The organism is Paractinoplanes aksuensis (genome assembly GCF_024137025.1).
Classification (GTDB): Bacteria; Actinomycetota; Actinomycetes; order Mycobacteriales; family Micromonosporaceae; genus Actinoplanes; species Actinoplanes aksuensis.
In genome coordinates this window covers 1-224,145 of the sequence record NZ_JAMYJR010000032.1, presented here as the reverse complement: position 1 = coordinate 224,145, position 224,145 = coordinate 1, and the positions used below count along the sequence as shown (strand labels likewise).

Below are 224,145 nucleotides of genomic sequence, written 5' to 3'. Positions count from 1 at the left end.
GCTGCGTCGGGACAGCATTCGTGGCGCATTTCCCGGCACCGTCACGGCCCGCGCCGATCATTTGGTCGTGAATGACCATGCGATCCGCGCGTTCCACCATGAACGGCCCGAACGCATTCCGTGGGCCGACGCCGGGGTGGACGTGGTCGTCGAGGCCACCGGCCGGTTCCGGGCCGGCACGCTGGCCCGCACCCACATCACCCACGGCGGCGCCCGCAAGGTCGTGATCAGCGCCTCGGCCGACGAGCCGGACGCGTTCCTCGTCTACGGGGCCAACCACACCACATACGACCCGGAGCGGCACGACGTCGTCTCCCCCGGCTCGTGCGGCGTCAACGCCCTGACCGTGATGGCCAAGGTGCTGCTCGACCGCTTCGGCCTGCAGAGCGTGCACACGTCCGTGGTGCTGGCCACCCAGGGCTGGCAGAAGGCGCAGGACTCGGTGGTCGGCACGTCGCGCGAGGACCCGCGCCTGGGCCGGGCCACCGGCGAGAGCATCATCCCGCACAACTACGTGGTCGGTGACCTGGTGCGGGTGGTGCTGCCCGAGATCGGCGAGATGCGCTACAGCTACTACTGCGTGCCCACGCCGATCGGGTCGCTGGCCGAGCTCTCCGGCACGACCGACAAGCCGGTCAGCGTCGAGGAGGTCAACCGGGCCATGGCCGAGGCCGCGGCCGGTCCGCTCCGGCGGGTGCTGGCCTACGACCCCGACCCCACGGTCTCGATCGACGTCAAGAACAACCCGGCGTCCTGCCTGTTCGACCCGTCCGGCACCCAGACCACGGCCGACGGCGGGGTCAAGGTGCGCGGCTGGTTCGACAACGAGTGGGGCTTCTCCAACCGATTACTCGACCTCGCGCGCCTGGTCGGTGAACGCACCCCAGTGACGTCGCGCCGGATGAGCTGGAGCATCGCTTAGAGTCCCACGTGATGACTATCGAGACTTCTGACGTACGGGCGGCCTCCTCCCTCTTGGCCGGCCGGGTGCGGCGGACCCCGGTGATGCGAGCGGATGAGAACCTCTGGTTCAAGCTCGAGCAGGTACAGCACGCGGGCTCGTTCAAGACGCGGGGCATGTTCAACCAGATCCTCGCCGCCCCTTCGTTGCCCGAGGCGGGCATCGTGGCCGCGTCGGGCGGCAATGCCGGGCTGGCGGCGGCCTACGCGGCGCGCGAGTTGGGCGTACCGGCCGAGGTCTTCGTTCCTGAGACAGCCCCGGCCGTCAAAGTGGCCAAATTGGGCAAACTGGGCGCCCGGGTTGTGCAGGTCGGCAACGAGTACGCCGAGGCTTACGCGGCCGCTCTTGTTGCTGCTCAGTCGTCCGGCGCGTTGTTCTGCCACGCCTACGACGACCCGTTCATGGTGGCGGGCAACGGGACACTCGGCCTCGAACTGCTCGACCAACTGCCCTCCGGTTTCGACACGGTGCTGGTCGCGGTGGGCGGAGGCGGCCTGATCGCCGGCGTGATCGCCGCCCTTCCCGGCGTACGAGTGGTGGCGGTCGAGCCGATCAACGCGTCCGCCCTGCACTCGGCGCTGGCTGCGGGCCAACCAGTCGACGTCCCCGTCTCGGGCGTGGCCGCCGACTCGCTCGGCGCACGGCGGGTGGGCCGGATCGCGTACGACATGGCGGTGGCCTTTCAGACGCCATCGGTGCTGGTCGAGGACCAGGCCATCGTGGACGCCCGCCGCCACCTGTGGGACGACTACCGCCTGGCCGTCGAACACGGCACGGCGGCGGCCTACGCGGCCCTGACCTCGGGCGCCTACGTGCCCGCCCCCGGCGAGCGCGTCGTGGTGCTGCTGTGCGGCGCCAACACGAACCCGGCCGACCTGGCATGAACCTCGGCCCGGGCGAACCGGAAGCCGGCCCCTGGCGGGTCGAGCCGATCTCCTCGTTGACGGAATCGCTGGCGTCCGCCCGGGTCATCGCCGTCGACGGCCGCGGCGCCAGCGGCAAGACGGTCTTGTCGTCCCGCCTGGCTTCTTTGTTGCCGGCCACCGTCGTCCACTCCGACGACGTGGCCTGGAACCACTCCCGCTTCGGCTGGGACGACCTGATGATCGACGGCATCCTGCGCCCGTTCCGCGCGGGCCAGCCGGTGCACTACCGCCTGCCGGCCTGGGAACGCCTGGGCCGCCCGGGCCACATCTCTGTTGCGGCCGACGCCACCACCTTGATCATCGAGGGCGTGGGCGTCTCCCGCCGTTCCCTGATGCCGTACGTGGACGTCGCCATCTGGGTCCAGTCCGACTACGTCGAGGCCAAGGCCCGCGGCATCCGCCGCGACATAGCCACCGAGGGTCGCACTGAAGAGAACGCCCTACAGAACTGGGACGAGTGGGAGGCCGAGGAGGTCCCGTTCCTCCTCGAAGACCGCCCCTGGGAACGAGCCGACATCATCGTCAACACCGCCGTCCCCCACGACCTCTCATCCGAGGTCGTCACCGCCAGGCCCACCCGCGACTCTCGGTCCGGACCGCATGATTCAGGTCGCTACTGACATCTCATCTTACGTACGGCTGACTCGCGTCAACTCCGCTCGAAGAAATTGCACCTGCCTCCTTGTCAAGCCCTTTCGTCGCGGCTCGAAACTCGGTTACCCATGAGCTAGTCTCTCCGCTCACCAGATTTCCGACATCCCGCATGAAGCTGGAGAGCGCCAGCACGGCTGCCGCATCAGCTTGCTCGTCGGCGGGCTCAACATGAGCCCGACCAGCCATGATAACGATCCAATCGCTGTAGAACGTACTCAGACGCTGCTGCAACGCTTGTGCGGTTTGCATGTCTCGCAGCCAGCCGGAGGACAGTCCGAAGAACTTATCGAAACCAAGGCACGTAGCGGCCAACGCCAAAAGGACATACCCCCACTCTACTTGAATTCCTTCGTACACCCCACCGATGATGGGGACCAATCCCCCGGCACCGGTCAGAAGTATCGCCGAAACCCGAAGAGTCCGAGCACCCAATCGCTTGAACTTCTTGTCGCGGAGGTACCACGATAATGCGACTTCAGCGTTGTCGACCGACCAATTTTTCAGCGTATTGAGCACCTCTCGCTTATTCTGCCAGGCATCATCAGGCACTTCGGGCAACCTGGTAAATTCCAGATCTCCTCGACGAAATCGGCCGTGACTTCTGCCTAGCGGCTGCATATTTTCCTCCCCACTCACAGAGTAATATCTCGTGCCAACCGCGGTAAACACGGCGACGGCCCGCCATGCGGCACGACCGCCGGTAGCTAGAACTACCTGCGCATCAGCCTTTCACAACCCACCGGCCCGCCGGCGCCCATTCAGCACCAAGCTGGACTGCCATCTCTCGCCAATCAACCCGAACGAAGTCGGCGCCCGCCTCACGACGGTTTCGCAAAAGTTTGATGACAGCGAAGTGATTTGATTGATTGTGCTCGAGTTCCTGCTCACTTACGCCGGTACTACCGCAGCCCGATACGATTAAGGACCGTCCCGCGAAGGCGGAGCCCTCAGCTCGCTGCCGCACTGCGGTCTCCCGGAGCTGAGGCTTGTGTTTGTGTCCATGCAGGACCAGAGAGAAACCTAGGCGAGACAATCGCTGCTCAACAATACCGGCATCACGAACCGTAGACATATCGAGCATTACGTCTTGCGCTTTACGAGCAGGCATCAAAGGTTCCGGATAAGGGAGTAGATGGTGGTGCATCACGGCCGCCATGACTTCCCCGGAGTTGGCATCCGGCAGCAACTCCGCAACGCGCTTAAGCTGTTTCAGTCCCACGTAGCCGTAGTGATGCTGGTGATCCTCAAACACGCAGGAGTTCAATCCCACGAAAGTGATCGGACCTCGCTGCTGCAGCGATACGATTTCACTCGGCTCCGGACGGGCACTTGACACCTGAAAGTTCCAGGTTATCAAGGGGTAAATCTTGCGGAAAAGATTTTCGCCGTAGAACTGATGAACGAAACTGAGGTAATTGTCAAACCTCTTCTTGAGATCAGCCTTGGCAACGTCCCAGTCGATATCATGATTGCCGGGAACGATAACGACCTGATCCCGCCCGATTCCGGTTTCATCGCACAGCTCCGCGAGAAAGTCCGCGACCAGCTTGAACTCCTCGAGTGTGCCGCTGTAAACCGAGTCACCCGAAAGAACGATAGTAGAGTCCTTAGGGTCGCATCCTTCTTGCGTAAGCACCCTTCTAAATTCATCTCGCAGTTCAAGGCTCAGTCTTTGAGAGTTCTCATCATCGAGATACCTGTGCATCTGCCGGGCGTTGCCCGGTTCACCAAGAGTACCGAAGTGTGTATCCGAAATATGGAAGATGAGGTGTTGGCTCGAAAGATCACCCGCACTCGCCAGTCTAGGAGCCGAAACATTCTTCCCGTCAGATCTGGCAGCCAGCACCAACCATTCGGCAATCGCGACGGCCTGCTCGTTGTGCACTCCGACCTCACCTAGCATCCTTATCTGCTCAGCTGAGGATTGGGCGTCTGCTGGGTGTGCACCATTTTTGATGGCATCGGCAGCTCGCTCATAAGCACGATCAAAATTGCCGAGAACGAAGTTGCACTCGGTAGCTACGAGGTCGGCCCAATAATCACCGACGAGATACTCGGAGTTTTCCACGTCGGTGTTCAGAGCTTCGTACAGCTCTCGCGCTCGATGCGATTCATCGGGATACGCGAGCATCACCATGCCGGCGTGAGCGACACGAAGATATAGGCTGCTTGGCGCGAGCCTAACAGCTCGCTCGTAATAGTTCAGTGCTTCGGCGTACTTGTGCTGACGTTTAACTGTCCCACCCAGCATGCCCAAGGTTTGCGGATCATGCGGATTCAGTTCAAGCGCGCGATTGAGCTCACGCAGACCACCGTCATAATCTCCGAATTTCCGCAGGTAGAAGCCGCGTTGCCGGTGCACTTCATAGTCTTCCTCAGCGACGGGATAAGCGGCCCCGAGAACACCTGCGGCAGTCTTGTAGTCCTCCACCCTGGCCAACCCGTTCGCGAGTGACAGGAGACCGGAAACCGGCAGGTTTTGGAATTGTTTTGCCCAGTGCCAGACAGCGACCAATTGCTCGTCGCGAGTTGCCCTTGCGATCTTTGATGCGAACTCGCGTTCGAATGCTGCTTGGTCCTTCTGCGGGTCCGGCGCCACCCCGATATCCTTCAAAGCATCCTGAACCGGATTACTCATAGGAGCCTTGTTAACGGCCAGCGCATTCCTGAATCGGTCCCGAAAAGCAGTGTCGTTCAGAAAATCACGATCGTAGAGCAGGACCCGTTGACTGGCGATATCGAACGGAAGGTCGGCACCTCTTTCGGCGACCAAGATTGTCGCGCCCGACGAGAGTGCCTGCCGAACCCCGAGTTCGTAGTAGACGTTGCTGTTGGGCGCACTTACATCAGCAACCACGATATCGGCTGCGTAGAGTTGCTTGAACGCCTGATTTGTGATGGTTCCCACTTGGTCGATCTCATCGACACGAAGAACGTCGAAGTCGGCATTGAGGGCGACGGGCCGCAGAACCTGGGAATAGAACGCATCGAAGTCGTGATCTGTGCCATCGATGAGAGGGCGCACTCCGAACGGCATGATCACGAAGAGCAAGGGCCGCTTCACCCGGACAGGTTACAGGCTCTAGTAGCCGCGGAGGGGCTAAGAGAGTTGACTGTTGCCACCGGCAGGCCACTATCGCTCCTAAGCGGACATTTTGACGGACGCTGCTACCCATCATCGCCCAAGCGAGCAGCGCTGCGTTCGGCGCCTTCCTTACCGGCGTCTGACTAGTCCCTTCAACCGTCCACCATCGATGTCGGCTACACGGATCTCGCTGTCTTCATCTGCCTCACTCCACTGGGCGACGGACGAGTGGGCCGGTACGCCGGATTCTGTCCCGGCGGCTACGTCGCCAGGGGCGGAACGCTGCCGGCTCGGCCCCATAGGTCCTACCCGCAAGTTCGGGTCAGCGTCCTGGAACGCTTGCCCTGGCCTCAAGGGCTGACCGGACCGCAAGGGCTGACCGGGCCGCATTGTGTCAACAAGTCTGGGAGGCGGCGGAACAGGTCGGGGAGGCCGCGCACGCCGTTGCGCGCGGACTCCTGCGACAGCGCGAGGTCGGGGCCGGTGCCGGTCTCGACTCCGGCCAGGCAGCGGAGGATGTTCCACCTCGTGTGCCCCAGCCAGCCGCCGATGATGAATACGAACCAGCTGGGACCCCACGGGGGCAGCGTTCCGCCTTCGGCGACGTAGCCGTCGAGGACCGAGCGGAAGACGGTGGGCCGGAGGTCGTCGAAGCCACGCCCCTTCGCGAGGCTCAACGCGGTCGAGCCGAGTTCGGCCGACAAAGTCGAGCAGCCCGGACAGCTCCCAGTCGAGCAGCACCGGCCGGCCTTTCCGGGCGAGCAGGTTCCAGGGCTGGACGTCCCGATGGGTCAGCACGACGGGGCCCGGCCGTTCGCAGGTCTCGACGAAGTGAGCGATCGCGAGGAAAGTGTCGACGCGTGTGGTGAGGTCGGCCGCCCAGGGCTGACCGGTCGCCGTCGCCCGCGCGGCCAGGTCGGGCCAGTCCCGGGCCGCCGGCTCCTCGTCGGCGCCGGGCGGCCATTCGCTGTCGAGCGCGTGGAGGCGCGCGAGGATCTGGCCGACCTCGAACGCGTACGCCGGTGTCACGGGGGCTTCGGGTAGCTTCTCGCCGTCGGCCCAGCGATGAACGAGCACGCCGTCCCACGCCGAGATCGGCTCGGGCATCGGGATGCCGGCCGCGAAAGCCGCTCGCTCGAATCGGAAGACGGCTTCGGCGTGGTAGGCCGAGCGGCGGTCGGCGAGATTCAGCTCTTTCACCGCGAACGACCCTTGGTCGGTGTCGAGCCGGTACATCCGGTTGGCGAATCCACCGTGAACCCGGACCATCGGATCGACCGGCGAGCCGAGATGCGAGAGGTTCATCCCGGCAGCCGGTCCGCATCCGCAGCCGCGAGCTGGTCACGTCGTACTCGGAACCGCGTGGTGCCGTCCTCAGCCTCGATGTTCCAGCGCGGCGTGACGATGAGCCAGTCGCCGTCTTCGCCGACCACATCGCACGGCAGGCGGAGCGGTTGCGGCATTCGTGCCTGCGGGCCCAGGTCGAGGCCGAACACCGGGACCTTGTCGACGAGGTGCCAGGTTTGCCCGTCCGCGTCGTCGAGCCGGACCCGGATCCATCCTGGCCATTCGGTGTCGACCCAGGCGACGGCCTCGCACTGCAGTGCCCATCCATCCGCCACCGGTTCATGATGGCTGATGTCCGGTTCACCCGGGCCGACCGGCGGGGGTCGGCTGGTCTAGCGTCGGGGGATGGCTGACGCTCGGGTGTTGGTGATCGGGCTGGATCCGCGGCGGGTGCCGGGGCCGTGGGATCCGGAGCCCGTGGTGGCGGCGATCGAGATGGGGATGGCACGCTTCGCCGAGGCCGGGGTGAGCGTCGAGAGCTGCCTGGTCGGGCTGGACGGCAGCGATGACGTCGAAGCTGTGGTGACGGCGGCGCTCCGAAGGCACCCGTGGGAGGTGGTGGTTGTCGGGGGCGGCATCCGCTCCGGGGATGACCCGCAGCTGTTCGAACTCGTGATCAACCTCGTGCACCGGTATGCGGTGGGGGCGGCGATCGCGTTCAACAGCACGCCGTCGGACACGTATGAGGCCGCGGCCCGCTGGTTGAGCTCCCGGACGGCCGTACGGGCGGTGGTGGCGCGGCTCGAACCGGGGGACGACATCGAGGCCGCGCATCGGGCGCAGACGTTGGACTGGCTCGCGCGGACCGATGACGTGTACCGGCGGGTCAAGCCGGCCACGCCGGATCAGCACCTGGTGTCGTACGTGGTGCCGGTCGATCCCCGCGACGGCGCGATCCTGCTGGTGGATCACGTGAACGCGGGGCTCTGGCTGCCGCCGGGCGGTCACGTCGAGCCGGACGAGGATCCGCTGCTCACCGCCCGGCGCGAGATCGCGGAGGAGCTCGGGCTCGACGGTTCCGGCGTGTCCCGGGAGCCGGTGTTCCTCACGGTGACGCGGACGGTCGGGATCGACGCCGGGCACACCGATGTGAGCCTCTGGTACGTGATGTCGTGCGATCAGGAGCAGGCGCTCGTCGTCGATGACGGGGAGTTCCACCGGGTGCGCTGGTGGTCGCGGGACGAGTTGGCCGCCGCCGACCCGGGGCGGTTCGACCCCCACTTCTTCCGGTTCCTCACGAAGCTTTCAGGCCGAAGTGGCGGATCGTGAGGTCGGCTACCTCGTCCGGGGTCAGGGTGGTGTTGTCGACGCGCAGGTGGTCGTCGCGGCCGTCGAACTCGGTGGTGGAGTTCATCCGGTAGGTGGCGTCGTCCTGCAACAGCAGTTCGCGGGAGCGGTCAAGGTCGCGTTTCGACGGCTTCTCGGCCAGTCGGTCGGGGCCGGAATTACGGGCCAGGCGGGCGGTCTGGGTCGCCTCCAACTCGAGGTAACGGACAGCGGCGCCGCGCCGGTGGAAAGGTTCGGCGTACCCGGCCACGGTTTGCGCGTCGCCCGGGTGGTCGAAAGCCCAGACGAATGTGAAGACCAGGCCCGGCAGATCACTGCCGGAAACTTCTTCGAACACGGCCGTACGAAAGCCTTGAACCAGCCGGTGGAAGGGTGGCGTGCCGAACTCGAAGAAGCGCAGCACCGGATCGATCGCCATGTGATTGTGGAAAACGCGGTATCCGGTGCGCGCGGCGATGGCATGGCCGACGGTCATCTTACCCACGGCGGGCGGGCCGATCACGAAGAGAAGGTCGGTCATGCGCGGCAGCGTATCCAGGCCTACGTTCGACGGCTTCTGGTTTTCGCAAGTCCCTCAGCGTAGGGCGCGGTAGAGGAGCAACAGTCCGATGCCTGTGCCGAAACTAACGATCACAGCTCGTAATACGTGGGACGGCATGCGGCGGGCCAGCTTGGCGCCCGCGTAACCGCCGACGACGGTGGCCGGGGCCAGGATGGCGACCGCGAGCCAGTTGACCGGGGCGAAAATCGCGAAGATCAGCAGCGTGATCAGGCCGACGGCGGCCGACAGGACGTTCTTGAGAGAGTTGATGCGGTTGAGCGGCTCGTCCAGGATCAGGGCGAGGGCGGCCACATACATGACGCCGAGCGCGGCGCCGAAATAGCCGCCGTAGATCGCGCCGATGAACACCACCAGCTGGAGTGAGACGACGGCGCGGCGGGGTGACATGTGGCGTGGGTGGCCGACCAGGCCGCGCAGGCGCTCCTGGAACGCGAGCGTGGCGGCGGCGCCGAGCACCAGGAATGGCACGATCAGCTCGAACGCGCGGGCCGGGGTGAGCAGCAGGAGGGCACATCCGGCGACGGCGCCCAGCACACAGGTGGGCAGGATGCGGGTGAGGCGGGCCCGCTGGCCGGTGAGGTCGGCCCGGCTGCCGGCCACGCTCGACACGTACCCGGGAAAGACGGAGATGGAATTGGTGACGTTGGCCGCCACCGAGGGCAGGCCGGTGGCGATCAGGCTCGGGAAGGTGATCAGCGAGCCGCCGCCGGCGATGGCGTTGATGGCCCCGGCGGCGAGGCCGGCCACCACCAGCAGAAGGACGTGGGCGAGATCCATGGTGAGGTCGAATCTACGGGGACGTAGACTGTCGGGGCGACGGACGAGTAGGCCAGGCGGTCGCGTCGGCGCCCTCCGGGGTGTCGCCGAGGAACGTCCGGACTCCGCAGAGCAGGGTGGTTGTTAACGGCAACCCGGGGTGACCCGCGGGACAGTGCCACAGAGAACAGACCGCCGGCCCTCGAGGCCGGTAAGGGTGAAACGGTGAGGTAAGAGCTCACCAGCACCCCGGGCGACCGGGGTGGCTAGGTAAACCCCACCCGGAGCAAGGCCAAGCAAGGCCACGGCTGCGAAGCGGTGGCCGGCGCAAGCGTTCGAGGGCTGCTCGCCCGAGCTTGCGGGTAGGCCGCAAGAGCCGAGCCGGCAACGGCCGGCCGAGATGGATGACCGCCCATGGCGGCCCTCGGGCCGCCGGGACAGAATCCGGCGTACCGGCCCACTCGTCCGTCGCCCGACTCAGTCGGTGGGCGGCGTCATGATTGACAGGTTCTCGAGGTGGGCCAGGTCGGCCGTCGGCGTGAGTTCGACCGTCGTGGCGTTCGCGGGTTTGTCGGTGGTGGCCCGGCCGATCGTGATGGCGCCGACCTGGTCGTTCGGCTGGGACGGGTCGGGCATCAGGATGCGGTTGGTCCCGTAGAGGTCGCCGTCGGCCGGGAGGTCCTCCATGACCAGTTTTCCGCCGGTGCCGCGTACAGTGCCGGGCACATTGCTGATGTTGCTGTAGACCGTGCCGGTGAAACTGGCGCTCGTGACCAGGTCGATCGTGGCCTCGCCGCGGGCGGCGTCGACCGTCGTCACGCGGCCGACCAGCCCTTCGGTCACGACAGCGAGCTGACCCAGCCGTACCGGCCGGTCCTTCGGGAATGCGACGGTGAGCTGCTGGTCGGCCCGGCCGACCACCTCGGCCGGCACGGCCCGTACGTCGCCGATCGCGCCGCCTTCGCCGGGTACCTCGAACACCTTCGTCGCGCGGGCCAATGGTCGGTCCGCTTTGATGAAGCCGGCGATGGTGGTCGTCTGCGCGGTCCCGGCCAGCGGGAGGTTCTGCACCGCCAAGCGGCTGGTGGGTCCGTCGGGATTTCCGAACATCTGCACGTCGATCGTGGTGTTCAGCAAGCGCAAGGCGAAGACGCCCGGCATCGCAACGACGATGGCGAAGCTGCCCCAACCGTCCGTGCTGACCGTTCCGGTCGGCCCGGTCAGCCGGGGACTGACCAGGCTGACCACCCGGGTCCGCACCGGGTCGGGGGCCGGCCGGTCGGCCCGCAGCCGCAGGGCGTCGGCCGCGCTCTGGTCGCTGGTGAAGAACGCCAGCCGCGGTAGGCCCCGGCTGTCGTAGCCCTGAAGCACGACCACCGAACGCAACTGCACATCCCGCGTCGCCACCAGAGTGCGGACGCCGGTGTGGGGACCAGCACGGTCCCAGACCTCCGTCGCCTCCTGCACCAGGCCGGGGTCCACGTCGCCCACAGCACCCCAGCCCAGGAACGGACCGTCGGGGGCCACCGCGGCCAACTCCGGCGCGGGACCGACCGCGACGAACCGGAACATCGTCGCCAGCACCGCCACACACACCACGGCCGCCGCACCGCTGACGATTCGCCGACGGCCACGGATCCGGCGGGCCCGGCGCATGATCCGGTCCTCGTAGCCCTCGGCGGGGACGACCGGCTCGGCCAGTTCGGACAGGACTTCGCGCACTTCGCTCGGACTAGGCATGACTCACCTCGGCCCACTGCTCCCGCAGAGTTCGCAGGCCCCTCGACGAAAGACTCTTGACCGTGCCCACCGAGCAACCCAGCGCGAGCGCCGCGTCCTGCTCGGACAGATCCTCGTAGTAGCGCAGGACGACGGCGGCGCGCTGCCGGGCCGGGAGTCCGTCCAGCGCCCGGCGGAGCCAGTCGCGCTGCTCCACCCCGACGTACTCGTCCCGGGCCCGGCCTTCCGCCACCCGGCTCAGGGGCTGTTCCCACCAGGACCGGCGGCGCCGCGAGCTCAGATACGTGTTGACCAGAATCCGGTGCACGTAGTGATCGACGCCGTCCGCGCCGCGCAGCCGGGCCCACGCCACGACCGTCTTGGCCAGCGCCGTCTGGACCAGGTCTTCGGCTTTGCCCCTGTCGCCGCACAACAGGAAAGCGGTCCGGAGGAGCGACCCGTATCGCGCCCGGACGAAGGCCGCGACCTCCTCGTCAGCATGTCCCACGGGTATTACCTACGCCCTGGAGTACCTCAAAGGTGGCCGCGGACCGTCAGCCTTTGAGGCCGGTGTGGGCGAGACCCTCGATGAACTGGCGCTGGGCCAGGACGAAGACGATCAGGACGGGGATGGCGGTCATGGAGGCGGCCGACAGCTGGACGTTCCAGAGTTGGCCCTGGTAAGCGTCGGTGAACTGGGTGAGGGCCTGGGGCAGCGTGTATTTCGTGCGGGACGAGATGTAGACGACCGGTTCCAGGTACAGGTTCCAGCTGTGCAGGAAAGTGAAGATGGCCACGGCGCCCAGTGCCGGACGGGCCAGCGGCAGCGCGATCTTGCGGAAGATGGCGGGGCGGCCGAGGCCGTCCATGCGGGCGGCCTCCTCGAGTTCGCCGGGCAGGGTGATGAAGAACTGCCGCATGATGAAGGTGGCCAGCACGCTCGGCGGGCCCAGCATCGGCACCAGGATCAGGGGCCAGTGCGTGTCGACCAGACCCAGGCTGTTGAAGATGCGGAACAGCGGGACGATCGTCACCTCGCTCGGGATGAGCAGGCCGGTCAGCACCAGCAGGAACAGAGCGTTCTGACCGCGGAAACGGATGCGGGCGAACGCGTAGCCGGCCATCGACGCCACCACCAGAGTGCCCAACGTGACGACCACAGCGATGTACGCGCTGTTGAAGTACTGCTGGGCGAACGGCTGCATCGTGAAGACCTGGCGCCACGGTTCGAAGCTCCACGACGACGGCCACAGCGACGGGGAGAAGATCTCGGCGTTCGGTTTGAACGAGCTGGTGATCATCCACCACGTGGGGAAGACGAACGGCACGCAGAGCACGAGCAGGATCCCGTACAGAAAGACTTTGGTTCTAGTGCTCATGGAAGACCCACCTCTTGCGCATCTGCCATTGCAGAACGGTCAGGGCCAGGACGATGAGGAAGAGCACGACCGACAGCGTGGCGCCGTAGCCGAAGGCGTGGAATTGGAACGCCTGCTGGTACAGGTAATAGACCAGCACCGTGGTCGACGTGCCGGGGCCGCCCTGGGTGAGCACGCTGATCTGCGCGAACACCTGCAATGAGCCGACCACCGTGATGATGGACGTGAGCAGGATCGTGGGGCTGATCAGCGGCAGCGTGATGCGGCGGAAAATGGTCCACGGGCTGGCGCCGTCGGTGCGGGCGGCCTCGTACAGGTCTTGGGGAACGCCTTGCAAAGCGGCCAGGAAAAGCACCATGTTGAGGCCGACGTTCTTGAACACCTGCACGATGACGACCGAGGCCATCGCCGTTCCGCCCGAGCGCAGCCAGTTCGGGCCGTCGATTCCCACGGCGTCGAGCAGACCGTTGATGCCGCCGTTGTCCTGCAGCAGGAAGCCCCACACGATCGTCCACGCGAGCAGCGACACGACCACCGGCGAGAAGAACAGCACCCGGAAGAACGTGGTGCCGCGCAGTTTCTGGTTGAGCAGCACGGCCAGCAGCAGGGCCAGGCCCAGATTGAGTACGACCAGGCCGATCGAGAAGAAGGCGGTGGCCCGCAGCACGGCCGGGAAGTTCGGGTCGTCGGCCAGTTTCTGGTAGTTCTCCGCACCCACGAAATTGAAGCTGTCGGCCAGCACGTTCCATTCGTGCAGGCTGTACCAGACGACGAGGACCAACGGCAGGAATACGAAGGCCACCGCCCCGAACAAAGCGGGGGTGATGAAGACGTACGCCGTCAGCTGGTCTCGCCGCCTGGTAGTCCAGAAAGATGGAGCGGTCACTTGGCGAGCAGCGGGTTGATGGCCGTGCACACGCCCTTCAACACGCCCGTGACGTCGGCGCCCGGCTTCCACAGCGGGTCGAGACCGGAGCGTACGGCCTGGTTGATCTCGGCACTCCCGGCGTGGCTCGGCTTCACGACGCCATTCTCGATGCCGTCGATCACGACGTCCTGCAATTGCTCGGGCTTCAGCAGTGGGTTGGCCTTGGCCAGCGTGTCCGCGTTGAGCTGCGACTGGCGGGGCGGCGGGAAGAACTGCGCCAGCTTGGCGGAATTGGCCGGGCTGGTGAAGAACTTGACGAACTCCTGGGCCGCCGCCGCGTTCTTGCCCTTCTTCAGAACACCGATCCCGCCCTGGCCGATGACCGCATAGGAACCCGACGGGCCGGCCGGCAGCGGCACGAGCGTCCAGCCGAATCCGTCTTCTTTCAGCAGCGACGCCCGCGAGATCTGCGCGATGGTCATGGCCGATTCACCGGCGAAGAAGTCCGCGGCCACACCGGGGGCGGGCAGTGCCTTGTCGGTGAAGATGGCCTTGTGCAGGAACGTCATCGCGTCGACCATCGGCGGCTGGTCGAAGCCACACGTCTTGCCGTCGGCGGTCCAGGCCTCGGCGCCCCAGCCGCGGAAAACGGTGGCCAGGTTCGTCCAGTCCTTGTAGTCGAAATCGCGGACGACCAGGCCCTGTTTGCCGGTCTTGGCGGCCGTCGCGGCGGCCACCTTGCTCGCGTTGTCCCACGTCCATTGGTCGCCGGTGGGCAGCGTCTGACCGGCCTTCTTCAGCAGGTCGGTGTTGACGAAGACACCGAACGGTGAGGTCGAGAACGGGTAGCCCATGAGCTTGCCGTCCTGCTTCCACAACGCGGTGGCAGTGGGCGCGAGGTCGGCCGCGTCCTCGATGCTGTCGTCGAGCGGCGTCAATGCGCCGGACGCCACGAAGTCGGGCGCAGCGCCCTCGAGAATCCAGGCGATGTCGGGCGCGTTACCGCCGGCGATCTGCGTCGTGACGGTGGTCGTGTAGTTCTCGAACGGCAACGCGTCGAACTTCACGGTGACGTCGGGATGGGTCGTCTTGTATTCGGCGGCGATCGCGTCGAACAGTTTGACGTGGTCCGGGTTGGCCGACCAGGTCGTCATCCGCAGGGTGACCGGGCCGCCCGATTCCGCTTCGCCTCCCCCGCACGCGGTCAGGGCGCCGAACAGGGCGACGGTGGCGGCTACGGCAACGGTCTTTCTCATATCGGGGGTTCCTCTCTCAGTAACCGCTGACGTCGGGCCAGCGCAGCTCGACGCCGTCGGCGCTCAGGTGGTGCTGGAACTCAGCGAGCAGATCGGGGGTGTTGCGTACGGCCCGCGGCGACACCGAACGATTGAGGCAGAAAGCGGCCAGCGCGCCGGCCACCTCACCCGTGTTCCATTCGACGGGGTGCAGCCGGTACGAGCCGTTGGTGATGTGAGTGGTGCCGATGTTCTTGCCGGCGGGCAGCAGGTTCTCGACCCGCTGCGGAATCAGCGCGCCGAGCGGGATTTCGAACGGGCACGAGGCGACGTCGATGTAGTTGTCGCCACCGGTCGATGGATGCAGGTCGATGCGATACATGCCGACGCCGACCGAATCCGGATACGGCACAGCGCCTTTGTCGCCCCGGATGAGCAGCGACAGATCCTGCTCGACCACCGTGTACTCGGCCCGGATGCGACGGCCTTCCCGCACGTACGGGGCCATCGCGAGCCCGTCCGGGCCACCCGTCACGTCGCCGCGCAGGCGAAGACCGGGCCAGCCGGTGCCGCCGTCGGGGCGGGGCGCCTCGGTCTGCAGCCAGTAGAGCACCGAGTGGGACAGTTCCCGGGCCGCGCGCTCGACCGCGGCCGGGTCGGGAACATCGACGTACGGCTCCTCGAAGTAGTCGATCATCGGCCAGTTCACCAGGCAGATGTCGCTCGGATAGAAACCGTCGGTGAAGTTGCGACGGGCCGCGATGCGACGGAACGTCCACAGGTTGCCGTCACCGGGGTTGACCCGCTGATCGGCCTCGACCAACCACGGGTCGTCGTCCGGGTTCGGCGTGAACGAGCGGGTCGAAGTTTCGAGCGTACGAGGATTGGGCGTCTGCCACGACAACATGCGGGCGCCCCAGAACGGCGGCTGGTAGTCGCGCCAGAACCCGTACGCGCCGGGCTTGTCGATCGTGTGGTTGCCGTCGACATGATCGATCGCGAAGCACACCGACAACGCCTGCATGTTGGCCGGATCGGCCGTGGCCGGAGCGCTCGGCTCGCCGGTCTCGGCATTCGACTCGGCCCCGGTCACGTACTCGGCCCCGGTCATCGGCAGCAGCGCGCCGGTCTCGGTCGCGTCCAGGATGTACGGCCCGGTGAGCACGACGTCCTCGCCCGCGTGCCGCACGATCACGCTGGTCACGCGGTCGCCTTCGGTCTCGGCCCGCACCGGTGCGGCCGGTTGCAGCACCGTGAGCCGGCCGGCCCCCCGGTACGGGCCGAGCATCTGCTCGATCACGGCCACGCCGACCCGAGGCTCGGCGCAGAGCCGGCTGACGTGCCCGGCGCCCGGGTTGAGATCTCGGGTGTTGCGCGCACGATCGGTGAGCGGGAAGTGCGACCGGTAGTAGTCACGGATCCCGTCGCGCAACGCACGGTAGCTGCGGGTGACTCCGAACTGTTCGACCCAGCTGTGCTCGTCAGGCGGGACGGCCTGGCTGGTCAACTGCCCGCCGAGCCAGGCGTACTCCTCGGTCAGCAGCACCGACCGGCCCGCCCGCAACGCCGCCAGGGCCGCGGCCACTCCCCCGAGGCCGCCGCCGATCACGACCACGTCCGCATGCAGTTCACGCACGGGCCACCGCCAGGGTCGCGCCGGCCACGGGTTCGCACGGCAGCAGGCGTTGAGTTTCTCCGCCCGTACCGTCCAAGATCGCAGACAGCACCTCGACCGCCTGCCATCCCATCGCGCGGCGCGGAATGCGATAGCCGGTGAAGTCGAGATCCGTGCTGGCCGGCCGGGTCGGGTCACCCAGAGCGACGAACGACAGATCTTCCGGTACGCGCAGACCCCGCCGCCCGGCCTCGGCCGCGAGCACGGCGCCGTCCGCGAACTCCTCCACGAAGACCGCCGTGCAGCCCTGTTCGCGCAGGTCATCGAGCACGCCATCGGTGTACCGGAGCCGAACTCCGGTGATCCCGGCTTCGGCCACGGCGCTCGTGAAGCCCCGATACCGGTCGGCGTGCGACTCGGGCCCGGCGCCCTCCCCCACGTACGCGATCCTGCGGTGCCCCAACTCGGCGGCCTTGCGCACCTGGGCCGCGGTGGCCGTCGGATAGTCGGCGCCGACATAGGGCACCGGCCCGCCCGCGTCGTCGCGGCGGCCGACACTGACGAACGCCTGTCCCTCGGCGATCAGCCGGGACAGCTCCTGCGGGTCGAGCCAGCGACCGAGCAGGATGCAGCCGTCGGCCAGCCGCAGCCGGTTGTCCTGCGAGAAGATGCGGCGCCGGCCGTCGATCACCGGCGCGCTGGTGAACAGCAGCAGGTCGCAGCCGATGCTCTCGGCGCACTCCTCGATGCCGACCAGGAACGGGTGGTAGAAGTCGCCCAGCCCGGCCGGGAACACGGGCTCGTAGGTGAAGACGCCGAGGAAGCGGTTGCGCTGCGCGGCCAGGCGGCGGGCGATCGGGTCGGCCACATAGCCCGTACGCCGGATCGCCTGCAACACCCGCTCCCGGGTTTCCGGCGCGATGCGGACGGCGGCGTCGTCGCGCTCGTTGAGCACGATCGACACGGTCGTCTGACTGACGCCGGTCATCCGGGCGATGTCCTGCTGCGTCACCCGCCTGTTGCTGGATGGCACGTCGGATGTCTCCTCTGTTACGCCGCTAATGCGTATTAACAAACGTGAACCGATCGTGGGCCACGTGATCAGCGGCCGTCAAGGAATCTCCAGCACTAATAGGTATTAGCACCTTGACCGCAGTTGTTAACGATGGCGAAACTTCGATGCGTCCCCACCGCTTCCCCCACCCCTGGAGGTCGCACCATGGATCGACGTTCCCTGCTTCGCGGCGCCGCCGTCGTCGGCGCGGCCGGCATCTCGGGCGTTGCCCTTCCGGAGGCGGCGAAGGCTGCCGGACCGGCCGGCCTGCCCACCTACCGCTACCTGCGCGACGCGCTCACGCTGCCGCTGCGCTACAACCCGACCGGGGAGTTCATCTTCCCCTGCATCCGCGGCGTCTACGACAAGATCAGCGGGGCCCGCGGCCGCTACTACCTCTACTACGCCCCGCACGAGAAGCCCGGTGGCATCTGCGTGGCCTGGGCCAACTCGCTCAACGGCCCGTTCACCGAGCACCCCGGCAACCCGATCATCGACAACGTGCTGCCCGGCGGCGGCACCGTCTCGCACGTGTCGTCACCCCACGTCACCTGGATCCCGGAGACCCGCCAGTTCCACCTGTACTGGCACGGCGAGAACACGACGACCCGGGTCGCACGCTCGTCCGACGGCATCAACTTCCGGGACGAAACTCCCATTCTGAGTACGCGGCTCGTGCCCGGCCTGACCGAGACCTCGTACGCCCGGGTCTTCGCTCACAGCGGCCGCTACGTGATGGTGTACATGGGGGTGCTCGCCGGGAAACGCCGCATCTATCACGGCTGGTCCCCGAACGGCTGGGACCAGTGGCAGTTCAGTCAGAGCGCGCTGGTCAACCCCGAGCCCGACGGCCTGACCGACATCTCGGGCCCGTCGCTGGTGACGCGCAACGGCACGACGTACGTGGCCTACCACGGCAACGACGGCAAGATGCGCATCACCGAGGTCGGCAACGCCTTCGACCGCGAGAACCACCTGGGCGTCTTCTACTCCCCCGCCGCCTCGGACAACGGCCGCGCCGCGGCCCCGTCGTTCGGCACCGACGGCGGTGTCCAGTACATGTTCTACGAGGCCGGGCCCCGCCTGAACGCGCGCATCTGCATCGCCCGAGCCGTCTGACCCGATTGCCCGGCGGCGCTACGGTCGGGAGATGTCAGCCGCCTCCTTCCCGCGCGCCGCCGCCGACGCCGCCTACCGAGCGGTCCTGGCCGGCATGTGGATCGCCGCCCGTGACCTCTCGCCGGCCCGCCGCCGCCTGGCCCGCACCGGCCTGATCGCCACCGGTATCGGGGTCGAGTACGCGAAGTCACCGTCCTCCTTCCGCGAGATGTTCGACCAGAAAGAGCCGCAGCCGGACGAGCCGCAAGAGTTCAAGCCCGACAAGCGGCAGTCGGCCACCCTCGCAATCGGCATCGGCCTGGCGGTGACGACGATGATCGCCCGTCGCCGCCTCGAGAAGCGATGGATGAAGCAGTTGGAGCACAGCGGCCACCGTCATCCGGCCGGCGCCTTAGCGCTGCGCATGGTCCCGGTCGAGTTCGGCATCCAGTTGCTGCTGCGCGCGGCCGACCGCTTGAAACCCACCCCCGACGACGAGTCGCGTGCACTACCTTCGCGGGATGGAACTTGATCAGCGACTCGTGGACGCGGCCGTCGACCAGATGAACCGGCGGTGGCCGGCCGAGGAGTACGGCGGGGCCGCCGCCGTACTCCTCGAGGACGGCCAGATTCTGACCAGCGTGTGCCTCGACAACATCAACGCCGGGGTCACGCTGTGCCACGAGACCGGGGCCATCTGTCAGGCCTACACGCTCGACAAACGAGTCACGGCTTCGGTCTGCGTGGGGCGCAAGGCCGGGACCACGGAGATCTTCGTGCTGGCACCCTGTGGCATCTGCCAGGAGCGCCTTGCCCTGTGGGGGCCCGACGTGCGGGTCGGCGTGGGCGATCCGCTCAGCCCGTCGGGGTGGACGGCCCGCACCCTGCTCGAACTCAACCCGTACTACTGGGCGGCCCGCTTCGCCGACGGCGGCATCTGGCCGTCGATGGCGGCGCACACCGACTGAACCGGGCCTCAGGGTTGCAAGTCGAATTCGCCATCCTTGGCGGAGCCGACGAAGGCGGTCCACTCCGCCGTCGTGAATTTCAGGGTCGGTCCGGAGCGGTCCTTGCTGTCCCGGACCGCGACGCCGTCGGTGAGGACGGCCACCTCGACGCAGTTGTTGCCGCCGTTGCCGTTGCTGCGGCTGCCCTTCTTCCAGAGTGTCGGAACAGACGGTTGCTGGTAGGTCATCACGAGCTCCTCACGGTTGCTGATGCCTGCGATTCTGAGCCGGCCCGGCGGTCCGGGACGGGCCGAGCATGACGACCTGTGGACCACGTCCGTCCCTGTGGACAGTCACCTGATCTTGGGAATCTGTGGTAACGCGTGCGCCGTTCGGCGCACCTTCCGCGCCGTTGGGCGCATGATGATCGCCGGTAACCGCCGTGTCTCGTTAGCGTGACTGTGACCGTCTCCACAGTTACCAGGAGGTACGGCTGATGGCGGACCCCGAGACGCCGAAAGCGGTGCCCGCAGCCCGCAGTGATCGCAGCCCGTGGAACTGGCTGCTCCTGATCCCCATCGTGCTGCCGGTTCTGACCCCACTGTTCAACCACGACTCGCCCCGGCTGTGGGGCTTCCCCGCGTTCTACTGGCTCCAGTTCCTGTTCATCCTGGTCGGCGTGACCACCACCTCGATCGTGTACCAGATGACGAAGAAGCGGTGACGGCATGGGCGACCACGTAACCGAGATCGTCATCTTCACGCTGCTGTTCGTGCTGGTCAGCGGCATGGGTTTCGTCGCCGCGCGGTGGCGGGCGCCGAAGGACATGGAACACCTCGACGAGTGGGGGCTGGGCGGCCGCAGCTTCGGCGGGTGGATCACCTGGTTCCTGGTCGGCGGTGACCTCTACACGGCGTACACGTTCGTCGCCGTCCCGGCCCTGATCTTCGGCGCCGGCGCGGCCGGGTTCTTCGCCGTGCCGTACACGATCGTCATTTATCCGCTGTTCTTCCTGATCCTGATCCGGCTCTGGTCGGTGTCGCACCGGCACGGTTTCGTCACCCCGGCCGACTTCGTGCGCACCCGGTTCGATTCGCCGACGCTGGCGTTGCTGATCGCCATCACCGGCATCGTCGCCACCATGCCGTACATCGCTCTGCAACTGATCGGCATCGAAGCGGTGCTCAAGACGATGGGGGTGACCGGCGACAGCATGCTCGCCCGGCACGCGCCCATCATCATCGCGTTCGCGATCCTGGCGGCGTACACGTATCAATCGGGTCTGCGAGCGCCGGCGCTGATCGCTTTCGTCAAGGACACGCTGATCTACATCGTGATCCTGGTGGCGGTCATCTATCTGCCCTACAAGCTGGGCGGCTGGGGCAGCATCTTCGACGCGGCCGAGGCGAAATTCACGGCCTCACCCAATCCGAACGACGGCATCACGCTGAACGCCAACAACCAGCTTCAATACATCACGCTGGCCCTGGGTTCGGCTCTGGCGCTGTTCCTGTACCCGCACAGCATCACCGGCGTGCTGGCCAGCAAGAACCGCAACGTCATCAAGCGGAACATGTCGGCCCTGCCCGCCTACAGTTTCCTGCTCGGCCTGCTCGCGCTGCTCGGCTACGCGGCCATCGCGTCCGGCGTCAAGCCGATCACCGACCCCGCGACCGGCAAGGTGGACAGCAACACGGTCGTACCGCTGCTGTTCGACATGCAGTTCCCGGCGTGGTTCGCGGGTGTCGCATTCGCCGCGATCGGCATCGGCGCGCTCGTGCCGGCCGCCATCATGTCGATCGCTGCGGCCAACCTGTTCACCCGCAACATCTACAAGGAGTATCTGAAGCGGGACGCCACCCACGCCCAGGAGGCGCGCGTCTCGAAAATCACGTCGCTGGTGGTGAAGGTCGGGGCGGTCGCCTGCATCGTCTTCCTCGACCCGCAGTTCTCGATCGATCTGCAACTGATCGGCGGCATCATCATTCTGCAGACCGCGCCGGCAGTGGCGCTCGGCCTGTTCACCCGTTGGCTGCACCGCGGCGGGCTGATCGCGGGCTGGGTCGTCGGCATGGGCCTGTCGATGTGGATGCTGTGGCAGATCCCGAACGCGGCCACCGGAAAGGCGCACTTCGGCGGCTCGGCGTTCCCGCTGTCCGACTTCGGCTTCGACAGCAAGCGCACTATTTACGTCGGATTCATCACCGTCATTGTCAACCTGCTGGTGGCGGCGCTCGTGACGCTGATCCTGCGGGCCACCAAGACGCCGGACGGTGTGGACGGCACGACCCAGGACGACTACTTCGCCGACGAGGGCGACCCGCGGATCGACAAGGACGTCGCCGCCACGGTCGATCACAAGTCCTCGACCTGACGAAAGCCTGACCCGCTCCCGGGTCATGGAGACGCCGCGCCCTCCGCCAAGGGCGCGGCGTTCTCTATTCTCGGACGCTGTGAGCCGCGACTGGATCAAATGGCACGACGAGTACGAGGTCCCGGGCTCGTCACTGGCCCGGCGACTCGAAGTGGTACGCGGTTATCTGCGCCCGTTGCTCGACCGCCCCCGCCGGGTGATCAGCATGTGCGCCGGCGACGGCCGTGACGTGCTGCCATTGCTGCCCGCGGGTTCCCGTGCCGTACTGGTCGAATGGGATCCGGTGCTTGCCGGAAGGGCGCGCGCGGCCGCCCCTTCCGGCGTCACGGTGATCACCGGAGATGCCGGAACCACTACGCCGTACGCCGAAATCGCCCCCGCGGAAATCGTGCTCGCGTGCGGCGTCTTCGGCAACGTTTCGTACGAGGACACGCGCCGGACCATCGCGGCCCTGCCCAGCCTGCTGACCCCCGGCGGCACGGTGATCTGGACCCGCGCCGGCGAATCGCCGGTGCGGTCGCTGTTCGCCGACAACGGTTTCACCGAACTCGCCTACGCCGAACCCACCGACGCCCGTTTCCGCGTCGGAATGCACCGGCTCGACCGCGCCCCCGACCCGTTCCTAGGCGACGTCCGCCTGTTCACTTTCGTCTGACTCACCCAGATAGAGGCAGAACGGATGCCCGGCCGGATCGAGCATGACGCGCACATCGTCCTGCGGTTGAAAAGCGGCCAGGGCCGCCCCGGCTTCAACAGCGTGAGCCACCGCTTCGTCGAGATCGTCCACCTCGATCTCGAGGTGCATGGACATCTGCGGCTGCCCCGGCTCGGCCGGCCACACCGGCCGCACGTAGTTCTCCTCGGTCTGAAACCCCAGGTTGTAACCGGCATTCTCCGACGGCGCGACGGCCCCGCCCCGCCCGTCCCCGGACGAAAAGAACTGCCAGTCCAGAAGCCGCGCATAGAACCGCCCGAGGGCGGCCCCGTCCGGCGCATCCAACGTCACACCCCACCACTGCTTACGCCTGCGTAATGGCATCCCACCATTCTCGACCCGAAGCCTGAGAACGGGGCCTCCGGCGCGGGCCGGTTCGCTTACGGTCGAGAGCATGATCAGCACCGATCTCTTGCACCTGCGGCGGGCGCGGGTGGCCACGTCGGCGATCTTTGCGGCTCATGGGGCGGTGACGGGGACGTTCGCCGCTCGGGTGCCGTGGATCGCCGATCATGTGGGGGTCGGGCCCGGTGGGCTGGGGATCGCGTTGCTGATGCCGGGGCTCGGAGCGCTCGCTGCGATGCCGTTGTCGGGGCGGCTCGTGCATAGGTTCGATCTGCGTTCGCTCGTACGGGTGTTGATGCTCTGCTGGGTGGCCGTGCTGCTGCTTCCGTCGCTGCCGACGTCGCTGTGGCTGCTGTGCGTGACGCTCGTCGCCTACGGAGCGGCGGCGGGGCTGGCCGACGTCGCCATGAACGCGCACGCCGTGCTGGTCGAGGCGGGGTACGGGAAGTCGGTCATGTCCAGCTTCCACGGCTGGTGGAGCATCGGCGGGCTGGGCGGTTCGGCCATCGCCGTGTTCGCTGCGCGTGAGGGCCTGGGAGCTCCGGCACACTTCGCGATCGCGGTGGGCGTACTCGCGGTAGTGGTTTTGGTGGCGTCGATGGGGATCGTGCCGCACCGGCCGGAACCGTCGCTGGAGGAGCCGCCGGCGTTCGCGCTGCCGTCGAAGGCGGTGCTACCGATCGGGCTGATCGGACTGTGCGCCGTCTTCGCGGAAGGGGCGAGCCTCGACTGGGCCGCGGTCTACGTACGCGACCTGCTGAACCACCCGGCCGCGACCGCCGCCGCCACGGTCTCGATCTTCTCGGTCTGCATGGCGGTGGCCCGGTTCGGCGGCGACTGGGTCGTGCAGAAGCTGGGCCCGGTGACAACGGTCCGCATCAGCGGCGCCTGCGCGACGGTCGGTGCGCTGATGGTCGTGCTGTTCGATCACGTGGTGCTGGTCATCGGGGGGTTCGGCCTGCTCGGCATCGGCATCGCGGTGGTGGTGCCGCTGGTTTTCGCGGCGGCCGGGCGCAGCAGCGAACATCCGGGACGCAGCATCGCCGGGGTGGCCGGCATCGCGTACGGCAGCGGGTTGATCGCCCCCGGCGTCATCGGCGGCATCGCCCACCTGTCGTCGCTCACTGTCTCGTTCGCCGTGATCGTCGGCCTGATGGTCGTCATGACCCTGGGCGCGTCCGTGCTGCGCCGCTGATCGGGCGGTAGCGGATCGCGATCCGCTACCGCCCCGGGTCGTTACGGGGTCCAGAGGCCGGTGGCGATGGCCTTGGTCAGGGAGGCGTTGGCGTCGTCGCCGTCGAGCGACCACATCATCGCGCCGCCCAGGCCTTTCGAGCGGATCCACAGCGACTTCTGCAGCAGCACTGCCGGGTCGTCGTACGTCCAGAAGGTGGTGCCGTCGTACAGCCAGGCGTGGCCCGACTTGAGGTCACGGTAGGTCTTGAAGCCGGGCAGGGCCTTGACCGTCTTGTAGTCCTCGGTGCCGGCCGCGAACTTGCCCGGGGCCGGGCCCGTGGCTGGGGCGAACAGGCCGTTCTTCGTGCCGGTGACGCCCGTCCAGCCCTGGCTGTAGTAGGGCACGCCGAGCACCAGCTTGTGGCGCGGGGCACCCAGCGACAGCCACTTGTTGATGGCTACTTCGGACGAGAAGTCGGGGTTGTCGGGGGCGCCGTTGGGCACCCGCAGGGCCGACTGCTGGTTGGTGCGGGCCTCCCACGAGCCGTGGAAGTCGTAGCCCTGGACGGTCGCGAAGTCGAAGTACTTGAAGATCTTGCCTTCGAAGCCGGCGTCGACCTTGACCGGCGCGGCGGGCAGGAAGGCCGTCAGGTCGTAGCGCTTCTTCGTCGTCCGCGACAGCGAATCCAGCTGCTTCCGGAACTCGGCGGTCAGCAGGGTGAAGTTCTGCTTGTCCTCGGGGCGGATGACGTTGCCGACTTCGCCCTCGGACCCGGGCCACTCCCAGTCGAGGTCGATGCCGTCGAGGATGCCGGCCGCGACCCCGGCGGGCAGGCCGGGCAGGTTGCCCTTGATCCACAGGTCGACGCAGGACGACACGAGCTTCTTGCGCGAGTCGTCGGTCAGCGCCGCGTCCGAGAAGTACTTCGAGCCGGTCCAGCCGCCGAGCGAGATCAGCACCCGCAGCTTCGGGTTCTTCTTCTTGAGCTCGGCGATCTGGTTGAGGTTGCCGCTGATCGGCTGGCCTTCGACGTCGGCCACGCCGTCGACGCTGTTCTCGGCCGAGAACGGGGTCTGCCAGTCGGCCCACGGGTCGGCCGAGACGCACAGGCCGTCGGCGGTGACCGGCCCGAACGCGTAGTTGATGTGGGTGAGGCGGGCCGCGGCGCCGGATTTCTGCACCTTGGCCAGCTGGAAATCGCGGCCGTAGATGCCCCACTGCGTGAAGTATCCGACCTTTACATATGATTTTCCGGTTGCCTGTGCGGGTGTCGCTACGGCCGTCGATGCCACGGCCGCGATGGCCGCCGCGGCGATGAGACGGCGAGTCAGAACGCGCATGAGCCCTCCGAGGGCGAAACGTTGAACAAAGTTTCCTAATCGAGGAAGCTAAACGTCTCGCCCCGGAGAATCAATGGTCGCCGATAGAGATCAGCGCAAATGCGCGGTTTCGTTCACCGAGCGCACGGCGATGTTGCCGTCCGGCCAGGCGTCCATCGTGGAGATGCCGGCCGTATCGAGGAACAGCCGGTGCAGGAAGGCGTCGGAGGCGGCCAGCGCGTCCCGCAGGATCAGCTTGATCGGTGACACGTGCGAAACCACCACCACAACCCCACCGGCGTACGACTGCAGGACCGTAGCCATCGCGCCGCGCACCCGCTTCGCGACGGCCTGGAACGACTCGCCCTCCGGCGGCGCCACGCTCGTCGAGGCGAGCCAGGCCTCCATCTCGCGCGGCCACCGTTCCTGCACCTCGGCGAAGGTCAACCCCTCCCAGGCCCCGAAGTCGACCTCGATCAGGTCGTCGACCACCGTGACGGGCACCCCGCCGACCTCGGCCGAGATCAGTTCGGCCGTACGCACGCACCGGCTCAGCGGCGAGCTGACGATCGCCGTGACATCGCGCGCGATGCCCGCCACCCGGCCGCCGGCCGCCATCGCCTGAGCCTCGCCCTCGTCGGAGAGCGGCACGTCACCACGCCCGGAGTAGCGGCCCTGCCGGGTCAGGGTGCTCTCCCCGTGGCGTACGAGAATCAGGCGGGTCGCATCGTCGAGCGACGGCGGCGCCCACGACTTCGGCGCCGGCGCCGGCGTCACGACCGAAGGCTCGACGCGGTCGGCCACCGGCTTGCCCGCGGCCTCGTCCATGGCCCGGTTGGCCAGCGCGTCGGCCGCCTTGTTGCGCTCGCGCGGGATCCACTCGAACGTCACGTGGCCGATCCGGGCCACGAGCTGGGCCGCCTCGGCCGCGAGCGGGCGCAGGCCGGCGTTCTTGATCTGCCACCGGCCGGACATCTGCTCGACGACGAGCTTGGAGTCCATCCGCACGCCGACCTCGGTCGCGCCGAGCTCGATGGCCGCCTTGAGCCCCTCGATCAGGCCTGTGTACTCGGCCACGTTGTTGGTGGTGACGCCGAGCGACCCCTGCCGCTCGAGCAGCACCTGGCCGTCGGTGTCGAGCACCACCGAGCCGTACCCGGCCGGCCCCGGATTGCCCCGGGACCCGCCGTCGGCCTCGACCAGAACCCTCACAGGCCCGATTCCTTGGTACGCACCATGATCCGGCGGCATTCCTCGCAGCGGACCACGTCGTCGGGCTCGGCCGCCTTGACCCGGGCCAGGTCGGCCCCGTACAGCTCGATGCGGCAGCCCCCGCAGCGACCCGACTGGAACAGGGCGGCCCCCAGCCCCGACTCGAGCCGGATCTTGTCGTACAGGCCGACCAGGTCGGCCGGCAGGTCGGCGGCCAGCGGGGCCCGCGACGACGTCTTGAACTCCTGCTCCTTGGCGATGTCGGCCAGCGCCTCGTCGCGCCGCCGCTCGGCCGCCGCACGCCGCTCGTTGGCCGCGTCCAGCCGGCCCTGCACCTCGGTCAGCGCGGCCTCGGCCGTCTCCCGCTGCTCCATGAGCTCGAGCTCGGCGTCCTCGAGCTCGCCCTGCCGGCGGTTGAGCGTGGCCAGCTCGTGCTGCAGCCCCTCGATCTCGCGCAGGGCGCCGCCCGCGTCGAGGCGCTTCTGGTCGCGGTCCTTGCGGGTCCGCACCTGCTCGATGTCCTTCTCGAACCGGCTGATGTCGCGGTCGAGGTCGTCCACCGTGACCTGGGCCCGTACCCGCTCGTCGTCGAGCCCGGCGAGCTCACGCCCGACGGCCTCGATCTCGGCCAGCTCGGGCAGCGACTTGCGCCGGTGGGCGAGCTGGGCCAGGGCGGTGTCGACCGCCTGCAGGTCGAGCAGGCGGCGCTGGGCATCCGGTGAGGCCTTCACAGCAGGGGCTCCTTCGTTTCGGGAATGTCCCTGGCGTGCACGGTCCAGGGGTCGGTGTCCACATCAGACACGATGACTTCGGCGCCGGAGTCGGCGCGCAGCCAGGCCGCGACGTCGTCGAGCCACGGGCGCTCGGTCGCCCAGTGGGCGACGTCGAGCAGCGCCGGACCGTCCTCGGCGAGGTGTTCGCTGGCGGGGTGGTGGCGAAGATCGGCGCAGAGGTACGCGTCGACGCCCGCGCGGGTCGCGTCGGTCAGGAACGAGTCGCCCGCGCCGCCGCAGACGGCGATCGTGCGCAGCACCCGCGACGGATCGCCGGCGGCGCGGACGCCGGCCGCCGTGGTGGGCAGCCGCGTCGCCGCGTACCCGGTGAACTCGGCCAGATCCATCGGTTCGGCCAGCTCACCGATGCGCCCGATGCCGCGGCCCGCGCCGGCGGCGGCGCCCGTGGCCGGCACCAGCGGGCGCATGTCGCGCAGGCCGAGCCGGGCCGCGAGCGCGTCGGACACGCCGGGGGACGCCACGTCGGCGTTGGTGTGCGCGCAGTACAGCGCGATGTCCTGGCGGATCAACCGGTGGATGATCCGGCCCTTGTACGTGTCGGGCGCGATCGACGACACCGGCTTCAGCAGCAGCGGGTGGTGGGCGACGATCAGGTCGGCCCGCTCGGCCAGCGCCTGGTCGACCGTCTCGGGCACGCAGTCGACGACGCACAGGATGCGCCGGACGGGGTGCTCGAAGTCGCCGAGCACGAGCCCGACCCGGTCCCACGATTCGGCCCAGTCCCGCGGATAGCGCCGGTCGAGCGCGCTGACCACGTCGAGAACGGCGGGTGTGGCGGCGGTGTCGGTCACGGCCGCCAACTCTATCGGGCCGCTCCCCGCGAATCGGCAGGACAGGCCTACGCCGGTTCGGCCCGGCTGCCGCTGCTCATGCTGACCGGGTTGCTGACGGCCTGGAGCGCTCGCCGCCAGGGGAACTGGCCCCGAAACCGGTCGGTTTGTCCGGGTCCGCCGAGCCGGCACACGTCCTCGCCGTACAGCACGTGCACGCCCCAGTCGCGCAGCCGGGCCAGACTTTCGTGCAGCGCCGGATGCAGGGCCATGACCTTGTTCGTGTACGGGACCACGGCCGTGGGCACGCCATAGCCGTAGCCCTCGACCAGCAGGCCCAGGACCAGGGTGTCAGTGATGCCGGCGGCCCACTTGTTGACGGTGTTGACCGTGGCGGGCGCGACGATCATCGCGTCCGCCTGCGGCAGCACGTCGGGGTCGCCCGGACTCTTGTAGTAGGTGCGTACCGGATGCCCGGTCTGAGCCTGGAGCGCGGCCACGTCGACGAACTTGCGCCCGTCGGGGGTGGTGATCACGCAGACCTCCCAGCCTTCCTGCTGGGCCAGACCGACCAGGATGCCGACGTCACGGGCCATGGGCGAACCGCAGACCAGGACGTACAGCACACCACCGGGCACGGCGTTACCGATCGTCACGAACCCACCTCATACACCGACTCCCATCTGCTCGGCCAGCTCCGCGATCGGAGCCGGCGGAGTGCCCCGCGTCCGGCGGAGCACGTCGGAAAGCACCTCGTGCGCGAGCGGCCGGCAGCGGATCTCGGACGGGGCGAGCCGGTCGCCCTCGAGCAGCATCTCGCTGGCCTTCTCGATGTTGCCGATCTGCGTGTAGCCGCGGGCGATGTCCAGGAAGTGGTGCGCCCGGCGTTCCGGCAGCAACGCGTTGAAACCGACGACGTCGAGCTTCTCGTGCGTGTCGACCGCGGCCCGGCCGTCGCCCAGCTCGACCGCCGCGGCGCAGCGGTGCAGCAGGACGTTGGTGGGGCCGAAGCTGGTCCAGTAGTGGTTGAAGTCGCCGCCCAGCTCGAGCGACGCCTGTTCGGCCCCGCACAGCAGGTCGCGCACGGTCGCGCTGTCGCCGATGCGGGCCGCCGCCATCGCCCCGTTCAACAGCAGCATGCCGTACACCGACAGCCGCTCGCCCTTGTGGGCCGGCTCGTACGCGGGCGCCAGCCGGTTCGCGATGTTGACGTTGACCTCGAGCGCGGGACGGACCCGGCCCAGCGCCAGCAGCGCGCTGCCGACCCGGAAGCTGGCCAGGCCGGCCAGCAACTGGTCGCCGGCCCGCTGCGAGACGGCGATCGAGCGGTCGGCCGCCAGCCATGACAGCTCGTGCTCGCCGACCTTGCGCAGGGCGGACGACGCGATCTGGTAGACCTGGCCCAGCAGGTGGGCCGCGTCCTTGGCCTCGGCCCCGGTCGCGTACGCGCTGTCGGCGGCCTGGGCGTCCCGCAGCAGCTTGGGCAGCATGCGGGCCAGCACCCCGTACTTGGCGTGCTGATAGGTCAGCCAGGCGTGGCTGACCGCCTTGTGCATCTCGGCCAGCGGTGGCGAATGTGGCACCGCCTGGAAGAACGCGCTCATCTGGTCATAACGCTCCAGAGCGGCGCGAATCTCCTCAACCTCGACCTGGTCGATGCAGTTCTGCGTTTCCGGCCGGCGCTCCACGTCCTTGCCCAGCAGCAGCTGGACGTCGACCTGGAGCACGTCGGCGATCTCGTAGACGACGGAGAACTTGTCGAGCCGGCGAACTCCCCGCTCCACTTTGTCGACCCAGCTCTTGGACTTTCCCAACCTGTCCGCGAAGACCTGCTGGGACATCTTGCGTCGGCCGCGCCAATAGGCGACGCGGCGGCCGATCGGCAGCTCGTCCACGGTGCCTCCCCCAGCTCACCGACGACCCCCGCCGGCGAGCTCTTGTGTCATCTGCAGTCTGGAACGTCCACGTCCGCGTACGTCGCACAACGTGTGTGATCGCCTGCTCACCGATGCTCGTATTTTTCGTTGCAACTTGCAAAGGGTGGATCTGCCGAAACCAACGAGGTGTGTCGCGCTTGGATACGGCGCCTCCGGCTGATATAGCACCGGGCCACCTAGATCGGGGGTTATCGAGCCATGCAGTGGACAGGCCATCGACCGTTCGTACCGTCGGCAGCGCTTGATCGGCTGCGGCTGCGCCGGGCCGCTCTGCGCTACGCGGAGCGCGGGTGGACGGTCACCCGAGGTGCGCGCAGCGTGCTGCTGGCCACCGGGCACCGGTTCGACGCGCTCGAGGTGCCGGCCGAGCTGGGTCTGCGCACGCTCGGCGCCGTTCGCCTCAATCGCCGGGCCGATGCCCACGGGCCGGTCGCGGTGACCGCCGCGGGCCGCTGGTTGTTCCTGGTGACGCCCGGACTGCCGCTGCGGCCCACATTGGATCACCGGCTCGACGTCGTACGGCACGGGGTGGGCTCGTGGATCGCGGCGCCCCCGAGCCGGATGCCCGAGGGACCGGTGCGCTGGGCAGTTCCCCCGGAACGGACACAGTGGCGGCTGCCCGGCGCCGACGTGGTGCAGGGCCTGCTGGCCGACGCGCTGGGCACCCGGCCGGGGCCGGCGCTCACCGTGCCCCGGCAGATGTCGACCGCGCGCCGCGGAGCCTGACCCCAACTCGACCATGTCGAGGGACAACTTAGCGCTCCGGAGTGTGACGGTCGAGTCACTCAACCGGATGAATCGCGCTGGGGCCGGGCCCGGACGTGGATGCGGGCGCCCTGACTGTCGAAGATCGACAGGAACTCGACGGCCTGACCCTCGGCGCTGCCGAACCAGTGCGGCACGCGGGTGTCGAACTCGGCCGCCTCGCCCGGCGGCAGCACCAGGTCGTGCGGGCCGAGAACCAGCCGCAGCCGGCCGCTCATCACATAGAGCCACTCGTAGCCCTCGTGGGTCTTCGGGTCGGGTTCCTGCCTCGCCCCGGCCCCGATGACGTGCTTGAACGCCTGCGGGCCGCCCGGGTTGCGGGTCAGCGGCAGGATCGTCTGACCGAACCGCTGGATCGGACGGGCGTACACCCGGGGGTCGCCCGTCGGCGGCGCACCGACCAGCTCGTCGAGGGGCACCCGGTAGGCCCGGGCCAGCGGCAGCAACAGCTCGAGGGTCGCCTTGCGCTGGCCCGACTCGAGCCGCGAGAGCGTGCTGACCGAGATGCCGGTGGTGTCGGCCAGCGCCGTCAGCGTGACACCGGCGTCGCGCCGCAGCGCCCGCAGCCGGGGCCCGACCTCGCGCAGCACGTCCTCGTTTTTTGCCGTCATGGCAAAGAAGTTTCCCGTAATCGGGGAAGTATGGCCACCATGGGTCCATGACTTACGACGTGTTGGTGATCGGGGGCGGACCGGCCGGGCTCAGCGGCGCGGTGGCCCTGGGACGGGCGTTGCGCTCGGTGCTGGTGATCGACTCCGGCCAGGGCCGCAACGCCCCGGCCGAGGGCATCCACAACTTCCTGACCCGCGACGGGATGAGCCCGGCGGAGTTCCGCGCGGCCGGTCGGGCCGAGGTCGAGAAGTACGGCGGGAAGGTGATCGAGGGCGAGGTCGTCTCGGCCGTTCCCGGGTTCGAGGTCACCCTGGCCGACGGCTCGGTCCACCGGGCGCGGCGGCTGCTGGTGACCGCCGGCGCCGTCGACCTGCTGCCGGACGTGCCCGGGCTGGCCGAGGGCTGGGGCACCACCGTGCTGCACTGCCCCTACTGCCACGGCTACGAGGTGCGGGGCAAGGCCATCGGGGTGATCGGGACGCCTGGCGAGGAGCAGACCGAGCACAAGATGCGGCTGTGGGGGCAGTGGACCCCGGACCTGCGTCTGCTGCCGCTGGACGAGATCGCCGCGGTCGAGAAGGACGGCGTGCGTATGACCGACGGCAGCCTCGTGGCCCGGGACTACCTGGTGGTCAGCACCCGGGTCGAGGCCCGCGCCGCGTTCCTGGGCACGCTCGGGCTCGAGGCCGTCGAGCACCCGATGGGCATCGGCACCATCGTGCCCGCGATCGACCCGACCGGCCGCACCGCGGTCGACGGCGTCTGGGTGGCCGGCAACGTGGCCGACCCGATGGCCCAGGTCATCAGCGCGGCCGCGGCCGGCCTGGCCGCGGGCGCGATGATCAACGCTGACCTGTTGCCGCCAGCTCCCGATAAGCCTTGATCACGGCGGCCGTGCGGTCGGCCAGCTCCGGCCCGGTCTCCGTCACCGGGGCCGGGGGCTGGTCGGCCAGGCCGGACAGCACCAGCTCGGCCTGCCGGGCGGTCTCGCCGATCTCGCACTCGCGCCGGAACGCCTCACCGGCCAGCACGGTCCGATCGAGGCTGCGCAGGATGCGGTTGACCTGCCCACCGGCCTCGCGCCAGAGCTGGTCGGCCCGGTCCCGCTGAGCGGCCAGGGCCCGGACGGCCGGGCTGTCGGCGGGGACGTCCTGATCCCGTACGGCGGCGATCTCGGCCCGCAGGCGCCGGAGTTCCTGGCGGCGTACGAGAAGACCGCCCAGCTCGTCCAAGGCGCTGGTCAGAGAGCGGTCGGCCGGGCCGGGATCGATCATGCCGGACAGCGCGGGCCAGGTGCGGCGGATGCGGCGCGAGACGCCGACCGCGCGCCGGAAGACGGCCCGCTCGGGCTCGCTGCGCAGCACGTGGACGCCCTCGCCGGCGGGGATCTCGAACGAGGCCTCCTGCGCGGCCCGGGACTGGTGCTGCCAGAGGACGGCGACAGCGGCCACGGAGGCGGTGAGGGGCAGCCACCACGGCACACCGACCGCGTAGAGAGCGGCCGAGACGAAGATCAGTGTGAAGCTCAGGCGGGAGGCCGCGGCCAGCCGGACGGCCCGGTCAGCGCCGCTGGGGTCGACGGGGACGACCTCGGTCGTGGAACCGGAGCGGTGCCGCACGGCCCGGCCGGTGCGCAGGCTCAGGGCGTACGGGGAAATGACGGTCTTCTCGGCATCCAGGCCGATGTGCAGCTCCGGTGGCACGTGTCCTCCGCCTCCCGAGATTGCTGCGGTCGCAGGGCGGGCCCGATCGCCGGGGGGATGCCGACCGGGGCCCGCCCGCCGGTGGGGCATCCCGCCGGCACCCTCAGCAATCGGTGATCGGGCGGGCCGGTTGAGAATCCGCCCGGGTGCGAACCGGGTGCGCGCCGACCGGGGCCCGGCCGCCGGGCCGATTCGTTGTAGCCTCGCGGCGTGGATGCGATCGATCCGGTACGCGATGCGATCGCCGGCGAGCGGCGCCGGGTGGCCGACCTGATCGACTCGTTGAGCCCGGCCCAGCTCGAGACGCCCAGCCTGTGCGGCGCCTGGACCGTACGGCAGGTCGCCGGTCACCTGGTGGCCGCGATCGAGGCGCCCCGGGGGGCCACGTTCTCGGCACTGCTCCGCAGTGGGTTCCGGGTGCACCGGGCCAACGCCCTGCTCGCCGTCGAGATGGCCCGGCAGCCACCGGCCGACCTGGCCGCGACGTTGCGCCGCAAGGCCTACGACGACTTCCGGCCGCCCATCGTGGGCTTCCCGGGCCAGCTCACCGACCTGCAGGTGCACGGGCAGGACATGCGCCGGCCGCTCGGGCTGCCGCACGGGCTCGTCCCCGACCGCCTGCGACTGTCACTCGACTTCCTGACCGGCGGGCGGGCCACCGGCTTCACGCCACGCCGGCGACCCGCCGGGTTGCGCTTCGAGGCGACCGACCTGGACTGGGCGTACGGGACGGGTGCGCTGGTCAGCGGGCCGGCCGAGGCGTTGATGATGGCGCTCACGGGGCGGGCCCCGGTGCTCGGCGAGCTCGACGGCCCGGGCGTCCGCGTGCTGGCCGGCCGGATCACCTGAGGCGCCCGTCCGCCGCCGCCGGAAACTGTCGGAGGGTCGCCCTATGGTCACCGCCATGAATGACACCGCCCTCCAGTCATCCCCCATCACCCTCGACCGTCGTCTCGTGCTCGGCGAGATCGACTATCAGGTCACCGCCTTCCCCACCGACGACCACCGCATCGACCTCTGCATCGTCAGCAGCGACGGCGACGGGCACGTGGTCAGCGAGATCAGCGGCGGCATCGCGCCGGCCGACCTGCCCGCGCTCACCGAGGTGCTCACCTCGACCCTGGCCGGCCTGATCGCGATGACCCAGCCGCCGCCCTCGCCGTCCCCTTCCGGCCCGCCGCCCGACCGGCGTGACCGTCACCCCAACCAGGGCGCCCGCTGGACCGACGCCGACGACGAACGCCTCGTCGCGCGCTACCGGGCGGGCGCCCGCCCGCGCGACCTGATGGCCGAGTTCGGCCGCAGCAACGGCGGCATCCGGGCCCGGCTCGAGATCCTCGGCGAGCTGCCGCCCGGCGGCCGCTGGCGGCCCGCCGGCGGGTCCGCCGCCGGTGATCCGCCCGCTGCTCCCGGCGCCACCACCCCGGCCGCCGGCGAGCCCACGGGCTGACCGTCGGTGGGGCCGGGCGCAGCGTCCGCGCCCGGCCCCACCGGTGCCACCACCTCCGGGTCGGCCGTGGGCCTTCGGCCGTCCCCCGCTGGTGACGCGCCGGCGCGGTGTCCGGTCACGAGCGGGCGTGTGCCCGCGACCGGCCGCCGCTCCGGCGCCGTCCTATTCGCCGCCGGCCGGCTCACTTCCGGCCGGCACCACCAGATTCCGGCGCGGTCCGGCCAGGCACGCTTCGACACGAAGGATCTGCCCGTGGGTGAACATGAACATCGCCGCATCGTCGGTGTAGTCCATGTAGTTCATGAACATGTCCCCGTCCGGCCCGTTGTTGCAGGTGATCGACGGGAAGGCGGGCGTGCCGAAGTTCTGCCCGGCCTGGTTCGGGGTGTCCGCGACGAAGTCGGTGCCGCTGCAGCCCGTGCCGTCGTCGCCGCCGATGTGGAAGAGGTTGAGCCAGTGCCCGATCTCGTGGGTGGTGGTGCGGCCCAGGTTGAAGGGCGCGGTGGCGGTGCCGGTCGTGCCGAATCCGGTGTGGGTGATCACCACGCCGTCGGTGGCCGGCGGCCCGCCCGGGAACTGGGCATAGCCCAGCAGCCCGCCGCCGAGCTGGCAGACCCAGACGTTGAGGTAGCGGTCGGCCGGCCACGCGTCGGCGCCGCCCCGGGCGGTGAACTTCACCGCGTCGTTGTCCGAGAACGAGCGCGCGTCGGTGTGCCGCCGGGTGACGCCCGTGGTCGGGTTGCCCTGCGGGTCGGTGCTCGCCCGCCGGAACTCGAGGCGCGCGTCGGCGACCAGGCCCTGCCACACCGCCGGCACCCCCTTGAGGTCGGCGTTCACGGCCCGGAAGTCCTCGTTGAGCACGGCGATCTGGGTGTCGATCTGTTCCTCCGACACGTTCTGCTCGTCCGTGTTGTGCACGACGTGGACGACGACCGGGATCGTCACGACCTCGGCCCGGCTCGGCTGCTCCTCACCGGTCGCGAAGGCGAAGGCCAGGTTCTCGATGGCGGCCCGGTTGAGCCGGTAGTTCAGGCTTTCGTTGAGCAGGCGGCGGTGCACGTCCTCACTGCCGCAGCGTCGCCGCGCCGGGGTCTCGACGATGTCGGCGTTGTCCATCGGGCCTCATCTCCTCGCGCTATTTGCGGATCCTCAGCACCTGCTCGTCGTGGGCGACGATGTGCAGCACGCGGGTCCTCGCCCCGGCCCGCACGCGCACGGCGTCCCCCTCGCCCGGCTCCCAGCTGCCCCGGCTCGCGTCGGCCCGGTCGGCCGGTCCGGCGGCGTACTCCAGATAGCCGCCGCCCGGCCGGAACTCGAGGCTGGGCCGCGGCGCCCGGCGGGGCGGAAAAGGGAAATCGGCGGGCCGATAGACCGCCTGATCGTCGGTGTCCTCCTCGAAGGAGCGGTACCACCGCCGGTACAGGTCCGGCGAGATCTCTGGCATGCTCCGCAACCCTTCGACCGGTGCTTCGGTGGTGGTCAGGGTGACAGCATCGCCGCTGGTGGGCCCGCCTACGTCCGTGATCCGACACCGTTTGGCGACGAACGACCGATGACCCTTGCCGAGGGCGGCGCGCACCGTTGAGCGATGACCTGGAACCCGCGCACCGCACACCGCGTTGCCGCGATCGACGCCTACCGCTTCCCGGCGGCCGTGCGCCAGCGCTTCGCGTCGGAACACAATGGTCTGTCCCGGTCCGATCTCGACCAGGTCGAGTCGGCCACCCGCCAGTGGTTCCGGCTGGCCGCCCGCCACCCGCGCGCCAAGCTGACCATGCCGTCGCTGGTCGCCGCCGCCCTGTGGGCCGAGCTGTCCCGCCAGACCACCGAATACACGGCCTTCTGCGCCCAAGCATTCGGCCGGGTGTTCACCACTCCGCCGACCGCCGACAGTCCGTCGCCCGGCGGCACCTCCCAGCGGTGGCCGGGCGGGTCGCCGGCCGCGCTGGCCGACACCTTCCGGCTCGCCCGGCAGGACGAGGGATGCGAGCCGACCACGCTGCCATTGCTGTTCCGCGTCGACCAGCAGCTGCCTGTGCCCGGCGGCTATCGCTACCTGGCCGACTGCGGCGGCCGAGGCATCTGCCACGACCTGCCCGGCGCCGTCTGCCTGCAACACCTGAAGGGCCCCGGCCGGGGTATCCGCGGTCGCTCCCCGTTCGGCCCACCACCGCCCGGCTACTCCGGCCCCGGTGGGGGCGGCGGCTCGTGCGGGGGCGGCGGATGCGGATCCTCATAGCGACTAATGCGCTTGCGACGGCCACGAGCGACGACCAGGATCCGCGAGGTGGCCGACTCCGTGATCAAGCTCTTCGACCGTGTCGCCGACACCTACGACGACGTGTTGCCGTTCTTCGCGAACTTCGGCCTGCTCACCGCCGAGCGACTACCCGAGCCCGCCCCGGGCCGCCGCTTGCTCGACATCGGATCGGGCCGGGGCGCGATCGCCATCCCCGCGCGGAGGCGGGGCTACGAAGTCACCGCGGCCGACGCGGCCCCGGCCATGGTCGCGCGGCTGCAGCAGGAGCAACCTGCCCTGGACGTGCGCCTGATGGACGCCGCCCGGCTCGATCTGCCCGACGACTCGTTCGACGTGGTCACGGCCGGCCTGGTCATGCACATCGTGGACGACCCGGCGGCGGTCACGCGCGAGGTGCACCGCGTGCTGCGGCCGGGCGGCCTGTTCGTGTTCACGACACCGGGCCAGGTGCCCGAGGGGTTCGAGTTCGCCGACGGCGCCAACGCCCTGTTCGGAGAGTTCGCGCAGTATCTGCCGCCGCGGGGCAGCATGGGCGCACCGTTCGACGAGATCGAGACCCTGACCGCGGCCGGTTTCGACCACGTCAGCGAGACCGACCTGCGTCTGGAACTACCCATGGCCGACGCCGAGACCCTCTGGCGCTGGTTCCAGACTCACGGCACCCGCAAATACTTCGACGACCTGCCCGCGGAACGCCGCGCCGAGTTCCACCGGCGCCTGCTCGCCGACCTGGCCGGCCGGGGGCCGCTGGTCCTGCGCCGCTACGCCTGGCTCCACGAGGCCCGGAAAAGCAATTGATCGTGATGCGACGATCAAGCGCATGAACAAGATTCCGACGCTGTTCCTGCGCGACCCCGACAACCGGAAGCGCCTGCTGCCCGAGGTGCACCCCGGCTGTGGATGGGTGCTGGCCGGCGAAGGAGTCGCCACCCGGAAGTACGACGGCACCTGCGTCCTGCTCGACGAGGACGGCGTGTGGTGGGCCCGGCGCGAGGTCCGCCCCGCTCGCACCCGCCCGCCCGGCTACCGCCCGGTGATGACCGACGAGATCACCGGCAAGACGGTGGGCTGGGAGCCGATCGCCCAGTCGTCCTACGCGAACTGTCACACGGAGGCCCTGGGCTCGGCCCGACGGCCGTTCGCGCCCGGCACCTACGAGCTGATCGGCGTCAAAATCAACGGCAACCCCGAATCCGTACGGGGCCACACCCTGATCGCCCACGCCGAAGCCGACCGCTTCGACGTCCCCACCGAGTTCACGGCCCTGCGCGTCTGGCTGCTGGCCCACCCCCAGTACGAGGGCATCGTCTGGCACCACCCCGACGGCCGCCGGGCCAAGCTGAAGCACCGCGATTTTGCCCAGTCCCCGATACTCACGGTGTGAACCTTCGCGCCCAACCCGGTTTCGCCCGCACCCTCGTGGCCGGCTTCATCGGCAGCTCCCTCCTCACCGACGGAGCAGCCGATGTGGCCGACGGCAACCACTTCGGCTGGCTGTGGCTCGCGTTCGGCGCCTTCGCCCTCTGGCTGCTGACACAACACCTGCGCGAACAGGCCGTCCGCGGCCTCAACCGCCCCGACACCACCTGGACCCGCACCGACACGGCCAACGTCAGCATCCTGGCCGTCCTGATCACCCTGATGATCGTCGGCACCTTCGCCGACCCCGAAGGCCCAGCCGCCGAGGCCGCCACCTACACCGTCGCCGCCACCTACCTGGCCCTGCTCACCGACTTCACCATCCAACGCCGCCAAACAGTGAAGACCGCCCCCACAAACGCCAACCAGGCAGCCTGAACAAGGGCACCGAAGCACGACCGGCGGGGTGAGAAAGACGCGTTGCGCAACCACCGCAACGCGGGGCTTCCGGGGGCTCGGCCCCCGGAGCAGGAATGACGAGGCGGCCGGTCCGCGCTTTCCGCGGACACACTGCGCCCCGCCTCGTGGGCGCGGTAGGTTTCGAACCTACGACCCCTCGCTTGTAAGGTTCGTGGGACAGCGTCCGGGGATGTCCCATGCAGTACGTGACCTGTATAAGTCGCATCCTACGACCATCCCTGGAGGTTGCCGGACGCTGGTGAACGAGACCAAGAAAGAGACCGCTGCTGCGTGGTCGGGGCCGCGACTGCGGGATGGTTGCTGGCTCGACGGACGCACGACCGGTGTGCCAGGCAGGACCTTGACGGGCGCCCACCTGCACGCATCGGACGCCTTAACCTACCGACCATGACAGAACAGGATCCGAGGCCGACGGCTTGGCTCGCGCTTGTCGCCGGCGAGAACCGCGAGCACGGCGGTAACGACGGCTACGACGACGAGCCAGCGAGGCACTACAGCTGGGACAGCTCCGTTCCCAACCACTCGAAGATCCGCCAAGGCGACGCCATCGTCCTGTGGGAGGAACGCGGGTTGCTCGGAGCGTCCATCATCGAACGAATCGAGACCGACAACGACGAGAAGTGGGTGCACCGATGTGTTGCTTGCAGCAGCGCACACATTAAGAGTCGCCGGCAGCTCACGCCTCGCTACAAGTGCTACTCCTGTAAAAGCACCTTCGACGTGCCAAGCAGTAGCGTCAAGCCAGTCATGACGTACAGGTCGAAGCACGACGTGGGATGGGTAGATCTGGCAGGGAGCCTGACAGCACACGAGCTCCGCCAACTGGCCTACCAACCACAGTCACAGAACAGTTTTCGGGCATTGCGCTGGGACGCCTTTCGGGAAGCCGTGAACACCTCTGGGCTCGGCGCCCCTCTGCGCCTCCTGGACGCCGCTGCGGAGCAGACTGCCGGCGGACACCGTCGCGTCACGGTCCGCGTGCGGCTGGGACAGGCAGGCTTTCGTCGACAGCTTCTCGACGAGTTCGGATCAGTATGTGTTTTCAGCGGCCCGACACCGGTGGAAGCTCTGGAAGCGGCACACCTGTACAGCTACGCCGCAGAGGGTAAGCATCACAGCGGCGGCGGCTTTCTCATGCGGCGCGACCTGCACCGTCTCTTCGATCTTGGGCTCCTCGCCGTTGACCCGGCCACTACGACAATCGACGCGGCGCCCGAGCTGCGAACTTTCCCCGACTACGCAGGTCTTCATGGCCGCCGAATCGCGATCACCCCCGCCAAACGGCATCTGTCCTGGTTGAGGCTGCATTGGGACGAGCACCGCACGGCCGTACCTACGAGGCTGAGTACTGCCGATCCCTCTGCGGCGTAGTGCCCCGACTGACTCGCTCGACCAGCGAGGCACTAGAACAGTTTGCCGTCCCTGCCTTCCGCGATCTCGGCCAGACTAATAAGTTCTCCTGTAGCGACGAATGCCATCGCACCCGAAGGTGAGAATCCTTCGGGTACTGCAGGAGGGGGCTTAATGCTTCGCGAGCTTATCTACGTCGACACCGATAAGGTGCGTTCACTGCTGTCACAGATGGATGGCGGTGTAGCCGAGGACATCAGGGTCACCGAAAAGAAGCAGGGCCGCATGTCCGGGGGAATGCGCAATGTGGCGAGCCGCGAGCATGTATGGGGAAGTGAAGAAAGCGCGCAACGATCACTTGCTGACGCAGTCTTCCCCACGCTCGAAGAAGCGCTCACGGTGGAGGGATATTTGGCCGACATTTCTCACGAGCTAGCAACCGGTGAGCCGGATACATTCGAGCAACTTATGGAGAACCATCCTCCAGGTTCCGTAGTTCGCATCAGCGCGCCAGCTCGGCTATTCGACGCCAGATACGTTGCGAAGGCATTCGCCGGCTTCGCAACGGCATTCCAAGGCGTACTTCAGCTGGATAATGACGGGCCAGCGCAGTCCCGCGCAAGAAATCAGAAGCCCGGACCTTCGAAAAGCAAGAAAGGCGAAACTAGCCGGTTGATTACCGACCCCCTTCCAGAGGCACTAGAGGAACTCATCGAGGACTACAACGCAAGTGGAGCGATCGAAAGCATACCCCCGGAGCAAATCCGAGGATTCATCAAGATTGCTCGCGGTGTTTTCCATCCCGGGTTGCATATCACGATGGCAACAGCCGGGATGGGCGGAGTAAGCGTTACGGCGCGACTGCAGGAAGGCCGACGATTCCTCGACAGCGAACCTGAGATTCTGTTCGCACGCTACGGGCTTCATGAGCAGGACTGGACGATGGTTGGGACGATCGGGTCATACGCACCTCCCCCTGGCTACCAATACGAACTTACCGACATCACTCGTGAAGATGGCAATGTCAGTCGAAGAAAAATCGTGCAAAGCGTGAACGACCTCCTATCGCTGCTAGGATCCATCGGCTTCGCCGATCAGCCCGAGTACCCCGGTCTTTCAATCGTTCCACTTGCGGTATACCGACCAATTTTGTCCATCAATCGCGACGAACTAGTGCCCGCGTAGCCGTCGCCGCCCACTGCGCCACCCCAGAGGTCGCAGTTTCCGCGGAGCGTCACCCCCTAGGGACAACTTTGCCATGAGTGAATACCAGAGCCTTTTCCTCAAAAACTACGAAGTATTCTCCTACCGAGAAGTCTTCCGAGACGAAACACTGCACCTCTTCACTAGCGAAGAGGTGCAGAGGCTCTATGGCCCGGAGGCTGCCCCTTTCGCGTGGGGAACCTTCGGGGTCGGGGGCGAGGCGGCTATTCAGGACATTGGCGATGAGCTAAAGGTAACTTTACTTCAATCTACCAGCAGGACCCTTCGTCAAAGGCTCGATATCCTTGGATACAGTCTGCAAAAGCTAGAGGATCTTTACCTTGCGGCACGTGACCTAGAAGTAACTCGCATGGATTCCTTCGCGGCGTCCTACCCGGATCTCGGACCGTACGACTTTAATTTCTGGAAGGGTAATCTCCGAGATCTCTCATTCGATTCATGGCTCGCGCAGGTCACGCAACATGTCGAACGCAAGATGGCTGTCGAAACACCGTCGCTAGGAGACGTTGGACCACTCGAGCTCCTTGATGACCAAGATGCGAGGTGGCTGATCAGGGCTATCGTCGAGGTCGCGTTGCCAGCCGACATGCTGTCGCTCGACGTTACCAGGATTGACTACGACTCTTTGCTCGATAACGGGTTTTTAATGGACACCGACGGAGCAAACTACGAGGCAGTTTTCAATCCTGGACCGCCAATCGTCATAACAGAGGGCAGGTACGACGCCAAGGTCCTTCGTGAAGCGATAGAAATCCTCATGCCCCATCTCGAACACTACATCCGTTTCCTTGACTTCGACTTCGGCAACGAGGGGGGCGCCTCTGCGGCCGTAAAAACTCTAAAGAGTTTTGCGGCCGCCGGGATCTCAAACCGAATCGTGGCACTATTCGATAACGACAGTGCCGCTTATGAGGCCGTATTGGCACTCGAAACGTCTAAGCTTCCAGCACACTACAGCGTTGTTCACTATCCATACCTTGACAGCGCCACCGAATACCCAACCCTTGGACCCCAAGGGGAATCTACCATGGACGTAAATGGGTTAGCCTGCTCTATCGAGCTCTATCTGGGTGATGACGTCCTTCGGAGACAAGACGGCGAGCTAATACCGGTTCAATGGAAGGGGTTCATGGGAAAAGTAAAAAAGTATCAAGGAGAAGTGATGGATAAGTCAGCGATACAGCGCGCCTTCGATGACAAAGTCAAACGCGCCCGCCAAGACCCTGGCTGCGTAGGACAACAGGACTGGCAAGGTCTGCGATCGGTTTTGGAGCGCCTGATCACCGCACTGGCCCTTACCTAGGCAACCGTCGGCCGAGCAGATCCTGGGGGTCGCGACGCTAATGATCTGCCCTGAGCGATAAAACCGAGCCCAGCCCGGCGCAAGTCTTAACCTGGCCGGCCGTCCTATTCCACATCCAAGGCGAGGATAAGGGTCGCATCATCACTGCGTTTATTGCGCGGCCACCGGACACCGAGCGGGTCACCGGCCTCTGCCTCTCGGACCCTCCGCAGCACGGCTTCTGGGCTGTCCGTCTCTGCTAGATCGAGCAGTCCGGCCCACGACATCTCACCGAAGGGGTTCACGATCCGCGCGGCACCGTCGGTAAGCACAGCAAACCGTCGTAACTCACCGGTGCTGATAAGCCCATTCAGCGCATGCTCCGCAGCAGTCGGATCAGCCGCCGCGATCCAATAGCCATCGGCACGATTCCGCATCGCCAACTCAGCGTGCTTCATTTGCACCATAGCGGCATTCTTTTCGACCGAGCCGATAGCGAACGTATCGGCATTCCGGCGCTCAGATGCGGCAGTCTGACTAACTCGCTCGTCAGATACGGCGACTATGCCATTACTCCCGTCAAGGACAATCGACACGTCGCCCAGAACGAGATACTCTAGAAATTCCCCCGCGAGACGGACCATTGCGACGGCTGCGGAAGGCGTACCTTTATGCGTCAGGTCGCAAGACGGATGAAGACCTGCGACGCGCGCAATTCCGCCAGCGAGAATCTCCGGCAAGGAAGCACTAAGATCAAGCGCACCCTCAGAAAGCGCGGCACCAAGGTGGGCCGCGTACCAAGAGATACCGTGCTGACACCCGGTATCGGTTCGAGCCGTAGCCCCGTCGAGAACTACGAGGGACCGGGCGGAGGCGGAGTACCAATCCTCGTTCTCGCCGTTCGCGTCTGAGGCCAGCGAGGCCGCCGTCGTGCGCATGAATCCTCAGCCTTCGTGCTTGAAGAGTGGAGTTACCCGCTCAGTCGAGAGAATCTTTCGCCGATCCTTAGCGTCATACCGGCAGAGGATAACCGTTGAGAAGCGGCGCGACTTCAACTCTCGATGCAATTCAGCGAGGTTGTCCGCGACATAGCGCGCCGTTCCCAGAGTTCCCTGAGCATGGGTTCCCGCGATATAGAGGAATGATCCCTTGCCGTCCGGACGCGGCAAGCGCCCTAGGTACCCGTAGTCGGCGCATTCGCCGCTGTCTCGCGGGGACCGATATTCCTTGCCCGTGTCAGGTTCCTGGATGTACCACCCCTGCTCATCCTCTACGTACCTGAGGTGAGGATCCGCTTCCATTACTTGGCTTAGGAATGGGAGCAAGCGAGGGTTGGTCAGGACAATTAGATTCGGTCGGTTGAGGTGAACATGGCCGGGCGGGGGAACAACCTCATAACCCGCGTCAAGTCCAACCGAGCGGGCAAGTTCGGCGAGAATCTCATAGGCGGCGAACGCTTCCGCAGACAGCACCGCGCCGGGGTCGTTCCGGCCCACCTCGAATTTTCCACCGATGGCAAGCGTGACCTTGCCAGAACCGAGAAAAGCTTTTTCCGGACGGGTGCCGGCTGAGAGCAGCTGCGAAACCCGCGAACGGGACACGTCGAGCATCTCGGCGAGCTGCGACTGCGTCATCTTCGTCGGCTCGCCCATGAGCTCCTCCAGGGCAGTCCGGCGCACACGCGACAGGTCACCGATCGCCGCTTGGTACTCGTCGATCACCTTGTGCGCCGTGAGCGCCCGCTTGCGTGCGTCAGTCAGAGCTTCGACGGCGGCTACATCCCTCACGACAGGCCTTTCCTTGGCACGTTAAGGGGCCTAATCCTAGCCCAGCCCAGTTCACAGGGGCTATCCGTGCTCGGGTAGCGCAAGGGGACTGGACCGTATGTGTTGAGGGGGGTTGACATGCTCTCCGGCTTTGTGATGTTCTCTGTTCATCCCGCTTGACGGAGTAATCAAGGGGGGTAAACACAGCGAGCCTCGCGGCTCTGGCGCGTCTGCTTCTCGGGCAGGAAGGCCAGAGGGTGCTCGTTCTTTGAGAACTCAACAGAGCCGAGTGGGTCGCACCTCCCCGGGTCGGAACCCCGAAAAGGTCGCCGCGCATGGGCGCTGGTCACCCATGCAATCACTTCTACTTTTCCGCTGGTCAGCGCGGCATCAGCCGCTGTGTTGGCGCCGCGCTGACCCTCCACTTGGAGGAACTTCCCGTGAGGGATTACGACTTTGACACCGAGCCGACCGCCGCCGACTTGGCCGCGATCGAGTCCGAGCAACCACTGATCGACGCCGAGCTGACCTGGCTTGACGCTGAGATCACCCTGCTGGCCGCGATCGAGCGCGGCCGGGTAAACGAGATGGACACCCGCCGCGTACGGCGTGCCGAGCACGCGGTGATCCGCGAGACGTTCGCGCACGTGGCCCGGCTGACCCGCTCACCCCGCCCGCGGCTCGCAGCCTGATGGGCCGGATCCGGGCCGCGTTCCACGACCCGGACGGCGACCGGTACGGCATCCCCACCTTCTGGTGGAAGGGCGCGCCGGACGGCTACGCCACCCGCCGTCAACTACGTAAACGCGGTCTATGCCCCGGCGGCCAACCGATCGCCGCTCAAGTCTTGTGGGCCGGCGTCGGCGGTACCCGAGCCGCCTACCTCTACGACCTCGATCTCGCGCGGCCGAAGCGGACCGCAACCCCGGCCGTGCTGGCAGCGCTCGCCAAGGCGATGCGCGCCCGCCGGACCTGCCCCACCTGCCGCCGCGTGCGGCCCTACGTCATCCCGCGCTCGCTTGGCGAGTGCCTTTCCTGCGCACCCTCGGAGGTTGCCTGATGTCCGCACTTCCCCAGCTCAAACGCATCCGATGGGCCGTCCGCGGCGCCCTCGCGCTTGGCGTGGTCGTCTCCACGATCGCCAATGTGCTGCACGCCGTGGACAACCCGATCTCGCAGACCATCGCGGCGTGGCCGCCGATCGCGCTGCTGCTGACGGTGGAACTCATCTCCCGCATTCCGGTGCACTCGCGCTGGCTGGCCGTCGTGCGGGTGACCGCCACCGCGGGCATCGCGGGCATCGCCGCGTGGGTGTCGTACTGGCACATGGTCGGTGTGGCCGCGCACTACGGCGAGACCGGCGCCTCGCCGTACCTGCTCCCGCTTAGTGTCGATGGCCTGATCGTGGTCGCCTCGATCTGCCTGGTCGAACTCGGTGACCGCATCCGAGCCGCCGACCCGGCGCCGGCCATCCAGCTGGCTGCGAGCCCGGTCACCCCGCCCGCCGCGGCGGCGCCCGTCACCGAGGCACCGGCCGAGCCCGCTGCGGCGCCGGCGAAGCGGCCGGCGCCCAAGCGCGTCGCGCCGCGGCCGACGTCCGCGGACAAGGTGGCCAAGGTGGCCGCGCGGATGCCCGCCGCAACCGCGGCCGAAGTCGCCGCGAAGGCTGGCGTCAGCGAGCGCACCGCGCGGCGCTACCTGCCCGCTCGCGCCGCCATCGCGCCGCCAGCATCAGACCCGCAGGCTGCGGAAACACCCGCTTTGGTAGCGGCGTGACCCCGCCTGATGCACCGCAACCAGCACCGCCCGGCGGCACGGCTCACAACCGCCAAGTCACGCGCCGTGCCGCCGGTCTCCCCGTCCGCTGCAAGAACCTCAGAGGAGGAGGCCAGTATGGCCGCTCGCCCGCAACCCCCGCCCACACCGCCCCCGGTCCAGATCACGTTCTCGGCCTGCGGGCACACCGCGACCTTCGAGGCGGGCGCCAAGACCACGGCGCCCGCGCGCTGCCCGCGCGGCTGTGACCCGGTGGCGCCGCAGCACAACCGGTGGCGCTGACCGACATGGCGCTGACCATCGCGCAGATCGACGACACCGACCCGGCGCGGATCGCCGCGCTGGCTCTGGCGAACCTCGGCGGCACCCACGAGCAGGTGGCTGCCGCGCTCGCCGTGTCCGGGTACACCGACCGGCCGGGAGCCGGTGCCGGGGATGTGATCGCCCGGTACCTGACGGCCTGCGATCCGCTGCTGCTCTCGGTCACGGTGACCGACTTTCAGGCCCGGCTCGATCGGGCCGACGAGACGAGCGTGGTGGACCTGCCCGGCCCGGTGCTCGGGTTCGCCTCCCGCTTCGACATGGGCCGCTACCGGCATCGGGTCAACCGAGCGGCGCTGCCCACACCCCTCGCAGATCCAGGCGCGTCCGGCAACGACGCCGGAACGGCCGCCTGCCCGTCGACCGCCTACCCCCGATCGGAGAGCACTGTCTGATGAGGACATTGACACCTGAGCAATGGCGCGTGCTGGGTCGCCTGATCTACCTGTGCGGCGAGCGGGTACGGCTGACCGACATGCTCAAAACCCAAGACGTCACACCGGAAACGGTGTGCGAGCTTGTCGAGCGCGGCCTGATCGTCGCCAAGCTCAACAGCGAGGAAATCGACCTCACCCCGGGCCTGATCAAGACCCACCGCCGCCGGCTCATCCTGCGGCTGTCCAAGGCCGGCGAGAGCTACTACTGGGAGAACCCGCACCGGGTACTGCGCTCGCTCAGCAACGCTCGGATCGGGCTTCACCTGTCTTACCTGCTCGGCATGGTCCTGTTCGAGGATCTGGCCGAGCTGCACCGCGAGGGCATGATCGAAGCCTTTACCGAAGACGGCGACGAGATCGAACTCGGTAACGCCCGGCAGCCGTTCTCCGGCAGCCTGCGGCTGCTGCTGCCCGGCGGAGCCGAAGCCTGGGTCAGTGCCGTGGTCGTCCGGATCACCCGGGCGGGCCAGCTCTACGCCGAACGCAACTGATCACCCGCGGGGACGCGTCGCGCGCAGCTGCGGCCGGCGCGTCCCCGCGCTCACCTCTCCCTTTGCCTGCTCTGCCTAAGGACGCGTGATGGCGAACCGCTTGATGCCCGATGTGGAAATCCGAGACGACGAAGACCTGCTCCAACTGCTGGAAGGCATCCGGCAGCTTGGTATCGCTGGTCACGACGAGATCGACGAGTTGGCCGGCATGGTCCGGATGAAGATCGAACGCTACGGCCGGCGTAACGGCCTGTCGCGGATGCGGGCCAAGTTCTGGGGCCGGCAGGTCGCCCGACCGCTGGTCAAGTCCGCCGACGAGATGCTCGCGGTCGCCGCGTATGCGCGGGTGTGCCGCAACCGGTTCGAGGCGTTCCTGATCGCCCTCGATGACGAACAGCCCGGCGCGTCGGACTTCACGGTCCGCGGCCGGACCGATCGGCGGGCCGCCTGATGGGCCGCCAGAGCGGAGGCGTGCGCGGGGGTGATCTGGCCCGCGGCGCCTCGTACGAAGTGAAGGGCAACCCGCTGCCCTACCTCGTGCCGCCGGCCGCCGGCCTGGCGAACCTGATCCTGGCCGGTGTCCTCTCGCGGATGTGGGGCGCCTACGCCGACCCCACCGTCTGGCAGGTCGCCTGGCGGGCCGGGCTGATCCTGGCCTGCTCGGCCGTGATCGTCTGGGCCACCTGGGGTGTCGGCCGCGCCCGCAAAATCGAGCTACGGGCCGCATCCCTACTGATGTCGATCTGCTCCTGTGGTGGGTTGTTCGTGCTGACCTTCCGCGGCTTCTCGTTCGACTCCGTGGTCGTGTATCTGCTGGTCATGGTCACCACCTCGGTCCTGCTCGCGGTGACCAAGCTGCTGCGCGGGCACGGCGACGACGCCCGAGCGAACCTGTTCGGCGAACTCGGCGAGCGGGTGCGGGAGCTGCAGGACGTCGGCGCGACCGGCAAGCCCAAGGAGATCGAGGGCCGGATCGTCACCCACGCCGAGATGCTGCCCGGCGGCGACTTCGGTTCCCTCGCGAAGCCAGAGGTTCGCACCGCCATCGCCTCCGCCCTCGATGTGCCGGTGGGCGGGGTGCGGATGATCCGCGACCGCAACACCCCCCGCACCGGGCGCATGGAGGTCTCGCCGGTGGACATGCTCGAGAACCCACCCGCGTGGCCCGGCCTGTCCGCGCCGGGCGGCTCGATCGGGGAGCCGATCCGGTTCGGGGTGTACCAGACCGGGGCGCCGATCCCGCTGATCCTGCCCGGTAACAGCAAGGCCGGGCGCAACGCGATCGGGGTGCTGATCCTGCTCGGGCAGGCCGGCTCGGGTAAGACCGAGCTGCAGCTGACCCTGGCCGCGGAAGCGCGGTCGCGCATCGATGCCGAGGTGACCTACATCGACGGCCGCAAGGGCTTGCAGTTGCCGGCCGAGTTCCGCGACGCCATGCACACGTTCATCCACAACGCCGACGAGGGCGAGCGCTACCTGGACGGCCTGATTCCCGAGGTCGCCAAGCGGGCCGGGCAGATCGGTGGCCACGGCCACGAGCAGTGGACCGCCGGGTGCGGCAAGTGCCCGCCGTTCCGCGTGGTGATCGTGGATGAGGCGTCGAAGTTCATCGAGGCTGAGGACACCCTCGTGGAGCTGGCCGAGTCCATCCGGTCAGTGGGGATGTTCCTGCTGCTCGGTATCCAGCGGGCGACCGGTGACCGGCTGCCCACCTCGGTTCGGACCACAGTCGGCGGAGTGATCTGCATGGGCGTCAAGGACGTGGCCGAGGGCGGTCGAGTCCTGTCCGAGGAAACGATCGAGGCCGGAGCCGACCCGGGCTGGAAGAACCGCAAGCCCGGCGCGCTGTACGCCGAGCTGCCTGGCACCGACCCCGACGACTGGTCCCTGCCCGGCCGAACCTTCCGGCCCGACCGGGATGCCGTGATCGGCGAACTGCTCGATGTGCTCGCCGCCCGCGGCGAACACCCGGCCAGCCGCCCTGCGGCGCCCGCGACGGTTCCGGCCGCGGGGGGCACCTCGCAGCGGGCCGACGACTCCGACGATCCTGACCGCGACAACGACCCCGAGTTGGTGCCGCCGCCGATCGATCCGGACTGCCCGCCCGACGAGGACCCGCACGAGCCGATCACCGTTCCGGCCCGGCGACGGATCCCCCTCGATCTCGGGCCGGAAGACGGCCGGCAGTACACCCCGACCGAGATCCGCGAGATGTTCATCGAGGCGATCATGCACGCGCGCAGCAAAGGCGTGCGCACGGTGCGGCCGAGCAACTTCGCCCCGATCGTCGGCCGCGTCGGTGAGGAAGGGCTCAAGCCGCCCACGATCTCGAAGATCCTCAAAGAGTTCTGCGGCGGACCCGAGCCGCTGTTGCGGCGCTCCGACGACAAGGGCGTGTACGAGATCATCCAGCCCGAGCCGGTGCCCGCCTACGCGGGCGCTGCCTGATGACCGCGCTGCCGCGCGGGGCGCACTGACGCGTCCCGCGCGGCCCACGCGACCTGCTCGCGCTATACGCAGCGTCACACCCGCGGGTGCGTCTTCACGCACTTCACGCACTTCACGCACCCGCTTGAAAGCGCATCTACGCGCGCGCCTGCGCGCGCCCGCGCGCGCAATCCTCGTGAAATCCGTGAAATCCGTGAAGTTCTACGCACAGTAAGGAATCCCTTATGTCCTGGTTCCGTGACGTTCGGCGCGGCGCCGCCTACGAACTCGGCCGCCGACTGTGGCGCTGGTTCGCCGCCCTCGAGATCATCGGCTGGTTCGTCCGTCGGGTCCTGCCGATCCTTCTGATCATGGCCTCTCTTGGCCTGGCCGTGTGGCTCGCCGTGCGCACCGCGGCGTGGTGGATGCCGCGCATCCTCGCCCTGGCCGCCATCGCCGGCAGCCTGACCGTCCTGACCCGGCTGGCCTACCGTTACCGCTGGGAGATCCGCGCCGGGCTGCCGCGACCCGCGGTCGCCACCGTCGTGGTCGCTCTGGCCGGCGTGCTCGGCACGGCCGTGTGGTGGCTGCGGTGAGCGCCGACCGAAGGCCCGAGGCCCTCGATCTGTACTGCTGCGCGGGCGGCGCCACCCGCGGGTTGCAGCGGGCCGGATTCCGGGTGACCGGGGTCGACCACAACGACCGGCCGAACTACTGCGGCGACGATTTCGTACAGGCTGATGCGATCCGCTACCTGCGGGAGATCATCCGTTCCGGGGAGATCCACCGGTTCGCGTTGATCGGGTCGTCGCCGCCCTGCCAGGCAGGTTGCACCCTGACCCAGGGCACCAACCGTGCCCGGGGGTGGGGCGGCCGTCACCCGCAGTTCGTGCCGCCGACCCGGGAACTGCTGCTCACCGCGGGGGTGCCGTTCTACATCGAGCAACCCAGCAACCACGGCGGCCTGATCTGTACCGATCTGACGCTGTGCACCGACATGTTCGAGGTCGGCCCTCCGCCGTGGGTGCAACGACACCGCGACTTCGAGATCCACGGCTTCACCGTCGCCCAACCCCAGCACCCGGCCGGTCCGATCCGCGGGCACCGCGGCTACGTACGCGGTTACCGCGGGAAGTCCGGCGGCCGGCCGGGGTTCTTCCGCGACGGCCCGTACGTTGCCCCGTACGGCAACGGCGGCGGGAAGGCCACCCTCGCGGAGATGCAACACGCCCTCGGGATCGACTGGACCGACGTCCGCGAGGAACTGACCGAGGCCATCCCGCCCGTCTACACCGAGCACATCGGCCGGGCATTCCTGAGCACCGCGACCGGTCGCAGCACGGCGTCTGTCGAGCTACGGGCGGCATGATGAGCGGCTCCGCCGCGCCCACCTCTCGATGCGCGGCCGGGTGCGGGGTACCGCTGCATCCCGCGGCGGCGGCCGGCGGCCACGACCGGCACCCCGGCTGCGAACTCCGGCCGGTCACGTCGGTGAACCGGTGGCAGTGCTGGCGCTGCCTGATGACCGGAACCGCCCTGGACGCCGCTCACGGCATCGCCGCGGTACGTATCCACGACCTGTTCGCCTGCCCCATGACCGCCGGCAGCGACGCCGAGCTACGGCGACGGCTGGCCCGGCGGGCGCCACTCGCCCGGCTCTACCCGGCCGAGGTCCCCGCGCTGACCGCGCGCCGGGCGCCCTCCGGCCGCCTGCAAGCCATAGCGGACGGCGTTCCGCCGCCTCACCCGTTGAAAGGATCTGTGCGCATGCCTGAGACCGGCCCGCTGTTGGCTGCCGCGCTCGCGCTGGCCGCCGAGGGCCTGCCCGTGTTCCTGCTCGGCCGCACGAAACGACCCGTGGCCAACTGCCCGGCCTGCCCGAAAGCCGATGCCGACCCGAGCCATGACCCCGAGACGTGCACGTGCCTGTCTTGTCACGGGTTCTACGCCGCGACCACCGACCCCGACCGGCTCAGAGCCATGCACGCCGCGGTACCGGGCGGCCTGCTCGCCATCCGCACCGGCCGCCCGGCTCGGATCGTCGTGGTGGACATCGACCCCCGCAACGGCGGCCGACCGCTGCCCGAGCTGATGCCACCCACCCGGTGCGCACGCACGGGATCCGGGGGCTGGCACCTGTACTACCGCCACCCCGGCGGAGCCCTGGCCGCCAAGCTGCACGGGCACCCGGGCATCGATCTGAAAGCTGACGGCGGGTACGTCGTCGCGCCCCCCTCGATCCACCCGGGCACCCGGCAGCCCTACCGGTGGGTGGGGGACCGGCCAGTGGTTGAGATGCCCCCGCCGCTGCTCGCCGCCTGCCGCCCGACCGCGACGGCCGCGACGGCCGCGACCCCAGCACCCGGCCCGACCCCGACAACCAGCGGGCGGGGCATCTCATCACCGGCCGCCCTGCTCGCCGCCCACCTCGAAGCCGTGGCACGCGCCCCGGAGGGCCGTCGCCGCAACACGTTGTACGGCGCCGCCCGCGGGGTGGCCCGGATGGTCGCCGCGGGCGCGCTGACCGCCACTGACGCCCATGCCGCGCTCTACACCGCCGGCCGGGCCGCCGGGCAGAACGACCGTGACGTCAACGCCGCCATCACCGGCGGATTCCGCGCCGAATCCGTTGCCACAGAAGGGATCGCCGCATGACTGACCCTGCCGACCGCGCCAACGAAGGCGCGGCCATCCTTGACCGCCTGCACGCCATCATCACCCGATACGTGATCCTGCCCTCGCCCGAGGCCATCGACGCGGTGGTGCTGTGGATCGCCGCCAGCCACGCTCAGCCGGCATGGGCGCACGCGGCCCGGCTGGTCATCCGGGCGCCCGAGAAGCGGTGCGGAAAGTCCCGCCTGCTCGATGTGGTCGAAGGCACCTGCTACAACCCGCTGATCACCGTGAACGCCTCCACCGCCGCGGTGTACCGCTCGATCGGGGAGGGCGAGCCACCCACGATCCTGCTCGATGAGGCAGACACGATTTTCGGGGCGAAAGCGGGTGAGACCAACGAGGATCTGCGCGGTCTGCTCAACGCCGGTCATCAGCGCAACCGGCCCACGATCCGGTGGAACAACGCCACCAACAAGGTCGAGAAGATCGCCACGTTCGCCATGGCCGCCCTGGCGGGGATCGGACAGATGCCCGACACCATCGAAGACCGTGCCGTGGTGGTCAAGATGCGCCGGCGTACCGCGACCGAGAAGGTGTCGCCGTACCGGCAGCGCCGCGACGGTCCGGCCTTGCGCAAGCTCGCCGCCGACCTCACCACTTGGCTCCGCGCGAACCTCGTGGAACTGGAGAAGGCCGAGCCGGTGATGCCGCTGGAAGACCGGGCCGCCGACACCTGGGAGCCGCTGATCGCCGTGGCCGATCTCGCCGGCGGCGACTGGCCCGACCGCGGCCGGCGAGCCGCGCAAGTCCTCACGGCCGCCCGGGAGGGCGACACGGAGTTCTCCGACCGGCTCCGGCTGCTGATCGACTGCCGGACGGCGTTCGGCCCGTTCGACGCGATCCCGACCGCCGCCTTGATGGAACGGCTCAAGGCCGACCCGGAAGCGCCGTGGGCCGAGTACGGCGGCGCCGGCCTGAGCGGGGCCAAGCTCGGCGCGCTGCTGCGCGAGTACGACATCCGGCCCGAGACGATCCGGTTCGCGCCGCCGACCGGGCAGGCCAAGGGCTACCGGCGCGCTGACTTCCGCGACGCCTGGCAGCGCTACGCCCCGGAAACCGTCGATCACATGCCCGAGGGGGAGCCGTACCAGCCGTACCAGCCGTACCCGCCCAGCTCAGAGGCGGTACGGCTTGACAACGTGGTACGGCTCAAGCCGTACCAAGCCGCCCTCGACGAGATGCCCCCGCCGCCCGACGAAGATGCCACTGGTACGGCTTGAGCCGTACCACCTCAAGATCCGTACCGCCCCTGACCTGCACTGGTACGGCTGGTACGGCTGGTACGGCTTACCCCCTCAAAACCGAGCCGCCCCCGCCCCGGCAGCCAGAAACTCGGCCCGCCCAGAGCCACGCTGCCGCATCCGCGCATCCAGCCACCCTCACCCGCCCCGGATCTTGGCTTCACGGCGCCCTCAGCGGGCCGAGGAGAACGCCGTCACACCGCGCGGCCACCTGCCCTCAACCGCTCCGCCGACCGGCCGGAACGTGCCTTACAACGCGCCTCAACACCCCTGCCGCACTGACCACGGGGAGACACGACATGGCAACCGACCCCACCCCCCTCGTCCTGACGATCGAGCAAGCCGCCCAACGGCTCGGCATCGGCCGAACCCTCATGTACGCGCTGGTGACCAGCGGCGAAATCGAGTCCGTCACCATCGGCCGGCTCCGCCGCATCCCGTGCGACTGCCTGACCGCCTACGTCAACCGGCTCCGCGCGCAGAACGTCCAACTGCCGCCCGCGGCCTGAAAGGAAATCACAGATGGGACGCAAGCCCAACGGCGCATCGAGCATCTACCTCGGCGCCGATGGGGCGTGGCACGGTCGGGTCACCGTCGGCATCAAGCCCGACGGCCGGCCCGACCGGCGGCACGTCCGCGGCAAGACCGAGGGGGTCGTCACCCGCAAGGTCCGCGACCTGGAACGGCAGCGCGACAACGGCACTGTCCGCAAGGTCGGTCAGAGGTGGACCGTCGCCACCTGGCTGACGCACTGGGTGGAGAACATCGCCGCGCCGTCCGTCCGGGAGACCACGATGGTCGGGTACCGCGCCGCCGTCTACAAGCACCTGATCCCGGGGGTCGGCGCCCACCGGCTGGAGAAACTTGAGCCGGAGCACCTGGAGACGCTCTACACGGCCATGATCCGGCGCGGCAGCGCACCGGGGACCGCTCACCAGACACATCGCACCATGAAGACCGCTCTCAACGTCGCCGTGCGGCGGGGGCATCTCACTCGCAACGTCGCTCGACTGGCGAAGCCGCCTCGCCTGGACGAGCAGGAGATCGAGCCGTTCACCGTCGCCGAGGCGCAACGCCTGCTCGCCGTCGCCGCCGAGAAACGAAATGGGGTTCGATTCGCCCTGGCCCTGGCCCTCGGCCTGCGCAAGGGCGAGGCACTCGGGCTCAAATGGCGGCGCATCGACCTCGAAGCCGGACGCCTACGGACTCCGCGGCAGCTGCAACGTCACCGTTGGCAGCACGGTTGCGACAACCCGAACGAGTGCGGAGCGCGACTCCACAAGACCGCGCCGTGCCCGCCGAACTGCACCCGGCACCAATTGGCCTGCCCTCCCCCGTGCCCGAAGGACTGCCGGCGGCACGCCAGCAAATGCCCAAAACGGCACGGCGGAGGACTCAAAGAGGTCGACGTGAAATCGCGGGCCGGCCGCCGGGCCGTCGGCATTCCAGCCCCATTGGTCGAAGCCCTGAGGCTCCACAAAGCCGCTCAGGACATCGAGCGCCAAAGGGCCGCGCAGCTGTGGGAGGAAGGTGATTGGGTCTTCGCCCAGCCCAATGGGCGGCCAATCGATCCCCGCGCTGACCACGACGCCTGGAAAGCGCTCCTGCAAGAGGCCGGAGTCCGGGACGCGCGGTTGCACGACGCTCGCCACACGGCAGCGACCATTTTGCTCGTGCTCGGGGTGCCGACTCGGGCGGTCATGGAGGTGATGGGCTGGTCCCAAATGGCCATGACGACGCGATACCAGCACCTCGCGCCGGAGCTGGTCAACGGGATCGCTGAGCAGGTCGCCGGCCTGCTCTGGAAGCCCAATTGAGACCGAAACTGAGACCGGGGCGGACGGCCGATCGAGTTCTGTCCGCTCCGGCCCTGGTCAATGGGTGGGCGCGGTAGGTTTCGAACCTACGACCCCTCGCTTGTAAGGCGAGTGCTCTCCCACTGAGCTACGCGCCCGGCATGGCCGGAGTGGTCATCGTACCTAAGGTCGGGCCGGCAGGCCGGACAGGGCCTCGCGCCAGGCGTTCTGGTCTCGGGACTCGCCGGGGCCCAGCATCTCGGCGAAGCGGATCACGCCGCCCGAGTCGATGAGGAAGGTGCCCCGGTTGGCCATGCCGCCGTCGGTGTGGAAGACGTCGTAAGCCTGGGCCACGCCGCCGTGCGGCCAGAAGTCGGCCAGCAGCGGGAAGTCGAAGCCCTCCTGCAGGGCCCACACCTTGTGGGCGTAGACCGAGTCGACGCTCACGGCCAGCACCTGCACCCGGTCGTTCTGGTAGACGGCCAGGTTGTCCCGGATCTCGGCCAGCTCGCCCTGGCAGGTGCCGGTGAACGTGAAGGGATAGAACACCAGCAGCACTGCCTTGCGACCGTGGAAGTCAGCCAGGCGTACGGGCTGATTGTTCTGGTCTTTCAGGGTGAAATCGGGCGCGACAGCGCCGACCGGCAGTGGCATGGGCACAACCCTAACCGGGTCGGCGCCCCAGGGACGCCGACCGGTAGGACTCAGGGCAGTGAGCTACTTCTTCTTGTTCCCCTTGGGGGTGACCAACCGGGCGCCGGTCCAGTCCTTGCCCGCGTTGACCGTCGAGGTCTGCTGCAAGCCGGCCGTGGGGGCCGATTCGCTGATCTCGCTCGGTTCGACGTGGTTGTCCCGCCCGGCCTTGGGGGTCAGCAGCCACACCACGCCGTTGTCGGCGAGGGGGCCCAGGGCGTCGGTGAGAATTTCGAAAAGGTCACCGTCACCGTCGCGGTACCACAACAGCACCGCGTCGACGACCTCGTCGGTGTCTTCGTCGACCAACTCGCCGACACGTTCGGTCAGGGCGTCACGGAGGTCTTCGTCGACATCGTCGTCGTAGCCCATCTCCATGACCACCATGTTCGGCTCGAAGCCGAACCGGTCCGCCAGGCTACGTACGCCGTCGGCCTGACCAGCGGTCGCGCTCACTGTCTAAGTCCTCCTAGCTGTCAATTTCCGTGAACTGGGGTTAGTCCACACACTCCCGGGCCCCAGCGCAAGTGGCGCACCGGGTGTGAGGCAATTTACCGGGCCAGCAGCGCGCGGGCACCCTGTGTGATCGCATCCTCCCCCACCAGCACATGCTGCGCGGCCGGACCCAGCGGAATCAGCGAATCAGCCGAGGCGATCCGCCTGGCCGCGCCGACAAAACCGCCGTCCACCAGGGCCGCCAGCACGCCCTCGCCGACACCGCCGGAGCGGCGGGTCTCGTCGACGATGAGCACGCGACCGGTGGCGCCGGCCTCGCGGACGAGGTCGTTGACGGGCAGCGGATTCAACCAGCGGAGGTCCACCACTCGGGATCCGTAGCCCTGCTCGGCCAGCTTGGCCGCGACCCGCAGCGACATGCGCAGCCCGTTGCCGTACGTAATGATGGTCAGATCGGTGGCGGTGCCGACCGGGTAGGTGCGGGCACGGCCGATCGGCACGTGCTCGGTGGCCCAGGCGCCGGGGCCGGCGTAGGGGGCCAGCCACTCGTTGTCGCCCTGCTGGTGCAGGTCGCGGGTGTGGTAGAGCGCGATCGGCTCGAGGAACACGCAGACCGTGCCGTCGGCCGCGGCCGAGGCCAGGCACGAGCGCAGCATGGGCGCGGCGTCGCTGGGCCGGCTGGGCACGGCCAGCACCAGGCCGGGGATGTCGCGCAGCACGGCCACCGAGTTGTCATTGTGGAAGTGCCCGCCGAAGGATTGCTGGTAGGCGAGCCCGGCCACCCGCACGACCATCGGGTTGCGGTAGGCCCCGGACGAGAAGAACGACATGGTGGCGGCCTCGCCGCGCAGCTGGTCCTCGGCGTTGTGCAGGTAGGCCAGGTACTGAATTTCCGGTACGGGGAGTTGCCCGTCGAGCCCCGCCCCGAGGGCCAGCCCGAGGATCGTCGTCTCGTCGAGCAGCGTGTCGAACACCCGCTCGGCGCCGAACCGCTCCTGCAGGTGCTTCGTGACCCCGTACACGCCGCCCTTGCGCCCCACGTCCTCGCCGAAGACCTGGACGCCGGGGTGGTAGGCCAGGGCGTCGGTGAGCGTGGCGTTGATGGTCTGGGCCAGCGTGAGCGGCCCGGACTGCTCGGGCAGTTTTCCGCCGAAGGCACGGGAGCGGGCGGCCGCGCCGGGGCCGAGGGCCCGCGAGGCGACCTCGGTGATCTCGTGGGCGGCCCGCAGCGGCCGGCGCGGGGCGAGCGGGGCGACGATCTCGGCCACGTTGGCCAGCTTGGGCTCGCCCAGCACCTCTTCGGCCACCTTGCGCACCTGCCAGCCGACCTCGTCGTAGCGGGTGATGACCTCGTCGGGGCCGAGCAGACCGGCCTCGACCAGCAGGCGGGCGGTGCCGACGAGGGGGTCGCGGGCCAGATCGGCGTTGATCTCGTCGGTGGTGCGGTAGGCGACCTCGGCGTCGGCCCCGGCGTGGCCCATCAGGCGTACGGCCGACAGGTGCAGCACGGCGGGCCGGCGTTCCCGGCGCACGAAGCCGGCCGCCTCGCTCGCCGCGTCGTAGGTGGCGGCCAGGTCACACCCGTCGGCCGCCGTGTAGCGCAGCCCGGGCCGCGACCCGAGCATGGCCGCCAGCCAGCCGCCGGGCGTGGGCACACTGATCCCCAGCCCGTTGTCCTCGCAGATCAGCAGCAGGGGCAGCCGTACGCCGGAGTGCTCGAACCACCCGGCCGAGTTCAGCGCGGCCGTGGCCGCAGCGTGGTTGGCCGAGGCGTCGCCGAAGGACGCCACCGCGATGGCGTCGCGCACCCACCGGCTGTCGGCGCGCGGCCGGGACAGCGCGTGGGCCAGCCCGACCGCCCGGGGCAGGTGCGAGGCCACGGTCGAGGTGGTCGGGATGATGTTGAGGTCGGCGCTGCCGAAGACCTTGTGGCGGCCGCCGGCGATGGGCTCGCGGGCCGAGGCGACGACGCCGCGCAGCACGTCGCGGGCGGCGTCGGGCAGGCTCTTGGCCCGGGCGCAGAAGAACGCGGCCGACCGGTAGTGCAAAAGGGCCGGGTCGGTGGGCAGCAGGGCGGCGGCGACCGCGGCGTTGCCCTCGTGGCCGGACGAGCCGATGGTGTAGAAGCCCTCGTTGAAGCTGCGCAACCAGCGCGCGGCCAGGTCGAGGTGGCGGCTGGCGAGCTGGGCGTCGAACAGTTCGAGGGCGCGGGCGCCGGTGAGCGCCGAGCCGTCGCGGACAGGGTCACCCGGGGCACGTCGATCACCTGGCGGGGTGAGCGCCGACACAGCGTCGCGGAAACGCTCGTCGAGGTTCTGCGGGGTGGTCACCGGACCAGCATTACCGACCGGGGCGAGCCCCGCCATGGGAGAAATGCTCCCACCCACCGGGAGCTGCGACGGGGCTGGCAGACTCGGGTCATGCGTACCGAGTTGATCACGGTTCGGACCGGGTCGCGTCCCGCGGTCCGGGACATCACCCGTGAGGCCGAGCGGTTCGTCGAGTCCGAAGGGGACGGGCTGCTGCACGTGTTCGTGCCGCACGCCACCGCCGGTCTGGCGATCATCGAGACCGGCGCCGGCTCCGACGACGACCTGCTGACCGCGATCGACCAGCTCCTGCCGGCCGAGGACCGCTGGCGGCACCGCCACGGCTCGAAGGGGCACGGGCGCGACCACGTGCTGCCGGCCTGGATCCCGCCGTACGCGTCGCTGCCCGTGATCGGCGGCCGGATCGCCCTCGGCACCTGGCAGTCGATCTGCCTGGTGGACACCAACGGGGACAACCAGGAACGCCAAGTAAGGTTCAGCTTCCTGCCTGGTTAGTGACCGAATAGTTACTCATCGGTAGTCAATGTGTCTCTCATCGCCGCGTGCAAGGTAGGCGTGACGATGCGCACGGCGAAGGGGCAGGATGGAGTTACACCCGCGCGACTCACACAATGGGCCGCTCGGTTCCGACACCCGACCAAGAGGAATGCCTGTGGCCACGGAGCGCAAGCGCCCGGTGATCAGCGACGGCCTGCCGAGCCAGCTTCCGGACATCGACCCCGACGAAACCAATGAGTGGGTCGAGTCGCTCGACGGAGTCATCGACGAACGCGGCGCCAAGAGAGCCCGTTACGTTATGTTGCGCCTGCTCGAGCGGGCCCGGGAGCGACAGGTCGGCGTTCCGCCCCTGACCTCCACGGATTACATCAACACGATCCCGCCCGAGCAGGAACCCTGGTTCCCGGGCGACGAGTTCGTGGAGCGCCGGATCCGGGCGTACATCCGCTGGAACGCCGCGATGCTGGTGCACCGCGCCCAGCGCCCCGAGATCGGTGTCGGTGGTCACATCTCGACGTACGCGTCGAGCGCCAGCCTCTACGAGGTCGGCATGAACCACTTCTTCCGCGGCAAGGACCACCCCGGCGGCGGCGACCACATCTTCTACCAGGGCCACGCCTCCCCCGGCATGTACGCCCGGGCGTACATGGAAGGCCGCCTCAGCGAGAACGACCTGGACGGCTTCCGGCAGGAGCTGTCGCACCAGGGTGGCGGCCTGCCGTCCTACCCGCACCCGCGGCTCATGCCCAACTTCTGGGAGTTCCCGACGGTCAGCATGGGCCTCGGCCCGCTGAACGCGATCTACCAGGCGCGCTACAACCGCTACCTGCACAACCGCGGCATCAAGGACACCAGCCAGCAGCATGTCTGGGCGTTCCTGGGCGACGGCGAGATGGACGAGGTCGAGTCGCTCGGCGCGATCGGCCTGGCCGCCCGCGAGGAGCTCGACAACCTCACCTTCGTGATCAACTGCAACCTGCAGCGGCTCGACGGCCCGGTCCGCGGCAACGGCAAGGTCATCCAGGAGCTGGAGTCGTTCTTCCGCGGCGCCGGCTGGAACGTCATCAAGGTCGTCTGGGGCCGGGAGTGGGACCCGCTGCTCGCCGCGGACACCGACGGCGCGCTGGTCAACCTCATGAACGTCACGCCCGACGGCGACTACCAGACCTTCAAGGGCGAGTCCGGGGCCTACGTACGCGAGAACTTCTTCGGCCGCGACCCGCGCACCCGCAAGCTGGTCGAGGGCATGACCGACGACGAGGTCTGGAACCTCAAGCGCGGCGGCCACGACTACAAGAAGCTGTACGCGGCGTACAAGGCGGCCACCGAGCACACCGGCCAGCCGACCGTGATCCTGGCCAAGACGATCAAGGGCTGGACGCTGGGCTCGCACTTCGAGGCCCGCAACGCCACGCACCAGATGAAGAAGCTGACGCTGGACGACCTCAAGGGCTTCCGCGACCGCCTCTACCTCGACATCAGCGACAAGCAGCTCGAGGACAACCCGTACCTCCCGCCGTACTTCCACCCCGGTGAGAAGTCCGACGAGATGCAGTACATGCTCGAGCGCCGGCGCGAGCTGGGCGGCTCGATCCCGTCGCGGCGCACCAAGGCCAAGGTGCTGCAGATCCCCGACTCGAAGGCGTTCGGCGACGTCAAGCGGGGCAGCGGCAAGCAGAAGATCGCCACCACGATGGCGTTCGTCCGCCTGCTCAAAGACCTCATGAAGGACAAGGAGTTCGGCGCCCGCTGGGTCCCGATCATCCCCGACGAGGCCCGCACGTTCGGCATGGACTCGCTCTTCCCGACCAAGAAGATCTACTCGCCGCACGGCCAGACCTACACGTCGGTCGACCGCGAGCTCTTCCTGTCGTACAAGGAGGCGACCAACGGCCAGATCCTGCACGAGGGGATCAACGAGGCCGGGTCGACCGCGAGCTTCATCGCCGCCGGCACCTCGTACGCCACGCACGACGAGCCGATGATCCCGCTCTACATCTTCTATTCGATGTTCGGGTTCCAGCGCACGGCCGACGAGCTGTGGGCCGCGGCCGACCAGATGACCCGCGGCTTCCTGCTGGGGGCCACCGCCGGGCGCACCACGCTCAACGGTGAGGGCCTGCAGCACGAGGACGGCCACTCGCTGCTGATCGCGGCCACGAATCCGGCTGTGGTGGCCTACGACCCGGCGTTCGCGTTCGAGATCGCGCACATCGTCGAGAACGGCCTGCACCGCATGTACGGCGAGAAGCAGGAGAACATCTTCTACTACCTCACCGTCTACAACGAGCCGGCCGTGCAGCCCGCCGAGCCGGCCGACCTCGACGTCGAGGGCCTGCTCAAGGGCCTCTACCGGTACTCGCCGGCGCCCGAGACCACCGGCCCGAAGGCGCAGATCCTGGCCTCCGGCACCGGCCTGGCCTGGGCCCTCAAGGCGCAGACGCTGCTCGCCCAGGACTGGGGGGTCGGCGCCGACGTCTGGTCGGCCACCTCGTGGACCGAGCTGCGCCGCGACGCGGTCGAGGCCGAGGAGCACAACCTGCTGCATGTCGGCGACGAGCCCCGCAAGCCGTACATCCAGCAGAAGCTCGAGGGCACCGAGGGCCCGGTCATCGCGGTCAGCGACTTCATGCGGGCCGTGCCCGACCTGATCTCGCGCTGGGTGCCGAACGACTACACCTCGCTGGGCACCGACGGCTTCGGCATGAGCGACACCCGGCACGCCCTGCGCCGGCACTTCAACGTCGACGCCGAGTCGGTCGTCGTGGCCACGCTGCGCCAGCTCGCGCTGAGCGGCAAGGTGCCGTCGCACGTGCCGGCCGAGGCGGCCAAGAAGTACGCGATCGACGACGTCAACGCGGCACCGGTCGGGGAGACCGGCGGCGACAGCTGAGATATCCGCCGGATCCGCCCGAAAGGGCGGATCCGGCTCAGCCCCGGGGCGACCCCGCCGATAGGGCCTAGGTGGGACAGAGCCGCCGCGGCATGCAGATCAGTCACAAGCTCCTGGCCCTGGGCCTGGGTGGGGTGATCGCCACCGCGGCCGTCCTGGTCGTCGCGGGGGCCTGGGAGAGCAGCAACTTCGCCGACAACACCGAGCAGAAGGTCGTCGCCCAGAACGCCCAGTCGCTCGACCGTCTGACCACCAACGTGACCACGCTGGTCCAGTCGGTGGGCAACGTGGTGCAGGACAGCGTCGACGTCAGCCTGAACGCCGCCACCGGCCTGCTCGGTCAGCGCGGCGGCGCCCGGTTGAGCGACCGGAGCGCGACCTGGACCGCGACCAACCAGGTGAGCCAGGCCAGGACCACGGTGACGTTGCCCCGGATGACGGTCGGCGGGACCTGGCTCGGCCAGAACACCGACCCCAAGCGGGCGACCCCCTACGTCGACGACGCCCAGGCCGTGGCCGGCGGCGCGATCACCGTGTTCCAGCGGATGAACGCCGCGGGTGACCTGCTGCGGGTGGGCACGACCGTCCGGGCCGCCACCGGCAAGCGGGCGATCGGCACGTACATCCCGGCCGTCGGTCCCGACGGCAAGCCGAACGCCGTCGCCACCGCGATCAAGGCGGGCAAGACCTACCGCGGCGTGGCGCTGGTCGTCGGCACTCCCTACATCACCACGTACGCCCCGATCAAGGACGCCTCGGGCCGCGTGATCGGTTCGCTGTTCGCCGGCGTGCCGCAGGCCGAAGCGCTCACCGACCTGACCGAGGCGGTGGCCGCGGGCGAGGTCGGCGCGAACGGATGGCTGGCCGTGCTGAGCACCGCGCCCACGGACGCCGGCCGGATCGTCGCCACCAACATCGAGGGCGGCGCGGCCGGGGTGGACCTCGACGCCACCGACGCCGACGGGAAGAAGTACGTCGAGGAGATCGTGACCAAGGCGCCGGCACTGGCCGCGGGCGAGGTCTGGCGTACGTCGTACCAGCTGCCCGGCTCGGCCGGGGCGCCCGCCGGCCCGACCACCACGTCGGTCACCTACTACGCGCCGTACCAGTGGGCGATCGCGATCGGCGGTTACGACGCCGACGCCGCCGGCCCGATCACGGCCGTGCGCGACGGCCGCCGGGACATGTTGGTGATCTTCGGCCTGGTCGCCGCGCTGCTGGCCCTGATCGGCGGAGGCGTGGCGGTGGTCTTCGCCCGGCGGATCTCGCGCCGTCTCGGCCTGCTGACGAACGGGTTGTCCCGCCTGGCCCACCGCGATCTCACGGTGTCCGTACCGGTGGACGGCAAGGACGAGATCGCCGTGGCCGGCACCGAGCTCAACACGGCGGTGGCCGAGCTGCGGACGGTGATGGTCGAAGTGACCTCGGCCTCGCACGGGGTGGCCGCGACCGCTCAGCAGGTGGCCGCGACCGGAGGCGAGCTGGCCGGCTCGGCCGAGACCGCGGCCTCGCAGGCGGGCACGGTCAACGTGGCCGCCGAGGGCGTCTCGCACGTGGTGCAGACGGTGGCCGCGGGGGCCGAGCAGATGGGCGCCTCGATCTCGGAGATCTCGAGCAACGCGCAGGACGCGGCCCAGGCCGGCCGGGACGGCGTGGGGCTGACCGCGGCCGCGGCCGACGTGATCGGCGAGCTGCGGATCTCGACCACGAAGATCGCCGACGTGGTGCGGCTGATCGCCAGCATCGCCGAGCAGACCAACCTGCTGGCCCTGAACGCCACCATCGAGGCGGCCCGGGCCGGCGAGACCGGCAAGGGCTTCGCCGTGGTCGCGACCGAGGTCAAGGAGCTGGCCCAGGAGACGGCCCGGGCCACCGAGGACGTGACCGAGCGGGTGGCCGCGATCGAGAGCGACACCAACCGGGCGGTCACCGCTATCGAGGCCATCACGGCCCGGATCGCGCAGGTCAACGACTATCAGACGGCGATCGCGGCGGCCGTCGAGGAGCAGGCCGCGACGACGGCCGAGATGGCCCGCAACATCTCCGAGGTGGCCTCGGGCAGCCGGGACATCGCCAGCGGCATCGACGCCGTCAGCGGAGCGGTCGACGGCACCCGGCGCTCGGTGTCGGTCTCGCACCGGGCGGCCGACGAGCTGAACGCGACCGCGCGCCGGCTGACCGGACTCGTCGATCGATTCACGGTCTGAACCAATTCCGTCACGGTCCGCACACATCGAGCCACATAGGGTCTGGACCCGGGCTCACAGGCTTTCGTAAGCTTCGCGACAGGGGGCCTTCCCGAGAGGTCAGAGTTCCTCTAATCTCCGAGGAAATTTCGCCTTTCGAGGAGGCCGGATGGCCGTCGCTCATGGAGTTCCGGTCCTCGCCACCCCGGTCGAACCCGTTCGGCGGTCGTGGATAGGACTGCTCTTCGCGGCCAATCTCGGGCTCTGGATGGCCTACTTCACGCCCATCCAGATCCTGCTGCCGCTGCAGGTCGCCGACATCACCCCGGAGCACAAAGAGCTCTGGCTCGGCATCGTGACCGGCATCGGCGCCATCGTCGCCATCGTGGTCAACCCGCTGGCCGGCATGCTGTCCGACCGCACCCGGCTCAAGTTGCGGGGCCGGCCGTACGGCCGCCGGCACGTCTGGACCCTGGCCGGGTGCGCGGTCTCGGTGCTCTCGATCGCCGTGCTCGCCGAGGCCCCCAACCTGCTGGTCGTGACGCTGGCCTGGTGCTTCGTCACGGTCGGCATCAACACGATGCTGGCCTCGCTGACCGCGGCCGTGCCGGACAGGGTGCCCGTGGCCCAGCGCGGCCTGGTCTCGGGCTGGATCGGCATGCCCCAGGCACTCGGCCTGGTCATCGGGGCCATCCTGGTCACGGCCGTGTTCACCGACATCGGCACCGGCTACATCGCGCTCGGCCTGGGCCTGGTCATCCTGACCACGCCGTTCGCGCTGCTGACCCAGGACGACCCGCTGCCGCCCGGCCACCCGGTCAAGATCCGCTGGAAGATCGACCTGCGCGGCAAGCCCGACTACCTGTGGGCCTGGGGCACCCGGTTCCTGGTTCAGCTGGGCAACGCCCTCGGCACGCTCTACCTGCTCTACTTCCTGTCCGACGCGGTCAAGCTGGACGACCCGGACACCGGCCTGCTCTACATGATCCTGCTCTACACCGTGGGCATGATCGGCACGGCCATGCTGGGCGGCTGGCTGTCCGACCGCCTCGGCCGCCGCAAGATCTTCGTGGTCTGGTCGGGCGTGCTGATCACGATCGCGGCCACGCTGCTGGCGATCTGGCCCACCTGGCCCGTCTCGCTGGTGGCGGCGCTGCTGTTCGGGGCCGGCTACGGGGTCTACCTGGCCGTCGACACCGCGCTGATCACCCAGGTGCTGCCGTCCGAGGGCGACCGCGCCCGCGACCTCGGCGTCGTCAACATCGCCAGCGCCGCCCCGCAGGCGCTGGGCCCCCTGCTGGCCGCCCCCATCGTGACCCACCTGGGCGGCTACCCGGCCCTGTTCGGCCTCACCGGCGTCGTCACCCTGGCCGGTGCGGTGGCGGTGATGAAAATCCGTTCAGTGGCCTAGGTAGTCTTATCGGGTGACTGTTCGAGTACGCTTCGCCCCCTCGCCGACCGGCATGTTCCATGTCGGCGGCGCCCGTTCCGCGCTGCAGAACTGGCTCTACGCCCAGCAGCACGACGGCGTCTTCGTCCTGCGCATCGAGGACACCGACGCCGCCCGTAACCGTCCCGAATGGACCGAGGGCATTCTCTCGGCGCTCGACTGGATCGGTATCGAACGAGGATCGTACGAGGGTCCGTACTACCAGTCGTCCTACGCGCAGGACCACACCGCCGCCGCCACCCGCCTCTACGGCGAGGGCAAGGCGTACTACTGCGACTGCAAGCGTGAGGACGTCATCGCCCGCACCGGCAACCAGCACACCGGCTACGACGGCTTCTGCCGCGACCGGGCGCTCGGCCCGGGCGAGGGCCGCGCGCTGCGCTTCCAGACGCCCGACGAGGGCGAGACAGTGGTGGAGGACCTCGTCCGCGGCAAGCCCACGTTCGAGAACAAGCTGATCGAGGACTTCGTCATCGCCCGCAGCGACGGCTCACCGCTGTTCCTGCTGGCCAACGTCGTCGACGACATGACCATGGGGATCACCCACGTCATCCGGGCCGAGGAGCACCTGCCCAACACGCCCAAGCAGCAGCTGCTGTGGGAGGCGCTGGGCCACACCCCGCCGGTCTGGGCCCACGTGCCGGTCATCGTCAACGAGAAGCGGCAGAAGCTGTCCAAGCGCCGCGACAAGGTGGCTCTGGAGAGCTACCGCGACGAGGGCTACCTGGCCGCCGCCATGAAGAACTACCTGATGCTGCTCGGCTGGGCCCCCAGCGGCGACCGCGAGATCGTGCCGTGGGAGGTCATCGAGGACGAGTTCCGCCTCGAGGAGGTCAACCACGCGTCGGCGTTCTTCGACATCAAGAAGCTGCGCGCGTTCAACGGCGACTACATCCGCGCGCTCTCGGTCGAGGAGTTCATCCAGCTCTGCACGCCGTGGCTGAGCGGCACCGACACGATCGCGGCCCCGCCGTGGCCGTCGCCGGCCTTCGACGCCGACGTGTTCACCGCGGTGGCGCCGCTGGCCCAGACCCGGATCGCCGTGCTGTCGGAGATCGTGGAGTACGTCGACTTCCTCTTCCTCGACGAGCTCACGTACGACGAGGCGTCGTGGGCCAAGGCCATGAAAGAGGGCGCGGCCGACATCCTGGACGCCACGGTGACCGCGTACGAGGCGCTCGAGGAGTGGGCGGCCGAGCCGCTCAAGGGCGCGCTCGAGGCGGTCGGCCTGGCCCGCGAGCTCAAACTGGGCAAGACCCAGGCGCCCGTACGCGTCGCGGTCACCGGCCGTTCGGTCGGTCTGCCCCTGTTCGAGTCGATCGAGGTGCTCGGCCGGGAGCGCACGCTGACCCGACTCCGAGCGGCCCGGGCCCGTCTCGCCGCCTGATAAATACCCCTTTATCGCATAGGGGGCCTGGTCGGCTATTCGCCCGCCGCCGTAACGGTGGTGAAATCCGCTGAGCGGGTGACCGGGCCCCCGGCACGTTGCACGGAGTGGGTACTATTCGGCCGCTGATCAACGGCCGTCGTCGTGTCGAACGTCATCCACCAGATGGCACCAATTCGTCCGGCCCGAGATGCGCCCGGGCTTCCGCTCGGGAAGGCTGAAGGCCTCGGTCGCTCCACGGCATCCGCCGCGGGGGCGGCGAACGGTGCGCGAAGCCATGTCCACCACGGGGCGGGGAGGCCGGACGATGGTTCGAGGGGCTATGAAGCGGTTCGTGTCAGCGGCCGGGGTGCTGGTGACGACCGCGGCGCTCGCGATCGGGCTGGCGCCCGGCGCCGCCCTGGCCGAGGAGGCCGCACCGAAGCCCCCGCCCAAGCCGACCAACATCCAGATCGCCGGCAAGGACATCGACAAGACGATCGTCATCACGGTGCTCGAGAGCAAGCGGCTGTTCGGCAGCCTGCTCAGCGAGGTCAACTGGATGGCCTCGGCCCCGCCGCAGACCGCCGCGCTCAAGGCCGACAAGCTCGGGCCGAAATACACGGTGACCGTGCTGGCCAACAAGACGGCCCTGCAGAGCTACGAGCTGTTCCCGATGGCCGCGGGTGGCCCCCGGGCCCACCGCCCGGCCAAGCAGCCCGGTAACAAGAAGACCACCGACGGCTGGTTCTACGGCCGCCTGACGATGTCCGAGACGCTGCGGGTCAGCGGCGTGCCGCTCAAGGCCAAGCCCGACGTCGTCGGCGGCATCGGCGGCGGTGTCGGTGAGGACCTCGACGCGGCCGCGCAGGAATCGGCCGACGCGGCCCAGGTGTTCGGCGAGATGCGCCGGCTCTACCTGCTCAACGGCGGCGTCCTCATGGTCATCCTGGTCGGCCTGGCCGGCATCGCGTTCCTGATCCGCCGCCGGGTGTGACGCAGCAGCGACGCCGCCGGGTCTAACGCACCGGGGTCGCGAACGCCGGGCAGCCGTCGTCGCAGTTCTCGGCCTTCCCGAACGCGGCCAGCACCCGGTCGTCGGTCGCCACCTGCTCGACCTGGGCGCCGGTCAGCCCGGGCTTGCCGCGCTGCGTCCCGGCGTCCGTCTCGCCCGCGGCCATCACGGCCAGCACCCGGTTGCCGTCGATCCGCCGGGCCAGCGTCTGCCGCACCTGGCGGTCGGGGTCGCTCACGTCGTCGTAGCGCACGAATTCCAGGTCGCCCGCGTGGTCGGCCCGCGCGCAGGCGTCGGGCTCGGCCGCCACCGGGAAACACCATTTCTTGCGTACGTCGAACACCGCGACCTGGACCGTGCCGCGAGCCCGCCCCTGGTCGTCGGCGATGCCGTACTCGCGCCAGCCGTCCCCGCGGCGCTGCGAGGCGGGTACGACGGTCAGCTGCCGGCCTTCGATCAGCGGCTCGACCACCTCGAGGACCCTGTCGGTGACCGTGGGGGCGGGCGCCGGCGGAGGCGAGGGCGCGGTCGTCACGACGGCCGTGCTGGTGGTCATGGTGGCCGGCGGCGGGTCCAACAGGGTCGCGGTCAGCAGGTAGCCGAGCGCGACGATCAGCCCCGCCGTCCCGGCCCCGGCCAGCAGCACGGCCTGGGTCCGCCGCCGGCGTAGCTTGGCGGCCCGCCGGAAGACCGCGTCGACCTCGTCGCCGAGTTCCGGCTCCCCCTCGAGCACATGCTCGAGCAGCCGATTGAGCGGCCCGCTCATCCGGCCATCGCTGCCTCGGACTCGCCGAGCAGCTTCTCCAGGGCGGCCAGCCCGGCCCGCTCGTACGCGATCACCTGGTCCTCTTCGAGGTCGAGCATCGCGCCGGTGGCGTCGGCGTCGAAGCCGTCCCAGTGGCGCAGCACCAGCACGGCCCGGCAGCGCGGGGTGAGCTTGTGCAGGGCGTCCAGCAGCAGGATCGACTCGGCCTCGACCCCGGCCGCGCCGGGCGAGGCGACGAAGACGTGCTCGCGGCGGCGGTTGCGGCGGCGGCAGGCTTCCATCAGGTCGGCGTACGCGTAGACGTCCGGATCGGCCACCACGCCCCGCCGGCTGTCCGCCACCAGGCGGGCCAGGGTCGCGCGGGTCAGCTCGGCCGCCATCCGCCAGTCGCCGCACATGAGGAAGGACGAGCGGCGCAGCCGGGGCAGGCGGCTGGTCACGAACTCGCGCAGGGCCGTGTCGTTGTCGCCGGACATAGGCCCTTTATAAGGGCCGAACCGGCCTATCCGGTGCGGAACGGCGTTACGCCACCCGGACGGCGGTCTCGACGAGGCGGACGAGATCGGTCAGGTCGGCCTCGAACTCGCCGGGCTGCTCGGCGGCCGGCAGACCACCGGTGACCTCCCCGGTCGCGTAGCCCAGCAGGAAGGCCAGGATCATGCGGGCCAGCCGCGGCACCTGCTCACCGGGGACGCCCGCGTCGTGCAGCACCCCGCGCAGCGCGGCCGTGAGCCACGAGGCCGAAGCGCCGGCCGACCGGTTCAGCAGCAGCGGGAACGCACCCGGGTGGCGAGCGGCCAGAGCCCGGACGGCCCGGCCCAGCGCCCGCAGGCGGTGCCGCCAGTCCGGTTCGCCGTCGTCCCCGACGTCGTCGCCGAGTTCGAGATTGAGCAGGTCGACCAGGCCGTCGAGGAGCGCGTCCTTGCCTCCGACGTACGGGTAGAGGGCCATCGAGGTGAGCCCGACGCGCTCGGCCACCGCCCGCATCGACATGGCGGCCAGCCCGCGCTCGTCGACGAGAGCCAGCGCCTGGTCGAGGATCAGCCGTCTCTTGTCGTCCACCGGTTCACCGTTCCGGCTCGGCGGCCCGGCCGCCGCGACGCGCCCACGGGGAGCCGCGGGGCTCACCCGACGGAGGGACTCAGCACCAGCGGCCCGGCGGCCGTCCCCGGCCGGCCGCACGGCGGCGCGGGCGGACGGCACCGTGCAGGTGACCGCCGGCCCAGCCGTGCAGTTCGGTGCGGCAGCCGACCCGGCTCGGTCCCGGATCCTCCGGAACCACTGGCTCGTCCACTGCCGGCACGGCGATCGCCGGAACCGGCACCGTCTCGGCTGCCCGCTCGGGATCCATCTCCCGTTCCGTCATCTCGCCTCCCCTCGAAGCTGTCGCGGTGTTTCATCGGCAACCGACGGCTCGCCATTACCCCCAACGAGTTCTCGTAAGGGGGCGAGGGCCGCCAGTGCTAGGACGACACCCTGCCAGGTCACCGACCGAAATCGCGGCAGGGGCGCACCGCTACTCCGGACTAAAAGGCCAAATCGGTACGAAACTCACCCGACCTCCGCGCGTGGCAGGCTAAGGACGTGTCCGAGACCGTGCCGGCCAAAGGTGCCGCGAAGCCGCCCCCGGCCGCCACCCTGCGCCGGATCGAACGGCACGCCGGCGCGCTGGCCACCTCGTCGGTCGCCCGCATGGACGAGACCTTGCCCTGGTTCCGCGCCCTGCCGGCCGACCAGCGCTCCTGGGTCATGCTGGTGGCCCAGGCCGGCGTCCGGTCGCTGGTCGAGTGGCTGCGCTCGGGCGGCGTGGTCGCCGAGACCACGCAGGAGATCTCGGACGAGGTCTTCGCGGCCGCGCCCCGCGCGCTGGCCCGCTCGCTCACGCTGACCCAGACCGTGCAGCTGATCAAGGTGACCATCGACGTCGCCGAGACCGAGGTGGCCGCCCTGGCCGCCCCGGGCGAGGAGGAGCCGCTGCTCCAGGCCATCCTCAAGTTCTCGCGCGAGATCGCCTTCTCGGCGGCCCGGGTCTACGCGCGCGCGGCCGAGTCCCGCGGCGCCTGGGACGCCCGCCTGCAGGCCCTGCTGGTCGACGCGCTGCTGCGCGGCGACTCGTCCGACGTGCTGGCCAGCCGGGCCGCGGCCCTGGGCTGGTCCGACGCGGCGCCGGTGGCCGTGGTGGTGGGCCGCTCGCCCGGTGGCGACATCAGCGCCGTGCTGCACGCGGTCTACCGGGCCGCCCGTCGTGCCCGCATCGAGGTGATCGGCGGCGTGCACGGCGACCGGCTGGTGGTGGTCATGGGCGGCGCGACCGACCCCGTGGCCACGGCCGAGGCGCTGGCCGACAGCTTCGGCGAGGGCCCGATCGTGGTCGGCCCGGCCGTGCCCTCGCTCGACCAGGCGACCGAGTCGGCCCGCGCCGCCCTGGCCGGGTTCCGGGCCGCGCCGGCCTGGCCCGGCGCACCCAACCCGGTGGCCGCCGACGACCTGCTGCCCGAAAGAGCCCTGGCCGGCGACATGGAGGCCCGGCGGACCCTGCGCCACGACGCGTACGGGGCGCTGGCCCGAGCCGGCAGCGGCCTGCTCGAGACGTTGGACGCCTTCTTCGCCTCGGGCGGCGTGCTCGAGAGCGCGGCCCGCGAGCTCTACGTGCACCCGAACACGATCCGCTATCGGCTCAAGCGGGTGACCGAGGTGACCGGCCTGTCGCCCCTCGACGGCCGCGGCGCGTTCGCCCTGCGGATCGCCCTGACCGTGGGCCGGCTCGATCCTGCGACCTAACTCACTGAACCCACGCGACCCATTGAATCGGACTATATGGGGCGATTCACGGGCGCGTTTGTAGGGTTTCCACAACGGCTGTCGTAGGGTTTGGTGGCCGCCGTCAACCCCGCAATCGCGACCGATCCGGAAGAGTCAGCTACGTGCTCGCCGTACTCTCCCCCGGCCAGGGTTCCCAGAAGCCCGGCTTCCTGACCCCCTGGCTCGAACTGCCCGGCGCCGAGACCAAGCTGCGCTGGTGGTCGGCCCTCGCCGGGGTCGACCTGATCCACCTCGGCACCGAGGCCGGGGCCGACGAGATCAAGGACACCGCCCGCACCCAGCCCCTGCTGGTCGCCGCGTCGCTGCTGGCCGCGAGCGAGCTCCCGGTCGAGCGGGTCGACGTGGTCGCCGGGCACAGCGTGGGCGAGCTCGGCGCCACCGCCATCGCCGGCGTGCTGCCCGCCGAGGCCGCGATCGCGCTGGCCGGGCTGCGGGGCCGCGAGATGGCCGCCGCCTGCGCCCTCGAACCCACCGGCATGAGCGCGGTGCTCGGCGGCGACCCCGACGAGGTGCTGGCCGCGATCGAGAAGCACGGCCTGCACCCGGCCAACCTGAACGCCACCGGCCAGGTCGTCGCGGCCGGCTCGCTCGACGGGCTGGCCGCCCTGGGCGAGGAGCCGCCGGCCAAGGCCCGCGTGCGGGCCCTCGAAGTGGCCGGAGCGTTCCACACCCCGTACATGGCGCCCGCCGAGGCCGCGCTGGCCCTGATCGCGGGCGGCGTCACGGTCACCGACCCGGTCCGCACCCTGCTCTCCGACCTCGACGGCACCGCCGTCACCAGCGGCCGCGAGATGGTCGAGCGCCTGGTCCGCCAGGTCACCGCACCCGTCCGCTGGGACCAGGTGATGCGCACGCTGGCCGATCGCGGCGTCACCGGCGTGCTCGAACTCCCGCCCGCCGGCACCCTGGCCGGCCTGGTCAAGCGCGAGCTCAAGGGCGATGGGGCCCCCGAGATCGTCACCCTCAACACGCCGGACGACCTGCCCGCCGCCCGAGACCTGATCGCCCGGCACGGTGGACACCTGATCGAAGGAGCAACACCATGACCGCGGGCACCCGCATTCTCGCGATGGGGCATTACCAGCCCTCGCGCATCGTCACCAACGACGACCTCGCGGCGACGATCGACACCAACGACGAGTGGATCAAGAGCCGGGTCGGCATCGCCGAGCGGCGTGTCGCCGACGGCGAGTCCGTCGCCGACATGGCCACCTTCGCGGCCGAGAAGGCGCTGGCCGCGTCGGGTCTGACCGCCGCCGACATCGACCTGGTCACGGTGGCCACCTGCTCCGCGGTCGACCGCTGCCCCAACGTGGCCACCCGGGTCGCGGCCCGCCTCGGCATCAACGCCCCGGCCGCGTACGACCTCAACACCGCGTGCTCCGGCTTCTCGTACGCCCTGGGCACTGCCGACCACGCCATCCGGGCCGGCGCGTCGCGCAACGCCCTGGTCATCGGGGCCGAGAAGCTGTCCGACGTCACCGACTGGACCAACCGGACGACCGCCGTGCTGTTCGGCGACGGCGCCGGCGCGGCGATCGTCAGCAGCGCGGCCGAGGGCGAGCCGGACGGCATCGGCCCGGTGCTGTGGGGCTCGGCCCCCGAGAAGGGCGACGCGCTGCGCATCGAGGGCTGGCAGCCCTACATCGAGCAGGACGGCCAGACGGTCTTCCGCTGGGCCACCACCGCGCTCGCCCCGTTCGCGCTCGAGACCTGCCGGAAGGCCGGCATCGACCCGTCCGAGCTGGCCGCGTTCGTGCCCCACCAGGCCAACACCCGCATCATCGACGGCATCGTCAAGCGGCTCGGCCTCGGCCCCGAGGTCATCGTGGCCAAGGACCTCGTGCACTCCGGCAACACCTCCGCGGCCAGTGTGCCGCTGGCCCTGTCCAAGCTGATCGAGAGCGGCGGGGTGGCCTCGGGCGCCCCGATCCTGCTCTTCGGCTTCGGCGGCGGCCTCACCTACGCCGGTCAGGTCATCCGCTGTCCATGAGCGACCGACCGTCCGCAGCAGTCCCCACCATCGAAAGGAACCACCAGTCATGGCTACTCGCGCAGAAATCCTTGCCGGCCTCGCCGAGATCCTCGAAGAGGTCGCCGGCGTGAACCCGGACGACGTCTCCGAGGAGAAGTCCTTCACCGACGACCTGGACGTCGACTCGCTGTCCATGGTCGAGGTCGTGGTGGCGGCCGAGGAGAAGTTCGGCGTCAAGATCCCCGACAACGAGGTCCAGAACCTGAAGACCGTCGGTGACGCCGTCTCCTACATCGAGGCGAACCACTGACATGAGCAACGTCGACGTCGTCGTCACCGGGCTCGGCGCGACCACCCCGTTGGGCGGGGACGTCGCGTCCACCTGGGACGCCATGCTCGCGGGCCGCTCCGGGGTGGGTCACCTCACCCAGGAGTGGGCTCAGCAGCTCACCGTACGCATCGGGGCCCAGCTCAAGGTCGACCCGTCCGAGGTCATCGAGCGGGTGCGGATGCGCCGGCTCGACCGCTCGGAGGCGATCGCGCTGATCGCGGCCAAGCAGGCCTGGGCCGACTCCGGGCTGGCCGAGGCCGATCTCGACAAGGAGCGCCTCGCCGTCAGCTTCGGCAGCGGAATAGGGGGTGCGACCACCCTGCTCGACCAGGACGACCTCCTCGAGGCGTCGGGGCAGCGCAAGGTCAGCCCGCACACGGTGCCGATGCTCATGCCCAACGGCCCGGCTGCCTGGGTCGGCATCGAGCTGCAGGCCCGGGCCGGCGTGCACGCCATGGCCAGCGCCTGCGCGACCGGGGCCGAGGCCATGTCGCTGGGCCTGGACATCATCCGTTCCGGCCGGGCCGACGTGGTCGTGGCCGGGGGCACCGAGGCGGTCATGCACCCGCTGCCGTACGCCGGTTTCGCCAACATGCGGGCCATGTCGACCCGCAACGACGAGCCCGAGAAGGCCTCCCGCCCGTGGGACAAGGGCCGTGACGGCTTCGTCTTCGGCGAGGGCGCGGGCGCGATCGTGCTCGAGCGGGCCGACCACGCGAAGGCGCGCGGCGCGCGCGTCTACGCGCGGCTGGCCGGGGCCGGCATCACCTCGGACGGCTTCGACATCGTTCAGCCCGACCCGGAGTGCAAGGGCGGCATCCGCGCGATGACCAAGGCGATCCGCGACGCCGGGCTCACCGGGGCCGACATCGCCCACGTCAACGCGCACGCCACCTCGACCCCGGCCGGCGACATGGGCGAGATCATCGGCATCAAGGCCGCGATCGGCACCCACCCGGTGATCACCTCGACCAAGTCGATGTCCGGCCACCTGCTGGGCGCGGCCGGCGCGCTCGAGTCGATCGCCACGATCCTGGCCATCCGGGACAGCGTGGTTCCCCCCACGATCAACCTGGACGACCCCGACGACAAGCTCGACCTGGACGTGGCCGCGCACAAGGCCCGCCAGCTCCACATCCCCGCCGCGATGAACAACTCGTTCGGCTTCGGCGGTCACAACGTGGCGCTGGTCTTCACCCGCGTCTGACAGTTCCGCGGAACGAGGCCCGGCCCCTTCGGCCGGGCCTCTTCTGTCTCAGCAGGCGGTGCGGGGCAGGCCGGGGACGGCGACCGGGGACTTGCCGGGGGCCTTGGCCTTGCCGGCCAGGACGGCGGCCAGGGCGGTCAGCGAGAGCTTGCTCGACGAGTACGTGGCCACCAGCACCGGTGATTTGGCCGGGGCCAGCAGGTACGGGGTGTCCATCATGACCGTCACCCGGGCGGCCGGGTCGAGGTCGGTTGCCTTGTCGCCGTACCCGACGAGGTGGACCTTTGTGCCGCCGGCCGCCTGCACTTCGACCCCCTGGGCCTGGAGAGCGCGGACCAGGTTGACCCGGGCCACCTCGCGGCCGCCGGACGAGGTGACCGTGACCGGGCCGGTCACCAGCGCGCCGGAGCAGGGCCCCTTGAGCAGGGTGATCGAGGCGGCGTCGAGGGCGCCGACCGCCTTCTCGTGGTCGGGCGACGCGACGACCGTCAGCGGCGGGAGCGCCTTGGCCGCGGTGCGGAACTTCAGGGTCAGGATGCGGGTGACCGCCTCGACCAGGCGTTCCTTCTTCAGCTGACCGCTCTTGAGGCCGGCCAGGATGCCGTCGCGGGCGGCGCCGATGTTCGGCGGCATGAGCAGCATGTCGTTGCCGGCGTTGAGCGCGCGCACCGCGGACTCGCCCGGCGCCCACTTCATCGCGGGCGGCATGTTCATCGCGTCGGTCACCGCGACGCCGGTGAACTTGAGCCGGCCCCGCAGCAGGTCAGTCATGATCTTTTTCGAGAACGTGGCCGGCACGCCCTTGTCGAGGGCCTGCATGTCCAGGTGGCCGGACATCACGATGCCCGCACCGGCGCCCACGCCGGACTGGAACGGGGGCAGGTCCTGGGCCGTCCAGGCGGCCTTGCTCTGCGACACGACCGGCAGGCCCTCGTGGCTGTCGCCGCTGGTGTGGCCGTGACCCGGGAAGTGCTTGAGCCCGGCCGTCACCCCGGCCCCCTGCAGCCCGCTCACGGCCGCCGCGACCTGCTGGGCGTTGGCCCTGGGGTCGGAGCCGAACGCGCGTGACCCGATCACCTTGTTGGCCGGCGGGCCCAGCGTGTCGGCCACCGGGGCGAAGTCGACGGTGATGCCCATGGCGGCCAGTTCGGCGCCGGCTGCCTTCCACGCGCCCTCGGTGAGCTTCGGCCGGCCCGCGGCGCCGGCCCCCATCGCCGACGGCAGCATGGTCACGCCCTCGGTGACCCGCGTGACGACGCCGTACTCCTGATCGGTGCCGATCATCAGCGGGGCCCCGCCGGGCAGCTGTCGCGCGGCCGCCTGCAGCCCGTCGGTCAGCGCCCGGACCTGCTTCGGGTTCTCGACGTTGGTGGTCGGGTTGGTCGCGCCGGTCGGGTCCTTGGCCGTGAAGGCGACCAGGATGAGGCCGCCCAGGTGGTACTTGGCGATCATCTCGGCCGGCGTGTTCACCCCGGCCAGGCCCTGGTTGCCGGCCGCCGAGCCCTTGTCGACCGAGGTGGCGGAACTGCCGTAGGCGTACGGCATGAGCACCTGACCGGCCAGGTCGGTGTCGCTCATCGCGGCCACGGCGGCCGCGGCCCGCTCGGCCGGGCTGCCCGCGGAGGTCGAGGCCGCGGTCGAGGGCACGATCGTGGGCGGCGCCGCGACCGGGGTGCTCGCGGTGGGTTCCGGTTCGTCGTCCGAGCCGCACGCCGCCGCGGTCAGCAGCAGCGATACGACCAGGGCCGCCCGGATTACCGCCGACTTCCTCACACCCGCCCGTTTCATCACGCCCGTCATCGAATCAGCACCTGGTTGCTCCGGCACCTCGGGGGCCTGATTTACCCCCGTCGAGCGGTCGCGGCGTGGCGGACCGGCAACGCGGCCCGGGGAGTGGATCATGAAGAGCGGAAGGTCAGCCCACCCGGGTCAGCAGCGTCACCGGGGCGCCGTCGCCGGCGTACCGGTAGGGCTCGAGTTCGGAGTCCCAGGCCGTGCCCAGCGCCTTGTCGAGGGCATGGGAAAGGGCCTCCGGCGCTCGCGCGGAGGCCATGATGGCGCGCAGCCGGTCCTCGCCGATCTGGATGTCGCCCGACGCGCCCATGATCCCGTGAAAGAGGCCGCGCCCGGGGACGTGCATGAAACGCTCGCCGTCCACACCCGGACTCGGTTCCTCGGTCACCTCGAAACGGATCATGGGCCACTGCCGGAGGGCAGCAGCCAGCTCGGCGCCAGTACCGGCCCGACCGGTCCAGCTGCACTCGGCGCGCCGCATGCCGGGATCGACCGGCTGCGGCGTCCAGTGCAGGGTGACCGGCGCGGTCAGTACGCGCGCGATCGCCCACTCGACGTGCTGGCACACGGCGAGTGGGGTCGAGTGGACGTATACGACGCCACACGTTGGCACGGTGACCTCCCGGAGACCGAGGTGCGTCTTCCCCTACGACCTCGACCGCGGTTGATCGTGTCCCATGATGCCGGTTGGTACGGATGGTGCGCCAGAGAATCGGCAACATCGACATCGGATCGGCCGTAGTGGCACACCCTGCACAACGCTTCAACCTGCTCGGACGGCACGGTCCCGCGGGCATCGTGTAGAGTTACCAAAGCCTTTTTTCTGCTTTTCTCAAGGAGTCCCGCCGTGGCGAGCAACACCTCGAAGACCGCCCGCGCATCAGTCCGCGCCGGCCAGGGATCTGGCGGCGCGCTCAGCGTGCTCGGTGAGTACAAATACCTCATCCCGCTCGCCAGCGGCCGTTTCGCCTACGTGCGGAACCTGACCAACGGCAAGACCGCGCACCTCAAGACCGACTCCGACGCCTTCGTCGAGGAGATCCGCGTCCTGGCCGCCGCCGGCCACGGTGCGAAGATCCGCGCCGAGCTGGGCGCCCTCGACGAGGCGCACCCGCAGGACGGCTGGGGCGCCACCGAGAAGCGTCTCGCTGACGCCGGCGTCTTCGAGGGCTGAGTTCCGCGAACGCGACAGGCGCCCCCGGTCATCGACCGAGGGCGCCTTTTCGCATGCTGAAGATCAGCGCACGGAGATCATCCGGGCATGATCACGACTTAACGGACGATCAGGGCAGCAGGTCGACCAGGCCCGTGTCGAGGTCGTAGACCGCGCCGACCATGGCCACCCGGCCCGACCCGACCGCGTCGGCCACCACGTCGACCGCGTTCAGCCGGCGCACCGTGCGGCCCACGTGGGCCCGCATCGCCTTCTCGGGGGCCTCGGGGTCCTCGACCCCCACCCCCCGCACGGCCGGGGCGATCTCGTCGACCAGGTAGCCGATCTCGCCGGCCGGGATCTCACCCGCCCGCAGCGCAGCGACGGTCGACGCGACGGCGCCGCAGCGCTTGTGGCCCAGCACCATGATCAGCGGGACGCCCAGCTCGGCCACCGCGAAGCCGACCGACCCCAGCACGGCCCGGTCGAGCACGTGCGCGCCCGAGCGCACCACGCAGATCGACCCGAAGGTCTGGTCGAAGATCGCCTCGAGCGGCACCCGCGAGTCGATGCAGCCGAGCACGACGGCGTGCGGCTGCTGACGGCCCGAGGCTGCGGCCGCGGCCGAGACCTGGTGTCCGTGCTCGGGGCGGCCGCTCACGAAGCGCTTGTTGCCCGCCAGCAGCTCAGCCAGGGCCTCGTGGGCGTTCGTGATCGGAACTGAGGGTCCTGCCGACGGGTCGGTGGTCATACGAGTGATTCTCACCCACATCGGGCGCATGAACAGGGAGTGCGAGGCAACTCACGTTCCGCTCGGGACTTTCGGCCCTACCGGGCCTCGTGCGCCGAATCTGCCGATGGCTTTTCGGGAGATCGCGAGTGATGATTATTACCCGTGGGTACGGAACGGGGTTGTGCGAACTTCGGAGGTGCCCATGGCGGAGCTGACCCTTCCCGACGGCGTCCGCCTGCACGTCGAGGCGCACGGCCCGGCGGACGCTCCTGTCACCGTGGTGCTGCTGCACGGGTGGTGCCAGGACAGGCGGACGTGGCAGCACCAGGTCGCCGCCCTGCACGTGCTCGGCGCCCGCCGCCCCCGCGTGATCACCTATGACGCCCGCGGCCACGGCCGTTCCGGTGCGACCAACCTGTCCGGCGCCACCCTGTCCCGCCTGGGCGACGACCTGGCCGAGGTGCTGCGCCGCCACGCCCCCACCGGCCCGGTCGTCCTCGGCGGCCACTCCCTGGGCGGCATGACGATCATGGAGTTCGCCCACTCCCACCCCGAGGTCTTCGCCGACCGGGTGGCCGGGCTGTTCCTGGTCTCGACCACGGCCGAGGGCCACACCCACACCCAGTACGGCCTGCCGTCGCGCCTGGCCGCCCTGATGCGCGCGGGCGAGACCGTCGGCGCCGGCCTGCTGGCCCGGTCCGGCCCGTGGTGCCCGCACCGCGCCCTGCTGCCCGCCCTGCGCCCGGCCGTCCGCTGGCTGCTGTTCGGCGACGAGTGCGACAACGAGGCGCTCGAGCTGGCCATGCGCTCGTTCGGCCGGGCGTCGCTGCGCTCGATCGGCGGCTTCCGCCCCTCGGTGGGGGCCCAGCAGCGCCTCGAGACGCTGGCCGCCCTGGCCGACGTGCCGGCCGCGGTGCTGGTCGGCGAGCGCGACCGCCTCACTCCGCCGCCCTGCGCCCGCTCGATCGCCGAGGCCCTGCCCTTCGCCGACCTGAGCGTGCTGCCCGGCGCCGGCCACATGCTGCCGCTGGAGCGGCCGCACGAGGTCTCGGCCGCCCTGACGGCCGTCGTCGACCGGGCCACCCCGGCCCGCCGCCGCAAGGCCAAACGGGGCGCGGTCACCCAGCTCGAAAAGGCGGCCTAGCGGAACTCGCGGGCCGAACCGCGGGCCGGGTGAGACGCGGGTGCCTCCGTGGGAGTAAGTTCGAGTGCTCCCTTTTTTGCGAGCACGCTGTCCGAACGCGTGCACCGGGGGCCGGAAAGTGAGATCTACCGTCTTGAGCGACGCCACCGTTCTTCAGCAGGAGATCGCGGTCGAGCAGCAGCACGTCGACCTGGTCTACGCGCGTCTGGCCGAACTGCGCAGCAACGCCTCCCGCGCCGAGAAAGAGGGCTACCAACTGGCCGGGGTCGGCACCTTCGGCGCGCTGGTCGAGCGGGACGCGATGGTCTACCACGCCGCCCGGCGCCGGCACGCCCTCGACACCGAGCACGAGGGCCTGGTCTTCGGCCGCCTCGACCTGAACACGGGCGCGACCCACTACGTCGGCCGCATGGGCATCCGTGACGACAGCTCGCAGCCGCTGGTCGTCGACTGGCGCGCCCCGGCCGCGGCCGCCTTCTACCGGGCCACGCCGGCCGAGCCGCTGGGGGTCGTGCGCCGCCGGATGATCCAGTCCAGCCGCGAGCGGGTCACCGGCATCGAGGACGACCTGCTCGACCCCGAAGCGGCGCCGGCCGACATGCGGGTCGTCGGCGACGGCGCGCTGCTGGCCAGCCTGTCCAAGGCGACCGGGCGCGGCATGCGCGACATCGTGGCCACCATCCAGCGCGAGCAGGACGACGCGATCCGCTCACAGGCCTCCGGCGTGACGATCGTGACCGGCGGCCCCGGCACGGGCAAGACCGCCGTCGCCCTGCACCGCGCGGCCTACCTGCTCTATTCCGACCGCAACCGGTTCGCCGGCGGCGGCATCCTGGTGGTCGGCCCGTCGGGCGTGTTCGTCGACTACATCGCGACCGTGCTGCCGTCGCTGGGCGAGGACACGGCGACCCTGCGCTCGCTGGGCTCGCTGGTGCCCGGCTACGACGCCACCCGGGTCGACCCGAGCGAGGTGGCCGCGATCAAGGGCTCGCTGCGCATGCGGCGGGTGCTCGAGCGGGCCTCGCACGACGCCGTCCCGGACGGCCCGACCGAGCTGCGGCTGCTCTACCGGGGCACGTTGCTGCGGCTCGACGCGAAAGACCTCGACCGCATCCGGCGCTCGGCGCTGCCCCGCGGCGCCCGGCGCAACGAGGTCCGTGGGGCCGGCTTCGACCGGGTCTTCGACGCTTTGTGGGCGCAGGCCCGCCAGCAGAAGGTGACCGGCCTGCCCGAGAAGCGGGAGTTCGAGGCCGAGCTGGCCGACCGTCCCGACTTCCGCGAGTTCCTCAAGGCGTGGTGGCCGCGCTTCACCCCGATGCGCGTGCTGCGCTGGCTGACCGTGCCCGAGCGCCTGCGGTCGTACGCCCATGGTCTGCTCTCCCGCGACGAGATCGGGCACCTGCAGGGCTCGTTCGACCGGCTCGACGCCGAGGGCCCGACGATCGCCGACGTGGCGCTGCTCGACGAGCTGGACGAGCTGATGGGCCGGCCGCGCAAGCCCCAGCGCAAGACCAAGAACCCGTTCCACGTGCGCGACGGCATCCAGGAGCTGAGCACGGCCAACGAGCGGCAGGCGGCGGCCCGGGCCCAGCAGGTGCAGCGCGACGAGGACTACCGGGAGTACGCGCACGTCGTGGTCGACGAGTCGCAGGACGTCTCGCCGATGCAGTGGCGCATGATCGGCCGCCGCGGCTCGTACGCCTCGTGGACCATCGTCGGCGACCCGGCTCAGACGGCCTGGGCGGGCGACCCGGAGGAGCTCGACCGTTCCCGTGACAAGGCGCTGGGCTCGCGCAAGCGCAACAGCTACGCGCTGACCACGAACTACCGCAACTCGTCGGAGATCTTCGCGGTGGCCGCCTCGGTGATCCGGGTGATCATGCCCGACCTGCCGCTGCCGACCGCCGTCCGCAGCACCGGGGTCGACCCGGTCGACCTGGCCACCGACCCGGACCGGCTGCCCGACCTGGTCCGCGAGATCGCCGAGAAGCAGCTGGCCGACGTGGACGGGACGATCGGCGTGATCACCCCGGTGCCGCGCCGCGACGAGATGGCGGCCTGGGTGGCCGGCCTGCCGGAACGGGTCCAGGTGGTCACGGCGCTCGAGGCCAAGGGCATGGAGTACGACGCGGTGGTGCTGGTCGAGCCGGGCGCCCTCACGAAGGACCCGGCCGGCATCCGCACGCTCTACGTCGCGCTGTCGCGGGCCACCCAGCGCCTGACCACGGTCGGCACCGACCCGCACTGGCACCCCTGAGGCCCCTGGCCGGCGCTCGGGCCGGCCAGGGACGTCACATCAGGGAATGGGCACGGCCACGGCGTTGTAGGTCGTGGTCGGCGTGGGCGTCGTCGTGAAGCGGGCGTTGGGCAGGTAGAACCGCTTTCCGTACTCGGCGATGGTGGTCGGCACGTCGAAGGCCGCGCTGCCGGTGCGGGAGACGACCTTTCCGGTACGGGCCTTCCGGTCGAGCGCGACCTCGGCGATCACGTTGAGCCGGTTCTGCACGACGTAGAGCGTGCGGCCGCGCAACCACAGGCCGTCGCCGTTGACGACGGTCTCGGTGCCGTTGAGCTTGATCTCGGTGCTGCGGCCGTCGTAGCCGACCCGGAACAGCTTGCCCAGGTTGGACTGCACGATGATCAGGCCGCGCCCGTCGGGCGTACGGGAAATGCCGTTGGCGTTGTTGCCGGTGGTGTACTCGATGTCGCCGGTCAGCGGGACGGCCACCGGCTTCGACCGCAGGTTGAGCGGCACCTTCCAGAGCACCGGGTTGGCCGAGTCGGTGAACCAGGCGGCGTCACGGGTGAGCACGACGTCGTTGATGAACCAGGCCGTCGTGCCGGCCCCCTTCAGGGTGTACGACTTCAGCACCTGGCCGTTGCGCAGGTCGACCACGCGGGCGGTGCCGGCGCTGCCCCCGGCCACGAACAGCCGGTGACCGTCGACCTTGAGCCCGAGCGACGGGTTGCCGGCGCCGGGGCCTTCGCTCAGGACCGAGCCTTTGCCGCTCTTGAGGCTGACCCGGTAGATGTCGCCGTCGACCCGGGACCCGAAATAGGCGTACGGCTTGTCGCCGATGGCGATGCCCTCGGGCTGGAACCCGTCCGGCAGGGCCAGCGTGCTCGGCCACTTCGGGCCGGCATGGGCTGCGGCCGGCGCCGCGCCGGCCACCACGGCGAGCACCGTGGAGATGACAATCGCGAGGGTACGTCTGGACACGGATTTCCCTTTCCAGGCGGAACTAGCTGTCAACGACTACATACCCCGCTTTGCCCCCGGCGGTTCGAGATGTTCTGGCGCGGGGTGAGCGGGTCGCCGTCAGCTATGGCGATCATCACACTCCACGGGGCACGATGATCACAGCGGTCACCGCGTGTGCCGACTTCCGTCCGGACCTCGGCATCCCCTCTACGCTTGGTGACCATGTCATCACGGGAGGACACCAGCATGACCACTGTCATCCACCAGCCGAGGGCCGCGTTCGACGCGGCCCGCGCGTTCGTGAGGGCCGCCGGCAGCGCGCATTCCGAGGCCTTCGCGGCCCGGGTGCTCAGCCGGCTGGGCAGCGAGATGTACGGCCACTTCGCCGACACTCGCCAGCGGCTGCTGACGGCGCTGGTCGAGACCGGTGGCGACCGGTACGCGGCCGATGTCGAGGCCGGGAAATGGCGCGTACGCCTGGAGGATCTGCTGCGCACCCGGCCCGAGCTGACCGGGCCGCTGCTGGAGCTGACCAACGAGGGTTTCGAGGCCTGACGGCATTTACGGCAATCCGCACCTAAAAGGGATCTCTACGGCAAGAATGCCCTTATGGGCGACGCTCGGGTGATGGTCTTCGCACCGGCACCGCAACTCACGGTGACCATCGAACAGCAACACAATCAGCCGGAACTGCACGTCCACCCGGGCGGTCAGGGCATCTGGCAGGCTCGCATGATCACCTCGCTGGGCGCCGAGGTGACGCTGTGCACCGCGGTCGGCGGCGAGGTGGGCCGCGTGCTCAAGCCGCTGCTCGACTTCAAGGGTGTCCAGCTGCGCACCGTCCCGCGCGAGAGCGGCAGCGGCTGGTACGTGCACGACCGCCGCAACGGCGCGCGGGTCGAGCTGGCCGAGCAGCCCGGCGCCCCGTTCACCCGGCACGAGCTGGACGAGCTCTACAACTTGGCCCTGGCCGAGGGGCTGCGGGCCGGCAACGCGATCCTGAGCGGCCCGGCCCACCCCTCGGTCATCCGGCCCGACGTCTACGGGCGGCTCGCGCACGACCTGCGCGCTCACGGCTGCCGGGTGATCGCCGACCTGTCCGGCGACCACCTCAAGGCGGTGCTCGAGGCCGGGCTCGACGTGGTCAAGGTCAGCCACGAGGAGCTGCTGCGGGACGGCGTGATCAAGGACGAGTCCGAGAAGACGCTGACCGAAGCGCTGATCAACCTGCACGAGAACGGCGCCGAGATGGCCCTGCTGTCCCGGGCCGACGCGGGGGCGCTGGCCCTGTTCAACGAACAGATCTACCGGGTCGCCATCCCGAAACTCACCATCGCCGACCACCGTGGCGCCGGCGACTCGATGACCGCCGGGGTCGCCGCGGTGCTGGCCAAGGGCGGTGAGATGACGCAGGCGGTGCGGACCGGGGCGGCCGCCGGCGCGCTCAACGTCACCCGGCACGGGCTCGGCACCGGGCACATGGACGCCGTCCAGGTGCTCACCGAGCGGGTCAAGCTCACCCCGATCAAGAAGGCGCGATGACAAGAATCCTGGTCACCAACGACGACGGCATCGACGCGCCGGGCCTGCGCTGGCTGGCGCGAGCGGCGGCCCGGGAGGGTCACGACGTCGTGGTCGCCGCGCCGATCACCGAGGCCAGCGGCAGCAGCGCCGCCATGACGGCGGTCGAGGAACACGGCAAGATCATCCTGCACAAGCGTGAGCTGCCTCACGCCAAGCACATCCCGGCGTACGCGGTGGCCGCCTCCCCCGCCTACATCGTGCTGCTGGCCCTGCGCGAGGCGTTCGGCGAGCCGCCCGAGATGATCTTCTCGGGGATCAACCGGGGCGCCAACGCCGGGGCCGCGGTGGTGCACTCCGGCACGGTGGGGGCCACGCTCACCGGGTCGTACGCGGGTCTGCACGGGCTGGCCGTCTCGCTCGACGTGCTGTCGCCCCGGGTCTCCTCGGCCCGCAGCGGGGGCGCCGCGCTGGCCGCCCTCGACCACGAGGAGGACGAGAAGCGGCACTGGGGCAGCGCGGCCGAGCTGGCCGTCCGCCTGGTGCCCACGCTGACCCATACGCCGGCCGGCACGATCTTCAACCTGAACGTGCCCGACCTGCACATGGACGGGATCCGGGGGCTGCGGCGGGCCTCGCTGGCCCAGTTCGGCCAGGTGCAGGTGAGCATCGCCGAGGCCGGTGAGGGCTTCGTGCGCACGGCCGTGCAGGCCGCCGACGACACCCTGCAGCCGGACACCGATCTGGCCGCCCTGGCCGAGCACTTCGCCGTGGTCACGCCGATCCGGCCGCCGCACGAGATGACCGAAGTGAAGATCAACCTCGAGGCGATCCCGCTGCACGCGTCCACGCTGCAGTAGCGGAATTCGGGCAAAACGAAGGCGGCCGGGTCATCGACCCGGCCGCCTTCGTGCTGATTCCGGTCAGGCCCCCGAGACCGCCGGCTGGGCCGCGTCGGCCTCACCGAAGGGCTGGGGGTTGCCGAACAGGCCGAGCAGCCCGGTCACCCAGAGCTGGCGATGCGCGAACCGGCTGGGCCGGGTCACGATCAGCTTCACCTCACTGACCTGGGCGAGCTGGAACGCGGCCACAAGCGCGCTGATGCCCACCGAGTCGATGAAGGTCACGTTCTGCAAGTTCAGCTCAATGCGTACGAACTTCCGGGCCCCCAGCTGTGTCGCCACAGCCTCGCGGATCTCGTACGCGTTCTCGACGTCGATCTCGCCGCTGGGCGAGACCTCCACCACGTCGTCGGCAAGCGTCGACGTCATTATCGACAGCGTCACGCCAATTCCCTCCACCCGCCCGGGACTTCCGGGCGTCGTTCCTCGCACGCGGGGACAAACCACAGCGAGAGGTTCTCGCCTGGTCACCCCCGACGCCCGGGGGTGGTCCGATCTACCCCCGGAAGGTTCGGTGAAACTGACCAAAAGGTTAGGACCCGAACCTGTCAGGCACCTGAGTGCCTCGTGTGAACCGGGTCAAGAGTACCGGTGGGTGGCAACTTGTTTCCGAAACGTGATGGCGTCCACACCGGACACGTTTGCTGAACAGCGGACCAGGGCAGGGCAAACCTGGAGCGAGCCGGGAGGTAAGAGAAATGTTCTCCAGCAAGAGCAAGGCGGAACGTACGGCCACGCAGGCCTGGGAGTACCTGACGGCTGCCATGGCGGCGGCGACCGACACCGCGAAGGACACGGGCGACAAAGCCACCAAACTGGCCGGGAAGGCCAGTGATCAGAGTCACAAGCTGGCCGGCAAGGGCCAGTACTACGCGGGCAAGGCGAGCGGCAAGGCCGACGTGGCCTGGGCGCGGGCCAACGCGGCCGCGGCCGCCCTGGCCGGGCGCAAGCCGTCGCGGCCGTGGGGCCTGATCATCGGCGTCGGGCTGCTCGGCGCGGCTGTCGGCTACGCCGTGGCCACGTCGGCCCGGGCCGCCCTCGAACAGCAGGCCGAGGCCGAGGAGCGTGAGCTGGCCGAGACCGCGGTCGTGGTCACGCCGACGTACGACAACTGACAGTTCCCCTCCGGGCGGCGCTCCCCGCGCCGCCCGGACGGATACGCCCAGCGAGGTGCCCCCTCTGGCCCCCCGTCGAGCGGGCGGGCCGGTTACAGTTTCGCCGTCGCTCCGCTGTGGTTCGCCACCCGATTAGATAAGGTCCGTTGGTGCTTGCTGCCGGTCACCTCCTGGGCAACCGTTATCGGTTGGACGAGCGCATCGCCACGGGCGGGATGGGTGACGTCTGGCGCGGTACCGATGTCGTGCTGGGCCGGGTCATCGCCGTCAAGGTGCTGCGCTCCAACATGATGTCCGACCCCGAGTTCGCCGCCCGCTTCTACGGCGAGGCGCGCATGATGGCGGCCTTCCGCCACCCGGGTGTCGTCGAGGTCTACGACTACGCGAGCGCCGGCGAGTCCGGCGGCGAGGACAACATGGCCTACCTGGTCATGGCCTACGTCGAGGGCGAGCCGCTGTCGGCCCGGGTCAAGCAGGGCCCGATGCCGGTCACCGAGGTCATGTCGATCGTCGGGCAGGCGGCCGACGCGCTGCACGCCGCCCACCAGGCCGGCACGGTCCACCGCGACGTCAAGCCGGGCAACCTGATCGTCAAGCCCAACGGCACGGTCGTGCTGGTCGACTTCGGCGTGGCCCGCTCGGCCGCCGTCACCAGCGTCACGGCGGTCAACGCGATCGTCGGCACCGCCCTCTACATGGCGCCCGAGCAGGTCGCCAAGGGCAACGTCAGCGCGGCCACCGACATCTACGCGCTCGGCGCTGTGGCCTACCACTGCATCGCCGGCCACCCGCCGTTCGACGGCGACAACGCGCTGCAGGTGGCCCTGCGCCACCTCGAGGACGAGCCCGAGCCGCTGCCCGACCACGTGCCGCTCGAGGTGCGCGAGCTGATCGAGCGGGCCATGGCCAAGCAGCCGGGCGACCGCTTCCAGTCGGGCGAGGAGTTCGCCGAGGCCGCCTTCGCCGCGGCCGGCCCGCTGGACTGGAAGAGGATGACCGGCACGACCATGGTCGCCCCGCTCAGCCCGGCCGCGCCCACGCGGGCCGTGCCGATGCCCCGCGACCTGCCGCCGAAGGTGCCGCCGGCCGTCCCGCCGACGTCGCTCACGTCGACGTCGCTGCGCGGCAAGCGTCCGCCCCGCAGCCAGACCGCGCTGCTGGTGGCCGTGATCGCCCTGCTCGTGCTGGCCGGCGGGCTGGCCTTCGCGATCGCCCTGAGCGGCGACGACGACGACAAGAAGCGTGACGTCAACCAGTCCGTGCCCGGCCCCTCGGTCGAGGCGCCCACCGGCGACCCCACCGACGAGGTCTCCGAGACCCCGAGCACCGAGCCGACCAGTCAGACGACCACGCGCGGCAGTGTGCCCAACCGCACCCGCACCCCGAGTGCCACGCCGACCACCACGCCGGCGACGACGGCGCCCACCACGACTCCGCCGGCCACCACGCCGCCGACGACCCCGCCCACCACTCCCCCGACCACGCCGCCGACGACGCCGCCGACGACGCCCCCGACCACGCCACCGACCGCGGACCCGCCCGTCGAGGGTGGCACCGTCCCGTAGCCCGGCGGCGGTTGACCCTCACACCGTGTCAGGCCCGACAGTGAGGGGACCATGTTCAGTATCGGAGAGTTCGCGGGTCTCGGCCGGGTGTCGGTGCGCATGCTGCGCCACTACGACGCCATCGGGCTGTTGCGTCCCGCCCACGTCGATCCGCACAGCGGGTACCGGTTCTACACGGCCGCGCAGCTCCGGCTGCTCAACCGGGTGACCGCCCTCAAAGACCTCGGCTTCAGCCTGCAGCAGGTGCAGACGCTGATCGACGAGAAGGTCGACCCGCAGGAGCTGCGCGGCATGCTGCGGCTGCGGCGGGCCGAGCTGGCGGCGCGGATGACGCAGGACACGGCCCGGCTGGCCCAGGTCGACGCGCGCCTCCGGATGATCGAGAGCGAGGGACACATGGACACGGGAGACGTCGTCCTCAAGAGCATTCCGGCCACGCGGGTGGCCATGCTCTCCGCCACGGCGACCAGCTACGACGACCCGACGTCGATCACCGAGAACCTCAGCCCGCTCTATCCGCGGCTGATGGAGCTCATGGAGAAGCACGGCGTCCCGATGACCGGAGCGCCGATCGCCTACTACACCGCGGAGCCGACCGCGCCCGGCGACGAGACGATCGGCGTGCACGCCGCGTTCCCGATCGGCGACGTCGAGGTCCCGGCCGACGCCGGCTTCGAGGCGGTCGTGGTGCCACCGGTCGAGCAGGCCGCCACCGCGCTGCACCACGGGCCGATGTCCGAGGCGTTCCGCACCGGGCAGAAACTCGCCAACTGGATCGACGACAACGGCTACCGCGCGGTCGGGCCCGGGTTCGCGGTCGAGGTCTACCTCGAGTGCCCGCCCGGCGAGTTCGAGAAGTGGGTCACCGAGATGCAGGTGCCCGTGCGAACTGCAACCGAAAACTAAAGCGTGTTTCATAACTGGGGTCGACCTGCGCCGGGTCCAGTTATGAAACACGCCTTGGCCTCAGGTCGGGTCGGGGGCGGCCGATGGGGCCGGGCGGCACGGAAATGCAACCGAGCCGCTACCGAAAGGCCGCCGGAGATGACAGCCCCGATCCCGTACGCGCAATATCCGACGACCCCGCCCTGGGCCGAGCCGCAAGCGGACCCGGCGCCGGCTGCGGCTCCCGGCCCGCACACGCACCACGGCCGGCTGCTCGTGCGCTTCCCGGAAGAGATGGCCCGGGCGGCCCGGCCCCCGGCGCCGTCCTGGGCCCCCGTGGTGTTCTGGACGTTGCTGCTCGGCGTGCCCGGGGTGGTGTCGGCGGTCCGCCGCGGCGCGGAAGCGCGCCGCGGCGGCAACGAGCGCTACCCGTACTGGATAGCCTTCGGCACGGTGCTCACCGCCGCCGTCGTAGCCTTTCTGGCCCTGACGACGGGGTGATTCAGAACTCGACGGGCACGCCGTCGCGGACGAGCTGCCAGTTCTTGACGAAGAAGTCGGCCGGGTCGATCACTCCCCGGGCCTGGGCCCAGTCGATCAGCAGCTGGCGGATCTCCTGCTGCGCGTTGTAGACCTGCGTCTTCACGATCCCGGGGAAGTTGCCGCCGCCCGACCGGCGGTAGTTGTTGACGGCGACCACGAACCGGGCCGCCGGGTCGACGTCGGCCCCGGCGAGCTGGAGGCGGGTGATCCGGGAGCCGACCGGGCGGCTGATGTCGATGTCGTAGTCGACGCCGGAGAAGACGTCGTAGTTGTAATCGGGGACGGCCGGGTCACTGATCGTGGCCGGGTCGGCCGGGGCGCCGGGCGCGAGCGTGACGAAGTACTTGGCCGAGTACTCGAGGTAGGCCTTGACCTCGGCGCCGGTCAGCACGACGGCCTCGAGCGTGTTGTCGTAGATGTAGAGCCCGGCGACGTCCTTGATCTTGACGTCGCCCGGCGGGAAGACGGCGGTGCGGCTGAACGGCGCGGCGATCGACAGCACGGGCAGGCTCGCGTACTCGGTGCCGGCCAGGGCCGCCGTGACCGTGTCGGTCTGCACCTGGTTGATGAAGTCGAGGATCGGGGTGTCCTCGTAGCGGGACGACGCGGCCGAGAGTTCCCCGGCCGAGGTGGCCACGACCTGGTTCACGTACGCCACGGTCTTGTTGTGCTGACCCCGGACCGCGGCCAGCACGTGGGGGTCGGGCTCGACGGTGTTGGTGTTCAGCGTGACCGAGGACTTGGTGGTGACCGCCCAGCGGCCGTGCCGGCGCACCAGCTCGAAGTCCATCTTCGTCAGGCGCTGCCCCCACTTGGACGGCTCCGAGAGCAGAACCTGCTTTCCCGTACGGATGTTGGTGACGAACCGCTGGGCCACCTCGGCGTGGGCGTGGCCGAACAGGATCGCGTCGATGCCCGGCACCTGCTCGGCGATGAGCGCCGACGGATTCTCGTTGGGCAGCTCGGGACCGTAGCTGGACGTGCCGCTGTCGCCGCCGTGCGCCGAGATCAGCACGATGTCAGCGCCCCGGGCCCGCATGATCGGCACCCACTTGGCCGCCGTCGCCACCAGGTCGAGGAACTCGAGCCTGCCCTCGACGTTGGCCCGGTCCCAGATCGCCACGCCCGGGTTGGTGAGGCCCAGGATGCCCACACGCAGGGTCGGTGCGTGCCGGCCCGGGGAGACCTTTTTTATTACGTACGGGGTGAAGGCGGGCCGGCCCGTGCCGGCGTGCACGGCGTTGGCGGCCAGGGCCGGGAAGCCGAGCTGCCGGATCCACAGGTCGAGCAGTGGCAGCCCGTAGTTGAACTCGTGGTTGCCCAGCGTCACCGCGTCGTACTTGAGCACGTTCATGGCCCGGGCCATCGGATGCTTCTCGCCGGTCGTGGTGATCGGCTCCTGCTTGGCGTAGTACGTGGCCAGCGGCGTGCCCTGGATGGTGTCGCCCGCGTCGAGGACCAGCGTGGCCCCGGTCGCCTCGGCCCGAAGCTTCTTGACGAGGGCGGCCAGCTTGGCCACGCCGACGTCGTTGTGCGCGCTGTCGTCGTACTCGGCGTCCTTGTAGTAGTCCCAGTTGTAGACGTTGCCGTGGGTGTCGGACGTGCCGAGCACGGTGAGCCGGTAGGTGCGCTCAGGGTTGGCCTGCGCGGCACCGGCGCCGACGACGGGGGCAGCCACCGAGGCCGCCCCCGCCGCCAGCAAGGTTCGCCGGGAAAGAGTCATGCCGAGCACCATAACTCTCGATATCGGCGATGGTCTCTACATGGCCTCGGGCACCGGGAGGCCGAGCAGGTCGAGGCCCAGCCGCAGGCTGTCACCGGTGCGCGCGGTCAGCGCGACCCGGCTCGGCGAGGACTGGATCGGGCATCTCTCGTAGAAGGTGGAGAACGCAGCCGCCACCTCGTGCAGGTGGACGGCCAGCCGGTGCGGCTCGCAGTGCTCGATCGCGGCGGCCACGGCCGGTTCGAGTCCGAGCAACGTCAGGGCCAGCCGCCGCTCGGCCTCCTCGCCCAGCACGACCGGGCCGGGTTCGACGGTGGCCTTGCGCAGCACCGACCGGATCCGGGCCAGGGCGTACTGCAGGTACGGGCCGGTGTTGCCGGTCGTGGCCAGCATCCGGTCCCAGTCGAAGACGTAGTCGCCGCGCCGGTCGGAGGAGAGATCGGCGTACTTGATGGCGCCGATGCCGACCGCGGGCGTGCTGGCCCGGGCGTCGGCCTCGTCGAGCAGGTCGCCCAACTTGATCGTCTCGCCCGACCGGCTCTTGAACATCTTGCCGTCGGCGCCCAGGATCGAGCCGAAGCCGATGTGCTCGGCGCTGACCCCGCCGTCGAGCCAGCCCGCGTCCCGGCCGACCGCGAACACCATCTGGAAGTGCATGCTCTGCGGGGCGCCGACGACATAGAGCAGCCGGTCGCCCTTCAGGTCCCGCGCCCGGTGCCGCAGGGCCGCGAGGTCGGTCGCCGCGTACCCGAAACCGCCGTCGCTCTTGCGCACGATCAGCGGGAACGGCCGGCCGTCACGGCCGGTGAACCCGGCCGGGAAAGCGCACAGCGCGCCCTCGCTCTCGACCAGCAGGCCCTGGGCCGTCAGTTCGTCGAGCACCGAGGCGAGCTGATCCTGATAGGAGCTCTCGCCGGCGAAGTCCTCGAGGCCGAGCGTGATGCCGAGCCGGTCGTAGTCGGCCACGAAACTCCGCTCGGACTGCTCGACCAGCCGGCGCCACATCTGCCGGGTCGGCCCGTCGCCGCTCTGCAGCGCGACCACCCGCAACCGGGCCCGGGTGCGGAAATCGTCGTCGCCGTCGAACTTGACCCGGGCCTGCCGGTAGAACGCGGTGAGATCGCTCAGGCCGAACTCACCGTCGAGGCCGCCCAGGTCGGACATGTGCTCGATCAGCATCCCGAACTGGGTGCCCCAGTCGCCGAGGTGGTTGACCCGCACGACGTCGTGACCGGCCCACTCGAACAGCCGGGCCAGCGCGTCGCCGATGACGGTCGACCGCAGATGGCCGACATGCAGCTCCTTGGCCACGTTGGGCGAGGAGTAGTCGATCACGACCCGCTGCGGGTCGGCCGGCGGCGGGGTGTCGGGCCCGGCGAGCAGCTCCACCAGCACGTCGTCGGCCACGGTGAGGTTGAGGAAGCCGGGGCCGGAGATCTCGACCTCGGCCAGCCCCGACAGATCGGCCCGCTCGGCCACTCGGCCGCGATCTGCCGCGGGGCGCGGCCCAGCGTGCGGGCCAGGGCCAGCGCGGCCCCGGACTGGAAGTCGGCGTGCTGCGACGCCCGCACCACGGGGTCGACCGGGCGGCCGGCGACCGCTTCGAGGGCGACCGCGAGCCGGGTGGCCAGGAGAGCTTCGAGATTCATGATCAACCCCATCGACGTACGCGGATGACGGGTCGACCGGGACTGCGAGACAGGCGCCGGCGGGATCGACCCGCCGGGGAACAGCAAGAACTCAGCGGCGGCCGTGGAGAGGCCGGCGTCGCTCGCTGAAGGTCTGCATGGGGCCAGGGTAACGCACCGGGCAAGATGAAAACCGTGACGAGGCCGGTGTGGGTAGCGGGTGGGGCGGGGCTGATGCGGCTGCCGTCGGGGCGGCTGGTGCGCGGACGCGGGTTGCGGGATCCGATGCCGTCGGGGCACCCGCCGGAGTTCGGCGTCTATCTGCTGGGCTCGGCGCCGCCCGAGTTCGGGTGGGTCAGCCGCTGGGTGCGGTGGCCCGACTTCCGGCTGCCGCGCGATCCGGCGTACGCGGGAAAGATCTTGAAGGAAGCCTGGCAGCGCGCCGCGACCGAGCGGGTCGAGGTCGCCTGCGGCGGCGGGCGCGGGCGCACCGGAACCGCGCTGGCCTGCCTGGCCGTGATCGACGGGGTGCCCGCGGCCGAGGCGGTGGCGTACGTGCGGGAGCACTACCACCCGCGGGCCGTCGAGACCCCGTGGCAGCGGCGCTTCGTGCGTGATTTCGCGGCGCCCGAGGAAACGGGTGGTGATTTCGCGGCGCCCCAAGGAACGGGTGCGTGATTTCGCGGTGCCCCAGGGAACGGGTGCGTGATTTCGCGGTGCGCAAGAAAACAGGGCAGTGATCAGAAGCGGCCATTAGGCTGGAGCAGCATGCCGACGCCCTGGGGGATTCATGATCGTCGTGGAGCGCACGCTGGCCTGCAGTGCCGACCCCGGTGCGGCGCTCGGCTATCTGAGCGATTTCGGCAACACCGCGGTCTGGGACCCGGCCGTCCGGCAGGCCACCCGGGGCAACACCGGGCCGATCGCGCCCGGGGCCACCTGGCACCAGGCCTGCCGGCTGCTCGGCATCAGCACCGAGATGACCTACACGCTGGTCGAGGTGACACCCGGGCGGCTCGTGTTCCACGGGCGCAACGAGGGCGCCACCTGCGTCGACACCGTCACCGTGCGCCCGGCCGAACCGGGCTGTGAAGTGACGTACCGGATCGAGCTCGAACTGCACGGGCTGGCCAAGCTGGCCACGCCCGTGATCAAGATGGAGTTCGAGAAGCTGGGGACGGCCGGGGCGACGGCGCTGACCGAGGCGCTCGACCTGCTCGCCCCGGGCGCCCGCTCGGCCGAACTGCACTTCCCGGCCGACACCCCGCATCCGCTGCCGCCCCGGAGCCAAGAGGCGCAGGCGTAGCTCTTTTGATCCGATTTGGATGTTCATGAGGATGGGCCCCGGCCTCCCCCTCGGCGCCGGGTCCACTCGTTCTCAGGCGCGCGTGGCCACGATCCGCAGGTAGGTCGACGGGATGCGGGCGGTGCCGTCGGTGGCGGTGTTGTAGCGGCCGGCCAGCGACACCAGGTCGTCGTAGAGCGGCTTGCCCCCGTCCGGGCCCAGCGCCTCGAACGCCTTCAGGGTCGGGCCGTAGTGCTCCCGGAAGTAGTCGGCGAAGTGCTCGGGCGAGGTGAAGCGGAAGACGAAGTCGTGCCGCTCGGTGCGCAGGTCCCGCACCCGGTCGCCGAAGAGCTCGCGGACCCGTTCCTCGCTGCCCCACTCGACCGGGCCGCGGATGCCGGGCGGCGGCGGGACCCGGCGGCCGACCGTGCGGAACATCTCGCCGATGAAGCCGTCGGGCGTCCAGTTGGCCAAGGCCACCGTGCCGCCGCTGCGAGTGACCCGGGTCAGTTCGGCCGCCGTACGCTCCTGGTCAGGGGCGAACATCGCGCCGACCACCGACACCACCGCGTCGAACCGGCCGTCCGGATAGGGCAGGTTCTCGGCGTCCGCGATCTCCGTGGTCAGCGGCAGCCGCTCGGCGTCGGCCCGCTCCCGGGCCCGCACCAGCAGGCCCGGCACGTAGTCGGTGGCCGTCACCCGGCACCCGCACCGGGCCGCCGCGATCGAGGCGTTGCCGGTGCCGGCCGCGACGTCGAGCACGTCGGCCCCGGCGGCCAGGTCGGCGGCCTGGATCGTGTCCTCGGCCATCGAATGGATCAGGGCCGCCACCGCGCCGTAGTCGCCGCTCGCCCAGGTCTTCTGCTGCTTGGCCTTCAGACCCTCAAGTACCAGTTCACTCATGTCTTCGACGGTAGGAGTCCGCTCTCCCCAGCACATGGGGAGAGCTCCCTATGTTGGGCTCAGATCAGGCCACGCTCGCGGGCCTCGGCGGCGGCCCGGCCCCGGGACGAGACACCGAGCTTGCCCAGGACGGCCGAGACGTGGTGATCCACGGTCTTGGCCGACAGGGTGAGCCGGGCCGCGATGTCGGCGTTGCTCAGCCCCTCGGCCAGCAGCCCCAGCACCTCTTGCTGGCGGCCGGTGAGCCCGGTCGGGTCGGCCGCCGTGGACGGGCGCGGGCCCCGCGGCACCCGCAGGCCCCGGTCGCGCAGCTCGGCCCGCAGGCGGCGGGCCGGGGCGACCGCGCCCAGGCGGTCGAAGACGCGCAGCGCCTCGGTCGTCGCGGCGGCATCACCGTGGGCCAGGCAGCAGGCGGCCAGATAGGTGCAGCCCATCTCGGTCCAGGCCGCCGCGGCGGCCCGCCAGTCGCCGTCGATCACCAGGCGGAACGGCGCCGCCGCGACCGCCGGGGCCGGCGACTTGTCGCCCGACCGCCACTTCCAGAAGGCCAGCTCGCCGGCGAACCACGGATGGCCGATCCGCACCGCCACCCGCAGCCCCCGCTCGGCCTCCTGCCCGGCCCGCACCGGGTCGCCGGCCAGCCAGTACGCCTCGGCCAGGGCGATCGCGGCGGTGCAGAGGAACTGGGCCTCCCCGGTCGGGTAGCCGCGCTCCCCGGCCTCGCGCGCGTCGTCGAGCGCGCCCGGTTCGTCGCGCCGGGCCCGCAGCACAGCCCGGGCCACTACGGCCGGGATCAGGCCGCCGCCGTGCATCGTCGGGCCGGACAGCGCCTCGGCCGCGTCGTCGGCCGCGGCCGCCCAGTCGCCCCGGGCCAGCAGCAGCCGCGCGCGGTGCCCGAGCAGGTGGCGGTGGTAACCGTCGAGGTCGCGGGCGACCAGGAACGGCAGGATCCGGTCGAACGTCTGCTCGGCCAGGTCGAAGTCGTACGCGTCGACGGCGCTGCTGGCCAGGTTGACCAGGGCCCGCCCGGCCGAGTCGTCGAGCCCGCCGGCCAGCACGGCCAGGTCGTGCGCGCGGCGCAACTCGGCCACCCCGGCCGGGTCGCCCAGGTGCATCCGGGCCGAGCCCAGGTTGATCAGGGCGTGCACCTCGGTGTCCCGGTCGCCGAGGGCGCGGGCCAGCTCGATCGCGCGCTCGGCCCAGACGATCGACCGCTCGTCCTCGTCGCCGAGCATGAAGAGCTGGGACAGATTGCTGTACGCGGCGGCCAGCTCGGGCCCCGGCGGCTGCGACTCGAGCACCTCGACCGACCGGAACCCGAAGTCGCGGGCCTGCTCGGGGCGCCCGTTCCACCAGCTCAGCCGGGACATCCAGCGCAGGCCGACGCCGATCGCGACCGGTTCGCCGAGCTCGGTGCGCAGGGCCAGGGCCTCGCGGCAGGCGTCGAGGGCCTCGGTCTGACCCCCGTGGTAGGCCGCTCGCGTGTACTCCTCGAGCAGCTCGGCCCGCTCGACCGCCGGCCGGTCGGCGGCCAGTGGCAGCGCCCGCGCGTAGTGGGCCGCGGCCTCCTTGTGGGCGCCCAGCGCGGCGGCTCGTCGAGCGGCGACCGGGGTCAGGCGCAGCACGGCCACGGTGTCGCCGGCGTGGTGGGCGTGGTGCACGAGGCGGGCCGGATCGGCCTTGTCACTCGCCTCCAGAGCGCTCAGGATGCGGGCGTGCAGGGCCTGGCGGCGTACGGGGGAAAGGCTTTCCTCGACGGCCCGGCGCAGCAGCTCGTGGCGGAAGGCGACGCCGTTGCCGCGGGCCGTGAGCACTCCGCGGTCGAGGCACTCGTCGACCTCGGCCAGCACACTCCCCAGCAGTTCCGGCCCGGCCCGGGACGGGACGACCGAGACCAGGTGGGCGACCTCGCGGGCGGACGGGCTGACCGTGGCCAGGCGGCTGAGCACCAGATCGCGTACGGTCGGCGGCACTCCCGCCGCCGGGGCCGCGAGCACCTCGGTGACCAGCAGCGGGTTGCCGCCCGTGACCGCGTGCACGTCGGGCGCCGACCGGCCCGCGCGCCGCGCCAGCTCGGCCACCGCGGCCACGGTAAGGGGCGGCAGCCCGACCCGGCGGACCAGCCCCTGCGGCAGTCCGGCCAGGACCGTGCGCAGCCGGTGGCCGGGGCCGACCTCGTCCTCGCGATAGGTGACCAGCAGCAGGGCCCGGCACAGCGCGAGCCGCCGCCCGAGGAACGCGACCATGTCGAGCGTGGCCTCGTCGGCCCAGTGCAGGTCTTCCAGCACCACGACCGGGCGGGCGGCCTGCGGCGGCCGGTCGAGGGCCTCGAGCAACAGGTCGAAGGCCTCGCCGCGGGAGCCGTCGCCGATCCGCTCCCGCAGGCGCCCACCGAGCTGCCGGGCGATGTCGTGCAGCGGCCCGAGCGCACGCGGCGTCAGCAGCGGATCGCAGCCGCCCCACAGCATCTGCGCCCGCGGCCCGGCCGCCTCGGCGAACGCGGCGGCCAGAGTGGACTTGCCCGCACCCGCCTCACCGCTGATCACGGCGACCCGCCCACCGGCCGCACTGCCGGCGAGCAGTCCCTCGAGGGCGGCAAGCTCGGCCGAACGCTCCAGCAGCACCGTCACGCGATCAGGCTAGACACGCAGCTCAGCACGGGCCTATCGACTATCGGACAGCGGCTCTCGACGATCATCCGGGGCGGCCGTCGAGGCCACGGTCAGCGCCACCGCCGAGAAAAGCGAGTCATGCCCCCATCGAAGCGCGGCTATCCATACGGGTCAATCCGAAGACGTCCTCGGCCAGGTCGAGGGCCTTGATCCAGGGGAACGGGGCGTCGCTGCCGGGGACCCAGCCGTCGACCGGGCCGAACAGCACGCGGACGCCCTCGGCCCGCAGCTCGTCGAGCGAGCGGCGGAACGGGCGGCGGGCCGCCAGCGGCTCGTTGACCGCGGGGACCAGGACAGTGGGCACGCCGCGGCCGATGACGTCGGCCATCGAGCTCAGCGGGTAGGTGTCGGCGATGCCGTTGGCCAGCTTGTTGATCGTGTTGAAGGTGGCCGGGGCGACGATCATGGCGTCGGCCGGGGGCGAGATTCGGGTGCCGTCGGCCGCGAACTTGTACGTGGTGCGGATGGGGCGGCCGCAGGCCCGGGCCACCTCGCTCGGGTCCATGAACTCGAGGGCGTTGGCCGTCGCCGTGACGTCGACCGTCCAGCCGCGCCGGCAGGCGGCCACGACCAGCTCGAGCACTCCCCCGGCGGCCGATCCGCCGCACACCACCACCCGTAAGTCACCCATGGTCGGATTCTCCTGGATCATCGGGCTCCGCCGCAGCCTCTTCCCGCTCTTCGCGGGCCCGAGAAGTCGCGTTGTAGGAGCGATAGGTGAGCCACAGCGCGACCACCGCGGCCACCGCGGCGGCCACACTGGACAGCTGATCGGCCCGGGTCGGACCGAGCGCGGCCACGAAGACGGTGATCGTCAGCAGCACGAGCACCCCGAACCCGGCGGTGCGCAACCGCTGCGAGGGCGGGCGGCTGCCCCGGTAGCGCAGGATCAGGTTGAAGCCGGCCTCGACCAGCACGATGGCCGCGGTGACGAGGATCGGGATCTGCCAGGCGTCGATTGCCACGTCGTTCATCGCAACGTCCCCTGCAGGTCTTCGATGAACCGCTGGGTGAGCTGTTCCCCGTCGTACAGGTAGCGGCGCATGTGGTCGGCGAAGAACTGCGAGAACTCGGTGTACCTCTCTAGCAGCGGCCGCGGCCGGGCCGACTCCATCGCGAGCCGGATGTCGTAGAGGTGGGGCAGCTCCTCGCTCAGGCCCTGGTCGATGTACGCGTCGAGGCTGGTCGGGGCGAAGCCGTACTTGGCCAGGTGCATCTGGGACGAAGGGCTGGTCAGGAAGTGGATGGCTTCCTCGGCCACGTCCCGGTTCTCGCTGGTGGCCGATACGGCCAGGCTCTGACCGCCGATGATGCCGTTGGGCAGCGCGCCGATCCGCACCTCGGCCGTGTCCTTCTTCGTGCGCTCGGCGCGGTCGATGGCCGGGTACGACCGGGGCCAGTTGCGCATGTAGCGCAGGTCGGACCGCTGGAACGTACGGGTGGTGTAGTCCTCGCCGGCCTCGGTGCGCACCTTCTTGTCCTTGATCGCCGCGGCCAGCGGGCCGACCGCCTCGCGCCACTGCCCGAGGCTGAACGAGATCGTGCCGTCGGCCTCGAGGATCGCCTCGTCCTGGGCCAGCGCGTGCTCGAGCACGTTGATCACGAAGGCCTCGTCGGTCTGCGGGCCGACCGTCCGCAACTGCCCGACGAACTCGCCGGGCGCGCGGGCCAGCACCTCGGCCAGGTCGGGCTTGTCGTCGGCGACGGCCTTGTCGGTGATCCGGCGGTAGAGCATGCCGACGTCGGTGTTGAACGGCAGCGCCCAGAACTCGTCCGAGCCGGGGCGCTCGCTGAGCCGGCGCACCATGGGCAGCAGCTGCAGTTCGCCGCGCGGGGTGATCGGGACGATGCGCCCGTCGTCGGCGAAGCGCGGGATGTGAATGACGTCGAGGTTGAAGATGTCGGCCCGGGTGCGCAGGAACGTCTCGTACTGGTCGCGGGTCGAGCTGTTGACCTCTTTGAGCTCGATGCGGGCGCCGGGGTTGAGCTCGTTCCACATCGTCACCAGCAGGCGCCGGCCGCCGGTCGGATCGGCCCCCGAGGCCAGCGTGAGCTGCACCGATTCGCGCCGGGTGAGCACATAACCGGCGGCTGCCGAGAGAGTGCCGGCCGTGAGCACGCCGGCCAGGAACGACCGTCGTGAGTAGAGCTCCGTCATGCCCGCCCTCCCGTCCCGCGCCCACCCACCGTACCCGCTTGATCGGCACGGCGTGATCCCGGTCACTGACGGAGGAGCGGGGCCGGGCCGTCTGCAGCGGCCCGGCCCACCGGTCACTTCAGGCCGAAGGCCCGGGTGATCGTCTGTTCGACCTTGTTGCCGTACGCATCCTGGGCGGTGGCCCGCAGCGTCACGTGCTGAGCGCTCTTCGGGGCCCGCAGGTCCGTCCCCCAGCCGTCGTTCGTCCGATGCAGACGCCGGCTGACCCAGGTGACGCCGTCGTTGTAGGACACGTCCAGCGCGACCGTCCTGATGGCCTCGGTGCTCGGCGCACCGGGCAGGTGCGACGGCACGACGGTGATCGCGGTCGAGCGGGACGCCCGGTGCGAGAAGTCCGTGGCCACCCGGTAGTCGAGCTGGATCAGCGGCAGCCGCGCGGTCCTCGCGTCCGAGACGAAGTCCCACGTGGTGCGGGTCTTCGCCGAGTACGGGTAGGCCGTGGAGTCGCGCTTCGTCGTGGTGACCAGGCGGTACGGCAGCCGCTTCGGGCTCAGGCCGGAGTTCTGGTCGATCCAGTTGTACGTGTTGTTCTCGAGCACCGTCCGGCCCTGGGTGAGCGTCGCGGTCATCTCGCCGCCGTCCGGGAAGGCCACACCGGCGTGGTTCGCGCCGGAGTCGCCCCAGCCGGGGATCTCGGCCACGATCCGGTCGCCCTCGCGGCGCGGCAGCGTGACCGCCTCGTTGATCCGCGGACGCTGGATCGCGCCCAGCCACGTCTCGCCGGTGCGGCTGCCGGCCCGGTAGGTCGTGTCGCCGCCGAGCTGGAACGAGTACAGGTCGTCCATGTCGGTCGACCAGCGGACGTCCTCCTGCGCGGTGACCCAGTCGGTGCGGAAGCGGTCCGAGCGCATCAGCTGGGTGCTGCCGACCTTCACCGGCATGTCCGGGTTCTTGTCGAAACGCTTCTCGGAGATCTCCCGGCTCGACGTGCTCTGGAAGTCGACGTCGATCCGGGCCAGCTCCCGCTCGGACGGGCGGTAGGTGACCGACCCGGGCACCCCGTTCGGCCAGTAGCGGACCAGGTCGTACAGGTAGTCGGTGGTCGGGTCGGACGTGACGCGCAGGTTCACCGGGCCCCGGCCGAGCTGGGTGATCAGGCGCTCCCCGGCGTCCTTGGTCAGCGACACCACGGCCAGTTTTGTCCGTTTGGTGGCGTCGAAGTAGCGCCCGGGCTCGGTGTTGACGATGGCCAGCATCGCCGCGCCGGCCTTCTCGGCCGCCTCGACCTGGTCGTCGAGGTCGCCGCGGCGGACCACGGCGATCCTGCCGGCGACGTCCTGTCCGGCGAGGGCGGCCTTCATGAGGCGGGAGCCCTCGGCCGGGATGGTCGAGCCGGGCAGCAGGATCAGGTCGTCGTACGCGTCGCCGAGCGACAGCACCGGCTCGATCTTGCGCCAGCGGGCGGTCACCGACATCTTGCCGTCGCGGGCCTTCAGACCGGGCGTGACCCAGATGCTGTCGTACTCACGCGAGAGGATGTAGGCGTCGGTGGCCTCGGCCGTGGCGCCGAGCTCGCGGTGGTAGTCGAGGCGCACCTCGGCGTCAGCCGTGGCGCGGGGCGTGATCGCCTGCACCTCGCGGGTGGCGGCGGCCTTCAGCGTGACCGCGGTGTCCTTCTCGACGACCACCGTGGGCGCGCTGACCAGGGCCATGCCGCGCGAATCGGGGCCGTTGCGGCCCTCGACAGTGCCCCACATCCACACCGCGTACCGGCCGTCCGGCACCAGCACGTCGATCGGGCCACCGTCGTACGTGATGAAGTTGTAGTAGGACCCGGCCGGGTCACCCTCCCGGAGCAGCATGATCGAGCCGGGCATGGGCTCGCCGTGGCGCCCGGTGGGCGTGATGGTCAGGTGCCGGGGCTGGTCCTCGGTGCTGAGCCCGACGACCGTGTCGGCCACGCGGATGCCGCCCGCGGTGGCGACGACGTTGCCGGTGTAGCGGCCCTTCTCGGTGGAGCTACCGAGGTCGGCCCGGACGGTGACCGTGGCCGCGCCGTCGGCGGGAACGGTCACGCGCGACGCGGAGAGGGTGATCAGGCCGGGCCCGTCCATCTTCAGGTCGAGGTCGACCGCCGCGCGGCCCGTGTTGGTGTAGGTGATCGTGCGCTCGACCGTGCCCGCCGGCTCGTCGTCGAGCGGGTGGCTGCCGAGGTAGGCGGTGCCGGTGGCGAAGACCGTGGCCTTGGTCGTGGCCGCGATGTCGAGGCGGCCGCTGCCGGCCTCGTACGGGTTGTGGTCCGGCGTCTCCTTGGCCGTGCTGATCAGCGCGTCCTTCAACTGCGCGCCGGTCCAACCCGGGTGCTGGGCGGCCAGCAGGGCGGCCGCGCCGGCCACGTGGGGCGTGGCCATCGAGGTGCCGCTCAACGTCGCGTACGAGCCTTCGCCGTCCGCGTACTGCGACCGGGCGGCCAGGATGCCGACGCCGGGCGCGGTGATCTCCGGCTTGAGCGCCTGGTCGACCAGGCGGGGACCGCGGCTGGAGAACTCGGCCAGCCGGTCGTCGGCGTCGACCGCGCCGACGGTCAGAGCCGCGTCGGCCGCGCCGGGCGTCCCGACAGTCGTCTCGCTCGGCCCGCTGTTGCCGGCCGCGATGACGAAAAGCGCGCCCGTCTCGGCGCTGAGCCGGTTGACGGCCTGGCTCATCGGGTCGGTGCCGTCGGTCGGCCCGCCACCGAGGCTCATGCTGACGATCTTGGCCTTGCGTTCCCGCGCGGCCCATTCCATGCCGGCGATGATCCAGGAGTCGTAACCCGCACCGCCGTTGTCCAGCACCTTGCCGATCTGCAGGTCGACCCCGGGCGCGACACCGCGCTCGCGGCCGTCCGAGGCGGCGCCGGTGCCCGCGATCGTCGAGGCCACGTGCGTGCCGTGCCCGTGCGACTCGCGGTCGGTGACCTCCTCGTCCGGCACGAAGCTGCGGCTGGCCTCGACCTGACCGGCCAGGTCGGGGTGGTCGAGATCGGCGCCGGTGTCGAGCACGGCGACGTCGACCCCCTCGCCGGTGTTGCCACCCGCCCAAACCGCCGGGGCGCCGATCTGGGCCACGCTGTCAGCCAGATTCGCGCGGACCTTGCCGTCGAGCCAGACCTTGGTGCCGCCCTGCGCCTTCCAGGACGACCAGAACTCCCCGGCCCGGCCGCGATCCAGGCTGACCGCCCTGCCCTGGATGCTGGGCAGCTCACGGAGGACCGTGCTCGCCGCAGGCGCCGCGGCCCGGCGAGCGGCGGCGTTCTCGTAACCGAGGATCACCGGCAGACGATCGGCCGCGGCGTCGGTGTAGCCCTCACGCTGCAACAGGCTGACGTTGAACAACCGTTTGTCGAGCAGACCCGACCCCACGTACGGCATCGCGCTGTCGGGATAGACGTAGGTGTCCGGACCGACCGTGGTGATGCGGGCGCCGATCTGCTCGCCGTCCGGACCCTGCACTGTGGTGACTCCGGGCCGGACGGTGACCTTGTCCCCGGTGATCAGGGTGATGGTGGTGGTGCTGGATCTCGGGCTCGCGGGAACGGCGAGTTCCGAGGCGGCGGCGGCCGGGGCGGGTGGGGTCAGCGCCAGCGCGGTCACGGCCGCCACGACGAAGGGGAGGGGACGCGTCACGGATTACCTCGACTCGATCAGAGGTCTGAAGTGCTGGTGACGCTATAGCAACCGTGATCTATGCCCGGCTTGTTGATCTTGGCCGTTAACAAACCCGAAACCGTTCGCGTCCATTCCCGTAACAAGCGGGACTTTGGTCCCACCGGGTCGGGAGCGATGGCACAGGTGCGCCGAGCCGAACGAGAGGAGTGTCGAAGACGAGAGAAAACGATGAAGGAGGCAGAGATGAACACCATCCGCCGGAACGCCGTGACCCACCTCGAGACGGTCGAGGCTCCCGGCGCCATGCTCACCAGGGCCGCCGCCCGAGGCCTGGCCGTGCTGCGGATCTCGGTCGGCTTCGTCTTCCTCTGGGCCTTCCTCGACAAGACCTTCGGCCTGGGCTGGTCGACCCCGTGGGAGCGGGCCTGGATCAACGGCGGCTCGCCGACCAAGGGCTTCCTCTCGGCCGTCGAGGTCGGGCCGTTCCAGGGCTTCTTCCACGCGATCGCCGGCGACGCCTGGACCAACTGGTCGTTCATGCTCGGCATGCTGGCCATCGGCCTCGCGCTGATCGCCGGGGTCGGCCTGCGCCTGGCCGCTATCGGCACCACGGTGATGATGGCGCTGATGTGGGCGGCCGAATGGCCACTGGCCAGTGGCTCGAGCAACCCGGTGATGGACTACCACGTCGTCTACGCGCTCGGCGCCGTCGTCCTCGCCCTGACCTACGCCGGGCACACCTGGGGCCTGGGCCGCTGGTGGGCCAAGCTCCCCCTCGTGCAGAAGAACCGCTGGCTCATCTGACCATCCCCACCACGAGCCCTCGGCCGGGCCAACCGGCTGAGGGCTTCTTCGTGTCGGGCGTCACGTCGCCGTGGGACTTTCGGCCCTGATCGACGGGCGTCCCGGTTCACGAGACTCACCTGAGAATCGTCGGAAAGGACCCCTCGTGGACGCACTCGACCTGGCCCGGTGGCAGTTCGGAGTCACCACCGTCTATCACTTCCTCTTCGTCCCGATCACCATCGGAATGTCGTTCCTGGTCGCGGGTCTGCAAACCGCGTGGGTGCGCACGGGCAAGGAACACTACTTACGGGCCACCAAGTTCTGGGGCAAACTTTTCCTGATCAACTTCGCGATCGGCGTGGTCACCGGTCTCGTCCAGGAGTTCCAGTTCGGCATGAACTGGAGCGACTACTCGCGCTTCGTCGGCGACGTCTTCGGCGCCCCGCTGGCCATCGAGGGCCTGCTCGCCTTCTTCCTCGAGTCGACGTTCCTCGGCCTGTGGATCTTCGGCTGGGACCGGCTCCCGAAGAAACTGCACCTCATGACCATCTGGATGGTCGCGATCGGCACGCTGCTGTCGGCCTACTTCATCCTGGCCGCCAACTCGTGGATGCAGCACCCGGTCGGATACCAGATCAATCCCGACACCGGACGCGCGGAGCTGACCAGCGTCTGGGCCCTGCTCACGAATTCGACGACCCTGGTCACCTTCCCGCACACGATCACCGCCTGCTTCGTGACCGGCGGCGCCGTGCTGATGGCGATCAGCGCCTGGCACCTCAAGCGGCGCAACCAGGAGGACGTCTTCCGGCCCAGCCTCAAGCTCGGGGCCTGGGTCGTGCTGATCGCCGGCGTCGGCGTGCTCATCACCGGCGACCAGCAGGCCCGGATCATGACCGAGCAGCAGCCGATGAAGATGGCCGCAGCCGAGGCGCTGTACCAGGACGCGCAGCCGGCCAGCTTCTCGATCTTCACGATCGGGTCGCTCAGCGGCGACGAGGAGCTCTACAGCGTCCGGATCCCCAATGTCCTGTCGTTCCTGGCCACCGGCAATTTCGACGGGCCGGTCGAGGGGATCGACAACCTTCAGAACGAGTACGTCGAGAAGTACGGGCCGGGCGACTACAAGCCCTCGATCCCGATCACGTACTGGTCGTTCCGCTTCATGATCGGGTTCGGCGGCCTGGCCATGCTGGTGGCGCTCGCGGCCCTCTGGTTCACCCGCGGGGGACGTACGCCGAAGAACCGCTGGTTGTGGGTGGCCGCGATCAGCTCGATCGGGATGCCGCTGGCCGCCAACTCGTTCGGCTGGATCTTCACCGAGATGGGCCGCCAGCCGTGGACGGTGTTCGGGCTGTTCAAGACGTCCGAGAGCGTCTCCCCCTCGGTCAGCACCGGTGAGGCGGCCACCTCGCTGATCCTGCTCACCCTGCTCTACGGCGTCCTGGCCGTGATCGAGGTCGGCATCTTCGTGCGCTACGCCCGGCAAGGAGCGCCCGAGATCCCGCCCGAGACCGACGACGCCGACAAGCCACTGGCCTTCGCCTACTAGAGGACATCATGGAACTCACGACCGTCTGGTTCGCCCTGATCACGCTCCTCTGGGCCGGCTACTTCCTGCTCGAGGGCTTCGACTTCGGCGTCGGCGTGCTGCTGCCGGTGCTCGGCCGCGACAACCGTGAGCGGCGCCTGATCATCAACACCATCGGCCCGGTCTGGGACGGCAACGAGGTGTGGCTGGTCGTCGCGGGCGGCGCCACCTTCGCCGCCTTCCCCGAGTGGTACGCGACGCTGTTCTCCGGCTTCTTCCTCCCGCTGCTGTTCATCCTGATCGCGCTGATCATCCGGGGCGTCTCGTTCGAGTACCGCGGCAAGCGCGACGACGAGCGCTGGCGGCGCCGGTGGGACTGGTGCATCTTCGGCGGCAGCCTCGTCCCGGCCGTCCTGTGGGGCGTCGCGTTCGGCAACATCGTGCGCGGGGTGCCGCTCGACGCCGGTCACGAGTACATCGGCGGATTCTTCAACCTCCTCAACCCGTACGCGTTGCTCGGGGGCCTGACCACGCTGGTGCTGTTCGCCTTGCACGGCGCGGTGTTCATCGCCCTCAAGACCGACGGCGAGATGCGCGAGCGGGCGGGCAAGCTCGCGGCCACGCTCAGCGTGCCGGCCATCGTGATCGCGGCCGGGTTCCTGCTGTGGACGGGCGTCGCCCACTTCGACGCCATCGGTGTGATCATCTTTGTCGTGGCCGCGCTGGCCCTGATCGGCGCGGCCGCCGCGACCCGGCTCCGCCGCGAGGGCTGGGCCTTCCTGGCCACCGCGCTGACCCTGGTGCTGGCCGTGGCCGGGCTGTTCGTGACGCTGTTCCCGAACGTCATGCCCGCCCTCGACCCGGCCAACAGCCTGACTGTCGACAACGCGTCCTCCACGCCCTACACGCTGAAGGTCATGACGTGGGTGGCGGTCGCCTTCACCCCGCTCGTCGTGGCCTACCAGGGCTGGACGTACTGGGTCTTCCGCAAGCGGCTCACGATCGACCGGATCCCGGCGTGAGACCCCTCGACCCCCGGCTGCTGCGCCACGCCCGGAGTGCCCGCACCTATCTGGTGATCACGGTCGCGCTGGGCGTGGCCCAGGCCGCCCTGATCGTGGCCATGGCAACCCTGCTGGCGTACGGGATCACGGCCGTGTTCCTGGACGGGGCCGAGCTCACCGACCTCGTCCCGGCCCTGGCCGCCCTGCTCGCGATCGTCGCCGGGCGGGCCGCGATCGCCTGGGCCCAGGAAGCGGCCGCGGTCCGCTCGGCGGCCGGGGTGAAGAGCGAGTTGCGCGGACGCCTGCTGGCCCACCTGACCGCCCTCGGGCCGCGCGGCTCCACCTCGGACACGGGCGCTTCGGTCACCCTGATCGTCCGCGGGCTCGACGCGCTGGACGCCTACTTCGCCCGCTACCTGCCGCAGCTGGTGCTGGCCGCGCTGGTGCCGTTCGTGGTGCTGACCCGGATCTTCCCGGCCGACCTGGTGGCCGCGCTGACCATCGTGCTGACCTTGCCGCTGATCCCGGTGTTCATGGCACTTGTGGGCCTGAAGACCGAGGCCGACAACCGGCGGCAGTTCAAGCTGCTGTCCCGGCTGTCCCACCACTTCCTGGACGTGGTGGCCGGGCTGCCCACGCTGAAGTTGTTCGGGCGGGCGCGGGCCCAGGCCGGGTTCATCCGCGAGGTCAGCCAGGAGCAGCGCCGGGTCACCATGCGGACGCTGCGCATCGCGTTCCTGTCGTCGCTGGTGCTCGAACTGCTGGCCACCCTGTCGGTCGCGCTGGTGGCGGTCGGCATCGGGCTGCGCCTGGTGCACGGCGACCTCGACCTGCGTACGGCGTTGCTGGTGTTGATCCTGGCGCCGGAGGCGTATCTGCCGTTGCGGCAGGTGGGCGCGCACTACCACGCGAGCGCGGAAGGGCTGGCCGCCGCGTCGTCGGCCTTCGAGGTGCTCGAGACACCGGTTCCGGCGACCGGATCAGCCCACTTCGTTCTGCCGGCGCCGATCATTTTCGAAGACGTCGTCGTGCCCTTCCGGTCCTCCTCCCTGGAACTGTCGGCCGTCGTGCGGCCGGGCGAGATCGTGGCGCTGACCGGGCCGAGCGGCTGTGGCAAGTCGACGGCGCTGGCGCTGCTGCTCGGTTTCGTGCGCCCGGCATCGGGCCGGGTCCTGGTGGGCGACGTGGACCTCGCGACGGTCGATCCGGCCGCCTGGCGGGCCCGGCTCGCCTGGGTGCCGCAGCGGCCGCACCTGTTCGCGGGGACGATCCACGACAACATCGCGCTGGGCACGGTCGCCTCAGCGGCGGCGGTGGCCTCGGCGGCTGCGGCGGCCGGCGCGGCCGACTTCGTCGAAGAGCTTCCCGACGGGTACGCGACCCGGCTCGGCGACGACGGGGCCGGGCTCTCGGCCGGGCAACGTCAGCGGATCGCGCTGGCCCGGGCCTTCCTGCGCGACGCGCCGATCGTGCTCCTCGACGAGCCCACGGCCAACCTCGACCGCGCCACCGCCGACTCCGTGATGGCCGCCCTACGTCGTCTCGCCCGCGGTCGTACGGTGCTCATCGCCGCCCACCGCCCGGAATTGATCGCCCTGGCCGACCGCGTGGTCGACCTCACTCCTGCTCTCGCTCCTACCTCCGACGCCGCGTCCGTTCGCGGCGCTGCCCCTGCTTCCGCCCCCGACGCCGCGTCCGTTCGCGACGCTGCCCCTGCTTCTGCCCCCGACGCCGCGTCCGTTCGCGATGCTGCCCCTGCTTCCGCCCCCGACGCCGCGTCCGTTCGCGGCGCTGCCCCTGTTTCTGCGTCCGGAGGTGCGTCGTGAGCTGGATGCGGCTGCTTCGTTCGGCCTCGTGGCCCGCGGCCGGCGGCCTGACCCTGGCCGTGCTGGCCGGGGTGGGCGCGGCCGGCGCCGGGGTCGGGCTGATGGCCACCTCGGCCTGGCTCATCTCGCGGGCCGCCCTGCACCCGCCCGTGCTGCACCTGATGGTGGCGATCGTCGCCGTGCGCGCCTTCGGCATCAGCCGCGGCGTGCTGCGCTACGTCGAACGGCTCGCCGCCCACGACGCCGCCCTGCGCGCTCTCGGCCGCCTGCGGGTGCGCCTCTTCACCCAGCTCGAAAAGGTCGCCCCGGCCGGGCTGGCCGGTTTCCGCCAGGCCGACCTGGCCCAGCGCCTGGCCGGTGACGTCGACGCCGTGCTCGACATGCTGACCCGGGTGCTCATCCCGTACGCCGTGGCCGCCGTGGTCGGCCTGGCCTCGGTGCTGCTGATCGGCTCCTTCGACCTGGTCGCCGGCCTGGCCCTGGCCGCCGGCCTGGTGCTCGTGGGCGTGATCGTGCCGCTGATGCAACGCGCGGCCGCCCGGCGCAGCGACGGCCGCCTGGCCCCGCTGCGCGGCGAACTGGCCACCGGCACCGTCGACCTGCTGCACGGCCTGCCCGACCTGCTGGCCTACGGCGCCGATGCGGCCCAGCTGGCCCGGCTCTCCGAGGTGGACGCCCGCCTGCGCAAGGCCGGCGAACGCTCGGCCGCCGCGGCCGGCGCCTCCGCGGCGGTGACCGTGCTGACCACCGGCCTGTGCGTGCTGGCCGGGTTGGCTGCGGGCGCGGTGGCCGTACGGTCGGGAACCATGGACGGCGAACTGCTGGCCGTCATCGTGCTCACCCCGCTCGCGGTCTTCGAGGTCGTGGGCGCCCTGCCCGCCGCCGCCCAGCGCTACGCCGAGGCCCGGGCCGCGCTACGCCGCCTGGCCGAGGTCTTCACAGCCACCGATCCGACCCCCGGCGGCACCGCTGAAGTGCCGGTCGGCCGAGACACCCGGCGGGTCGAAGATGTGCCGGTCGGCTCGCACACGTTGCGGGTCGAGGACGTGAGCGCGGCTTGGCCGGGCGGGCCGACGGTCGTACGGGAAATGTCGTTCGATCTCGAGCCGGGAGCCCGGGTGGCGCTGGTCGGCCCGAGCGGCTCCGGCAAGACCACGATCGCGTCGCTGCTGGTGCGGTTCCTGGACCCCACGGCCGGCCGCATCACCCTGGACGGCACCGACCTGCGCACGCTCGACCCCGACGCGGTGCGCCGGGTGGTCGGCTACCTGCCCGAGGACGCCTACCTGTTCGACACGACGATCGCCGCCAACCTGCGCCTGGCCACCCCCGACGCCACCGACGACGACCTGCGGGCCGCACTGGCCGAGGCCCGCCTGCTCGACTGGACCGACACCCTGCCCAAGGGCCTGGAAACCCTGGTCGGCGAACACGGAATGGCCCTCTCCGGCGGCCAGCGCCGACGGCTGGCCCTGGCCCGGGCCCTGCTGGCCGACTACCCCATCCTGATCCTGGACGAACCCACCGAACACCTGGACGACGAAACCGCCACCGCCCTGACCCACGACCTGCTGGCCGCCGCCGGCCCCCGAACCGTCCTCCTGATCACCCACCGCGAAGACGTAGCGGCCTCGGTCGACACAGTCATCTCACTCGATTCCGCGCCGAAGCTGGTCACCCAGCCCGCTCGATGACAAGCCTTCACGGTCGAGGTCGTCAAACTTGTCGCTCGAGTGGATCGTCAGGGGTGGATCGTTGAGCCGGTCCCGCCACCCGGCCATGCGGACGGACTTCCACTCGAGATTGACCTCTCCCTTCTCGGTGTGAAAGCCCCCGCCCCGCTCGAACAACGTGATGAGCGGCTCGAACGGATCCTCCAACTCGGGCGGAAGGTCAAGACCCGGGGTGGCGCGCAGGGCTGCGCCGTGCAGGATGAACGGCACCACCCGGGCCACGGTGCGGCCGCCCGCTTCGACCTTCCCGAGCACATCCTCAACAACCCGTGGGTCAGCCCGAACAGAGGGATCGGCGCACGCGGCGATATCGAAGAACGGCACCGGATCGTCACAGCCATAGACCGCCGCCCACCGCGCGGCGCGCCGGAAGTACTCCTTGAGAAGCGCGGCCTTGGACCAGGCCCTGTCCCCCCGCCGTTCCCAATCAACAGCGATCAAACGCTCCGCGGTCACCCGCATCTGGCGCATTCCTTCAATGATTCTCGGGTCGATGCCGGTGTTCGCCGCGACAATCGGCGTGTCCTCCGGGCTGTTCCGGATGCGCCGATAGGTCTCGGCCGCGCGCGGTGAGTAACCTCCACCGACAAAGTCGGAGCCACGTGGGAAATCGAGCCTGAACTCCAACTCGCCACCGGGGCTCCCGGTACTGCTGCGGCCGGCCGCACCAGCCCGCCCTGCTGCCGCGGCGCCGGCCGTGATCTCCTGGGCGTGGGCCACGTTGGCCGGTGCGGCTGGGCGCGATCGGGTCGTCCCGCGTTCCCAGCCACCGCCCGGCGAAGCCGACCCGTCCTGGGCTCCGCCGCGCGAACCCCTGGACCGCCCGCTCACATCACAGAAGCTCACAACTCATGTCCATCAATGAGAGTGCCCGGAATTCGATGGCGGCCGGATGATCTCGTCGGCCAGGGTGTGGGGCATGACTAGTTTCAATGGGATGTGGGTGGCGCCCGAGAGCGACCCTCGGACGCTGGGTAACCCGGTGGGTGAGATAGCCACGATCCGCGAGTATCTGACGAACTATCGGCTCACTCTGGGGCTCAAGTGCGAGGGGCTGACGGCCGAGCAGTTGGCCACGCGGTCGGTGCCGCCGTCGACGATGAGTTTGCTCGGGCTCATTCGGCATACGGCTCGGGTCGAGCACAACTGGTTCTTCCGGGTGATGCAGGGCCACTACCATGAAGTGCCACGCATCTATTGGACTGTCGAGGACAACGACGTCGACTTCAATGAGGTGGCCGGTGAGCCGGCGCTGGTCGACCAGGCCTTCGCGGATTGGCGGGAGCAGATCGCGGCGGCCGACAAATGGCTCGACGGTGTCACCGATCTGGGGGTCATGGTCGCGCTGCCCGGTGACCGTGGGGGCGAGGCCGCCGTGCGCGACATCCTGATCCACATGATCGAGGAGTACGCCCGGCACTGCGGGCACGCCGACCTGCTGCGGGAATGCATCGACGGACGTACGGGTCAATAGCCGGGCTTCATCGGGTTTGTCGGGCCTCTCGCCTCGTGGGCAGGAGGGCAAACGTACGGTCCCGGACAACCCGGCACACGGGCCTGGGTGTCTTGACAGGAGGCACTGGGATGAAGAGCACCCGGCGGTTGTCCTGCCTGACGGTCGTGGCCGTTCTCGGGGTCGCGGCCTGTCCCCAGGGCACCGAAGCACCGCAAGCGGTGACGAACGCGGCCGCCATGCCGTGAAATGACCCGAATCCGTCCGCTCGGTGCCGCCCGCCCACCGGCTGCCATCGGCGATGCGTAACACCGGAGCATCACGTTGCGCGCATATGATTTCACGCTGCGGTGGGCACGGTTTCGTACCGTCGTGGTCATGGAGACGTCGCTCGGGGGCTTGGCCATGCGGGCGCTCATTCAGGCGTACGCGGCGGCGGCCGGCCGGAACGGGCCGGCGGTCACCACGCTCGATGTGGCGGCCTGGATCGCGGCGCAGGACAGAGCGCTCATGCGGGGCGCCTCGTGGAACAACGTGCGGAACTTCGCCATCGCGCCGTCCCACGTGCCCGATGCGGCCGAGCCGTCGTCCGGTCCTTTCCATCCCGAGGTGCCGGCCATTCTGCGCGACGTCGAATGGCGGGCCCGGCGCCTGCCTTGGGCTCACGGCCGTCCAGGATGGACACCGGCCGTCCGGGTCGTCATCACGGTCGCGCTCGAATCGGCCGGAGTGCCGTTCGCAGGGCCGGCCCATCTGATGCGTGCGATGCTCGAAATGCCGCACTGCTCCGGCACGAGCTTCCTTTTCCCGTACGAGAACGGCCAGGCCGACGGGCTCCGCCGATTCTTCTGCAGTCCCGCGCTGAGCCGCTCCGACGATCCCCATCCCGCCGTCGATCACGTGCGCCTCATGCTCGCGCTCGGCCGGCGGCCACTGCTCGACAAGCTGATCCACAAGACCGCCACCGGGACCGGCCACCTGCTGCTGGCCCTGCTCGAGTCCGAGGCGGCCGTGTTCGTGCCCGACACCGCCACCCTGCGCGAACGGGTCACGGAAGACCTTCGTACTGTGCCTGCCGCTTGGTCCTAGGGCTGTTTCTGTCGTACCCCGGCGGCATGATGCACGCCATGGATCGCTGGCTCTCCCTTCTCCCGTCGACCGCCGGCGACCTGCCGTGGGCGCTGCGCCGGGCCTACGACCATCCGACCCCGTACGACGGCGACTGCTACGAGTTGGCCGTGAACATCGCCGCCCAGCTGCCGGTCGACGAGCTCCGGTCCTACCAGGCGGTGCTGACCGCGGTCCTGGCCGAGATCAGCGACGATCCCGACATGCCGGGCGCCGTCCGCCGCGGGCTGACCGAGCGCTACGGGCGGGTGCTGGCCCGGGTAACCGGCGGGCTGCCGCCCCACCTGCTGTCCGATCGCGACAGTTTCGGGCCGGCCGCCCGCGTCCGTCTGGGCGACCGCGCGGGCGAGCCGGCCACGATCGCGGCCCTCGAATTCGCGTCGACGTTGACGAAACCGGTGCCGACCCAGCGCTGGCTGCGCCAGGCTGCCGCGGTCACCGTGCCCGAGGTGGTCACCGACGTGCTCGCTGTGTTCGCATTCACGGCCGAGACCGTCCACGACGACCACGACCAGATGCTGCGCGGCTTGTGCTGGATGGCGTCGCTCGACGCCTCCGACGACACCACCGAGCTGCTGGCCGAGGTGGCCGAGGTGGCGGGCGAGCCCGGCGGGCGGGGCGCGTTCCCGCGGGCGTTCCGCACAGCGGCCGCGGTCGTCGAAATTCTGGCCGACCGGCCCGGCTCGGGCCCACCGCGGGCGCTGGCCTGGCTGAGCGTCGCCGTCCGCAGCAAACCGTTGCGCCTGCGGGTGCGCGCGGCGCTCGACCGGGCCGGCGCGGCCCGCGGGTGGGCGCCGGGCGAGGCCGAGGAGCTCACGGTCGAGCGGCACGGCCTCGACGAGCACGGCCGCTCCGAGACCGTCGAGATCGTGGGCGACAAGGCTCGCGCACTTGCCCCCGGGGCCTCGGTCCGCGAGGTCACCAAGACGCTCGCCGCCGAACGGGTCCGGCTCGAGGGCCTGCTCGCCCACGACCGCACCTGGGCCTGGGAAACCTGGCAGGATCGCTACCTGCGCCACCCGGTCACCGGCACGATCGCCCGGCGGCTGCTGTGGCAGAGCTCAGCCGACGGGCATGAGTGGGTCACCGGCCGGCCCGGCGACGGCCTGCCCGGCGGCCCGGGGTTCGTGGTGCGGCTCTGGCATCCGGTCGAGGCCGACGTCGCCGAGGTCACCCGGTGGCGTGACCAGCTCGGGCGGCAGCCCTTCAAGCAGGCGTTCCGCGAGGTCTACCGTCTGACGCCCGCAGAGGAACAGGCAGGCACCTACTCCAACCGGTTCGCCGGCCACATCCTGCGCTACCGCCAGGCCTATGCGCTGATGCGCGTGCGAGGCTGGTCGGCGCCGTTCCTCGGCTTGTGGGACGGGGGCGACCACAGCGAGGCGACCAAAGAGCTGGCCGCCGGCACCTGGCAGGCGACGTTCCACCACACCCGGGCCGACGAGTACTGCTCGACGGACCAGGTGCGCTTCGCCCGCCGCGAGGGTCGCCGGTGGGCTCCGGCGCCGCTGGCCGAGGTGCCGCCCCGGGTGCTCAGCGAGGCGATGCGCGACGTCGACCTGTTCGTCGGCGTCACGTCGATCGCCGCCGACGACACCTGGTCCGACCGGGGCGAGCACCCGTTCGGGGCGTACTGGTCGAGGGCCGGCTTCGGCGCCCTGACGGCCGGGGCCGAGGTCCGCCGCGACGCCCTGTCCCGGGTGCTCCCCCGCCTGGCCGTGGCCGACCGCTGCGAGCTGACCGACCGCTTCCTGCGCGTCCGCGGCACCCGAGCCACCTACAAGATCCACCTAGGCTCGGCCAACATTCTGATCGAACCGGCCGACACGTACCTGTGCATCGTCCCCACCACCCGCAAGACCCGCGTCACCCTCCCCTTCGACGACGACGAACGCCTGTCCGTGATCCTCTCCAAGGCCCTGCTGCTGGCCGCCGACGACAAAATCACCGACCCCGACATCCTGCGCCAGCTCCCCCACTGAGGACCGTCATGCCCGAAGCCCTGCTCCGCGACGAAACCATGACCGGCCGCCCCCTCAAGTCGTGGCGCCTACCCGACCTCCCCGACCACATGACCGCCCGCGAACTGCTACGCCTACGCGTCCGCGACGAGGTGGCCCGCCACAACGCCGCCGACACGGCCGTCTTCCACAGCCTGGTCCGCCCCACCGACGCCGGCCACCGGCCACCCGGCCACCACCTCGAATGGACCACCGAGGCCGACGTGGCGTGCGAGGCGTTCGGCCACAACGCTTTCGTCATGCTCACCCCCACCCGCCAGGTCGAATCCCTCGACGACGTGATCGACCTGCGCCACGAACCCGAGGTCACCTTCATCCGCCTGACCCCCCTGGTCGGCGGCTGACGAAGGCACTAGGCGGCGGCCAGCACCCGGCGCAGGATCTCGGCCACCTCACGCAGAAACACTGCGGCCCCCGCATCGGTCGGGTCGTGGTCGAGGCCCCAGTTGGCGTCGCCCTCGACCAGCCGCAGCAACATGCCCGACGGCTGAGGTTCGGCCAGGACAATCTCGAGCGCCTCGAGGTATTGGCGCAGAAACAGAGTGTCGGTCCGAGCGGTCTGCTGCAGCTCCGCCCGAACTTCAACCAGGTCATCCGCGTCCGCGACATAGCCGTGCAGGAGCGCCCGCACCTTGTCGATCGGCGGCAACGCCGAGCGCTGAGCAACGCGCCGGCGTGCCGAGTCAGGCAGCCCGGACATGTCCATCGGCTCACCCCAGCCCGGCGGGGAAGGCGGACACGACGAACGGCACTGCGGGATCAGAACCGGCCACGACTCGGATACGTACTCGGAAAAGGCTTGTTTCGCTGTATTCCGCCTCCCGTTCTCCCGCGCCGAACATGCCCTTGTTGTAGTAGGCCTGACCGGCGCCGGAGAGGCCCTCGTGGTACTGCTCGAACGCCAGATCGTCACGGATCGCCGCCCAGTTCTCGCGGACGTAGCGATTGATCTCCCGGTTCATGGTCCCGACGTCCGTCCATTTGCAGGACCCGCTCGCCTGTTTCCCCCAACCCGTGTCGCCGTAGATGCGGCCCTCGACGGTCTGCACGCCTGGTTCTCTCGGCAACGGCAGCTGTGGGCCGTGCTTCCTCACCGTGTGCGCGCCACCTTCGACGTGTGCCGCGTCATTGAGGGAGATGTTGAACTCTGGTGGTGTGTCGCCGAGCTGCTCGTATCGCCGGGCGACTTGCTGGAGTTTGACGTCGTCGGATGCCGTGGCGTCATCGCCGCCGTCGGACCGGTCGGCCCGCGCCCGAGGTGACCATCCTCGATGACCTGTTCGGTCGCTCGCTCGGCCGAGACCATGCTGCCGATCGAGCGCGACCGCGGCCGACCCCCTGACGACCGTGATCGGTCCGTCACGGCGGCACCGAATCAGCAACTCCGCCCATGAACCGAAGCTACCAACCTACATCCATGATTGCTGATCTCCACGTCGGCAGCGCCGACCGCGCGTGACTGTCGAGGCTGGTTGTCACGCCGAGTGACGTGCTCCGCCGAGTCGCGCCGACCGGGATTGATCGCGTGGATGATGTCCGCGACCATCGGCGGGTGAGCGACGCCGAAAGCTTTGCCGAGCTGCAAATCGCCGAGATCCTGAACTCTCAGTGGACTGAGGCGACGGCAACCGTGCGAAACCTCCGCGGCACGGTTTTCCGCGGCGCCCGCTTCCACCGGACAAGCGACTCGGCGGACCCGATCGACCTGGAGCTGACCCAGATCGTCTGGTACGAGCAGACGGTCGACGAACTTCCGGGCGGCCACACGGCCGTGGTCACGCTGAGTGGGTCGGACGCGCGCGTCCTCCGCTCGGGCACCGTCGCCGACGGCTGGCAGCGCATCGAGGGCCTCAACGGTCCAAGTCCTTCACCCACCTGACGCGAGCGGCTCGAGTTGGTCGGCGGTGAGCGGCACCTGCGCGACGGTCCGGCCGTCGGCGTCCGTGAACTCGACCTCGTAGGCCACGTCCGGCCGCTCGAACACATGGACCACGGCGCCGACCGCTCCAGCCGTCAGGCCCTCGTCGGGCAGGTCGACCAGCAGTCGAACGGTGTCGTAGAGCTCCACGTTGCCCCCATCACGGGAAGGAGATGGTTACCAGTCTCGGCACGGTCGATTCGGCGTCGAGAATCCAGGCGGTGCGCACCACGACCGTGCCGCCGGGTCCGCTGAGCGGCACGTCGACCGCCCACCGCTGACCGTACTGATCAGCTTTGCCCATGATGGGCTGCCCGTCGCGGACACCCCGCCGGATCTGCTGCTCGATCAGGTCGGCGTCCGCGGCATCCAGGCCGGTGGCACTGTTGATCACCCGGTATTTGTTGCCGCCGACCGGGTGGTCGGGATTCATCGCGTACGCCGTGATCTTGCCGGAGTCGATCGCGACCGTCGAGAAGTTCGGAGCCAAGGGCGCGCTCCCCGGGCCGCTCGCTGAGTCGGCGGCCGCATCAGCCCGTCCGGTCCGTGCCTTGTCTCCAATTCTTGCCTGAGCTTTCCGCAAGCTCCCCGGCTCGCTCCTCGGCGGATCCCCGCCACCCTCTTCCCGACCCCGCGGCGGCGGTTCATCGCCATCGTCGCGCGGTGATCTCGGCCGGCCTGTCACGGTGGCACCCGATCAGCGACTCCGCCCATGAACCGAAGCTAGCAATCCACAGCTACAAATCAGTGCGGCTGGCATGATGGCGCGGTGGTTGAGTGGGCGCGGCTGCGGCACGCGTATGGCTCGGCGGAGGATGTGCCGGGGCTGCTGGCCTCGCTGCGGGCCGCAGATGAGGCTGAGCGGCATGAGGCGTTCGGCGAGCTGTACAACAGCATCACGCATCAGGGGAATCGGTATTCGGCCAGTGCGGCGGCTGTGCCGTCCCTGCTCGAGCTGATTGCTGATCCGTCCACGCCGGATCGGGAGTTCTTGCTCGTTCTGCTGGGGCGTATCGCGGTTGGCCTCGACGAGGCGTGGCTGCCGGGCGGCGTGCGGACGGATCTGCTCGACGAGGACGGGCTGCGGGCCTACGAGGCGGTCGGCGCCGGGCTCCCCGTGTTGCTGCCGTTGCTGGCCGAGCCGGAGCTGGCCGATTCCGCCGCGTACGTCATCGGGTGGTATCGCGGCGAGCACGCGGCCCTGGCCGTCCACGGCAGCCCGACCTCGATCGTGGCCTGCGGCCTGGCCGGATCGACACCGCGGACAGCCGATGATTCGCCCTTGATGCGCTGGGCCGGTGCGATCGCCGCCGCCCGTCTGCTGGGGACGGCGGCGGGCGATGACGTGCGGGCCGAACTGCTCGACTGGGCGGCGAGCGGCCGTGAGCGGGACCACACCGTCCCGTACCTGGAAGGGGATCTGGCCGGCTATGCCCTGCTCTCGCTCCCGCTGGTCGGCGTCGACGCTTTCGAGCCGGCGCTGGCTCGGCTGCGGCAGGTGAGCGCCGAACCGGCCCTGACGGCCCTGGGCGTCGCCCTGCGGCAGGCGTTCCCGGACGGTCCGGTCGACGGTCGTCTCACGCCACGGCAGCAGCGCCTGGTGCAGGTTGTCGCCGAGAACCCGTCCGCGGGGCTCTACGACGGGGTCGAGTTCGCCAATTTCAGTTTGCTGCTGGCGGAGTACGGCCTGCCCCGTTGAGTTTCCGCCACAGGAATTCCAGGATCAGCGCCCACATCGTGGCCCTCTGCTCGTTGTCGGCAGCGCCGCCGTGGCCGCCCTCCACGTTTTCGTAGTAGTGCACCTCGTGGCCCTGTTCGCGCAGCAGCGCCGTCATCTTGCGGGCGTGGCCGGGATGGACCCGGTCGTCGCGGGTCGAGGTCAGGAAGAACGCGGGCGGGTACTGCCGGTCGGGTCGCGCGTTGTGGTACGGCGAGAATTCGCGCAGATAGGCCCAGTCCTCGGGCACGTCGGGGTCGCCGTACTCGGCTATCCAGGACTTGCCGGCCAGCAGTTCGGTGTAGCGGCGCATGTCGAGAATGGGCACCCGGGCCACGACCGCGCCGAACAGTTCCGGATAGCGGGTCAGCATCACGCCCATCAGCAGGCCGCCGTTGCTGCCGCCCATGGTGCCCAACTGGCCGGGCGTGCTGATTCCGCGGGTCACCAGGTCGGCGGCGACGGCCGCGAAGTCCTCGAAGGCCCGCACCCGATTTTCGCGCAGCGCGGCCCGGTGCCATTCGGGGCCGTATTCGCCGCCGCCGCGGATGTTCGCGACCACGTACGTGCCGCCGCGGGCCAGCCAGCCGCGGCCGAGGATGCCGCTGTAGCTCGGCAGCAACGGGATCTCGAAACCGCCGTACCCGTCGAGCAGGGCCGGCCCCTCACCGGTGCCGCCGACCACGAAGTACGGCACGCGGGTGCCGTCGGCGGAAACGGCGAAGAACTGCCGCACATTCATGCCCTCGGCGGTGAAGAACGACGGTTCCTGCTTGAGCACCTCGGTTTCCGAGCTCAGCGTGGCCGGTCGCAGAAAACCCTCGGACGAGATCAGGTACGAGTCGTTGTTGTCGGGGTCGGTGTCGACGATCCAGGTCTGGTCGAACTCGGCGGCGCCGCCGATCGGTTCCCGCCGCCAGTCCGGGGTGCCGGGGGTCAGCACGTACACCTGGGTCTTGACGTCGGCCATGGTGACCAGCAGCAGGTGGTTCCGGGTCCACGAGTACGACCGGAGGAACGTCCGCTCGTCCGGCCGGAACAGCACGGTGAATTTCCGTTCCCCGGCCAGGAAACGGTCGAACTCGGTGGCGATCAGGGCACCGGCCGGAAAGTCCAGCCACGGCGTACGCAGCCGGACGAGCAGCCAGTTGCGGTGCACATCGGCCCGCGCGTCGTCCGGGATCTCGATGCGGACGAGACGGCCCTCGGGCGTACGCAGGAATTGCTCGCTGTGATAAAAGTCGATGAACCGAGCGGCGAAGTCGCGCTCGAACCCGGGTGTCGGATCGTGCCTGACCCGCACCGAGACGTCGTCCGGCGAGCCCTCGAAAACGAGCTCGGCGTCGGCCAGCGGAGTGCCGCGCCGCCACCGTTTGACGACCCGTGGATAACCCGACGATGTCAGGCTGCCGGGCCCGAAATCGGTGCCGATGAAAACGTGGTCGGCGTCGATCCACCCGATGTCGGTCTTGGCCTCGGGCACGGTGAACCCGTCCTCGACGAACGCCCGGCGCACTAGGTCGAATTCGCGCACCACCACCGCGTCGGCGCCCCCGCGGGACAGCTCGATCAGGGCGCGGTCATAACCCGGCCGCAACACCGTGACCATCGACCAGGTCCAGTTCTCGCCCTCGGCCCGGTTGAGCGCGTCGACGTCGAGCAGCACATCCCATTCGGGGTCGGCGCGGCGGAACTGTTCCGGGGTCGTGCGCCGCCACAACCCGCGCGGGTGGTCGGCGTCGCGCCAGAAGTCGTAATAGAAACCGTCACCGCGCCAGCCCGGATAGGGAATGCGCTCCTTGCTGTCGAGCACCTCACGAATGGCGGCCCGGGTGTCGTCGATGGTCAGCCCGGCCAGCGTTTCCGCATTGCGTTCGCCGACCCAGCTCAGGGCCTCGGGCGAGCCGAGATCTTCCAGCCACAGATAGGGGTCAGCCATCGCTCGACAATCGCACCTTCGGAGTCCCCCTGCCAACCCGGGCGCGGGTAGCCTGCCGTCCATGCAGCCCGCCACGAAGCTGGAACGCCGGGTCGTGACCGCCGCCGAGCAGGCGCTCGAGCGCCACCAGCGGGTGAGCCCGCTCGACGTGCTGATCGGGCTGGGCTGGTTGCCGCCCGGCCCGGTGACGGAGTGGCAGCAGGGCCGGGCCTCGCACCTCGAGGCGGTGGCCGTGGTGTCACCGGCCCGGCTGGCCGACGCGCTCGAGATCTTCCACCGCTGGGTGGCCGGCCGCGGCCTGCGCTCGGGCGGGATCGACCATGTGGCGGCGACCCGCGACCGGCGCCCGCTGCGGTTCACCGCGGCCGGCGACGGGGCGCGCGAACAGGCGTACCACGTGCAGTGGATGCCGGCCGAGTTGACCGAGCAGCAGCGGGAACGGCTGACCGCGCGCCGGAACAAACCGCCGGAGCTGGTGGTGGTGCTGCCGCTGAAGCCGTTCACCTGCGCCGGGTGCGGGCGCACCGACGCCGACCGGCTGATGAGCGAGGACGCCGGGCCGGTCTGCCTGGCCTGCGCCGACCTCGACCACCTGGTGTTCCTGCCGGCCGGCGACGCCGCGCTGACCCGGCGGGCCAAGAAGGCGAGCCGGCTGTCGGCGGTCGTGGTGCGGTTCAGCCGGTCCCGGCGGCGGCACGAGCGGCAGGGCCTGCTGGTCGAGCGGGCCGCGATCGAGCAGGCCGAGCAGGAGTGCCTGTCCGACGAGGAGGCCCGGGCCCGCCGCCGCGAACGCGACCGGGAGCGGCGCGAGGTCGCCGACGTGGCGTTCCAGCACGACCTGGCCGAGCACATCGTCCGGATGTTCCCCGGCTGCCCACCGCCGCGGGCGGCCGAGATCAGCCGGCACACCGGCGAGCGCGGCAGCGGCCGGGTCGGCCGGAGCGCCGCCGGCCGCGCGCTCGACCCCGACGCGGTGCTGCGGGCGGTGGTGGCCTCGGTGCGGCACGAGGACACCCCGTACGACCAGATGTTGATGGACGGGGTGCCCCGCGACGAGGCCCGGCAGCGCATCCGCGACGACATCGACCGGGTTCTCGCCGCCTGGCGGGGTTAGGGCGTTATCTCGGCCCGGTCGATGCTGACCACCGTCCCGTTCGAGGCCGGGTTCCGCTCGCCGGTGACCCGGACCCGTACGGTGTGGGTGCCGCGGGCCAGCTTCGGGGTGAGGTAGTTGACCGCCTCACCGACCCGGATGGCGTTGTAGAGGTCGACGCGCTGCTCGGCGCCGTTGTCGACGCTGATCGCGGCGATCCCGTTGCCCACGTCCCGCACCGAGAGCAGGCCCAGCTGCGTACCGGTGAAGGTGAAGGTCGCCGTGGCCCCGGCCGCGCCGCTCCAATGGTCGTCGCCCCAGAAGCACTGGGCGCCGCATCCGGTGCCCGAACTCCAGGCGCCGGTGTAGGCCAGTGCGCCGTTGCCGCTCGTCCGGCCGTCGTCGTTGATCCAGGCGGTCGACGGTCCCGGATCGCCCGCCGGCAGGTCCTGGGTGGCCCCGATGGCCAGCGGCGCGCCGAGGCTGGGGCTGCCGTCGCTGTTCCAGCCGATGCGCTGGACCCGGGTCGTGCGGTTCGTGTAGGTGAACACGCTGGTGGTCTTGGCGTGATAGACGATCCAGTCCTCGGTGCCGTCGGGGCTCTTGAAGAAGGCGTGGTGGCCGGGCCCGAACACGCCCCGGGCATCGGACCGGCTGAACACCGCACCGCTGCGCTGCTGCCAGTTGGCCGGGACCAGCGGGTCGGCGGTGCTCGCGATGCTCATCTGCCAGACCTGGTAGTCCGGCTTGCCGGTGTCGCAGGCCGAATACGTCATCCACGTGCGCCCGTTGCGATAGAGGAACTCCGGCCCCTCACGCACCTCCGGGCAGCCACCGGCCGCGTTCAGGGCGACGGCGTTGCCGGAGACCGTCCACGGGTTCGACATCGGCGCCACGTTGAGCCCGTTGTGCTGGTAGGCGTTGGTGCCGGCCCAGGCCAGGTAGAGACGCCCGTTGTGCTGCATGATCCCCGGGTCGATGGCGAACACGTCGCGGTTGGGCGGCACGAGCCGCGCCTTGAACTGGTACGGCCCGAGCGGGTTGTCGCCACTGGACTCGAGCACGTAGAGCCGGTGGTTCTCGTCCACGCCGTTGTCGGCGGTGTAGTACATGTACCAACGGCCGTTGAGCCGATGGAACTCCGGCGCCCACACCTCTTTGTTGCGTGACGGGTCGGTGTCGCGCCACACCTCGGTGGCCGGGGCGGTCAGCAGCCCGGCCACACTGGCCGACCGGCGCATCTTGATCGAGTCGCCCTCGGTCATCGTCAGGTAGTAGCTGCCGTTGAACCAGGTCATGAACGGGTCGGGCTTGGTGCCGACGGGATTGCGGAACGTGCCGGCGGCGGCCACGGCCGGCTGACCGGCGGCGGCGGTGGGGATGACGGCGAACGCGAGCAGCAGGCCGGTCAGTGCTACGAGGACCGGCCACAGCCTTCGGGGATCAAGGCGCAGCAAGGGGAACCTCCATCGATGGACCGCGATGGGGGCGCGGTCTTTCCGTGACGCTACCGCCGTCCCGGCCCGGGGGCGCAATTCCGAGTCTTCCGGGCAATCTCGGTAGTGCTGACCCCACCCCTCATTCGGGGTCCTGCACTCCTGATCCGGGCGGCCGCCGCGAGCACGCTGATTCCTGACGGCAGCACTGATCCGACAGGGAGAAACTCATGCGACGACGAACCCTTCTCACCGGTACGGCTTTGGGTGTGGCCGGCGCCGCGCTGGGCATCACGCGGCCGGCCGAGGCCCGGGCCGGCCTGGTCGCCGTCCTCGGTGTCACCGTGATCGACGCGGTCGGCGGCGCCCGCCGCGGCCAGACCGTGCTGGTCCGGGGCGACCGCGTGCTCGACGCGGGCCCGGCCCGGCGGGTGCCCGTGCCGCACGACGCGACGATCATCGACGGCGTCGGGAAGTTCCTGATCCCGGGCCTGGCCGACATGCACACGCACGCCGTGGGCATCGACGACACCGACCCCGAGCTGTACGTGCTCAACGGCGTCACGACCACCCGCCAGATGTCCGGCGGACCCCAGGCCCGCGCCTGGCGGCAGCAGGTCGCGAGCGGGGAGCGGCTCGGCCCGCAGTGGTCCATCGGCAGCCGGATCGTCGACGGCTCGCCGTCGCTGTGGGACGGCCTCGACGGCGACGGGTCGGTGCACGTGGCCGTCGCCAACCCCGGCCAGGCCCGGGCGGCCGTGCGGGTGGAGCAGGCCGCCGGAGCCGACTTCATCAAGACGTACACCCGGCTGACCCGCGATTCGTTCCTCGCCGTCGCCGACGAGTGCCGCCGCCTCGGCCTGCCCTTCCTCGGCCACGTGCCCGACTTCGTCGAGCTGACCGAGGCCGGCGACAGGGGTCTGCGCACCGTGGAGCACCTCTTCGGAATTTGGTACGACACGTCGTCCGAGGAGAAGAAGCTGCGCGCGGCCGTGGCCGCGGTGCCGATCGGCCCGGGCGAGTACAACGGCTGGTCGACGCCCTGGCCACCGCCACCCTGAATCCGGCCCGCTACCTGGGCCGGCGCGACGCCGGCGTGATAACCCGAGGCGCCATGGCCGACCTCGTCCTGCTCGACGCCGACCCGCTGCGGGACATCAAGAACACGACCAAGATCAACACCGTTTTCGTACGCGGTGAGCCGATCAACCCTGCCCGGCGTCACCGCATGCTGACCGAGATCGAGGCGCGCGCCCAGCAGCCGAAGTCACCGGCCACGGCCCCGGCCGCCGTCCGCGGTTGCCCCTGTTGACCGGCCCACCACATCCACGAGGTCACCGCGGCCGCCGCCGTGGTCACGGGCTGCCTCGCCACAGCGCCACTGGTCGCTGCCCATCTGGCCGGGGGCCGATCGAGCAGCGTCGCGCCCTCTACGGCCTTGTTTGGCCGGCCGCTAACAGACGGCGCTTTGGATGGCCCCGTGGGCGCAAACCCTCGCGGAGCTTCCGCGGCCAAGCTCATCCGCGATCCGCGGAGGCATCCTGCGTACGCTGAACGGCATGACCCAAGCCGGCATGTCGCGCCACCAGCGCGGCGTGTCCGGCCTGACCGCCATCCTGATGGTCCTGCTGATCCTGGCCGCCGGCGCCCTCGTCTCAGCCGGCAGCCCCCACCACCACACAGCAGACCACCACCACGGCCCAGCCCGCCCCGACCCAGCCACCGCCCACCAGAAGGCCGAGCCTGCCGCCGCAACCAGCAGCGCCCACCACACGGACAATCCCGGGCCGGTCGCCACGACAACTGGCGTTCCCTACCGCGGGGTGGGCCTCGAACTCGGCCTGCAGCCTGCGGATCACGAGCATCACCACGGCCGGGAGTGGACGCCGACCGGCAACAAGCGCCTGCGGCCGGCCACCGACACCGCGGTCGTCTGTGTCGTGCCGGTGCGGCTGGTCGACTCCGGCCGGGCCGCGCCTACGTGCCTCACGACAGTGCCGCCCGCATCATGCGAGGACCCAGCGCTGATCGAGGTTCTGCAGATCTAGAAGCCGGCCCCAGGCCCGCTTCCCAGCGTGTCGTTCCCGGCCGGGAGCGGCCCGCATCCCCTCGCGCCGAAAGCCGGGACGCCATGGATCCGCAACCGCCAAGACGCACGACACACATCACGACCAGCCCGAAAGACCTTCTGGTGTACGACCGCTGGGGCCAGTTCGGCCGCCCGGTGGTCCTGCTGCACGGCCTCCTCTTCGACCGCACCATGTGGTGGCCCGTGGGCGCCGAGCTGGCCACCCACTGCACGGTCATCGCACCCGACCTGCCCGGCCACGGCGAGTCCCCGCCCCGCGCCGACTACTCCCTCACCCGGATCGCCGAGGACCTGGCCGCTCTGGTCCACAGCCTGATGCTGCACCGCGCACCGATCATCATCGGACACGGCACCTCAGCCTGGCTGGCCACCACCTTCGCTGACAGCTACACGACCCAGGCAGTCATCACCGTCGACGAACCGGCCACCGCCACCCCGGCCGTCGACGACATCATCAGCGCGGCCGGCCTCAACGAAGTCCCGGAATCCCTACGCCCCTTCGCCCAGCCTAAACGCGACCCGGCTCTGCTCAGCGCCTACGAAAGCTGGTTCCTCCACCCGCCCCGGCGCCGCCGGTCCCCCGTCCGCCTGTCCGCAGCCGACGGCTCCAGCGCCCGCGAGGAACATTTCCACCATCTGACCGACCCAGCCCAGTTCGCCACCGAGATCCGCGCACTCCTATGACAGCCGGTGGTGGCCGGGGTGGTCCGACAGGCGGTGTTCCGCCATGTGGAGCGCCTCGGTCACCAGCCGCTGGACGTGTTCGTCGGCCAGTGAGTAGAGGGCTCGGCGACCGTCGCGGCGCATCGTCAGCAGGCCGGCCAGGCGGAGCTTGGCCAGGTGCTGCGAGACCGCGGGCCGCGCCGCGCCGACGGCCGCGGTGAGCGTGGTGACGTCGTACTCGCCGTCGAGCAGTTCGGCCGCCAACCGTAGTCGGGTGGCGTCGCCCAGCAACGACAACGTCACCGCAGCAGCCTCGATCACGCTGTCGCGGGCGGCGCGCTTCTGCAGTTCACTGGCATCTGCAACGTTGTCGCGTGCGTACATGAGCACATAATATGACGCCATGTCCGAGCACCGGCACAGACCCGGAGACCACGCCCACAGCCCGAGCGCGGGCCACGACACGGATGCGGGCCGTGGCCACGAGCACGGCGGACGCCGCAGTAGTGGGGTGTGGCACCGGGTCGGGCATGTCGTCAAGCCGCACTCGCACGACAGTGCGGACAAGGTCGATCCGGCGCTCGAGGCGTCGCGCGAGGGGCTGCGGGCGCTGTGGATCTCGCTGGCCGGGCTCGGGGTCACGGCCGCCCTGCAAGCGCTGATCGTCGTCCTGTCGGGGTCGGTCGCCCTGCTCGGGGACACCCTGCACAACGTGGCCGACGCGCTCACCGCCGTACCCCTGGGAATCGCGTTCCTGATCGGCCGGCGCGCCGCCACCCGGGCCTACACGTACGGTTTCGGCCGCGCCGAGGATCTCGCCGGGGTGGTCATCGTGCTGGTCATCGCCGGCTCCGCCGTCACGGCCGGCTGGCTCGCCGTCGAGCGCCTGTTCAACCCCCAGACCATGACCCACATGCCCTGGGTCTTCGCGGCCGGCGTCGTCGGCTTCCTCGGCAACGAGGTCGTCGCCCGATACCGCATCACCGTCGGCCGCCGTATCGGGTCGGCCGCCCTGGTCGCCGACGGCCTGCACGCGCGCACCGACGGTTACACGTCCCTCGCCGTCGTGCCGGCCGCGGGCGGCGCCTGGCTCGGCTGGGGCTGGGCCGACCCGGTGGTCGGCCTGGCCATCACCGTCGCCATCACTTTCGTGCTGAAGGACGCCGCCCGCGAGATCTACCACCGCCTGATGGACCGCGTCGACCCCGCACTGGTCGACCGGGCCGAGCGGGCGCTGCGCGCAGTCACCGGCGTGCGCGACGTCTCCGGTCTGCGGCTGCGCTGGATCGGCCACCGCCTGCACGCCGAGGCGGGGCTGGTCGTCGACTCGGGCCTGAGCCTGCTGGCCGCCCACGAGATCGCCGCCGACGCCGAGCACCAGCTGACCCATCACGTGCCCCGTCTGGCCCGGGCCACCGTGCACGTCGACCCGGCCAGTCATCCCGGCGACGACCACCACAGCACCCTGTCCCACGGTCGTCGTGACCGCCTCAAGATCGGTGGTGCGGTATAACTGCCTGATGCGCCAGGCCCGTCCGCATCCAGCGACATCGAGGCCAGCGTGCTGACCGTTCTCACCCTGAGCGAATTAAGCGTACGGGAGATCTGGGCCAAAGCGGTCTCGGCCAAGCACGGCCGCATCCTGCGGTCGGTCGGCGCCCACCACGTCATCTATCCCGAGGCCACGATGGGCGAGCGGGTGGCCCACCTGATCGCCAGCAGCATGCTCGACTTCTTCGAGTTCGACGACGGCTTCGCGATCGCCAAGACCCGCGCCCCGCGCCACGCCGCCGGTCGCACCCTGGCCGAGCTGGCGCTCCGCACGAAGCACGGGATCACGGTCGTCGGCATCAAGACCCATGGAGCCGATTTCGAGTACGCCGCTCCGGAAACAGTCGTGCCGGCCGAAGCCGAGCTGGTGGTGGCGGGCAGCACCGAGATGGTCCAACGCTTCGCCGCCACGACCTAGCGCTGCTGCAGGATCCGGATGGCGTTGCCGGACGGGTCGCGTACACCCATGTCGGTGCCGTAGAAGTGGTCGGTCGGTTCCTGGGTGAAATCGGTGACGCCGCGCGCTTTCAACGTCTCGTACAACGCCCGTACGTCATCGGTGTTGAGCACCGGACCGCCCAGCGCGCCCTTGGTGATCAGCGCGCGCAGCTGCTCGGCCGTCGCCTCGTCGTGCAGCGGCGCCCCCGGCTCCTCCAGCGAGATCTCGGTGTCGCCGCCCGGGACGCGCACGGTCAGCCAGCGGTACGAGCCCTGCTGCACGTCGTTGCCCTTCTCGAGCCCGAGCTGGTCGACGTAGAACTCCAGCGCCTCGGCCTTGTCGAGCACGTAGATGGTGGCAACGTTCAGCTTCGTGATTCCCATGACCGTCAGGCTAGTGAAACCGCGGCGGCCCCGGCTTCTCCGAAACTGCTCGATCGCGGCCGGGTCCGATCCTTCTGGACGCAGTGCGGCACCCCGACCGGTCCGTGCTCGCGGCGGTATCCCGTGGGGCTCTGCCCCACGACAGCTCGGAACGTTCGGCTGAACGTCCCGAGGCTGGTGAACCCGACGTCGGAACAGACCTCGGTGACGCTGCGCCCGGTCTCGCGCAACAGGAACATCGACCGCTCGATCCGCCGCCGCTGCAGATAGCGGTGCGGCGTCTCGCCGAACACGACCCGGAAACTCCGCCCGAAATGCGCCGGCGACATGTGCACGACCGCCGCGATGGTCCGGACGTCGAGAGGCCCGGCGTATCCGCGGTCGATGGCATCGCGGGCGCGAAGCATCCGCCGGTTGAGTTCCTCGACCTCACGCCCCACCGGGCAAGGATAGGGTCGGCGGCGTGGATCTGGGTGCGGCGGCGGCGCGGCTCGGGGTGGCCGTCGGGGATGTCGAGCGGGTGCAGCGGCTGGCCGGGGATGGGCCGTCGGCGCCGCTGCCGGACAAGGCGCGGGCCGGGGTGATTCTCGAGCGCCTGGCCGTGCGGCCCGAGGACGCGGACGAGATCCGCGCCGGGTGGCCCGACGCCGGCTCTCCGTTGTGGACCCCGGAGTTACGGTGGCTGCTCGATCGGTCGATCGCTCTCGTGCGGGCCGACCTCGGGGGCTTCGAGTGGCTGGCGCCCGGCCCCGAACTGCCCCGTGAGCGCGGGCCGGCCTGGCAGCACCTCTACTCGTACGCGTACTTGGCGCTGGTCGATGTTGTTCTCGACTTTCACCGCGAGCATGGCATCACCGAGGACGTGTCGTGGACGACGCTGGCCGATCTCGGCCGCAACCTGGCCGTCGACCGCCGGATGAACCGCGAGGGCTGGCCGGTCATGCAGGCCTGGCTGACCCTGCACGCGCGCGGCGGCCTGTACGAGCTGGGCCGGCTGCAGCACCAGCGCGGCGGCGGCGCGATCAGCCTGCACATTCCCGAGGCGGGCCCGCTGACTCCGGCCGCGGTGACGGCGTCGCTCGACGAGGCCCGAGTGTTCTTCCCACGCCACTTCCCCGACGAGCACTACACGACTTTCTCGTGCGGCTCGTGGCTGCTCGACCCGCAGCTGCGCGAATACCTGCCGGACGACTCGAACATCATCCGGTTCCAGCGGCGGTTCGAGCTGGAGCCCTACGAGCAACCGGAAGGCCTGGACCCCGACGTCGAGGTGCTGCGGTTCGGCTTCCGCTCGCTGACCACGCCGCTCGACCAGCTACCGCGACAGACCGCCCTCCAACGCGCGATCATCGACCACCTGCGGGCCGGCCGTCACTGGCAGTGGCGCCGGGGAAGCTTCGCTTTCTGAATCCGCACGAGCGCCGCGCCCAGCAGGATCGCCATCATGGCCAGGCTGATCAGGCCGATCGGGCTCGGTCCCGTGATCGGCAGGTCGCCGGGCCGGCCGACCGGCGGGCTCGGGGTGTCGCGGGCGCGGCACCGACGAGGGTCGGCGCCTCGGGCCCCACGCCTACGTCGGCCCCGACGGCCTGTTCAGCTTCACCGGCTACCCCCTGGTCCGCCGGCCCAGCCGCGCCGCCCGCAACCGCTGTCACGCCTTCGCCCGGGGTGTCAGAGGTGTGACAGGGCCGTGACTGCGGCCGCTCCGATGCTTTGTGGCATGGAAACCACAATGACCCGGCCGCATCGTCTGGTCGAGATGCTGCTGGCTGACCGTCACTCCGTGCCGCTGTCGATCGCTCTGCACCTCGTGCCCGGCGCGCTGATCGTGGCCGCCTACTTCCTGATCGGCGAGCCGCTCGTCCGCGCCATCGGCTATCCGATCTTCCTGGCCTGGGCGGTCGCCCTGGCCGTGGTGCTGTTCCCCCTGTTGGTCGGGCTGTTGTGGCTGGGCCGGGGCCGCCACGGCCGGTTCACGCTGGACGGAGTCGTCGGCTACCGCGGCCGGCCCATCCCGCGCGGCAAGGTCATCGCCATGATCGCCGGTCTTATCGTGTGGATGACGGTGGTGTCGCTGGCCCTGACCCCGCTCGACAACATCTTCTACGACACCTTCTTCACCTGGCTCCCGTTCGAGGGCGCGGGCGGCAGCGCCACCACCTATCTCGACGGCTACCCCCACTCGCAGCTCGTCGTCACCATGCTGATCAGCCTGCCGTTCACCGGATTCACGCTGCCCCTGATCGAGGAGCTCTACTTCCGCGGGCTCCTGTTGCCGCGCCTCGCCCACCTGGGCTTCGCCGCACCCGTGCTCAACACCGTGCTGTTCTCGGTCTACCACTTCTGGGCGCCGTGGACCGTCCTGTCCAAGCTGGTCTTCATGTTCCCGGCCGTGTGGCTGGTCTGGCGCAAGCACGACCTGCGGCTGTCGATCGGGATGCACCCGGGCACGGCCCTGCTCATGGCCTCGCTCGGCACCCTCGCCCTGGCTCTGGGCCTGGTGTAGTCAGCCCTTGACCGCGCCCGCGGTGAGGCCCTCGGTCAGGAAGCGCTGCCCGAACGCGTACATGACCACCACGGGGATGCTGACGAGCAGCGAGGCCGCGGCGAGCTGGCCCTGCGGCACGACATCCCCGGCGATCATGGACTGCATGCCGACGGGCAGCGTCTTGTACTCGTCCTTGGTGATGAACACGAAGGCGAACAGGAACTCGTTCCAGGCGTTGGTCAGCGTGAACAGCGCGACCGCCAGCAGCCCCGGCTTGGCCAGCGGCAGCACCACCCGGCCGAACGCCTGGAGCCGGGAGGCCCCGTCCACCATCGCGGCCTCCTCGAGGTCGACCGGGATCGAGGCGAAGTATCCGGTCAGCAACCAGGTCGCGAACGGCAGGGTGAAGGTCGGGTACGTCAGCACCAGCGACCACAGGGAGTCGGTGACCCGGAAGCTGATGAGCAGTTGATAGAGCGGGATGAACAGCAGCGCGCCGGGCATCACATAGGTCAGCAGCACTGTGACGGTGAAGCCCTGCGCTCCGCGGAACCGCAGCCGGGCCAGCGCGTATCCGGCCAGCACGGCGCAGAGCAGAGCCACCACAGTGGACGCGGCCGACACCATCAGCGTGTTCAGATACCAGCGGCCGAACGGCTGATTGGTGAACAGGGCCGTGAACTGTTCCAAGGTCCACGGTGTCGGCCACAGGTCGTCGACGCGGGCCACCACCTGGCCCTCGGTCTTGAACGCGGTGACGGCGATCCAGTACAGCGGGCCCAGGACGAACGCCAGCAACCCGGCCAGCGCGATCCCCGACCCCAGACCGGAGACCAGGGACGACGTACGCCGGCTGCCCTTCATCTGCAGGCCGGAGATCACCCGCCCGACCGCGGCCGCGAGGAGCAGGATCACGCCGAGGACCACCGCCGCCTTCCAGAAGATCTCCGGCGACGCCCACAGCAGCAGCCCGGTGAACACGGCCGTGACGATCCAGGGCAGAGCCTTGCGTACGGGGCCTGGCGGCTTCGGTGGGGCCGCGCCCCCGTCCTGGCGTAGCAGTCGCACCAGCACGAACACGAGCCCGCCGATGATCGGCAGCATGACCAGCGTGACGGCCGCCCCCGCGCCGTACTGCAATTGCAGGATCGCCTTGGAGTACGCGATGAGCACGTAGGGCGCGGTGACGTCACCCGGGCCGCCCTGCGTGAGCAGCCAGATGAGGTCGAAGTTGTTGAACGTCCAGATCGAGGACAGGGTGACCGTCACGGTGATCACGTGGCGCAGCCCGGGCAAGGTCACGTGGACGAACCGCTGCAACGCCGACGCGCCGTCGATGGTCGCCGCCTCGTACTGGTCGGTGGGAATGGCCTTCAGCCCGGCCAGGAAACAGACCGTGAAGAACGGCACGCCCTTCCACACGTTGACCAGGATCACCGACGGCATGGCCAGCCCCGGGTCGGACAGCCAGCCCGCGGGCCAGCTGTCGACCAGATGGGCCGAGGCCAGCAACGGCCCGATCCCCGAGGCGGTGAGCAGGGTGTTGACGCTGCCGAAGATCGGGTCGAGCAGCGCTCGCCAGCTGAAGGCCGTGACCACCGTCGGCACCACCCACGGCACCAGCAGCAGCCCGGTCAGCACCGCTCGCCCCCGCCGCCGGTTGTGCAGCAGCAGGGCCGCGGCCAGACCCAGAACAACCTTGAAGATCTCGGCGTACGCGGTGAAGACGAACGAATTCACCACGCCCGTACGGAACTGGTCGTCGCCGGCCAGCGCGATGTAGTTGCCCAGCCCGACAAATACGCTTTCCGAGCCGTGCCGTTCCGTGGTGCTGGTGACGATCGACCGCAGGATCGGCACCAGCACGAGCGCGCCGACCAAGATGGCGGTCGGTGCCAGGAACAGCGCCGCCAACCGCCAGTCCCGGCCCAGCCGCCGCTGGGTGGTGGTCAGGGAGCCTGTCCTCGGCGGCGGCCCGAGCGATCTCACTGCGGCAGCCCCTGCTGAGAGAAGATCTGCACCATCTTCGCGTGGGCCGCCGTCACCGCCTGTGCGGGCGCGGTGCCCTGAACGACCTGCTGCATCATGTCGGTGAGGACGTAGGCGGCGACGACGGCCTGCTGACCGGCGCTGGCCTTCTGCGGGAAGTCCAGCCCGTTCTTGGTCGACAACGGCAGCGGCTGCTGCGAGAGCTTCCGCACGATGGGGAACGCCGCGTCGCCGCTCGTGAAGTACGGATCGGCGTCCCAGACCTTCTCCCAGGCCGGCATCACCAGGCCGGGCGCCTCCTTCGAGACCCCGACCAGCGCCGGCGCGCTCACCAGGTACTGCGCCAGCAGCTTGGCCAGCGCCGGGTTCTTGGCCCCCTTGAAGACGACGAAGCCCTGGGACTGCCCGAGCAGCAGCGGCTTGTCGGTGGCGGGCCCGATGCAGTCCGAGAACACGTGGGTCTTCTCGTACACCGGGTTCTTCTTGGTCTTGGAGTCCGCGTAGACGCTGAAGCTGTTGCGGGTGTAGCCGAGGACGCCGGCCAGCCAGTTCTCGTTGTTGGTGGTGTCGGTCCAGCTGGCCACGCCGGGCGGCAGCATCGGCTTGTACTTGGGATTGGTGTAGATGTCGCCCAGGAAGGTCACCGCCTGCACGGTCTCGGGCGAGTCGAAGGTGACCTTCTTGCCGGCGTTGTCGGCGATCGCTCCGCCGTACGAGTTGATCAGCGCCTCGATCAGGCCGTTGCCGTCACCCGACCGGTTCACCGTCATGCCCCACCCGAACCGGCGTTTACCCGGGTCCGAGATCGCCAGGCACACGTCCCGCAGCTCTTCCCAGCTGTACGTATCTTTCGGGGTGATGCCCTTCTCCTGCATCCAGTCCTTGCGCAGGAACGACCCGATCCCGATGAAGTGGTAGGGAATGGCGTACCACTTGCCGTCGAAGACGCAGAAGTTCTTGGCCTCGGCGCACGGCTCGCCGTACTTGGCCGTCAGCGCCGTGACGACGTCCGTCACGTCCTCGAGGTCGCCCAGCGCGTGGAACTGCGCGATGAACCGCGAGTCGGTCATGAACGCGAGGTCACGCGCCACGCCACCTTTGACCTCGGCGTCGATCTTGGCCACCACGTCGCCGGCGTCGGCCTGGACCAGGCTGTTCTCGATCTTCGTCCCGGTCGCGTCGGCGAACTTCTTGATCGAGTTGTCGAGCGCGTCGTTGGCCGCGGTCGAGTAGAGCTTCTGCGACAGCAACCCCATCGAGGTGCCTTTGGCCGCGGCGGCGGCGTCGAGCAGTTCCTTCGGAACATCGGGCGCCACCGCGGCCGGCGAGTCGGAGGTGCCGCCGCAGGCGGCCAGACCGGCGGCGCCGGCCACCCCGACACTCAAGCCCAGAAAACCGCGCCGGGACCACAACGGGCTGTCCCCCATAGCCGTTCCCCCTTGCCATCACGTCCGACCGTGTTCGAGATTTCGAACGACGTTCGAGATATCGTCTGGAGTGGACACGACGGTAGAGACACACCACGAGGGGTGTCAATGTTTCGATCTTCTTTCGGAATGGTCCGGCTTTTAACGCCGGGCGACGTGCCCCATCCGGGCCGACAGCGTCGCCGCGCCCTCGCGGACCAGCGTGGGCCACTCCGCCTCGGCCTGCGCCGTCCAGCGGATGATCGGCGCCGAGATGCTCATCCCGGCGATGACAGCGCCGGAGTGGTCCCGCACAGCCGCGGCCACGCAGCGCATGGCGCTGTCGGACTCACCGACGTCGACCGCGACGCCCTCGGTCCGTACGGCGCCGAGGACGGCTCGCAGGCGGTCCGGATCGGTGATGCTGTCCGGCGTCATGCCCGGCAGCGGCCCTTTGCCCAGCGTCGCGTCGAGCCCGGCCCGGTCGAGACCGGCCAGCAGCACCTTGCCGACCGCCGTGCAGTGGGCCGGCAGCCGCAGCCCGACCCCCGAGACCATCCGGACGGGATGCGAGCTCTCGACCTTGACCAGGTAGACGACGTCGGCCCCGTCGAGCACGGCCACGTGAACCGCCTCGGTGCAGGCGGCGGCCACGTCGCGCGCCACGCTCTGCGCCTCGCGCACCAGGTCGAGCCGGCCGGCGAAGGCCGCGCCGAGCTGGAACACGGGCATGCCCAGCCGGTACTGCACCGGCTGACCCGGAACGGAGATCAGGTACGAGCGGGCCACCAGCGTCACCAGCAGCTCGTGAACGGTGGTGCGGGGCAGGTCCAGCCGCTCCGCCACCTCGCGGGCCGAGATCTGCGGCCGATCCAGGAAAAGCTCGAGGATGTCGAGCGCGCGTACGACCGCTGGCACCACACGGGGCATGTCTGAGTCCCTTCCCACCTCCGGACCCGTATGAATGTAACCGCGTCCCGTCGAACCTAGGATGGCCACATGCCGATCTCCCTTCACCACCTGCGCGCCGGCGACACGTCGCGCTGGGCGGTCCACCAGGACGGCCGCTGGGGTGACCTCGGCGCAGGTCTCGCCGATCTGCTCGCCCGGCCGCTCGACCAGGCCCGGGCGCTGATCGAGGCGGCCGCCCGCGCGGCTGCCGGCCCCCGGCCCGGCGACGGGACGCTGCCACCCGTCGACCAGCAGGAGGTCTGGGCGGCCGGCGTCACGTACCTGCGCAGCCGCGACGGCCGCAAAGAAGAATCCGGGCACGGCGCCCTGTACGACGACGTCTACGAGAGCGACCGCCCCGAGTTGTTCTTCAAGGCCGGCCCGGGCCGCGTCGTCGCCCTCGGCGAGCCCGTCGGCATCCGGGCCGACTCCGGTTGGGACGTCCCCGAGGCCGAGGTCGGCCTGGTGCTCAACTCGGCCCGCGAGCTGTTCGGCTACACGCTCGGCAACGACATGAGCAGCCGTTCCATCGAGGGCGAGAACCCGCTCTACCTGCCCCAGGCCAAGATGTACGACCGGGCCTGCGCCCTCGGCCCGGCGATCGTCCCGAGCTGGTCGGTCACCGCCCCGTTCGAGATCAACCTGCGCGTCGAGCGTGACGGGGAAGTCGCCTACTCCGGTAAGACCTCGACCTCGTCGATGGCCCGCAGCTTCGACGACCTGGCCGACTGGTTGTTCCGGGCCATGACGTTCCCGTCGGGCGTGGTGCTGCTGACCGGCACCGGCGTCGTCCCCGACGCCGGCTTCACCACCCGCCCCGGCGACACGATCGAGATCTCGTCACCCACCCTCGGCACCCTGACCAACCCCGTCGTCACCGTCGGCCGGTAGTCACCCGGAACGGGGCGAGGGTGGCCCGGATCAGGTCGCCCGCGCCCCAGTCGTCGTCGAACTGCGCCACCACGGCCAGGTGCTGCCGCAACTGGATGATCGGCATGCGCTCACGCCATTCCCGGTCGAGCTTCGTCAATTCCGCATAAACGGCGAAGAACCGTTGCGCCTCGGGCGGCGGCACAGTCGTCCAGACATGAGCCAAATCAACTTCGGCCCACATGTACGACACCGCGGGGTCGATCACCGCGGGCCGCCCGTCCGGAGTGGCGAGAAGGTTCTGCACCCATAGATCACCATGCGTCAAGCAGGCCGGCCGTTCCGGCAACAATGCGGGTAGCCGGTCGCACAACCGCTCCAGCGCTCGCCGGTGATCGGCGCCGAGGGCGGCTTCGACCCGCGGTTCTCCCAGCCACCGGAGCAGCCGGTGCTGCGCGAAGAAAGCGAATCCGTCGTCCGTCCAGGTGTTCACCTGGCGACGCCGGCCCAGCCAGTTGTCCCGATGCCACCCGTACCGGGAATGGGCAGTGCTCGTATGCAGACGCGCCAGCGCATGAGCGAACCGTTCCCAGAACTCCTCGGTGCTCGGCCTTTCGTCGAGCACCGACAACACGAGCAGTTCCCGATTCGCCAGAACGACCCCGGGTGTCGCCATTCCGCCGAGCTCACGCAAGGCCGTCAGCCCCTCGGCCTCGGCGCCGAAAACGTCATCGTCCGGCGTTTCGGCGAACGCTTTGACGAACACCGGCGGCCCCTCCCGCCGGGTCGCGATGCCAGCGACCGCGGCCAGCCCGCCGGACACCGGTTCCACCGAGACGACGTCACTCATTCCCGCCCGATGCAGACGCTCCAGCAAGAACACCGACAGCTCCCCCGTTCGCAGAACCTGCGCCACCCATTCTGGCCCGCGCTCACGTCCGGGGCAGCAACCGGGAGCGCGATTTGATAGCTTCCGTCGGCGCTTCGGGGGCCCTGATCAGCAGGGCAGCGCGTTGACTCATGTGGGAGAACATTGTGGGACTGCTCATCCAGCTCGTGGCCCTGCCTTTCCGCCGCCCGATCGTGGCGATCCTGATCGGACTGGCCATCCTCGGCGGTGTTCTCGCCTACGACTGGGACGGCGCGCCCACCTGCGGCGGCGCCACGATGGAACAGGGCGACGTCTGCCGGAAGATCACCGACTCGACCGGCTCCTCCGACCGGACGTACGACCAGACCAAGTCGAACCAGGAGTCGGCGCCCTACATCTGGGGTTCCCTGGGCGGAGCCCTGGTGCTGCTCGGCGCCGTGAGCTGGCCGATCCGCCGTCGTCGTGAGGCCGCCCGCAAGGCCGCGGCTACCCCCGTCGGCTGACAGACGGGTCAGCCACCCTCTCTGGTCCGCGGGCCGCAACACCGCCTTTCCGCACTACGGCGCGCAGCGTGCATGAAGCATGCTGCGCGCCGCTGCGTGTGCGGACCACGAACTCGCGCGATGTCAGAAGTGTGCCATGCGCCGCGCACCCTTCCGTCGAGTGACAGAACTTTGACACCCAGCCCTCGCGAAAGCCCGTGCATTTCCGGGGCCTGAGCAGCTTGACCTAACTCGTGGCTACAGAGTTGGAACAGTCAAGAAATGTCAGAGTAATGACACGCGGTCAGTCTGCTCTCACTAGCAGCAGCCGACCGCAAGGGACGGAGCTCCCACATATGTCCAACACCAGCAAGCGAATGCGCGCGCTCACGGCTACGGGCGCCATCGTGACGGTGGCCCTCGTGCTCGCCGGCTGTGGCGCCCGGGCCGGCGATGACGCAGCCGCCGCCGGATCGTCCGCGGCCGCCAGCTGCGTCGACACGTCCGGAGACACCGTCAAGCTCGGCTTCCTCAATTCCCTCACCGGGGGCATGGCGATCTCCGAGAAGACCGTCTCCAATGTGCTCCACATGGCCGCCGACGAGATCAACGCCGACGGCGGCATCCTCGGCAAGAAGATCGAGTACGTCCAGGAGGACGGCGCCACCGACTGGCCCACCTTCGCCGAGAAGACCGAGAAGCTGCTCACCCAGGACTGTGTCGCCGCGATCTTCGGCGGCTGGACCTCGTCCTCCCGCAAGGCCGTGAAGCCGGTCGTCGAGAAGCTCAACGGCCTCTTCTTCTACCCGGTGCAGTACGAGGGTCTCGAGTCGTCGCCGAACATCTACTACACCGGCGCGACCACCAACCAGCAGATCATCCCGGCGATGGACTTCCTCGCTGCCAAGGGGGTGAAGACGCTGTTCCTCGCGGGCAGCGACTACGTCTTCCCCCGCACCGCGAACGCGATCATCAAGCTGTACGCGGCCAAGCTCGGCATCAAGATCGTCGGCGAGGAGTACGTGCCCCTCGACAAGGACGACTGGACCAGCCAGGTGGCGAAGATCGCCGCGGCCAAGCCCGACTTCATCTTCAACACCATCAACGGCTCGTCGAACGTCGGCTTCATCAAGGCGTACTACGACGCCGGCCTCACTCCCGCCAAGACGCCCATCATCTCGGTGTCGATCGCCGAGGAGGAGGCGCCGGCCATGGGCCACGAGGTCACCGGCAACTTCGCGTCCTGGAACTACTTCCAGTCGCTCGAGACCGACACGAACCCGGAGTTCATCAAGAGCTGGAAGGCCTACCCCAACAGCAGCGGCGTCACGTCCGACCCGATGGAGGCCGCCTACATCTCGATGTACCTGTACAAGGCCCTCGTCGAGGCGGCCGGCTCGTTCGACGTCGACGCGGTGAACGCCGCGGCCAAGGCGAAGCCCATCACGTTCGACGCGCCGGAGGGCAAGGTCACGCTCGACGGGGAGAACCACCACATCTCCAAGCCGGGCCACATCGGACGGATCAACGCCGACAACCAGTTCGACATCGTCTGGGCCTCCGACAAATTCATCGAGCCCGACCCGTACCTCGAGGGCTACGACTGGTTCCCGGCGGACATCCGCAAGCAGCTCACGGACGCGGCGGGCTGATCATCCCCGGGGTCGCGTGTCCTCGACGGCACGCGACCCCTCCCCCTCGGCAGACACGCTAGAGAGAGCGAACGCACGTGGACGCACTGATCGCACCACTGCTGAACGGCAGCGCCCAAGGCGCGCTGCTCCTGCTCGCCGCGCTGGGCCTCTCGCTGACCTTCGGCCAGATGGGCGTGATCAACATGGCCCACGGCGAGTTCCTCATGATCGGCGCCTTCGCCGCCTACCTCGTCCAGCAGGTCATCACGGCCAGCAACCTGTCGATCCCGGTCGCGCTGCCGGTCGCGTTCGTGGTCGCCGGCCTGTTCGGCCTCGTGCTCGAGGTCACCATCATCCGCCGGATGTATCGCCGCCCCCTCGACACCCTGCTGGTCACCGTCGGCGTCGGCCTGATCCTGCAGCAGGCGGCCCTGCAGATCTTCCCGTCCCAGGGCGTACCGGTGGAGAAACCCCGCTGGCTCGACGGGCAGCTCACCGTCCTCGGCTACAACTGGCCGCTGCGGCAGCTGTTCACCATCCTGCTCGCGACCGCTTGCGTCGCCGCGCTGTCGGCCTGGCTGAAGTACACCTCGTTCGGCCGCCGCATCCGGGCGACCGTGCACAACCGGGACCTCGCCGAGACCTCGGGCATCTCGACCCGCACCATCGACCGTCTCACCTTCTTCGTCGGGTCGGGTCTGGCCGGGGTGGCCGGCGTGGCCGCGTCGCTCATCGGCGGCACGAACTCCCAGATGGGCGCGCAGTACATCATCCCGGCCTTCCTCGTCGTCGCCGCCGGTGGCATCGGCCAGCTCAAGGGCACCATCGTCGCCGCCTGGGCGGTGGGTGTCGCCCTCGCGTTCTTCGCCTACTGGACGACCGGCAGCCTGGCGCAGGTGCTCGCCTTCATCCTCGTGATCGTCTTCCTGCAGGTGCGCCCGCAGGGCCTGTTCACGGTGCGAACCAGGAGTCTGGCATGACCAAGAAACCTTGGATCTCCCTCAGCGGCATCGGACTGTTCGCCGTCCTGCTCCTCACGGTCGCTCCCCTCGTGCTCTCCGACCACTGGCTCAACAACCTCGGCAAGTACTGCTGCTGGGCCATCGCCGCCGTCGGCATCGGCCTGGCCTGGGGCCGGGGCGGGATGCTGGTGATGGGGCAGGGCGTGTTCTTCGCCCTCGGCGCCTACGCGATGGCCATGCACCTGACCCTGGAGACCGCCGGTGACCGGGTCCCCGGGTTCATGGTGCTCTACGATCCGCTCGCGCCACTCCCGATGTTCTGGGAGCCGTTCCGCAGCGCGGGATTCACCCTGGCGGCGATCGTGCTGCTTCCGGTGGTCGTGGCCGGCATCCTCGGCTACGCGCTGTTCAAGCGCCGCGTGAAGGGCGCCTACTTCGCGATCCTGACCCAGGCGCTCGCCGTCGCGCTGGCCACCCTGATCAGCTCCACCATCCGCGAGACCGGCGGCGACACCGGGCTCAGCGACTTCAAGTACTTCTTCGGCTTCGTACTGAACGACCCGGCAAACCGGCTGATGGTGTACCTCATCGTGGCCGCGCTGCTCATCGTGTGTCTGCTCGTGGTGTGGCAGTTCTACCGCAGCCGCTTCGGTGAGCTCCTCATCGCCACCCGCGATGCCGAGGAGCGGGTGCGCTTCCTCGGCTACGACCCGGCCAACGTCAAGCTCGTCGCCTTCGTCGTCTCCGCGCTGATGGCCAGCATCGGCGGAGCGATGTTCGTGCCCATCGTGGGCATCATCACCCCGGCCGAGATCGGCGCCGCTGCCTCGATCCTCATGATCGCGGGCGTCGCCCTGGGTGGTCGCGCATCGCTCTTCGGTCCCGCGCTCGGCGCGATCGCGGTCGGCTGGGGCCAGTCGAGCCTCGGCTCGACCTGGCCCGACGGCTGGACGTACATCCTCGGTCTGCTGTTCATCGTCGTCATCCTCTTCCTGCCCAACGGGCTGTCGTCGCTGCCGGCCCGGTTCATGAGGCGGGCCCGCCCGAAACCGCCCGAACCACCCGCCCCGGCAATCGCGGCGGTAGAGCTCGAAGAGGTGCGGTCATGACCGACGCTTCACTCGTCGTCACCGACCTCCGCGTCGAGTTCTCGGGTTTCGTCGCGGTCGGCGGCGTCTCCTTCGACGCGCATCCCGGCGAGGTCCGGTTCCTCATCGGCCCCAACGGCGCCGGCAAGACGACCTGCATCGACGCCATCACGGGGCTGACCAAGGGCACCGGGTCGGCCCGGCTCGGCGAGAAAGAGCTGCTGGGCAAGCAGGTACACAAGATCGTCCGCCTCGGGGTCGGCCGCACGTTCCAGACCGCGAGCGTCTTCGACGAGCTCACCGTGCTGCAGAACCTCGACATCGCCGCCGGGCTCCACCGCCCGTCAATCTCGCTGCTGCGGGCCCGGCGGGGCGTCGACCCGTCGATCGAGCGTGCGTTGGAAGAGACCGGCCTCACCGGTGAGCTGGCCACGCCGGCCGGCATCTTGTCGCACGGCCAGAAGCAGTGGCTGGAGATCGCGATGCTGCTCGTGCAGGACGCGAAGGTGCTGCTGCTCGACGAGCCCGTCGCCGGCATGAGCCAGGACGAGCGCACGGCGACCGGCGAGCTTCTGCAGCGCATCGCGGCCAAGCGGATCGTGCTCGTGGTCGAGCACGACATGGACTTCATGCGCCGCTTCGCCACCCGGGTCACCGTGCTGCACCAGGGCCAGGTGCTCTCGCAGGGCACGGTGGCCGAGGTGCAGGCCGATCCGAAGGTGCAGGAGGTCTACCTCGGCACCGCGGGCGCCGCCACGACGGCCGCCATGGCAGTCGTACTCGAAAAGGGGGACTGACGTGCTCGAGCTCACCGACATCGAGGCCGGCTACGGGCGTACGCAGGTGCTGCACCGCGTGACCGTGCCGACCGGCAAGGTGGTGGCCGTGCTCGGCCACAACGGCGCCGGCAAGACGACCCTGCTGCGACTCGCGATCGGCCTGATCAAGCCGACGAGGGGTCGCGTGGTGTTCGACGGCGAGGACATCTCGTCGCTCGCCCCCAACAAGCGGGTTGCTCGCGGCCTGGCCTACGTGCCGCAGGGCCAGCAGGCGTTCGGCCAGCTCACAACGCTGGAAAATCTGCAGCTGGTCGCCGACGGACGTCGGCGCGGCAAGGCCCTCATCGACGCCCAGCTGTCCCGCTTCCCCGCCCTGGAGAAGTTCGCCGGCCGGAAGGCGGGCCTGCTCTCGGGCGGGCAGCGCCAGCAGCTCGCGATCGCCCGGGCCCTCATCACCGAGCCCAAGCTGCTCATCCTGGACGAGCCGACCGAGGGCATCCAGCCCACGATCGTCGCCGAGATCGAGCACACCATCATGCAGCTGGCCGACGAAGGCATCAACGTGCTGCTCGTCGAGCAGCACATCGGCTTCGCCCTCGAGGCCGCCGAGCGCTATGTCGTGCTCGCCTCGGGCTTCGTCACGCATACCGGCGAGGGCGGTCTGGCCGCCGCTTCCACCGTGCGGGCCGCCATGGCGATCTGAGCCGCTGTGACCCACATCCGCAACGCCGTCGTAACACCGGACAGCGACTATGCCCTGTGTCGACGGACAACGCGCGTGCGGCCGCGGAGGACAGTCTCGAGGACTACGCCTTCCGCTATGTGCCGCGCACCTTCCGGCGCTGGAGCGCGGCCTCGGTCGGCGCGACCGCCCTCGGGTCCATCGCGTTCCTCGCCGACTTCTCGATCGGCGCGAGCATCGGCATCGACCACGGCACCGACAACGCCGTGCTCGGCATCCTGTTCGCGTCGGTCATCATCCTCGTCGTGGGCGTCCCCGTCGCCTACTACGCCGCCCGCTACAACCTCGACCTCGACCTCATCGCCCGGGGCTCGGGATTCGGCTACTACGGCTCGATGATCACGACAGTGATCTTCGCGGGCTTCACCTGCATCTTCTTCGCCCTGGAGGGCGCCATCATGGCGCAAGGGCTGCAGGTGGCGACGGACCTGCCGTTGTGGCTCGGCTACCTCATCTCGACCGTCGTCGTGATCCCGATCGTCATCTACGGCATGCGGGCGTTGGAGCGCCTGCACTTCTGGACCACTCCCCTGTGGCTCGCCCTCGCCCTGCTGCCGCTGCTGTGGATCCTCGTCTCCGACCCCGAGGCGGTGCGCGCCTTCACGTCGTTCACCGGCAACTCCGACGGCTCGGTCAGCTTCGGCGCCGTCGTCTCGAGTGCGGCCGTGTGCTTCGCCCTCACCCCGCAGCTGGCCGAGCAGATCGACTATCTGCGGGCCATGCCGCCGCGCACGCCGGCCAACGCCCGCTCGTGGTGGACGTCGTTCGTGTTCTCCGGCCCGGGCTGGGTCATCTTCAGCGGTACCAAACAGGTGATCGGGGTGTTTCTCGCCGTCTACCTGCTCGTGAAGGTCGAGCCCGCCCTCGGGTACCGCGCGACCGAACCGGTCAAGCAGTTCGTCGGGATGTACCAGACCCTCATCCCCGACTGGCTCGCGATCATCCTCGCCGTCGTGCTCATCGTGGTGGCCCAGGTGAAGATCAACGTCACGAACGCGTACTCGGGCTCCCTCGCTTGGTCGAACGTCTTCACCCGGGTGGCCAAGCACTACCCCGGCCGTACGATATTTGTCCTGTTCAACCTCGTCATCGCCTACGTGCTCATGATGTTGGACGTCTTCACCCTCATCACGTTCGTGCTGAGCCTGTACGCGAACGTCGTCATGGCGTGGCTCGTGACGATCGCCACCGACATCGCGATCAACAAGTGGGTGCTTCGCATCTCGCCGCGCTACCCCGAGTTCCGGCGCGGCATGCTGCACGACTGGAACCCGGTGGGCCTCGTGTCGGTGGGGCTCGCCTCGGTGCTGTCGCTGCTCGCGTTCGCCGGGCTGCTCGGCGCCGCGCTCGAGCCGTTCTCGGTGCTCATCGCGATCGGCGTCGCGATCGTCACCACACCGGTCATGGCCGTCGCCACGCGGGGCCGCTACTACTTGCGCCGCCGCTCCGACGGCATCGACTCTCCCCGGTTCGACGCCGACGGCAACCCCTCGGGCGAGCGGCTGCGCTGCCATGTCACCGGCTATACGTTCGAACGGCCGGATATGCTGGCCTCGGCCGAGCGAGGGCCGCAGGGCCAGGTGCAGTACGTCTCGTCGCTGGCGCTCTCGCTCGACGATTCCGATCGCTATGTGCTCCCGCCGGAAGTCACCGGGCCCCCGCGCTGGGCGAACGCCCGACAGAGGGGGACGTGATGGAGGAGCCGGTCGACACCGCGACCGCGATTCTCGCGAGCGCCTCGGTGCTGCTGCGCGAGAGCATGTTCGACGACATCTCCTATCGTGCCCTCGCCGACGAGGTCGGCATCTCCGAGCGCACGATCTACCGCCAGTACCCCACGCGTGCGCACCTGCTGGCCGCGCTCTCGAACTGGATCGAGCAGACCCGCTTCCCGCTGCCGCCGTTCGTGACCGTGTCCGACTTCCGCGCCGCCGTGCACGAGCGCTTCCGGGCCTTCGACGCCTTGCCCGCGTACGCCTACGTCGGCGCCCGGGCGTCCGCGGTCTCGCCGACGCTCGACACCGAGCCGGCCTACATCACCCGGGCGATCGAGGCGATGCTCGACGTGGCGGCTCCGACGCTCAACCGGCGGGACCGGCGGCGGGTCGCGGCCTCCCTGCGCTACTTCTCGTCGGCGATGTTCTGGTCGCGCCTGCGCACAGGCTTCGACCTGGATGCCGACGAGATCTGCGACGCGTTCGACCGCGCCGTCGACACCGTGCTGGCCAGGCTGCCCTCCAGTTCCGCGACGCGGGCAGAGCCGTGACCGCGCTGCCCTCCGCTTCCATGACGCTGGCAGAGCCGTGACCGGGCCGGAGCTGAGCGGCACGCAAGCGGCGATCCTCGCCGCCTACGCCGAGCTGATCGAGGAGGTCGGCAGCGACGACGTGTCGTACCGGGTCATCGCCCGCCGAGCCGGCATCGCCGAGCGCACGGTGTTCCGCAACTACCCCACGCGCGTCGACCTGCTGCTGGCGACCGCGGCGTGGATCGAGGCGACGCTGTTCGCCCGCGAGAAGTCGCATTCGATCTTCGACATCCCCCTGGCGATCCGCGACGCGATGCACCGGTACGACGAACGACCGGAACTCGCCCACGTCGTCGCCGAAACGGCAATGCGCGGCGTGAGCGGCGCGGCGCCGTCGCCCGGCCGGGCTCACCTCGAACAGCTGCTGGACGCCGAGGTGCCCTCCCTCGACGCGGCGCAGCGCCGGGCGATCATCGCGGCGCTGTCCCACCTCGACTCCGCCGGCACCTGGGTGACGTTCCGCCGCGAGTTCGGCCTGGACCGCCGAGACATCGCCGACGCCGCCGCCTGGGCGGCGGAAGCGGTGCTGGACAGTATCCGCAACCGCGTGGCCCCGACGTGATGGCCAACGCCGATGGCTGGGCCGTCGCCCACTTCGCCGGCTCATGACGAGTCGGCGACGCCTGCCCCGAGTGAACCGCTTCGGCTACGTATGGGTTGCGCCGGCGCTCGTCCTGGTGGCCGCGACGAGCTCAACGGGCTACCGGGTCGGCCCAGGCTGCCCGTAGGAGGCCGACCAGGCCGACGTTCGCGGAGTGCCGGGCCGCCGACAGGAGCGCCTCGGCGGTCCGCGCGTCATTGGCGAGAGCCGTGGCGGTAGCGGCCGCCCGCCGAGCCTCTTCCTCAGCCCGTGCCGCGTCGGCCGCGGCCTGCTCGTAGCTTCGCCGGGCCGCACGCACCCGCAACTCCCACCCGAGCGGCACCGCGCCGGGGCTCGGCGTGGATTCCGCCGTCACCTGCGCGTGCCGCCAGACCCGGTTGAGTTCGTCGACCGACAGTTGTCCACGCTGGTATGCATCCAGAGCCGCGCGCTGCACGAGCTGATGACTCTGGCCGGCCGCTTCGGCCTGCTTGAGAACCTGCTCGTGGCGCTGCCCCGCGATGTCGCGGGTCGTGGCCGCCCACAGGGCCCGGTCCTGGGCCTGGTCGGCCTCGTCCAGCGCCCGCTGCGCGGCCGCCGTGGCCAACTCGGCCTCGGCGGCCACCACGTCCACCTCGTCGGTGATGAACACGGAGCCGCCGTGCCCCGCCGGTCTGTCGGCGGAATCACGTTGACGGTGGGCCGCAATCCCCAGCAGCACCACAGCCAGTAACAGGGTGGCCTGAATCGAGCTGAAGACGATCAAGGCAAGTGCCGACACTGTCATCCCTCTTCGCCGCCCAGCACGATCACGCCCCGCTCGATCTCTCTCACGGCGCTTGACCCACCATGCCCCATCGGGCGGCGAGGAACACCTCGGACGGCTACGTCGGACGGAGGCCCCGGCCACAGCACGTAACGCTACGAGCCGGTCACCGACCTTCGGCAGGTCGACCGGAATCTTGGGAGAATCGCTACTGACGCCGACGCATCACTTCACGGGCATTTTCATTCTGAAGAGTTTCTCGGCATTTCGGAACGCAATCTTCTCCTTGTCCTCCCGGGGCAGATCGACTCCGCGGAACCAGTCGGTCTGCGCCTTGATGTCCGCGAACGGGTAGTCGGTCGCGAACATCACCCGATCCACACTCACGTGCTTCAGCAGAAGATCGAGCAGCTCGGTCTGGGGGAATGCGCTGGTCGTGAACCAGAAGTTGTCCTGGAAGTATCGCCCGAAAGGCTTCTTGAGCGAACTTTCGGTCGGCTCACCCATGTCGTTGATGATCCGCTCGTAGTAGAAGGGAAGACCTTCGCCCATGTGACCGATGATGATCTTCAGTTCGGGGAATCGGTCGAAAACCCCGTACGTGATCATCCGGATGCACTGAGTCAGAACCTCCTGGTGCCAGCCATATCCAGACCCGCTGAAAATGTAGGGCTGGAATTCTTTTGTGTACTGAGACCGGGTGGTGCTGTAGAGAATCTTGAAGATCTCGTCCGCCGGATAGCCGGGATGCAGATAGATCGGCACATCGAGAGCAACGGCACGGGCCAGCACAGGCTCGAAATCGGGATGGTCGAGATACTTCTTCGTGATGTGCCCGTTGGTCAGCGCACCCAGGAAGCCATCTTCCCGCACCGAGCGCTCCAGTTCGTCCGCCGCCGCCTCCGGGCTCTGCAGGGGCAAAGTGGCGAAAGCCTTGAAGCGACCCGGATATTTGGCGATCGGCCCGTCCACCAGTTGCCGGTTGAGACGATAGGCAAGGTCGATGCCCCTTTTCCCGGGGACATTTTGCACGGACGGCGTATGAGCAGAGAGGATTTGAACGTCGAGTCCCCCCGCGTCCATATCGCCGATGCGGCGCCGGCCCAGATCCGCGAGACCAATTTCCTTGAGGAACGCGATGTGATCCTCATTGATGGAGTTCAGCTTCAACAACGTAGGAGTCGAAAATGTCTCCTCCGTGCCGATGAAGGGCAGGTCCCGGTCTCGCTGGTAAATCTCCGCGGTCTTGCCCGCGTTCTGCTCCGGAGCCTGGTCCGGAGCCTTCTTGTTGTCGCTCGCGGCCGAGGCAACGGCATGCGAGGACACCCCGGCGCCGATACCGAGTGCCGTGGCGGCGGCCAGGAAACTGCGGCGTCCCATGGGCTTCATTTCAGTCTCTCTCCCTGCCGATGGATTACCTCGCTTGTCTGACGCCGACTTCGTACCCAGCGAATCTGAGACGATCATTAATGCGCTGCTCAGGCCGCTTGTCCGAACCGGTGCCCAGCGCACGCGTCAGCGTGGGGGACACCTACGCCTGGCCGATACGAACCCCGGTCGGCGCCGTCCAACCACGAGGTCAAGGCCTCCGCAGCCCGGCGGTCAGCCCAACCGAGCCGCCACGGGCTACCGGATCACAGGGTGTAAGCCGAACGGTGGCCAGCCAGCGGCGGCGCACCGGCACGCACAAGATCAGTTCCACGGTGAACAGCAGCACCGGCGGCAGCCACGCCGTGATGGTCCGGCTGATCGGATCATCACGGCGCGCAGCACGTTGGCCACCGTGGAGGCGATCACACCCAACGCCAACGCCGCTCCCACAACCCATCGAATACGGCGGTGCTGCCCCAGTACATCCGAACGCCGTTTCCGGACGGGCTGCGCTCTCCTACCCTTCACCGGGGCGGATCCGCTCGAGAGGCTGTGCGACAAACATCTGGGTGCGCGCCTGCGCGTCATCGTTGCGTTCGAGTCGCAGGAGACCGCGTGGCTTCTCCTGGTGGCCGATCACGATGACACCGACCCCGATTTCAACATCTACGCCGAGCTGTACCGCCTGGTCGGTCACGAGCCGGAGCCATCGGAGAAGCGGACCAAACCGCCGTGTTGCGACGAGGAAGGCGCTGCTCCCGCTTTCGGCCGCGCCGCCGAGGACCTCGCGCTGAAGGCGACGGAGTTACGAAGAACCCGCCGATAGCAACGCGCCGAACAGCCGGCCGAAGGCCGCAAGCCCGACGCAGCGCCACCAGCCCGCCGAGCGCGCCCACCGTAACGTGGGGTTTCCGGGGGTCGCCCCCGGAGCAGGAATAGTGGGCCGAACGTTGCACCATGCGAACCGCCCGATCATCGTCACCGGCGCTCCATTACCGGGACGTTTGGCCATCTCAAGGGATATTTGGCCAGCCCGTTAGCCTGATTTGTACCCGCCCTCAGCAACCTCGGACCGCTGCGCTACCAAGCTGCCGGGGGACCAAGATGGCGTCGCACTTCAGCCGAAAATTTGGGCACGCCGGTGCGCTGCAGAAGGACGAGGACCTCCGGCACGGTGTTCGGCGCTCGCCGGTAGGACGCGGCTTGGTGACGAAGCACGTCCATGGTCAAGCCCGGGTAGAGATCGAGTTGATCGAGGAGGAAGTCGTCGGGGTGGATGGCTGCGATGTCATAGGGCTTGAGGGCAGGCTCGGGGAAATCGTTGAGGTTGAAGGTGACGATGACTTCGGCCTTGGCGCGCACGGCGGCAGCCAGAATATGCCGGTCCTTGGGATGGTTCGTCATACCGTCAATGAGTGACTCGTAGCCTGTGACCAGGGCGTCGGGGAATGACCGGCTCATCTGACCGAGCCGCCGATCGACCCGATCCGGCTGCAACCCACGGCCGATGAGGTTGCGCCGCAGTTCGGCGAAGACGTCGGCCGACCAGAGCGGCCGGTACGCGGAGGCTTCGGCGAGGCGAAGCAGCGTGTCACAGAGGTAGGCCGGGTAGAGCACGCAGGTGTCAAGGAACGCGGGGAACGCCACCATGACTGGCTGTCACCTCGACGGCGGGGAATCGAGGGTGATCTCGTACAGGTCGTCGTCCTCGGCGTCGGCGGCCATCTGGTCCAGGGCGCGGCGGCGTTCGGTGCGGGTGCGTTCGGAGTAGTCGAGGATGTCACGCAGCAGAACTCGCCGGTGCCGGCCGCGCAGGCTGTGCGGGATCTCGCCGTCGGTGAGCAGGCGGACCAGCGTAGGTCGTGAGATGTTGAGCAGGTCAGCGGCTTCCTGGGTGGTCAGCATCGTGTTGTGCGGGGCGATCGAGATGGCCATGCCCTGGGACAGGGCGCCGACGACGTCGCGCAGCAGCTCGTAGAGTTCGGCCGGGATGTCGAGCTGCGAACCGTCCGGGCCCACCAGTTTCGCTGGCGCCGGGGCCTCGGCATCGGCCAGACCCCGAGCGAAGCGCACCAGCTCAGCGGGGTTTTCCGGCGGCAGAACGGTCCGTTCACGCAGGGTGCTCGACATGAAGCCAGCATACCGCTATTCGAAAAATCCGAAAGCCGCTACGGCTTGGCGCAGCCCAGCGCCCGATAGCCGGGCATACGGCTGCCGATGACCAGGACGACCTCGCTACCCTGGCAGCTGAATCAGCCAAGCCGGGCCCGGTCGAAACGGTCGATCAGGCTCGGCTTACGCGCATGACGCCCCCGCAGCCGCGCCATCTGCTCCGCGAACTCGAAGATCTCACCCTCCCGTACCGCCAGCGCCTGAAGATCCAAAAGCAGGGTCACCGCCGTGTCGTAGTCCTTCGGACGTTTGGCCGCGATCAACTCGTCCACCTGGTTCCACGTGCGGACCGGGTTCCGCGCCAACTCGTCCAAGCGCAGCTCGCGAGCCGCAGCGGCCGCTTCCGCACGACGCTGACGCTCGGCCGCCTCTCGCTCCCGCTTCTGCAGCTGCCGCACAGACCAACGTTCCTCAGCAGCGGCGAGCAATTCCCCAGCGGTCCGTCCTTCTCCGGCAGGCGATTCCTCCGTCACGCCATGAAACCGCCGCAGCAACTCCGACCGCAGCAACCCGGCCTCACCACGCAACACCCGCAGCAACACCTCGTCCTTGTCCGCCGCCGGCAGGGACTTGACCCACCGGCGCGAGTCGGCGACGGAAGGCTCCTTCTCATTCAACGGCCGGCTCGCCGCCGACGCCGCGGCCAGCAGATCGGGATCCAGGCGAAGGAAGTCGGCCAAGGCCCGCAACGGCCCGCTCAGCTTCGCCAGCCCGGCCGGGACCGGTGGCTCCGGCTCTTCATCATTCAACTCACGGTTCTGCACACACAGCAGCCAAGCCAGATACAGCAGCCGTCGATCACCGCCGGCCAACTCCGCCCGGACCGGCACTATCGCCGCGAGCCGTCCTTCCTCGTCCCACCATTCTTCGTCGCCGCCCTCGTCCTCACTACGAAAATCGAGGATCACATGGGTACGGGTCGCCCAGGATACGGCCGAGTCGCCGACACAGAACCCCTCCACCGCTTCCGGGTCCAACACCGCTCGGGGCAGTCTCAGCATGATCCGCCGCGTGCCCCAGTTCGCCAGATACAGATGCGCGTCGAAGTACCGCTCCATCCACTTAGCCGGATCAGCCTTGAGATCGCCCCACTGGTAGTCGTTGACGAAACTCGACGACGTGATCCGCCCCCGCGACGACACCACCCGCAACTCGCCCTGCTGCTTCGCCGTCAAAGCCTCGTCAAGCGCCACGAACTCGTAGTACTGGTACTCACTCACTGCGCGCCCACCCACCACCGGTACGCCTCAATCCACTGCGCACCATCCGGCGCTGGATCCGGCAACGGCAGATCCAGAATCCCGATCGCCTGCCGCAGCCGGCCACGATGACAGATCGCCACGATCCCCGACGAACGCAGATCCACCTTCCGGACCACCACCGGCACGCCGAGAACCTCGGTCTCGAACGGCACCGCCAGATCGCCCTCAATCATGGCGAACAGGCCACTGAGCTGCTCATGCTCGTCGTAGCAATCCACAACCGCCTCGGCGACCAAGGAATCGATCTCGGTATCACTGAGCGAAGACACCCGCGCAGGATAGAGAACCGCCTCCGGCGCTTCGCCAGCAGCCGACGACAGCGAACCACCGAGCTGCGGTTCACATACAAGATCTACGTGGGCCGAACGTTGCACCATGCGAACCGGACTATGGTCGTTCCCGGCATCCCGATGCCAGGACATTTGGCCAGGTCATAGACCCGCCGCGAGGCACGCTGAGTGCCGCTGCGGCAGCATCGACAGGTTGCCGTGGTTCAAGCGGCCTCGAAACCCACCCGGAGTCGCACGTCCAATGCCGTCGCCAGCCGTTCCAGCACCGACAACGTAGGAACCGTTCCGCCGGCCTCGAACCGAGCGACCGCGGACTGCGTCATCCCCGATGCCTTCGCCAGCTGCGTTTGGCTCCAGCCTCGGCGCTCACGAAGTTCTCGAACAGAACGGCCGAGTTCAAAGGCCAGGCGCGCAGCGTCGTACGCCTCTGCGGCACCCAGCTCGGCCATCCGCCGTTCGCGCATCGCGGCCCAGCCACCACTCTCGCTCATGACCCAGCCTCCTCATCCTCGACCTTGTGCGCCTCGTCGACACACCGCGCCAACGCCCGGCGCGCCCGTTCGATCTCCCGCTCGTCCCGCATGCGCGTCTTGTGGAAGACCGTCAACAGAATGATCCTTCGGTCAGTCGCCATCCAGTAAGTGATTCGGACTGACCGCCGTTCCAGGTGAAAGCGCAGCTCGCGCAGCTTCCGATCGAGCTGCTTCGTGTACGGCTCACCCAGCAGTGGACCTTGCTCAGCGAGCAGATCGACGTAGAACGCGGCGTGAGCGAACTGAGTGGTCGGCAAACTCTCCAGCCACTTCTCCGCCGTCCGCCGGCAAGGGGCAAGCCGAGCTGCGCTCGGTCGCAAGCGACCCCTTGCCGGCGCAGCATGACGAAGCCTGCCCGCGCGAGGAGATCACCGCCTTTAGGCAGAAGAAGCACATCGTCGGCTATGCCCGCCCATCAAGAGCGGGACGCCAAGCGGCAGCGACGCTCTGTGCATGCCGAAGGGGCTTGTTGGCTGTCGATGACCGCAGCACGTCAAGCCGTCAAGGCTGATCATGTCAGGGTTTCGGTGTTTCTAGTTGGGTCAGCTGGACCTATTAGTTGGCGGGAGCTAGCGACCAACACCCGACACACGAACGTAGATGCCACGTGCCTAGAGGTAGCCTCTACGTGTTCACGCTCCGCAATTCGCTCGCGCAGCGCCTACAGAATGATGGGCCCCGCCGACTGCGATCAGCGGGGCCCAGAGCCCAGGTCCGTCCGGATGCATCAGATCGAAGCCTCAGGGCTGTCACCGCAGGTCAGAGCCGACTTAGCCAGCTTGACTGCGTAGGACGAATCTAGCACAGAGTTCTAACCGAAAATATCCCGGGGACCATAAACGCCGTCCCGCAGGTACGACATTTACTGAAACGGTAAGGCTGATAGCGACCGCACTGTCGGGTGGAGTTTGTGAACCAATGAATGCCTCGCCAATAGCTTTTGACGTGCCAGACGGCCGCAAAGTAGGCGAGTAGCCGCTTAATCCCGGCGCGAGCCAGCGCGCATACCGCACCCCCAACAAGGGAACTACTTCCACCCGGTTTCTAATCGAGGGTATGACCTGCGCGCGGAATGCGATGTCGCCTTACTGGTACCGTGCTTGCGGGCGGCTAACCGATCTTCCTGCAGACGCTCGTAGACACCTGTAGACACGTCTACCAGCCGCGACGGCTGCTTAAAGCAACCAGGGAACGCCAACCAATCGCACGATCAACTTCGATCGAGGCATACGCACGGATGCAGCGCCTAGGCGCTGTTGACCGCATGACCATCATGCAGTCAACGTCGCACAGTGTGCGCGCCCTGCTCGATTCTCACCGCTACCCCACCCCCATTTGGAATGCAACTTCGCCCGCGTCCCGGTCTCCGTTGGCGCCGGTGCCATAGAACTCGTCCCCGAAGCGGCTGAGTTTGCAGCGGAAACGCGCGCTGGCGAAGGCCCTTCGTCAGTTCTTGAGCCCGATCAGGTATTGTCACTCGCGGCTCTCATGTGGATGCCCGCCAGCTTCAATCAGGGGTGGACTGCGACCCCCCCCCTGCCCGCTTCCGGTTGCTTCCACACGAGAGCTACTAAAGGTCCGTCCGGATGCAAATCGGACAAACTGCCTAGAAAGGGCAAGAAATGAATTTCGCTATCTCGCTCCGGCTCAATCAAGCTGTGGCGATCCGCATCATCATCGTCGTGGCGATCCTGATTGGCGCAGGTGCCACGGCGCCCTACTACATGTAAGCCTGCAGTAACGCGCCCCACTGACCTGACTAAGTCGGTGGGGCGCGGTGGGACCGTCTTGCTCAGCTGTCAGCGAGGCGTCTCGCCGGTGTAGCAGGATCGAGCGCCTGAAGTAGGGCGTCCGCAGCGGCCAGCTGCCGATCAATCTGCTGATGATCCCAGTAGGCGACGCGAAGACCGACGGTCAGACGCGCCGCGCGGGGATGGTCTCGACCAGGTCGTGGCGCCGGCCCGTCAACGGGTCAGTGCCCCCGTAAACGCGGACCCTCAGGGCGCCGCTCGGGAGTGCATCGATCGATCCTCGCTGTCGCTGGCGAGGGCGTGCCGCTCGCGTCATAACCCGCACGCTAACAGCGCTTGTGCCACGCCCCGTGTCACGAACGGGCTCTTCGAGCGATTGGATCGAGCGAAGTTCCTGGTGGGCCGAACGGGACTCGAACCGCGACCGGAAGCGACCCATGGAGTACCAGCCCGAACCGGCGACAGCCGGGGGCGAAATCGCGACGCAGCGCGACCGGCCCTCCGAGCGCCCCCACCGTAACGTGGGGTTTCCGGGGGTCGCCCCCGGAGCAGGAATAGTGGGGCGGGCGGGACTCGAACCCGCGACCGAGGGATTATGAGTCCCCTGCTCTAACCCACTGAGCTACCGCCCCTTACCGGCGGCGATAGTAACCCGTGCCGCATACCCACAGCCAGCGATCTCCCCGAGTCAGACGCTGACCCGCGTGCCCAGCCAGGACAGTACCGCCCCGGCCGTGCGCCATCCGCCGGCCAGCGCGCCCTGGATGGACGGGCTGTCGCGGTGGTCGCCGGCCACGAACAGGCCCTCGCCGAGGTCGACCGGCTTGCGCAGCTGGGCCTGGGGGACGCGGGCCGCGGGCAGGGCTTCGGGGATGTTCACGACCTCGAGCAGGTCCCAGTCGTCGGTGGGCACTCCGTACAGGCGGGACAATTCGACCCGGATGACCGTCTCGGAGGCCGAGCTGGGGGCGGAGACGCCGACGACCGAGGCGGCGATCAAGGACTTGCCGGTCGGCGCGTATTCGGGCGCGGCGTTGCTGACGACGACCGTGTTGGCGATGATTTCGCGGCGGTCGCCGTCGAGGATCAGGGTGGGTTCGTCGATGGGGGCCCGGTCGGCGCCGAAATAGAACGTGGTCAGGCCGTGCATGTCGACCTTCGGCAGCTGGGGCAGCAGTTCCGACGCGGTGGACGGGTCGGTGGCCACGATGACGGCCCGGCAGTGCAGTTCGCCGGCCTCGGTGACCACGACCCGGGGCGTGACCTCGAGCGTGCGGGCCCCGATGAGCAGCTGCGGGTACGGCAGCGGGCCGGCGATCGCCGCGGGCAGGGCCGCCATGCCGGCCGCGGGCACACCTATCTTTCCTCGGGCGAACGAGCGCAGCACCATCGCGAGCACATGGCTGGAGGTCTCGAGGGAGCGGTCGCCGAACACCCCGGAGAAGAACGGCCGCAGCACCTCTTCGATCATGCGGTGGGACAGGCCGGCCTTGCGCAGCATCTCTTGCGCCGTCATCTCTCGCGCGTCGAGCAGTTTGGCCGCGGGCACGGTCGCGCATCGGGTGGCCAGCGCCGCGAACTTGAGGCGGTCGCTGAGAGTGCCCACCCCGGCGTTCAGGGTCTGCGCGGCCGACATCGGTTCGCGCAGCGGGTTCTCGAGCCGGTGCAGTTCGCCGCCGCGGCGCACGAGCACCCCGGACGTGAAGTAGCGCATGTCGAGCGCGTCCACGTCGACCAGGGCCGGCACCCGCGGGTAGGCCGTGTTGAGCACCTGGAAGCCGCGGTCGAAGTGCCAGCCGTCGACGACGTCGGTGGCGACCCGGCCGCCGATCCGGTCGGAGGCCTCGACGAGCAGCCATTCCACCCCGGCGCGGTCGAGCCGGCGGGCAGCGGACAGTCCGGCGAGACCGCCGCCGACGATGACGACGTCCACCTCAACAGGTTGCGACACGTGCACCTCACAAGGGGACGAACCAGGCAGCCCCAAGACTAACCGCGGTGGGTGGTTGCGGCAGGGGAAAGACCAATGACGTACGCGGCGTAGGCGCCCGACACGTCCGGCCGTAGCACCCACTGCGGGTCTCGGGCGCCGAAAAGCCCCCGACCAGCGGTTCCCCGCCGGTCGAGGGCTCACCCGGTCAGCAGGAGAGGTTGCCGCCCGGGTCCACGCCGAGGATCTGCGCGAACCGCTGGTACGCGTCGATCCGGCTCTGCACCTGGGCCGGGTTGCCGCCGTTGCACTCGAGCGCCCCGTTGATGCTGCGGATCGTCTCACCGAAGCCGGCCCCGCCGACGATCGCCGCGTGCGGGGTCATCGAGCCCGGCCCGGTCTGGGTCATCCAGTACCAGAGGCCGGTCTGCCAGGCCACCGACGCGTCGTTCTTGACCTGGTCCGGGTTGTTGAGCAGGTCGAGGCCGAGCGCGTCACCGGCCGCCTTGTAGTTGAAGTTCCAGCTCAGCTGGATCGGACCGCGCCCGTGGTACGCGTCCTGACCGGCCGGGCAGCCGTACGGCTGGGAACCGTCACAGTAGAGCGGCCAGTTCGCCTGGTTCAGCTCCTCGACGTAGACCAGCCCGCCCGACTCGTGGTTGATGTTGGCCAGGAAGGCCGCGGCTTCCCGCTTCTGCACGTCCTCGCCACCGGCGCCGGTGAACTCGGGGAACTTGTTCATGGCGTCGACCAGTCCCGCGTACGAGTAGAACGGGATCCGGTTCGGGAACATCTGCTGGAACTGGGCCTCGGACACCGGCAGGGTCGCGGCCGAGGCGCCCGTGCTCGGCAGCAGGGCGGCCAGGCCGGCCGTGACCGCCACGGCCAGGGCTCCGGCCGCGGCCAGTAGACGATTGCGCTTCATGATCACGCTCCGATGTTCAGGTCGACGCAGGCGTAGAACGCCATGGCGGTGTCGGCTACGTTCCAGCGGGCCAGCACGGTCTGCGGTCCGGTGAAGCCCCGCATGTTCACGGTGTGGGTCTTGACGCCTTCGGGCTGGGCGCCGCCGTCGTCGAACGACGCCAGCAGCGTGTCGCCGATGAAGTACTCCCACGTGGTGGTCGAGTGCCGGGCCGTGAGCACCCAGTCGAACGTCACCGACTGCCCGGCCGTGGCCCGGGGCCAGGCCTTGCTGTTGTCGTTGAGCTCGGCGAACCGGGCGCCGCCGCCGTTGCACTCCTTCGAGCCCTTGGCCGCCTCGACGCTCTGCGGCTCGTACTGGACGTCCCCGCACCCGCTGACCGCGCCGGCGGCACAGTTGGCCTGGCGGCTGGGCGGGGAGGAGATGTAGCCGTGGGCCGAGGCGGGGGAAACGCCGACGGTAAGAGCGGCCACGGTGGCGCTGACAGTCAGCGTCGGCAGAACAAATGCACGTTTCATGGGAACTCCTTCGCTCTGAAGACTCCGAAAGAACCGGAGCGGGGGCTCAGTTGAAGGGCGAGAGGGTGATGCCGATCGACGTCGGGTCGCCGCTGTGCACCAGCGACTCCTGGTTGGCGACGTCGTCGAAGGCGAACGCGTACGCCTTGCCGTCGACCATGTTCTCGTGGATCAACTTGCCGTACAGGTTGGCCGGGCTGTTCTGATAGAACGTGCCCGGGTCGGTGCTGGGCTCGACATCCTGGGTGCCGAGGGTGCCGCGGAACAGCGCCGCGCACAGGCTGCGCGCGATCGGCCCGACGACCAGGTCGTTCGGGGCGCCCAGGTTGCCGTCGCAGCCCCACACGTTCGACGAGGTGGGCTTGGTGAAGCTGGCCACCTGCGCCCCGGTCGAGTCGGTGAAGTTCATGACGTCACCACTCGTACGGCCGGTGAAGATCTTGTCCGGCTGCTCGGCGAACGGCTTGACCGTCAGGTCCTTGCCCGCGTACGCCGCCCAGGCCTGGTCGATGTAGCCGCCCAGGTAGTCCGGGTCGAAGCCGCCGGCGTCGGCACCCTTGCCCGGGGAGAGCACCCGCAGCACGGTTCCGTCGCCCCGGGTCTGCACGAGCTTGGCGAACTCGGGGTCGGCCTTCATCCCGTCGACGACGGCGTTGTGGCCGCCCGGCTTGAGCTCGCCGGTCTTCAGGTTCCGGCCGTCCGAGCCGGTCACGTCGACCGAGTGCGGCACGGCGAACATGTCCACCTGCGAACTGTTCAGCCACACCCCGGAGTCGTTGTAGGTGAACTCGCTCCAGTCGAACAGGACGTCGCGGCTCGGGTCGCCGCCGGCCCAGGGCGCCGGCTGCACGAGGCCTCCGGTCTCCGAGACACGGAAGTCCAGCTTGTCGCCGAACGCCATGTACATGCGCCCGGACAGGCCCTTGGGGACCTGGAGGGTCTTGCTGGCGCCGTCGGCCGGGCCGGCGATCGACACGTCGGGCGCGGGCACGGGCGGACTGCCGCCGGCCGGCCAGGCGGTGAACGTGCCGCCCTCGTTGACGTAGCCGAGCTTGCCGCCCGACTCGCCGAGCACGTACAGGTGCACCGCCTCGCTCCGACCGGAATCGTTGGTGACGGTCAGCGGCAGCAGCTCCGGTCCGGCCGCGTTGGCATTCGGCACCACAGCGATGACACCGGCCGCGGCAACGGCGGCCACGGTGGCGGCGAGCAGGGTTTTGCGCTTGAGACGCATAGGCACTCCACGGTCCGGCCCCCGGTTCGACGCGGGCCCGGCAGGCCGGAGGGGATCCCGCGTCGGCCGAACGCTTCGGGGGCGGACAGGGAAGGGGGCTGCGTCCGGCCGTAACGCTCCGTCACAAACGAGAGCGCTCTCACACCCTCACCCCGCCACTCACACCATGTCAATCGATGACGACCACTCCGTAGCACACGCCCCTGAACACCCCGAACAGCACCCGTTTACGCAGCTCAGAGCCCCATCGAGAACTTTCTGCAAGGAATGTGTCCAGAAGGGCAACACCCCCCGAGATCCGGGCAAGGCACCGCAGGATCACGCAGCGCTGCCACACAGCACAGAAGAGCCAACTCCGGCCCCCGCCCCCCACACCTAGCCCGTACAAAAGCCACCTCAAGCGCCCCCCACCGCAACCGGTCATCGCAACCGGACGCACCGCGGGGATTTCAGCCAGCGCAAGCGACGCCCACCGCAACCAACCCACCCGGCCGCGACGCAAAGCGAGCAGGGGTCTTCGGCCAGCGCAAGCGACGCCCACCGCAACCAACCCATCCGGCCGCGACGCGAAGCGAGCAGGGGTTTTCGGCCAGCGCAAGCGACGCCGAGCGCAAGCGACCGTAACGTGGGGTTTCAGGGGGCTCGGCCCCCTGAGCAGACATGCGACAAAGGCCCCCGGTTCGCGCGTTCCGCGAACAGAGGGCCCCGCCGACTCGCTCCCCCGATTGGACTCGAACCAATAACCTGCCGGTTAACAGCCGGCTGCTCTGCCAATTGAGCTACAGGGGATCGTGCTGACACCGTGGCTTTCTCGGTGCCGGAGAACAGAGTACATGACCGGGGCCGTGGGGCGCGAAGGGGTTCCCCGCCACGCCGTCGTGCCCGTCAAACGCAGGACGCAGGTATACGAAAGCGGCAGCATGGGTATGCACCGAGCAACGACGCACGCGCGTCACGAACGGAAGGAGCCGCCATCATGCGCGGAAAGCTGATGTTCATCACCGGTCTCGCGGCGGGCTTCGTCCTGGGCAGTCGTGCCGGCCGGGAGAAGTACGAAGAGATCCGGTCGAACGCCAAGAAGGTGTGGGAGCACCCGTCGGTCCAGGAGGCCGCCGGTGTCGCCCAGGCGCAGGCCAACAAGCTCTACAGCGAGAGCAAGGACAAGATCCAGGCTTCGAAGCTGGGCGAGAAGCTGCACACGACGTCCTCGACGTCGAGCACGAGCAGCGACTCGGACCTGACGCAGCCGCTGGCTTCGTCGAACGGCAAGCCCGCGGTCTGATCGGCATAACACAGACCGGCACCACCAAGGCTCTGCGGCCGCCCTCAGCGTCGAGGGCGGCCGCAGCCGTGTCTAGGACCGGGAGAAGGCCGCGTCGAACGCCGCCGTCGGGGCGTCGAAGGCCAGCCGCTTGACGAACTGCAGCGCTTCGGGCGCGCCGACGAGGCGGTCCATGCCGGCGTCCTCCCACTCGATCGAGAGCGGGCCGTCGTAGCCGATCGCGTTGAGCGCGCGGAAGCAGTCCTCCCACGGCACGTCGCCGTGGCCGGTGGAGACGAAGTCCCAGCCGCGCCGCAGGTCGGCCCACGGCAGGTGGGAGCTCATCCGGCCGCGCCGCCCGTCGCCCGTGCGCACCTTGGCGTCCTTGCAGTCGACGTGGTAGATCCGGTCCTTGAACTCGAGGATGAAGTTGACCGGGTCGAGGTCCTGCCAGACGAAGTGCGACGGGTCCCAGTTGAGCCCGAAGGCCGGCCGGTCGCCGATCGCCTCGAGCGTGCGGCGGGTGGTCCAGTAGTCGTAGGCGATCTCGCTGGGGTGCACCTCGTGCGCGAACCGCACGCCGACCTCGTCGAACACGTCCAGGATCGGGTTCCAGCGGTCGGCGAAGTCCTGGTAGCCGCGCTCGATCATGGCCGGCGGGACGGGCGGGAACATGGCCACGGTGTGCCAGATCGACGAGCCGGTGAAGCCGACGACCGTCTTGACGCCCAGCTTGGCGGCAGCCCGGGCGGTGTCTTTCATGCGCTCGGCGGACCGCTGGCGTACGCCCTCGGCGTCCCCGTCGCCCCAGATGTCGGCGGGCAAGATGTCCTGGTGGCGCTCGTCGATCGGGTGGTCGCAGACGGCCTGCCCGACCAGGTGGTTGCTGATCGCGAACACCTCGAGGTTGTACTTGGCGAGTTGCGCGCGCTTGCGGTCGATGTAGTCGGGTTCGGCCAGGGCCCGGTCGACCTCGAAGTGATCACCCCAGCAGGCGATCTCGAGCCCGTCGTAACCCCACTCGGAGGCGAGCCGGCAGACCTCTTCGAAGGGCAGGTCGGCCCACTGGCCGGTGAAGAGCGTGATGGGTCGCGCCATGGTGTTTCTCCCTCGGAAATGAGCAGCTGGAGATTGGGCGGCGAGGGACGGCCGCCCGGTGGCACGACCGGTTTCGGGGTGTCACGACCGGCGGGGGTTGCGCCTCCCACGACCCGGACCACCCGTCCTCGGCAGTGCCACGACCGACTCTAGACGGATTTCAGCGCGCGGGGCAGGGCTCATTTTCCGGCGCGAGGCCGAGGGCGGCGAGTTCGGCCAACAGGTACGCCAGATCGCCCGCGATCTGCTCGACCGGCTGGCCCGGCGCCCGGCCGACCAGGGTGAGGTTCTCGGTGAGCGGACCCTGACCGCCGAACAGCCGGTCGAGTCCGGCCCGCCAGGCGCCAGTGGTCGACCCGGGCACCGCGGTCAGCCGCACCTCGACGATCGCCAGGCCGGCGTCGGTCACGGTGTCGATGCCGGCGGCCGGGTCGTCCCAGTGCTCGGCGACGTGGCCGAGGTCGAGGCTGACACCGAGCCTGTCCTTGTCGATGCGGCTGAGCGCGGCCACCGTCTGCTCGGGGCTGTCGAGCACGCACCCCGGGGCGGGCTGGAAGCCGACCCGGACGGCCCGGCCGTTCTGCCAGGCGAGGTCGGCCAGGCCGTGCGAGAGGCGGCGCAGGATGCCGGCGGCCGCCTTCTCCTGCGTCTCGCCCCAGCCCTCGCGGGCGCCGAGCCCGATGGTGCTGACGTTGCCGCGCACCGCGTCCTCGTCGAGCAGGTCGAGCAGGATGCGGGCGAGGTCGAGCGTGTACTCGCGGCGGGACGGCTCGGTCCAGGCGGGGGTCTCGCCGCCGCCCTCGCCGAAGGGCGCGCCGCTCAACGTGACGACTTCGAGCCGACGGGCGTCGAGTTCGGCACGAAGCCGGGTGCGGGCGCGGCTCTCTACGGCAAGGGCAGCGGCGAGCGGAGGGGGAAGCCAGAGGCACACGCCGAGGGCGTCGACGCCGAGCCGGGCGCGGACCGCGCCGTACGTGTCGAGCTGCGCGACGACAGCGGGTAGATTGCTGGCCGCCGCCGGAGTGATCTCACAGGAGAGGTGCACGATGCGGCCGGAGGGATGTCTCAGCCGCATCAGAGTCCTCCCCGGACAAGAGCACCGGCGCATCTGCACGTGCATCCGCACGTGCTCACTGATCCAGTATGGACCATGTGGTGGCTTGTGCTCGACGCGCGCGTGGCGGGCTTGCGCGTTGTCATGTCGTCTCCATCCGTGGAATCACCTGCCCACGGATACGAGAGTCATGCGTTCTCAGGATCAGCGGCGTACGCGACGTGCGACGCCGTGACCGGCCAGAACATGATCGAAGCAGCCTCCATCAATAGGCAAGGTTCGATCGTCACGGCCGTTGTGACCTGCCGGTAGAACTGGAAAGGGTGCGGCTGAATCGGTTCCACCACACCCCATCGATGTGCACCATGTGGCAATTCGGGCATGCACCAAACGATCACACGTGCGAATGTCACTGGATCTTGTCGCGTGCGTCCGCCCGACTCAGTGCGGGTGCTCGCCCAGCAGCCGGGTGGCGAGGACGGCGGCCTGCGTGCGGCGCTCCAGACCCAGCTTGGCCAGCATGCTCGAGACGTAGTTCTTGACCGTCTTCTCGGCCAGGAACATGCGGTTGGCGATCTCGCGGTTGGTCAGCCCCTCGGCCACGAACTCGAGGATCCGGCGCTCCTGGTCGGTGAGGGCGGCCAGCTCACGCGGCTGCTCGACCCCGTTGCGGATGCGCTCGAGCACCCGCTGGGTCACCGCTGGGTCGAGCAGCGACTGGCCCTGGGCGACCCGGCGCACCGCGTCGACCAGGTCGGTGCCCCGGATCTGCTTGAGCACGTAACCGGACGCGCCGGCCATGATCGCCGCGAACAGCGCCTCGTCATCCTCGTACGACGTGAGAATGAGACCCCGGATGGCCGAGTCGACGGCCCGGACGTCGCGGCACACGTCGATGCCGTTGCCGTCGGGCAGCCGGGCGTCGAGGATCGCCACGTCGGGTTTCAGGGCCGGGATGCGCCGGGCCGCCTCCTGCGCGGAACCGGACTCGCCCACGACCTCGATGTCACCACCGGCCTGGAGCAGGTCGACAAGGCCACGGCGGACGACCTCGTGGTCGTCGAGCAGGAAGACTCGGATCATTCGACCTTCCTATCGCGTACGTCAGGCCTGGCCCAAGGGTCTTAAGTCCTGGTCCCGTTAATCTTGGGTCGTGGCGGAGCAGAAGAAGCCCTCGCTCGGACTCGGTCCGCTCTCCCGGGTGCACCTCGACGAGTTGCTGCAGGAGATGCTCGACCGGGTCGGCGAGGTGATGACCAGCCGGGAACGCCTGCGCGCGCTGCTCGACGCGGTGGTCGGCATCGGCACCGACCTCGATCTGCGCAGCACGCTCCAGCGGATCGTCGAGTCGGGGTGCGCCCTGGTCGGCGCGAAATACGGGGCGCTCGGGGTGATCGGGGCCGATCGCACCGAGTTGTCCGATTTCATCACGCACGGCATCGGACCCGAGCTGCACGCCCGGATCGGCGACCTGCCGCACGGTCGCGGGGTGCTGGGGCTGCTCATCACCGACCCGCATCCGGTGCGGCTGCCCGACATCACCAAGCATCCCCATTCGTACGGGTTCCCGCCCAACCATCCCCCGATGCACAGCTTCCTGGGGGTGCCGGTCCGGATCCGCGATCACGTCTTCGGCAACCTCTATCTGGCCGAGAAGCAGGGCGCCGCCGAGTTCAGCGACGACGACGAGGAGATCGTGGTGGCGCTGGCCGCCGCGGCCGGCGTCGCCATCGACAACGCCCGGCTGTTCACGCTGGCCCAGCGGCGGGAGCGGTGGCTCGCGGCCACGGCCGAGATCACCGGGGTGCTGCTCGGGACGGTCCGGCGTACGGAAGCTCTGCAGTTGATCGCCCGCCGCGCGCGCGAGGTCTCGGCGGCCGATCTGGTGCTGGTGCTGCTGTTCGACGACGAGTCGTACACGATCGAGGTGGCCGACGGGGCCGACCCGGGATGCGCCGGCCTGAGCGGCGGCCGCATAGCCATGGACGACTTCGACCCCGGCGGCTACCGGGTGATCGACGACCTGCGCGCGGCGGCCGACTGGCCCGGTCCGGTGCCCGCCGGCCCGGCCGTGATCGCGCCCCTGACCGGCTCGGACACCCCGCACGGCCTGCTGATCGTCACCCAGGCGCCCGACCAGCCGGTCGACGACGAGGACGCGGTGCTGCTGTCGACGTTCGCCGGGCAGGCCGCCCTGGCCCTCGAACGGGCCCGTGCGCAGGAAGAGCGGGAGTTGCTGGCCGTCCTGGCCGATCGGGAGCGAATCGCCCGCGATCTGCACGACGTGGTCATCCAACGGCTGTTCGCCACCGGCATGCAGTTGCAGGGCGCCGCCTCGCAGACGTCGCGGGCCGAGACGGCCAAGCGGATCAACGCCACCGTCGACGACCTGGACGAGACGATCCGCGACATCCGGCGGTCGATCTTCGAGCTGCGGGCCCCGGTCGGGCCGTCGCTGCGGGCCGCGCTGCGCGAGACCGTCGAGGCCGCCGCGCTCGGGTTCCGCCCGACCCTCGACACCACCGGGCCGGTCGACAGCGCCATCCCCGACGACATCGTGCCGGAACTGCTCGCCGTGCTGCGCGAGGCCCTGTCGAACGTGGCCCGTCATGCGAACGCGACCGCCGTACGGGTCTCGGTGCATGCGGGGTCGGCCGTGAGCCTGCGGGTGGAGGACGACGGGGCCGGCATCCGGCCCGATGCGGCCCGGGGCGGCCTGCTCAACATGGCCGAACGGGCCCACGACCTCGGCGGATCCTTCACGGTCGAGCCGGGCCCGGACGGTGGCACGGTGCTGACCTGGCGGGTGCCGATCTCCTCGTGAGACAGGACCTTCGGCCCTGAACACTTCACCGGCTCACGCGCACGCTTGAGGCATGACACCTCTCGAGCAGGCCGCCACCGCCGCGTTGCACGCCCCATCTGTCTTCAACACACAGCCCTGGCGCTGGGTGATCGACGGCGACACGATGGAGCTCCACGCCGACGACTCCCGCCGCCTCGAGACCACCGACCGGGACGGCCGGCTCCTCGCGCTGAGCTGCGGCGCCGCGCTGCACCACGCGCTCGTCACGCTGGCCGCGCTCGGCTGGTCCGCTTCGGTCACCCGGCTGCCCAGCCCGTCCGTGCTGGCCCGCATCCGGCTGGGCGCGCCCGTGCCGCCCCGTTTTGAAGATCTCGCGGACGCCATCTCCCGGCGCCGCACCGATCGCAGGCCGTTCGGAGCGCGTACGGTCTCGGACGAGGAACTGACGAAGCTGCGGCTGCTCGTCGAGAAGTCGGGGGCCTACCTGCACACCGTGCCCCGCGACCAGATCACCGCGCTCGCGATCTCGGCCGAACTGGCCGGTCACGCCGAGCTGAACGACCCCGAATACCGCGAAGAGCTCAAGAAATGGACCCACCGCCCGGCCGACTCGGGCGACGGCATCTCCGCGGCGACGGCGGTCGAGCCCGGCTTGCGCCGAGTTCCCGTACGGGACTACGTGCCCGACGAGCAGGCCGGCCTCACGGTCGGCAGCGCCCACGACGAGGGCGCCTCCTTCGTGATCCTTTTCGGTCGCGGCGACGCCCCCGTCCAGCTGCTGCAGGCCGGTGAGGCCCTGTCCGCGCTGCTGCTGCAGGCCACGGCCGACGGCCTGGCGACCGCCCCGCTGAGCGACGCCATCGAGGTCGAGTGGCCGCGCGTGCTCGTGCGGGGCCTGCTGGCCGACCTGGGCGAGCCCTACCTGGCCGTCCGCCTCGGCTACACGGCCGACCAGACCCCGCTGCCGCCCCGCCCGCGCCGCACCGCGGCCGACGTGATCGTCACCGCGTAAGGGGGTCGGGAGCGATGACCGGCTACCACAAGGAGGACCTGCTGCGCGCGGCCTCCGCCGGCATCCGCGCACCGTCCCTGCACAACACCCAGCCGTGGCTGTTCCGCGCCCGCGACGGCGCGATCGAGATCCTGGCCGACCCGGCCCGCCGCCTGACGGTCGCCGACCGAGCCGGCTGGGCGGTGCGCATCGCGTGCGGCGCCGCCATCTTCAACGCCCGGCTGGCCCTGGCCACGGCGGGCCGCCCAGCCGAGGTCACGCTGCGTCCCGACCGCGCCCAGCCCGACCTGATGGCCCGCCTGGCCCCCGCCCATCCGCGCCCGCCCACGTACGCGGAAAGGGACCTCTACGCGGCCATCCCCCGCCGCCACAGCCACCGAGCGCCGTTCTGGCCCGACCCGGTGCCGGCCGAGGCCCGCCGCCGCCTGATCGACGCGGCCCGCACCGAGAACGCGTGGCTCGACCTGCTGGTAGGGATGGTCCCCTTGGCGGGCTTCGCCGAGATAGCCCGAAGCGCCGACCGGGTGTTGCGCCGCGACACCAACTACCAGCTCGAGATGGCCGGCTGGACCCACGCCGACACGGCTCCCGACGGCGTGCCGGTGGCGGCCGGTGCCCCCGCCCCCGAACCGCAAGACCTGCTGCCACAAAGAGCATTCGCGGAACGACGCCGCGCCCCCGGCCGCGACTACGAGCCGGAACCGCTGGTCGCGGTCCTGGGCTCAGCAGGCGACCGCCCCGCCGACCAACTGACGGCCGGCCAGGCCCTGCAGAGGGTCCTGCTCACCGTGACCGACGCCGGCCTGGCCGCTTCGATGATCTCCCAGCCCATCGAGGTCCCCGCCGCCCGGGAGCAGCTGCGCCGCTCCCTGAGCCGTTCCGGCTACCCCCAGCTGGCCCTACGCATCGGCTACGGCCACCCCGGCCCCTCCTCCCCCCGCCGCCCGGTAACCGACGTCCTGCTCAGCTGAGATCGTCTTCGGCAACTCAAAGGCGTCCCGGCGCGAACTGGCAGACTCGGGTGCCTGCTCGAAGCTGCGGAGGAAGCCATGGGCATGACGGTGGCCGGACGCAAAATCGTCGAGTCGGAGGACGAGGTGCGGTACGAGTTCGGCCTCGACCGTCAGTTCGACCGCGTCCTGACGATCGACAAGCACACTTGGCATGTGTCCGCCGAAGACGGCCAGTTCGATTCGGCTGCGGGCGCCATAGCCTCGAAGGTCAAACGCTCGTGGCAGGAACGGGGCGAGTTTCCCCCGGGCGTCGTCTTCTCCAGCTGAGGCGACCTTACCTTCACTACACGCCCGCGCCCGCAGCTCAAGACGCGGCGACCAGGACGACCACACGGGTGTCCACGTTGATGATGTGGCCACTGCCGAGCAACGCCGTGGGGCGCGCCCAGTGCACGTGTCCGCAGATGGTAAGAGCCGGGGCGCGGCGCTCGATCAGAGCACGAAGAGAACCGTTGCCCCGTTGATCGACGTCCTCCCCGGCCGGGCCTTCGTGAAGGAGCAGGACGTCGGGCGACGGGTCGATGACAGCCTCCACTGCCGCGTGGAAGTCGTGATCCGCGCGCCTCAAAGGGCGTGCGGGATCTCCGATGACGCCACTGACGCCAGCCACCGTCAGGCCGTTGAATTCGCGGCGATCGCCATCGAGCAGGGCAACGTCCGGCCCGAGCGCCGCGACCTCCGAGGCGGTCACCTCGTCGTGATTGCCGGCCACGCCGAAGATCGCCGGGCAGCCCGCTGCAACAAACGCCAGCCACACATCCGTCACGGGACCGGACGCGCCCCGGCGATCGGCCTCCGGAGCCGAATACAGATCGCCGGCCAGAAGGACGCCAACCTGATCCGGCGACGGCAGCAGCCCGTCCTCTGCCCAGACTTCCAGGTAGTCGGCCACCGCGATGCCGAGCAGGCCGGACCGCCCACCGAGCGGTGACGGCGCGACACCTTGCAGATCACCAGCCGCCAGAACAGCCCGGCACCCGTCAGGGAGCGAGTCGACCAGCAGCCGATCGACTCCGAGCTGGACGCTCTCGGTTCCCCCGCCCCGAGCAGCCGCCTGGTACGAGATCGTCGCCAACCGCCGCGGCCGATCGTCGAGCAGCCGCATCACCGCTCAGTCCATCTCTTGACCGCGCAGGACGGCCCGAGTGCGGCAGTGCTGACATGCATTCCGTCCCGCCAATCTGTGTACGCCACTGACAACGTGGATTGCTGGTCGAAGACCATCATGGACTCTGGTTGTTAGCTTCGCGGCTGTGGACAGCTCGGCGGGACGGAGAGCGACGTGACTGGCCGCGGCCGAAGTTCCCACGGTCCAGACGCCGAGGCCGGGGGTAGCCCACCTGCCCGCCCGGGTCGCGAGACGCCGCCGCCCGGCGCACGAGCCGCTGGCAACGTAGCCCGGGCCCAGGACGCAGTGGCCGACGTGGCACATACAGGACGAGCCGGAACAAGCAGTACGCGGCGTGACACTCGGGCAGTGGAGGACGGTCTGCGCCGAGAGGGCGACGGCATCGTCCGTAATGGTGACAAGGTCTTGATGAGCAGGGACAACGTCCTGGCGATCGCGGACAAGTACGGGATCGACATGGACGGCGTCAGATTTTCACTGGACAAGGTTCGTCGCGGGTCGGGGCCAGGTCGAGAATTTTTCGGGGTGACGATGCCCGACGGCGAGATCAAGCTTGCTCGCGACGCGTTCATGAATGAAGAGCAGCTCGCTCGCACCATCGCCCACGAACGCTTCCACCTTGACGAGCTTCGCGACGGCAGAGAGTTCCCGTGGAAGGAGTCTGCCCGCGCTGCCTACGAAAGCCGCGCGTATGCGTATGAGGAACGATGGTGGCAGGCGCACAAGCACCTGATTGAGGCGGAGTAGATCGCATGGTCGAGATGACGGATTCCCAGCGGACCTGGGAGGCGTGGTTCGACGCCTTCACGAGGATCCGAGACGCTTGGCCCGCACCCGCGGACGTGGCCTGCCCGGACGGGGACGGCGGGGGTCTCCACATCACCTACACCGGGAGTGCCGAAAGCAGGATCGGCTTCGCGACGCTCTGGTGCGATGTGGGTCGCAACGGCATCTTCCTTTCCCGAGTCGGCATTCCCGAGGGCGCCGACATGCTCACCTTCGACGCCACACCGGAAGAACGTGCCGCCGCCATTCCGGACATCAGGCTTATACCGACCGATCCCTACACCCCGGACGAGGACTGACGGCGACGGTACAAGCGCGCTGCCGGCCGCGTTGACGGCTTCTCTTGACGGGTCTTGAGTCGGCGGCATACTGTCGGTCAAACGATTGAACGAGCTTGGGGTGGCGCGCATGCGGATCGACCTGGATGGCCGGGCGGCGCTCGTCACCGGGGGTGGTGGCGGGCTCGGGCGGGCCGTCGCGGCGGCGCTCGGGCGGGCCGGGGCGACCGTGGTGATCGCTGATCTGCCCGGTGAGCGGCTCGACAAGGCCGCGGCCGAGCTGGGTGGGGTGCCGGCCATCGGGGCCGATCTCTCCGATCCCGAGACCTGCCGGGCGATCGTGGGCACGGCCGCCGAGCGGGCCGGGCGTGAGCTCAGCATCCTGGTCAACGCCGTGGGCGTCATGCGCACCCGGCCGCCGGCCGAGATCACCGACGAGGAGTGGCGGCAGACGCTCGACGTCAACCTCACCGGAGTGTTCCACACGCTGCGGGCGGCCGCGGCGCGAATGAAAGAGACCGGTGGCGGCAGCATCGTGACGCTCAGCTCGGTCGCCGGGCGGTCGGGGCGGCCCAACGCGATGGACTACGCCGCCAGCAAGGCCGCCCTTCTTTCGCTCACCAAGAGCGCCGCCCTCGCCTACGGGCCCGAGGTGCGGGTCAACGCCGTGTGCCCGGGCGTCTTCCTCACCGACATGTGGTCGGGCATCCTCGCCGACCGCGACCGCGAGTTCGGCCCGGGCGCGGGACAGAAATACCTCGACGACGTCGCGGAACGCACCCCGCTGGCCCGCGCCGGCGATCCCGATGAGCTTGCCAACGCCGTCGCCTTCCTGGTCAGCGATCTCGCCTCGTTCGTCACGGGGCAGGCGCTGAACGTCGACGGCGGACTGGAGATGGACTGATGGAGGGCAACGTGAAGGACGAGCAACTGGCGGATCTCCTGAGCATGTGGCGCATCCGCGCGCTCGAGGAGACGATCCTCCAGCTGCGGCTGGACGGCGACGTGGTCGGTTCCGTCCACCTCGAGAACGGGCAGGAGGCCGTGGCCGTCGGGGCCTGCCGCACGCTGCGCCCGCAGGACGCGGTTTTCAGCACCTACCGCGGGCACGGCTGGGCCATGGCCCGCGGCGTGCCGGCCGAGAAGATCCTGGCCGAGCTGCTTTACCGGCGTACGGGTGTGAACGGCGGCCGCGGCGGGTCGGCGCATTTCTCCGCGCCGGAATACGGCTTCTACGGCGAGAACTCGATCGTCGGCGCGGGCGCGCCGATCGCGGTCGGGGCCGCGCTGGCGGCGAAGTTCGACGGCAGCGGGCGGGTCGCGCTCACCGTGTTCGGCGACGGCGCGATGAACCAGGGCGGCGTCTCCGAGGCGCTCAACATGGCCGCGGCCATGGACCTGCCGGTCGTGTTCATCTGCGAGAACAACAAATATTCCGAGCTCACGCCGATCAACGACATGGTCCGCAACCCCGACCTGTCGGCGCGGGCGCACGCCCTGGGCATTCCGGCCGTACGCATCGACGGCAACGACGCGGCCCAGGTGGCCACGGCCGTCGGGCTGGCCATCATGACGGCCGAGCACGGCCGCGGGCCGACCTTCATCGAGGCGTTCACGCGGCGGATCACCGGCCACTACATCGGCGACGCGCAGATGTACCGCCCGGCCGGCGAGCTCGAGGCCGACAAGAAGGTCGAACCGATCGTCCGGCTGAAGAATGCTCTGGCCGCTCAAGGCGTCGCCGCCTCGACGCTCGAGGCGGTCGAGCAACGGGCTCGCACCGAGATCGCCACCGCCGCCGAGCGCGCGCTGGCCGCACCCCTCACCGATCCGTCCACTGCCCGGGAGCACCTGTATGTCTGAGACGGCCAAGCTCACCTACGGCGGCGCGATCAACGCCGCGCTGGCGCGTTGCCTCGAGCAGATGCCTGAGACGTTGCTGTTCGGCGAGGACGTCGCCCTGCCCGGTGGGGTCCACGGCGTCACCCGGGGGCTGCGGAAAGCGTACGGGGAAAGGGTTTTCGACACGCCCATCTCCGAGACGGCGATGCTGGGCGCGGCGGTCGGCGCCTCGATGATGGGCCGGCGGCCGATCGTCGAGATCATGTGGGCCGACTTCATGCTGGTGGCGTTCGACCAGATCGTGAACCAGGCGGCCAACGTCCGCTACGTCTCCGAGGGACGGCTGAGCGCCCCGATGACGATCCGCACGCAGCAGGGCAACTCACCCGGCGCCTGCGCCCAGCATTCGCAGAACCTGGAGGCGCTGCTCCTGCACGTGCCGGGCATCCGGGTCGCCATGCCGTCGCAGGCCCAGGACGCGTACGACCTGACCCTGTCCGCCGTGGCCTGCGACGACCCGGTCGTGGTCATCGAGAACCGCACGCTGTACGCCGGGGCCAAGGCCGAGGTGCAGATCGGCGGGCCCATCGCGCCCATCGGCGGGCACCGGCTGCGCCGCGCGGGCGACGACGTCACGGTCGTCACCTGGGGTGCGATCACGTCGTCGGTCGAGGCCGCGGTGGATGCCACCGGGGTCAGCGCCGACGTCATCGAGGCGGTCTGGCTCAACCCGTTCGACACCGACGGGGTGCTGGCCAGCGTGCGCCGCACCGGCCGGCTGATGGTCGTGCACGAGGCCAACCTGACCGGTGGCTTCGGCGCCGAGGTGGTGGCCCGGGTCGTCGAGTCCGGGGTTTCGCTGAGCGCTCCCCCGATCCGGGTCGGCGCCCGCGACAGCCGCATCCCGGCCGCGGTGCAGCTGGCCAAGGCCATCCTGCCGCAGACCGACGACATCGCGGCCGCGCTGCGCAGTCTGGCGGCCCGGTAGATGCGCGGCGTCTGGCACTTCAGCTTCACGGTGGCCGACATCGACCGGTCGGTGGCGTTCTATCGCGACCTGCTGGGCTTCGAGCTCGTGCACCAGCAGGACCAGAACAACGACTACACCCGGCGCCTGGTCGGCTATCCCGACGCCGACCTGCGGATCGCGCAACTCCGCGTGCCCGGCCAGCCCCGCGGCGTCTCGACCCACGATCTGGAACTGGTCGAATACCGCGTGCCGCAGGGCGAGCCGTTCGGTCCGGGCCACCGGCACCGGCCCGGCGCCGCCCACCTGGCCATGTGCGTCGAGGACGCCCGGGCCGAGCACGCGCGGCTCGTGGCCGCCGGCGTCGAGTTCGTCAGTCCGCCGCAAGAAATCACCGCGGGCGTCAACAAGGGCGGATTCACCTGTTACTTCGTCGATCCGGACGACATCACGCTCGAACTTGTGCAGCCGCCGGTCCGCCGTGAGCCGTAGCATGCTGTGCACCGGCATGAGCCGAGCGGAAGGGTGGGGATGACGGGGCGACGCGGCACACGGGTGACACTCGTCGATGTCGCACGACTCGCGGGCGTCGACAAGGCGATCGTGTCCCGGGTCGTCAACGAGGACCCCAACCTGGTCATCCGGCCCGACACCCGCGAGCGCGTGGTCGAGGCGATCGCCAACCTGGGCTACCGGCCGAACTCGGCCGCCCGCAGCCTGCGCACGGCCAAGGCGGGCACGCTCGGGCTGGTCATCCCCGACTTCGCCAACCCGGTCTACGCCGAGATCATCACCGGCGCCGAGAGCGCGGCCCTGGCCCAGGGCCACGTGCTCGTCACCGGCTCGTCGACCGGCGACAACTCGAGCATGGACCGCTACCTCGACCTGCTCGGCCAGGGCCGGGTCGACGGGCTGATGCTGGCCAGCCCGACCACGCCGCGCGAGCAGCAGAAACTCGAAAGCCTCAACCTGCCCTGGATGATGGTGAACCGCCGTGACACCGGCGACCACCACCGGTTCGTCATCCTCAACGACGCCCAGGCGGCCAAGCTCGCGGTCGAACACCTGCTCGCGCTGGGACACGAAAAAATTGTCCACGTGGCCGGCCCGTTCGGCGCCGACACCGCTCGGCGACGGGCCACCGGCTACCGGCAGGCCATGAAACATGCGGGCCTCGACGTACGCGCGGAAAGCATCGCCCGTGGCGACTACACGCCGGGCGGCGGCGCCGACGCGATGGCCGAGCTGCTGCGCGGCGGCCTCGACGTCGCGACCGCGGTCTTCGTGGCCAACGTGGCCATGGCCGTCGGCGTGCTCGACACCCTGCGCCGCCGCGGCCTGCGCGTCCCCGAGGACGTGTCGGTCGTCGCCGTCCACGACCTGCCCCTCGCCGAGCATCTGGTGCCCGCGCTCACCACAGTGCGGATGCCCCTGCAACAACTGGGCGCCCGCGCCGTGGAACTGTTGCTGGCCAGCTCCCCCGAAGACGAAGTGGCCGAAGTGGTCGACACCGCCATCGAGCTGGTCTATCGAGAGTCGACGGCGCCCGTCTCCAACGGGTGAGAGGCCAGAGCCTCCACCCCCACGGTCATCCACCGCCACAACGGCAACGACCCCAACACGGCATGCAACTCGTCCGCATCAGCCACCGACCACACACCCACATTGGCCAGCCGCCCCGGCAGACGCCAGATGTGATCGATCGTGCCCGCCGCCACGAGTTCCCGACCCCGTCGCAGCTCCGCGGCCAGCAGCGCCGCGCGCTCCTCCTCCGGCATCCCGCTCGGCAGCGTCGTCTCAAGACGAACCAAGAACTTCATGCTTTTGTACGCGCTACGAGCGCATCGCGTCGGCCGTGCACCCGGCCAACAGCAACGCGGCCGCACCCCTTCGCCGCCACAGCGCTCACACCTTCAGGTCGGCCCTGCACCCGGTCGAGTACAGCACGACCGAAACCTCTCGCCACCACAGCGCCCACACCCCCGCGAAGGCCGTGCGACCGACCGAAAGCAGCCCGACCGAACCCTCTTGCCACCACAGCGCTCAGCTCTTTTGCTGGGTCAGGAGGGCGTTGAGGTTGGCGTGGGCTTTGTCGAGGGCGGTGCGGCCGGCAGCCTCTTCGACGACCTCGCGCATCATTTCGTTGAGTACGGCGGCGATCCGTGGCCAGCGCGGGTCGACCGGCACGGAGCGGGAATGCTGGTGGGCCTGCTCGAGCACGTCGTAGTACGGCGCCAGCGCGCGGACCCGCGGGTCGGCCCAGCTGTCGCGGCGGGTGGCCGAGCCGCCGGCCAGGGCGGTGCGCACGTCCATGTCGTGGGTGGTGAGCCGGCGGATCAGCTCGGCGCTGCGTTCGGGATCGCGGGCGCCGGCGGGGACGGTCAGCACCCAGTAGGCGTTCATCGTGACCGCGCCGGGCGCCGGCGCGCAGCCGACCCGGCCGTGAGTGGGTGAGGCGGGGTCGGCCGACATCGCGGCGAAACCGCACCAGTTGACCATCATGGCGGCCTCGCCGGCGGCGAAGTGGACGCCCGAGCTGACGCTGTCCCACGCCGCGGCGGCCGGGTCGACCACGCGGTCGACGTGCCACAGGCCGTGCAGGAAGTCGACGGCCTCACCGGCGGCGGCGCTGTCGAGGCCGGAGCGGCCGTCGGGGCCGATGAGCTCGCCGCCCCGGCTCCACAGGTGGGTCAAGAAGTCGTACACATTGTTGTGCTCGTCGGGATAACCGGCCAGCACCGTGCCCCTGAGGTCGGCCGTGGGGCGATCGAACCAGACGGCCTGGTCGCGGAACTGGGACCAGGCGGTGGGCGGCGCCAGCGGATAACCGAAGCGGTCGGCGAAGCCCCGCTGCTCTTTCTCGTCGCCGTACAGATCGGTGCGGTAGAGGAACAGCATGGGGCCGTCGTGATAGGCGATGCCGTAGTTGGCGCCGTCGGGACCCGTCTGGAGCTCGCGCAGCGCGGGGGCCCAGTCGTCAGGCGACGGGTGGGCGATCGGCAGGATCTTGCCGGACTGGATGAGCGCGGGCAGCCAGTCGGTGATCAGCATGAGGACGTCGGCCCGGCCGTCGGTGGCGAGCGTGCCCTCGACCACCTCACGCTGCAGATCCTCGATCTCGAGCAGCTGGTAGCCGGCGTCGACGGCTGGGAGCTGGGCCAGCTGATCAGTGAGGCTGCGCTCGAAACCGTCGAAGGCGCGGCCGAAGATTTCCAGCCGGTGACCGTTGCTCATGCCTGCCTCCGTCGGACTCGTTCAAACGATTGACTGAGTTTACATGGCGTGGTGATATGGGAAACAGCCCTGACCCGAAGACGTGGAGAATTATCGTGCTCCAGCCGCTCCAGCCCATCGCCGCCGCCTGTGACCTCACCGTTCCCGAGCCCGTCCGCAAGACGATCGGCATCGTCGGGGCCGGGGCCATCACGCAGGTCGCGCACCTGCCGGCGTACCGGAAGGCGGGTTTGACCGTCGCCGGCATCTGCGATCTGGACGCCGAGCGGGCAGAAAAGCTGCGCCAAGAGTTCGACCTGCCGCGCACCTACACGCTCGACGAGCTGCTGGCCGACCCGGCGGTCGAGGTCGTCGACGTCGCCGTGGTGCCCGAGGCCCAGCCGGCCATCGTGCGCCGGGCGCTCGAGGCGGGCAAGCACGTGCTGGCCCAGAAGCCGCTGGCCGTGGATTCCGAGCTGGGCGCCGAGCTGGTCAAGGCGGCCCAGGCGGCCGGCCGGTCCCTGGTCGTCAACCACCAGATGCGCTACGGCGAGGGCATGGCGGCGGCGCGGGCGATGGCCGAGGCGGGCTGGATCGGCGAGGTCACCGCGGTCGTCATCGACGTCGACATCGAAACCGACTTCACCGCGTGGGACTGGCTGGTCACCTCACCGCGGCTCGACCTCATGTACCACTCGATCCACTACCTCGACTCGGTGCGCGCGCTGATGGGCGACCCGGCGTCGGTCTACTGCGTCGGCGGCCGGCGCCCGGGCCAGGCCGTGGCCGGCGAGACCCGCACGTTCACCACGCTGACGTTCGACGGCGGCCGCCGCGGCCTGATCAAGGTCAACCACGAGAACAAGACCGGCGACCAGTCCGCGACGTTCCGCATCGACGGCTCGCACGGTTCCGTCCGGGGCACGATCGGCCTGCTCTACGACTATCCGCACGGCCGCCCCGACACGGTCGAGGTCAACAGCCGCGTGCTGCCGACCGACGGCTGGCTGCCCTACCCGGTGACGACGCGCTGGATCCCCGACGCTTTCGTGGGTCCCATGCGTGCCCTCCTGCTCGAGGCCGCCGGCGAGGCCCCGGCCCCGACCACAGCCGCCGACGGCCTGCGCACGCTGCAGCTGGTCGAGGCCGCCTACGCCTCCCTCGAATCGGGCGAGGTGCAGCGCTACTTGAGGTAGCCGTTGTTGTCGCAGGTGCGGCGTTGGGCGATGCAGTTGCGGGTCTGCTTGGCCATGAAGTCGGCGTCCCACATGACGAAGGCGTCGCCGTGCATGGAGGAGGCGCTCTTGCCGGTCTTGTCGGACGAGAGGTAATAGCCGGCCTTCGTACCGGTCACGCCGTACTGGATGTCGAAGGTGATGGCCGGGATGCGGACCGGGTGGCTGGCCGGGCAAGAGCTTGCTGAGCCGAAGGCCACGTGGGCCTTGTGGGTCGGGCTGTCCAGGTTCTTGCCGTCCCAGCAATCCGGGAACTGCATCATGAAGTGGAACGTGGCGCCCTTGCCGCAGATCGGCCAGTTGCCGTTGGTGCTGCGGGCGATGCCGTCGAGGTCGCCGGGGCCGTAGAACGCGCAGTAGAACTGGCCCTGCGCGCCCCGCGGCGTCGGCACCTTCTTCTTCGCGTCGCCGGCGATCATGCGCAGGCCGTTGGGCATCGGCAGCACGTCGCCCGACTTGTCGCGCAGCGAGCGGTAGTAGACCCGGAAGCCGGTGGTCTCGACCGGCTTGTTCGTGGCGTTGTCGTACAGCGTGGGCACCCAGTAGGCCGAGTGGTCCTGGGCCGGCTTGCAGGTCGAGGCCGTGAACTTCATCAGGTCACCCGCGGTCGTGTACGCATCGAGCTTCTTGTTGCCGACGAACGAGTGCATGTGCGACGCGCCGGGCAGACCGGGCAGCACGATCGGGTCGTCGGCCCGCCGGTGGCTGTAGGTGCAGTCGGCCCGGAACTCCGGCAGGTTCCCGACGTTGCCCGGCACCGGGTCGGGCTTGCGGGCCTTGTACGCGCTGACCTGCTTCTGCCAAGCCGCCTTGTCGACCGGGACCCAGCCCGCCTTGGGCGGCGCCTCACGGGTGGCCGCCGTGGTCTTGGGCGACGCTGTGGCCGAGGCGCTGGACGACGCCGGGGCCGGCGCTGGGGGCACGGCAGCGGCCCTCGTCGCGGACGGGGCAGCCGGCCGTGAAGTGACAACGGGCGCCGCCACCGGCGACGGCTGCGGGTCATCGCTCGTACCGGCCAGGGCAACCGCCCCCACCGTCACTGCCACCGCGGCTGCGGCCACACCCGCGAGCCCGACTGTCAGGGCCCGGCGAGGCCCGCGACGGTGACGGGACGGCGGCGCGTCGCCGGGCCGGTTCGCGTACGACACAGGTCACTCCTCAACCAGGGCTGATGCGGCCGCGCCGGACCCGGGCGGCCCGGCCGGCGCTTGATCACTGGCAAAGGAGACGCCCCGCACGGACGCCGATAACAGAAAGAGCGAACGACTTTTCGTCAAGATCGCGGGAGTGCCACCGCCTCCCCCGCCCACCCAGGGTCAAGACCCTACAGCGCAAATTTGGGAACGCCGGAAGTTATCCACAGGGCATGACGAAGCCCGGCGGTTCCCCAACCGCCGGGCTTCTGGACTGTCAGTGACGCACTAACTCTTTGTTCTCGGTTGCGCTCTCCGAGGGTGGCGCCCCGCTGCCCTTGTTGCGGCGGACCGCCAATCGGAAGCGGCGACGTTCCCGCTGGCTGGTCGCGGTGTAGAGGGAGGCCGCCGCCACCAGAACCGTGCCCTGCACGACGTTCTGGTAGTTGGAGCCGATGTTCAGCACGTTGAAGCCGTTGCTCAGGGTGAACAGGATCAGCGTGCCGACCACCGACTTGGCCACGTAGCCCGAGCCGCCGAACAGCGACGTGCCGCCCAGCACGGCAGCGGCGATGACCGTGAGTTCACCGCCGGTCAGCACCGTGGGGTCGACCGAGTTGAAGCGGCCGGCGTAGAGCACACCCACTATCGCCGCGACCGTGCCGTTCACCACGAACGCCACCATCTTGTAGCGGTCGACGGCGATGCCGGACAGCCGCGCCGCCTCGGGGTTGCCACCCACCGCGTACAGGTTGCGGCCGACCACCGTGAAGCGCAGCACCAGGGCCGTCAGCACGGCCAGCACCAGCATGATCCAGACCGGTGCCGTCTGGGTCAGCATGAGCGGGCGGAACACGGCCAGCAGGATCAGCGCCAGGCCGGAGAACCACAGGCCGGCCGTCGACACCAGGCTCGTGCCGCGGCGGATCAGCAGAGCCGCGCCGGCGATCAGCAGCACGCCGATCCCGATGGCGACGCCGATCGGCAGGGCCCAGCGCGCGGTCGCGATGTCGAGCAGCGTGGTGTCGGTGGCGGTGATGCTCTGCCCGTCGAGGATCGCCTGCACCACGCCGCGGACCGCGGTCAGCGTGCCCAGCGTGACGATGAAGGCGTTGACCCCGAGTTTCTGCACCAGCACGGCGTTGACCAGGCCGACCAGGGCGCCCGTGATCAGGGCGGCCAGCAGGGCCACGACCGGGCCGTACGAGTCGACGGTCTTCAGCGCGACCGTGCCCGCCAGCGCCGCCGTGGACGCCACCGACAGGTCGAAGTTGCCGGTGATCAGCACGACCGTCATGAAGATGGCGAGGATCGCGATCAGCGCCGACTGGTCGAGGATGTTGCTGAGGTTGACGCTGCTCAGATAGCTCGGCCGGCCCTGCGCGGCCGAGGTGATCGTGAGGATCGCGACGAGCGCGATGAACGCGTACACGACACCGGCGGCGCGGGGCGCGAGCGCGCGCCGCCACGAGCCGTGGTCGGCGGTTGACGAACTCATGCCGGTTGCCCCTCCTTCAAGCCACTGGCCAGCGCCGTGACCTCGTGCAGATCGGTGTCGGCGACGCGCAGGTCGGCGACGATTTCGCCGCGCCGGATGACCAGGATCCGGTCGCAGGCGGTGAGCAGCTCCTCGAACTCGCTGGAGACCATCAGCACGCCCCGGCCGTCGTCGGCCAGCCGCCGCACCAGCTGGAGGATGTCGCCCTTGGCCCCGATGTCGACGCCGGCCGAGGGCTCGTCGAGCAGCAGCACGCGGGCCGGCCCGTACACCCACTTGGCGAACACGACCTTTTGCGCGTTGCCGCCGGACAGCTCGCCCACCGCCGACTCGGTCGAGCCGCACACGATGCCCAGGTCGTCGACGGCCTGTTGGGCCAGCGCCTTCTCGCGCGCCGCGCGGGGCAGCAGGCGCCGCCACGACATGCCGCTCAGGTAGGGCAGCGAGATGTTGCGCCAGATCTCCCAGTCGCGCACGAAGCCCTGGCGCGCGCGGTCTTCGGGCACCAGCGCGAGCCCCGAACGCACGGCCGCGCGCGGCGAGTGACGCACGGGCCGCCCGTCCACAAGAACCTCACCACTGCAGGCCGGGTCGGCGCGGTAGATCGCCTCGAGCAGTTCGGTCCGGCCGCTGCCGAGCAGACCGGCCAGGCCGACGACTTCGCCTTCGTGGATGGTCAGATCGACCGGTCCGAAATGTCCGGCGGACGAGAGATCGCGCACGCTGAGAACGGCCGGCCCCAGCGTGCGGGTCACCGGAGCCGAGGACTCCATGCGGGCCAGCCGCTTGCCGACGATCGCGGTCACCAGGCTCTCGACCGTGACGTCAGCAGTCGGGGAGTCGACCACCACCAAACCGTCGCGCAGCACCGTGAGGTGGTCGGTCAGCGCCATCACCTCGTCGAGGAAGTGCGACGTGTAGACGAACGTGGTGCCCGCGTCGCGCAGCCGCCGCACCGAGCGGAACAGCACCTCGCGCTCGGCCGGCGACAGCGCCGCGGTCGGCTCGTCGAGCAGCACCACGTCGGGGTTACGGGCCAGCGCCTGCAGGATCGCCACCATCTGGCGGGCGCCCACCGACAGCTCGGAGACCAGTTCGCCCGGGTCGAGCTCGTAGCCGACCCGCTCGCACAGGGCGAGCAGTTCGGTGCGGCGGGCCGCCGCGTCCCAGCGCTTGGTCTCGCGGCGGCCCAGGAACACGTTCTCGACCACGGTCATCGCGTCGACCAGCGGGGTGTGCTGGTGCACGGCGGCCATGCCGGCCTCGAGCGCCTGGCCGGGCTGCGACCAGTCGACCGGGCCGCCCTTCCACTCGACCGTGCCCGCGCTGGCCTGCTGCCAGCCCGACAGGATCTTGATCAGGGTGGACTTGCCGGCGCCGTTGGCGCCGATCAAGCCGTGGACCGTGCCCGGCAGCACCTGCATCGAGACGCCGCGCAGGGCCCGGGTGCCGCTCGTGTACGTCTTCTCGACGTCACGAACGGCGAGGACGGGCGACGTCACCATTGCGGCGTGCACGAGTCGACGTTGGCCTTGGTGACGCCCGGGGTGTCGTAGAACGTGGTCTTCGGGGCGCCCGAGAGCTTGCCGGTGACCGCGTCGTGCAGCAGCTGGACGGCCATCTCGCCCGAGTCGTACGGCTTGTAGCAGACCGTGCCGACCAGCGTGCCGTCCTTGACCGCAGCGATGCCGGCCTCGGAACCACCGACACCGATGATCTTGGCCTTGGAGTTGGCCGACTTGACCGCGGCCGCGCAGCCGACCGCCATGTCGTCGCTGATCGCGTAGATCAGGGCCAGGTCGGGCGTGGCGGCCAGGATGTTCTGGCAGGCCGACTGCCCGTCCTGCTTGGTCCAGCCGCCGGGCTGGGTGGCGACGATCTGGTAGCCGCCCTTGGCGTCGAGCGCGGCCTTGAACTTCTCGACCCGAGTGGTGTTCTCGTCGAAGCCGGGAGCGCCGGTGATCACCGCTACCTTGCCGCCCGGCACCTCTTTGACCGCCAGGTCGCCGGCGGTCTGGCCGGCGCCGCGCTCGTTCTCGGTGACGATGAACTTCAGCTTGTCGTACGGGCTCTCGACGTCGCGGTTGGCGCCGACGTAGCCGTGCACGGTGCCGACCGGGATGTTGGCCGCGGCCGCCTGGTCGACCAGCGCCTGGCCGGGGCCGGGCGAGAGCGGCACGAGCAGGATGCCGTCGACCTTCTGGGCGATGAGGTCTTGCATCTGGCTGGCCTGCTTCTGCTGGTCGCCCTGGGAGTCGAGGGCCACCAGCTTGATGCCGAGCTCGTCGGCCTTGGCCTTGGCCCCCTTGGCCAGCGCGGCCGGGAAGGTCACCGATTCCTGCTGGTTGGCCAGGCCGAAGGTGAGCTGCTTGGCCGGCGCGGACGCGCCGGCCGCGGTCGACTCGGACGGGGACTCGGTGTCGCAGGCGGCGATGCCGGCCAGCAGAAGGCTCAGGCCGGCGGTGGCGGCCAGGCTCCGGGTCAATTTCATGTGGAAACTCCTGTGAAGACGGTGAGGGAGAGGGTCAGGCACGCCACTCGGACAGAGCGGCATCGCAGATTCGGCGGGCCGAGCCGACGTACGCGGCGGGCTCGGGAAGGGTGTCCGCGATCGTGGACCAGGTGACGTCCCCGACCTTGGCGCGCACGGCGTCTCGCAGCGATGAGCCCTCGGACCGGGAATCCCGGACCGCGCCGTACACCAATTCGTGTGCTTTGTCGCGCCCGAGGGCGGCGGCCAGGGCGATCATGTAGGCCTCGGCCATCAGCCGGCCCCCGTCGAGCTCGAGGTTGGCCGCCATGCGCTCGGGGAAGACGCGCAACCCGTTGGCGATGGTGGCGGCGGCCCGCAGCGCCCCGGCGGCGGCGGTCAGGGTGGCCGGCACGGCCTGCCACTCGACCTGCCACTCCCCCGCGGCGCGCTCGTGGCCGGCCTCGAGGGCCCGCAGCACGGCCTGGGCGTTGGTCTCGGCCATCACGCCGAACCCGACGGCCAGCTCGGACGAGATCGGGTTGGCCTTCTGCGGCATCGTCGACGAGGCCCCGCGGTACATGCCGTCGGCCTCGGCGATCTCGCCCACCTCAGTACGGGAGAGGTCGACGACCTCGCGGCCGAGCCGGACGCAGGAGGCGGAGGCGAGCGCGGCGGACTGGGTGAGCTCGCCGATCCGGTCACGGGCGACGTGCCAGGACTGGCCCGTGTCGGCCAGGCCGAGCCGGGCCGCCAGCTCGGTGCGTACGGCATCGGCGGTGTCGCCCAGGGCAGCCGAGGTGCCGCCGGCGCCGAAGAGCGACACGACCGACACCGCGTCGCGGGCGCGGAGCAGGCGGGCGCGGTGCCGGGTCATCTCGGACAGGAACACGGCCATCTTGGCCCCGAAGGTGGTCGGCACGGCCTGCTGGGCGTGGGTGCGGCCGGCCATCACGGTGCCGGCGTGCGCCTCGACCAGCTCGGCGAGCCCGTCGCCGACCGAGCCGGCCAGCTCGAGCAGACGGCTCGCGGCGTCGCGGACCTGCAGGGCGAGGGCACAGTCCATGATGTCTTGCGTGGTCGCGCCGTAGTGCACGAACGCGGCATCGCGGTCTTCCAGCGCCTCGCAGATCATCCGAACGAGCGGGAAGATCGGGTAGCCGACGTTGGCCGACTCGGCCCACAGCCGCGGCAGGTCGACCACCTCGAGCCGGCACGCCTGGGCGATGCGCTCGCCGGTCGCGTGGTCGACCACGCCCGCCGCGGCCAGCGCCCGGCCCAGCTCGGCCTCGACCAGCAGCCAGTCCGTGACGGCCCGCTCCTGCGAGAAGACGGCCGCCATGGGCTCGTCACCGCCGAGCCGGGTCAGGAGGTCAAAGGCCACGGTGTGCTCGCTCTCGTCCAGTTCAATCGTTTGAACGATGCGAGACTATGACGCAGGCCACCGATCAGGCAACCGTTTGAACGGCGAGATTTTTCCGCGGTGTTACGCGATGCGCAAAACAGCGACCAGGAAGTCGGCCTCGGGCGCGAACGGGCGCAGGTCCCACGTCGCCAGCAGAAGGTCGCTGGTCAGGCCCGCGGACGCGGCGTCGGCCAGGAAGTCGTCGAAGTCGTACCCTCGCCCCGAGCCGAACCCGACGACCAGGCGCCCGCCCTCACCCAGGTGGCGCCCGCACCGGCGCAGAATCTCGACGCGGGTGCTGGGCGCCACGAAGGTCATGACATTGCCGGCGCTGACGACGACGTCGAAACGGCCGGGCAGATCGAGCTCGCTGAGATCCCCGACCAGCCATTGAGCGCCCGGGTGGTTCGCCTGCGCCTCCGCGATCAGCGCCGGGTCGAGGTCGATCCCGACCACCTCGTGCCCCGCCGCGGCCAGATGACCGCCGAGCCGCCCCGTGCCGCAACCGGCGTCGAGCACCCGGGCCCCACGCCCCAGCATCGCGTCGACGAATCGCGCCTCACCGGCCAGGTCGGCGCCGGCCTCGGCCATCGTCCGGAACCGGTCGATGTACCACTGCGAATGCTGGGGATTCTCGTCGAGCAGCTTCAGCCAGCCGTTCTGATCACTCATTTCCCCGATGCTAACCGGCGGTCCGCTTCACCAACTCGGCAATGCGCACTTGGGCGGGCCCGGGCCAGCACCTCCTCGGCCGTCAGCGGGCTTCGCGGATGATGCGTGAGAGACAGCGGCGTACGGATCTTGCGGGGTGGAACTCCCTCGGCCGCCAGGTAGAACTCGCCGGTGGTGAGCCGGGAGATGTCAGGCACGTCGCCGCCCTTGGCCTTGGCCATGTCGCGGGCCGCCTCGATCTGGATCGGGCTGTTCATCAGTCCGTACATCTGGGTGGCGGCGTTGCCCGGGATGCGGTTGTGCAGCCCCTTCGGCGCCTGGGTGGCGAAGACCAGACCCAGGCCGTACTTCCGGGCCTGCGCGGCCAGCGCCAGCGTGCTCTGGGTGCAGGCCGTCATCGCGCCGGACGGGGCGAACGTCTGGGCCTCATCCATGATCAGCAGGCCGAGCAGCGGGCGGTCGCCGGCCGGATTCTTCTTGATCCAGGCGAACAGCGCCATCTGCAACTGATTGACAAAGCTTTGCCGTACGTCGTCCGAGGGCAGACCGACCAGGCTGACCACCGAGATCCGGGCGCGCCGGCCCGCCGCCGGGGTGAGCAGCAGCCCCGGATCCATGGGGGTGCCGTGCCCGCCGAACAGCGGATCGTTGACCATCGCCGCGGTCAGCGTCTGCGACAGCGCCAGCCCGATCCTGTCGGCGTCGTCGATGTCGATGAGCCCGTCGGGCAGGTTGCCCAACGTGTCGATCAACCCCTGCAGCCGGCTGCCGCCCCGCCGCCCGTAATGCTCGACCGCCTTGCGCAGAACCGCCAGACCCAACTGCGTTCTATTTGTACGACCGGTGAGCCCGGCCCGCGGCGTCAGCGACGCGACCGCCGCCTCGACCGCCTCGTGGAACTCGTCCTCGTCGTCGCGCACGCTGCGGAAGTCGGGCAGCGGCTGGAAACTGAGCGGACGGCCGGACGCGCGCCGCGGCGTCCACACGACCACATCGGTGTTGGCCAGGTAGTCGGTGGCCTTGGCGGCGTCGCCCGGGCCCCACTGCGGCGGCGGTGACGGCCAGGCCTCACCGAGCCGGGCCAGGTCGTTGTTGGGGTCGAGCACGATCGCCGACACGCCCTGCAGCGCGCACTCCTCGACGATGCGCCGGATCAGCACCGTCTTGCCCGAGCCGGAGCCCGCGAAGATGGTCGCGTGCTTGCGCAACGCCTCGAGCGGCAGCCGCGCCGCGGCCCCGTCGGCATAGTCGTAGCCGACAGTGAAGGCGGGCCCAGTTTCGGATTCAGGTTCAGGTTCGGGTTTCTTCGCTGTGGCAACAGTTTCCGTTGTGTCCACATCAGACAAAACTAGCTGCAGGAACCCGAGTCCGTGCGCCGGACGGCGTTCGGCGAGCCAGCCGCGCAGGTCCATCGTGGTCTCGGCCAGCATCATCTGCAGGGCCGACATCGTACGCAAATCGGCCTCGCTCAGGGCCAGCGTCAGAACACCTGCAGCCTCGAACGAGGCGACCGCTGCCTTCGTAGCCGCGCCACTCGACCACTTGGCGTTGCGCAACAGCACGAGCCGCCGCTTCGGAGTGCCCGCGGCGATCGCCGCCGCCACTGACGCCTTCCGGATCCGGGAGAGCACCGCAGTGGGATGGTGCTGGTCGCTGATCGCCCGGAAGGCCCAGTGCGCCTGGTCCTCCGTCTGCTCGTTAAGGGTCAGGCGCAGCCGGGCGTGCAGCGGCGGGTCGTTGCTCGGGGGCGAATCGACGCTGAACGCGTCACCGTCGTCGCCGCGCTCGAGGGCCCAGGCCGTGAGCCCGGCCGCCAGCAACGCGGGCATGGCTTGGTCCTCGGTCTCGCGCGCGAGCGGCCGGACGACGTCCGCCTTTCCTTTCAGCTCGGCGAACCTCCGGTCGTACCTCTCGAAGTCGCCGACCGGGACGTCCGGTTTTGCCGGTTGCCTTTCGGCTGACGGCTCGTCCAGTTGGTCGAGAACGCGGATTTCCTCGTTCTCGAGGCATCCGCGGACATGGTCGTCGATCGCCCTCAGCAGTTGCCTCGGCGTGAAGCGGCCGGCCTTTTCGAACGCCTTCGGCGCGACCGGCCACGTCGGGAACGGCGGCTCGAACCCGATCTCGGCATAGCGCATCCGGAATCGCTTCTCGATGATGGCCCGGGCCAGGTCGTCGTCGTTGATGCGCATGAGCTGGGGCGTCTGCCGGAACCGGTCGGCCACCGTGTCGGCCGCCGTGGTCTTGATGATCGTCCATGACGTCGGAATGCAGGCGATGACGGTCAGAGTGCGACGCGTGATCTGCCGCAGCATCATCAGGCCGTCCGCCATGCGGGCCAGCATCAGCGCCTGCTCGGGCTCGACGTACGGCGCCGCCGCGTCACCCTGCAGAGCGACCTGGGCCACGAGGGTGTCGATCTGATCGATGGCAATGACCGACGGTCCGGTGAGAGCCAGCAACCACGAGAGATCCTGCACGATCTGCTGCGCCGACCGGGGCGCGCGACGCATGCCCCAGGAATGCCGCTCGCCCGGCTCGTTCTCCTCGCCCGAGTTGAAATAATTGTCGGCCAAATCGCGATGCTCGACGTTCTCCGACGCCCGGAGGGCCAGGGCCCGCGCGGTCTCCTGACTCGAGTGGGCGACCTGCCGGTCGAAGTCGCCGAGTCCTTTGATGAACGCGTCGACGTCCTCCCGGGTCAGATCGGTCTGGCCCATGAAAGCCCGGCGGGACCGTCGCGGCGCACCCACCCTTTCCGACAACCGCCGCAGCAACAGGGTGAGCTGGGTGTCGCCGGTGCCCGGGATGGGCCGGGCCAGGCCGTCGAGCATCGCTATCCGCACGCTGTCCCAGAAGCTGCCCGCGTCGAGCAGCCCGACCAGGAAGAAATAGCCGCCCTGCTCGTGCACCTGCTCCCGCACCCGGCCGAGCAGATGCGTCTTGCCCGAACCGCGATGGCCCTGCATCACCAATCCGATCGGGCTGGCCGACTGACTCCTTTCCGCCTCCCGCACGCCGTCGGAGATGGCCCGCAGGGCCGGAAGGTGCAGACCGTCGACGTGGAAAGGCAACGGCCGCCAGATGTCATCGGGCACCGGCGCCCAGTCGAACCGGAGCGACTCCAGGGCCTTCTGTTCCGCCTCGTTCATCACACACCGATCGCCAGCAGATGGTTCTGCTGACCACCGAGACGCAGGGCCGCCTCGTGGTCGGCCGCGGTCAGCGTTTTCTGGTTCGATTCCGGCACGATGTTGGCCTCGCCCCGGTCGCTGAGTTCGCGCAGGACCTCGTCCACACGATCGCGCGGCACGTCCGCGAAGAACGGGCGCAACCGGCGCAGGCTCACCCACGCCCCCGGTTCGTTCGCCAGCGCGTGATAGGCGCTGACCACCCGCGGACCGATATCACCGGCCACCGCGCGCATCTCGGTCCGGGCAAACAGTTCCGTCAAATTCGCGGCCCCGCTGCGCTGCAGGACGCGATCACGCAGATGGGCGTGCAGGGCGGTGAGGGCCGCGCCCACCGCCGCCGCGCCGCGCGCCTTGAAATCGAAGTCGCTCTGCATCCGCACCCAGCCCTTGTCGTCGAGCTGAATCGCGACCGTGCGACCGCTGCGACGACTCGACACGTAGTGCAGGCGGGCGAGTTTGTCGCGCTGCTCCTTGCGTACGTCGAGACCGTATTTCGCTTTGAGCTCGGTGTTCAGCACCTCGCGGGCCTCGACCATCAGCACCATCAGGATCGCGCCCTCGGACGGGGTCAGGTCATCGCCGGCCATAGCTATTGTCCTTCCGTTGTGTCGCGTCGCTGGGCCCGCACAAAGGTGCCGATCTCGTGGACCACGGCGCCGACATCGTGAACGATTCGAGCATTGGTGAAACGCAGAACGGCATAACCGTCCAAAGTCAGTCGCACATCGCGCCGCCGGTCGAGTTCATAGCGGTCGGGCCGGCAGTGTTCCGGCCCGTCGATCTCGACCACGCACCGTTCCGCGGGCCACCAGAGATCCAGCCGTACGGGCGGGGTGAGCTCATTCGACCGGTAGTCCTGATTCCAGCGTCGTCCACTCGCCCACGACTCCCGGGCCAGCGCCGCTTCGAGGGCGGCTTCGACCGCGCTCGCCGGATGGGGACGGCCGGCCTCGGCCACACTGCCGCGTCCTGGTCTTCCCAGCCGTACGACCGGCACCCGGTCGTTCCCCGCCCCCAGCAACCACACGGCCGGTCCACCATTGCTGACCAGCCATTCCGCGCCCGCTACCACGTCGTCGCCGCCCACGCCACCGACCAGCAGCACAGTGCGACGGCGGCCGAACGCCTGCGCGACCAGGCGGGTCAGCTCGCGCGCACGGATCCGCAGCGGCGGCAACCGGAGTGGACGGCGGCCGGTGAGCGCCAGCACGGCGAGGTCGGTGAGGAATGCACGCGGATAGCGGCTCGTGCGGGCGACCTCGGCGGCAAGCAGACGGGCCGCGGCGAGACCGCCGAGGTCGGGCCGGCTCTCACCCACTCCGGGCAGCCAGGCCGGCAGCAGCCCGACGGCCGCGCGTTCCAACTCGGCCACCGCAGCCTCGGCGAAAGCACCCGGCCCAGCGCCGATAACCGGAGTCCGGCTCACCAGCGGCGCCAATTCACCATGCTCAGCGGCAAGACAATGGGCGAGTTCATCAATATCGACATCGGGCAGCGAGACAACCCGATCAACCGGAACATCCGCCACGATCATGCGCCCCGCGGTGGTCAGTGTTCTCAACCCTTTCCCACCCGGCGCCGCATGTCGTTCAACAGCCTACGAATCACCCCCGCCGGGCGCCATAGCGCAGATGTGACCCTTTTCTCGCCGAACGGCTGATTGCCGTGACGCGCGTCCCAGTCACGTCGTCTTTCCGACCCTCTCTCCGCCTTGCTTCCCTGATCGCATTCCGCCGCTGCCCACCCCGAAAGATCCACAATGCCGGACACGGATCGATTGCGATCTGTTGTTACGCTACCCGCGACCCGATCACCTGCGCCGATGAACGGACCGACCTGCCGACCCGTCCCCGAAGTCCCGGCGGCGGCCCTCCGGACCCGCCAACCGGCGGCGGCTCCCGCCCCCGCGGTGGTGGCGGCCCTCGTGGCGGTCCTGGCCGACGACCTCCCTCCGGGGAGGCTGTTCCGCCTGGTCTCGGTCGACGGTGGCCGCTCCCTCGACCACGATCCGACCGACAGCGGCGCGGCCGTCCATCTTCGCGAGCTGGTCCGGTGGATCCACGCCGCCATTGATCAGGCCGAGGAAGAACACGGGCGTCGATGATTGACGGGGCGCGGTAGAAAGAAACGATGACCGAGCCTCTGCTGGACCCGGACAGTTCCCGTGAGTATCTGCGGGACTGGAAGGGGCGTGTCGATCGGGCCGCCGCGGCCACCCAGGCCATGGCCGATCGGCTCGGTGACCTGCGGATCACTGCGGTCGACGGCAACGGGCTGGTCGAGGTGACCGTCGATTCGAGTGGGCATGTGCTCGATGTTCGCTTCACCGAGCGGATCCAGCGGGTCGCGCCGGAGGCCGTCTCGCGGGCCGTGATGACCGCGCTGGGTAGCGCGCGGCGCAAGGTGGCCGTGCTCAGCAAAGAGATCATCGACGACACCCTGGGGCCGGCGTCGGCGGCGGGGCGGGCGATCGAGGAGCAGCTGCGAGGGGCGCGCGATGAGTGACGGGTTCCAGGTCGACGCGCAGCAGATCCGGGCGCACGCCACGAAGATCGATGCCGTTCAGCAGCGGTTCGCGGCCGTCAAGACCGCCAGCACGGCCATTGTTCAGGACGATGCGGCGTACGGGCTGCTCTGTGGGTGGATGGCGGGCATTCTCGAGGCCCGGCACGCGAAGCAGGACGAGCTCTACGCGTACGTCGAAGAGAATTTGCGCCTGGCGTCCGACGCGCTCGTCCGCACGAGTGAGGACTACGAGCGGGCCGACGACGACGCGGCCAATCGGCTGCGTAAGGCCGGTGGGGTCGGATGACCAATCTGATCGCGGTCGCGTCGACCGGGCCGGGCACGTCCGGCGCCTCGCTGGTCGACAGCTTCCAGGGGTTGCAACAGTCGATCGCCGGCGGCAGCTGGGTCGACCAGGCACTCGCCGGTGGGGCCTTCGCGCTTGAGGCCGCCTCAGCCGTGCTCGACCCGTTCAGCACGCTGCTGGCCAACGGGCTGGGCTGGGCGATGGAGTATTTCGAACCGCTGCGCGAGGTCCTCGACAAGCTGGCGGGCATGCCCGACCGGGTCGCCGCGCACGCTGCCACCTGGCAGAACATGGCCGGCGAGCTGGCTGCCATGTCGGCCGACCTGCAGGGCGCGCTGGCCGCCGATGTGCCCGACTGGACGGGGCCGGCCGCGATGACCTACCAGAGCCTGATGGCCAACAACGTCGACGCCCTGGGCGGTCTGTCCTCGCTGGCCGCGACCATGTCCTCGGCCACGCAGGCGGCCGGCAACCTCGTCATGTTCACCCGCGACATCGTCCGGGACCTGATCGCCGACCTGGTGGCCCGCGTGATCGTCTGGGCCGCCGAGGCGTTGCTCGTCGTGACCATCCCGATCGTCGCCGCCCAGATCGCGTCGGCCGTGGTGAAGTGGGCCGGCCGCATCCTCGGCTACACGACTGCCCTGGTCACCAGCCTGACGAACCTGACCCGCCTCGTGAACGGGTGACATCGGCTCACCCCGCCGGGTGAGACCGGTAATCACTTCGCCCGGTAACCGTGTCATGGTTCGCATGTGAGTGATCAGCGCCGGGCGCCCGCCTACCTCGACGAGATGCGCACGCTGATGCGCCAGGTGATCGTGTCCGACGACGCGTCGGTCCCGACGGCCACCATTCTGGCCGCGCTCCACGACCATCTGGAGACCGAGGATTTCGCGACCAGCCTCTACCTGGTGTGGGGGTGCCTGGGCGAGAACGAATGGGAGTCCGACCGGGCGGCCGACGCCGCGCGTGAGTGGCTCGAGCTCGACCACCATGACCGCGACGCCGTCCGCCGCTACTACGACCACTGGTTGTACGACGTGTGTGGTTACCAGCGGCCGTGAAGTTCCGTCACGGGCCGGCCCGGCGCGGGGCGCAACCGCGCCGATCCCTCGCCGGCCCGCGACGGACGTCTGTCACACCGGCTGATCAGACCGGTTCCAGGGCCGGCTCCACGGTCGTCCACTGCGCCGACTCGGCCGACCGGCTCACCGCGTCCAGCACGAGCTGCACCTGCAGCGCGTCGGCGAACGACGGGGTGGGCTGCTGACCGGTGGCGATCGCCTCGATCAGGTCGCGCACCTCGTGGGTGAACGTGTGCTCGTAGCCGATGCCGTGACCCGGCGGCCACCACGCCGCGATGTACGGGTGGTCGGCCTCGGTGACCAGGATGCGACTGAAGCCCTGCTCGGTGCTGGGCAGCGCGGCGTCGTAGAACTCGAGCTCGTTCTGCCGTTCGAAGTCGAACGCCAGCGAGCCCAGCGAGCCGTTGAGCTCGACCCGCAGCGCGTTCTTGCGGCCGGTGGCGAAACGCGTCGCCTCGTACGTGGCCACCGCGCCCCCGTCGAGCCGGGCCAGGAACAGCGCCGCGTCGTCGACGGTCACGTCACCCAGGTTGGTGCCGTCGGACGACGCCGACAGCCCGGACGATCCGGACGTGAGCGGGCGCTGCTTGATGAACGTCTCGGTCAGCGCCGACACCGAACTGATCGACTGCCCGGTCACGAACTGGGTCAGGTCGATGATGTGGGCGCCGATGTCACCCAGCGCGCCCGAGCCCGCCAGGTCTTTCTGCAGTCGCCAGACCAGCGGGAACTGCGGGTCGACGATCCAGTCCTGCAGGTAGGAGGCGCGCACGTGACGGATCGTGCCGATCCGGCCGTCCTGCACGAACTTCCGCATGAGGGCCACGGCGGGCACCCGGCGGTAGTTGAAGGCGCACATGGCCCGTACGCCCGAGGCCGCCGCCCTGGCCGCGGCCGCGGCCATCTCGCGGGCCTCGGCCACCGTGTTGGCCAGGGGCTTCTCGCACAGCACGTGCTTGCCCGCGGCCAGCGCGGCCAGGGCGATCTCGGCGTGGGTGTCACCGGGGGTGCAGATGTCGATCAGGTCGATGTCGTCCCGATCGATCAGCGTTCGCCAGTCCGTGGTGTGCCCGGCCCACCCGAGCTTCGCAGCGGCGGCCGCCACCCCTTCCGGGGAACGGCCGCTCACCGCGGTCATCTGTGCCGACAGCGGCAGGTCGTACGCGTGGTTGACAGTGCGCCACGCCACCGAGTGTGTGGCGCCCATGAAGGCGTAGCCGACCATGCCGACCCGCAGCTGCTCCGACATCGATTCTCCTTTTTGACGAGGCCCGGATCAGAAGCCGAGCTTGGCGTACTGCGCGGCGTTGTCCTTGGTGATCGTCTCGGACGCGAGAGTGATCTCCTGCGGCACCTGCAGCTCGACCAGGTCGCTCATGCCCTTGCCCTGGCCGATGAGCCGGGCCAGCGAGATGGCCGACGACGCCATCGAGGGGCTGTAGGTGACCGTCGCCTTGAGCACCGAGTCGTCCTTGGTGATCGCGTCGATGGCCGCCTTGGAGCCGGCCCCGCCGACCATGAAGAACTCGCTGCGGTTGGTCTGCTTGATCGCGGCGAGCACGCCGATGCCCTGGTCGTCGTCGTGGTTCCAGAGAGCGTCCATCTTGGGCAGCGCCTGCAGCAGCGCGGTCGCGGCGGCCTGGCCGGAGTCGGCGGTGAACTCGGCCGGGCGCCGGTTGGCGACCTTGAAGCCGTACTCGGCCAGGGCGATCTTGAAGCCCTCGCTGCGCTCCTGGGTGAGCTCGAGGGAGTCGATGCCCGGAATCTCGCCGATGATCGGGTTGGTGACGCCCTTGGCCTTGAGCTGGTCGCCGATGTAGTGGCCGGCGGCGGTGCCCATGCCGAAGTTGTCGCCCTTGATCTGCAGGCGGAAGGCGGCCCGCGACGGGAACGCCCGGTCGAGGTTGATGACCGGGATGCCGGCCTTCATCGCCTCGAGGCCGGTCGCGTCGAGCTCCTTGCCGTCGGCCGGGAGCATCACGAGCACGGTCGGCTTCTGTGCGATGAGCGTGGCGATCGCGGCGCGCTGGGCGGCCGCGTCGGCGCCCGACTCGACGGGCTTGAACTCCACGTCGGAGTACGCCGCGGCCTGGGCCTTGGCGTTGTTGGTGATCGCCGCGAGCCAGCCGTGGTCGGCGGCCGGGGCCGAGAAGCCGATGATGACCTTCTCGCCGGTCGCCGCGTTCGGGTTGGCGCTGGTGTCGGTGTTGGTGTTCACCTGCGCGGTGTTGTCGGGCTCGTTGCTCGTGCAGGCGGTGAGAAGGGCGCCGGCGCCGACGGCCGCGCCGCCGAACAGAATGCGCCTACGGGACAAAGCGGACATGATTCCTCCCAAGGGGGTACCCGGCCGGGCGGATCCGGGCGAAAGAAAGATCAGCGCTTGAACAGTTGCGTGAGTGATTTGTAGCGGAACTGCTGGATCAGGACGGCGAGCACGATGATCGCGCCCTTCACCATGTTCTGGACCTCGGTGGAGAGGTTGTTGATGGCGAACAGGTTGGTGATGGTGGAGAAGACCAGCACCCCGAAGAGGGCGCCGACAATAGTGCCGCGGCCGCCGCTGAGCAGCGTGCCACCGATGATCGCGGCTGCGATCGCATCGAGTTCGTACAGGTTCGCCATGGCGGCCTGAGCGCTGGTCGCCTGCGAGGTCAGCATGATCGCGCCGATGCCGCAGCAGAGGCCCGAGAGCGCGTAGAGCAGCAGGGTGTGCCGCTTGACGTTGATGCCGGCCAGCCGGGCCGCCTCGGGGTTGCCGCCGACCGCGACCGTGCGCCGGCCGAAGGTGGTGCGGTTGAGCAGGACCCAGCCCGCGGCGACGACCAGGAACAGGATCCAGACCAGCAGCGGGATGCCGAGCAGACGCTCGCTGGCCAGGCTGTTGATGAAGTCGTTGGCCGACACCTGGGTCTGCTTGCCGGAGATCTGGGCGGCCAGACCGCGGGCGGCCACCAGCATCGCCAGGGTGGCGATGAAGGGCACCAATTTCCCGTACGAGATGAGAACGCCATTGACGAGGCCGACCGCGATGCCCACGACCAGAGCCGTGAAGATCATGCCGCCCGCACCGTAACTCTGGGTCGCCAGTGTGGTGGCCCAGACCCCGGCCAGGGCGATGATCGCGCCGACCGACAGGTCGATGCCGCCCCCGATGATCACGAAGGTCATGCCGACCGTGACCACGCCGATCGCCGACGCCTGCTGCAGGATCGTCAGGAAGTTGTTCTTGACCCAGGTCGGGTCGCTGTAGAGGTCGGGCTTGGTGATGATGCCGACCACGATCAGGAGGACCAGCACGCCGACGAGGCCCAGATTGCGCAGGGTGTTCTCGTCGAGCTTGCGGCGCTGCTGCTTGATGGGCGCCTCCGGGGGCGCCGTCTGGGTAGTCATGCTGGCTCCCCTTCCAGAATGGACTCAGTGGTCAGCGATCCGGCCATGATCATGTCGAGGACGGCGTCCTCGTCGATGTCGCCGGCCGCGGCCTCGTGGATGATCCGGCCCTCGCGCATCACCAGCACCCGGTCGGCCAGACCGAGCACCTCGGGCACCTCGCTGGAGACCAGCAGCACCCCCACGCCTCGCTCGGCCAGGTCGTGGATGACCTGGTAGAGCTCGGCCCGGGCGCCGACGTCGACACCCCGGGTGGGCTCGTCGAGCAGCAGCAGCTTGGTGTCCTCGAGCAGCCACCGGCCGACGACGACTTTCTGCTGGTTGCCGCCCGAGAGGGTGCGGATCGGGCGGTTCACGTCACGCGGGCGCAGTTCCAGCGCGTCGGCCGTCTTTTCCGCGGCCTTGCGCTCGCCGGCCACGTCGGTGAACCCGACCTTGGCGAAGTTGCTGAACGACGCGAGCGTCATGTTCTTGTAGACCGGCTCGTCGAGCAGCAGGGCCTGGCTCTTGCGTTCCTCGGGCGCCATGCCCATGCCGTTGCGGACCGCCCGGCCGACGCTGGTGATCCGCGCGCCGTCGAGCGTCACCGTGCCGGTGTCGGCCGTGCGGGCGCCGAAGATGGTCTCGAGCAGTTCGGACCGGCCCGACCCGACCAGCCCGGCGATGCCGACGATCTCGCCCGGCGCGACGGTGAGGCTGGCGTCGGCGAACTCGCCGGTGCGGCCCAGCCCGTCGACGACCAGCAGCGGGTCGCGCTGCTCGGCCGGGCGGCGGGGCGGGAAGACGTACTCGATGGTGCGGCCGGTCATCCGGCTCACCAGGTCGCGCGTCGGGGTGCCCCGGGCGGGCAGGTTGGCCGCCGTGGTGCGGCCGTCCTTGAGCACGGTCACCCGGTCGCCGATCTCGCGGATCTCCTCGAGCCGGTGCGAGATGTAGATGACCGCGATGCCCTGGGCTGTCAGCTCCCGGATGATCCGGAACAGGTTCTCGACCTCGTCATGAGCGAGCACAGCGCTGGGCTCGTCCATGACGATCAGCCGGGCCTCGTGCGAGAGCGCACGGGCCATGCTGACGACCTGCTTGCCGGCGGCCGGCAACGATCGCACGGCCTGCCGCGGCGGGATCTCGGCATGGCCGAGACGGGCCAGGATCTCCCGGGTGCGGGACGCGGTGGAGCGCCGGCGGGTGAAGCCGAGCTTGCTGTCCTCGTGGCCGAGGAACGCGTTCTCGGCCACGGACAGGTCGTCGACGAGGTCGAGTTCCTGATAGATCGTGGCGATCCCGGCCCGCATGGCGGCCTGTGGGGTGGCCGGAGCGAACGGCTCGCCGAGCCAGGTGATCTCGCCACCGTCGGCCCGGTGCACACCGGCCAGCGTCTTGATCAGGGTCGACTTGCCGGCGCCGTTCTGCCCGAGCAGGCAGTGGACCTCACCGGCGCGCACTTCGAGCTGCACACCGTCGAGGGCCCGGACGCCCGGGAAGGTCTTGACCACGTCGGTCAGGCGCAGGACCACGTCGCCGGGGCCCTCACCGCCGTTCGTCTCGTCCGGCGGGGCAGGCACAGTTTCATCAGTCTTGAGGGCGGTGGACGCGTCGGCGGCAGCGCCGTCGCGTGGGGCGGGAACGGTCATGAGGCCTGCTCGAAAGCCGTGTCGCTGGCCAGCACGGCGGCGCCGGTGACACCGGCCCGGCTGCCCAGCTCCGAAAGGACAACGGGGAGGTTGCCGGTGGCCAGGGGCAGCGACCGGCGGTAGACCACACTGCGGATCTCGGCGAGCAGCACGTGACCCAGCAGGGCCAGACCGCCGCCGATGACGATCATCGAAGGGTTGGAGAAGGACACCAGGGTGGCCAGGACACCGCCGACGCGGCGACCACCCTCGCGGATGAGGCGGATGCAGGTGACATCGCCCTCGGCGGCGCCGTCGGCGACATCGCGGGCCGAGATGTGGATGGCCGGCTCGGGGCGGTCGTCGTCCTCGCCCGCGGCCTCGTCGGCCGCCTGGAGCGCGGCCTGATAGGCGGCCAGCCGCTCGGCCAGGGCCGGCGAGTCGCCCGAGCGGGCCGCGGCCAGCGCGTCCCGGGCCAGGGCGAAGCCGCTGAACAGAGCCTCGAGGCAGCCGGTGTTGCCGCACGAGCAGACCGGGCCGCTGGGGTCGACCTGGATGTGGCCGATGTCGCCCGCGCACCCGTCGACCCCGCGGTAGACGGTGCCGCCGAGGTGTATGCCGCAGCCGATGCCGGTGCCGATCTTGACGAACAGGAAGTCGTCGACCGAGTGGGCGACCCCGCCGTGGCGCTCGCCGATGGCCATGATGTTCACGTCGTTGTCGACCACGGCCGGGCAGCCGTGCTCGCGGGCCAGCAGCTCGCGGACCGGGTAGCGGTCCCACCCGGGCATGATCGGGGGCGACACCGGCACGCCGTCGCGGAAGCTGACCGGGCCGGGAACGCCGATGCCGACCGCGTCGAGCCGGTCGTAGGCGCCGTCGGTACGAGCCTTGTGCAGCAGTTCGTTGACCCGGTGCAGTATCTGCCGCGGCCCCGAGCGGATGTCGGCCGTCTCGCGGTAGGTGGCCACAGGCTCGAGCCGGCCGTTCGTGACCTCTATGTCGATCGAGCTGGCGCCCAGGTCGACGGCCGCGAAGCGCAGGCGCGGGTGCAGTTCGACCAGCGTCGAGCGTCGCCCGCCGCGGGAGGCGGCCATGCCGGCCTCGGCGATCAGGCCGGCCGCGACGAGCCGTTCGACCTCGGCCAGCAGCCGGGGGCGGGTCAGCTCGAGACGGTCACCCAGCTCGGCCCGGGACACCGGTCCCTCATCCCGCAGCAGGCGCAGGACCCGCAGGTGGGGAGCATCGGCCACGTGCACGAAAGACCTCCGGAGACGCTTAACACCGGGGTAACCCCTCGGTGTTGTGACGGTCACAGTAGGCGCGTCGTGCCTTCGGAGTCCATACCTTCTCGAAGATCATTCCTAACTTTTGTCTATTGGAGCAAAAGTTGCGTTCGTTATCGACTGTTGACCTAGGTCTGCTTCGCTCGCCCGCTCCGGGTTGCCCGGGCATGCGAAGACCCCCGGATCGCCGATGGCGACCGGGGGTCTTTCGTTCTCGGATCAGCTTGTACTCAGCCCTTGTTCGCTGCCCTTCTTGAGCTTGCGGTCGTCGCGCAGCTCCAGGAAAGGCTCATCCGACGGGTCGTGGCCGGCGGCGATCGCGCGGCCCCGCTCGAGCTCGGCGTCGAGCTCCGCACCGAGCAGGATCGCGATGTTCGAGATCCACAGCCAGACCAGGAAGGCGATGACACCACCCAGGGTCCCGTACGTCTTGCTGTAGTTGGCGAAGTTGGCCAGGTAGATGGCGAACGCGCCGGAGGCGACCAGCCACAGCACGACGGCGAAGATGCCGCCCGGGCTGACCCAGCGGAAACCGCCCGTCTTGGCGTTCGGCGAGGCCCAGTAGAGGATCGCGAACATCAGGCTGACCAGCATGATCAGCACCGGCCACTTGGCGATGCTCCACACCGTGACGGCGACGCCACCGAGCCCGATCTTCTCGCCGACCACCTGCGCCAGGTCGCCGGTGAAGACGACGATCACGGCCGACAGGATGAGCATGATGCCGATGACCGCGGTCACGCCGACCCGGATCGGCAGCGTCTTCCAGATCGGCCGGCCCTCGGGCACGTCGTAGACGGCGTTCGAGGCCCGCATGAAGGCGGCCACGTAGCCGGAGGCCGACCAGAAGGCCAGGAGCAGACCGACGATCGCGGCGAAGCCGGCCGCCCCGGTGTCCTGCACCTGACTCAGGACCGTGTTGACGAGGTCTTCGATCTGCTGGTTGTTGGCGATCTCACCCACGGTTTCCTGCACGGTCTGCTGGCCGTCGTCGCTCAGCATCCCCAGGATCGACACCAGCACCAGCGCGCCCGGGAAGATCGAGAGCACGCCGTAGTAGGTGAGGGCGGCCGCCCAGTCGGAGACGTTGTCCTCCGAGAACTGCTTGAACGTCCGCTTCACGGCGGCGATCAGGCCCTTGCCCTTGAGCTGGGTCGGGCTGTCCGGGCCGGCGTCAGGCGACGGCGCCGACAGGTCGGCCGGCTTGTCCTCGCCGGTCCTGGTGCTGGCGACGTCGTAGTCCTCGGCGCCCTTGCTGCGAGCACGCTCGGCGTCGGGCGAGGAGTTCGCCTTGTCGTCATCGTGCTTGTGACCCAACTTCATCGCGGTTCCTCCAGGCACACACCGTCCTCGGCCAGGCCGCCCGCTTCGTCATGCGGCTCCGCGGTGACGTTTCGCAACGGCCCGATGACGTGATGCCCGCCACCAACCGCCCTTAACCACCTTCTGCTCGTTCGGGAACGCCGACGTTCTCGCCGACGGGGCAGCACAGAAGGGCGGGGCCAGCGCGAACGCTCCCCGCCCGACCCCGCGAAAAAGAAACGAGGCAGCGCTCGCCCGACCCCGACCGAGAGCGAGGACCTGGCCGGGACAGCTCGGGGTAGCCGGGCCGCGACCCGCTATTTCGTCAGCTGCTTGGCCATGCGGCGGCCGGCAACGGTAAGGCCCAGGGCCATCAGAGCCAGCAAGTAGGCCACGTCGAGCAGTTGCAACCAGCCCGTTGTGCCGGTGCTCAGCGCGCGAATCAGGTCGACCGAGCGGTACAGCGGCGTCACCTCGATCAGCCAGCGCACGACCTCGGGATAGGCGGTGGGCGGAACAAAAGTGCCGGAGAACAGGAACAGCGCGAACTGCCCGGCCGCGATGAGGTCGAAATCCTGCCAGCTGCGGATGATCGTGGTCACGGCCATGCCCAAAGCCCCGAAGGCCAGCCCGACCAGCAGCGTGGCCGGCAGCATGATCAGGGCCCGGGTCCAGGTGGTCAGGCCCATCAGCGTCATGATCACCACGAACGCGGCCGAGTAGATCACGCCGCGGGCCATCGCCCAGGCCAGCTCGCCCAGGGCGATCTCGATCGGGCGCACGGGCGTGGCCAGGATGCCCTCGTAGAGCCGGACGAACTTCATCTTGCCGAAGAAGTTGAACGTGGTCTCGGCCAGCGCGCCGGTCATGGCCGACGCCGCCAGCATGGCCGGCGCCACGAACTCGGCGTAGCCCACCACATCGCCCCCGGGCAGCGTGATGTCGCCGATCAGGGCGCCCACGCCGACGCCGATCGAGAACAGGTAGAGCACCGGCTCGAGGAAGCCGGACACCATGACCACCCAGTAGGCCGAGCGCAGCGTCGAGATGTTGCGCTCGGTGACCGAGGCCGCCCGCCGGCCCGTGCCCTCGAACGAGAGCAGGCGCGGCATCACCAGAGTCACCATGATCAGACCACCAGCCGGCGACGGAAACGGGCGTGGGCCAGCAGCCAGCCGGCGACGCACCAGGCCAGCAGCACGGCCACGTGGAGCAGGCCGATCAGCCCCGGGTCGAGGCCGAGCATCGCGTCGCGGCTCAGCTCGACCCCGTGCCACAGCGGGAACACGTAGGCCACCCAGCGCAGCAGCAGGGGCAGCGACTCAATCGGGAAGAACACCCCCGAGAACAGCGACATCGGCAGCACCGCGAACCGCATCAGGATGATCAGATAGCTGTCGCTCGTGATGCTGGCCGCGTACGCCATCGTGGGAGCGGCCGAGGCCAGGCCGACCAGCAGCGCCACGACCAGGGTCAGCGGCGCCCACCACGAGTGCAGCGTGCCGAAGGCGGCCGCCACGGCCAGGAACGCCGTCGCGGTGAGCAGCACCCGGAACAGCATGAAGGCGAGGTGGCCACCGATGATGTCGGCCACCCGCAGCGGCGCCGCGGCCTGCGCGAAATAGACCTTGAGCCACTCGAAGTAGCTGAGCACCGGCCAGGTGGCCTCGCCGAACGCCGCCTGCATGGCCGTCGAGGCGATCAGGCCGGGCACGATCCAGTCGATGTAGGGCACCCCGTCGATGCCGCCGCGCACGTAGGCCCCGACCCCGATGCCGAACCCCAGCAGCGTGAGCAGGGGCATGACCAGCGTCGAGAGCGCGCTCGAGCGCCAGGTGCGCCGATAGTTGACCAGGTGGTATTCCAGGACGGAGAGCGTGGCGGTCATCAGTCGACCAGCGTCCGGCCGGTGAGGTGCAGGAAAACGTCTTCCAGGCTGCTGCGGCGCACGAGCACGCCGGCCGGGCTGAGCGAGCGCCGGTTGACCTCGTCGGCCGCGCCGTCGCCGTCCTCGACGTAGAGCAGGATGCGGTCGGGCAGCACCTCGAGCCGGTCGCCGATCCCGGCCAGCTTGTCGGCGTAGGCCGCCTGGTCGTCGGTGTTGAAGCGCAGCTCGACCACCTCGCGGGTCGAATACCGCTCGATCAGCGAGCGCGGCGAGCCCTCGGCCACGATGCGGCCGCCGTCCATCACCACGAGCCGGTCGCAGAGCTGCTCGGCCTCGTCCATGTAGTGGGTGGTGAGCACCAGCGTCACACCCTGTTGCTTGAGCCGGAACAGCCGTTCCCACACCAGGTGGCGGGCCTGCGGGTCGAGGCCGGTGGTGGGCTCGTCGAGCAGCACCATCTCGGGCTGGTTGACCATCGCCCGGGCGATCGTGAGCCGCCGCTTCATGCCGCCCGAGAGCGGCTCGACCTTGCTGTCGGCCCGCTCGGTGAGCTGCACGAAGTCGAGCAGCTCGTCGGCCCGGCGGCGGGCCTCTTTGCGCGCGATGCCGAAGAAGCGCGCGTACGTGGTCAGGTTTTCCCGCACGGTCAGCTCGATGTCGAGGTTGTCGAGCTGGGGACAGACGCCGAGCTTGGCCCGGATGCGGGGGCCGTCGCGCCGCGGATCCAGGCCGAGGATCTCGAGCACGCCCTCGCTGGGCGGGGACACACACCCGATCATGCGCATGGTCGAGCTCTTGCCCGCGCCGTTGGGCCCGAGGAAGCCGAACGCCTCGCCCCGCTGCACATCGACGTCGATGCCGTCGACGGCGGTGAAGTCGCCGAAGCGCTTGATCAGACCACGAGCGTGGATGAGGGAGGTCACGCTCAAGACCCTAGAGAGGGGGTACGACAGAAACGACCGGAATTCAGTCCGGCGGCGCCATCGTCCCCTGCGCGGTGGCGACGAGCTGATCTGTCAGCTCGACCACGGCCGGCAGCTCGACCGGCGTGCCCGCGTCGTAGCGGACGGCCCAGGTGAGCCCGTTGCGCCCGGCCACCCGCCGCCCGACCACCCGTACCCCGCCCGCGCCGGACGCCAGCGGGTGGTGGGTCGTGTAGGCCACCGACTTCGTCACCCGGGTGCGCACCTGGTCGGGCAGCTCCCCCGGCTCGAGCAGCAGGAACGTCAGGATCGGGCCGTCCACGAAGACCGTGTAGGTCTCGCGTTCCTCAGCGATCTCGGCCGGGGTGATCCGCAGCTCGCGCCCCGACCAGGCCGCCTTGTGGATGTCGTGCCAGCCCAGGAACTGGGGCGAGCCGGGCAGCCACAGACCGTGGTTGGTCGCGACAACGGCCTTGTCCTCAGTGACCAGCGACCACGCCACCACCCGCTCCTCGGGCGAGAGCCGGGGCTTGAGCGCGGCCGGGAGGGACGGCTTCCGCCGAAGGAAGTTCACTCTCCACCTGCTGCCTGGTTACGCAGGGCACGGGCCTGCTGTTCGAGCGAGAATAGCTCGCCGGCGAGGGCGAGGTAGGCATCCTTGTTGGCCACCGGGTTCATCCGCTGCACCTTGGACTTCAGATCCCGGATCCGGGTCGTCACCGCACCCCATTGCAGGCGGGCCAGCGTCTTGCGGACGTAGACCGGGTCGGCCGCGCCGTCGATCCGCAGCGGCTCGACCGCCAGCGCCGAGATCAGGCCCTGCCCGGCCAGGTCGGTGCAGGTGTCGCGGACCTTCTCGATCCACACGACGCCGCCCGAGGACACCGAGGAGGCCCCGCCGGCGCCGTCGACCGCGACCCGGACGGCCTGGTAGACCGGGTCGGCGTAGTTCTCGGGGCCGACCACGTCGAACATCGGGCCGGCCAGCACCGGCTCCTGCAGGGCCAGCTTGAGCGCCTCGCGCTCGACCAGCCGCTGCGGGGCCTCGGCCACCGGCGCGGGCGGGCGCGCCGGCTGCTCCGATTCGGCGCCGCGCTGAGCGGCGGCGACGGCCCGCTGCACCGGCTCGAGGTCCATCCCGAGGTCACCGGCCAGCTTGCGCGCGTACTCGGGACGCTTCTCCCGGTCTTTGATCTTGGCGACGAGCGGGGCCGCCTTGCGCATGGCCTCGACGCGGCCCTCGACCGTGTCGAGATCGAAGCGCGCGATGGTGTGCCGCAACGCGAAGTCGACCAGCGGCTCGCGCCCGGCGATCATGTCGCGGACGGCCAGGTCGCCCCGGGCCAGCCGCAGCTCGCACGGGTCCATGTTGTCGGGGCTGACCGCGATGAACGTCCGCCCGACGAACCGCTGATCCTCCTCGAAGGCGCGCAGGGCGGCCTTCTGGCCGGCGGCGTCGCCGTCGAACGTGTAGATGATCTCGCCGGTGAAGCTGTCGCTGTCCATCAGCAGCCGCCGCAGCACGCCGATGTGGTCGATGCCGAACGCGGTGCCGCAGGTGGCCACGGCGGTCGGCTCACCCGCCTCGTGACAGGCCATCACGTCGGTGTAGCCCTCGACGATCACGGCCCGGCCGCGCTTGGCGATCTCGCGCTTGGCGTGGTCGATGCCATAGAGCACGTGCGACTTCTTGTAGAGCGGCGACTCGGGCGTGTTCAGGTATTTCGGGCCGTCGTCGTCGTCGAACAGCTTGCGCGCGCCGAAGCCGATCACGTCGCCCGACAGGTCGCGGATCGGCCACAGCAGCCGCCGCCGGAACCGGTCGATGATGGAGCCGGACCGGGCCGGTTTGGTCAGCCCGGCCGTGTTCAGCTCCTCGGCCGTGAAGCCCTTCTGCCGCAGGTGCTTGGCCAGCGCGTCCCACGAGTCGGGGGCGAACCCGCAGCCGTACTTCTCGGCCGCGTCGCGCCCGAAACCGCGCTCGGCCAGGAACTGACGGGCCTTGCGGGCGCCCGGCGTGCCGAGCTGGTCGCGATAGAAGTCGGTCGCCGCGACGTGCGCCGCCAGCAGCCGCTGCCGCTGCCCGGTCTGGGGTCGCGGCCCGCTCGGGGCGCCGGTCTCGTCGTACCGCAGCTGGATGCCGGCCCGCCCGGCCAGCCGCTCGATCGATTCCATGAACGACAGGTGCTCGGCGTCCATGAGGAACTTGATCGCGTCGCCACCAGCGCCGCAGCCGTGGCAGTAATAGACATTTCGGGCAGGGGCCACGGTGAACGACGGTGTCTTCTCGTCGTGAAAGGGGCACAGCCCCTTGAGGTTGCCGCCGCCCGCGGAGCGCAGCGTCACCGACTCACTGATGATGTCGGCGATCGACGTGCGGTCGCGGACGAGCGCGATGTCTTCATCCTTGACCCGTCCCGCCACGGCATACATCCTGCCTCGCGTCAGGGCCGGGCTGCCACCAGGGTCCGGTGCCAGTTCACGGCGGCCGTATCGGTGAGCGACGCCACCTGGTCGATCACCACCCGCAAGGCCTGGGCATCACTCTGCGCAGCCCTGAAGAGCGGGCTGAAAACCTGGTCAAGAGCGTCCGGAGTACGCAGGATGGCCTGCACCAGCTCGGTCAAGATCACCCGCTGCTCCTCGTACCACCCCTCGGCTGCTCTCGTCCGCATCACGTAGCGCAACGCCATCCCCTTGAGCAGCGCGCACTGATTACGCACAGTGCGCGGCACGATGAGGTCGGCGTCGTACCGCCGCACCGGATCCGTGCCGTACCGGCTCTGCGTCGCGCCGACCGCCGAGGCCACGAACCGGCCGGTCAGCACGCTGGTCATCCGTTTGAGGCCGACCTGGGCGGCGTAGCTGCCGTCGTAACCGGCGACCTCCGTCACGACGGGGTCGGCGAGCAACTGGTCGAGGGCCGCGGCCAGCTCGTCGACCGGCGCGTCGGAATAGGTGGCGGCGACGTCGGCACACAGCGCGGCCCGCTCGTCGGCGTCACTGAGCAGCGGCAACAGCTTGATGTACTCGCCGTGCACGCCGTCCTCGACGTCGTGCACCGAGTACGCCACGTCGTCGGCCCAGTCCATGACCTGGGCCTCCAGGCACCGCCGCTCGCCCTGCCCGGACGGCCGCACCCAGTCGAAGACGGGGCGGTCGTCGGCGTACACCCCGAACTTGCGCCGCCCGGGTGCGAGCGGCCACGGGTATTTGCAGCACGCGTCGAGCGAGGCCCGGGTCAGGTTGAGCCCGGCCCCGGGCACCTTGGCCTCGAGCCGGGTCAGTACCCGCAGCGTCTGGGCGTTGCCCTCGAACCCGCCGCACGACTCGGCGACCTGGTGCAGCGCGTGCTCGCCGTTGTGCCCGAACGGTGGGTGGCCGAGGTCGTGGGCCAGCCCGGCCACGTCGACCACGTCGGGGTCGCAGCCCAGGCGCTCGCCCATCTCGCGCGAGATCTGGGCCACCTCGAGGGAGTGGGTGAGCCTCGTCCGCAGGAAGTCGTCGGACCCGGCCGTGTGGACCTGGGTCTTGGCGGCGAGCCGGCGGAACCCGGCGGAGTGCAGCACCCGGGCCCGGTCGCGCTGGTAGGGCGTACGCCCGTAACCGCTGTCCTTCGCCGGCTCGGGGATCCAGCGCTGGGCCTCGAACGCCTGCATGCGATCAAGCCTAGGCGGCGACGGGCGGGCTATTCGCGCTTCGACGACAGGATGCAGAACTCGTTGCCCTCGGGGTCGGCCAGCACGACCCAGGGAACGTCGTCGCCCTGCCCGATGTCGGCGTGCCTCGCGCCCATGTCGAGCAGGCGCTCGACCTCGGCCTCCTGGTCGTCCGGGCGCAGGTCGATGTGCAGCCGGTTCTTGACCGTCTTGGCCTCGGCCGACACGCCGAAGAGCAGACCGGGGAGCTCGTCGCGGCTGCGGCGGATCTCCACCTCGTCGGGCTGCTCGTGCACGATCACGTAGCCGAGCGCCTCGGCCCACCAGCGGGCCAGTCGCGCGGGGTCCTCCGCGTCGACGACGATCTGCTCCCATTGGCTCGGCATACACGTTCCCTTCATCGAGAAGTGGCGATCATGTTACGCGCCTGTGTTGTGTCCCGCCGGTCACGTGGGTGCGAGGCGAGGTCCAGGTGGTGGCTGGCGTCGGCCGCAGGGCGGTCGCATACCGGGGTTGTATGTGGCCGTTCTGCGGACGCCGTCAGGCGCCGCCTGGGCCACGCCGCAGCCCCGCGTGACCGGCGGGACACAACACTCGATTGTGCCTTCCGGGAAACAGCGCACGGGGCGTCCGGCGACGGGTCTCGATGCCGCTGAGGATGACACCGTGATTCCAGGTTCACCGGCCACCGCGGGTCTGCGGCGCCAGCTGACCGAGTTGGGTGAGACCACGCGCACCGGCGCGCTGCATGTCGGCGGAAGTCCGGGCGGCGTCCTCTATCTGGTGGCCGGTCGCATCGCGTACGCCGAGACCCCGGCCAGCCCCGGCCTGGGCGACCGCCTCGTCGCGTCCGGGCGGATCGCCGCCGCCACCTGGCAGGCGCTGCTGGCCGAGGGCCGGGGCGCCCACCGGGTCGGCCGGCTGCTGCTGCGCGACGGCGCGATCGGCCGGAACGAGCTGGCCCTGCGCGTGGTGGCGGCGATCGCCGACGCGACCCACGAGCTGCTCCAGTCGGCCGAGGCGCCGGTCCGTTTCGTACCCGGGGAAAGGCACTGGCTCGGTCCGGTCGACGGCGGCGACCTGGGGGCGCCCGGTCATCTCACCGCCCGCCGTCTGCGCGTCGGCCCGGGTCGCAACGTGGCCCCGGCGGGACACGCGCCGCGGCCGCCGAACATGACGCACAGCGGGTGCGACTGACCCCCTTCCCCCGGCCGGAGGATGGCCCACGGTGACGGCTCGTACACGCCGGAACCGATCGAAGGGATGCACCGCAGCGCTGAGGAGAGATGTGCCCGGCGTCGACCACTGTCTACAGGAGGCCATGGCGATCCCTGGCGCTGTCGGCGCCAGCATCGTCGACTACACCACCGGTTTCCCGGTCGCCACGACCGGAGCCGCACCCAATTCCGACCACGAGGCCGCGGCGGCCGGCACGGCCGACGTGGTGCAGGCCGCGAACAGCCGCGCGCTGTACGTCTCGGCCCTGCCGCACGACCTGCTCGAAGACCTGATCATCACCACCGCCGGCGGCTATCACCTGCTCCGGATGGTGCAGACCGACTTCGACAGCCGGCTCGTGCTCTACGTCTGGCTCGACCGGGCGCAGGGGAACCTCGCGGTGGCCCGGCGCCGCATGCAGAAACTCGCCGACGAACTCGTAGCTTCCTGACGGGGATGGGAATGACCGTGACAGCCTCGAAGACCGTCTCACCGGGACGCCTGCTCACGCAGGTGGCCGGCGAACGGCAGACCGGCGTGCTGGTGGTCGGCGGCCACCCCGGCGGCGCGGTCTACGTCCTCGAGGGCCGGGTCATCTACGCCGAGTCGCCGGCCGCGCCCGGTGTCGGCGAGCTGCTCACGGCGTCCGGCCGGCTGGCCGGGCGCACCTGGCAGAACGCGCTCGACCTGGGCACCTCGACGGCCCGGGTCGGCCGGCTGCTGGTCGAGCAGGGCCACCTGACCCAGGGCGAGCTGGAGCTGTGCGTGCTGGGCGCGATCTACGACGCGGCCTACTTCGCGCTCTCCCCCGCCTCGGCCTCGGTGGACTTCCTGACCGGGGCCACGCACTGGCTGGGCCCGGTCGTGCATGTCGACCCGGCCGCGATCAACCGCGAGGTGAGCCGCCGGGTGGGCCTGCTCGACGAGATCTTCCCGGACGCGCGGGTCGACACGGCGCCGGTCGCCGCGGTCACCCGGCCGCCGCGCGAGCGGGTCACGCTGACCTCGCTGCAGTGGGAGCTGCTGGTGCACGCGGACGGCCAGCGCACCCCGGCCGACCTGGCCCTGCTGCTGGGCCGGGCCGGCTACGCCACGATCCAGGAGCTGCGCCGGATGGCGGCTCTGGGCCTGCTCGAACTGCCCGAGGTACGCACGGAGGCGCTCGAGTTCGTGCGGCTCCCCCGGGCCCGGGGCACCGCCGCGGACGTGCAGCGCCCGGTCGTACGGCCGGACGAGGCCCCGACCGTTCCCGTGGTGGCCGGCGTCCGGGCGTCCGCGCCGGTCCCCGATCCACCGCCCGACCCGCCACGGCACTCGCTGGTCGAGGAGTCCGGAGCCAACCAGCTGGTCTACCGGCCGCCCCGGCTGGCCCGTCGCAAACCTGGGGCCAAGCTGCCCAAGGAGGTCGCCGGCGAGCCCCCGCCGGCGCATCAGGGCACCGACGAAGTCCTGCTCAAGCGCATCCGCACCGCACTGAGAGCGTTGCGGTGACCCGCGCACCCCCGCATGAGAAGGAGTGAGGCCCCGATGACGGTGGATCCGGCGGTGCTCGACGAGCTCGACCGCCTGCGAGGACGGCTGCACGAACTCTCCGGCAGCGTGCTGGCCACCACCGACGGGCTGGTGGTCGCGCACGACGCGCACGGCATCGAACCGGACAGCATCGCCGCGCTGGCCGCCGCCCATCTCGCGCTGGCCCGCCGCTTCGCGCACGCCGTCAGCCACGGCGACCTGCGCGAGTCGGTGGTCGAGTGCGACCGCGGCTACATCACCTCGTACACCGCGGGCCCGAACGCCCTGCTCACCCTGGTCACCACCGGCGACGCGAACCTGGCCATGGTGCATCTGGAAGCACGCCGGTGCGTACGCCGGCTCGTAAGGATCTTGAAGTTGGAGAACAAACCCCTGGTCCGGCCGGAGATCCCGCAACAGGCGGGCCCGCCGAGCCCTCTCGCCCGGCGCACGCCGATGGCCACCCTGTCGACCAATGCCCGCCGTCGACAGGCCGCGGGCTGAGCCCGCACGTCTCGAACGGTCCGCCGAATGCGGACCGCCATCCCACCGCAACGGAGGAAATTCCATGGCCGACATGGACACCGCACTCAAAGAGATCATGGAAATCGACGGCGCCGTCGGCGTCGCCCTGGTCGACCACACGAGCGGCATGGCCCTCGGCACCGTCGGTGGCGGCAAGGAGCTCGATCTGACGGTCGCCGCGGCCGGCAACACCGATGTGGTGCGGGCCAAGCTGCGGGCGATGGAGATGCTCAACATCACCGAGAAGATCGAGGACATCCTCATCACCCTGGACAGCCAGTACCACCTGATCCGGCCCCTGACCAGCCGGGCCGGGAAGGGGCTGTTCCTCTATGTGGCGCTGCGCCGCGACCGGTCGAACCTGGCCATGGCCCGCCACCAGCTCAAGCGCATCGAGAACGACATGGACGTCTGATCCTCGCCCCGCGCGAAGAGAGGTGGGGAGGGCCACGTTGGCCCTCCCCACCTGCGTTATCTACTGTTTGGCTGTGTCTGTGGCCGAGATCCTGCGCGACGTCGTGAGCGGCGCGATCGGGTACGAGGCCGGTCTCGACGCGCTGACCGTGGCGCCCGCGGCCGAGGTCGACGCGGCGCTGGGCGGGGCCCTGCGGGATGCGCTGGAGAGGCTGTTCAAGGGTGGCTGGCAGCCGGCCGAGCTGCACCGGGTGGTGGCCCGGCTCGGCGATCCCGTGAAGGCCGGGCTGGTCGCGTCGGGCGCGGCGGCGTACGCGTCGCGGTTCTCCGATGTTGATCCTCGCTGGCTCGCGCAGCTGACTGCCCCGCCGACCCGCAGACCGGACCGGATCACGCTGCTGGATTCGTCGCTCGGGCTCTTGACCGAATTGCGACGTCTTCCGGTTGTTGAGGTGTTGATTCCACCGCCCGGGTCCATTCCTGTTATTCGGACAAATCCTTCGGGTGACCGCGCGCTCGATCGGGTGCGGGCCCTGCTGGCCAAGGCCGAGTCGACCGACTTCCCGGCCGAGGCCGAGGCGTACTCGGCCAAGGCGCAGGAGCTGATCGCCCGGCACAGCATCGAAGAGGCGCTGACCAGCGTCAACCGGGCCGAGGTGGTGCCCTTCGCGCGGCGGATCGGGGTCGACCACCCGTACGAGAGCGAGAAGGCGAGCCTGCTCGACGCGGTGGCCCGGGCCAACCACTGCCACACGGTGTGGTCGCCCGAGCTGGGCTTCTCGACGCTGTTCGGCTTCGACGCCGACATCGACGGGGTCGAGTTGCTCTACACGTCGCTGCTCGTGCAGGCCAACCGGGCGATGGCCCGCGACGAGCCGGCCAAGGGCAAGGCCAGGATCAAGGCCTTCCGGCGCAGCTTCCTGGTGGCGTACGCGGCCCGCATCGGGGAGCGGCTGGCCGCGGCGACCCGGCACGAGATCGCCGCCCAGCCCGGTGACCTGCTGCCGGTCCTGCGCAATCGCGACCTCCAGGTCCGCGAGGCAATGCAAAAGTCCTTCCCGCGTACGGTGCGGTCGCGCGGCAGCCGGGTCGACAGCCTCGAGGGCTGGGAGTCCGGCCGGGCCGCCGCCGACGAGGCAAAACTCGGTTGACCGGTGCGGCAGACTGGGAGCATGTCGCCTCCACGCTGATCCTGGACCTTCTATGCGGTGCGTGCCTGTTCCGAGGCCGTTCCGCTGTACCCGGTGTACGCGCTGCTGTTCGCCGACACCGGCCTTTCCACTGCTCAGGTGTCGTCGCTGTTCGCGATCTGGTCGGTGGTGGCGTTCGCCGCCGAGGTCCCGTCCGGCGCGCTGGCCGACGCCTGGTCGCGCCGGCGGCTGTACGCGCTCGGTGAGCTGCTGACGGCGGTCGGCTTCGCCCTGTGGATCCTGTGGCCGTCGTACCCCGGCTTCATGCTCGGCTTCGTGCTGTGGGGCCTCGGCGGGTCGTTCGCGTCGGGCTCCCTCGAAGCCCTGGTCTACGACGAGCTGGAGGCCGAGGACCGGGCCGACGACTACGCCCGCATCGCCGGCCGCGCCAACACTCTTGCGATTCTGGCCATGCTCGCAGCCACGCTGATCGCCGTCCCCGCCTGGCAGTGGGGTCGCTACGCCCTGGTCGGCGCCCTGAGCGTCGCCGTCAAGGTGGTCGGCGCGGCGCTCGCGCTCCGCCTGCCTTCGTCGGCCGCCGATCCCTCCGGCTCCGCCGGCTCGCCTGACTCCGCAGACTCTCCTGACGGAGGCTCGTACTGGACGCTGCTTCGGGCCGGCGTGGGCGAGGCCGTCGGCTCCAGCCGAACCGGCCTGGCCGTGCTGGTCGCGGCCCTGATCCCCGGCTTCACCGCGCTCGACGAGTACCTGCCGCTGCTGTCCCGCGACGCCGGCGCGGCGACCGAGGCCGTGCCGCTGTTCTACGCCGTGACGGCCCTCGCGATGGCGGCCGGCAGCGCCCTCGCCGCCCGCAGCTTCCCCCTGGCGGTGGTGCTTCCGGCCGCCGCGGCACTGATGGCCGGCGGCGCGCTCGTGCCCCACCTGGCCGGCATGGTCGCGGTGTCGGCGGCGTTCGGCCTGCTCGAGTACTCGATCATCCGCTCCGAGACCCGGCTGCAAGAGACGATCACCGGGCCCGCCCGCAGCACGGTGCTCTCGGTGGCCGGCTTCGGCGGCGAGGTCTTCGCGGTCGCCCTCTACGCGGCCTTCGCCCTGCCGCTGGACCTGCCGCTGCTGTTCGCCCTGTGCGCCGCACCCTTGCTGTTCACAGCCCTGCTCACCCGCCGTTGATCTTGCTTGGCGGCGGCCTCCATCCCAAGCCCCCACCCGCCTCAGGGGATCGGTGGGGAGACTATGCGATGTCAAGTCTGGCGGTGCAGGTTGTCCACAGGGCGCGATGGTTCGCCGAGCGGTCGTCCACAGGGGGTCAGCCGCCGCTGTTCTCCATTTCGGCGCCTTCGGGGACGGTGTCGTCGTCGCGGCTGTCGAGCCAGCCGTGGGGCAGCGTGACCTTGCCCGGGGCGTTGATGCGGCCGCGCGGCTTGCCCAGTTCTTCGACCGGGAAGGGCACGCCCGGGTCGAGCTTGCCCAGCAGATCGTCCAGCTCGGCCAGCGACGAGATCATCGCGAGCCGGCGCCGCAGCTCGCCGCCGATCGGGAAGCCCTTCAGATACCAGGCGACGTGCTTGCGGAAGTCGGCGCACCCGTGCTTCTCGTCGCCCAGCGCGTCGACCAGCAACTCCGCGTGCCGCGACATGATCTTCGAGACCTCGCCGAGCACCGGCAGCACCGGCTTGTAGTCGGCGCCCTGCGTGAACGCGGCCTCCAGGTCGGCGAACAGCCACGGGCGGCCCAGGCACCCCCGGCCGACGACCACGCCGTCGACCCCGGTGTGCTCGACCATGCGCAGCGCGTCCGAGCCCTCCCAGATGTCGCCGTTGCCCAGCACCGGCACGTCCAGGGCCTGCTTGAGCGTGGCGATCGCGTCCCAGTCGGCCAGGCCCGAGTACCGCTGCTCGGCGGTGCGCGCGTGCAACGCCACCGCGGCCACTCCCGCCTCCTGGGCGGCCAGACCGGCGTCCACGTACGTCAGGTGGTCGTCGTCGATGCCCTTGCGCATCTTGATGGTCAGCGGGATGCCGTAGGGGCGCGCCGCCTCGACCGCCTGCCGGACGAGCCGCCCGAACAGCTTGCGCCGCCACGGCAGGGCCGAACCTCCGCCGCGCCGGGTCACCTTGGGCACCGGGCAGCCGAAGTTGAGGTCGATGTGGTCGGCCAACCCGTCCTCGCCGACCATCCGTACGGCCGCCGCCGTCACATCCGGGTCGACCCCGTACAGCTGGAGGCTGCGGAACTTCTCGTCCTCGGCGAACGCGATCATCTTGAGCGTCTTGGGGATCCGCTCGACCAGCGCCCGCGTCGTGATCATCTCGCACACGTAGACACCGCCGCCCTGCTCACGACAGAGACGCCGGAAGGCCACGTTCGTGATGCCCGCCATCGGGGCGAGCACGACAGGCGGGTTCACGGCGTGATCGCCGAGCATGAGCGGTGCAGTCACGCCGTCCAGGATAGTTGCCCCATCTCCGTAGGCTTGGGGCATGGAGGCTCGCAAGCTCAGCGTCTGGAAGAGCAGCTATCTGGTGACCGACCGTGGCCGCGAGATCGCCACGTGGGACAAGTCGACCTGGAAGAGCGGCGGCGAGTTCACGCTCGAGGGCCGGCGCTTCAAGGTCCGCTCGAACGGCTGGGGCAACAAATACACGATGACCGACGATTCGGACGCGGTGGTCGCCTCGGCCGAGCGGGTGGGCCGCAAACGCTGGACCGTGTCGGCGGCCGGCCAGACCTACAACTTCCGCCGCAAGTCCTTCTGGGCCAGCGAAGAGGAACTCGTCCTGGGCGACACGCGGGTGGGCAGTGTCCGCAAGACCAGCTGGTGGGGCGGCACCGTCGACGTCGAGCTCCCCGGCCTGACTCCAGCCCTGCAGCTCTTCGTCCTCGGCGTGGTCCTCAGCAAGTGGGACGCGGAAGCCGCCGCAGCCGCCTCTTCCGGCGGCGGAGGCTAGAACGGGAGCTACGGCTCGAAGTCGAATCTGGCAGAGTCGCAGGAATGAGTGATGCGGACGCGGCTCGGCGGCTGGTTGTGGTTTCGAGTCGCCGGTGGCTGAGGCGATCCTGCGGCTGACGCCGGAGCTGGGCTTTCAGACTGTGCTGGTGGAGCCGGACGCGACCAGGCTCAGTGGGACGCCCCGGCCGCGCGGTGACCGCCTCGTGCACGATCTGGCGGCCGCGAACCTCGACGGGAACACCGATGTCGTGCTCACCGACCACGACCGGGCGGAGATCGGGGTCGTACTGAAGGAAGCTCTTGCCGCCGAGACCCGGTACGTCGGGATCATGGGGAATCCCAAGAAGCAAGGGCCGCACGTGGCGGCCCTTTGCTCTCTGGGTGTGTCCGATGAGCAGATCGGCCGGGTGCACCGGCCGATCGGGCTCAACATCCGGGCCCGGACCCCGGCCGAGATCGCCGTGGCGACCCTGGCCGGGCTCATCGCCGACCGGAACGACCGGCCGGGCGGGTTCGACTTCGACTAGCGGACCTCAGCAGCCGGGCAGGCGCTTGATCAGGTAGTCCTCGATCTGGGACAGGGCGACCCGCTCCTGCTTCATGGTGTCGCGGTCGCGGACAGTCACCGCGTCGTCGGTCAGGGTGTCGAAGTCGACGGTGACGCAGAACGGGGTGCCGATCTCGTCCTGGCGGCGGTAGCGCCGGCCGATGGCCTGGGAGTCGTCGAACTCGACGATCCAGCGCTTGCGCAGGTCGGCCGCGAGCCCCTTGGCCTTGGGCGACAGCTCCGGGTTGCGCGAGAGCGGCAGCACCGCCACCTTGATCGGGGCCAGCCGCGGGTCGAACCGCATGACCGTGCGCTTGTCGACGCCGCCCTTGGTGTTCGGGGCCTCGTCCTCGTCGTACGCCTCGAGCAGGAAGGCCAGCACGGCCCGGGTGAGGCCGGCCGCCGGCTCGATCACGTACGGCGTCCAGCGCTCCTGCTTCTCCTGGTCGAAGAACGACAGGTCGACACCGGAGTGCTTGGAGTGCGTGGACAGGTCGTAATCGGTGCGGTTGGCGATGCCTTCGAGCTCGGCGAACTCGGTGCCACCGAACCGGAACCGGTATTCGATGTCGACCGTGCGGGTCGAGTAGAACGAGCGCTTCTCGGCCGGGTGCTCGTAGAAGCGCAGGTTGCTCTCGGCCAGGCCGAGGTCGCGGTACCAGTTCCACCGCTCCTGGAGCCAGTATTCGTGCCACTTCTCGTCGGTGCCGGGCTCGACGAAGAACTCCATCTCCATCTGCTCGAACTCGCGCGTACGGAAGATGAAGTTGCCCGGGGTGATCTCGTTGCGGAAGCTCTTGCCGATCTGGGCGATGCCGAACGGCGGCTTCTTGCGAGCCGCGGTGGCCACGTTGTTGTAGTTGACGAAGATGCCCTGGGCCGTCTCGGGCCGCAGGTAGTGCAGGCCGTCGGCGCTCTCGGTCGGGCCCAGGTAGGTCTTCATCAGGCCGTTGAAGTTCTTCGGCTCGGTGAAGGTGCCCTTGTTGCCGCAGTTGGGGCAGTTGAGCTCTTGCAGCGAGGCGGGCGGCGAGCCGTGCTTCTCTTCCCACGCCTCTTCGAGGTGGTCGGCCCGGAAACGCTTGTGACACGACTGGCACTCGGTCAGCGGGTCGGTGAACGCCTCGATGTGGCCGGAGGCGGCCCACACGTCACGCGCGAGGATGACGGCGGAGTCGAGTCCGACGATGTCGTCGCGCTGCTGGACCATCGTGCGCCACCACTGGCGGCGGACGTTCTCCTTCAGCTCCACGCCCAGCGGACCGTAGTCCCAGGCCGAGCGGGTTCCTCCGTAGATCTCGCTGGAGGGGAAGACGAAGCCGCGGCGCTTGGCCAGGCTGACGACGGAGTCGATACGGTCGGCGGGCATGTTCCTCCTACGCCGGCTGGGTGTCGGCGGGGACCAGAGAGCTGGGACTAAGGATCAGGACAAACAGCGAGATTACTCCCCGAGCTCGCACACCTCGAACGCGCCCGTGGACGTGTTCTGGTCGAGCGAGGCCTCCAACTGTTCGCGCTGCCCGTCCTCGTACGTGGCGTCGACCGGCACGGTGAGAGTGTTCATGTTGAATGTGCCCAGCTGCCAGTCGGTGATCCGTTGCTCACCCTCGATGCGGGTGCGGAACTCGGACGCCGACTCGGCCCGCTTGGCCTGGCCGCACAACTGGTCGTACGCGTCGTCGTAGAGCTTGGCCTTCAGCGCGTCGAGGTAGTCGTCGACGGCCACGTGGGCCTGCTCGTCGAGCGCGCCCTGGACGGAGGTGCCGAGCCCGATCAGCGCGGCCACGCCGCCGCCGCAGACGAGCACCAGCACACCGGCGCCGATGCCCAGGCCCCAGCCGAGGCGCTTGCCCTTGCCCTCGACGGGCGGGGCCGGGAACGGCGGCTGGACACCTGGCCCGGGCGGCGGGGCAGGGATGTGCGGCGGCGCCGTCGTCATGACGCCAACAGTAGTCGTCAGCGCCAGGGATCGGCGGCCCGGTCGCTCTCGGCGACCTCGACCGCGCCGCCCGGGGAGGCGCTGGCCAGGGTCTCGTACGCGGACGGCTCGTCGATCGACCGGGCCAGCAGCGGGGTGGCGTGCACCTTGACGTCGAAGGCGCCCAGGGCCCGCCGGTAGGCTCCGACGGACTCCCACTCGGTGAGCAGGGTCCACGCGGCCGGGTCCTCGAGCGCGCGGGTCAGCCGGCCGGAGAGGTAGCCCCGGCACGCGGCGAGGGCGGCCAGCGCGGCGTGGGCCTGGGTGACGAAGCCGTCCTGGGCGCCGTCCGGCACGGCGAAGCGATTGAGCACGAGCATATGACGAGAGTACGGAGCGGCCGATGACACCCATGGAACGCCTGTCCAAGGTGAGCCCGACCAAGGCGTTCATCGTCGCGCTGGTGGTGATGCTGGCCGGCCTGTTCCTGCCCGGCATCGTGGGCGCCGCCCTGCTGGCCGTGCTCGCGGTGAGCCTGGGCGCGCTCACCTTCACCACCTGGCCGGTGCAGAACATGTCGACCCGGGTGCTCCGCCTGCTGATCCTGGCGCTGCTCATCTCCGTGATCGTGGCGAAGGCGCTCTAGACATATGCGGTTTTGACAATCATTATCATTCTCGGAGACAGTGGTTGCTATGCGCCGCCGTCTGCTTCCCGCCCTGCTCGTTTCCGCTGCCCTCGCCGGCTGCGGCGGTCAGACCGCGGCGGCCGACGGGAAGTTCGAGATCGTCACGGCGTTCTATCCGCTGCAGTTCCTCAGCGAGCGGATCGGAGGCGACGTGGTCAGCGTCACGAACCTCACCAAGCCCGGCGCCGAGCCGCACGACATCGAGCTCACCCCGCGCCAGGTCGGTGACGTCGCCGAGGCCGAGCTCGCGGTCTACATCAAGGGCTTCCAGCCGGCCGTCGACGAGGCGATCGCCCAGGAGGCCGCAGACAGCTCGTTCGACGCCGCCTCGGTCGTGACCCTGCTGCCCGCCGGCGGCGAGGACGACCACGGCCACGAGCACGAAGAGGCCGAGCACGGCGAGGACCCGCACGTCTGGCTCGACCCCGTCCGTTTCTCGACCATCGCCGAGAAGTTGGGCGAGCGCCTGGCCGAGGCCGACCCCGAGCACGCGGCGGGCTATCGCGAGCGGGCCACCGCTCTCGCAAAAGAGCTGGGCACGCTGAACACCGAGTTCACCGACGGCCTCAAGACCTGCGAGCGCCACGAGCTGGTGACCAGCCACACGGCCTTCGCCTATCTCGCGAGCCGCTACGACCTGCACCAGGTGGGTATCAGTGGCATCGACCCCGAGGCCGAGCCCTCGCCGCAGCGGCTGGCCGCGGTGGCCAAGGAGGCCCGGGAGACCGGCACCACCACGATCTTCTTCGAGACCTTGGTCAGCCCGGCCGTGGCCGAGACCATCGCGCGGGAGGTCGGCGCGAGGACGGCCGTCCTCGATCCGCTGGAGGGGCTCGTGGACAACAAGGGTGACTACCTCGGTGTCATGCGGCAGAACCTGACCGCGCTGACCGCCGGATTGGGGTGTTCGTGATGACTGTCGTGTCGGTCAGCCACGCCGCGGTCGGCTACGACGGCCGCGAGATCCTGCACGACGTCTCGTTCGAGGTCGGCGCGGGCGAGGTCGTGGCGATCCTCGGGGCCAACGGCTCCGGAAAATCCACCCTCATCCGTACGATCCTCGGCCTCACCCCGCTGACCCGGGGCGAGATCGATCTGTTCGGCACGCCGCGTCGCAAGTTCAAGGACTGGGCCCGCATCGGGTACGTGCCGCAGCGGCTGGGCGCGGGCAGCGGTGTGCCGGCCACGGTCGGCGAGGTCGTGGCGTCCGGCCGGCTGGCCCGGGGCGGCATCTTCCGGCTGCCCCGGACGGCCGACAAGACCGCGGTGCGCGACGCGCTGACCGCCGTCGGCCTGCTGGACCGGATCAACGACCCGGTGACGACGTTGTCGGGTGGCCAGCAGCAGCGGACGCTCATCGCCCGCGCCCTGGCCGGTAAGCCCGACCTGCTCGTGCTCGACGAGCCCACGGCCGGGGTGGACGCGGCCAGCCAGGAGGCCTTCGCGGCCGCGCTGGGCCGGTTCCAGTCCACCGGCGGCTCGATCCTGCTGGTCGCGCACGAGCTCGGCCCGCTGCGGCCGCTGATCGACCGGGCCGTCGTCGTGCACGAGGGCCGCATCGCGCACGTGGGCCCGCCGCCCGAGCCGGCCGGTCACCACGCCGAGCCCGACCACGACCACGTGCACCCGCACGCGGTGCCGCAGCCGACCGGCATCTGCGTAGCCCCCACCGACCGGATCGCGGCGAATTAGGCCCTTCCAACCACCCCACCGCCGCCCAAGAAAGGAGTAAACCAATCGATCTTTTTCAGTACGACTTCATGATGCGGGCCCTGATGGGCGCCCTGATCATCGGTCTGGCCGCGCCCGCGCTCGGCATCTACCTGGTGCAACGCCGGCTGTCGCTGATCGGCGACGGCATCGGCCACGTCGCGCTGACCGGCGTCGGCGTGGGTCTGCTGCTCAACCAGTCCCCCGTGCTCAGCGCGGTCATCGTGGCCGCGATCGGCGCGGTCGGGGTCGAACTGATCCGCGAGCGCGGCCGCACCTCGGGCGACCTGGCCCTGGCCCTTCTCTTCTACGGCGGTATCGCCGGTGGCGTGGTGCTGGTCGCGCTGTCCGACGACGCCAACAGCAACAGCCTCGTGCAATACCTGTTCGGCTCGCTGATCACCACGTCGCCCGAGGACATCGCGGTGATCGCGGTGCTCGGGGCGGCGGTGCTGATCGCCATGGTGGCGTTCCGCCCGGCGCTGTTCGCGGTCTGCAACGACGAGGAGTATGCCCGGGTCAGTGGCCTGCCGGTGCGCGCGCTCAACATCGTGATGGCCGTGACCACGGCCGTGACGGTGACCATCGCCATGCGTACGGTGGGGTTGTTGCTGGTCTCGGCCCTGATGGTCATCCCGGTCGCCGCCGCCCAGCAGGTCACCCGCGGTTTCCGCACCACCATGGCCGCGGCGATGGTGATCGGGCTGGTCGCGGCGGGCGCCGGCGTGGTCGTCTCGGCCGAGGCCGACACCCCGCCCGGCGCCACCACGGTGATCCTGGCCCTGGCCGTCTTCGTCGCCATCACGATCGGCGCCGCCGGTTGGCGGATCGTGCGGCGACGCTCCCACCCGCCGCACGAGGTGGAGCCGCCCGATGTCGTACTGCAGAAAGTCTGAGGCCTGATGACGAGCGGTTACGAGGCGTACGAGTCCGCCGGTGAGCTGCTGCGGGCCCTGTCCGCGCCGATCCGGGTCGCTATTGTGGCCGAGCTGGGCGCCGGTGAGCGCTGCGTGCACGAGCTGGTCGAGAAGCTCGGGGCGCCGCAGCCGCTGGTCTCGCAGCATCTGCGGGTGCTGCGCGGCGCCGGGGTGGTGCGGGGTGCACGACGTGGCCGGGAGATCGCATACTCGCTGGTGGACGATCACGTCGCGCACATCGTCGCCGACGCTGTCAGTCACGCGAGGGAGGTCCGATCGTGAGCACCGAACAGAACGTCGCGCAGCGCAACACCAAGCAGCGCACCGCGGTGAGCGCCGTGCTGGCCGAGGCCGAGGGCTTCTACAGTGCGCAAGAGCTGCACGCCCGGCTGCGGGAACGCGGTGAGCGGGTGGGCCTGACCACGGTCTACCGCACGCTGCAGGGGCTGGCCGACGCGGGCGAGATCGACGTCATGCGCCCGCCCGGCGGCGAGCATCTCTACCGGCGGTGCAGCCAGGGCCACCACCACCATCTGGTCTGCCGGGACTGCGGCAGCGCGGTCGAGGTGGAGGGCCCGGCCGTCGAGTCGTGGGCCGACAAGGTGGCCAACAAGCACGGCTACGTCGACGTCTCGCACACGTTGGAGATCTTCGGAACCTGCCCGGACTGCGCCGCTAAGCGTTAGTTCGCTCCACGTGGGACGCTGTCGGCGTGAAGCTCTACGCCGACCGGGTACCCAAGGCCGTACGCCAGCTCCTCACCGACATCCTCGTCGTTCTCTGGGTCTACGCGTGGATCCGGGCCGGCCTGTGGGTCAACGACATGGTCGAGAAACTCGGCGTGCCGGGCGCGAGACTCGAGAGCGCCGGCGGCGGCATAGCCGACAACCTGAGCGACGCCGGCAGCAAGGTCGGCGGGGTGCCGCTCGTCGGTGACCAACTCGTCCGGCCGTTCGAGGGGGCCGCCTCGGCCGCCCGCTCACTGGCCGAAGCAGGCCGCCAGACCCAGGACGTCGTCGACACGATGGCCTGGGTGGTCGCGGTCATCGCCGTGGCGGTCCCCCTGGCCCTGGTGCTCTTCGGCTGGCTTCCGCTGCGGCTGCGCTGGATGCGCCGGGCCGCGGTGGCTTCAGCCGTACGCGACGCGCCCGCCGGCCGCGACCTGCTGGCCCTGCGCGCGCTGGCCTCCCAGCCGCTGAACCGCCTGGCCCAGCTCGGCCCGGACATCGCGCAGAGCTGGCGCAACGGCGACGCCGAGGCGGTCGACGCGCTGGCCGAGCTAGAGCTCAGGAGACTCGGTCTGCGGTCTCGCCGGCCTTGACGTCGGTGCCGCTGACCCGCTCGTCCTCCTCCTCGTCGTCATCGTCGATCCAGTTGCGCCGGAAGAACGGCACCGCGGCCCAGAAGGTCAGGAAGAAGAGGGCGGCCAGTCCGGTGAAGACGAACGCGATCGGCCGGGCCAGGATGAAGTCGGTGACCAGCAGGACCGCGCTGACCATGGAGACGAGCAGGAAGAACAGGCCCCCGGTGGCCATCGCGTGGGCGTAGCGCACCAGTTCGGGCTTGCGGCCCTGACGGAACAACGCCCGGTGGAAGGCGACGGGCGCGATGATCATGGCGGTGGCGCCGGCCGCGGCCAGCAGCGCCACCACGTAGACGTCCTTCTGGAACTGGGTCACTTCGGTGAAGCGGTTGCTGAACGGCAGCGTCAGCAGGAAGGCGAAGAGGATCTGGATGCCGGTCTGCGCGACCCGCAGCTCCTGCAGCAGGTCGGCGAAGTTACGGTCCCAGCGCTGTTTCTCAGTTTCGTGCTTGCCACGCACCTCGTCTGACATGACGCTGCCGATTCCCCAAAGTGAACAGGAATCAAACTCGGCCGATACGGCGGAGTGCCGCCTCGGCCAGGGCAGTGGCTGCCTGCTCCGGGACCCAGTGGCTGATACCGCGCATAGCGACCATCTCGTAGTCGGAGTCGACCCAGTCCCGCGTACGCAGCGCGGCCGTCAGCGAGACCACGCCGTCCTTGTCGCTCCAGACGTAGGTGGTCGGCACCTGGATGACGCCGGGTGTGTCGGGCGAACTGCCGGTGGTCGCGCGGTACCAGTTCAGGCCGGCCGTGAGCCGGGCCGGGTCGTGCAGCATCGACTCGACGTACTGGTCGCCGCGCGCGCCGATCGGCTTGAACATTCCTCGCAGCACGGCGCCGTTCCGGGCCAGCAGCAGGCGCTCGGCCTGGCGGGACTGGAAGACCTTGAAGTACGCCATCCGGGCCCGCTGGGACGCGCGCGTGCGCAGGGCCAGGCCGAGTGCCTTGGGGTGCGGCACCGAGACGGCGGTCAGGGTGCGCACCCGGTCGGGGTGGTGCGAGGCCAGCCACCAGCCGACGATCGCGCCCCAGTCGTGCCCGATGACGTGGGCCGACTCCACCCCGAGGGCGTCCAGCACGGCCACCGCGTCGGCGGTCGGCTCGCTCAGGTGGTAGGCGCCGACCCCGGCCGGGCGGGCGCCGGGTGAGGTGCCGCGCTGATCCAGGGCGTACGTCCTGAGGCCGGCCGCGTGCAGTTTCGGCGCTAACAGATCGAATTCGCGATGGTCCTGTGGAAAGCCGTGGAGGAGGAGCACGGGATCGCCGTCGGCGGGCCCACCCTCGTACACGTCGAAGGTCAGCCCACGCGCCTCGATCTCCATGTGATCACTCCCTCGCTGTTGCGTTACCCCTGGCAGTGTTAGTTTCATCGAAACACAGCACCACAGCACCACAGCACGTCAGCATCCGACAGGGGAGCGCACAGCGCTGAGAGTGCGGGCCACCGCAGACCCTCGCACCTGATCTGGGTAATGCCAGCGCAGGAAGTTCGGTCTTTTCTCCAGCCGCGCCGTGCCCGGGTTCCGGCCCGGTCATGGCGTGCGTCTCCTCCCGGTACAAACTGGGAGGTTCCATCATGAACAACCGCTGGCGGACGATAGACATCGTCATCGCCTCGATCATCGCCGTGGCCTTCGGCGTGATCTTCTGGGCCTGGGGCCTGCTCTGGAACGGCCCCGCCGACGCCATCCCGCTGCCCGGCCGGGCCGTGCTCTACGGCGTCTGGCTGGTGCCGGCCGTGCTCGGCGCGCTGATCGTCCGCAAGCCGGGCGCGGCGTTCTTCACCCTCTCGCTGGCCTCGCTCGTCTCGGTGGCGATCGGCGTCAGCTGGGGCTGGACGATCGTCATCCAGGGCCCGCTCGAGGCGCTGGGGGCCGAGCTGATCTTCGCGCTGTTCGCCTACAAGGTCTACCGGCTGCCGGTGGCCCTGCTGGCGGGCGCGACGGCCGGCGTCGTGGCCGCGGTCTACGACGCCTTCGTCTGGTACGGCGGCACGTCGTGGGCCACCATGCGGATTCCCTACATCCTCATCACCGGGGTGTCGGCCCTGGTCATCGCCGGGCTGGGCAGCGTGCTGCTGACCCGCGCGCTGGCCCAGACCGGCGTGCTCGACCGTTTCCCGGCCGGTCGGTCGCGCGCGCTCGTCTGATTTGGTTCGATTGGCAGATATGAGTGAGGTCGTCCTCCGCGGATTCGGCTGGCGCCATGCCGGCCGGCGCGCCTGGGCCGTCCGCGACGTCGACCTGCACATCGCGCACGGCGAGCGGGTGCTCCTGCTCGGCCCGTCCGGGGCCGGCAAGAGCACCCTGCTCGCTGCGCTGGCCGGGCTGCTCCCGGAAGACTCGGGTGAGGCCGCGGGCACCATCGAGATCGACGGGCTCGACCCGCTCGAGGCCCGCCACCAGGCGGGCATCGTCTTCCAGGATCCGCAGACCCAGCTGGTGATGGCCCGCAGCGGGGACGACGTGGCGTTCGGGCTCGAGAACCGCGGGGTGCCGGCGGCACAGATCTGGCCCTGGGTCAGCGACGCGCTCGACCGGGTCGGCTTCCCCTACCCGATCACCCGCTCCACGGCCGCGCTCTCCGGCGGCGAGGCCCAGCGGCTGGCCCTGGCCGGAGTGCTGGCGCTGCGACCGGGGCTGCTGTTGCTCGACGAGCCGACGGCCAACCTCGACCCGGCCGGGGCCGAGCTGATCCGCGAGTCCCTGGCCGCGCTCGCTCAGCAGACGATGATCCTGGTCGAGCACCGGGTGGCCGAGGCGCTGCCCCTGGTCGACCGGGTGGTGGTGCTCGAGGCGGGCGGCGGGATCCGGGCCGACGGCGCACCCGAGATGGTCTTCGCGGCGTACGGCGACCGGCTGGCCGACGAGGGTGTCTGGGTGCCCGGCTTCACGATCCCGCCGCTCAAGTCGGCCCGGCCCGCCGGCCCCGAGCTCGTACGGGCATCGGACGTTGCCGTGCGACAGCGGCTGGCCCCGGCGTCGCTGTCCGTGGGGGCAGGTGAGGTGCTGGCCGTGACCGGCCCCAACGGCGCCGGGAAGTCGACGCTGGCCCTCGTGCTGGGTGGCCTGCTCGCCCCGACCGGCGGCCAGGTGCGCGGCTTCGGCGACGAGCGCCCGCCGCACCGGTGGCGGGCGGCCACCCTGACCGGCCGGATCGGCTCGGTCTTCCAGAACCCGGAACACCAGTTCGTCACCGCCCGCGTCGCCGACGAGCTCGCGGTGGGCCCGCGCCGGCTGGGCCGGCCGACGGCCGAGGTGACCCGGATCGTCGACGACCTGCTCGACCGGCTGCGCCTGAGCAAACTGGCCGGGGCCAACCCGTACACCCTCTCCGGGGGCGAGGCCCGCCGGCTGAGCGTAGCCACCGCGCTGGCCACGGCGCCGCGGCTGCTGGTGCTCGACGAGCCCACGTTCGGCCAGGACAGGCGCACCTGGATCGAGCTGGTCACCCTGCTGGCCACGCTGCGCGACGACGGCCACGGCATCATCGCGGTCACCCACGACGACGACTTCGTGCAGACCGTGGCCGACCGCACCCATCCGCTGGGGACCGCCCGCCTGCACGCCCCCCTCCCCCACCGTCGCCCCGGCGGCCGCCCGTGACCCTCGCCCTGCAGCCGATCGCCGACCCGTCGGCCCCGCTGGCCCGCCGCAACCCGGTGGCCAAACTGGCGGCGGCGCTGCTCTTCTCGCTGCCGCTGATCTCGACGCTCGACCCGCTGACCCCCGCGATCGCGCTGGCCGTCGAACTGGCCGTCGTCCCGCTGTTCGGCGTGCGCTGGTCCACCCTGGTCAAGCGGGCCTGGCCGCTGCTGATCGGCGCGTTCGGCCTGTTGGTGACGATGGTGCTGTTCGCCGCCGAACGCACCGGCCCGCTGCTGCTCGACCTGGGCCCGTTCGACGTCACCACCGGCGTGCTGATGGCCGCGCTGGGCCTGATCCTGCGCCTGTTCGCGGTGGCCGTGCCCGGCGTGCTGGTCTTCGCCACCACCGACCCGACCGACCTGGCCGACGCCCTGGTGCAGAACGCCAAGGCCCCGGCCCGCTTCGCGATCGGCGCGCTGGCCGCCTTCCGCCTGCTGCCCTTGCTGGGCGCCGAATGGCAGATGCTGACGCTGGCCCGCCGAGCCCGCGGCATCGACGCCGGCCGCAACCCGATCGCCGTGCTGCGCCTGTTCGTCTCGACCGCCTTCGCCCTGCTGGTCGGCGCCCTGCGCCGCGGCGGCCGCCTCGCGGTAGCCATGGACGCCCGCGGCTTCGACTCGGGCCTCCCCCGCACGTACGCCCGCAAACAGGTCTTCCGCACGGCCGACACCGCCCTCGTCATTGCCGCGGTGGCTCTCTCGGCGGCGACGCTGGGCTGCACGATCGCCCTCGGACTGTTCCGCCCGATCATCTGAGCTTCGCGTTTAACATCGGTTTCGTCGTTTTGGGGTCTTGACGTTGGTCTTCTTGATCGCTGGATGGCGTTGGGCGGG

General features: G+C 69.7%; 233 protein-coding genes, 3 tRNA genes, 1 other RNA gene, 2 pseudogenes and 1 riboswitch (1 of these 240 only partly in view). Of the genes and pseudogenes, 128 read left to right on the top strand and 111 right to left on the bottom strand.

Annotated elements, in window-relative coordinates:
- The 3 genes in view from M1L60_RS29995 to M1L60_RS29985 are tightly spaced (at most 11 nt apart) and all read left to right on the top strand, a layout consistent with a single transcriptional unit that may run on beyond the window.
- On the top strand, positions 1–922 hold the 3' portion of the coding sequence (locus tag M1L60_RS29995; RefSeq protein ID WP_253240887.1) for a type I glyceraldehyde-3-phosphate dehydrogenase. Its footprint begins 137 nt before the window's first position; 922 of the gene's 1,059 nt are visible here — the last part of the coding sequence; the start codon falls outside the window, past its left edge; the stop codon is at positions 920–922.
- Positions 923–933: 11 nt separating this feature from the next.
- Positions 934–1,845 (top strand): threonine/serine dehydratase, encoded by a 912-nt coding sequence (locus M1L60_RS29990; RefSeq protein WP_253240886.1) that lies wholly within the window; start codon positions 934–936, stop codon positions 1,843–1,845.
- The gene (locus M1L60_RS29985; protein ID WP_253240885.1) at positions 1,842–2,507 is read left to right on the top strand and encodes a uridine kinase family protein; all 666 of its coding nucleotides are present in this window, start codon (positions 1,842–1,844) and stop codon (positions 2,505–2,507) included. The genes M1L60_RS29990 and M1L60_RS29985 overlap by 4 nt, the downstream gene beginning before the upstream one ends.
- A gap of 4 nt (positions 2,508–2,511) precedes the next feature.
- Here the strand turns inward: M1L60_RS29985 and M1L60_RS29980 are convergent, their stop codons facing one another.
- The 5 genes and pseudogenes from M1L60_RS29980 to M1L60_RS29965 form a co-directional block, all read right to left on the bottom strand.
- A complete protein-coding gene (locus tag M1L60_RS29980; protein ID WP_253240884.1) occupies positions 2,512–3,090 on the bottom strand; it encodes an SLATT domain-containing protein in 579 nt (192 codons plus the stop codon).
- Positions 3,091–3,262: 172 nt separating this feature from the next.
- Positions 3,263–5,584 carry a metallophosphoesterase gene (locus tag M1L60_RS29975; protein WP_253240918.1) on the bottom strand — a complete coding sequence of 774 codons (2,322 nt, stop codon included), beginning with the start codon at positions 5,582–5,584 and terminating at the stop codon, positions 3,263–3,265.
- Positions 5,585–5,976: 392 nt separating this feature from the next.
- Positions 5,977–6,330, bottom strand: a complete 354-nt coding sequence (locus M1L60_RS29970) for a hypothetical protein (RefSeq protein ID WP_253240883.1) — start codon at positions 6,328–6,330, stop codon at positions 5,977–5,979.
- A 13-nt stretch (positions 6,331–6,343) separates the two neighbouring features.
- A pseudogene (locus tag M1L60_RS48360) lies at positions 6,344–6,895 on the bottom strand (phosphotransferase); the annotation flags it as partial.
- A 32-nt stretch (positions 6,896–6,927) separates the two neighbouring features.
- Positions 6,928–7,248 carry a hypothetical protein gene (locus M1L60_RS29965; protein ID WP_253240882.1) on the bottom strand — a complete coding sequence of 107 codons (321 nt, stop codon included), beginning with the start codon at positions 7,246–7,248 and terminating at the stop codon, positions 6,928–6,930.
- 70 nt (positions 7,249–7,318) lie between these two features.
- On the opposite strand from M1L60_RS29965, the gene M1L60_RS48555 reads away from it, so the two are divergent.
- On the top strand, positions 7,319–8,242 hold the full coding sequence (locus M1L60_RS48555; RefSeq protein WP_438862164.1) for an NUDIX hydrolase: 924 nt from the start codon (positions 7,319–7,321) through the stop codon (positions 8,240–8,242).
- Here the strand turns inward: M1L60_RS48555 and M1L60_RS29955 are convergent.
- Entirely contained in the window at positions 8,208–8,780 is a 573-nt protein-coding gene (locus tag M1L60_RS29955) for a DEAD/DEAH box helicase family protein (protein WP_253240881.1), read from the bottom strand. The genes M1L60_RS48555 and M1L60_RS29955 overlap by 35 nt on opposite strands.
- A gap of 54 nt (positions 8,781–8,834) precedes the next feature.
- Positions 8,835–9,599 carry a sulfite exporter TauE/SafE family protein gene (locus M1L60_RS29950; RefSeq protein WP_253240880.1) on the bottom strand — a complete coding sequence of 255 codons (765 nt, stop codon included), beginning with the start codon at positions 9,597–9,599 and terminating at the stop codon, positions 8,835–8,837.
- A 44-nt stretch (positions 9,600–9,643) separates the two neighbouring features.
- Here M1L60_RS29950 and rnpB point away from each other — a divergent pair.
- An RNA gene (gene rnpB / locus M1L60_RS29945) (RNase P RNA component class A) lies at positions 9,644–10,046 on the top strand.
- A 9-nt stretch (positions 10,047–10,055) separates the two neighbouring features.
- Here the strand turns inward: rnpB and M1L60_RS29940 are convergent.
- The 7 genes from M1L60_RS29940 to M1L60_RS29910 are packed head-to-tail and all read right to left on the bottom strand — an operon-like array spanning position 10,056 to position 17,406.
- Positions 10,056–11,318 (bottom strand): rod shape-determining protein MreC, encoded by a 1,263-nt coding sequence (locus M1L60_RS29940; protein ID WP_253240879.1) that lies wholly within the window; start codon positions 11,316–11,318, stop codon positions 10,056–10,058.
- Positions 11,311–11,805, bottom strand: coding sequence for a SigE family RNA polymerase sigma factor (locus tag M1L60_RS29935; protein WP_253240878.1), 495 nt, complete (start codon positions 11,803–11,805; stop codon positions 11,311–11,313). Before M1L60_RS29935 ends, M1L60_RS29940 begins: the two co-directional genes overlap by 8 nt.
- A gap of 46 nt (positions 11,806–11,851) precedes the next feature.
- Positions 11,852–12,676, bottom strand: a complete 825-nt coding sequence (locus M1L60_RS29930; protein ID WP_253240877.1) for a carbohydrate ABC transporter permease — start codon at positions 12,674–12,676, stop codon at positions 11,852–11,854.
- Positions 12,666–13,562, bottom strand: coding sequence for a carbohydrate ABC transporter permease (locus tag M1L60_RS29925; protein ID WP_253240876.1), 897 nt, complete (start codon positions 13,560–13,562; stop codon positions 12,666–12,668). The genes M1L60_RS29930 and M1L60_RS29925 overlap by 11 nt, the downstream gene beginning before the upstream one ends.
- Complete coding sequence (locus M1L60_RS29920) at positions 13,559–14,800, bottom strand: ABC transporter substrate-binding protein (protein WP_253240875.1); 1,242 nt, start codon at positions 14,798–14,800, stop codon at positions 13,559–13,561. Before M1L60_RS29920 ends, M1L60_RS29925 begins: the two co-directional genes overlap by 4 nt.
- Positions 14,801–14,816: 16 nt before the next feature.
- Positions 14,817–16,415: an FAD-dependent oxidoreductase gene (locus M1L60_RS29915; RefSeq protein WP_253240874.1), complete on the bottom strand. Its 1,599-nt coding sequence runs from the start codon at positions 16,413–16,415 to the stop codon at positions 14,817–14,819.
- Positions 16,408–17,406: a LacI family DNA-binding transcriptional regulator gene (locus tag M1L60_RS29910; protein WP_253240873.1), complete on the bottom strand. Its 999-nt coding sequence runs from the start codon at positions 17,404–17,406 to the stop codon at positions 16,408–16,410. The genes M1L60_RS29915 and M1L60_RS29910 overlap by 8 nt, the downstream gene beginning before the upstream one ends.
- Before the next feature lie 207 nt (positions 17,407–17,613).
- Here M1L60_RS29910 and M1L60_RS29905 point away from each other — a divergent pair, with 207 nt between their 5' ends.
- From M1L60_RS29905 to M1L60_RS29895, 3 genes are read left to right on the top strand one after another with little or no spacing between them, the layout of a single operon-like run.
- Positions 17,614–18,567 carry a glycoside hydrolase family protein gene (locus tag M1L60_RS29905; protein WP_253240872.1) on the top strand — a complete coding sequence of 318 codons (954 nt, stop codon included), beginning with the start codon at positions 17,614–17,616 and terminating at the stop codon, positions 18,565–18,567.
- Between the two features lie 31 nt (positions 18,568–18,598).
- Positions 18,599–19,078, top strand: a complete 480-nt coding sequence (locus M1L60_RS29900; RefSeq protein WP_253240871.1) for a hypothetical protein — start codon at positions 18,599–18,601, stop codon at positions 19,076–19,078.
- Positions 19,068–19,514: a cytidine deaminase gene (locus M1L60_RS29895; RefSeq protein ID WP_253240870.1), complete on the top strand. Its 447-nt coding sequence runs from the start codon at positions 19,068–19,070 to the stop codon at positions 19,512–19,514. Before M1L60_RS29900 ends, M1L60_RS29895 begins: the two co-directional genes overlap by 11 nt.
- An 8-nt stretch (positions 19,515–19,522) precedes the next feature.
- Here the strand turns inward: M1L60_RS29895 and M1L60_RS29890 are convergent, their stop codons facing one another.
- Positions 19,523–19,741 carry a DUF397 domain-containing protein gene (locus M1L60_RS29890; RefSeq protein WP_253240916.1) on the bottom strand — a complete coding sequence of 73 codons (219 nt, stop codon included), beginning with the start codon at positions 19,739–19,741 and terminating at the stop codon, positions 19,523–19,525.
- A 248-nt stretch (positions 19,742–19,989) separates the two neighbouring features.
- Here M1L60_RS29890 and M1L60_RS29885 point away from each other — a divergent pair, with 248 nt between their 5' ends.
- From M1L60_RS29885 to M1L60_RS29875, 3 genes are all read left to right on the top strand, one after another.
- Positions 19,990–20,217, top strand: coding sequence for a DUF3311 domain-containing protein (locus M1L60_RS29885; RefSeq protein WP_253240869.1), 228 nt, complete (start codon positions 19,990–19,992; stop codon positions 20,215–20,217).
- Positions 20,218–20,221: 4 nt separating this feature from the next.
- Complete coding sequence (gene mctP / locus M1L60_RS29880; protein WP_253240868.1) at positions 20,222–21,868, top strand: monocarboxylate uptake permease MctP; 1,647 nt, start codon at positions 20,222–20,224, stop codon at positions 21,866–21,868.
- A gap of 79 nt (positions 21,869–21,947) precedes the next feature.
- Positions 21,948–22,523 carry a class I SAM-dependent methyltransferase gene (locus M1L60_RS29875; RefSeq protein ID WP_253240867.1) on the top strand — a complete coding sequence of 192 codons (576 nt, stop codon included), beginning with the start codon at positions 21,948–21,950 and terminating at the stop codon, positions 22,521–22,523.
- Here M1L60_RS29875 and M1L60_RS29870 read toward each other — a convergent pair.
- A complete protein-coding gene (locus tag M1L60_RS29870) occupies positions 22,491–22,979 on the bottom strand; it encodes a VOC family protein (RefSeq protein ID WP_438862165.1) in 489 nt (162 codons plus the stop codon). The genes M1L60_RS29875 and M1L60_RS29870 overlap by 33 nt on opposite strands.
- Between M1L60_RS29870 and M1L60_RS29865 the strand changes: the two genes are divergently transcribed.
- A complete protein-coding gene (locus M1L60_RS29865; RefSeq protein WP_253240866.1) occupies positions 22,978–24,123 on the top strand; it encodes an MFS transporter in 1,146 nt (381 codons plus the stop codon). The genes M1L60_RS29870 and M1L60_RS29865 overlap by 2 nt on opposite strands.
- Positions 24,124–24,164: 41 nt before the next feature.
- Here M1L60_RS29865 and M1L60_RS29860 read toward each other — a convergent pair whose 3' ends face one another.
- From M1L60_RS29860 to M1L60_RS29835, 6 genes are all read right to left on the bottom strand, one after another.
- Positions 24,165–25,445, bottom strand: a complete 1,281-nt coding sequence (locus M1L60_RS29860; protein WP_253240865.1) for a glycoside hydrolase family 18 protein — start codon at positions 25,443–25,445, stop codon at positions 24,165–24,167.
- A gap of 90 nt (positions 25,446–25,535) precedes the next feature.
- Positions 25,536–26,645 carry a bifunctional RNase H/acid phosphatase gene (locus tag M1L60_RS29855; RefSeq protein WP_253240914.1) on the bottom strand — a complete coding sequence of 370 codons (1,110 nt, stop codon included), beginning with the start codon at positions 26,643–26,645 and terminating at the stop codon, positions 25,536–25,538.
- The gene (locus tag M1L60_RS29850; protein ID WP_253240864.1) at positions 26,633–27,367 is read right to left on the bottom strand and encodes a zinc ribbon domain-containing protein; all 735 of its coding nucleotides are present in this window, start codon (positions 27,365–27,367) and stop codon (positions 26,633–26,635) included. The genes M1L60_RS29855 and M1L60_RS29850 overlap by 13 nt, the downstream gene beginning before the upstream one ends.
- Complete coding sequence (locus M1L60_RS29845) at positions 27,364–28,185, bottom strand: Nif3-like dinuclear metal center hexameric protein (RefSeq protein ID WP_253240913.1); 822 nt, start codon at positions 28,183–28,185, stop codon at positions 27,364–27,366. The genes M1L60_RS29850 and M1L60_RS29845 overlap by 4 nt, the downstream gene beginning before the upstream one ends.
- Positions 28,186–28,268: 83 nt before the next feature.
- Complete coding sequence (locus M1L60_RS29840) at positions 28,269–28,796, bottom strand: flavoprotein (RefSeq protein ID WP_253240912.1); 528 nt, start codon at positions 28,794–28,796, stop codon at positions 28,269–28,271.
- Positions 28,797–28,865: 69 nt separating this feature from the next.
- Positions 28,866–30,095, bottom strand: coding sequence for a helix-turn-helix domain-containing protein (locus tag M1L60_RS29835; RefSeq protein ID WP_253240863.1), 1,230 nt, complete (start codon positions 30,093–30,095; stop codon positions 28,866–28,868).
- A 240-nt stretch (positions 30,096–30,335) separates the two neighbouring features.
- Here M1L60_RS29835 and M1L60_RS29830 point away from each other — a divergent pair, with 240 nt between their 5' ends.
- Positions 30,336–30,863, top strand: coding sequence for a bifunctional DNA primase/polymerase (locus tag M1L60_RS29830; RefSeq protein ID WP_253240862.1), 528 nt, complete (start codon positions 30,336–30,338; stop codon positions 30,861–30,863).
- Between the two features lie 59 nt (positions 30,864–30,922).
- On the opposite strand, the gene M1L60_RS29825 is transcribed toward M1L60_RS29830, so the two are convergent.
- On the bottom strand, positions 30,923–31,513 hold the full coding sequence (locus tag M1L60_RS29825; protein WP_253240861.1) for a helix-turn-helix domain-containing protein: 591 nt from the start codon (positions 31,511–31,513) through the stop codon (positions 30,923–30,925).
- A 47-nt stretch (positions 31,514–31,560) separates the two neighbouring features.
- Here M1L60_RS29825 and M1L60_RS29820 point away from each other — a divergent pair, with 47 nt between their 5' ends.
- Positions 31,561–32,397, top strand: a complete 837-nt coding sequence (locus M1L60_RS29820; protein WP_253240860.1) for an NAD(P)/FAD-dependent oxidoreductase — start codon at positions 31,561–31,563, stop codon at positions 32,395–32,397.
- Here M1L60_RS29820 and M1L60_RS29815 read toward each other — a convergent pair.
- Positions 32,357–33,217, bottom strand: a complete 861-nt coding sequence (locus tag M1L60_RS29815) for a hypothetical protein (protein ID WP_253240859.1) — start codon at positions 33,215–33,217, stop codon at positions 32,357–32,359. The two genes, M1L60_RS29820 and M1L60_RS29815, sit on opposite strands and share 41 nt — an antisense overlap.
- Before the next feature lie 210 nt (positions 33,218–33,427).
- Between M1L60_RS29815 and M1L60_RS29810 the strand changes: the two genes are divergently transcribed.
- Together M1L60_RS29810 and M1L60_RS29805 are read left to right on the top strand one after the other, a co-directional pair.
- On the top strand, positions 33,428–34,066 hold the full coding sequence (locus M1L60_RS29810) for a maleylpyruvate isomerase family mycothiol-dependent enzyme (RefSeq protein ID WP_253240858.1): 639 nt from the start codon (positions 33,428–33,430) through the stop codon (positions 34,064–34,066).
- A 55-nt stretch (positions 34,067–34,121) separates the two neighbouring features.
- Complete coding sequence (locus M1L60_RS29805) at positions 34,122–34,667, top strand: hypothetical protein (RefSeq protein WP_253240857.1); 546 nt, start codon at positions 34,122–34,124, stop codon at positions 34,665–34,667.
- A 162-nt stretch (positions 34,668–34,829) separates the two neighbouring features.
- Here M1L60_RS29805 and M1L60_RS29800 read toward each other — a convergent pair whose 3' ends face one another.
- Positions 34,830–35,783 carry a zinc metalloprotease gene (locus tag M1L60_RS29800; RefSeq protein ID WP_253240856.1) on the bottom strand — a complete coding sequence of 318 codons (954 nt, stop codon included), beginning with the start codon at positions 35,781–35,783 and terminating at the stop codon, positions 34,830–34,832.
- A gap of 19 nt (positions 35,784–35,802) precedes the next feature.
- Positions 35,803–36,111 (bottom strand): hypothetical protein, encoded by a 309-nt coding sequence (locus tag M1L60_RS29795; RefSeq protein ID WP_253240855.1) that lies wholly within the window; start codon positions 36,109–36,111, stop codon positions 35,803–35,805.
- Positions 36,112–36,255: 144 nt separating this feature from the next.
- Between M1L60_RS29795 and M1L60_RS29790 the strand changes: the two genes are divergently transcribed.
- The 7 genes from M1L60_RS29790 (at position 36,256) to M1L60_RS29760 (ending at position 42,643) form a co-directional block, all read left to right on the top strand.
- Positions 36,256–36,906 carry a UCP032817 domain-containing protein gene (locus M1L60_RS29790; protein ID WP_253240854.1) on the top strand — a complete coding sequence of 217 codons (651 nt, stop codon included), beginning with the start codon at positions 36,256–36,258 and terminating at the stop codon, positions 36,904–36,906.
- Between the two features lie 48 nt (positions 36,907–36,954).
- A complete protein-coding gene (locus M1L60_RS29785) occupies positions 36,955–37,725 on the top strand; it encodes a class I SAM-dependent methyltransferase (RefSeq protein ID WP_253240853.1) in 771 nt (256 codons plus the stop codon).
- 22 nt (positions 37,726–37,747) lie between these two features.
- Entirely contained in the window at positions 37,748–38,311 is a 564-nt protein-coding gene (locus tag M1L60_RS29780; RefSeq protein ID WP_253240852.1) for an RNA ligase 1 family protein, read from the top strand.
- Positions 38,308–38,724, top strand: a complete 417-nt coding sequence (locus tag M1L60_RS29775) for a hypothetical protein (protein ID WP_253240851.1) — start codon at positions 38,308–38,310, stop codon at positions 38,722–38,724. The genes M1L60_RS29780 and M1L60_RS29775 overlap by 4 nt, the downstream gene beginning before the upstream one ends.
- 429 nt (positions 38,725–39,153) lie before the next feature.
- Complete coding sequence (locus tag M1L60_RS29770; protein ID WP_253240850.1) at positions 39,154–40,137, top strand: HNH endonuclease signature motif containing protein; 984 nt, start codon at positions 39,154–39,156, stop codon at positions 40,135–40,137.
- 153 nt (positions 40,138–40,290) lie between these two features.
- Entirely contained in the window at positions 40,291–41,301 is a 1,011-nt protein-coding gene (locus tag M1L60_RS29765; RefSeq protein WP_253240849.1) for a DUF6414 family protein, read from the top strand.
- A gap of 73 nt (positions 41,302–41,374) precedes the next feature.
- Complete coding sequence (locus M1L60_RS29760) at positions 41,375–42,643, top strand: HEPN/Toprim-associated domain-containing protein (RefSeq protein ID WP_253240848.1); 1,269 nt, start codon at positions 41,375–41,377, stop codon at positions 42,641–42,643.
- A gap of 104 nt (positions 42,644–42,747) precedes the next feature.
- Here M1L60_RS29760 and M1L60_RS29755 read toward each other — a convergent pair whose 3' ends face one another.
- Both M1L60_RS29755 and M1L60_RS29750 read right to left on the bottom strand, forming a co-directional pair.
- Entirely contained in the window at positions 42,748–43,560 is an 813-nt protein-coding gene (locus M1L60_RS29755; protein ID WP_253240847.1) for a protein phosphatase 2C domain-containing protein, read from the bottom strand.
- A gap of 6 nt (positions 43,561–43,566) precedes the next feature.
- Positions 43,567–44,343 (bottom strand): helix-turn-helix domain-containing protein, encoded by a 777-nt coding sequence (locus M1L60_RS29750; RefSeq protein ID WP_253240846.1) that lies wholly within the window; start codon positions 44,341–44,343, stop codon positions 43,567–43,569.
- 485 nt (positions 44,344–44,828) lie between these two features.
- Here M1L60_RS29750 and M1L60_RS29745 point away from each other — a divergent pair, with 485 nt between their 5' ends.
- The 14 genes from M1L60_RS29745 to M1L60_RS29680 all read left to right on the top strand — a co-directional run bounded on the left by M1L60_RS29745 (position 44,829) and on the right by M1L60_RS29680 (position 55,575).
- Positions 44,829–45,080, top strand: a complete 252-nt coding sequence (locus M1L60_RS29745; RefSeq protein WP_253240845.1) for a DUF6284 family protein — start codon at positions 44,829–44,831, stop codon at positions 45,078–45,080.
- Positions 45,080–45,448 carry an RRQRL motif-containing zinc-binding protein gene (locus tag M1L60_RS29740; RefSeq protein ID WP_253240844.1) on the top strand — a complete coding sequence of 123 codons (369 nt, stop codon included), beginning with the start codon at positions 45,080–45,082 and terminating at the stop codon, positions 45,446–45,448. The genes M1L60_RS29745 and M1L60_RS29740 overlap by 1 nt, the downstream gene beginning before the upstream one ends.
- Positions 45,448–46,164 (top strand): DUF2637 domain-containing protein, encoded by a 717-nt coding sequence (locus tag M1L60_RS29735; RefSeq protein WP_253240843.1) that lies wholly within the window; start codon positions 45,448–45,450, stop codon positions 46,162–46,164. The genes M1L60_RS29740 and M1L60_RS29735 overlap by 1 nt, the downstream gene beginning before the upstream one ends.
- A 117-nt stretch (positions 46,165–46,281) precedes the next feature.
- Positions 46,282–46,446, top strand: coding sequence for a hypothetical protein (locus M1L60_RS29730; protein ID WP_253240842.1), 165 nt, complete (start codon positions 46,282–46,284; stop codon positions 46,444–46,446).
- Complete coding sequence (locus tag M1L60_RS29725; protein ID WP_253240841.1) at positions 46,437–46,880, top strand: hypothetical protein; 444 nt, start codon at positions 46,437–46,439, stop codon at positions 46,878–46,880. The genes M1L60_RS29730 and M1L60_RS29725 overlap by 10 nt, the downstream gene beginning before the upstream one ends.
- A 29-nt stretch (positions 46,881–46,909) precedes the next feature.
- Positions 46,910–47,413 (top strand): hypothetical protein, encoded by a 504-nt coding sequence (locus tag M1L60_RS29720; protein WP_253240840.1) that lies wholly within the window; start codon positions 46,910–46,912, stop codon positions 47,411–47,413.
- A gap of 88 nt (positions 47,414–47,501) precedes the next feature.
- A complete protein-coding gene (locus tag M1L60_RS29715; protein WP_253240839.1) occupies positions 47,502–47,864 on the top strand; it encodes a hypothetical protein in 363 nt (120 codons plus the stop codon).
- Between the two features lie 20 nt (positions 47,865–47,884).
- Complete coding sequence (locus M1L60_RS29710; protein ID WP_253240838.1) at positions 47,885–49,861, top strand: hypothetical protein; 1,977 nt, start codon at positions 47,885–47,887, stop codon at positions 49,859–49,861.
- A 224-nt stretch (positions 49,862–50,085) separates the two neighbouring features.
- Positions 50,086–50,436 carry a hypothetical protein gene (locus M1L60_RS29705; RefSeq protein WP_253240837.1) on the top strand — a complete coding sequence of 117 codons (351 nt, stop codon included), beginning with the start codon at positions 50,086–50,088 and terminating at the stop codon, positions 50,434–50,436.
- Positions 50,433–51,209 (top strand): DNA cytosine methyltransferase, encoded by a 777-nt coding sequence (locus M1L60_RS29700; protein WP_253240836.1) that lies wholly within the window; start codon positions 50,433–50,435, stop codon positions 51,207–51,209. The genes M1L60_RS29705 and M1L60_RS29700 overlap by 4 nt, the downstream gene beginning before the upstream one ends.
- A 152-nt stretch (positions 51,210–51,361) precedes the next feature.
- Positions 51,362–52,495 carry a bifunctional DNA primase/polymerase gene (locus tag M1L60_RS29695; protein ID WP_308208556.1) on the top strand — a complete coding sequence of 378 codons (1,134 nt, stop codon included), beginning with the start codon at positions 51,362–51,364 and terminating at the stop codon, positions 52,493–52,495.
- Positions 52,492–53,736 (top strand): DUF3631 domain-containing protein, encoded by a 1,245-nt coding sequence (locus tag M1L60_RS29690; RefSeq protein ID WP_253240835.1) that lies wholly within the window; start codon positions 52,492–52,494, stop codon positions 53,734–53,736. Before M1L60_RS29695 ends, M1L60_RS29690 begins: the two co-directional genes overlap by 4 nt.
- Before the next feature lie 320 nt (positions 53,737–54,056).
- Positions 54,057–54,266 (top strand): helix-turn-helix domain-containing protein, encoded by a 210-nt coding sequence (locus M1L60_RS29685; RefSeq protein WP_253240834.1) that lies wholly within the window; start codon positions 54,057–54,059, stop codon positions 54,264–54,266.
- 13 nt (positions 54,267–54,279) lie between these two features.
- Entirely contained in the window at positions 54,280–55,575 is a 1,296-nt protein-coding gene (locus tag M1L60_RS29680) for a tyrosine-type recombinase/integrase (RefSeq protein ID WP_253240833.1), read from the top strand.
- Positions 55,576–55,640: 65 nt separating this feature from the next.
- Here the strand turns inward: M1L60_RS29680 and M1L60_RS29675 are convergent.
- From M1L60_RS29675 to M1L60_RS29660, 4 genes are all read right to left on the bottom strand, one after another.
- Positions 55,641–55,712, bottom strand: a tRNA-Val gene (locus M1L60_RS29675).
- 25 nt (positions 55,713–55,737) lie between these two features.
- Positions 55,738–56,208, bottom strand: coding sequence for a peroxiredoxin (locus tag M1L60_RS29670; RefSeq protein WP_253240832.1), 471 nt, complete (start codon positions 56,206–56,208; stop codon positions 55,738–55,740).
- A 63-nt stretch (positions 56,209–56,271) separates the two neighbouring features.
- The gene (locus M1L60_RS29665) at positions 56,272–56,703 is read right to left on the bottom strand and encodes a DUF3052 domain-containing protein (protein WP_253240831.1); all 432 of its coding nucleotides are present in this window, start codon (positions 56,701–56,703) and stop codon (positions 56,272–56,274) included.
- A gap of 95 nt (positions 56,704–56,798) precedes the next feature.
- On the bottom strand, positions 56,799–59,069 hold the full coding sequence (locus tag M1L60_RS29660; protein WP_253240830.1) for a thiamine pyrophosphate-dependent enzyme: 2,271 nt from the start codon (positions 59,067–59,069) through the stop codon (positions 56,799–56,801).
- 54 nt (positions 59,070–59,123) lie between these two features.
- On the opposite strand from M1L60_RS29660, the gene M1L60_RS29655 reads away from it, so the two are divergent.
- The 6 genes from M1L60_RS29655 to M1L60_RS29630 all read left to right on the top strand — a co-directional run bounded on the left by M1L60_RS29655 (position 59,124) and on the right by M1L60_RS29630 (position 68,423).
- Positions 59,124–59,528: a YjbQ family protein gene (locus tag M1L60_RS29655; protein ID WP_253240829.1), complete on the top strand. Its 405-nt coding sequence runs from the start codon at positions 59,124–59,126 to the stop codon at positions 59,526–59,528.
- A 157-nt stretch (positions 59,529–59,685) separates the two neighbouring features.
- Entirely contained in the window at positions 59,686–62,424 is a 2,739-nt protein-coding gene (gene aceE, locus M1L60_RS29650; RefSeq protein WP_308208554.1) for a pyruvate dehydrogenase (acetyl-transferring), homodimeric type, read from the top strand.
- A 92-nt stretch (positions 62,425–62,516) separates the two neighbouring features.
- Positions 62,517–64,631 carry a methyl-accepting chemotaxis protein gene (locus tag M1L60_RS29645; protein ID WP_253240828.1) on the top strand — a complete coding sequence of 705 codons (2,115 nt, stop codon included), beginning with the start codon at positions 62,517–62,519 and terminating at the stop codon, positions 64,629–64,631.
- Between the two features lie 148 nt (positions 64,632–64,779).
- Positions 64,780–66,021, top strand: coding sequence for an MFS transporter (locus M1L60_RS29640; RefSeq protein ID WP_253240827.1), 1,242 nt, complete (start codon positions 64,780–64,782; stop codon positions 66,019–66,021).
- A gap of 13 nt (positions 66,022–66,034) precedes the next feature.
- Entirely contained in the window at positions 66,035–67,447 is a 1,413-nt protein-coding gene (gene gltX / locus M1L60_RS29635; protein ID WP_253240826.1) for a glutamate--tRNA ligase, read from the top strand.
- A gap of 322 nt (positions 67,448–67,769) precedes the next feature.
- A complete protein-coding gene (locus M1L60_RS29630) occupies positions 67,770–68,423 on the top strand; it encodes a hypothetical protein (protein WP_253240825.1) in 654 nt (217 codons plus the stop codon).
- A 22-nt stretch (positions 68,424–68,445) separates the two neighbouring features.
- On the opposite strand, the gene M1L60_RS29625 is transcribed toward M1L60_RS29630, so the two are convergent.
- The 4 genes from M1L60_RS29625 to M1L60_RS29610 all read right to left on the bottom strand — a co-directional run bounded on the left by M1L60_RS29625 (position 68,446) and on the right by M1L60_RS29610 (position 70,573).
- Positions 68,446–69,207, bottom strand: coding sequence for a hypothetical protein (locus tag M1L60_RS29625; protein ID WP_253240824.1), 762 nt, complete (start codon positions 69,205–69,207; stop codon positions 68,446–68,448).
- On the bottom strand, positions 69,204–69,683 hold the full coding sequence (locus M1L60_RS29620) for a SigE family RNA polymerase sigma factor (protein WP_253240823.1): 480 nt from the start codon (positions 69,681–69,683) through the stop codon (positions 69,204–69,206). The genes M1L60_RS29625 and M1L60_RS29620 overlap by 4 nt, the downstream gene beginning before the upstream one ends.
- 46 nt (positions 69,684–69,729) lie before the next feature.
- A complete protein-coding gene (locus tag M1L60_RS29615; RefSeq protein WP_253240822.1) occupies positions 69,730–70,269 on the bottom strand; it encodes a TetR/AcrR family transcriptional regulator in 540 nt (179 codons plus the stop codon).
- A 79-nt stretch (positions 70,270–70,348) separates the two neighbouring features.
- Complete coding sequence (locus M1L60_RS29610; protein ID WP_253240821.1) at positions 70,349–70,573, bottom strand: hypothetical protein; 225 nt, start codon at positions 70,571–70,573, stop codon at positions 70,349–70,351.
- A 218-nt stretch (positions 70,574–70,791) separates the two neighbouring features.
- On the opposite strand from M1L60_RS29610, the gene M1L60_RS29605 reads away from it, so the two are divergent.
- The 5 genes from M1L60_RS29605 (at position 70,792) to fabF (ending at position 75,543) form a co-directional block, all read left to right on the top strand.
- The gene (locus M1L60_RS29605; RefSeq protein WP_253240820.1) at positions 70,792–71,988 is read left to right on the top strand and encodes a PucR family transcriptional regulator; all 1,197 of its coding nucleotides are present in this window, start codon (positions 70,792–70,794) and stop codon (positions 71,986–71,988) included.
- Between the two features lie 143 nt (positions 71,989–72,131).
- A complete protein-coding gene (locus tag M1L60_RS29600; RefSeq protein ID WP_253240819.1) occupies positions 72,132–73,076 on the top strand; it encodes an ACP S-malonyltransferase in 945 nt (314 codons plus the stop codon).
- A complete protein-coding gene (locus tag M1L60_RS29595) occupies positions 73,073–74,023 on the top strand; it encodes a beta-ketoacyl-ACP synthase III (RefSeq protein ID WP_253240818.1) in 951 nt (316 codons plus the stop codon). Before M1L60_RS29600 ends, M1L60_RS29595 begins: the two co-directional genes overlap by 4 nt.
- 49 nt (positions 74,024–74,072) lie before the next feature.
- Positions 74,073–74,315 carry an acyl carrier protein gene (locus tag M1L60_RS29590; RefSeq protein WP_253240817.1) on the top strand — a complete coding sequence of 81 codons (243 nt, stop codon included), beginning with the start codon at positions 74,073–74,075 and terminating at the stop codon, positions 74,313–74,315.
- A 1-nt stretch (position 74,316) separates the two neighbouring features.
- On the top strand, positions 74,317–75,543 hold the full coding sequence (gene fabF / locus M1L60_RS29585; protein ID WP_253240816.1) for a beta-ketoacyl-ACP synthase II: 1,227 nt from the start codon (positions 74,317–74,319) through the stop codon (positions 75,541–75,543).
- 48 nt (positions 75,544–75,591) lie between these two features.
- On the opposite strand, the gene M1L60_RS29580 is transcribed toward fabF, so the two are convergent.
- Positions 75,592–77,343 (bottom strand): glycoside hydrolase family 3 protein, encoded by a 1,752-nt coding sequence (locus tag M1L60_RS29580; protein WP_438862163.1) that lies wholly within the window; start codon positions 77,341–77,343, stop codon positions 75,592–75,594.
- A 115-nt stretch (positions 77,344–77,458) separates the two neighbouring features.
- Positions 77,459–77,950 (bottom strand): DUF3145 domain-containing protein, encoded by a 492-nt coding sequence (locus tag M1L60_RS29575; protein WP_221376373.1) that lies wholly within the window; start codon positions 77,948–77,950, stop codon positions 77,459–77,461.
- 234 nt (positions 77,951–78,184) lie between these two features.
- Here M1L60_RS29575 and M1L60_RS29570 point away from each other — a divergent pair, with 234 nt between their 5' ends.
- Positions 78,185–78,511 (top strand): hypothetical protein, encoded by a 327-nt coding sequence (locus M1L60_RS29570; protein ID WP_253240815.1) that lies wholly within the window; start codon positions 78,185–78,187, stop codon positions 78,509–78,511.
- Positions 78,512–78,620: 109 nt separating this feature from the next.
- On the opposite strand, the gene M1L60_RS29565 is transcribed toward M1L60_RS29570, so the two are convergent.
- A complete protein-coding gene (locus M1L60_RS29565; RefSeq protein WP_253240814.1) occupies positions 78,621–79,241 on the bottom strand; it encodes a carbonic anhydrase in 621 nt (206 codons plus the stop codon).
- Between the two features lie 184 nt (positions 79,242–79,425).
- Here M1L60_RS29565 and M1L60_RS29560 point away from each other — a divergent pair, with 184 nt between their 5' ends.
- Complete coding sequence (locus M1L60_RS29560; protein WP_256517353.1) at positions 79,426–80,367, top strand: alpha/beta fold hydrolase; 942 nt, start codon at positions 79,426–79,428, stop codon at positions 80,365–80,367.
- Positions 80,368–80,500: 133 nt separating this feature from the next.
- Positions 80,501–82,624, top strand: a complete 2,124-nt coding sequence (locus M1L60_RS29555; RefSeq protein WP_253240813.1) for a HelD family protein — start codon at positions 80,501–80,503, stop codon at positions 82,622–82,624.
- A 39-nt stretch (positions 82,625–82,663) separates the two neighbouring features.
- Here M1L60_RS29555 and M1L60_RS29550 read toward each other — a convergent pair whose 3' ends face one another.
- Positions 82,664–83,587 (bottom strand): SMP-30/gluconolactonase/LRE family protein, encoded by a 924-nt coding sequence (locus M1L60_RS29550; protein ID WP_253240812.1) that lies wholly within the window; start codon positions 83,585–83,587, stop codon positions 82,664–82,666.
- A gap of 228 nt (positions 83,588–83,815) precedes the next feature.
- Between M1L60_RS29550 and M1L60_RS29545 the strand changes: the two genes are divergently transcribed.
- From M1L60_RS29545 to surE, 3 genes are all read left to right on the top strand, one after another.
- Positions 83,816–84,124, top strand: coding sequence for a hypothetical protein (locus tag M1L60_RS29545; protein WP_253240811.1), 309 nt, complete (start codon positions 83,816–83,818; stop codon positions 84,122–84,124).
- 72 nt (positions 84,125–84,196) lie between these two features.
- Positions 84,197–85,111, top strand: coding sequence for a 1-phosphofructokinase family hexose kinase (locus M1L60_RS29540; protein WP_253240810.1), 915 nt, complete (start codon positions 84,197–84,199; stop codon positions 85,109–85,111).
- The gene (surE, locus tag M1L60_RS29535; protein ID WP_253240809.1) at positions 85,108–85,950 is read left to right on the top strand and encodes a 5'/3'-nucleotidase SurE; all 843 of its coding nucleotides are present in this window, start codon (positions 85,108–85,110) and stop codon (positions 85,948–85,950) included. Before M1L60_RS29540 ends, surE begins: the two co-directional genes overlap by 4 nt.
- A gap of 63 nt (positions 85,951–86,013) precedes the next feature.
- Here the strand turns inward: surE and M1L60_RS29530 are convergent, their stop codons facing one another.
- A complete protein-coding gene (locus M1L60_RS29530) occupies positions 86,014–86,376 on the bottom strand; it encodes an STAS domain-containing protein (protein ID WP_253240808.1) in 363 nt (120 codons plus the stop codon).
- Positions 86,377–86,690: 314 nt separating this feature from the next.
- Here M1L60_RS29530 and M1L60_RS29525 point away from each other — a divergent pair, with 314 nt between their 5' ends.
- The 4 genes from M1L60_RS29525 to M1L60_RS29510 all read left to right on the top strand — a co-directional run bounded on the left by M1L60_RS29525 (position 86,691) and on the right by M1L60_RS29510 (position 90,058).
- On the top strand, positions 86,691–87,107 hold the full coding sequence (locus M1L60_RS29525; RefSeq protein WP_253240807.1) for a hypothetical protein: 417 nt from the start codon (positions 86,691–86,693) through the stop codon (positions 87,105–87,107).
- 149 nt (positions 87,108–87,256) lie between these two features.
- A complete protein-coding gene (locus tag M1L60_RS29520; RefSeq protein WP_253240806.1) occupies positions 87,257–88,672 on the top strand; it encodes a serine/threonine-protein kinase in 1,416 nt (471 codons plus the stop codon).
- 51 nt (positions 88,673–88,723) lie between these two features.
- A complete protein-coding gene (locus tag M1L60_RS29515) occupies positions 88,724–89,578 on the top strand; it encodes a MerR family transcriptional regulator (protein ID WP_253240805.1) in 855 nt (284 codons plus the stop codon).
- A gap of 138 nt (positions 89,579–89,716) precedes the next feature.
- On the top strand, positions 89,717–90,058 hold the full coding sequence (locus tag M1L60_RS29510; RefSeq protein ID WP_253240804.1) for a hypothetical protein: 342 nt from the start codon (positions 89,717–89,719) through the stop codon (positions 90,056–90,058).
- Position 90,059: 1 nt separating this feature from the next.
- Here the strand turns inward: M1L60_RS29510 and M1L60_RS29505 are convergent, their stop codons facing one another.
- Together M1L60_RS29505 and argS are read right to left on the bottom strand one after the other, a co-directional pair.
- Entirely contained in the window at positions 90,060–91,823 is a 1,764-nt protein-coding gene (locus M1L60_RS29505) for a bifunctional metallophosphatase/5'-nucleotidase (RefSeq protein WP_253240803.1), read from the bottom strand.
- A gap of 36 nt (positions 91,824–91,859) precedes the next feature.
- A pseudogene (gene argS / locus M1L60_RS29500) lies at positions 91,860–93,472 on the bottom strand (arginine--tRNA ligase).
- Positions 93,473–93,685: 213 nt separating this feature from the next.
- Here argS and M1L60_RS29495 point away from each other — a divergent pair.
- Both M1L60_RS29495 and M1L60_RS29490 read left to right on the top strand, forming a co-directional pair.
- Positions 93,686–94,129 (top strand): protein-tyrosine phosphatase family protein, encoded by a 444-nt coding sequence (locus M1L60_RS29495; RefSeq protein ID WP_253240907.1) that lies wholly within the window; start codon positions 93,686–93,688, stop codon positions 94,127–94,129.
- 112 nt (positions 94,130–94,241) lie between these two features.
- The gene (locus tag M1L60_RS29490) at positions 94,242–94,757 is read left to right on the top strand and encodes an SRPBCC family protein (RefSeq protein ID WP_253240802.1); all 516 of its coding nucleotides are present in this window, start codon (positions 94,242–94,244) and stop codon (positions 94,755–94,757) included.
- Positions 94,758–94,829: 72 nt separating this feature from the next.
- Here M1L60_RS29490 and M1L60_RS29485 read toward each other — a convergent pair whose 3' ends face one another.
- The 6 genes from M1L60_RS29485 to M1L60_RS29460 all read right to left on the bottom strand — a co-directional run bounded on the left by M1L60_RS29485 (position 94,830) and on the right by M1L60_RS29460 (position 104,134).
- Complete coding sequence (locus M1L60_RS29485) at positions 94,830–95,639, bottom strand: class I SAM-dependent methyltransferase (protein ID WP_253240801.1); 810 nt, start codon at positions 95,637–95,639, stop codon at positions 94,830–94,832.
- A gap of 59 nt (positions 95,640–95,698) precedes the next feature.
- Positions 95,699–98,269, bottom strand: a complete 2,571-nt coding sequence (locus M1L60_RS29480; RefSeq protein ID WP_253240800.1) for an ATP-binding protein — start codon at positions 98,267–98,269, stop codon at positions 95,699–95,701.
- A 118-nt stretch (positions 98,270–98,387) separates the two neighbouring features.
- Entirely contained in the window at positions 98,388–98,942 is a 555-nt protein-coding gene (locus M1L60_RS29475) for a flavoprotein (protein ID WP_253240799.1), read from the bottom strand.
- The gene (locus M1L60_RS29470; RefSeq protein ID WP_253240798.1) at positions 98,935–99,285 is read right to left on the bottom strand and encodes a hypothetical protein; all 351 of its coding nucleotides are present in this window, start codon (positions 99,283–99,285) and stop codon (positions 98,935–98,937) included. The genes M1L60_RS29475 and M1L60_RS29470 overlap by 8 nt, the downstream gene beginning before the upstream one ends.
- Entirely contained in the window at positions 99,282–100,469 is a 1,188-nt protein-coding gene (locus tag M1L60_RS29465) for an extracellular solute-binding protein (protein ID WP_253240797.1), read from the bottom strand. Before M1L60_RS29465 ends, M1L60_RS29470 begins: the two co-directional genes overlap by 4 nt.
- A 113-nt stretch (positions 100,470–100,582) precedes the next feature.
- A complete protein-coding gene (locus M1L60_RS29460; protein WP_253240796.1) occupies positions 100,583–104,134 on the bottom strand; it encodes a S8 family serine peptidase in 3,552 nt (1,183 codons plus the stop codon).
- Positions 104,135–104,359: 225 nt separating this feature from the next.
- On the opposite strand from M1L60_RS29460, the gene M1L60_RS29455 reads away from it, so the two are divergent.
- The 5 genes from M1L60_RS29455 to cydC all read left to right on the top strand — a co-directional run bounded on the left by M1L60_RS29455 (position 104,360) and on the right by cydC (position 110,957).
- Complete coding sequence (locus M1L60_RS29455; protein WP_253240795.1) at positions 104,360–104,920, top strand: DoxX family protein; 561 nt, start codon at positions 104,360–104,362, stop codon at positions 104,918–104,920.
- A 145-nt stretch (positions 104,921–105,065) separates the two neighbouring features.
- Complete coding sequence (locus M1L60_RS29450; protein WP_253240794.1) at positions 105,066–106,454, top strand: cytochrome ubiquinol oxidase subunit I; 1,389 nt, start codon at positions 105,066–105,068, stop codon at positions 106,452–106,454.
- 8 nt (positions 106,455–106,462) lie between these two features.
- Complete coding sequence (cydB, locus tag M1L60_RS29445) at positions 106,463–107,455, top strand: cytochrome d ubiquinol oxidase subunit II (RefSeq protein WP_253240793.1); 993 nt, start codon at positions 106,463–106,465, stop codon at positions 107,453–107,455.
- Positions 107,452–109,263, top strand: a complete 1,812-nt coding sequence (gene cydD, locus M1L60_RS29440) for a thiol reductant ABC exporter subunit CydD (RefSeq protein WP_253240792.1) — start codon at positions 107,452–107,454, stop codon at positions 109,261–109,263. The genes cydB and cydD overlap by 4 nt, the downstream gene beginning before the upstream one ends.
- Before the next feature lie 5 nt (positions 109,264–109,268).
- Entirely contained in the window at positions 109,269–110,957 is a 1,689-nt protein-coding gene (cydC, locus tag M1L60_RS29435; RefSeq protein WP_253240906.1) for a thiol reductant ABC exporter subunit CydC, read from the top strand.
- Here cydC and M1L60_RS29430 read toward each other — a convergent pair.
- Positions 110,913–111,623: a hypothetical protein gene (locus M1L60_RS29430; RefSeq protein WP_253240791.1), complete on the bottom strand. Its 711-nt coding sequence runs from the start codon at positions 111,621–111,623 to the stop codon at positions 110,913–110,915. The two genes, cydC and M1L60_RS29430, sit on opposite strands and share 45 nt — an antisense overlap.
- A 292-nt stretch (positions 111,624–111,915) precedes the next feature.
- On the opposite strand from M1L60_RS29430, the gene M1L60_RS29425 reads away from it, so the two are divergent.
- The 4 genes from M1L60_RS29425 (at position 111,916) to M1L60_RS29410 (ending at position 115,942) form a co-directional block, all read left to right on the top strand.
- Positions 111,916–112,470: a DinB family protein gene (locus tag M1L60_RS29425; RefSeq protein WP_253240790.1), complete on the top strand. Its 555-nt coding sequence runs from the start codon at positions 111,916–111,918 to the stop codon at positions 112,468–112,470.
- 357 nt (positions 112,471–112,827) lie between these two features.
- A complete protein-coding gene (locus tag M1L60_RS29420) occupies positions 112,828–113,538 on the top strand; it encodes a hypothetical protein (RefSeq protein ID WP_253240789.1) in 711 nt (236 codons plus the stop codon).
- Between the two features lie 38 nt (positions 113,539–113,576).
- On the top strand, positions 113,577–115,559 hold the full coding sequence (locus M1L60_RS29415; protein WP_253240788.1) for a DUF4132 domain-containing protein: 1,983 nt from the start codon (positions 113,577–113,579) through the stop codon (positions 115,557–115,559).
- Positions 115,560–115,567: 8 nt separating this feature from the next.
- Positions 115,568–115,942: a hypothetical protein gene (locus M1L60_RS29410; protein WP_253240787.1), complete on the top strand. Its 375-nt coding sequence runs from the start codon at positions 115,568–115,570 to the stop codon at positions 115,940–115,942.
- Positions 115,943–115,950: 8 nt separating this feature from the next.
- On the opposite strand, the gene M1L60_RS29405 is transcribed toward M1L60_RS29410, so the two are convergent.
- Both M1L60_RS29405 and M1L60_RS29400 read right to left on the bottom strand, forming a co-directional pair.
- Entirely contained in the window at positions 115,951–116,304 is a 354-nt protein-coding gene (locus M1L60_RS29405) for a hypothetical protein (protein WP_253240786.1), read from the bottom strand.
- Positions 116,305–116,308: 4 nt separating this feature from the next.
- The gene (locus M1L60_RS29400; RefSeq protein WP_253240785.1) at positions 116,309–116,647 is read right to left on the bottom strand and encodes a hypothetical protein; all 339 of its coding nucleotides are present in this window, start codon (positions 116,645–116,647) and stop codon (positions 116,309–116,311) included.
- A 503-nt stretch (positions 116,648–117,150) separates the two neighbouring features.
- On the opposite strand from M1L60_RS29400, the gene M1L60_RS29395 reads away from it, so the two are divergent.
- Positions 117,151–117,477, top strand: coding sequence for a hypothetical protein (locus tag M1L60_RS29395; protein ID WP_253240784.1), 327 nt, complete (start codon positions 117,151–117,153; stop codon positions 117,475–117,477).
- Here the strand turns inward: M1L60_RS29395 and M1L60_RS29390 are convergent.
- Positions 117,466–117,666, bottom strand: a complete 201-nt coding sequence (locus M1L60_RS29390) for a DUF4926 domain-containing protein (protein WP_253240783.1) — start codon at positions 117,664–117,666, stop codon at positions 117,466–117,468. The genes M1L60_RS29395 and M1L60_RS29390 overlap by 12 nt on opposite strands.
- Positions 117,667–117,676: 10 nt before the next feature.
- On the bottom strand, positions 117,677–118,006 hold the full coding sequence (locus tag M1L60_RS29385; RefSeq protein WP_253240782.1) for a DUF6883 domain-containing protein: 330 nt from the start codon (positions 118,004–118,006) through the stop codon (positions 117,677–117,679).
- Positions 118,007–118,285: 279 nt separating this feature from the next.
- On the opposite strand from M1L60_RS29385, the gene M1L60_RS29380 reads away from it, so the two are divergent.
- The gene (locus M1L60_RS29380; RefSeq protein WP_253240781.1) at positions 118,286–119,215 is read left to right on the top strand and encodes a hypothetical protein; all 930 of its coding nucleotides are present in this window, start codon (positions 118,286–118,288) and stop codon (positions 119,213–119,215) included.
- Here M1L60_RS29380 and M1L60_RS29375 read toward each other — a convergent pair.
- Positions 119,178–121,172 carry a prolyl oligopeptidase family serine peptidase gene (locus M1L60_RS29375; RefSeq protein WP_253240780.1) on the bottom strand — a complete coding sequence of 665 codons (1,995 nt, stop codon included), beginning with the start codon at positions 121,170–121,172 and terminating at the stop codon, positions 119,178–119,180. The genes M1L60_RS29380 and M1L60_RS29375 overlap by 38 nt on opposite strands.
- Positions 121,173–121,233: 61 nt before the next feature.
- Here M1L60_RS29375 and M1L60_RS29370 point away from each other — a divergent pair, with 61 nt between their 5' ends.
- Positions 121,234–122,286 carry a DUF2293 domain-containing protein gene (locus M1L60_RS29370; protein WP_253240779.1) on the top strand — a complete coding sequence of 351 codons (1,053 nt, stop codon included), beginning with the start codon at positions 121,234–121,236 and terminating at the stop codon, positions 122,284–122,286.
- Here M1L60_RS29370 and M1L60_RS29365 read toward each other — a convergent pair.
- Positions 122,283–123,722 (bottom strand): glycoside hydrolase family 43 protein, encoded by a 1,440-nt coding sequence (locus M1L60_RS29365; RefSeq protein ID WP_253240778.1) that lies wholly within the window; start codon positions 123,720–123,722, stop codon positions 122,283–122,285. The genes M1L60_RS29370 and M1L60_RS29365 overlap by 4 nt on opposite strands.
- Before the next feature lie 209 nt (positions 123,723–123,931).
- Here M1L60_RS29365 and M1L60_RS29360 point away from each other — a divergent pair, with 209 nt between their 5' ends.
- The 4 genes from M1L60_RS29360 (at position 123,932) to M1L60_RS29345 (ending at position 126,474) form a co-directional block, all read left to right on the top strand.
- Positions 123,932–124,762 (top strand): amidohydrolase family protein, encoded by an 831-nt coding sequence (locus M1L60_RS29360; RefSeq protein WP_253240777.1) that lies wholly within the window; start codon positions 123,932–123,934, stop codon positions 124,760–124,762.
- A complete protein-coding gene (locus M1L60_RS29355; RefSeq protein WP_253240776.1) occupies positions 124,651–125,013 on the top strand; it encodes an amidohydrolase family protein in 363 nt (120 codons plus the stop codon). Before M1L60_RS29360 ends, M1L60_RS29355 begins: the two co-directional genes overlap by 112 nt.
- Before the next feature lie 247 nt (positions 125,014–125,260).
- The gene (locus tag M1L60_RS29350; protein WP_253240775.1) at positions 125,261–125,749 is read left to right on the top strand and encodes a hypothetical protein; all 489 of its coding nucleotides are present in this window, start codon (positions 125,261–125,263) and stop codon (positions 125,747–125,749) included.
- A 143-nt stretch (positions 125,750–125,892) separates the two neighbouring features.
- Positions 125,893–126,474 carry an alpha/beta fold hydrolase gene (locus tag M1L60_RS29345; protein WP_253240774.1) on the top strand — a complete coding sequence of 194 codons (582 nt, stop codon included), beginning with the start codon at positions 125,893–125,895 and terminating at the stop codon, positions 126,472–126,474.
- Here the strand turns inward: M1L60_RS29345 and M1L60_RS29340 are convergent.
- Positions 126,469–126,837: an ArsR/SmtB family transcription factor gene (locus M1L60_RS29340; protein ID WP_253240773.1), complete on the bottom strand. Its 369-nt coding sequence runs from the start codon at positions 126,835–126,837 to the stop codon at positions 126,469–126,471. The genes M1L60_RS29345 and M1L60_RS29340 overlap by 6 nt on opposite strands.
- Positions 126,838–126,856: 19 nt before the next feature.
- Between M1L60_RS29340 and M1L60_RS29335 the strand changes: the two genes are divergently transcribed.
- Positions 126,857–127,966 carry a cation diffusion facilitator family transporter gene (locus M1L60_RS29335; RefSeq protein ID WP_253240772.1) on the top strand — a complete coding sequence of 370 codons (1,110 nt, stop codon included), beginning with the start codon at positions 126,857–126,859 and terminating at the stop codon, positions 127,964–127,966.
- Positions 127,967–128,422, top strand: a complete 456-nt coding sequence (locus tag M1L60_RS29330; RefSeq protein ID WP_256517386.1) for a potassium channel family protein — start codon at positions 127,967–127,969, stop codon at positions 128,420–128,422. It abuts the gene before it with no gap.
- Here the strand turns inward: M1L60_RS29330 and M1L60_RS29325 are convergent.
- On the bottom strand, positions 128,419–128,826 hold the full coding sequence (locus M1L60_RS29325; RefSeq protein ID WP_253240770.1) for a VOC family protein: 408 nt from the start codon (positions 128,824–128,826) through the stop codon (positions 128,419–128,421). The two genes, M1L60_RS29330 and M1L60_RS29325, sit on opposite strands and share 4 nt — an antisense overlap.
- Positions 128,827–128,831: 5 nt before the next feature.
- Positions 128,832–129,266, bottom strand: coding sequence for a helix-turn-helix domain-containing protein (locus M1L60_RS29320; RefSeq protein ID WP_253240769.1), 435 nt, complete (start codon positions 129,264–129,266; stop codon positions 128,832–128,834).
- 23 nt (positions 129,267–129,289) lie between these two features.
- On the opposite strand from M1L60_RS29320, the gene M1L60_RS29315 reads away from it, so the two are divergent.
- Together M1L60_RS29315 and M1L60_RS29310 are read left to right on the top strand one after the other, a co-directional pair.
- Complete coding sequence (locus M1L60_RS29315) at positions 129,290–130,234, top strand: acyltransferase domain-containing protein (RefSeq protein WP_253240768.1); 945 nt, start codon at positions 129,290–129,292, stop codon at positions 130,232–130,234.
- A 312-nt stretch (positions 130,235–130,546) separates the two neighbouring features.
- Positions 130,547–131,332 (top strand): CPBP family intramembrane glutamic endopeptidase, encoded by a 786-nt coding sequence (locus M1L60_RS29310; protein WP_253240767.1) that lies wholly within the window; start codon positions 130,547–130,549, stop codon positions 131,330–131,332.
- On the opposite strand, the gene M1L60_RS29305 is transcribed toward M1L60_RS29310, so the two are convergent.
- The 3 genes from M1L60_RS29305 to M1L60_RS29295 form a co-directional block, all read right to left on the bottom strand.
- Positions 131,333–133,303 (bottom strand): ABC transporter permease, encoded by a 1,971-nt coding sequence (locus M1L60_RS29305; protein WP_253240766.1) that lies wholly within the window; start codon positions 133,301–133,303, stop codon positions 131,333–131,335.
- Complete coding sequence (locus M1L60_RS29300) at positions 133,300–134,730, bottom strand: extracellular solute-binding protein (RefSeq protein ID WP_253240765.1); 1,431 nt, start codon at positions 134,728–134,730, stop codon at positions 133,300–133,302. The genes M1L60_RS29305 and M1L60_RS29300 overlap by 4 nt, the downstream gene beginning before the upstream one ends.
- A gap of 141 nt (positions 134,731–134,871) precedes the next feature.
- Positions 134,872–135,639 (bottom strand): IclR family transcriptional regulator, encoded by a 768-nt coding sequence (locus M1L60_RS29295; protein WP_253240764.1) that lies wholly within the window; start codon positions 135,637–135,639, stop codon positions 134,872–134,874.
- A gap of 69 nt (positions 135,640–135,708) precedes the next feature.
- Here M1L60_RS29295 and M1L60_RS29290 point away from each other — a divergent pair, with 69 nt between their 5' ends.
- The gene (locus M1L60_RS29290; RefSeq protein WP_253240763.1) at positions 135,709–136,551 is read left to right on the top strand and encodes a fumarylacetoacetate hydrolase family protein; all 843 of its coding nucleotides are present in this window, start codon (positions 135,709–135,711) and stop codon (positions 136,549–136,551) included.
- On the opposite strand, the gene M1L60_RS29285 is transcribed toward M1L60_RS29290, so the two are convergent.
- A complete protein-coding gene (locus tag M1L60_RS29285; protein ID WP_253240762.1) occupies positions 136,535–137,413 on the bottom strand; it encodes a fructosamine kinase family protein in 879 nt (292 codons plus the stop codon). The two genes, M1L60_RS29290 and M1L60_RS29285, sit on opposite strands and share 17 nt — an antisense overlap.
- 152 nt (positions 137,414–137,565) lie before the next feature.
- Between M1L60_RS29285 and M1L60_RS29280 the strand changes: the two genes are divergently transcribed.
- The 9 genes from M1L60_RS29280 to M1L60_RS29240 all read left to right on the top strand — a co-directional run bounded on the left by M1L60_RS29280 (position 137,566) and on the right by M1L60_RS29240 (position 145,958).
- Complete coding sequence (locus tag M1L60_RS29280) at positions 137,566–137,904, top strand: hypothetical protein (protein WP_253240761.1); 339 nt, start codon at positions 137,566–137,568, stop codon at positions 137,902–137,904.
- 335 nt (positions 137,905–138,239) lie between these two features.
- Positions 138,240–139,535, top strand: a complete 1,296-nt coding sequence (gene urtA, locus M1L60_RS29275; RefSeq protein WP_253240760.1) for an urea ABC transporter substrate-binding protein — start codon at positions 138,240–138,242, stop codon at positions 139,533–139,535.
- 77 nt (positions 139,536–139,612) lie between these two features.
- Positions 139,613–140,497: an urea ABC transporter permease subunit UrtB gene (gene urtB / locus M1L60_RS29270; protein ID WP_253240759.1), complete on the top strand. Its 885-nt coding sequence runs from the start codon at positions 139,613–139,615 to the stop codon at positions 140,495–140,497.
- On the top strand, positions 140,494–141,588 hold the full coding sequence (urtC, locus tag M1L60_RS29265; RefSeq protein WP_253240758.1) for an urea ABC transporter permease subunit UrtC: 1,095 nt from the start codon (positions 140,494–140,496) through the stop codon (positions 141,586–141,588). The genes urtB and urtC overlap by 4 nt, the downstream gene beginning before the upstream one ends.
- On the top strand, positions 141,585–142,364 hold the full coding sequence (urtD, locus tag M1L60_RS29260) for an urea ABC transporter ATP-binding protein UrtD (RefSeq protein ID WP_253240757.1): 780 nt from the start codon (positions 141,585–141,587) through the stop codon (positions 142,362–142,364). The genes urtC and urtD overlap by 4 nt, the downstream gene beginning before the upstream one ends.
- A gap of 1 nt (position 142,365) precedes the next feature.
- Entirely contained in the window at positions 142,366–143,049 is a 684-nt protein-coding gene (locus M1L60_RS29255; protein WP_253240756.1) for an ATP-binding cassette domain-containing protein, read from the top strand.
- Positions 143,050–143,105: 56 nt separating this feature from the next.
- The gene (locus M1L60_RS29250; RefSeq protein WP_253240755.1) at positions 143,106–144,782 is read left to right on the top strand and encodes a purine-cytosine permease family protein; all 1,677 of its coding nucleotides are present in this window, start codon (positions 143,106–143,108) and stop codon (positions 144,780–144,782) included.
- Complete coding sequence (locus M1L60_RS29245) at positions 144,782–145,354, top strand: TetR/AcrR family transcriptional regulator (RefSeq protein ID WP_253240754.1); 573 nt, start codon at positions 144,782–144,784, stop codon at positions 145,352–145,354. Before M1L60_RS29250 ends, M1L60_RS29245 begins: the two co-directional genes overlap by 1 nt.
- A gap of 37 nt (positions 145,355–145,391) precedes the next feature.
- Positions 145,392–145,958: a TetR/AcrR family transcriptional regulator gene (locus M1L60_RS29240; protein WP_253240753.1), complete on the top strand. Its 567-nt coding sequence runs from the start codon at positions 145,392–145,394 to the stop codon at positions 145,956–145,958.
- A 130-nt stretch (positions 145,959–146,088) separates the two neighbouring features.
- On the opposite strand, the gene M1L60_RS29235 is transcribed toward M1L60_RS29240, so the two are convergent.
- Together M1L60_RS29235 and M1L60_RS29230 are read right to left on the bottom strand one after the other, a co-directional pair.
- Positions 146,089–146,628, bottom strand: coding sequence for a hypothetical protein (locus M1L60_RS29235; RefSeq protein ID WP_253240752.1), 540 nt, complete (start codon positions 146,626–146,628; stop codon positions 146,089–146,091).
- Between the two features lie 339 nt (positions 146,629–146,967).
- The gene (locus tag M1L60_RS29230) at positions 146,968–148,131 is read right to left on the bottom strand and encodes an amidohydrolase family protein (protein ID WP_253240751.1); all 1,164 of its coding nucleotides are present in this window, start codon (positions 148,129–148,131) and stop codon (positions 146,968–146,970) included.
- Between the two features lie 394 nt (positions 148,132–148,525).
- On the opposite strand from M1L60_RS29230, the gene M1L60_RS29225 reads away from it, so the two are divergent.
- Positions 148,526–148,939 (top strand): hypothetical protein, encoded by a 414-nt coding sequence (locus tag M1L60_RS29225; protein ID WP_253240750.1) that lies wholly within the window; start codon positions 148,526–148,528, stop codon positions 148,937–148,939.
- 254 nt (positions 148,940–149,193) lie between these two features.
- Here the strand turns inward: M1L60_RS29225 and M1L60_RS29220 are convergent, their stop codons facing one another.
- The 12 genes from M1L60_RS29220 to M1L60_RS29165 form a co-directional block, all read right to left on the bottom strand.
- Entirely contained in the window at positions 149,194–149,763 is a 570-nt protein-coding gene (locus tag M1L60_RS29220) for a PIN domain-containing protein (RefSeq protein ID WP_253240749.1), read from the bottom strand.
- A 9-nt stretch (positions 149,764–149,772) separates the two neighbouring features.
- Entirely contained in the window at positions 149,773–150,243 is a 471-nt protein-coding gene (locus tag M1L60_RS29215) for a helix-turn-helix domain-containing protein (protein ID WP_253240748.1), read from the bottom strand.
- Positions 150,244–150,365: 122 nt separating this feature from the next.
- Positions 150,366–151,505 (bottom strand): hypothetical protein, encoded by a 1,140-nt coding sequence (locus tag M1L60_RS29210; protein ID WP_253240747.1) that lies wholly within the window; start codon positions 151,503–151,505, stop codon positions 150,366–150,368.
- The gene (locus tag M1L60_RS29205) at positions 151,502–151,816 is read right to left on the bottom strand and encodes a hypothetical protein (protein ID WP_253240746.1); all 315 of its coding nucleotides are present in this window, start codon (positions 151,814–151,816) and stop codon (positions 151,502–151,504) included. Before M1L60_RS29205 ends, M1L60_RS29210 begins: the two co-directional genes overlap by 4 nt.
- Positions 151,817–152,040: 224 nt before the next feature.
- On the bottom strand, positions 152,041–152,328 hold the full coding sequence (locus M1L60_RS29200; protein ID WP_253240745.1) for a helix-turn-helix domain-containing protein: 288 nt from the start codon (positions 152,326–152,328) through the stop codon (positions 152,041–152,043).
- Positions 152,325–152,690: a type II toxin-antitoxin system RelE/ParE family toxin gene (locus M1L60_RS29195; protein WP_256517337.1), complete on the bottom strand. Its 366-nt coding sequence runs from the start codon at positions 152,688–152,690 to the stop codon at positions 152,325–152,327. The genes M1L60_RS29200 and M1L60_RS29195 overlap by 4 nt, the downstream gene beginning before the upstream one ends.
- A gap of 1,989 nt (positions 152,691–154,679) precedes the next feature.
- A tRNA-Ile gene (locus tag M1L60_RS29190) sits at positions 154,680–154,753 on the bottom strand.
- Between the two features lie 56 nt (positions 154,754–154,809).
- On the bottom strand, positions 154,810–156,072 hold the full coding sequence (locus tag M1L60_RS29185) for an NAD(P)/FAD-dependent oxidoreductase (protein WP_253240743.1): 1,263 nt from the start codon (positions 156,070–156,072) through the stop codon (positions 154,810–154,812).
- A 187-nt stretch (positions 156,073–156,259) separates the two neighbouring features.
- Positions 156,260–156,976, bottom strand: coding sequence for a chitinase (locus tag M1L60_RS29180; protein WP_253240742.1), 717 nt, complete (start codon positions 156,974–156,976; stop codon positions 156,260–156,262).
- A gap of 2 nt (positions 156,977–156,978) precedes the next feature.
- Positions 156,979–157,494, bottom strand: coding sequence for a lytic polysaccharide monooxygenase auxiliary activity family 9 protein (locus tag M1L60_RS29175; protein ID WP_253240741.1), 516 nt, complete (start codon positions 157,492–157,494; stop codon positions 156,979–156,981).
- Positions 157,495–157,540: 46 nt separating this feature from the next.
- Positions 157,541–158,728, bottom strand: coding sequence for a beta-1,3-glucanase family protein (locus M1L60_RS29170; RefSeq protein WP_253240740.1), 1,188 nt, complete (start codon positions 158,726–158,728; stop codon positions 157,541–157,543).
- 716 nt (positions 158,729–159,444) lie between these two features.
- Positions 159,445–159,517: transfer RNA gene (locus M1L60_RS29165), tRNA-Asn, on the bottom strand.
- A gap of 187 nt (positions 159,518–159,704) precedes the next feature.
- On the opposite strand from M1L60_RS29165, the gene M1L60_RS29160 reads away from it, so the two are divergent.
- Entirely contained in the window at positions 159,705–160,010 is a 306-nt protein-coding gene (locus tag M1L60_RS29160; protein ID WP_253240739.1) for a hypothetical protein, read from the top strand.
- A 72-nt stretch (positions 160,011–160,082) separates the two neighbouring features.
- Here the strand turns inward: M1L60_RS29160 and M1L60_RS29155 are convergent, their stop codons facing one another.
- The 3 genes from M1L60_RS29155 to M1L60_RS29145 all read right to left on the bottom strand — a co-directional run bounded on the left by M1L60_RS29155 (position 160,083) and on the right by M1L60_RS29145 (position 163,224).
- Entirely contained in the window at positions 160,083–161,087 is a 1,005-nt protein-coding gene (locus M1L60_RS29155) for a sugar phosphate isomerase/epimerase family protein (protein ID WP_253240738.1), read from the bottom strand.
- Positions 161,088–161,247: 160 nt separating this feature from the next.
- A complete protein-coding gene (locus M1L60_RS29150; protein ID WP_253240737.1) occupies positions 161,248–162,162 on the bottom strand; it encodes a sugar phosphate isomerase/epimerase family protein in 915 nt (304 codons plus the stop codon).
- A 420-nt stretch (positions 162,163–162,582) separates the two neighbouring features.
- Positions 162,583–163,224: a response regulator gene (locus tag M1L60_RS29145; protein ID WP_253240736.1), complete on the bottom strand. Its 642-nt coding sequence runs from the start codon at positions 163,222–163,224 to the stop codon at positions 162,583–162,585.
- Between the two features lie 145 nt (positions 163,225–163,369).
- On the opposite strand from M1L60_RS29145, the gene M1L60_RS29140 reads away from it, so the two are divergent.
- The 4 genes from M1L60_RS29140 to M1L60_RS29125 all read left to right on the top strand — a co-directional run bounded on the left by M1L60_RS29140 (position 163,370) and on the right by M1L60_RS29125 (position 167,239).
- Positions 163,370–164,965, top strand: coding sequence for a GAF domain-containing sensor histidine kinase (locus M1L60_RS29140; RefSeq protein ID WP_253240905.1), 1,596 nt, complete (start codon positions 163,370–163,372; stop codon positions 164,963–164,965).
- Positions 164,966–165,017: 52 nt separating this feature from the next.
- Positions 165,018–165,959: an Acg family FMN-binding oxidoreductase gene (locus M1L60_RS29135; RefSeq protein ID WP_253240735.1), complete on the top strand. Its 942-nt coding sequence runs from the start codon at positions 165,018–165,020 to the stop codon at positions 165,957–165,959.
- Positions 165,960–165,973: 14 nt separating this feature from the next.
- Complete coding sequence (locus M1L60_RS29130) at positions 165,974–166,930, top strand: Acg family FMN-binding oxidoreductase (RefSeq protein ID WP_253240734.1); 957 nt, start codon at positions 165,974–165,976, stop codon at positions 166,928–166,930.
- Positions 166,931–167,014: 84 nt separating this feature from the next.
- Positions 167,015–167,239: a hypothetical protein gene (locus tag M1L60_RS29125; RefSeq protein ID WP_253240733.1), complete on the top strand. Its 225-nt coding sequence runs from the start codon at positions 167,015–167,017 to the stop codon at positions 167,237–167,239.
- 37 nt (positions 167,240–167,276) lie between these two features.
- Here M1L60_RS29125 and M1L60_RS29120 read toward each other — a convergent pair whose 3' ends face one another.
- The gene (locus tag M1L60_RS29120) at positions 167,277–168,077 is read right to left on the bottom strand and encodes a metallophosphoesterase family protein (RefSeq protein ID WP_253240732.1); all 801 of its coding nucleotides are present in this window, start codon (positions 168,075–168,077) and stop codon (positions 167,277–167,279) included.
- A 372-nt stretch (positions 168,078–168,449) separates the two neighbouring features.
- On the opposite strand from M1L60_RS29120, the gene M1L60_RS29115 reads away from it, so the two are divergent.
- The 7 genes from M1L60_RS29115 to M1L60_RS29085 all read left to right on the top strand — a co-directional run bounded on the left by M1L60_RS29115 (position 168,450) and on the right by M1L60_RS29085 (position 173,537).
- Positions 168,450–168,848 (top strand): hypothetical protein, encoded by a 399-nt coding sequence (locus M1L60_RS29115; protein ID WP_253240731.1) that lies wholly within the window; start codon positions 168,450–168,452, stop codon positions 168,846–168,848.
- 5 nt (positions 168,849–168,853) lie between these two features.
- A complete protein-coding gene (locus tag M1L60_RS29110; protein ID WP_253240730.1) occupies positions 168,854–169,186 on the top strand; it encodes a hypothetical protein in 333 nt (110 codons plus the stop codon).
- 109 nt (positions 169,187–169,295) lie between these two features.
- Positions 169,296–170,069 carry an SDR family NAD(P)-dependent oxidoreductase gene (locus tag M1L60_RS29105; protein WP_253240729.1) on the top strand — a complete coding sequence of 258 codons (774 nt, stop codon included), beginning with the start codon at positions 169,296–169,298 and terminating at the stop codon, positions 170,067–170,069.
- Complete coding sequence (locus tag M1L60_RS29100) at positions 170,069–171,028, top strand: thiamine pyrophosphate-dependent dehydrogenase E1 component subunit alpha (RefSeq protein WP_253240728.1); 960 nt, start codon at positions 170,069–170,071, stop codon at positions 171,026–171,028. Before M1L60_RS29105 ends, M1L60_RS29100 begins: the two co-directional genes overlap by 1 nt.
- Positions 171,021–171,995 carry an alpha-ketoacid dehydrogenase subunit beta gene (locus tag M1L60_RS29095; protein ID WP_253240727.1) on the top strand — a complete coding sequence of 325 codons (975 nt, stop codon included), beginning with the start codon at positions 171,021–171,023 and terminating at the stop codon, positions 171,993–171,995. Before M1L60_RS29100 ends, M1L60_RS29095 begins: the two co-directional genes overlap by 8 nt.
- Positions 171,996–172,466 carry a VOC family protein gene (locus M1L60_RS29090; protein WP_253240726.1) on the top strand — a complete coding sequence of 157 codons (471 nt, stop codon included), beginning with the start codon at positions 171,996–171,998 and terminating at the stop codon, positions 172,464–172,466.
- Between the two features lie 63 nt (positions 172,467–172,529).
- Positions 172,530–173,537 carry a LacI family DNA-binding transcriptional regulator gene (locus M1L60_RS29085; protein ID WP_253240725.1) on the top strand — a complete coding sequence of 336 codons (1,008 nt, stop codon included), beginning with the start codon at positions 172,530–172,532 and terminating at the stop codon, positions 173,535–173,537.
- Here M1L60_RS29085 and M1L60_RS29080 read toward each other — a convergent pair.
- Complete coding sequence (locus M1L60_RS29080; RefSeq protein WP_253240724.1) at positions 173,501–173,785, bottom strand: muconolactone Delta-isomerase family protein; 285 nt, start codon at positions 173,783–173,785, stop codon at positions 173,501–173,503. The two genes, M1L60_RS29085 and M1L60_RS29080, sit on opposite strands and share 37 nt — an antisense overlap.
- Before the next feature lie 232 nt (positions 173,786–174,017).
- Entirely contained in the window at positions 174,018–175,208 is a 1,191-nt protein-coding gene (locus M1L60_RS29075; RefSeq protein ID WP_253240723.1) for an extracellular solute-binding protein, read from the bottom strand.
- Between the two features lie 95 nt (positions 175,209–175,303).
- Here M1L60_RS29075 and M1L60_RS29070 point away from each other — a divergent pair, with 95 nt between their 5' ends.
- Entirely contained in the window at positions 175,304–176,383 is a 1,080-nt protein-coding gene (locus M1L60_RS29070) for a Gfo/Idh/MocA family protein (protein WP_253240722.1), read from the top strand.
- Here M1L60_RS29070 and M1L60_RS29065 read toward each other — a convergent pair.
- The 9 genes from M1L60_RS29065 to M1L60_RS29025 form a co-directional block, all read right to left on the bottom strand.
- Entirely contained in the window at positions 176,371–177,345 is a 975-nt protein-coding gene (locus M1L60_RS29065) for a DUF1996 domain-containing protein (RefSeq protein ID WP_253240721.1), read from the bottom strand. The genes M1L60_RS29070 and M1L60_RS29065 overlap by 13 nt on opposite strands.
- Before the next feature lie 487 nt (positions 177,346–177,832).
- Positions 177,833–179,053 (bottom strand): ABC transporter permease, encoded by a 1,221-nt coding sequence (locus M1L60_RS29060; RefSeq protein WP_253240720.1) that lies wholly within the window; start codon positions 179,051–179,053, stop codon positions 177,833–177,835.
- Complete coding sequence (locus M1L60_RS29055; RefSeq protein WP_253240719.1) at positions 179,050–180,570, bottom strand: sugar ABC transporter ATP-binding protein; 1,521 nt, start codon at positions 180,568–180,570, stop codon at positions 179,050–179,052. Before M1L60_RS29055 ends, M1L60_RS29060 begins: the two co-directional genes overlap by 4 nt.
- Positions 180,552–181,544 carry a sugar ABC transporter substrate-binding protein gene (locus M1L60_RS29050; RefSeq protein WP_253240718.1) on the bottom strand — a complete coding sequence of 331 codons (993 nt, stop codon included), beginning with the start codon at positions 181,542–181,544 and terminating at the stop codon, positions 180,552–180,554. Before M1L60_RS29050 ends, M1L60_RS29055 begins: the two co-directional genes overlap by 19 nt.
- A 34-nt stretch (positions 181,545–181,578) precedes the next feature.
- Entirely contained in the window at positions 181,579–182,907 is a 1,329-nt protein-coding gene (locus tag M1L60_RS29045) for a lyase family protein (protein ID WP_253240717.1), read from the bottom strand.
- A gap of 102 nt (positions 182,908–183,009) precedes the next feature.
- A complete protein-coding gene (locus M1L60_RS29040) occupies positions 183,010–183,600 on the bottom strand; it encodes a class I SAM-dependent methyltransferase (protein WP_253240716.1) in 591 nt (196 codons plus the stop codon).
- Entirely contained in the window at positions 183,597–186,752 is a 3,156-nt protein-coding gene (locus M1L60_RS29035) for an ATP-binding protein (protein WP_253240715.1), read from the bottom strand. The genes M1L60_RS29040 and M1L60_RS29035 overlap by 4 nt, the downstream gene beginning before the upstream one ends.
- Positions 186,752–187,339: a hypothetical protein gene (locus M1L60_RS29030; protein ID WP_253240714.1), complete on the bottom strand. Its 588-nt coding sequence runs from the start codon at positions 187,337–187,339 to the stop codon at positions 186,752–186,754. The genes M1L60_RS29035 and M1L60_RS29030 overlap by 1 nt, the downstream gene beginning before the upstream one ends.
- Positions 187,340–187,383: 44 nt before the next feature.
- Positions 187,384–188,328, bottom strand: coding sequence for an endonuclease domain-containing protein (locus M1L60_RS29025; protein WP_253240713.1), 945 nt, complete (start codon positions 188,326–188,328; stop codon positions 187,384–187,386).
- 288 nt (positions 188,329–188,616) lie between these two features.
- On the opposite strand from M1L60_RS29025, the gene M1L60_RS29020 reads away from it, so the two are divergent.
- The 5 genes from M1L60_RS29020 (at position 188,617) to M1L60_RS29000 (ending at position 190,673) form a co-directional block, all read left to right on the top strand.
- A complete protein-coding gene (locus M1L60_RS29020) occupies positions 188,617–188,898 on the top strand; it encodes a hypothetical protein (RefSeq protein ID WP_253240712.1) in 282 nt (93 codons plus the stop codon).
- Positions 188,899–188,924: 26 nt separating this feature from the next.
- Entirely contained in the window at positions 188,925–189,299 is a 375-nt protein-coding gene (locus M1L60_RS29015; RefSeq protein WP_253240711.1) for a YbaB/EbfC family nucleoid-associated protein, read from the top strand.
- The gene (locus tag M1L60_RS29010) at positions 189,292–189,606 is read left to right on the top strand and encodes a type VII secretion target (protein ID WP_253240710.1); all 315 of its coding nucleotides are present in this window, start codon (positions 189,292–189,294) and stop codon (positions 189,604–189,606) included. Before M1L60_RS29015 ends, M1L60_RS29010 begins: the two co-directional genes overlap by 8 nt.
- Entirely contained in the window at positions 189,603–190,295 is a 693-nt protein-coding gene (locus M1L60_RS29005) for a WXG100 family type VII secretion target (protein ID WP_253240709.1), read from the top strand. Before M1L60_RS29010 ends, M1L60_RS29005 begins: the two co-directional genes overlap by 4 nt.
- Positions 190,296–190,361: 66 nt before the next feature.
- A complete protein-coding gene (locus M1L60_RS29000; protein ID WP_253240708.1) occupies positions 190,362–190,673 on the top strand; it encodes a hypothetical protein in 312 nt (103 codons plus the stop codon).
- Between the two features lie 85 nt (positions 190,674–190,758).
- Here M1L60_RS29000 and M1L60_RS28995 read toward each other — a convergent pair whose 3' ends face one another.
- From M1L60_RS28995 to M1L60_RS28935, 13 genes are all read right to left on the bottom strand, one after another.
- Positions 190,759–191,943 carry a Gfo/Idh/MocA family protein gene (locus M1L60_RS28995; protein WP_253240707.1) on the bottom strand — a complete coding sequence of 395 codons (1,185 nt, stop codon included), beginning with the start codon at positions 191,941–191,943 and terminating at the stop codon, positions 190,759–190,761.
- A 27-nt stretch (positions 191,944–191,970) separates the two neighbouring features.
- Positions 191,971–193,017, bottom strand: coding sequence for a substrate-binding domain-containing protein (locus tag M1L60_RS28990; RefSeq protein ID WP_253240706.1), 1,047 nt, complete (start codon positions 193,015–193,017; stop codon positions 191,971–191,973).
- 50 nt (positions 193,018–193,067) lie between these two features.
- Positions 193,068–194,084: an ABC transporter permease gene (locus M1L60_RS28985; protein WP_253240705.1), complete on the bottom strand. Its 1,017-nt coding sequence runs from the start codon at positions 194,082–194,084 to the stop codon at positions 193,068–193,070.
- Positions 194,081–195,715: a sugar ABC transporter ATP-binding protein gene (locus M1L60_RS28980; RefSeq protein WP_256517330.1), complete on the bottom strand. Its 1,635-nt coding sequence runs from the start codon at positions 195,713–195,715 to the stop codon at positions 194,081–194,083. The genes M1L60_RS28985 and M1L60_RS28980 overlap by 4 nt, the downstream gene beginning before the upstream one ends.
- Positions 195,712–196,953: an ROK family transcriptional regulator gene (locus M1L60_RS28975; RefSeq protein WP_253240704.1), complete on the bottom strand. Its 1,242-nt coding sequence runs from the start codon at positions 196,951–196,953 to the stop codon at positions 195,712–195,714. The genes M1L60_RS28980 and M1L60_RS28975 overlap by 4 nt, the downstream gene beginning before the upstream one ends.
- A 246-nt stretch (positions 196,954–197,199) precedes the next feature.
- Positions 197,200–198,303, bottom strand: coding sequence for a YihY/virulence factor BrkB family protein (locus M1L60_RS28970; protein ID WP_253240703.1), 1,104 nt, complete (start codon positions 198,301–198,303; stop codon positions 197,200–197,202).
- Positions 198,304–198,599: 296 nt separating this feature from the next.
- On the bottom strand, positions 198,600–199,409 hold the full coding sequence (locus M1L60_RS28965) for an ABC transporter permease (protein ID WP_253240702.1): 810 nt from the start codon (positions 199,407–199,409) through the stop codon (positions 198,600–198,602).
- A gap of 2 nt (positions 199,410–199,411) precedes the next feature.
- Complete coding sequence (locus M1L60_RS28960; RefSeq protein WP_253240701.1) at positions 199,412–200,170, bottom strand: ABC transporter permease; 759 nt, start codon at positions 200,168–200,170, stop codon at positions 199,412–199,414.
- Positions 200,170–201,093, bottom strand: a complete 924-nt coding sequence (locus tag M1L60_RS28955; RefSeq protein WP_253240700.1) for an ABC transporter ATP-binding protein — start codon at positions 201,091–201,093, stop codon at positions 200,170–200,172. Before M1L60_RS28955 ends, M1L60_RS28960 begins: the two co-directional genes overlap by 1 nt.
- 43 nt (positions 201,094–201,136) lie before the next feature.
- Complete coding sequence (locus M1L60_RS28950; protein ID WP_253240699.1) at positions 201,137–201,667, bottom strand: hypothetical protein; 531 nt, start codon at positions 201,665–201,667, stop codon at positions 201,137–201,139.
- Positions 201,664–203,526 carry a DNA primase gene (gene dnaG / locus M1L60_RS28945; RefSeq protein WP_253240698.1) on the bottom strand — a complete coding sequence of 621 codons (1,863 nt, stop codon included), beginning with the start codon at positions 203,524–203,526 and terminating at the stop codon, positions 201,664–201,666. The genes M1L60_RS28950 and dnaG overlap by 4 nt, the downstream gene beginning before the upstream one ends.
- A gap of 11 nt (positions 203,527–203,537) precedes the next feature.
- Complete coding sequence (locus tag M1L60_RS28940) at positions 203,538–204,752, bottom strand: deoxyguanosinetriphosphate triphosphohydrolase (RefSeq protein WP_253240697.1); 1,215 nt, start codon at positions 204,750–204,752, stop codon at positions 203,538–203,540.
- A gap of 29 nt (positions 204,753–204,781) precedes the next feature.
- Positions 204,782–205,138: a VOC family protein gene (locus tag M1L60_RS28935; protein WP_253240696.1), complete on the bottom strand. Its 357-nt coding sequence runs from the start codon at positions 205,136–205,138 to the stop codon at positions 204,782–204,784.
- Positions 205,139–205,418: 280 nt separating this feature from the next.
- On the opposite strand from M1L60_RS28935, the gene M1L60_RS28930 reads away from it, so the two are divergent.
- The 7 genes from M1L60_RS28930 to M1L60_RS28900 all read left to right on the top strand — a co-directional run bounded on the left by M1L60_RS28930 (position 205,419) and on the right by M1L60_RS28900 (position 210,742).
- The gene (locus M1L60_RS28930) at positions 205,419–205,949 is read left to right on the top strand and encodes a DUF4388 domain-containing protein (protein WP_253240695.1); all 531 of its coding nucleotides are present in this window, start codon (positions 205,419–205,421) and stop codon (positions 205,947–205,949) included.
- Positions 205,950–206,073: 124 nt separating this feature from the next.
- Positions 206,074–206,421, top strand: a complete 348-nt coding sequence (locus M1L60_RS28925) for a roadblock/LC7 domain-containing protein (protein WP_253240694.1) — start codon at positions 206,074–206,076, stop codon at positions 206,419–206,421.
- Between the two features lie 11 nt (positions 206,422–206,432).
- Positions 206,433–207,461: a DUF4388 domain-containing protein gene (locus M1L60_RS28920; protein ID WP_253240693.1), complete on the top strand. Its 1,029-nt coding sequence runs from the start codon at positions 206,433–206,435 to the stop codon at positions 207,459–207,461.
- A gap of 36 nt (positions 207,462–207,497) precedes the next feature.
- Positions 207,498–207,986, top strand: coding sequence for a roadblock/LC7 domain-containing protein (locus tag M1L60_RS28915; RefSeq protein WP_253240692.1), 489 nt, complete (start codon positions 207,498–207,500; stop codon positions 207,984–207,986).
- Between the two features lie 64 nt (positions 207,987–208,050).
- Positions 208,051–208,422, top strand: a complete 372-nt coding sequence (locus M1L60_RS28910) for a hypothetical protein (protein WP_221376489.1) — start codon at positions 208,051–208,053, stop codon at positions 208,420–208,422.
- 73 nt (positions 208,423–208,495) lie between these two features.
- On the top strand, positions 208,496–209,572 hold the full coding sequence (locus tag M1L60_RS28905) for a DUF2786 domain-containing protein (protein WP_253240691.1): 1,077 nt from the start codon (positions 208,496–208,498) through the stop codon (positions 209,570–209,572).
- A gap of 57 nt (positions 209,573–209,629) precedes the next feature.
- Positions 209,630–210,742: an MFS transporter gene (locus M1L60_RS28900; RefSeq protein WP_253240690.1), complete on the top strand. Its 1,113-nt coding sequence runs from the start codon at positions 209,630–209,632 to the stop codon at positions 210,740–210,742.
- 136 nt (positions 210,743–210,878) lie between these two features.
- On the opposite strand, the gene dusB is transcribed toward M1L60_RS28900, so the two are convergent.
- Positions 210,879–211,997 (bottom strand): tRNA dihydrouridine synthase DusB, encoded by a 1,119-nt coding sequence (gene dusB, locus M1L60_RS28895; protein ID WP_253240903.1) that lies wholly within the window; start codon positions 211,995–211,997, stop codon positions 210,879–210,881.
- A gap of 55 nt (positions 211,998–212,052) precedes the next feature.
- Here dusB and M1L60_RS28890 point away from each other — a divergent pair, with 55 nt between their 5' ends.
- A complete protein-coding gene (locus tag M1L60_RS28890; protein WP_253240689.1) occupies positions 212,053–212,520 on the top strand; it encodes a hypothetical protein in 468 nt (155 codons plus the stop codon).
- Positions 212,521–212,614: 94 nt separating this feature from the next.
- Positions 212,615–213,049 carry an XdhC family protein gene (locus M1L60_RS28885; RefSeq protein WP_253240688.1) on the top strand — a complete coding sequence of 145 codons (435 nt, stop codon included), beginning with the start codon at positions 212,615–212,617 and terminating at the stop codon, positions 213,047–213,049.
- Positions 213,050–213,055: 6 nt separating this feature from the next.
- On the opposite strand, the gene M1L60_RS28880 is transcribed toward M1L60_RS28885, so the two are convergent.
- From M1L60_RS28880 to M1L60_RS28870, 3 genes are all read right to left on the bottom strand, one after another.
- Positions 213,056–214,435 (bottom strand): glycine--tRNA ligase, encoded by a 1,380-nt coding sequence (locus M1L60_RS28880; protein ID WP_253240687.1) that lies wholly within the window; start codon positions 214,433–214,435, stop codon positions 213,056–213,058.
- A gap of 72 nt (positions 214,436–214,507) precedes the next feature.
- Positions 214,508–215,005, bottom strand: coding sequence for a hypothetical protein (locus tag M1L60_RS28875; RefSeq protein WP_256517326.1), 498 nt, complete (start codon positions 215,003–215,005; stop codon positions 214,508–214,510).
- 17 nt (positions 215,006–215,022) lie between these two features.
- On the bottom strand, positions 215,023–215,364 hold the full coding sequence (locus M1L60_RS28870) for an antibiotic biosynthesis monooxygenase family protein (protein ID WP_253240686.1): 342 nt from the start codon (positions 215,362–215,364) through the stop codon (positions 215,023–215,025).
- Positions 215,365–215,387: 23 nt separating this feature from the next.
- Between M1L60_RS28870 and M1L60_RS28865 the strand changes: the two genes are divergently transcribed.
- The 7 genes from M1L60_RS28865 to M1L60_RS28835 are packed head-to-tail and all read left to right on the top strand — an operon-like array spanning position 215,388 to position 219,620.
- Positions 215,388–215,630 (top strand): DUF6703 family protein, encoded by a 243-nt coding sequence (locus M1L60_RS28865; protein ID WP_253240685.1) that lies wholly within the window; start codon positions 215,388–215,390, stop codon positions 215,628–215,630.
- Positions 215,631–215,679: 49 nt separating this feature from the next.
- Positions 215,680–216,585, top strand: a complete 906-nt coding sequence (locus M1L60_RS28860) for a metal ABC transporter substrate-binding protein (RefSeq protein WP_253240684.1) — start codon at positions 215,680–215,682, stop codon at positions 216,583–216,585.
- Entirely contained in the window at positions 216,585–217,364 is a 780-nt protein-coding gene (locus M1L60_RS28855) for a metal ABC transporter ATP-binding protein (RefSeq protein WP_253240683.1), read from the top strand. The genes M1L60_RS28860 and M1L60_RS28855 overlap by 1 nt, the downstream gene beginning before the upstream one ends.
- A gap of 44 nt (positions 217,365–217,408) precedes the next feature.
- The gene (locus M1L60_RS28850) at positions 217,409–218,278 is read left to right on the top strand and encodes a metal ABC transporter permease (RefSeq protein WP_253240901.1); all 870 of its coding nucleotides are present in this window, start codon (positions 217,409–217,411) and stop codon (positions 218,276–218,278) included.
- 6 nt (positions 218,279–218,284) lie between these two features.
- Positions 218,285–218,581 carry an ArsR/SmtB family transcription factor gene (locus M1L60_RS28845; RefSeq protein WP_221376500.1) on the top strand — a complete coding sequence of 99 codons (297 nt, stop codon included), beginning with the start codon at positions 218,285–218,287 and terminating at the stop codon, positions 218,579–218,581.
- Positions 218,578–218,985, top strand: a complete 408-nt coding sequence (locus tag M1L60_RS28840) for a Fur family transcriptional regulator (protein ID WP_253240682.1) — start codon at positions 218,578–218,580, stop codon at positions 218,983–218,985. Before M1L60_RS28845 ends, M1L60_RS28840 begins: the two co-directional genes overlap by 4 nt.
- A gap of 26 nt (positions 218,986–219,011) precedes the next feature.
- Positions 219,012–219,620, top strand: coding sequence for a hypothetical protein (locus tag M1L60_RS28835; RefSeq protein WP_253240681.1), 609 nt, complete (start codon positions 219,012–219,014; stop codon positions 219,618–219,620).
- On the opposite strand, the gene M1L60_RS28830 is transcribed toward M1L60_RS28835, so the two are convergent.
- Together M1L60_RS28830 and M1L60_RS28825 are read right to left on the bottom strand one after the other, a co-directional pair.
- The gene (locus tag M1L60_RS28830; protein WP_253240680.1) at positions 219,586–220,134 is read right to left on the bottom strand and encodes a DUF6328 family protein; all 549 of its coding nucleotides are present in this window, start codon (positions 220,132–220,134) and stop codon (positions 219,586–219,588) included. The genes M1L60_RS28835 and M1L60_RS28830 overlap by 35 nt on opposite strands.
- 31 nt (positions 220,135–220,165) lie before the next feature.
- Positions 220,166–220,987, bottom strand: coding sequence for an alpha/beta fold hydrolase (locus M1L60_RS28825; RefSeq protein ID WP_253240679.1), 822 nt, complete (start codon positions 220,985–220,987; stop codon positions 220,166–220,168).
- 80 nt (positions 220,988–221,067) lie between these two features.
- Positions 221,068–221,170, top strand: a riboswitch (TPP riboswitch).
- 71 nt (positions 221,171–221,241) lie between these two features.
- Between M1L60_RS28825 and M1L60_RS28820 the strand changes: the two genes are divergently transcribed.
- Genes M1L60_RS28820 through M1L60_RS28810 form a run of 3 tightly spaced genes read left to right on the top strand, consistent with a single transcriptional unit; the run spans position 221,242 to position 224,067 of the window.
- Positions 221,242–221,814, top strand: a complete 573-nt coding sequence (locus tag M1L60_RS28820; protein WP_253240678.1) for an ECF transporter S component — start codon at positions 221,242–221,244, stop codon at positions 221,812–221,814.
- A 19-nt stretch (positions 221,815–221,833) separates the two neighbouring features.
- Positions 221,834–223,270, top strand: a complete 1,437-nt coding sequence (locus tag M1L60_RS28815; RefSeq protein ID WP_253240677.1) for an ABC transporter ATP-binding protein — start codon at positions 221,834–221,836, stop codon at positions 223,268–223,270.
- Positions 223,267–224,067 carry an energy-coupling factor transporter transmembrane component T family protein gene (locus tag M1L60_RS28810; RefSeq protein ID WP_253240676.1) on the top strand — a complete coding sequence of 267 codons (801 nt, stop codon included), beginning with the start codon at positions 223,267–223,269 and terminating at the stop codon, positions 224,065–224,067. The genes M1L60_RS28815 and M1L60_RS28810 overlap by 4 nt, the downstream gene beginning before the upstream one ends.
- Positions 224,068–224,145: the final 78 nt, after the last annotated feature.

Bases quoted from the DNA above. Each gene is read 5' to 3' on its own strand.
- M1L60_RS29060 (WP_253240720.1), bottom strand. From the start codon at position 179,053: ATGAGTTCGTCAACCGCCGACCACGGCTCGTGGCGGCGCGCGCTCGCG.
- M1L60_RS29800 (WP_253240856.1), bottom strand. From the start codon at position 35,783: ATGGACAACGCCGACATCGTCGAGACCCCGGCGCGGCGACGCTGCGGC.
- M1L60_RS29030 (WP_253240714.1), bottom strand. From the start codon at position 187,339: ATGGTGCTGATGGTCGAGGCCCGCGAGGTGCTGAACACCGAGCTCAAA.
- M1L60_RS29885 (WP_253240869.1), top strand. From the start codon at position 19,990: ATGGCGGACCCCGAGACGCCGAAAGCGGTGCCCGCAGCCCGCAGTGAT.
- M1L60_RS29340 (WP_253240773.1), bottom strand. From the start codon at position 126,837: ATGTACGCACGCGACAACGTTGCAGATGCCAGTGAACTGCAGAAGCGC.
- mctP (WP_253240868.1), top strand. From the start codon at position 20,222: ATGGGCGACCACGTAACCGAGATCGTCATCTTCACGCTGCTGTTCGTG.
- M1L60_RS29950 (WP_253240880.1), bottom strand. From the start codon at position 9,599: ATGGATCTCGCCCACGTCCTTCTGCTGGTGGTGGCCGGCCTCGCCGCC.
- M1L60_RS28845 (WP_221376500.1), top strand. From the start codon at position 218,285: ATGACGAGCGGTTACGAGGCGTACGAGTCCGCCGGTGAGCTGCTGCGG.
- M1L60_RS29715 (WP_253240839.1), top strand. From the start codon at position 47,502: ATGGCGAACCGCTTGATGCCCGATGTGGAAATCCGAGACGACGAAGAC.
- M1L60_RS28970 (WP_253240703.1), bottom strand. From the start codon at position 198,303: ATGAAGTTGGGTCACAAGCACGATGACGACAAGGCGAACTCCTCGCCC.
- M1L60_RS29075 (WP_253240723.1), bottom strand. From the start codon at position 175,208: ATGAGCAACGGTCACCGGCTGGAAATCTTCGGCCGCGCCTTCGACGGT.
- M1L60_RS28830 (WP_253240680.1), bottom strand. From the start codon at position 220,134: ATGTCAGACGAGGTGCGTGGCAAGCACGAAACTGAGAAACAGCGCTGG.
- M1L60_RS29515 (WP_253240805.1), top strand. From the start codon at position 88,724: ATGTTCAGTATCGGAGAGTTCGCGGGTCTCGGCCGGGTGTCGGTGCGC.
- M1L60_RS28815 (WP_253240677.1), top strand. From the start codon at position 221,834: ATGAGTGAGGTCGTCCTCCGCGGATTCGGCTGGCGCCATGCCGGCCGG.
- M1L60_RS29565 (WP_253240814.1), bottom strand. From the start codon at position 79,241: ATGACCACCGACCCGTCGGCAGGACCCTCAGTTCCGATCACGAACGCC.
- M1L60_RS29660 (WP_253240830.1), bottom strand. From the start codon at position 59,069: ATGGCGGGGCTCGCCCCGGTCGGTAATGCTGGTCCGGTGACCACCCCG.
- M1L60_RS29040 (WP_253240716.1), bottom strand. From the start codon at position 183,600: ATGAGTGATCAGAACGGCTGGCTGAAGCTGCTCGACGAGAATCCCCAG.
- urtC (WP_253240758.1), top strand. From the start codon at position 140,494: ATGACCAAGAAACCTTGGATCTCCCTCAGCGGCATCGGACTGTTCGCC.
- M1L60_RS29170 (WP_253240740.1), bottom strand. From the start codon at position 158,728: ATGCGTCTCAAGCGCAAAACCCTGCTCGCCGCCACCGTGGCCGCCGTT.
- M1L60_RS29690 (WP_253240835.1), top strand. From the start codon at position 52,492: ATGACTGACCCTGCCGACCGCGCCAACGAAGGCGCGGCCATCCTTGAC.
- M1L60_RS28865 (WP_253240685.1), top strand. From the start codon at position 215,388: ATGACACCCATGGAACGCCTGTCCAAGGTGAGCCCGACCAAGGCGTTC.
- M1L60_RS29325 (WP_253240770.1), bottom strand. From the start codon at position 128,826: ATGGGAATCACGAAGCTGAACGTTGCCACCATCTACGTGCTCGACAAG.
- M1L60_RS29860 (WP_253240865.1), bottom strand. From the start codon at position 25,445: ATGCGCGTTCTGACTCGCCGTCTCATCGCCGCGGCGGCCATCGCGGCC.
- M1L60_RS28910 (WP_221376489.1), top strand. From the start codon at position 208,051: ATGGCCGACATGGACACCGCACTCAAAGAGATCATGGAAATCGACGGC.
- M1L60_RS29870 (WP_438862165.1), bottom strand. From the start codon at position 22,979: ATGCTCTCGACCGTAAGCGAACCGGCCCGCGCCGGAGGCCCCGTTCTC.
- M1L60_RS29830 (WP_253240862.1), top strand. From the start codon at position 30,336: ATGCAGTGGACAGGCCATCGACCGTTCGTACCGTCGGCAGCGCTTGAT.
- M1L60_RS29155 (WP_253240738.1), bottom strand. From the start codon at position 161,087: ATGGCGCGACCCATCACGCTCTTCACCGGCCAGTGGGCCGACCTGCCC.
- M1L60_RS29105 (WP_253240729.1), top strand. From the start codon at position 169,296: ATGCGGATCGACCTGGATGGCCGGGCGGCGCTCGTCACCGGGGGTGGT.
- M1L60_RS29425 (WP_253240790.1), top strand. From the start codon at position 111,916: ATGACTAGTTTCAATGGGATGTGGGTGGCGCCCGAGAGCGACCCTCGG.
- M1L60_RS29215 (WP_253240748.1), bottom strand. From the start codon at position 150,243: ATGTCGAGCACCCTGCGTGAACGGACCGTTCTGCCGCCGGAAAACCCC.
- M1L60_RS29920 (WP_253240875.1), bottom strand. From the start codon at position 14,800: ATGAGAAAGACCGTTGCCGTAGCCGCCACCGTCGCCCTGTTCGGCGCC.
- urtD (WP_253240757.1), top strand. From the start codon at position 141,585: ATGACCGACGCTTCACTCGTCGTCACCGACCTCCGCGTCGAGTTCTCG.
- M1L60_RS29300 (WP_253240765.1), bottom strand. From the start codon at position 134,730: ATGGGGGACAGCCCGTTGTGGTCCCGGCGCGGTTTTCTGGGCTTGAGT.
- M1L60_RS29130 (WP_253240734.1), top strand. From the start codon at position 165,974: ATGACCGGCTACCACAAGGAGGACCTGCTGCGCGCGGCCTCCGCCGGC.
- M1L60_RS29470 (WP_253240798.1), bottom strand. From the start codon at position 99,285: ATGAACGACGTGGCAATCGACGCCTGGCAGATCCCGATCCTCGTCACC.
- M1L60_RS29025 (WP_253240713.1), bottom strand. From the start codon at position 188,328: ATGATCGTGGCGGATGTTCCGGTTGATCGGGTTGTCTCGCTGCCCGAT.
- M1L60_RS29200 (WP_253240745.1), bottom strand. From the start codon at position 152,328: ATGAGCGAGAGTGGTGGCTGGGCCGCGATGCGCGAACGGCGGATGGCC.
- M1L60_RS29150 (WP_253240737.1), bottom strand. From the start codon at position 162,162: ATGCGGCTGAGACATCCCTCCGGCCGCATCGTGCACCTCTCCTGTGAG.
- M1L60_RS29790 (WP_253240854.1), top strand. From the start codon at position 36,256: ATGACCTGGAACCCGCGCACCGCACACCGCGTTGCCGCGATCGACGCC.
- M1L60_RS29415 (WP_253240788.1), top strand. From the start codon at position 113,577: ATGGATCGCTGGCTCTCCCTTCTCCCGTCGACCGCCGGCGACCTGCCG.
- M1L60_RS28935 (WP_253240696.1), bottom strand. From the start codon at position 205,138: ATGCCGAGCCAATGGGAGCAGATCGTCGTCGACGCGGAGGACCCCGCG.
- M1L60_RS29640 (WP_253240827.1), top strand. From the start codon at position 64,780: ATGGCCGTCGCTCATGGAGTTCCGGTCCTCGCCACCCCGGTCGAACCC.
- M1L60_RS28890 (WP_253240689.1), top strand. From the start codon at position 212,053: ATGGAGGCTCGCAAGCTCAGCGTCTGGAAGAGCAGCTATCTGGTGACC.
- M1L60_RS29455 (WP_253240795.1), top strand. From the start codon at position 104,360: ATGAACACCATCCGCCGGAACGCCGTGACCCACCTCGAGACGGTCGAG.
- M1L60_RS28990 (WP_253240706.1), bottom strand. From the start codon at position 193,017: ATGTCCGCTTTGTCCCGTAGGCGCATTCTGTTCGGCGGCGCGGCCGTC.
- surE (WP_253240809.1), top strand. From the start codon at position 85,108: ATGACAAGAATCCTGGTCACCAACGACGACGGCATCGACGCGCCGGGC.
- M1L60_RS28915 (WP_253240692.1), top strand. From the start codon at position 207,498: ATGACGGTGGATCCGGCGGTGCTCGACGAGCTCGACCGCCTGCGAGGA.
- M1L60_RS29145 (WP_253240736.1), bottom strand. From the start codon at position 163,224: ATGATCCGAGTCTTCCTGCTCGACGACCACGAGGTCGTCCGCCGTGGC.
- M1L60_RS29125 (WP_253240733.1), top strand. From the start codon at position 167,015: ATGACGGTGGCCGGACGCAAAATCGTCGAGTCGGAGGACGAGGTGCGG.
- M1L60_RS29620 (WP_253240823.1), bottom strand. From the start codon at position 69,683: ATGTCCGGCGACAACGACACGGCCCTGCGCGAGTTCGTGACCAGCCGC.
- M1L60_RS28820 (WP_253240678.1), top strand. From the start codon at position 221,242: ATGAACAACCGCTGGCGGACGATAGACATCGTCATCGCCTCGATCATC.
- M1L60_RS29900 (WP_253240871.1), top strand. From the start codon at position 18,599: ATGTCAGCCGCCTCCTTCCCGCGCGCCGCCGCCGACGCCGCCTACCGA.
- M1L60_RS29485 (WP_253240801.1), bottom strand. From the start codon at position 95,639: ATGAGTGAACTGGTACTTGAGGGTCTGAAGGCCAAGCAGCAGAAGACC.
- M1L60_RS29335 (WP_253240772.1), top strand. From the start codon at position 126,857: ATGTCCGAGCACCGGCACAGACCCGGAGACCACGCCCACAGCCCGAGC.
- M1L60_RS28925 (WP_253240694.1), top strand. From the start codon at position 206,074: ATGGCGATCCCTGGCGCTGTCGGCGCCAGCATCGTCGACTACACCACC.
- M1L60_RS29805 (WP_253240857.1), top strand. From the start codon at position 34,122: ATGAATGACACCGCCCTCCAGTCATCCCCCATCACCCTCGACCGTCGT.
- M1L60_RS29610 (WP_253240821.1), bottom strand. From the start codon at position 70,573: ATGACGGAACGGGAGATGGATCCCGAGCGGGCAGCCGAGACGGTGCCG.
- M1L60_RS29095 (WP_253240727.1), top strand. From the start codon at position 171,021: ATGTCTGAGACGGCCAAGCTCACCTACGGCGGCGCGATCAACGCCGCG.
- M1L60_RS29940 (WP_253240879.1), bottom strand. From the start codon at position 11,318: ATGCCTAGTCCGAGCGAAGTGCGCGAAGTCCTGTCCGAACTGGCCGAG.
- M1L60_RS29035 (WP_253240715.1), bottom strand. From the start codon at position 186,752: ATGAACGAGGCGGAACAGAAGGCCCTGGAGTCGCTCCGGTTCGACTGG.
- M1L60_RS29990 (WP_253240886.1), top strand. From the start codon at position 934: ATGACTATCGAGACTTCTGACGTACGGGCGGCCTCCTCCCTCTTGGCC.
- M1L60_RS29680 (WP_253240833.1), top strand. From the start codon at position 54,280: ATGGGACGCAAGCCCAACGGCGCATCGAGCATCTACCTCGGCGCCGAT.
- M1L60_RS29825 (WP_253240861.1), bottom strand. From the start codon at position 31,513: ATGACGGCAAAAAACGAGGACGTGCTGCGCGAGGTCGGGCCCCGGCTG.
- M1L60_RS29645 (WP_253240828.1), top strand. From the start codon at position 62,517: ATGCAGATCAGTCACAAGCTCCTGGCCCTGGGCCTGGGTGGGGTGATC.
- M1L60_RS29140 (WP_253240905.1), top strand. From the start codon at position 163,370: ATGCTCGACCGGGTCGGCGAGGTGATGACCAGCCGGGAACGCCTGCGC.
- M1L60_RS29685 (WP_253240834.1), top strand. From the start codon at position 54,057: ATGGCAACCGACCCCACCCCCCTCGTCCTGACGATCGAGCAAGCCGCC.
- M1L60_RS29010 (WP_253240710.1), top strand. From the start codon at position 189,292: ATGAGTGACGGGTTCCAGGTCGACGCGCAGCAGATCCGGGCGCACGCC.
- dnaG (WP_253240698.1), bottom strand. From the start codon at position 203,526: ATGTATGCCGTGGCGGGACGGGTCAAGGATGAAGACATCGCGCTCGTC.
- M1L60_RS28920 (WP_253240693.1), top strand. From the start codon at position 206,433: ATGACCGTGACAGCCTCGAAGACCGTCTCACCGGGACGCCTGCTCACG.
- M1L60_RS29735 (WP_253240843.1), top strand. From the start codon at position 45,448: ATGTCCGCACTTCCCCAGCTCAAACGCATCCGATGGGCCGTCCGCGGC.
- M1L60_RS29545 (WP_253240811.1), top strand. From the start codon at position 83,816: ATGACCACTGTCATCCACCAGCCGAGGGCCGCGTTCGACGCGGCCCGC.
- M1L60_RS29360 (WP_253240777.1), top strand. From the start codon at position 123,932: ATGCGACGACGAACCCTTCTCACCGGTACGGCTTTGGGTGTGGCCGGC.
- M1L60_RS29595 (WP_253240818.1), top strand. From the start codon at position 73,073: ATGACCGCGGGCACCCGCATTCTCGCGATGGGGCATTACCAGCCCTCG.
- M1L60_RS29310 (WP_253240767.1), top strand. From the start codon at position 130,547: ATGGAAACCACAATGACCCGGCCGCATCGTCTGGTCGAGATGCTGCTG.
- M1L60_RS29015 (WP_253240711.1), top strand. From the start codon at position 188,925: ATGACCGAGCCTCTGCTGGACCCGGACAGTTCCCGTGAGTATCTGCGG.
- M1L60_RS28875 (WP_256517326.1), bottom strand. From the start codon at position 215,005: ATGACGACGGCGCCGCCGCACATCCCTGCCCCGCCGCCCGGGCCAGGT.
- M1L60_RS29795 (WP_253240855.1), bottom strand. From the start codon at position 36,111: ATGCCAGAGATCTCGCCGGACCTGTACCGGCGGTGGTACCGCTCCTTC.
- M1L60_RS29220 (WP_253240749.1), bottom strand. From the start codon at position 149,763: ATGGTGGCGTTCCCCGCGTTCCTTGACACCTGCGTGCTCTACCCGGCC.
- M1L60_RS29820 (WP_253240860.1), top strand. From the start codon at position 31,561: ATGACTTACGACGTGTTGGTGATCGGGGGCGGACCGGCCGGGCTCAGC.
- M1L60_RS29670 (WP_253240832.1), bottom strand. From the start codon at position 56,208: ATGCCACTGCCGGTCGGCGCTGTCGCGCCCGATTTCACCCTGAAAGAC.
- M1L60_RS29630 (WP_253240825.1), top strand. From the start codon at position 67,770: ATGAAGCGGTTCGTGTCAGCGGCCGGGGTGCTGGTGACGACCGCGGCG.
- M1L60_RS29560 (WP_256517353.1), top strand. From the start codon at position 79,426: ATGGCGGAGCTGACCCTTCCCGACGGCGTCCGCCTGCACGTCGAGGCG.
- M1L60_RS28985 (WP_253240705.1), bottom strand. From the start codon at position 194,084: ATGACTACCCAGACGGCGCCCCCGGAGGCGCCCATCAAGCAGCAGCGC.
- M1L60_RS29695 (WP_308208556.1), top strand. From the start codon at position 51,362: ATGACCGGAACCGCCCTGGACGCCGCTCACGGCATCGCCGCGGTACGT.
- M1L60_RS29765 (WP_253240849.1), top strand. From the start codon at position 40,291: ATGCTTCGCGAGCTTATCTACGTCGACACCGATAAGGTGCGTTCACTG.
- M1L60_RS29905 (WP_253240872.1), top strand. From the start codon at position 17,614: ATGGATCGACGTTCCCTGCTTCGCGGCGCCGCCGTCGTCGGCGCGGCC.
- M1L60_RS29895 (WP_253240870.1), top strand. From the start codon at position 19,068: ATGGAACTTGATCAGCGACTCGTGGACGCGGCCGTCGACCAGATGAAC.
- M1L60_RS28860 (WP_253240684.1), top strand. From the start codon at position 215,680: ATGCGCCGCCGTCTGCTTCCCGCCCTGCTCGTTTCCGCTGCCCTCGCC.
- M1L60_RS29230 (WP_253240751.1), bottom strand. From the start codon at position 148,131: ATGAAGCCCATGGGACGCCGCAGTTTCCTGGCCGCCGCCACGGCACTC.
- M1L60_RS29050 (WP_253240718.1), bottom strand. From the start codon at position 181,544: ATGAAATTGACCCGGAGCCTGGCCGCCACCGCCGGCCTGAGCCTTCTG.
- M1L60_RS28995 (WP_253240707.1), bottom strand. From the start codon at position 191,943: ATGTCGGAGCAGCTGCGGGTCGGCATGGTCGGCTACGCCTTCATGGGC.
- M1L60_RS28825 (WP_253240679.1), bottom strand. From the start codon at position 220,987: ATGGAGATCGAGGCGCGTGGGCTGACCTTCGACGTGTACGAGGGTGGG.
- M1L60_RS29590 (WP_253240817.1), top strand. From the start codon at position 74,073: ATGGCTACTCGCGCAGAAATCCTTGCCGGCCTCGCCGAGATCCTCGAA.
- M1L60_RS29175 (WP_253240741.1), bottom strand. From the start codon at position 157,494: ATGAAACGTGCATTTGTTCTGCCGACGCTGACTGTCAGCGCCACCGTG.
- M1L60_RS29100 (WP_253240728.1), top strand. From the start codon at position 170,069: ATGGAGGGCAACGTGAAGGACGAGCAACTGGCGGATCTCCTGAGCATG.
- M1L60_RS29705 (WP_253240837.1), top strand. From the start codon at position 50,086: ATGTCCTGGTTCCGTGACGTTCGGCGCGGCGCCGCCTACGAACTCGGC.
- cydC (WP_253240906.1), top strand. From the start codon at position 109,269: ATGCGGCTGCTTCGTTCGGCCTCGTGGCCCGCGGCCGGCGGCCTGACC.
- M1L60_RS29295 (WP_253240764.1), bottom strand. From the start codon at position 135,639: ATGCCCCGTGTGGTGCCAGCGGTCGTACGCGCGCTCGACATCCTCGAG.
- M1L60_RS29655 (WP_253240829.1), top strand. From the start codon at position 59,124: ATGCGTACCGAGTTGATCACGGTTCGGACCGGGTCGCGTCCCGCGGTC.
- M1L60_RS29770 (WP_253240850.1), top strand. From the start codon at position 39,154: ATGACAGAACAGGATCCGAGGCCGACGGCTTGGCTCGCGCTTGTCGCC.
- M1L60_RS29090 (WP_253240726.1), top strand. From the start codon at position 171,996: ATGCGCGGCGTCTGGCACTTCAGCTTCACGGTGGCCGACATCGACCGG.
- fabF (WP_253240816.1), top strand. From the start codon at position 74,317: ATGAGCAACGTCGACGTCGTCGTCACCGGGCTCGGCGCGACCACCCCG.
- M1L60_RS29625 (WP_253240824.1), bottom strand. From the start codon at position 69,207: ATGAGCGGGCCGCTCAATCGGCTGCTCGAGCATGTGCTCGAGGGGGAG.
- M1L60_RS29495 (WP_253240907.1), top strand. From the start codon at position 93,686: ATGCGGCTGCCGTCGGGGCGGCTGGTGCGCGGACGCGGGTTGCGGGAT.
- M1L60_RS29505 (WP_253240803.1), bottom strand. From the start codon at position 91,823: ATGACTCTTTCCCGGCGAACCTTGCTGGCGGCGGGGGCGGCCTCGGTG.
- M1L60_RS28940 (WP_253240697.1), bottom strand. From the start codon at position 204,752: ATGCAGGCGTTCGAGGCCCAGCGCTGGATCCCCGAGCCGGCGAAGGAC.
- M1L60_RS29955 (WP_253240881.1), bottom strand. From the start codon at position 8,780: ATGACCGACCTTCTCTTCGTGATCGGCCCGCCCGCCGTGGGTAAGATG.
- M1L60_RS29110 (WP_253240730.1), top strand. From the start codon at position 168,854: ATGGTCGAGATGACGGATTCCCAGCGGACCTGGGAGGCGTGGTTCGAC.
- M1L60_RS29370 (WP_253240779.1), top strand. From the start codon at position 121,234: ATGCAGCCCGCCACGAAGCTGGAACGCCGGGTCGTGACCGCCGCCGAG.
- M1L60_RS29540 (WP_253240810.1), top strand. From the start codon at position 84,197: ATGGTCTTCGCACCGGCACCGCAACTCACGGTGACCATCGAACAGCAA.
- dusB (WP_253240903.1), bottom strand. From the start codon at position 211,997: ATGCTCGGCGATCACGCCGTGAACCCGCCTGTCGTGCTCGCCCCGATG.
- cydB (WP_253240793.1), top strand. From the start codon at position 106,463: ATGGAACTCACGACCGTCTGGTTCGCCCTGATCACGCTCCTCTGGGCC.
- M1L60_RS29245 (WP_253240754.1), top strand. From the start codon at position 144,782: ATGGAGGAGCCGGTCGACACCGCGACCGCGATTCTCGCGAGCGCCTCG.
- M1L60_RS29005 (WP_253240709.1), top strand. From the start codon at position 189,603: ATGACCAATCTGATCGCGGTCGCGTCGACCGGGCCGGGCACGTCCGGC.
- M1L60_RS29020 (WP_253240712.1), top strand. From the start codon at position 188,617: ATGAACGGACCGACCTGCCGACCCGTCCCCGAAGTCCCGGCGGCGGCC.
- M1L60_RS29290 (WP_253240763.1), top strand. From the start codon at position 135,709: ATGCCGATCTCCCTTCACCACCTGCGCGCCGGCGACACGTCGCGCTGG.
- M1L60_RS29755 (WP_253240847.1), bottom strand. From the start codon at position 43,560: ATGCGCACGACGGCGGCCTCGCTGGCCTCAGACGCGAACGGCGAGAAC.
- M1L60_RS29375 (WP_253240780.1), bottom strand. From the start codon at position 121,172: ATGGCTGACCCCTATCTGTGGCTGGAAGATCTCGGCTCGCCCGAGGCC.
- M1L60_RS28870 (WP_253240686.1), bottom strand. From the start codon at position 215,364: ATGCTCGTGCTCAATCGCTTCGCCGTGCCGGACGGCGCCCAGGACGGC.
- M1L60_RS28980 (WP_256517330.1), bottom strand. From the start codon at position 195,715: ATGACCGTTCCCGCCCCACGCGACGGCGCTGCCGCCGACGCGTCCACC.
- M1L60_RS29525 (WP_253240807.1), top strand. From the start codon at position 86,691: ATGTTCTCCAGCAAGAGCAAGGCGGAACGTACGGCCACGCAGGCCTGG.
- M1L60_RS29890 (WP_253240916.1), bottom strand. From the start codon at position 19,741: ATGACCTACCAGCAACCGTCTGTTCCGACACTCTGGAAGAAGGGCAGC.
- M1L60_RS29475 (WP_253240799.1), bottom strand. From the start codon at position 98,942: ATGGGTGACTTACGGGTGGTGGTGTGCGGCGGATCGGCCGCCGGGGGA.
- M1L60_RS29760 (WP_253240848.1), top strand. From the start codon at position 41,375: ATGAGTGAATACCAGAGCCTTTTCCTCAAAAACTACGAAGTATTCTCC.
- M1L60_RS29465 (WP_253240797.1), bottom strand. From the start codon at position 100,469: ATGACGGAGCTCTACTCACGACGGTCGTTCCTGGCCGGCGTGCTCACG.
- M1L60_RS29740 (WP_253240844.1), top strand. From the start codon at position 45,080: ATGGGCCGGATCCGGGCCGCGTTCCACGACCCGGACGGCGACCGGTAC.
- M1L60_RS29580 (WP_438862163.1), bottom strand. From the start codon at position 77,343: ATGACGGGCGTGATGAAACGGGCGGGTGTGAGGAAGTCGGCGGTAATC.
- M1L60_RS29420 (WP_253240789.1), top strand. From the start codon at position 112,828: ATGGAGACGTCGCTCGGGGGCTTGGCCATGCGGGCGCTCATTCAGGCG.
- M1L60_RS29730 (WP_253240842.1), top strand. From the start codon at position 46,282: ATGGCCGCTCGCCCGCAACCCCCGCCCACACCGCCCCCGGTCCAGATC.
- M1L60_RS29180 (WP_253240742.1), bottom strand. From the start codon at position 156,976: ATGAAGCGCAATCGTCTACTGGCCGCGGCCGGAGCCCTGGCCGTGGCG.
- M1L60_RS28855 (WP_253240683.1), top strand. From the start codon at position 216,585: ATGACTGTCGTGTCGGTCAGCCACGCCGCGGTCGGCTACGACGGCCGC.
- M1L60_RS29510 (WP_253240804.1), top strand. From the start codon at position 89,717: ATGACAGCCCCGATCCCGTACGCGCAATATCCGACGACCCCGCCCTGG.
- M1L60_RS28880 (WP_253240687.1), bottom strand. From the start codon at position 214,435: ATGCCCGCCGACCGTATCGACTCCGTCGTCAGCCTGGCCAAGCGCCGC.
- M1L60_RS29780 (WP_253240852.1), top strand. From the start codon at position 37,748: ATGAACAAGATTCCGACGCTGTTCCTGCGCGACCCCGACAACCGGAAG.
- M1L60_RS29865 (WP_253240866.1), top strand. From the start codon at position 22,978: ATGATCAGCACCGATCTCTTGCACCTGCGGCGGGCGCGGGTGGCCACG.
- M1L60_RS29120 (WP_253240732.1), bottom strand. From the start codon at position 168,077: ATGCGGCTGCTCGACGATCGGCCGCGGCGGTTGGCGACGATCTCGTAC.
- M1L60_RS29350 (WP_253240775.1), top strand. From the start codon at position 125,261: ATGACCCAAGCCGGCATGTCGCGCCACCAGCGCGGCGTGTCCGGCCTG.
- M1L60_RS29405 (WP_253240786.1), bottom strand. From the start codon at position 116,304: ATGGACATGTCCGGGCTGCCTGACTCGGCACGCCGGCGCGTTGCTCAG.
- M1L60_RS29135 (WP_253240735.1), top strand. From the start codon at position 165,018: ATGACACCTCTCGAGCAGGCCGCCACCGCCGCGTTGCACGCCCCATCT.
- M1L60_RS29160 (WP_253240739.1), top strand. From the start codon at position 159,705: ATGCGCGGAAAGCTGATGTTCATCACCGGTCTCGCGGCGGGCTTCGTC.
- urtA (WP_253240760.1), top strand. From the start codon at position 138,240: ATGTCCAACACCAGCAAGCGAATGCGCGCGCTCACGGCTACGGGCGCC.
- M1L60_RS48555 (WP_438862164.1), top strand. From the start codon at position 7,319: ATGGCTGACGCTCGGGTGTTGGTGATCGGGCTGGATCCGCGGCGGGTG.
- M1L60_RS29930 (WP_253240877.1), bottom strand. From the start codon at position 12,676: ATGAGCACTAGAACCAAAGTCTTTCTGTACGGGATCCTGCTCGTGCTC.
- M1L60_RS29985 (WP_253240885.1), top strand. From the start codon at position 1,842: ATGAACCTCGGCCCGGGCGAACCGGAAGCCGGCCCCTGGCGGGTCGAG.
- M1L60_RS28960 (WP_253240701.1), bottom strand. From the start codon at position 200,170: ATGACCGCCACGCTCTCCGTCCTGGAATACCACCTGGTCAACTATCGG.
- M1L60_RS29840 (WP_253240912.1), bottom strand. From the start codon at position 28,796: ATGGCCCGTGACGTCGGCATCCTGGTCGGTCTGGCCCAGCAGGAAGGC.
- M1L60_RS29490 (WP_253240802.1), top strand. From the start codon at position 94,242: ATGATCGTCGTGGAGCGCACGCTGGCCTGCAGTGCCGACCCCGGTGCG.
- M1L60_RS28965 (WP_253240702.1), bottom strand. From the start codon at position 199,409: ATGGTGACTCTGGTGATGCCGCGCCTGCTCTCGTTCGAGGGCACGGGC.
- M1L60_RS29410 (WP_253240787.1), top strand. From the start codon at position 115,568: ATGCCCGAAGCCCTGCTCCGCGACGAAACCATGACCGGCCGCCCCCTC.